The 169716-nt window shown below is 71.2% G+C and carries 143 protein-coding genes, 4 pseudogenes and 1 riboswitch; of the genes and pseudogenes, 77 read left to right on the top strand and 70 right to left on the bottom strand.

The features are described 5' to 3' along the window. Positions 1 to 390: 390 nt before the first annotated feature. Both QIS96_RS16470 and rsgA (QIS96_RS16465) read left to right on the top strand, forming a co-directional pair. The gene (locus tag QIS96_RS16470; RefSeq protein WP_282543346.1) at positions 391 to 1116 is read left to right on the top strand and encodes a recombination directionality factor; all 726 of its coding nucleotides are present in this window, start codon (positions 391 to 393) and stop codon (positions 1114 to 1116) included. A 300-nt stretch (positions 1117 to 1416) separates the two neighbouring features. Further along, positions 1417 to 1890: pseudogene (rsgA, locus tag QIS96_RS16465) on the top strand (GTPase RsgA); the annotation flags it as partial. Between the two features lie 1031 nt (positions 1891 to 2921). On the opposite strand, the gene QIS96_RS16460 reads toward rsgA (QIS96_RS16465), so the two are convergent. The 9 genes and pseudogenes from QIS96_RS16460 to QIS96_RS16415 form a co-directional block, all read right to left on the bottom strand. Continuing rightward, positions 2922 to 3377, bottom strand: coding sequence for a hypothetical protein (locus tag QIS96_RS16460; protein ID WP_282543345.1), 456 nt, complete (start codon positions 3375 to 3377; stop codon positions 2922 to 2924). A gap of 326 nt (positions 3378 to 3703) precedes the next feature. Next, a pseudogene (locus tag QIS96_RS37980) lies at positions 3704 to 5784 on the bottom strand (RHS repeat-associated core domain-containing protein); the annotation flags it as partial. A 121-nt stretch (positions 5785 to 5905) separates the two neighbouring features. Further along, positions 5906 to 7156, bottom strand: a complete 1251-nt coding sequence (locus QIS96_RS16445; RefSeq protein WP_282543342.1) for a DUF6531 domain-containing protein — start codon at positions 7154 to 7156, stop codon at positions 5906 to 5908. 35 nt (positions 7157 to 7191) lie between these two features. Beyond that, the gene (locus tag QIS96_RS16440) at positions 7192 to 8070 is read right to left on the bottom strand and encodes a putative T7SS-secreted protein (protein WP_282543341.1); all 879 of its coding nucleotides are present in this window, start codon (positions 8068 to 8070) and stop codon (positions 7192 to 7194) included. Positions 8071 to 8097: 27 nt separating this feature from the next. Next, the gene (locus QIS96_RS16435; RefSeq protein ID WP_282543340.1) at positions 8098 to 8649 is read right to left on the bottom strand and encodes a hypothetical protein; all 552 of its coding nucleotides are present in this window, start codon (positions 8647 to 8649) and stop codon (positions 8098 to 8100) included. Next, a complete protein-coding gene (locus QIS96_RS16430) occupies positions 8646 to 9086 on the bottom strand; it encodes a hypothetical protein (protein WP_282543339.1) in 441 nt (146 codons plus the stop codon). The genes QIS96_RS16435 and QIS96_RS16430 overlap by 4 nt, the downstream gene beginning before the upstream one ends. An 886-nt stretch (positions 9087 to 9972) precedes the next feature. Beyond that, the gene (locus tag QIS96_RS16425; RefSeq protein WP_282543338.1) at positions 9973 to 10668 is read right to left on the bottom strand and encodes a hypothetical protein; all 696 of its coding nucleotides are present in this window, start codon (positions 10666 to 10668) and stop codon (positions 9973 to 9975) included. Positions 10669 to 10751: 83 nt separating this feature from the next. Beyond that, on the bottom strand, positions 10752 to 12959 hold the full coding sequence (locus tag QIS96_RS16420; RefSeq protein WP_282543337.1) for a hypothetical protein: 2208 nt from the start codon (positions 12957 to 12959) through the stop codon (positions 10752 to 10754). Positions 12960 to 13212: 253 nt separating this feature from the next. Next, positions 13213 to 13737 (bottom strand): hypothetical protein, encoded by a 525-nt coding sequence (locus QIS96_RS16415; RefSeq protein WP_282543336.1) that lies wholly within the window; start codon positions 13735 to 13737, stop codon positions 13213 to 13215. Between the two features lie 720 nt (positions 13738 to 14457). Between QIS96_RS16415 and rsgA (QIS96_RS16410) the strand changes: the two genes are divergently transcribed. Further along, complete coding sequence (rsgA, locus tag QIS96_RS16410) at positions 14458 to 15621, top strand: ribosome small subunit-dependent GTPase A (RefSeq protein ID WP_282543335.1); 1164 nt, start codon at positions 14458 to 14460, stop codon at positions 15619 to 15621. 208 nt (positions 15622 to 15829) lie between these two features. Here rsgA (QIS96_RS16410) and QIS96_RS16405 read toward each other — a convergent pair whose 3' ends face one another. Next, positions 15830 to 16294, bottom strand: coding sequence for a hypothetical protein (locus QIS96_RS16405; RefSeq protein ID WP_282543334.1), 465 nt, complete (start codon positions 16292 to 16294; stop codon positions 15830 to 15832). Between the two features lie 330 nt (positions 16295 to 16624). On the opposite strand from QIS96_RS16405, the gene QIS96_RS16400 reads away from it, so the two are divergent. Together QIS96_RS16400 and QIS96_RS16395 are read left to right on the top strand one after the other, a co-directional pair. Then, positions 16625 to 18028, top strand: coding sequence for a bifunctional transcriptional activator/DNA repair enzyme AdaA (locus tag QIS96_RS16400; protein ID WP_282543355.1), 1404 nt, complete (start codon positions 16625 to 16627; stop codon positions 18026 to 18028). After that, the gene (locus tag QIS96_RS16395; protein ID WP_282543333.1) at positions 18025 to 18507 is read left to right on the top strand and encodes a methylated-DNA--[protein]-cysteine S-methyltransferase; all 483 of its coding nucleotides are present in this window, start codon (positions 18025 to 18027) and stop codon (positions 18505 to 18507) included. The genes QIS96_RS16400 and QIS96_RS16395 overlap by 4 nt, the downstream gene beginning before the upstream one ends. 69 nt (positions 18508 to 18576) lie before the next feature. On the opposite strand, the gene QIS96_RS16390 is transcribed toward QIS96_RS16395, so the two are convergent. After that, entirely contained in the window at positions 18577 to 19059 is a 483-nt protein-coding gene (locus tag QIS96_RS16390) for a DUF456 domain-containing protein (RefSeq protein ID WP_282543332.1), read from the bottom strand. A gap of 125 nt (positions 19060 to 19184) precedes the next feature. Next, entirely contained in the window at positions 19185 to 20165 is a 981-nt protein-coding gene (locus QIS96_RS16385; protein WP_282543331.1) for a helix-turn-helix domain-containing protein, read from the bottom strand. 539 nt (positions 20166 to 20704) lie between these two features. On the opposite strand from QIS96_RS16385, the gene QIS96_RS16380 reads away from it, so the two are divergent. Beyond that, positions 20705 to 22159 carry a protein phosphatase 2C domain-containing protein gene (locus tag QIS96_RS16380; protein WP_282543330.1) on the top strand — a complete coding sequence of 485 codons (1455 nt, stop codon included), beginning with the start codon at positions 20705 to 20707 and terminating at the stop codon, positions 22157 to 22159. 389 nt (positions 22160 to 22548) lie between these two features. Next, the gene (locus QIS96_RS16375; RefSeq protein WP_282543329.1) at positions 22549 to 24291 is read left to right on the top strand and encodes a pyruvate dehydrogenase; all 1743 of its coding nucleotides are present in this window, start codon (positions 22549 to 22551) and stop codon (positions 24289 to 24291) included. A gap of 421 nt (positions 24292 to 24712) precedes the next feature. On the opposite strand, the gene QIS96_RS16370 is transcribed toward QIS96_RS16375, so the two are convergent. Beyond that, positions 24713 to 27787 (bottom strand): alpha-mannosidase, encoded by a 3075-nt coding sequence (locus QIS96_RS16370; RefSeq protein ID WP_282543328.1) that lies wholly within the window; start codon positions 27785 to 27787, stop codon positions 24713 to 24715. Between the two features lie 258 nt (positions 27788 to 28045). On the opposite strand from QIS96_RS16370, the gene QIS96_RS16365 reads away from it, so the two are divergent. Beyond that, the gene (locus tag QIS96_RS16365; RefSeq protein WP_282543327.1) at positions 28046 to 28483 is read left to right on the top strand and encodes an ATP-binding protein; all 438 of its coding nucleotides are present in this window, start codon (positions 28046 to 28048) and stop codon (positions 28481 to 28483) included. Between the two features lie 192 nt (positions 28484 to 28675). On the opposite strand, the gene QIS96_RS16360 is transcribed toward QIS96_RS16365, so the two are convergent. Then, the gene (locus QIS96_RS16360; protein WP_282543326.1) at positions 28676 to 29809 is read right to left on the bottom strand and encodes a DUF2637 domain-containing protein; all 1134 of its coding nucleotides are present in this window, start codon (positions 29807 to 29809) and stop codon (positions 28676 to 28678) included. Positions 29810 to 30167: 358 nt separating this feature from the next. On the opposite strand from QIS96_RS16360, the gene QIS96_RS16355 reads away from it, so the two are divergent. Then, positions 30168 to 31721, top strand: coding sequence for an MFS transporter (locus QIS96_RS16355; RefSeq protein ID WP_282543325.1), 1554 nt, complete (start codon positions 30168 to 30170; stop codon positions 31719 to 31721). A 12-nt stretch (positions 31722 to 31733) separates the two neighbouring features. On the opposite strand, the gene QIS96_RS16350 is transcribed toward QIS96_RS16355, so the two are convergent. After that, positions 31734 to 32597, bottom strand: a complete 864-nt coding sequence (locus QIS96_RS16350) for a (2Fe-2S)-binding protein (RefSeq protein WP_282543324.1) — start codon at positions 32595 to 32597, stop codon at positions 31734 to 31736. 176 nt (positions 32598 to 32773) lie between these two features. On the opposite strand from QIS96_RS16350, the gene QIS96_RS16345 reads away from it, so the two are divergent. Next, positions 32774 to 33499 (top strand): GntR family transcriptional regulator, encoded by a 726-nt coding sequence (locus QIS96_RS16345; RefSeq protein WP_282543323.1) that lies wholly within the window; start codon positions 32774 to 32776, stop codon positions 33497 to 33499. A 24-nt stretch (positions 33500 to 33523) separates the two neighbouring features. Here QIS96_RS16345 and QIS96_RS16340 read toward each other — a convergent pair whose 3' ends face one another. From QIS96_RS16340 to QIS96_RS16330, 3 genes are all read right to left on the bottom strand, one after another. Next, positions 33524 to 34294: an SDR family NAD(P)-dependent oxidoreductase gene (locus QIS96_RS16340; RefSeq protein ID WP_282543322.1), complete on the bottom strand. Its 771-nt coding sequence runs from the start codon at positions 34292 to 34294 to the stop codon at positions 33524 to 33526. A gap of 21 nt (positions 34295 to 34315) precedes the next feature. After that, the gene (locus QIS96_RS16335; RefSeq protein ID WP_282543321.1) at positions 34316 to 35110 is read right to left on the bottom strand and encodes a hypothetical protein; all 795 of its coding nucleotides are present in this window, start codon (positions 35108 to 35110) and stop codon (positions 34316 to 34318) included. A 651-nt stretch (positions 35111 to 35761) separates the two neighbouring features. Further along, positions 35762 to 37441, bottom strand: a complete 1680-nt coding sequence (locus QIS96_RS16330) for a PucR family transcriptional regulator (protein WP_282543320.1) — start codon at positions 37439 to 37441, stop codon at positions 35762 to 35764. 313 nt (positions 37442 to 37754) lie between these two features. Between QIS96_RS16330 and QIS96_RS16325 the strand changes: the two genes are divergently transcribed. The 5 genes from QIS96_RS16325 to QIS96_RS16305 all read left to right on the top strand — a co-directional run bounded on the left by QIS96_RS16325 (position 37755) and on the right by QIS96_RS16305 (position 44609). Beyond that, positions 37755 to 38651, top strand: coding sequence for an FAD binding domain-containing protein (locus tag QIS96_RS16325; protein WP_282543319.1), 897 nt, complete (start codon positions 37755 to 37757; stop codon positions 38649 to 38651). A gap of 2 nt (positions 38652 to 38653) precedes the next feature. After that, the gene (locus tag QIS96_RS16320) at positions 38654 to 39250 is read left to right on the top strand and encodes a (2Fe-2S)-binding protein (RefSeq protein ID WP_282543318.1); all 597 of its coding nucleotides are present in this window, start codon (positions 38654 to 38656) and stop codon (positions 39248 to 39250) included. A 2-nt stretch (positions 39251 to 39252) separates the two neighbouring features. Next, positions 39253 to 41646, top strand: coding sequence for a xanthine dehydrogenase family protein molybdopterin-binding subunit (locus QIS96_RS16315; RefSeq protein ID WP_282543317.1), 2394 nt, complete (start codon positions 39253 to 39255; stop codon positions 41644 to 41646). A 295-nt stretch (positions 41647 to 41941) separates the two neighbouring features. After that, positions 41942 to 43381 (top strand): NCS2 family permease, encoded by a 1440-nt coding sequence (locus QIS96_RS16310; protein ID WP_282543316.1) that lies wholly within the window; start codon positions 41942 to 41944, stop codon positions 43379 to 43381. Between the two features lie 64 nt (positions 43382 to 43445). Then, positions 43446 to 44609 carry an XdhC family protein gene (locus QIS96_RS16305; protein WP_282543315.1) on the top strand — a complete coding sequence of 388 codons (1164 nt, stop codon included), beginning with the start codon at positions 43446 to 43448 and terminating at the stop codon, positions 44607 to 44609. Between the two features lie 10 nt (positions 44610 to 44619). Here QIS96_RS16305 and QIS96_RS16300 read toward each other — a convergent pair whose 3' ends face one another. Continuing rightward, positions 44620 to 44973, bottom strand: coding sequence for a DoxX family protein (locus QIS96_RS16300; protein WP_282543314.1), 354 nt, complete (start codon positions 44971 to 44973; stop codon positions 44620 to 44622). Between the two features lie 106 nt (positions 44974 to 45079). Here QIS96_RS16300 and QIS96_RS16295 point away from each other — a divergent pair, with 106 nt between their 5' ends. From QIS96_RS16295 to QIS96_RS16285, 3 genes are all read left to right on the top strand, one after another. After that, positions 45080 to 46015 (top strand): LysR family transcriptional regulator, encoded by a 936-nt coding sequence (locus QIS96_RS16295; RefSeq protein WP_282543313.1) that lies wholly within the window; start codon positions 45080 to 45082, stop codon positions 46013 to 46015. Positions 46016 to 46054: 39 nt separating this feature from the next. Then, on the top strand, positions 46055 to 46948 hold the full coding sequence (locus QIS96_RS16290) for a universal stress protein (RefSeq protein WP_282543312.1): 894 nt from the start codon (positions 46055 to 46057) through the stop codon (positions 46946 to 46948). A gap of 135 nt (positions 46949 to 47083) precedes the next feature. Continuing rightward, positions 47084 to 48313: a M14 family zinc carboxypeptidase gene (locus QIS96_RS16285; protein ID WP_282543311.1), complete on the top strand. Its 1230-nt coding sequence runs from the start codon at positions 47084 to 47086 to the stop codon at positions 48311 to 48313. A 39-nt stretch (positions 48314 to 48352) separates the two neighbouring features. Here QIS96_RS16285 and QIS96_RS16280 read toward each other — a convergent pair whose 3' ends face one another. Beyond that, positions 48353 to 49588 (bottom strand): PucR family transcriptional regulator, encoded by a 1236-nt coding sequence (locus QIS96_RS16280; protein ID WP_282543310.1) that lies wholly within the window; start codon positions 49586 to 49588, stop codon positions 48353 to 48355. 171 nt (positions 49589 to 49759) lie between these two features. On the opposite strand from QIS96_RS16280, the gene QIS96_RS16275 reads away from it, so the two are divergent. Together QIS96_RS16275 and QIS96_RS37860 are read left to right on the top strand one after the other, a co-directional pair. Next, a complete protein-coding gene (locus QIS96_RS16275) occupies positions 49760 to 50239 on the top strand; it encodes an AMP-binding protein (RefSeq protein WP_282543309.1) in 480 nt (159 codons plus the stop codon). After that, positions 50236 to 50595, top strand: a complete 360-nt coding sequence (locus tag QIS96_RS37860) for a hypothetical protein (RefSeq protein ID WP_408907195.1) — start codon at positions 50236 to 50238, stop codon at positions 50593 to 50595. The genes QIS96_RS16275 and QIS96_RS37860 overlap by 4 nt, the downstream gene beginning before the upstream one ends. On the opposite strand, the gene QIS96_RS16270 is transcribed toward QIS96_RS37860, so the two are convergent. Further along, positions 50484 to 50753, bottom strand: coding sequence for a DUF397 domain-containing protein (locus tag QIS96_RS16270; protein WP_408907197.1), 270 nt, complete (start codon positions 50751 to 50753; stop codon positions 50484 to 50486). The two genes, QIS96_RS37860 and QIS96_RS16270, sit on opposite strands and share 112 nt — an antisense overlap. Next, positions 50675 to 51532, bottom strand: coding sequence for a helix-turn-helix domain-containing protein (locus QIS96_RS16265; protein WP_282543307.1), 858 nt, complete (start codon positions 51530 to 51532; stop codon positions 50675 to 50677). The genes QIS96_RS16270 and QIS96_RS16265 overlap by 79 nt, the downstream gene beginning before the upstream one ends. 103 nt (positions 51533 to 51635) lie before the next feature. Here QIS96_RS16265 and QIS96_RS16260 point away from each other — a divergent pair, with 103 nt between their 5' ends. The 6 genes from QIS96_RS16260 (at position 51636) to QIS96_RS16235 (ending at position 57334) form a co-directional block, all read left to right on the top strand. Continuing rightward, on the top strand, positions 51636 to 52085 hold the full coding sequence (locus QIS96_RS16260; protein WP_282543306.1) for an ATP-binding protein: 450 nt from the start codon (positions 51636 to 51638) through the stop codon (positions 52083 to 52085). A gap of 236 nt (positions 52086 to 52321) precedes the next feature. Beyond that, positions 52322 to 53071, top strand: coding sequence for a peptidoglycan-binding domain-containing protein (locus QIS96_RS16255; protein ID WP_282543305.1), 750 nt, complete (start codon positions 52322 to 52324; stop codon positions 53069 to 53071). Positions 53072 to 53432: 361 nt separating this feature from the next. Then, the gene (locus QIS96_RS16250) at positions 53433 to 54245 is read left to right on the top strand and encodes an ABC transporter substrate-binding protein (protein ID WP_282543304.1); all 813 of its coding nucleotides are present in this window, start codon (positions 53433 to 53435) and stop codon (positions 54243 to 54245) included. Further along, the gene (locus QIS96_RS16245) at positions 54245 to 55033 is read left to right on the top strand and encodes an amino acid ABC transporter permease (protein WP_282543303.1); all 789 of its coding nucleotides are present in this window, start codon (positions 54245 to 54247) and stop codon (positions 55031 to 55033) included. Before QIS96_RS16250 ends, QIS96_RS16245 begins: the two co-directional genes overlap by 1 nt. A gap of 11 nt (positions 55034 to 55044) precedes the next feature. After that, a complete protein-coding gene (locus tag QIS96_RS16240) occupies positions 55045 to 55827 on the top strand; it encodes an amino acid ABC transporter ATP-binding protein (RefSeq protein WP_282543302.1) in 783 nt (260 codons plus the stop codon). Between the two features lie 379 nt (positions 55828 to 56206). Then, on the top strand, positions 56207 to 57334 hold the full coding sequence (locus QIS96_RS16235; RefSeq protein WP_282543301.1) for a winged helix DNA-binding domain-containing protein: 1128 nt from the start codon (positions 56207 to 56209) through the stop codon (positions 57332 to 57334). A gap of 52 nt (positions 57335 to 57386) precedes the next feature. On the opposite strand, the gene QIS96_RS16230 is transcribed toward QIS96_RS16235, so the two are convergent. Both QIS96_RS16230 and QIS96_RS16225 read right to left on the bottom strand, forming a co-directional pair. After that, positions 57387 to 58034, bottom strand: coding sequence for a LysE family translocator (locus QIS96_RS16230; protein ID WP_282543300.1), 648 nt, complete (start codon positions 58032 to 58034; stop codon positions 57387 to 57389). A 291-nt stretch (positions 58035 to 58325) separates the two neighbouring features. Beyond that, complete coding sequence (locus QIS96_RS16225; RefSeq protein WP_282543299.1) at positions 58326 to 59150, bottom strand: response regulator transcription factor; 825 nt, start codon at positions 59148 to 59150, stop codon at positions 58326 to 58328. 229 nt (positions 59151 to 59379) lie between these two features. On the opposite strand from QIS96_RS16225, the gene QIS96_RS16220 reads away from it, so the two are divergent. Beyond that, a complete protein-coding gene (locus tag QIS96_RS16220; RefSeq protein WP_282543298.1) occupies positions 59380 to 60921 on the top strand; it encodes an AMP-binding protein in 1542 nt (513 codons plus the stop codon). A gap of 148 nt (positions 60922 to 61069) precedes the next feature. After that, positions 61070 to 61801, top strand: a complete 732-nt coding sequence (locus tag QIS96_RS16215; protein WP_282543297.1) for a transporter substrate-binding domain-containing protein — start codon at positions 61070 to 61072, stop codon at positions 61799 to 61801. Positions 61802 to 62000: 199 nt separating this feature from the next. On the opposite strand, the gene QIS96_RS16210 is transcribed toward QIS96_RS16215, so the two are convergent. Both QIS96_RS16210 and QIS96_RS16200 read right to left on the bottom strand, forming a co-directional pair. Continuing rightward, positions 62001 to 63239 (bottom strand): Tm-1-like ATP-binding domain-containing protein, encoded by a 1239-nt coding sequence (locus QIS96_RS16210; protein ID WP_282543354.1) that lies wholly within the window; start codon positions 63237 to 63239, stop codon positions 62001 to 62003. 623 nt (positions 63240 to 63862) lie between these two features. After that, on the bottom strand, positions 63863 to 64519 hold the full coding sequence (locus QIS96_RS16200; RefSeq protein WP_282543295.1) for an ATP-binding protein: 657 nt from the start codon (positions 64517 to 64519) through the stop codon (positions 63863 to 63865). A gap of 370 nt (positions 64520 to 64889) precedes the next feature. Between QIS96_RS16200 and QIS96_RS16195 the strand changes: the two genes are divergently transcribed. The 3 genes from QIS96_RS16195 to QIS96_RS16185 all read left to right on the top strand — a co-directional run bounded on the left by QIS96_RS16195 (position 64890) and on the right by QIS96_RS16185 (position 67615). Continuing rightward, entirely contained in the window at positions 64890 to 65717 is an 828-nt protein-coding gene (locus tag QIS96_RS16195) for a helix-turn-helix domain-containing protein (protein WP_282543294.1), read from the top strand. Next, a complete protein-coding gene (locus QIS96_RS16190; protein ID WP_282543293.1) occupies positions 65714 to 65920 on the top strand; it encodes a DUF397 domain-containing protein in 207 nt (68 codons plus the stop codon). Before QIS96_RS16195 ends, QIS96_RS16190 begins: the two co-directional genes overlap by 4 nt. A gap of 75 nt (positions 65921 to 65995) precedes the next feature. Then, the gene (locus QIS96_RS16185) at positions 65996 to 67615 is read left to right on the top strand and encodes an AMP-binding protein (protein WP_282543292.1); all 1620 of its coding nucleotides are present in this window, start codon (positions 65996 to 65998) and stop codon (positions 67613 to 67615) included. A 477-nt stretch (positions 67616 to 68092) separates the two neighbouring features. On the opposite strand, the gene QIS96_RS16180 is transcribed toward QIS96_RS16185, so the two are convergent. Continuing rightward, entirely contained in the window at positions 68093 to 68809 is a 717-nt protein-coding gene (locus QIS96_RS16180; RefSeq protein WP_282543291.1) for a hypothetical protein, read from the bottom strand. A gap of 369 nt (positions 68810 to 69178) precedes the next feature. Between QIS96_RS16180 and gcl the strand changes: the two genes are divergently transcribed. Further along, positions 69179 to 70957 carry a glyoxylate carboligase gene (gene gcl, locus QIS96_RS16175; protein ID WP_282543353.1) on the top strand — a complete coding sequence of 593 codons (1779 nt, stop codon included), beginning with the start codon at positions 69179 to 69181 and terminating at the stop codon, positions 70955 to 70957. Positions 70958 to 71038: 81 nt separating this feature from the next. On the opposite strand, the gene QIS96_RS16170 is transcribed toward gcl, so the two are convergent. The 16 genes from QIS96_RS16170 to QIS96_RS16095 form a co-directional block, all read right to left on the bottom strand. Further along, a complete protein-coding gene (locus tag QIS96_RS16170) occupies positions 71039 to 71662 on the bottom strand; it encodes a hypothetical protein (protein WP_282543290.1) in 624 nt (207 codons plus the stop codon). A 580-nt stretch (positions 71663 to 72242) separates the two neighbouring features. Next, entirely contained in the window at positions 72243 to 73700 is a 1458-nt protein-coding gene (locus QIS96_RS16165; RefSeq protein WP_282543289.1) for a catalase, read from the bottom strand. A gap of 406 nt (positions 73701 to 74106) precedes the next feature. Continuing rightward, positions 74107 to 75000, bottom strand: coding sequence for a 2-hydroxy-3-oxopropionate reductase (locus QIS96_RS16160; protein ID WP_282543288.1), 894 nt, complete (start codon positions 74998 to 75000; stop codon positions 74107 to 74109). Positions 75001 to 75111: 111 nt separating this feature from the next. Next, positions 75112 to 75951 (bottom strand): TIM barrel protein, encoded by an 840-nt coding sequence (locus tag QIS96_RS16155; RefSeq protein WP_282543287.1) that lies wholly within the window; start codon positions 75949 to 75951, stop codon positions 75112 to 75114. 182 nt (positions 75952 to 76133) lie between these two features. Beyond that, a complete protein-coding gene (locus QIS96_RS16150; protein WP_282543286.1) occupies positions 76134 to 77006 on the bottom strand; it encodes a hypothetical protein in 873 nt (290 codons plus the stop codon). A 64-nt stretch (positions 77007 to 77070) separates the two neighbouring features. Then, entirely contained in the window at positions 77071 to 77646 is a 576-nt protein-coding gene (locus tag QIS96_RS16145) for a hypothetical protein (RefSeq protein WP_282543285.1), read from the bottom strand. Beyond that, positions 77643 to 78929 carry an MCE family protein gene (locus QIS96_RS16140; RefSeq protein WP_282543284.1) on the bottom strand — a complete coding sequence of 429 codons (1287 nt, stop codon included), beginning with the start codon at positions 78927 to 78929 and terminating at the stop codon, positions 77643 to 77645. Before QIS96_RS16140 ends, QIS96_RS16145 begins: the two co-directional genes overlap by 4 nt. Further along, positions 78929 to 80257, bottom strand: a complete 1329-nt coding sequence (locus tag QIS96_RS16135; RefSeq protein ID WP_282543283.1) for an MCE family protein — start codon at positions 80255 to 80257, stop codon at positions 78929 to 78931. The genes QIS96_RS16140 and QIS96_RS16135 overlap by 1 nt, the downstream gene beginning before the upstream one ends. After that, complete coding sequence (locus QIS96_RS16130) at positions 80254 to 81417, bottom strand: MCE family protein (protein ID WP_282543282.1); 1164 nt, start codon at positions 81415 to 81417, stop codon at positions 80254 to 80256. The genes QIS96_RS16135 and QIS96_RS16130 overlap by 4 nt, the downstream gene beginning before the upstream one ends. Continuing rightward, on the bottom strand, positions 81414 to 82424 hold the full coding sequence (locus tag QIS96_RS16125; RefSeq protein WP_282543281.1) for an MCE family protein: 1011 nt from the start codon (positions 82422 to 82424) through the stop codon (positions 81414 to 81416). Before QIS96_RS16125 ends, QIS96_RS16130 begins: the two co-directional genes overlap by 4 nt. Then, positions 82421 to 83488 carry an MCE family protein gene (locus QIS96_RS16120; protein WP_282543280.1) on the bottom strand — a complete coding sequence of 356 codons (1068 nt, stop codon included), beginning with the start codon at positions 83486 to 83488 and terminating at the stop codon, positions 82421 to 82423. The genes QIS96_RS16125 and QIS96_RS16120 overlap by 4 nt, the downstream gene beginning before the upstream one ends. Then, positions 83485 to 84741 (bottom strand): MCE family protein, encoded by a 1257-nt coding sequence (locus QIS96_RS16115; RefSeq protein ID WP_282543279.1) that lies wholly within the window; start codon positions 84739 to 84741, stop codon positions 83485 to 83487. The genes QIS96_RS16120 and QIS96_RS16115 overlap by 4 nt, the downstream gene beginning before the upstream one ends. Positions 84742 to 84768: 27 nt before the next feature. Continuing rightward, positions 84769 to 85584 (bottom strand): MlaE family ABC transporter permease, encoded by an 816-nt coding sequence (locus QIS96_RS16110; RefSeq protein ID WP_282543278.1) that lies wholly within the window; start codon positions 85582 to 85584, stop codon positions 84769 to 84771. 3 nt (positions 85585 to 85587) lie between these two features. Next, positions 85588 to 86370, bottom strand: coding sequence for an MlaE family ABC transporter permease (locus QIS96_RS16105; protein WP_282543277.1), 783 nt, complete (start codon positions 86368 to 86370; stop codon positions 85588 to 85590). After that, positions 86367 to 87302 (bottom strand): ABC transporter ATP-binding protein, encoded by a 936-nt coding sequence (locus QIS96_RS16100; protein WP_282543276.1) that lies wholly within the window; start codon positions 87300 to 87302, stop codon positions 86367 to 86369. Before QIS96_RS16100 ends, QIS96_RS16105 begins: the two co-directional genes overlap by 4 nt. Positions 87303 to 87978: 676 nt before the next feature. Further along, complete coding sequence (locus QIS96_RS16095) at positions 87979 to 88971, bottom strand: RNA polymerase sigma factor (protein ID WP_282543275.1); 993 nt, start codon at positions 88969 to 88971, stop codon at positions 87979 to 87981. A 511-nt stretch (positions 88972 to 89482) separates the two neighbouring features. On the opposite strand from QIS96_RS16095, the gene QIS96_RS16090 reads away from it, so the two are divergent. The 14 genes and pseudogenes from QIS96_RS16090 to QIS96_RS16025 all read left to right on the top strand — a co-directional run bounded on the left by QIS96_RS16090 (position 89483) and on the right by QIS96_RS16025 (position 104536). Further along, the gene (locus QIS96_RS16090; protein WP_282543274.1) at positions 89483 to 89734 is read left to right on the top strand and encodes a thiamine-binding protein; all 252 of its coding nucleotides are present in this window, start codon (positions 89483 to 89485) and stop codon (positions 89732 to 89734) included. Continuing rightward, a complete protein-coding gene (locus QIS96_RS16085) occupies positions 89731 to 90108 on the top strand; it encodes a helix-turn-helix domain-containing protein (protein ID WP_282543273.1) in 378 nt (125 codons plus the stop codon). Before QIS96_RS16090 ends, QIS96_RS16085 begins: the two co-directional genes overlap by 4 nt. A gap of 159 nt (positions 90109 to 90267) precedes the next feature. Next, a complete protein-coding gene (gene uraD / locus QIS96_RS16080; protein WP_282543272.1) occupies positions 90268 to 90804 on the top strand; it encodes a 2-oxo-4-hydroxy-4-carboxy-5-ureidoimidazoline decarboxylase in 537 nt (178 codons plus the stop codon). Further along, positions 90801 to 91199 (top strand): hydroxyisourate hydrolase, encoded by a 399-nt coding sequence (gene uraH, locus QIS96_RS16075; RefSeq protein ID WP_282543271.1) that lies wholly within the window; start codon positions 90801 to 90803, stop codon positions 91197 to 91199. The genes uraD and uraH overlap by 4 nt, the downstream gene beginning before the upstream one ends. Before the next feature lie 5 nt (positions 91200 to 91204). Further along, positions 91205 to 92128 carry a factor-independent urate hydroxylase gene (gene pucL / locus QIS96_RS16070; protein ID WP_282543270.1) on the top strand — a complete coding sequence of 308 codons (924 nt, stop codon included), beginning with the start codon at positions 91205 to 91207 and terminating at the stop codon, positions 92126 to 92128. Between the two features lie 70 nt (positions 92129 to 92198). Further along, positions 92199 to 93614, top strand: a complete 1416-nt coding sequence (locus QIS96_RS16065; RefSeq protein ID WP_282543269.1) for a nucleobase:cation symporter-2 family protein — start codon at positions 92199 to 92201, stop codon at positions 93612 to 93614. Between the two features lie 80 nt (positions 93615 to 93694). Further along, positions 93695 to 95083: an 8-oxoguanine deaminase gene (locus QIS96_RS16060; RefSeq protein ID WP_282543268.1), complete on the top strand. Its 1389-nt coding sequence runs from the start codon at positions 93695 to 93697 to the stop codon at positions 95081 to 95083. Positions 95084 to 95492: 409 nt separating this feature from the next. Further along, the gene (locus QIS96_RS16055) at positions 95493 to 96896 is read left to right on the top strand and encodes a nucleobase:cation symporter-2 family protein (protein ID WP_282543352.1); all 1404 of its coding nucleotides are present in this window, start codon (positions 95493 to 95495) and stop codon (positions 96894 to 96896) included. Positions 96897 to 97954: 1058 nt separating this feature from the next. Then, positions 97955 to 99073 (top strand): substrate-binding domain-containing protein, encoded by a 1119-nt coding sequence (locus QIS96_RS16050; RefSeq protein WP_282543267.1) that lies wholly within the window; start codon positions 97955 to 97957, stop codon positions 99071 to 99073. A 189-nt stretch (positions 99074 to 99262) separates the two neighbouring features. Next, complete coding sequence (locus QIS96_RS16045; RefSeq protein ID WP_408907196.1) at positions 99263 to 100570, top strand: ABC transporter substrate-binding protein; 1308 nt, start codon at positions 99263 to 99265, stop codon at positions 100568 to 100570. A gap of 83 nt (positions 100571 to 100653) precedes the next feature. Continuing rightward, positions 100654 to 101616 carry a carbohydrate ABC transporter permease gene (locus tag QIS96_RS16040; protein WP_408907194.1) on the top strand — a complete coding sequence of 321 codons (963 nt, stop codon included), beginning with the start codon at positions 100654 to 100656 and terminating at the stop codon, positions 101614 to 101616. Beyond that, positions 101613 to 102536, top strand: coding sequence for a carbohydrate ABC transporter permease (locus tag QIS96_RS16035; RefSeq protein WP_408907193.1), 924 nt, complete (start codon positions 101613 to 101615; stop codon positions 102534 to 102536). The genes QIS96_RS16040 and QIS96_RS16035 overlap by 4 nt, the downstream gene beginning before the upstream one ends. Before the next feature lie 35 nt (positions 102537 to 102571). Then, complete coding sequence (locus QIS96_RS16030) at positions 102572 to 103561, top strand: hydroxyacid dehydrogenase (RefSeq protein ID WP_282543349.1); 990 nt, start codon at positions 102572 to 102574, stop codon at positions 103559 to 103561. Positions 103562 to 103617: 56 nt separating this feature from the next. Continuing rightward, positions 103618 to 104536, top strand: a pseudogene (locus QIS96_RS16025) (IS5 family transposase). Positions 104537 to 104548: 12 nt separating this feature from the next. Here QIS96_RS16025 and QIS96_RS16020 read toward each other — a convergent pair. The 3 genes from QIS96_RS16020 to QIS96_RS16010 form a co-directional block, all read right to left on the bottom strand. After that, complete coding sequence (locus QIS96_RS16020) at positions 104549 to 105256, bottom strand: carbon-nitrogen hydrolase family protein (protein ID WP_282543265.1); 708 nt, start codon at positions 105254 to 105256, stop codon at positions 104549 to 104551. A gap of 79 nt (positions 105257 to 105335) precedes the next feature. Then, complete coding sequence (locus QIS96_RS16015) at positions 105336 to 106046, bottom strand: heparin lyase I family protein (RefSeq protein WP_282543264.1); 711 nt, start codon at positions 106044 to 106046, stop codon at positions 105336 to 105338. Positions 106047 to 106172: 126 nt separating this feature from the next. Beyond that, a complete protein-coding gene (locus tag QIS96_RS16010; protein ID WP_282543263.1) occupies positions 106173 to 107519 on the bottom strand; it encodes a hypothetical protein in 1347 nt (448 codons plus the stop codon). Positions 107520 to 107640: 121 nt separating this feature from the next. On the opposite strand from QIS96_RS16010, the gene QIS96_RS16005 reads away from it, so the two are divergent. After that, positions 107641 to 108399: a glycosyltransferase gene (locus tag QIS96_RS16005; RefSeq protein ID WP_282543262.1), complete on the top strand. Its 759-nt coding sequence runs from the start codon at positions 107641 to 107643 to the stop codon at positions 108397 to 108399. A 277-nt stretch (positions 108400 to 108676) separates the two neighbouring features. On the opposite strand, the gene QIS96_RS16000 is transcribed toward QIS96_RS16005, so the two are convergent. Continuing rightward, on the bottom strand, positions 108677 to 109744 hold the full coding sequence (locus QIS96_RS16000) for a PucR family transcriptional regulator (RefSeq protein WP_282543261.1): 1068 nt from the start codon (positions 109742 to 109744) through the stop codon (positions 108677 to 108679). A 188-nt stretch (positions 109745 to 109932) separates the two neighbouring features. Here QIS96_RS16000 and QIS96_RS15995 point away from each other — a divergent pair, with 188 nt between their 5' ends. Further along, complete coding sequence (locus QIS96_RS15995; RefSeq protein WP_282543260.1) at positions 109933 to 112314, top strand: hypothetical protein; 2382 nt, start codon at positions 109933 to 109935, stop codon at positions 112312 to 112314. A 9-nt stretch (positions 112315 to 112323) separates the two neighbouring features. On the opposite strand, the gene QIS96_RS15990 is transcribed toward QIS96_RS15995, so the two are convergent. Then, the gene (locus QIS96_RS15990) at positions 112324 to 114105 is read right to left on the bottom strand and encodes a hypothetical protein (RefSeq protein ID WP_282543259.1); all 1782 of its coding nucleotides are present in this window, start codon (positions 114103 to 114105) and stop codon (positions 112324 to 112326) included. Positions 114106 to 114181: 76 nt separating this feature from the next. Then, on the bottom strand, positions 114182 to 116623 hold the full coding sequence (locus tag QIS96_RS15985) for a polysaccharide lyase 8 family protein (protein WP_282543258.1): 2442 nt from the start codon (positions 116621 to 116623) through the stop codon (positions 114182 to 114184). Between the two features lie 279 nt (positions 116624 to 116902). Between QIS96_RS15985 and QIS96_RS15980 the strand changes: the two genes are divergently transcribed. Next, on the top strand, positions 116903 to 118273 hold the full coding sequence (locus tag QIS96_RS15980) for an FAD-dependent oxidoreductase (RefSeq protein ID WP_282543257.1): 1371 nt from the start codon (positions 116903 to 116905) through the stop codon (positions 118271 to 118273). Here QIS96_RS15980 and QIS96_RS15975 read toward each other — a convergent pair. The 4 genes from QIS96_RS15975 to QIS96_RS15960 all read right to left on the bottom strand — a co-directional run bounded on the left by QIS96_RS15975 (position 118248) and on the right by QIS96_RS15960 (position 121614). Further along, positions 118248 to 118868, bottom strand: coding sequence for a TetR/AcrR family transcriptional regulator (locus QIS96_RS15975; RefSeq protein WP_282543256.1), 621 nt, complete (start codon positions 118866 to 118868; stop codon positions 118248 to 118250). The two genes, QIS96_RS15980 and QIS96_RS15975, sit on opposite strands and share 26 nt — an antisense overlap. Before the next feature lie 120 nt (positions 118869 to 118988). Beyond that, a complete protein-coding gene (locus QIS96_RS15970) occupies positions 118989 to 119870 on the bottom strand; it encodes a bifunctional 5,10-methylenetetrahydrofolate dehydrogenase/5,10-methenyltetrahydrofolate cyclohydrolase (RefSeq protein ID WP_282543255.1) in 882 nt (293 codons plus the stop codon). Between the two features lie 33 nt (positions 119871 to 119903). Next, a riboswitch (ZMP/ZTP riboswitch) is annotated at positions 119904 to 120007 on the bottom strand. Between the two features lie 414 nt (positions 120008 to 120421). Next, positions 120422 to 120844, bottom strand: a complete 423-nt coding sequence (locus QIS96_RS15965; RefSeq protein WP_282543254.1) for an acyl-CoA thioesterase — start codon at positions 120842 to 120844, stop codon at positions 120422 to 120424. Between the two features lie 98 nt (positions 120845 to 120942). Beyond that, positions 120943 to 121614 carry a hypothetical protein gene (locus QIS96_RS15960; protein ID WP_282543253.1) on the bottom strand — a complete coding sequence of 224 codons (672 nt, stop codon included), beginning with the start codon at positions 121612 to 121614 and terminating at the stop codon, positions 120943 to 120945. Between the two features lie 197 nt (positions 121615 to 121811). On the opposite strand from QIS96_RS15960, the gene QIS96_RS15955 reads away from it, so the two are divergent. Continuing rightward, entirely contained in the window at positions 121812 to 122408 is a 597-nt protein-coding gene (locus QIS96_RS15955) for an LppU/SCO3897 family protein (RefSeq protein WP_282543252.1), read from the top strand. 57 nt (positions 122409 to 122465) lie between these two features. Here QIS96_RS15955 and QIS96_RS15950 read toward each other — a convergent pair whose 3' ends face one another. The 3 genes from QIS96_RS15950 to QIS96_RS15940 form a co-directional block, all read right to left on the bottom strand. Next, the gene (locus QIS96_RS15950) at positions 122466 to 123695 is read right to left on the bottom strand and encodes an FAD-dependent monooxygenase (RefSeq protein ID WP_282543251.1); all 1230 of its coding nucleotides are present in this window, start codon (positions 123693 to 123695) and stop codon (positions 122466 to 122468) included. Positions 123696 to 123894: 199 nt separating this feature from the next. Next, entirely contained in the window at positions 123895 to 125517 is a 1623-nt protein-coding gene (gene aceB / locus QIS96_RS15945; RefSeq protein ID WP_282543250.1) for a malate synthase A, read from the bottom strand. A 260-nt stretch (positions 125518 to 125777) separates the two neighbouring features. Beyond that, a complete protein-coding gene (locus QIS96_RS15940; protein WP_282543249.1) occupies positions 125778 to 126458 on the bottom strand; it encodes a nucleotidyltransferase family protein in 681 nt (226 codons plus the stop codon). 341 nt (positions 126459 to 126799) lie between these two features. Here QIS96_RS15940 and QIS96_RS15935 point away from each other — a divergent pair, with 341 nt between their 5' ends. After that, positions 126800 to 127111, top strand: coding sequence for a DUF5955 family protein (locus QIS96_RS15935; protein ID WP_282543248.1), 312 nt, complete (start codon positions 126800 to 126802; stop codon positions 127109 to 127111). 38 nt (positions 127112 to 127149) lie between these two features. On the opposite strand, the gene yczR is transcribed toward QIS96_RS15935, so the two are convergent. The 3 genes from yczR to QIS96_RS15920 form a co-directional block, all read right to left on the bottom strand. Further along, positions 127150 to 128640: a MocR-like transcription factor YczR gene (gene yczR, locus QIS96_RS15930; RefSeq protein ID WP_282543247.1), complete on the bottom strand. Its 1491-nt coding sequence runs from the start codon at positions 128638 to 128640 to the stop codon at positions 127150 to 127152. Between the two features lie 413 nt (positions 128641 to 129053). After that, the gene (locus tag QIS96_RS15925; protein WP_282543246.1) at positions 129054 to 129716 is read right to left on the bottom strand and encodes a response regulator; all 663 of its coding nucleotides are present in this window, start codon (positions 129714 to 129716) and stop codon (positions 129054 to 129056) included. Then, positions 129713 to 130957, bottom strand: a complete 1245-nt coding sequence (locus QIS96_RS15920; RefSeq protein WP_282543245.1) for a sensor histidine kinase — start codon at positions 130955 to 130957, stop codon at positions 129713 to 129715. Before QIS96_RS15920 ends, QIS96_RS15925 begins: the two co-directional genes overlap by 4 nt. A 146-nt stretch (positions 130958 to 131103) precedes the next feature. On the opposite strand from QIS96_RS15920, the gene QIS96_RS15915 reads away from it, so the two are divergent. Together QIS96_RS15915 and QIS96_RS15910 are read left to right on the top strand one after the other, a co-directional pair. Continuing rightward, positions 131104 to 132186 carry an ABC transporter permease gene (locus QIS96_RS15915; RefSeq protein WP_282543244.1) on the top strand — a complete coding sequence of 361 codons (1083 nt, stop codon included), beginning with the start codon at positions 131104 to 131106 and terminating at the stop codon, positions 132184 to 132186. Beyond that, positions 132183 to 132863, top strand: a complete 681-nt coding sequence (locus tag QIS96_RS15910) for an ABC transporter ATP-binding protein (RefSeq protein WP_282543243.1) — start codon at positions 132183 to 132185, stop codon at positions 132861 to 132863. Before QIS96_RS15915 ends, QIS96_RS15910 begins: the two co-directional genes overlap by 4 nt. A 412-nt stretch (positions 132864 to 133275) precedes the next feature. On the opposite strand, the gene QIS96_RS15905 is transcribed toward QIS96_RS15910, so the two are convergent. Beyond that, positions 133276 to 134076 (bottom strand): IclR family transcriptional regulator, encoded by an 801-nt coding sequence (locus tag QIS96_RS15905; protein ID WP_282543242.1) that lies wholly within the window; start codon positions 134074 to 134076, stop codon positions 133276 to 133278. A gap of 362 nt (positions 134077 to 134438) precedes the next feature. Between QIS96_RS15905 and allB the strand changes: the two genes are divergently transcribed. Further along, the gene (gene allB, locus QIS96_RS15900; RefSeq protein WP_282543241.1) at positions 134439 to 135776 is read left to right on the top strand and encodes an allantoinase AllB; all 1338 of its coding nucleotides are present in this window, start codon (positions 134439 to 134441) and stop codon (positions 135774 to 135776) included. Positions 135777 to 135781: 5 nt separating this feature from the next. Further along, positions 135782 to 136894, top strand: coding sequence for an allantoicase (gene alc / locus QIS96_RS15895; protein WP_282543240.1), 1113 nt, complete (start codon positions 135782 to 135784; stop codon positions 136892 to 136894). A gap of 64 nt (positions 136895 to 136958) precedes the next feature. Here the strand turns inward: alc and QIS96_RS15890 are convergent, their stop codons facing one another. Next, positions 136959 to 137690 carry an SDR family oxidoreductase gene (locus QIS96_RS15890; RefSeq protein ID WP_282543239.1) on the bottom strand — a complete coding sequence of 244 codons (732 nt, stop codon included), beginning with the start codon at positions 137688 to 137690 and terminating at the stop codon, positions 136959 to 136961. Positions 137691 to 137880: 190 nt separating this feature from the next. On the opposite strand from QIS96_RS15890, the gene QIS96_RS15885 reads away from it, so the two are divergent. The 4 genes from QIS96_RS15885 to QIS96_RS15870 all read left to right on the top strand — a co-directional run bounded on the left by QIS96_RS15885 (position 137881) and on the right by QIS96_RS15870 (position 140883). Then, on the top strand, positions 137881 to 138480 hold the full coding sequence (locus QIS96_RS15885) for a dihydrofolate reductase family protein (RefSeq protein WP_282543238.1): 600 nt from the start codon (positions 137881 to 137883) through the stop codon (positions 138478 to 138480). Between the two features lie 69 nt (positions 138481 to 138549). After that, the gene (locus tag QIS96_RS15880; RefSeq protein WP_282543237.1) at positions 138550 to 139554 is read left to right on the top strand and encodes a DMT family transporter; all 1005 of its coding nucleotides are present in this window, start codon (positions 138550 to 138552) and stop codon (positions 139552 to 139554) included. 65 nt (positions 139555 to 139619) lie between these two features. Beyond that, positions 139620 to 140030 carry a ribonuclease gene (locus QIS96_RS15875; protein WP_282543236.1) on the top strand — a complete coding sequence of 137 codons (411 nt, stop codon included), beginning with the start codon at positions 139620 to 139622 and terminating at the stop codon, positions 140028 to 140030. Between the two features lie 196 nt (positions 140031 to 140226). Beyond that, the gene (locus tag QIS96_RS15870) at positions 140227 to 140883 is read left to right on the top strand and encodes a dienelactone hydrolase family protein (RefSeq protein ID WP_282543235.1); all 657 of its coding nucleotides are present in this window, start codon (positions 140227 to 140229) and stop codon (positions 140881 to 140883) included. On the opposite strand, the gene QIS96_RS15865 is transcribed toward QIS96_RS15870, so the two are convergent. From QIS96_RS15865 to QIS96_RS15855, 3 genes are all read right to left on the bottom strand, one after another. Then, the gene (locus tag QIS96_RS15865) at positions 140876 to 141175 is read right to left on the bottom strand and encodes a hypothetical protein (RefSeq protein WP_282543234.1); all 300 of its coding nucleotides are present in this window, start codon (positions 141173 to 141175) and stop codon (positions 140876 to 140878) included. The two genes, QIS96_RS15870 and QIS96_RS15865, sit on opposite strands and share 8 nt — an antisense overlap. 142 nt (positions 141176 to 141317) lie before the next feature. After that, positions 141318 to 141824: a GyrI-like domain-containing protein gene (locus QIS96_RS15860; RefSeq protein WP_282543233.1), complete on the bottom strand. Its 507-nt coding sequence runs from the start codon at positions 141822 to 141824 to the stop codon at positions 141318 to 141320. 569 nt (positions 141825 to 142393) lie between these two features. Beyond that, a complete protein-coding gene (locus QIS96_RS15855; protein ID WP_282543232.1) occupies positions 142394 to 143392 on the bottom strand; it encodes a Gfo/Idh/MocA family protein in 999 nt (332 codons plus the stop codon). 122 nt (positions 143393 to 143514) lie between these two features. On the opposite strand from QIS96_RS15855, the gene QIS96_RS15850 reads away from it, so the two are divergent. Next, entirely contained in the window at positions 143515 to 144330 is an 816-nt protein-coding gene (locus QIS96_RS15850; protein WP_282543231.1) for an SAM-dependent methyltransferase, read from the top strand. A 7-nt stretch (positions 144331 to 144337) separates the two neighbouring features. On the opposite strand, the gene QIS96_RS15845 is transcribed toward QIS96_RS15850, so the two are convergent. Next, entirely contained in the window at positions 144338 to 144844 is a 507-nt protein-coding gene (locus tag QIS96_RS15845) for a trypsin-like serine peptidase (RefSeq protein ID WP_282543230.1), read from the bottom strand. A gap of 187 nt (positions 144845 to 145031) precedes the next feature. Between QIS96_RS15845 and QIS96_RS15840 the strand changes: the two genes are divergently transcribed. The 13 genes and pseudogenes from QIS96_RS15840 (at position 145032) to QIS96_RS15785 (ending at position 159765) form a co-directional block, all read left to right on the top strand. Then, the gene (locus QIS96_RS15840; RefSeq protein WP_408907192.1) at positions 145032 to 145796 is read left to right on the top strand and encodes a GntR family transcriptional regulator; all 765 of its coding nucleotides are present in this window, start codon (positions 145032 to 145034) and stop codon (positions 145794 to 145796) included. Between the two features lie 125 nt (positions 145797 to 145921). Beyond that, positions 145922 to 146926, top strand: a complete 1005-nt coding sequence (locus tag QIS96_RS15835) for a substrate-binding domain-containing protein (RefSeq protein ID WP_282543229.1) — start codon at positions 145922 to 145924, stop codon at positions 146924 to 146926. Positions 146927 to 147036: 110 nt separating this feature from the next. Further along, positions 147037 to 148041, top strand: a complete 1005-nt coding sequence (locus QIS96_RS15830) for a sugar ABC transporter substrate-binding protein (protein WP_282543228.1) — start codon at positions 147037 to 147039, stop codon at positions 148039 to 148041. After that, complete coding sequence (locus tag QIS96_RS15825) at positions 148038 to 149102, top strand: ABC transporter permease (RefSeq protein ID WP_282543227.1); 1065 nt, start codon at positions 148038 to 148040, stop codon at positions 149100 to 149102. The genes QIS96_RS15830 and QIS96_RS15825 overlap by 4 nt, the downstream gene beginning before the upstream one ends. Continuing rightward, entirely contained in the window at positions 149099 to 149917 is an 819-nt protein-coding gene (locus tag QIS96_RS15820) for an ATP-binding cassette domain-containing protein (RefSeq protein ID WP_282543226.1), read from the top strand. Before QIS96_RS15825 ends, QIS96_RS15820 begins: the two co-directional genes overlap by 4 nt. Before the next feature lie 72 nt (positions 149918 to 149989). Further along, on the top strand, positions 149990 to 151147 hold the full coding sequence (locus QIS96_RS15815) for an ROK family glucokinase (RefSeq protein WP_282543225.1): 1158 nt from the start codon (positions 149990 to 149992) through the stop codon (positions 151145 to 151147). Next, entirely contained in the window at positions 151148 to 151726 is a 579-nt protein-coding gene (locus tag QIS96_RS15810) for a sugar kinase (RefSeq protein WP_282543224.1), read from the top strand. A gap of 160 nt (positions 151727 to 151886) precedes the next feature. After that, the gene (locus tag QIS96_RS15805; RefSeq protein WP_282543223.1) at positions 151887 to 154736 is read left to right on the top strand and encodes a DEAD/DEAH box helicase; all 2850 of its coding nucleotides are present in this window, start codon (positions 151887 to 151889) and stop codon (positions 154734 to 154736) included. Then, positions 154733 to 156955 carry an SWIM zinc finger family protein gene (locus tag QIS96_RS15800; RefSeq protein WP_282543222.1) on the top strand — a complete coding sequence of 741 codons (2223 nt, stop codon included), beginning with the start codon at positions 154733 to 154735 and terminating at the stop codon, positions 156953 to 156955. The genes QIS96_RS15805 and QIS96_RS15800 overlap by 4 nt, the downstream gene beginning before the upstream one ends. Before the next feature lie 167 nt (positions 156956 to 157122). Then, on the top strand, positions 157123 to 157407 hold the full coding sequence (locus QIS96_RS37695; RefSeq protein WP_349017387.1) for a nucleotidyltransferase domain-containing protein: 285 nt from the start codon (positions 157123 to 157125) through the stop codon (positions 157405 to 157407). 204 nt (positions 157408 to 157611) lie between these two features. Beyond that, complete coding sequence (locus QIS96_RS37690) at positions 157612 to 157839, top strand: hypothetical protein (RefSeq protein ID WP_349017386.1); 228 nt, start codon at positions 157612 to 157614, stop codon at positions 157837 to 157839. Positions 157840 to 157972: 133 nt separating this feature from the next. Then, positions 157973 to 158694 (top strand): annotated as a pseudogene (locus QIS96_RS15790) (spermidine synthase). A gap of 258 nt (positions 158695 to 158952) precedes the next feature. Continuing rightward, positions 158953 to 159765 carry a DUF6333 family protein gene (locus tag QIS96_RS15785; RefSeq protein WP_282543221.1) on the top strand — a complete coding sequence of 271 codons (813 nt, stop codon included), beginning with the start codon at positions 158953 to 158955 and terminating at the stop codon, positions 159763 to 159765. Positions 159766 to 159901: 136 nt separating this feature from the next. On the opposite strand, the gene QIS96_RS15780 is transcribed toward QIS96_RS15785, so the two are convergent. From QIS96_RS15780 to QIS96_RS15770, 3 genes are all read right to left on the bottom strand, one after another. Next, positions 159902 to 160486, bottom strand: a complete 585-nt coding sequence (locus QIS96_RS15780; protein ID WP_282543220.1) for a hypothetical protein — start codon at positions 160484 to 160486, stop codon at positions 159902 to 159904. 230 nt (positions 160487 to 160716) lie between these two features. Continuing rightward, the gene (locus QIS96_RS15775) at positions 160717 to 161574 is read right to left on the bottom strand and encodes an alpha/beta fold hydrolase (RefSeq protein ID WP_282543219.1); all 858 of its coding nucleotides are present in this window, start codon (positions 161572 to 161574) and stop codon (positions 160717 to 160719) included. After that, entirely contained in the window at positions 161571 to 162083 is a 513-nt protein-coding gene (locus QIS96_RS15770) for a MarR family winged helix-turn-helix transcriptional regulator (protein ID WP_282543218.1), read from the bottom strand. Before QIS96_RS15770 ends, QIS96_RS15775 begins: the two co-directional genes overlap by 4 nt. 65 nt (positions 162084 to 162148) lie before the next feature. Between QIS96_RS15770 and QIS96_RS15765 the strand changes: the two genes are divergently transcribed. From QIS96_RS15765 to QIS96_RS15750, 4 genes are all read left to right on the top strand, one after another. After that, entirely contained in the window at positions 162149 to 162652 is a 504-nt protein-coding gene (locus QIS96_RS15765) for a MarR family winged helix-turn-helix transcriptional regulator (protein ID WP_282543217.1), read from the top strand. Between the two features lie 559 nt (positions 162653 to 163211). Beyond that, complete coding sequence (pruA, locus tag QIS96_RS15760; RefSeq protein ID WP_282543347.1) at positions 163212 to 164840, top strand: L-glutamate gamma-semialdehyde dehydrogenase; 1629 nt, start codon at positions 163212 to 163214, stop codon at positions 164838 to 164840. A 27-nt stretch (positions 164841 to 164867) separates the two neighbouring features. After that, positions 164868 to 166211, top strand: coding sequence for a PP2C family protein-serine/threonine phosphatase (locus QIS96_RS15755; protein ID WP_282543216.1), 1344 nt, complete (start codon positions 164868 to 164870; stop codon positions 166209 to 166211). Positions 166212 to 166825: 614 nt separating this feature from the next. Next, a complete protein-coding gene (locus QIS96_RS15750) occupies positions 166826 to 167485 on the top strand; it encodes an HhH-GDP family DNA glycosylase (protein ID WP_282543215.1) in 660 nt (219 codons plus the stop codon). A gap of 47 nt (positions 167486 to 167532) precedes the next feature. On the opposite strand, the gene QIS96_RS15745 is transcribed toward QIS96_RS15750, so the two are convergent. Both QIS96_RS15745 and QIS96_RS15740 read right to left on the bottom strand, forming a co-directional pair. After that, entirely contained in the window at positions 167533 to 168000 is a 468-nt protein-coding gene (locus QIS96_RS15745) for a PPOX class F420-dependent oxidoreductase (RefSeq protein WP_282543214.1), read from the bottom strand. Positions 168001 to 168041: 41 nt separating this feature from the next. After that, positions 168042 to 169499, bottom strand: a complete 1458-nt coding sequence (locus tag QIS96_RS15740; RefSeq protein ID WP_282543213.1) for an FG-GAP-like repeat-containing protein — start codon at positions 169497 to 169499, stop codon at positions 168042 to 168044. Between the last annotated feature and the right edge of the window lie 217 nt (positions 169500 to 169716).

Below are 169716 nucleotides of genomic sequence, written 5' to 3'. Positions count from 1 at the left end.
CCGCGCCCCCCCCCCCCCCCCCCCGGCCCCCCCCCCGCCCCGCCCCCCCGGGGGGGGGCGGCCGGCCCCCCCCCCCCCCCCCCACGTGGTCTTCTCAGGCTTCGGGCGCCGTCGGCTGATCGGCCGCACTCCTCCTGTCGAGTAACTAGTCAGCCCCGTGCTCCGGGGGCTGCCGCCGCCCGACTTGCCTGAACGGACCCGACACCGGCACGCCTACGTACGATCGGCGGTGCCGGGTGGGACGGCCCGTTCAGTGGGCTGCTGGGTGGGGGAGGCGGTCATGTCGAAGTCGCCGGGCCGGCCTCTCTCTATACGTGAATTCCGGTTGGGCCAAGAGGCGACTGCCTTGGATTCTCGGAGCCTCTGAACATCGCTCGCCGGAGGACGACCATGGCTCCCCACCTGCACCACAGCCTCAATAGGGACCAGAAGATCGACGACGCTGGGGTGGGTCGGCCGCGCGAACCCGCGGCCGATCCCGTGGGCCGCTTCCATGTCGCGTGGCAGCAAGGTGGAAGGCCCATTGCGGTGTCGGCGTGGCGCATCACGACGCAGGACCATGCGATCGCTGATGCTCTGGGTGGGTTCTATGGGGGTGTGCCGCAGCTGTTGGACACCGGCGACGCACATGTCGTTGAGGTTCTGACTCGCTGCGATCGCGTTCCTGTCTTGCTGGATGACGGTGGGGCTGTCTCGCTTCGCATGGTGATGCGTGGAGCTGGTGAGACGTTCCATGTCTGCGACGGGACCCGGTTCTTGGAGCCGGCGGGCGCACGTGGATCGTTGTGCGGTTGTCCGGTGAGCCTGGCTGACCGCAAGGCGGCAGCCCAGGCAGGTCGCGGGCCGACGCCGGAAGTCCGGATCGGCTTCCGGCTGGCGGACCTTCCCGAGCTGGGTGTTTTCTCTCTCGTGTCGTCTTCGTGGGAACTCGCTGCTGAGGTGCCTGCGTTGGCTGCTGCCCTGGGTGCGGCGGCTGTTCCGGCCTTGGGTGTGCTGCGGTACGAACTGGTGGAGTTCAGCACACGCTCAGGGATCGCCGTGAGCTACCGGCGGCCGGTCGTTGAGATCGGCAGGACCCAGGCTCTCGCTCGGGATGCTGTACGACTGGCGGCGTGACGCTGGTCCGCCGACTGTCAGGGTCGTGCAGGTGAGGCTCGGAATTTAATCGGTGGTGCGGTGCCCTGGGGCGGGGCTACGGTTTTGCTCGTTCCAAGGCGCGGCTGTGTGCGGTTGCCGAGGGCGCGGTGTTGGTTCGTTGCGAAGAAGCAGGAGGTGAGGACATTGATGACTGTCACGGTGACGGGCGCTGCCCGCATTCAGGAGTTCATCGTTTCCACCCCTGTGGTCTCCGGCTGACACTCGCTCGACTTCCGCGCGCATGGCGCGCCGCCGGGGCCACCCTTCGAAGGGTTCCCCTTGTTCAACGCTTCGCTCAACACGTCTTCCACTTCTGATACTCAGCGCGTCCTCGCTACTTATGGCTGGGACGAAGGCTGGGCGGCCGAGTTCGCTCCGCATGCCGCTCAGGGCCTGGTCCCTGGTCGGGTCCTGAGGGTCGACCGTGGTCAGTGCGATGTCGCCACACCCGGCGGCATCATCCGGGCCGACACCGAGTTCGTCGTTCCTCGTGATCCGATGAAGGTCGTGTGCACGGGGGACTGGGTCGCCGTCGACCCCGAGGGTGGTGATCCGAGGTACGCGCGCACGATCCTCCCTCGCCGTACGGCCTTCGTGCGGTCGACGTCGTCCAAGCGTTCCGAGGGCCAGGTGCTGGCCACTAACATCGATCACATCGTCATCTGTGTGTCGCTCGCGGTCGAACTCGACCTGGGGCGGATCGAGCGGTTCCTCGCACTCGCGAAGTCCAGCTCGAGCGGTGAGGCGCTGCTGCATAAGTCGGCGCTCTCCTGGGAGTCCGAGAGGGATACGCAGCCGTTCACGCCGGTACTGATGTCGCTTGGCTCGGTCGATGGTCCAAGGAAGGCAGCCGACAGCTTCGGGTAGCCCGAGTGGCCTGCTCCCTGCACCAGCCTTCACTAGGGCAGGGAGCCTCCACTCGAATCAGTCCGGCCACGTGCCGCCAACTCCACCCGGCCGGCTGCGGGTCACAGCACACGTGCACCCACGCGACGCTGACGATGGCGGTAGAGCTGGGCGTGATCAGCGGCGAGAGCTGGCCAACCAGCGGTCAATGGCGGCGATCGTAAACTCTCCGGTTCGAGGCCGTCCGGCTGCCCATGCTCCGCGTTGCTGGAACAACCCACCTCGGCAGGGCGGCGCGCGGCGATGAATTCTGTGTACTGCTCTCCCTGGGTGCCTCGCACGACGACGCCCCCATCAAGGGCCAACATCACGAACGCCGGATGACCGTACCCATTCCCAAGAATTCCGGTGGCCCCGCCTGCACCCACAATGTCCCATGAAGTTTGCAGGGCAACTTTCGACCACCATAGCGTTCGAGGGTTTTCGGGTTCCGCGCAGTTGACGGCCAGCAGGAACTCTGGCGCGCCCTCAATGAAGAGTCCATTCCCGACGGACAGTCGATGCCACGCAGAATTGGCCGCCTCTCGGAGTTGCGGATCGCGAGATGGCGTCGATACGGCTGACCCCGCTAATCCCTCCCGCCATTGCGGGATTTGCCGATAGTTGCCCTGCCACGGACATAAGCGAAGTCCCGAAGTGGCACCAGAATTTTTCCGGCACTGGATCTTGCTGGCGTAGGGAGGAGTGCTTCCTGCCGGAGGAGTCGCGCCCACCCCGCACCGCAGGCAGCCCGAAGCTGACGCCCACCGCGGCTACGCGGTGGGCGTCAGGCTGGGCCGCCCGCTGAAGAGTGCGGCCGTGGTGGTTCGACATTGTCCGTCCACAACCATGAGGACGCTGGGGACTGTTGCCCGACTTTCGCTACTCGGGGGCGGGCTTCAAACGTCGCCCCACGTAGCGACGAGATCTTCGCACTCCACGATGATCAAGGAGTCCGTCAGGGCGATCTCATGTCTGCAGCCGCCACTGAACGGAAGGATCTCGTCCAGGAGCACGGTGTCTCCTTGCATCCAGTCGATCTCATGGTCACTCTCGACGGAGAAGCGGGAAACCTGAAAGTACTCGATATTGAGACCGGATTCATGCTTCCAAGGGTTGGCCGAGAACCCCAGGGAGAGTCGTCCTTCCTTGCGTACGGGAACTGAGATATTAGAAAGTTCCAGATCTTTCACGCAGCGGGGTGCCCGCATGCTGTAGTGGTCAGCTTCGGAAGCGAAGTTCCAAGCCCCTGGCGGTAGGGTCGCTTGCAGGCCAGGAAGCTCGTCCAGATAGGCCGTGGGGTCAAGATGGAACCCAGAGAACTCCGGGCGCCAAGCGATTTTGATGAATTTCATTACTTACAACCGCTCTCTTCCGCTGCCAGGCGTGGACGCTTCCACTTGTCTCCACTGATGTCTTCAGTTCCCTTTTCGCCGATGCGCCCCGTGCGCCTCATGAAGTCCACGGCCCTCCCCTTGAGAGCGTTTTCTACGCTGGCAGGGACATCGACATTCGCGCCTACTGTGCCATGCTTATCGAACCATCCATCACTTCCAAATAGCCCCACTTCCCGGCCGCTCTTGTCGTAGACGTGAATCTCGAAGTCCACGCCCTTGTCGCCTTCTGGCCAGTGATCCAGTCTTCCTCGGTATCCCTGTCCGAAGTCGAGGGGATCCTTGGGGCCTTTGCCTGCCAGGCCGAGGTAGTCGATCCATGTGTGGGGGTTGTGCACGTATGCGTATGGATTTGGCGCCGGCTCCAGCCCCAATGGGTCCGATGCCGCGAAGCGGGCGGTGGCGGGGTCGTAGTGGCGGTGGAAGTTGTAATGAAAGCCAGTCTCGGGATCGTGGTACTGACCGGGGAATCGGAGGGGTGTGTATGTGGTGGCGTCGGCGTTCCACGTCGTGGTGCCCCAGAGGGTGGTTCGGGTGCGCCAGGCGATGTCGCCCTGCTCCGAAATGAGTTCAGACGGAGTTCCGACGAGGTCCGTGATGATGGCGAAGAAGCGGGAGTCGACTTCGGCCTGGGTCGCTTCGTCCGTGGTGCGTTCGGTTTGTGCGATCGGCGTGAGCCCATCGTGGTCCCAGGTGAGGGAGACGGGGTTGAGGAAGGACGATGTAGTCGTGGTCTGCTCGATCAAAGTGGCGCCGTCCCAGGTGAAGTCGACCTGTTCGACAACGGTTTCGCCGTTCATGCGCTGTTTGGCAATGCGGCGGCCGAGAGGTCGTAACCGTAGCGCCAGGTTGTGCCGTCTGGAGTGACGGCCTGGGTCAGGTGGTCTTCGGCGTCCCAGGTATAGGTCCAGGTGTCCGGCTTCTTGGACAGGCGCTGCTTCTGACGGAGGACTACGCGCCCGGCGTCATCGTCTTCGTAGCGAATGCGCCCTGCGCTGCGGATTGTTGTGCCGGCATAGGTGCGCTCGCCGACAGCGTCAGGGTGGGTATGTGTGGTCGGCCAGGTGGCGTGAGTCTGGTTGCCTGCCTCGTCGTACGCATAAGTCTCCGTCCAGTCATGTGCGTTGACCTGCGTGACGCGTCCGGCGTGGTCCAGGGCGAAGGAACGGTCGCCGTCCAACTGGTCGGAGAGCGCCTTCAGGTACCCGTCAGCGCGGTAGGTATAGATGCGGCGCTGCAGCGGGCCCCCGGTAGTGGGTGCGGGCATGCCGGAGCCCGACATCAGGGCCAGGCGAGGGTCGGCCGGTGCGGTGGGGGTACCTGGCCCGGTGAGGGTCTGCGAGGTGAGGCGGCCTGCTGGGTCCCAGGTGTTCGCCAGCGTCAGAACTTCGTCGAGATGGCGGGTCGTTTCACGGCCGGCGGCGTCGTGATCAGAGGCGAGGGTGTGCCCGTTGGCGGTCACCGCGGTTCGGTTTCCTGCTGCATCGTAGGTGTACGTCGTAACCGCCCCAGAAGGGGTCACGCGCCGGATCTCCCGGCCCAGGTTGTTGTAGTCGTGAGTGAGGAGATGGCCGTTCACCATTTCGGTCCTGATCCGGCCGACTCTGTCCCGCTGGTACACGAGCTCTGCGTCCGGACCCGTGGCTGTGAGGAGTCGGCCGCAGGGGTCATAGGTGTAGTTGGTGGCGTCACCGTCCGCGTTCTTCCGGACCATTCGCCCCAGCTCGTCGTAGGTGAACGACACGGTCTGGCTGGTCGGGTTGGCACGGAAGGTGAGGCGCCCGACCGCGTCTCGTGCGTAGTGGATCGTCCGGTCGTCGAAGTCCGTCTCCGAGATGAGCCCCCCGGTCGGGTCGTACTCGTAAGTCCAGGTCAGCCTCTGAGGGTTGGTGACCCGGGTGAGGCGCAGTTCCGAGTCGTAAGCGAAGGTGTGCCGAACCCCGTCGGGGCCGGTCTGCGCGGTGAGTAGGTCGAAGTGACCGTACTCGTAGGTGGTTACACCGCCGACGGGATCCGTCTGACGGACGCAGTTGCCTTCGCCGTCGTGCTCCCAGGTCTGGGTGGCACCGTCCGGCCCGGTGCGGCTGACGATCTTTCCGTCTGGCGTCCATTCCTGGTGGGTCGTGGCGCCCAATGGGTCGGTGATCGATATGGGTCTACCGAAGGCATCCCGCCGGTAGACGGTCGTTGCTCCCATTGCATCGGTGATCTGCTGCGGCAGCCCGGCCGGATTGCAGATGACGTGCAGTGTGGCGCCGAGGGCGTCGGTGACTGAGGCCAGTTGGTCCCGTTCGTCGTAACCGTACGTCGTCGTCGCATTGGTCGGATCCGTGGTGGCGGTTCGGCGACCGTGGTCGTCGTAGGTGTAGGAGGTAGTGGCGCCGTCGGGGCCGGTGGCTGTGAGCGGCAGGCCGTGCTCGTTGTAGGCGAACGTCACGGTTGAGCCGTCGGGGCGGGTGATGTTCACTGGTCTCCCCGCCTCGTCGTACTCATAAGCGGTTGTGTGACCGAGGGGGTCGGTGACGGTGAGAGGGCGGTGCCGGTCGTCGTATGTGGTGCGGGTGATGGATCCGTTGCGGTCGGTCTCTGCGACGATCTGCAGCGATTGCGTTGATCTCGAACAGCTCAGTGTGGCCGAGGGAGTCGGTCGTCCGTGTGATGTGGTGGCCAGGCGTGGGCGCGGGGAGGCCGTATTCGAAGGTGGCCCGCAGGTGACCTGCCTCGCCTTCGTGGTAGACGCAGCGGTCCTCATCGTCGTACGTGTAGCGGAAGGTCGAGTCGTTGCTGTCGGTCCAGGAGACGATCCGACCGCGCTCGTCAATGCCGTATCGGACGGTGCGGCCTTGCGAGTCACCGACGGCAATGAGGTGGCCAGCCTCGTTGTAGCTGTACGTCTTGAGCAATTGGTCCGTGCCGTCAGGCGCTCCTCCGGCCAGCCACAGGGCACCGATTCGTCCGCCGACGGTGGTGAAGCGCAGTTCGTAGCCACCGGAGTGATTAACCGACAGTGGGGCGCCGGTTGCGACATCCCACTCGACGGATATCCAGGAGCCGCCGCGGTCGGCGATTGAGACGATCGGTGCCATCCCGTCCCCGCCCGGCTCCGCACCTACCGGGGCCGCGAAGGTGCGGATCAGTCCGGATTCGGGATCGGTGAGGGTGTACGAACCGTCCACCTGCCGGTCCAACTGCCAGGGGAGGCCCCCGTTCGGGATGACCGAGGTACCGGGTGCGGGGTGCGGGTAGGCGCGCACGCTACCGTCCGCCGCGACGTGGCACACACCCTCGGTATCGACCTCCAGGTGTTCATCGACGGTGGAGGCCCAGGCGGGCCCGAACCAGCCGCCGTTGCGGTATGCGGATTCGAAGGTACGGGTGAACTCGAAGGGGAAGTCTGCGGGAAGGGCGATGTCGGTTCGCGAGAGCACCATGCGGCCGGTGGCCATGTCAACGGGCTCTTTCCGTAGAACCTTGCAGTTCAGATCCCGAGCCAGGTCGGAGAGCCGCTCGCGGACGCCTTTGCGGGCGGTCTCCTTGGCTCCTTGCTCGACTGCTTCCTTGACGCCCGTCTTCAGGCTCGTCTTGAGCCCGCCCTTGACGATGCCGCCCGCACCCTTACCGCCGACGAGTTCGACTGCAACCTTGCCGAGGACCTCAGCGGGGTCACGCCAGTTCGCGTTCTTGATCGCTCCCACGATGCGCTCGGGGTGCGCGACCGTGGACAGCAGGCCAGTGGCCACCCCGTTCATGTTCTGCGCATACGCGCCTGGGTGGGTCAGGTTGTAAGGGTCAAACGGGTGACCATGCGCACTAGCGCCGCCGTCTCGGCCAGCCCCTTCAGCGCGCCGCCGACAAAGTGCACCTGGTTGAGAACCATGCCCTCTGCCATGTCCTTGGCGGCCGAGCCCAGCACTTCCAGCGCACCAGGGTTCGGAGGCGCCTGGTCCACAAGACGCTTGACCGTCTCCCGTGCTGTGCGGGCTGCGTCGTCCCGCTGGCGGCGGGCGTCCTTCAGTTGGTGCTCGGCCTGCTCGAATCCAGCCTTGCCCGGGTCGGTGAACGGGCCAGGCTCCGGCCCTGGGTCTCCGCCGGCCTCCGCGACGCGGTTGTACCGGTCGACCTTGGTGTTGTAGTCCGCCACCGCCTTGTCGGAGGCAGCTTTGGCCTGCTTGTAGGCAGCGATGGCCTCCCGCGCCTCTGCCTGCGCCCACTGCACCGTGGAGGCGTAGGTCACCAGCGCCTTCGCTGCTTCCTCACAGGCATCGGCCGCCGACAGCCAGAACTTCGGCTGTGGCGAGAACTTTTCCCGGAACGCATCCCCGGCTTCGCCGCGCCACGAATCCGAGTCGAGCCCGCGCAAGCCCGTACCCAAACGCTCGAACGCCCGGTAGAAGTCCCGCAGGTGCTCGGCCCGTTCGGTGATTGTCTCGACGTTGCCGTGGATCAGTTCCTTGGGGTCCTCGGTCTCACCCAGGCCGCGTTCGGGGATGTCGGCGCCGAGCTTGTCGCCTGTCCACTCCCCGGCATCTCGCACTCCCTCGGCCGCGCCGTCCGCACCGATCGCCTCGAGCCCGTCAGCCGCCTTGTCTCCGACCCATTGCGCACCGTCCCCCAGCGCCGCTGCCCCGGCGTCGAGGTAATCCCCCAGCCCCACTTGCTACTCCCCCTGCTTCTTAAATTGCTAGGTCTCTTCGGGCGGACCGTCCCATTGCCACTCACCGCCGATGTAGGGGGCGGACTCGAAGTCTTCGCCCACCTGCGACCACTGATCGCCCATCTCGTCGAAGTCCGGCAGAGAGAAGTCGACCGGCTTCGTCTTCGCCGCATCCTGAGCGATCTGGCTCCACGACTTGTCCGCCGCGTCCTGCCCCGTCGCCAGCCCCTGAGCGGGGTCCGGGCTGCCCGCCGTCACGGCGATCTCCTTGAGCGAGCCGACCACGTACTGCTCCTGCTCGTGATACAGCCCCGCATTCAGGTTGAGGCCCGCGGCGAGCTCGTTTGCATCCTGGATCTTCATCTTGACGTTCAGGCCCCAACGACCGCAGAACGCCCCGAAGACGTCCGCCAGTTCACGGTCCCCCATGTCGAGACCGGACATCATCAGGAACACGAAACCGTGGCCCTGCTGCGCCGTTATGGAGAAGTACCCGACCTCCTCCAGCTCCCCGATCGCGTCTGTGAGGCCCTTCTCGACCTGCTTCGCCGCCTCGTGGTCGAACTTGTAGCCACTCACGGCGCACCCCCGCTTATCCGCTGCTGGCTCGGGACGGTCGCGCCGCCCTCGGCCGGGTTCGCCTCGACCACGGCCTCATCCGGGACGATCCCCCGTGCCGGAGGCAGTAGAAACGCTCCCTCGCTGCCGATGTCCACCGCCACTCCACAGGGCACCGAGACAGCCGGGACCACTTCGTCCAACAACCGTGCGCCGTACAGCTTCTGGAACTCCCACTGTCCGCCTTCACCACGCGCCTGAGCGAAGGTCGTGAGAGTGTCCTCGTCGGTGAACGCGTACAGCCAGCGCAGACCGCCCTGGTCGCCCGCGAGGAAGCCGCCGTCCTGGACTGGCACCAGGACGAGGCTCCGGCGGAACTCCCCGAGCAACTCCGCGACCCCGGCACGTGCATCACCGAGGTCGCCCTCCTCGGAGCCTTCCGGTCCCCTCACATTCACGACTGGCCACCTCACTTTACTAATCAGCTAGTCACCGTAGATCACGCCCTGGACCGGATCACTGGTTCCCCCTTCCTGCACTTCGATGGCGCCAAGGCTGCTGCCTTCAGATCACGGAGGCCGCAGTGGCGGAACTGCCCGGGACGGTGCTCAGACTCGACCGGTATGCGGAGCGCGTCTCAGCGGGCCTGGGCGAGGTGTCGTTCGTCCACGTCGCGGTGCAGTCCGTCTCAGATTGCCTGATCCGTCGGGCCACCTGGCGCTCGTCGACGGTGCGACCGTCACGGTCGCCCAACTCGCGGATTGCGACAGAGCAAGCGGGCAAATGGCCTACCTTTCTGCCTGCTCGCTGAGGGAGCGGAGTGGCCCTCGTCGACGGTCGGTGCACACCGCGTCTGCTTTACAACTGGCCGGGCATTGGCATGTTCTCGCTTCTCGCTAGGGCACTTGACTGGTGCGGGTCGTCCAGCGCGAGGACCGGGACCAACTGGCAGTCCCCACGGCGCCGTTCGAGCGATGAGTTTCCGTGCCACTCATCTCAGACCGAAGGGGAGGCCTGCCGTGCCTCGCTCACGCGGGTGCGGCGGGTCGGGCTTGGCTGGTACGGAACTCGGCGAGTCACACCTATGCGAGCGATTGGATGTGCGGGTTCTGTCGCGGGGTGTTGCAGGACCTGGCGATCGAACGCAGGCGAGTTATTGGCCATGTTGAGGTCCGTCGTCGGCTTGGTGACCGTGGAGTCGGTACCCCATCTCGTCGGGGTGGCGCGTTACGCGAGCCAGCCGCCAGGCGGCCTCGTATGAGAGGCCTCCGCGTTCTCTGGCGCGTATGCGCAGGGCCAGAACACTCGTGGAAGGATCAAGTAACCAGCGCAGTACGGCAATTCTCATCGCGCATCGCTCACGACTGCGAGGAGCTGACCGGCTGTCCCTTCGTCGCCAAAGGATCGGACGATGTCAGCGAGGATCGTCAGTAGCTCTTTGCGGCCCTCGAGAGTCAGGCCGTTGACGAACTTGTGGAGTAGCTGCGCTACTGTCACCCATCGCTGCTCCGGCTGCCATTCTTGGATTTCACGGACGAGGCCGCTGAGCTCCGTGTTTTCTGGGATGTCGCCGAGTCGGGCCCAGTTTTCTGTACCTCCTTCGAGAAGGGTATACAGACGGGCCGTTGCCGGGTTTGCGAGGATCTCTTCGCGGAGAAATGCTGCTCTGGCCCGTGCCTGGCGGCGAGCGAGCTCGTCGAGTTCGTATTCGTGTCTGAGGCGTTCCTCCCGCTGGCGGTTTTCCTGACAGAGTCGCTCTGCTCGAAGCGCAGCCTCGCGGGTTTCTGAGTCCACTGTGATGCGTGCACGCACGGCGGTGACCACCACGCCGTCACCACTCAGCGGAATGCGAGCCTGCAGGGCGGCAGTTATGTCCTGCTCGGCGGCGTCTGGGCGCAGGATGTCGCAATGGCCGGCTGCTTCTTCGACCGCAGATCTGACCAGGCGAGGGGCGACAGTGAGGTTCGCCGGGGTCAAGGATTCCGAGTGCCGTCGCCAGGTGACCTGCAGCTGGGCGGTGAAGAACATCGTCGGGTCCATGCTGCGAAGGCGGTCTGTGAACGACGAGGTCCACGTAGGCACCACGTCGTGGGGTGGGGGAGTTGTGGTGGAGGTGCGTCGCCTCATGCGGCGGCCTCCTGCTCCGCGTGTTGCTTGTCCTCTGCCGTGTTCGGTGGCTGCGGAGAGGTGCGGCGACGCGAGGTGAGGTCCTTGTCGAGCAGCCCGGTCAGAGCGCGCTTGAGTACGTCCTTCTCCTGGGAGTAGGGACGGTCCGGTCCCTGGACCCACCACTCCGCACAGGTTCGGAGAGCTTCCCGGAGAGCGGGCCCTTCGGATCCCTGTACGTCTACAGACCGTCGCAGAGTCTCGAAGACGAGGGGCTGGAGGGTTGGTTGGGCGAGAGCAGCATCGAGCCAGGCGTAGACGGCTCTGTCGAGTTCGCGGTCGCCAGCGGGCCCCGCGGCTTGCCGCAGCAGTGCGCGCCAGCCGGTCACGAGCCCTTGGATGTGAGGGCGGAAGGTGTCTTCGTCATCAGGATCTGCCTCTGCGACTGCCTGGAGAAGTGGTGGCAGGCGGTCCGCCTCCTGAGCGGAGTTCATAGCAAGGGAGGCGAATGTGCGGTGGCCGACCGTCTGCCTGGTCTTTTCCATGCTGCACCAGTCGACGATGTATCCGAAGAGGGTCTGCCGGACCGTGGCGTCGTCCCACAGCACGCGGACTGCTTCGCGCAGTGTGTCGATCACGGCAGGGTGCCCTTGAGCTGCGACGTGCTGGAGGCGGCGCAGTGCCTTGCCCGTATGGCGTCTGCCGAACTCGCCCTTGCATGTTTCGACGACGGCGCGCTGGAGCGCTGGTTCCTTCCGGCCTGCCCAGGCCAGGAGCATGGTGTGGATGTAGGGCGCGCTGGCGGCGTGGATGGCTGCGCTGTCCAGCAGTTCTACGGCCAGAGGCCAGAGTTCCTTGTCGGGGCCGTGGGCGTACCACGTCTTCACGATTTCCTGGAGCGGCTCTTGGCGGCGGTGCCGTACAGCCCACCGGACGGCGAAGTGCCCGATGCGGGCCGCCAGTGCTCGCCGACCGTCTTTGCTCGTGGTCTCGAGGGCTTCCTTGTTGGTGCTGGAGTCGACAGGAGCTTTTGCCAGCCACGTAAGGAAGGTCGCGCGAGCCAGCGGCCGATCGTTCCAGAAGTACTCGACGGCTGCGTCGTCCCAGTGAGGGACCTCGAAGGTGAGGGCGCCGTCGCCGCTGCGTCGTGCCCCAATGGCCCGTGTCATGGCGATGACGCCGGGCGACTGCTGGCCGTTGACGCGTACCTTCTCTCTCTTGTCGAGGACTCCGGTCAGCTCTGCGGCCTTGGCATACACGTGGCCAACGGGGGCCCCGCGAAGGACCGACGCGGCAAGCAGGAAGTTGCGTTCGAAGCTGGTGCGTTGGCGGCCCGTTGGCTCGTGCCACTCGTGGAGGGCGTTCTCCCAATTGCTGCGCGCGGCAACCACGTTGGCGATCTGTTCCTCGAGGGTCAGACGTGGTGTGCCTTCACGCTCGCGCTTGATTGCGTCCTCTGGGCTGTCTGCTTCCGCGACGGAGGATGCCAGCGCTGCGCGGTGCTGCTCGAGGATCAAATACACGACACTCAGCACGTCAGTGGGGGGCTGACCGGTGAGCAGATGCTGGATGGAGGGCTTACCCAGCCACTCGGCGACTGGAATGTCGGGCTGTTGCGCGAGCAGCCATCGTTCAGCGATCTCCTGTGGTTGGGCGGTGCCTAGGTTCGGGGCGATTCCTTGTGGCGCGCCCTGGCTGATGCGCTGCCACTGCTCGGGTCGGGTAAGGACGATGAGTCGGCAGTCTCGTCGCTGAAGCCTTTCGCTGATGCTGCGCAGGCTGGAGCCGAAGGACTCCTGGATCGTGAAGTCGTCTTCGTCTGGGGGAAGTTCCAGCAGGTATCCGCATCGATGGTCGTGCGGGAGGCGTCTTACCGGAAAGTGCCGAGAGCCACCGATGGAGAGAGGACGAGCTTCGTCGATCACCCCCTCGGCCAGGAGGCGTTCAAGCAGTGCGAAGGCGGTGACAGTTCGGCTGCTGTCCGGCGGACGGGAGAGGACGAGTACGGAGCCAGGACTGCACAGTGACTCCACTGCGGTCTCGAAGGAGCTCGCGGTGTTCAAGGGGTGAGGGGCGGCGTAGATCTCGCGGACAATGTCGAGATACTCGCGAGATACAGGGACGTCCGAGTCCAGAGTTTGCTCGAACACGTACTTGGTGCCGACCATCTCGCCCAGATTGATCAGCGCGCGCTGAAGAACGGCCGCCTGTCCGACGGCTTCCACGGCTTCAGGGTTGGGTGCGCTCGTATCCCGGTCGGGAACGGGCGGGGCATCTGGATCCTCTGAGAAGTCCGCATCTTCGAGAGTCGACCCGTTTGCCGGGGAGTGCGACGGTGTCGAAGGATCTGGGGCCGACTTGGCCATTGACTCCTCGGCCTCACTGGGTGGGGCACTTGCATGAGTGGGTGGGGTTGACCCGGCGTTCGGGAGGTCCTGACCGGAGATGTCATCGAAGCTCATTGCCTGCTGCCTCGCCTCAGCCGATGGTGCCTTCTACTTCCACTCCCACCTGTTCACCGGTTTCGCCGATGGTTCCGGTGTCTTGAACCACTCGCACGCGCGCCTGTTCCGTGATGGCGTGGGCGCGTACTCCGACCTGCTTTTTGTCCACCATTTCGGTGCGCTGGAAGACCTCAACTCCGGGACGCGTAGCCGCCTCTTCGTCGCTGAAGGGCAACCGCCGTCCGTAGACCTCCTCAAGGTCCCGGCGAAGCCGGCCGAGCAGGTCAAGCAACTCTGCGTCGTCACCTTGCAGAATCTCGGGGCGAGAGGAGTAGACGCGGAGGGCGCCATGTGCCTGGGTGATGCGTTCCATGCGTTCGTCGGTCAGCTGACCTGACTGCACCACCAACGGCTCTGCCTGACCCGGGACTTCCTCCGGCTGCTGGAGCGGAATGCGTCCCGCGCGTCGGTCCAACACCGCTGCCGCGCGGTCGAAGAGAAACCTGACGGCTTCAGTGAGCACAGTCCCGGCCAAGACTGGAAACGCCAGCGGATCCATGGTCTTTCCCTCCCCGTGTTCCTGAGCCTGCGGAGCAACCGCACTTTCCAAGGGTCGATGCGGCTGGCACGTGCGCAGGCAAAACGGACTTCACCGTACGAGGGTGATTACTGATGAGGGCAGAGCTGAAATCGGCCCAGAGGGCGTCTGGCTGAAGATGAGGTGTCTACGTTGGGTTGTGGATCTCTCACGAGAGGTGATGGCGGTGTTATCGATTCTGAGTCGGCAGGGCGCTCGTCAGCATCGGCTGAAACGGGTCGATGTTCGATCAGTGTTCGCCGTATGTGTGTGTCTGGTTCCCGCGGTTGCGGGCTGCAGATCAGCGTGTCGGATGAGGCGTTGCAGAGTTGCAGATTGACGTGGAGTTCGCCCGAGGGCTGGCGGGCGCATGTGAGATCGCGGCGGTCACGGATGCAGCCGTCTCGTGGCGTGGGGGGCGGGACCCTGATGGCGCGGCCGGAAAAATGAGTGGCTCGGTGGTGGTGAGCGGGGCTACGGTTTTGCGTGTTCCCAGGTGGGCCCCACCGGGGTCGGCCGTGAGGCCGAACGGACATTCAAGGCAAGAGAGTTGGGAGGTGCGTCGTGATGACTGTCGTTGCGATGGGCGCTGCCCGCATCCAGAAGTTCACCCCGTTCACCTCTGTGGCCGCCGGCTGATCTCACGTTTCTCTTCCGCGCCTGAGCGCGCGGTGCCGGGGTCACCCTTTGAAGGGTTCACCCTTGCCTTCTTCTGCTTCTTCTTTGCTGTTCCCGTCCTCGTCCAACCCCTTGTCGCCGTACGGCTGGGACGCGGGCTGGGACGCCGAGTTCGCCCCTTACGCCCAGCAGGGTCTCGTGCCCGGTCGGGTCGTGCGGGTCGATCGCGGGCAGTGTGATGTCGTCACGCCGGACGGGACGGTCCGTGTCGACACTGAGTTCGTCGTTCCCCGTGACCCGATGAAGGTCGTGTGCACGGGTGACTGGGTTGCCGTCGATCCCGAGGGCGGTGATCCGCGTTATGCGCGGGCGGTGTTGCCGCGGCGTACCGCGTTCGTGCGCTCGACGTCGTCCAAGCGCTCCGAAGGCCAGGTGCTGGCCACTAACATCGATCACATCGTCATCTGTGTCTCGCTCGCGGTCGACCTGGACCTCGGGCGGCTGGAGAGGTTCATCGCGCTCGCGTGGTCCTCTACCGGCGGGGAGGCACTGCTGCATAAGTCCGCGGACGCCTGGGAGTCCGGGGCGCAGCCCGTCGTCGTGCTCACCAAGGCCGACCTCGTGCCCGACCCGGTGACGCGCGGGCACCTCGTCGCCGACGTCGAGTCCGCCGCGCCCGGCGTGCCGGTGCTGCCCGTCAGCGCCACCGAGGGCGAGGGCACCGAAGTGCTCGCCGCCGTCGTCGCGGGCGGCACGAGCGTGCTGCTCGGCCAGTCCGGCGCCGGGAAGTCCACGCTCGCCAACGCCCTGCTCGGGGCGGACGTCATGACGGTGCAGGCCGCCCGGGACGTCGACGGGAAGGGCCGGCACACCACGACCACGCGGAACCTGCTCGTCCTGCCCGGCGGCGGCGTGCTGATCGACACCCCGGGGCTGCGCGGGGTGGGCCTGTGGGACGCCGAGTCGGGCGTCGGGCAGGTCTTCGCGGAGATCGAGAAGCTGGCCGCCGACTGCCGGTTCCAGGACTGCGCGCACGAGGCGGAGCCGGGCTGCGCGGTGCTCGCCGCGCTCGACGACGGCGCGCTGTCCGAGCGGCGGCTGCACAGCTACCGCAAGCTGCTGCGCGAGAACCGGCGGATCGTCGCCAAGACGGACGCCCGGATGCGCAGCGAGCTCCGTCGCGAGTGGCGCGTCAAGCAGGCGCAGGGGAGGGCGGCGATGGAGGCCAAGCGCGGCCGCCGTCACTGACCGCCCGTCGCGGACCGCCGCCACTGACCGCCGTCACCGAGCAGGCGCGGTCGCCGCGGAAATGCTTTCGGGTACGGGGCGCGAAACCCGTACCCGAAGGGGCCGGTGCCTGGCCGGGCACCGGGGAGAGGGCCCGTCGGCCGGCTGTGGCGGCCTGGCCGGCGGGCCCGTTTCGTTCCGGTCGTTCCAGGAACGGCAGCTGCAGCTGTTACTGGACGAAGCGGTAGCTGTTCCAGGCGTCGGCCTCCGGCGCGATGTCGCCGGTCAGCTTGGAGCCGATGTGCTTGGAGTCGCCGGTGCAGTCCGCGCCGACGTACGCGACCATGTCGGTCATCGTGTGGTTCTCCACCTTCGCGGCGCCGCCCTTCATCACGTGGCAGCCCTTGATGCTCGGGTTGGTCACCGAGACGCCCTCGGCCTCGGCCGCCTCGCCGTGGCCACCCTCGGCGGCGGCTTCCTCGCCGTGGCCGGCCTGCTCGTCCTTGGCGGCCTCCTCGCCGTGACCGCCCTCACCGTGGCCCGCGGCCGGAGCGGCGGCGACGGGCTCGTACGTCACGATGCCGACCGCGGCCTGGTCCTCGAAGCCGCAGGCGGTGGCGGAGAGGGCGAGCAGCGCGGTACCCGCGCAGACGGCGGCGAGACGGCGCCGCTGGGGGCGGACGGAAGCAGACATGGCAGGTCCTGTTCTGGCAACGACTGACAACGGCTGGCAAAGGCTGGTGCTCAGCGGCGATGTGGCGACGCAGCGATGCGGAGCCGCAGACACCGAGCGGCACTCAGTGTCGCCCACCGGCCTCGCCCGCACGCGCGCGGGGGGTGGAACAGCGGGGGCCGAAGGCCACGACACCAGCGAGAGCCTGCGCCACTTTGCCCGCTCTTTACGGCAAAAGCAAAGCCGCTCACGGCAGAAGCACAGCCGCGCGGTGAACGTGACGACGACGTGAGCGCCGTGTCCGAATACCGCCAGACTCCGCTCGCGGCCGGGGCGCACACTGGATCCGTGATCGATGAAGAGACCGGATACGAGGCGGTGCGCAGCCGCGATGCCCGCTTCGACGGGGAGTTCTTCTTCGCCGTCGAGACCACCGGCATCTACTGCCGGCCCAGCTGCCCCGCCGTCACCCCGAAGCGCAAGAACGTCCACTTCTACCCGACGGCGGCGGCCGCCCAGGGCCACGGCTACCGCGCCTGCCGCCGCTGCCGCCCCGACGCGGTCCCCGGCTCCGCCGAGTGGAACGTACGGGCCGACGTCGTGGGCCGGGCCATGCGCATGATCGGCGACGGCGTCGTGGACCGCGAAGGCGTCCCCGGCCTCGCCCTGCGCCTCGGCTACAGCGCGCGGCAGGTGCAGCGCCAGCTCACCGCCGAGGTGGGCGCGGGACCGGTCGCGCTCGCCCGCGCCCAGCGCGCGCACACCGCGCGGCTGCTGCTGCAGACGACACGGCTCCCGGTCACCGACATCGCCTTCGCGGCGGGCTTCGCGAGCGTGCGCCAGTTCAACGACACGGTCCGGCAGATCTACGCCCGGACGCCCACCGCCCTGCGCGCCGAGGCGGGCACACGACTGCCCGCGCCGGAACCTGCCGCCCCCGCCGCCCCCGCCGCGGGCGTGCCGCTGCGCCTCGCGTACCGCGAGCCGTACCACCGCCCCGCGATCTTCGACCGGCTCGCGGCCGAAGTCGTCGCGGGCGTCGAGGAGTTGACCGGCGCGCCGGGCGCCCGCACCTATCGGCGCACGCTGCGGCTTCCGCACGGCTTCGGCCTCGTCGCCGTCGACGAGGCCGCGGCCGGGCCCTGGCTCGACGCCCGCCTCCACCTCGCCGACCTGCGCGACCTGACCACCGCCGTGCAACGCCTGCGCCGCCTCTTCGACCTCGACGCCGACCCGCAGGCCGTCGACGAGCGCCTCGGCGCCGAACCGGAACTCGCCGCGCTCGTCGCCGCCCGGCCCGGACTGCGCTCGCCGGGCGCCGCCGACGCGGAGGAGTGCGCGGTCCGCGCGGCCGTCGGCAGCGCCGGGGCCGCGCGGCTCGTGGCGGAGTACGGCCGGCCCCTCGACGCGCCCTGCGGGACGCTCACCCATGTCTTCCCCGAGCCCAAGGCGCTCGCGGAACACCTGCCGCTCGCGGCCGCGTTCGAGGACGGTTCCGTACGCCTCGACTCGGGCGCCGACCGCGAGGACGCCGAGCAGGCGCTGCGCGCGGTGCCCGGCGTGGACGCGGCGACGGCGGCGCACATCCGCATGCGGGCCCTCGGCGACCCCGACGTGGCCGTGCCGGGCCTGCCGACGCGGGACGCCTGGCGCCCCTGGCGCTCGTACGCCGTCCAACACCTGTGGGCCGAGGGCGAGTTGAGCCTCGCCTCCGGACCCGCGCACGCCCACCGCATCGACCTGGAGCAGCCGTGACCACGTACTACACCACCCTCGACAGTCCGCTCGGCGAGCTGCTCCTCACCGGGGACGGCTCGGGGGCGCTCGGCTCGCTCTCGGTGCCGGGCCAGAAGGGCGGCCGCACGGTCGAGCCCGAGTGGCGCCGCGACCCGGCCGCGTTCGCCGAGGCGACGGCGCAGCTGCGGGCGTACTTCGCCGGGGAGCTGAAGGAGTTCGACCTGGCCTTCCGCACCGAGGGCACCGAGTTCCGGGAGCGCGTCTGGGCGGCCCTGGACGCGGTCCCGTACGGCGCCACGACGAGCTACGGCGCCCTCGCCGCCACGATCGGGGCCTCCCGCGCCGCGGTCCGGGCCGTGGGCGGGGCCATCGGCGCCAACCCCCTCCTCGTCGTCCGCCCCTGCCACCGCGTCATCGGCGCGGACGGCTCCCTCACGGGCTACGCGGGCGGCCTGGAGCGGAAGCGGCTGCTGCTGGGGTTGGAGGGGGCGCTGTAAGGCGGGTGGCGTACGCGGGTGTCGTAGGCGTGTGCTGAGGGGCGGGCCGGGATTCGCGGGGTCCCGGCATCAACCCCAGATCAGGACCCCGAGCCACGCCCCCACGATCAGCAGGCAGGCGAACAGCTCGACGAGCACGCTCGTGCCCACCGCCCGCATCGCCGCCCTGGTCGAGGACCAGGCCGCGCCGTGGCTGCCGAGGCGGAAGCGTTCGGAGAGGTAGACGCCGCCGATGAAGCCCGGCACCGAGCCGATCACCGGTACGAGGACGAACCCCAGGAACGCGCCCAGGCCCGCGCACACCACCATGCGGCGGGTGATGCCGACGCCCCGGATACGGCGCGGCGGCAGCCGCCAGCGGACCGCGTGCTGCAGGAGCAGCAGCGCCGTCGCCCCGACGAGCACGACCCAGGCCGCCCCCGACTGGTCCTGCAGCGCCCACCACGCCACCCCGCCCCACACCAGGAGCGTGCCGGGCACACCCGGGATGAGCAGCCCGCAGAGGCCGAGCAGCAGCACCGCCCCGACCAGCAGCAACTCCCACACGCCCATCTGCCCAGAGTGCAGGACCGCCGACGGCCGCGCAGGCCAGAGGCGCCGGACCGGCGGCCGGGCAGGGGATACGCGGGGTGTGCGCGGAGGTCGGTGAGAGGCGGGCAGGACCTTACGGACACGGCCTAGCGCGCCACCCACTCCCGTTCGTACGCATGCCAGCCCAGCTGCAGTCGCGTCGTCACGCCCGCCATCTCCATCAGGCCCTTCACCCGGCGCTGCACCGTGCGCAGGCCCAGGTCGAGCTGCTTGGCGACGCTGGCGTCGGTGAGGCCGGACAGGAGCAGCGACAGGATCTCCAGGTCCGTGCCGTCAGGGGCCGCCGGGCCGGCCTCGGTGACCAGGTCGTCCTCGCCGAGCCGCAGCGGCAGCGCCTGCGCCCAAACCGACTCGAAAAGACCCGTGAGCGAGGCGAGCAGGCCGCTCGCGTGCACGACCACCGCCGCGGGCTCCGACGTACGGGAGGTCAGCGGCACCATCGCCAGCTGGCCGTCGACCACGACCAGCTTCGTGGGGACGCGGTCGACGATCCGGACCTGCTCGTCGCGGCGCAGCGCCGCCGCCATCTCGACCATGCCGTTCGGCAGGGACAGCACGTCCCGCTCCGCCACCACGCGGTAGCGCACCCCGCGCCCCGCCGCCTGCTCCTCTGCATCGTTGTCGGGGCCTGTGACGACCGTCGGGCGCCCGGTGACGAGGGCGCACACCTCGTGGCTCGCGCCCAGCTGCAGCTGCAGAAAGCGCTGGGCGACGGCGCTCGCACCGGTCACCACCTCGACCAGGTCGTGCGCGCTGGGCTCGGTGGCCTGCGCGCGGTACTCCTCCGTGAGGACCGCCGCCGCGAGCTCCGCCTGCTCCAGCTCGTGCCGCTGCTGCGTGAGGAGCGCGCCGAGCGCCACCCCGGGCGGGGCCGCCACCCAGCGCCCCGGCCGCGCCGAGGACTGCGCCGCGAGCCCCTGCTGTTCGAGCCGGCGCACGGCCCGCTCCGTGTCGCTCTCACCGAGCCCGACCCTGGCGGCGAGGTCGGCCACGTCGGCGGCGCCGAGCGCCACCAGCGCGCGGTACACCGACTCCTGCACCTCGTCCAGACCTATGGCACCCAACATGGGCCGCTGCCCCTCCGCACTTCCGTCGTACTTCCGTCCGCGGTCCGATCCGCCGCGCGCCCAACTCCCTTACGGCGAGCGGTCGTACGGCGATCGGCGACCCGGACAGTGTCGCCGCAGGGCCTCCCTCGTGTGGCGGGAACCGGCCACGGCGCAAACCCGCCGCCCAACATCATCCCCGTACCCCCCGCCTCTCTGCCAAGGTGTCGCCACCGGTTGCCGGAGCTGTGCGGTTCCACAGAGCCGCAGGCCAGGGGGATGTTCGGCAGGTGCCGGCGGCGTGTGTGGCCCGCCCGCCGCGACCCGGGGCGCTCTGCCGCTCGGGCCCCGCCGCGCGGGCGCGCGGCCACCGCGACCGGCCCGCCGGGCGTCCTTCCCGTGGGGGGTGGCGTCGCCCGGCGGGCCACATTCGTACGGATGTGCCTCATGTGCCCCATCGGGTACGGGAGTTGGCCCCGACCATCGCGTCGGCCGCGGTGCGCGGCGGTATTTCCGAAAGCGCCGTTTTCGGGGGGCCCGCGCTGTGGACAATAAGGGACATGAGCCAGCAGGGGGACAGGAGCAGACGCAACTCCGGCCAGGACGACGACTGGTGGGGGCAGCTCTACGGCGACGACGCCGAGGGAACGGCGGACACCGGCCCCGCACCGGCCCCGGACACCCTGGACGACCGCTTCGCCTCGGCCGCGGACACGCTCGGGGCCGCTCCCGTCGAACCGGTCGGTGTTGGGACCGGGGCCGGTGACGCTCTCGTGCCCAGGCCGCCCGCCGTCGAGGCCGCGCCGTACGCCCCGCTCCGCGCACCGTGGGAGCCCCCGTCGGACCCCGGGGCCGGCCCCGCGCCGGCGCCCGCCCCGACCACGTTCGGCCCCGACCGCCCGGAGCGGGGTTCCGGTTCGGGATCCGGTTCGGGTTCCGAGCGGGGCGGAGGCCAGGAGCAGGGGACCGGCGCCGCGCCCGTGCCCGTGCCCGAGGCCGGTGTTCCCGCCGCCCGGACCGCACCCGACGCGGCGGTGCCCGTACGGCCCGGCGTCGGGTACGTCGGGGACGGGCCGCCGACGTACGAGGCCGAGCCCACCGCGCTGCCGCCCGCCGACCCGGACGCCCTCGACGGGCTGGTCGCGGACACCGTGCTCGACGGCGCCCGGTACGGGCCCTGCACGCTGCGCGCCGCGTCCGTACGCGGCGACTCCGCCCGCTACCGCGGCGAGCCCCGCCGCGACGCCCTGCTCACCGCCCGCTTCGGCGACGGCGACGGCGGGCTCGTCCTGATCGCCCTCGCCACCGGCGCCCGCACTGCGCCCGCCGCGCACCTCGCCGCCGCCGACGCCTGCCGGTGGATCGGCCGCTCCGTCGGCCGCAGCCACGCCCGGCTCGCCGACGACATCCGGGCGGGCCGGCGCGGCGACCTCAAGTCGGGGCTGCACCGGCTCACCGCGCGCAGCCTCGGCAAACTCCGCGCGGCCGCCGCCGAACAGGGCCTGGAACCCGAGGAGTACAGCGCGACGACCCTGCGCTGCCTGCTCGTACCGGTCGATCTGCAGTGCCGTACGCGGGTGTTCTTCGGCGTCGGCTCGGGCGGGCTCTTCCGGCTCAGGGACGGGGCGTGGCAGGACATCGAGCCGCAGGCGAGCGAGGTGGTGGGGGAGCCGGTGGTGGGTTTCGGCTCGCTGCCCGAGGAGTCCGCGGAGGGCGACCGGCTCACCATGGACCTGGGCGTCCCGACCCCGCCGAGCCCGTACGAGCGCATCGCGGGCGCGCCGCGTGAGCCGTTCCGTTTCCGGGCGTCGGTGGGGCGGCCGGGGGATCGGTTGCTGCTGTGCAGTGGGGGGTTGGCGGAGCCGTTGCGCGGGGAGGCGGCGTTGGCCGGGCATCTCCTGCACCAGTGGTCGCCGTCCGAGCCGCCCGGTCTCACGGGGTTCCTTGCGGATGTGCAGGTTCGGGTGAAGGGGTATGCGGACGATCGGACGGCTTGCGTGCTGTGGGAGGCGTGAGCTTTTCCCCACCCCGCCCCTTCCCGAAGTCCTCAGCGGACAGCTCCGGGGCTGCGCCCCGGGCCCCGGCTGTTGTTCGGCTGTCGCGCCGTGGGGGCTGGTCGCGCCCACGCGGCGGAGCCGCAAATGTCACAGTCCCGCGCCCCTGGCGGGGCTTCGCCCCGCCCCCCCCCGGGCTGTCGTTTGTCCGCTGCGCCGTCGTGGCTGGTCGCGCAGTTCCCCGCGCCCCTTTCGGGGCCCCCGAAGTTGCCGCAGCCACGCGGCGGCAGCCGCATATGGGACACAGTCGGGAAGGGGTGGGGAGGGGATTCGACAGGCGGTCGCGCGCGCCCCGTGAGTGGATGGGGCAGGAGACCCTGCCCAGCGCCCCGCAGGAAAGGTGCACGCCCATGGCCAAGCAGAACGTCGCCGAACAGTTCGTCGACATCCTCGTCCGCGCCGGGGTGCGGCGACTGTACGGAGTCGTCGGCGACAGCCTCAACCCCGTGGTCGACGCGATCCGCCGCACCGGCGACATCGACTGGGTGCAGGTGCGGCACGAGGAGACCGCAGCCTTCGCCGCCGGCGCGGAAGCGCAGATCACCGGCAAGCTCGCCGCCTGCGCAGGCTCCTGCGGCCCCGGCAACCTGCACCTCATCAACGGCCTCTACGACGCGCACCGCTCCATGGCCCCCGTGCTCGCCCTCGCCTCGCACATCCCGTCCAGCGAGATCGGCCTCGGCTACTTCCAGGAGACCCACCCCGACCAGCTGTTCCGCGAGTGCAGCCACTACAGCGAGATGATCTCCAACCCGAAGCAGATGCCGCGCCTGCTGCAGACCGCCGTCCAGCACGCGGTCGGCCAGGGCGGCGTCAGCGTCGTCACGCTCCCCGGCGACGTGGCCTCCGAACCGGCCCCGGAGAAGGCCGTCGAGCATGCCCTCGTCACCGCGCGGCCCACCGTCCGGCCCGGTGACACGGAGATCGACAAGCTGGTCGACATGATCGACGCGGCCGACCGCGTCACCCTCTTCTGCGGCAGCGGCACCGCCGGCGCGCACAAGGAGGTCATGGAGTTCGCCGAGACCGTCAAGTCCCCGGTGGGGCACGCGCTGCGCGGCAAGGAGTGGATTCAGTACCAAAACCCCTACGACGTAGGCATGAGCGGACTGCTCGGTTACGGCGCCGCGTACGAGGCCACCCACGAGTGCGATCTGCTGATCCTGCTCGGCACGGACTTCCCGTACAACGCGTTCCTGCCCGACGACGTGAAGATCGTCCAGGTCGACGTACGGCCCGAACACCTCGGCCGGCGCTCGAAGTTGGACCTCGCGGTGTGGGGCGACGTACGCGAGACGCTGCGCTGCCTCACCCCGCGCGTGCGGCCCAAGTCGGACCGGCGGTTCCTCGACAAGATGCTGAAGAAGCACGCCGACGCGCTGGAGGGCGTGGTCAAGGCGTACACGCGGAAGGTCGAGAAGCACGTCCCGATCCATCCCGAGTACGTGGCCTCCGTACTGGACGAACTCGCCGAGGACGACGCCGTGTTCACCGTCGACACCGGCATGTGCAACGTGTGGGCGGCGCGCTATCTCTCACCCAACGGCAAGCGCCGCATCATCGGCTCGTTCTCGCACGGCTCGATGGCGAACGCGCTGCCGCAGGCCATCGGTGCGCAGTTCGTGGACCGGGGGCGGCAGGTCGTGTCGATGTCCGGCGACGGCGGCTTCTCGATGCTGATGGGCGACTTCCTGACGCTCGTCCAGCACGACCTGCCCGTGAAGGTCGTCCTCTTCAACAACTCCTCGTTGGGGATGGTCGAGTTGGAGATGCTGGTGTCCGGGCTGCCCTCGTACGGCACCGGCAACCGCAACCCGGACTTCGCGGCGGTGGCGCGGGCGTGCGGGGCGTACGGGGTGCGGGTGGAGAAGCCGAAGCAGCTTGTGGGCGCGTTGAAGGATGCGTTCAAGCACAAGGGGCCGGCGTTGGTGGATGTGGTGACCGATCCCAATGCGTTGTCCATTCCGCCGAGGATCAGTGCGGAGATGGTTACGGGGTTTGCGTTGTCGGCGAGCAAGATCGTGCTGGATGGTGGGGTTGGGCGCATGCTGCAGATGGCTCGCTCCAACCTCCGTAACGTCCCGCGTCCGTAACCGCTTTTGTTTCCCCTCCCCGCCAGCGGACAACTCCGGGGCTCCGCCCCAGCCCCCGGCCGTTGTGGCCGTTCGCGCAGTTCCCCGCGCCCCTGTATCCCCCTGGGCCGTCGTTCGTCTGACGCGCCCGCGCGGTGGAGCCGCAGATGTCACTGCCCCGCGCCCCTGAAGGTTCAGCCCCCCCACCCCCGGCATCTGAGGGGCAGGGGGGCAATTTCAGCCCCTCCGGCGTTTGAGGAGCGGGGGTCCGGGGGCTGGCCCCCGGAATCGGGGTCCGGGGCGGAGCCCCGTGGTGGGGGTCCGGGGCGGCAGCGCCGGGGAGCGGGGTCTGGGGCGGCAGCCCCAGGTAGCGGGGGCCGGGGGGGGCAGCCCCCGGAGCTGTCCGCTGAGGACTTCAGGGAAGGGGCGGGGTGGGGAAAACTCAGGGCTGAGGCGCCACCGGGAACCGGAGCGTCATGATCTGGAAGGGGCGCAGGCGGATCGCGTACCCGTCCGCGGAGGAGGGGACCGGCGCCGAGTCCGGGCTCGACGGGCGCTCCAGCAAGTCCGTCACGTACGCCCCGCCCACCGCGAAGGACAGCCGAAGCCGCGCAGACGCCCGCCCGCCCCGCGACTCGTAGAGCCGTACGACGACATCCCCGCTGCGATCCTCCGCGAGCTTCACGGACTCGACCGTGACGGCCGGGTCGGAGACCGAGACGAGTGGGGCGGGGGGCGGGCAACTCGCCCTGCGCAGCGGCAGGTTGAGGGCCAGGCCCGCGGCGACCGCGTCGCCGACCCCCGCCCCGGGAAGCAGCGCGTACGTGAAGCGGTGCGTGCCGAGGTCCGTCTCCGGGTCGGGGGAGTGCGGGGCGCGCAGCAGGGTGAGGCGGACCGAGGTGCCGAGGCCGTCCGGGTGCGGGGTGCGGGTGACGTCGTGCCCGTACGTGGAATCGTTGAGGAGCGCGACCCCGTACCCCTCCTCCGCGACCCGCAGCCAGCGGTGGGCGCAGATCTCGAAGCGGGCCGCGTCCCAGCCGGTGTTGGCGTGCGTGGGCCGGTGCACATGGCCGAACTGGATCTCGGCGGCGGACCGTTCGGCCTGCACGTCGAGCGGGAACGCGACCTTGAGCACCTTCTCGGACTCCTGCCAGTCCACGTCCGTGACGACGTCGACCCGCCGCGCGCCCGCGTCCAGGCGCAGCTCCTGTGTGATGCGGGAGCGCCCGAAGGCCCGTACGACGCGGACGGTCGCGCGCAGCGGCCCGGACTCCACGAGTTGCACGGACTCGGCGGACGTGAGGTCGGTGTGCTTGCGCCGGTAGTGCTGGTCGATGTCCCAGGCGTCCCACTGGTTGGGGTGGTCGGGGTGCAGCTGCAGCAGGTTGCCGCGCGCGCCGGGGGCGAGGACCTCGCGGTCGGCGCGCAGGTCGTGGACGGAGGTGAGGAGGCCGTCCGCGTCGACGGTCACCCGTAGGTGCTCGTTCTCCAGGACATGCCCGCCGTCGGCCTCCGCGCCCCGCACCCGGGGTGTGTCCGCCGGTGTCACGGCCAGCGAACTTCCGCCCAGGCCAGGGACGTTGACGTACACCAGCGCCCCGTCGTTCGCCTCGACGACCTCGGCGCGCGGGTACGGGGAGGTGTTCAGGACGGCCTCCGGGCCGTCCTCCCCGAGGGCCCGCGCCGCCTCCGCCGTGAGCCCGTCCAGCTCCGCGAGGACCGCCGCGTATGTCTCACGCGCCTCCCGGTGCACCCAGGCGATGGACGAGCCGGGCAGGATGTCGTGGAACTGGTGCAGCAACACCGTCTTCCAGAGGCGGCCGAGCGCGTCGTACGGGTACGCGTACGCGGGGTTCCGCAGCGCGGCGGCCGTGCACCACAACTCGGCCTCGCGCAGGGCGTGTTCGCTGCGCCGGTTGCCCTGTTTGGTCTTGGCCTGCGTGGTGTACGTGGCCCGGTGCAGCTCCAGGTACAGCTCGCCCGACCACACCGGCGAGTGCGCCGCGTACTCTTCCTCGGCGGCCGCGAAGAACGCCGACGGCTTCTCGATCTCGACCCGCGGCGACCCTTCGAGCGAGCGCAGGCGGCGGGCCTTCTCCAGCATCTCCCGGGTCGGCCCGCCGCCCCCGTCGCCCCACCCGAACGGCACGAGGGAGCGCGTGGCCCGGCCCTTCTCGGCGAAGTTCCGTTCCGCGTGGGCGAGTTCACGGGCGTGGAACTGCGCGTTGTACGTGTCGACAGGCGGGAAGTGCGTGAACACCCGGGTGCCGTCGATGCCCTCCCACCAGAACGTGTGGTGCGGCATCTTGTTGCTCTGGTTCCACGACAGCTTCTGGGTGAGGAACCAGCGGACCCCGGCGAGCTTCGCCAGCTGCGGGAACGCCGCCGTGTAGCCGAAGGAGTCCGGCAGCCAGATCTCCTCCGTCTCCACGCCGAGCTCCTCGGCGAAGAACCGCTTGCCGTGCACGATCTGCCGGGCCAGCGCCTCGCCGCCCGGCATGTTCGCGTCCGACTCCACCCACATCGAGCCGACCGGCGCCCAAGTCCCCTCCTGAACCGCCCTCTTGATGCGCTCCCACACCTGCGGCTGGTTCTCCTTCACCCACGCGTACTGCTGCGCCTGCGAGCACGCGAACACCAGCTCCGGGTAGTCGCGGGCGAGCGCCGTCACGTTGGCGAAGGTGCGGGACGCCTTGCGCACGGTCTCGCGCAGCGGCCACAGCCACGCCGAGTCGATGTGCGCGTGCCCGGCCGCCGACACCCGGTGCGCGCTGGCCGCCGCCGGCCGGGCGAGGACCCCGGCGAGCTCGGCGCGGGCGGCCGCCGCCGTGCCGGGCACGTCGTGCAGGTCGAGCGCGTCCAGCATGTCCTCCAGGGCACGCAGGATCTCGTGCCGGCGCGGGCGGTCGGCGGGCAGCTCGTGCATCAGCTCCGAGAGCACCTCGACGTCGAGGACCAGATGCCACACCTCTTCGTCGAACACGGCCAGTTCGGCCCCCGCGAAGCGGTACAGCGGACGGTCCCCGGCTGTCGTGATGTCACCCAGTGACGTCGGTTCGAAGTGGTGCAGGACCGCCGGGTTCGCCGCCGCCTCCAGGAGCAGCCGCACCGGCTCCCCGCCCTCGGCCCGCTCCGCGACCGTGAGGTGCCGGTTGCGCGGATGCACGCCCTTGAGCGGCACGCCCGCCGCGTCGTACAGCATCCCCTCCGCCTGGAACCCCGGCCCCTCGCCGCTGAACCCCGGGTCCACGAGCACCTCGACGTGGCGCCCGGCCCACTCCTCGGGCACCCGCCCCTCGATCCGGATCCAGCTCGTCGACCAGGGCCTGCCCCACGGCGTCCCCGGCTCGAACGGCTCGTACGCGGCGGACAGCGCCTCCGACACCGGCACCGGCTCGCCCGGCGCATGCCAGGCGGACAGGGTCAGCGGGACGCGTACGGGGTGGATCGCGGGGCGCACGAACTGGCGCAGCGCTCGCTCAAGCCGCCCCTCCACCAGCAGTCGGTCGTCGTGCATGTGCCGCTCCTTCCGGGGACGGGGCCCATGCGGGCAACGGGGCCCGTGCGGGCGAGGGCTGCGCGGGCCGTATGCGCGATGTTCACGGCTTGCTCCCCCGGCAAACCCGGAACCGCATCCTCCGGGTATGGGTGTGGCTCTTGCCACTTGTGCGGAATCGACAGGCGTGCCGCTTTCCGGGCGGGGGCATGCATCACCGTGAACGTGTTCGACGTGATGTCCATGAAGGGAAGAGCCGACAGCCTACGGGCGGGGGTCATGACAAGCCACGCACAAGAAAGCACGGTCGGAGGCGCCACGGCGGTGGGGGATCCGGCGCTGCTGCACCGCAGACTCGGGCGCGCCGACCTACGGGCGGTGTCCGAGGTCCGGCGCACGCTGCGAGAGGTGCTGCTGCACTGGGGGAAGCCGGAGCGCGCCGACGTGGCCGAGCTGCTCACCAGCGAGATCGTCACCAACGCACTGGTGCACACCGACGACGACGCGGTCCTCACGGCCACGGTGCGCGAGCACCGGCTCCGGGTCGAGGTACGGGACTTCGTCGCACAGAGGCCGAGCCCGCGGGTACCGCACGCCGACGACGGTACGGGCGGCAGAGGTCTGCTCCTGGTCCAGTCACTCGCCGACGCCTGGGGCGTACGCACCCAGGACGGCGGCAAGGCGGTCTGGTTCGAGCTGGACGGAGGGCTGACCTGAGCAACCCTCCGCCCGAGCCCGAGCCCGAGCCCGAGCCCGAGTCCGAGCCCGAGTCCGAGCCCGAGCCCGAGCCCGAGCCCGAGCCCGAGCCCGAGCCCGAGCCCGAGCCCGAGCCCGAGCCCGAGCCCGAGCCCGAGCCCGAGCCCGAGCCCGAGCCGTATCTCGTATCGAGCCGGATCACCTCGTTCTGGATCAACCGAACTGCTGCTCCAGGTCCTTGAGCTTCTGCTCCAGGGAGTCGAGGCGCGGCAGCGTCTGCGTGTCGTCCTCCGCGGTGAGGTCGACGGGCTCCGCCGCTCCGCCCGGCTCAGCGCCGTTCACGGCCTGCAGGGTGGGTCTGGATCGTACGGGCAGCTGTTCCGCCGCTATGGCAGGGTCCGCGCCGCCCGCCTGGCCGCCCTGCGCGGACTGCCCGCCCGTGCCCGAGGCCACCGCGGGCGGCTGGCCCTGGGCGGGCAGCACGGCCTGCGGGGTCTGGCCGGTGAGCGCCGCGGCGGGCTGCGGCTCGCGGGTGTCAAGGCGGCCGATCTTGCCCGTCAGGGTCCGCTGGCCCCGGCTGACCGCCTTGAGGTGGGCCCGCTCCAGCTTCTCCTGCTCGCGCCTGCGCAGCCGGTTCTGGGTCTTCTCCTTGCGGTCGTCGCGTACTTCCTCGACGGCCTCGTCCAGGCTGCGTACGCCCTCCAGGAGCATCAGCGACCAGGCGCCGAACGTCTCACGCGGCGCGCGCAGCCAGCGCACCACCCGGATCTGCGGCAACGGCCGCGGTACGAGGCCCTGTTCGCGCAGCGCCGCGCGGCGGGTCTGCTTCAGGGCGCGGTCGAAGAGGACCGCCGCGCTGAGCGACATGCCGGCGAAGAACTGCGGGGCGCCGTCGTGGCCCAACCCGCGCGGCGCGTGCACCCAGTTGAACCAGGCCGCCGCGCCCGCGAACGTCCACACGAGGAGGCGGGAGCCGAGCGCCGCGTCACCGTGGCTGGCCTCGCGCACCGCGAGCACCGAGCAGAACATCGCGGCGCCGTCCAGGCCGAACGGCACCAGGTACTCCCAGCCCCCCGAGAGGTTGAGGTTCTGCCGCCCGAAGCCCACGAGCCCGTGGAACGACAGGGCCGCGGCCACCGCCGCACAGCAGAAGAGGAGTACGTACGAGGCCGTTCCGTAGATGGCCTCCTTGCGTCTGCGGCGCTCCTCGCTGCGCTCCCAGGAGTCGTCGGCCGCCTTCTCCCCGGCTCGCTTCCCGCGTGCGACCACCGCCACCGCCGCCAGCAGGCCCAGGAGCAGCACGGCGCCAGGAAGCAGCCAGTCCAGCGATATGTCGGTCATTCTCATCTGGGGTCCCTTGCGTCGCCTGAGGCCTGTTCGGGCGCAATATTGGCTCAACCGGCAAGACGCCCAGGCGCTTTCGGAGCAACAGGGGGAAATGAGGGCGCGGCACGGCGCGGATGGGGTACACGTCCTCGAACTGGCCGTCGAGTACGCCCAGTTGAGTTCGAAGACCCGGGTTCCGAAGGGCGGTTTGGGAGGGGGTTTCGGAGGGCGGTGCGGAGGGGCGGCGGCGCATGGGGACAGGGCCGGTCGGCGTCGACGTCGCCCTCTCTTGATCGACTCGCGGCGCCGTGGGCGCGGGACTACCGTCGATGCAGTGAACTGTTCCGTTCACCGCTGACGCAGAGTTGCAAGCAATCCCATGGCGGACTCCGACTCCACCCCCGTGCAGACGGCTGCCGAATCCCCGGAGCGGGGCCGCGGCGGTGGTATCGCACTACTCGTCATCGCCTCGTGTCAGCTGATGGTGGTCCTCGACATCACCATCGTGAACATCGCCCTCCCGCACATCCAGACCTCCCTGGACTTCTCCACCGAGAACCTGTCCTGGGTGATCAACGCCTACACCCTGACCTTCGGCGGTCTGCTGCTCCTCGGCGGGCGGCTCGGCGACATCCTGGGCCGCCGCAGAGTCTTCGTCACCGGCATCCTGATCTTCGTCCTGGCCTCGCTGCTCGGCGGCCTCTCGCAGGAGTCCTGGCAGCTGCTCGCGGCGCGCTCCCTGCAGGGTGTCGGCGGCGCCATCGCATCGCCGACCGCCCTCGCCCTGATCACCACGACGTTCCGCGAAGGACCCGAGCGGAACCGGGCGTTCGGCGTCTTCGCCGCCGTCTCGGCCGGCGGCAGCGCCATCGGCCTGCTCGCGGGCGGACTGCTCGTGGAGTGGCTGGACTGGCGCTGGGTGCTCTTCGTCAACGTGCCCATCGGCCTGCTGATCGCGGCGGCCACCCCGCGCTACATCCGGGAGTCCGAACGGCACCCGGGCCACTTCGACCTCTTCGGCGCGCTCACCTCCACCGCGGGCATGGTGTCGCTCGTCTACGGCTTCATCCGCGCCGCGTCGGACGGCTGGCGCGACGGGGTGACCCTCGCGGCCTTCGGCGCGGCCGTCGTGCTGCTCGCCGTGTTCCTCACGGTCGAACGCCGGTCCAGACAGCCGATCACGCCCCTGCGAATGTTCGAGGACCGCAACCGCGCCGGTACGTACGGGATGATGCTGTGCCTCGCCGCCGCGATGTTCGGGATGTTCTTCTTCCTCACCCTGTTCGTGCAGAACGTGCTGCACTTCAGCCCGCTGCGGGCCGGCCTCGCCTTCCTGCCGGTGAGCGCGATCATCGCGATGGGCGCGGGCTTCGCCTCGCAGCTGCTGCCCAGGTGGGGTCCCAAGCCCTTCATGGTCGGCGGTGCGATCCTGGCGGCGCTCGGGCTCGGCTGGCTGACGCTGACCGATGTGGACAGCACGTACGCGGGGAGCCTGCTCGGTCCGATGCTGGTCTTCGGCTTCGGCATGGGGATGCAGTTCGTGTCGCTGACGCTGATGGCGGTGTCGGGGGTGGCGCCGCAGGAGGCGGGCGCGGCCTCCGGAGTCCTCAACGCCACGCAGCAGGTGGGCGGTTCGCTCGGCCTGTCCATCCTGGTCACGGTCTACGGCACGGCCAGCCGCAACGAGGCCGAGGACCAGGTCCCGCAGTTCCTCGCGCAGGCGACTCAGGCCGAGAAGCTCGCGTTCGCCAGAACCAAGGACCTCCCGGCGCCGTGGAGCGACCGCGTGCTCGCCACGGGCGTCTCCAGCGCCTTCATCGTCGCCGCCGTCCTCGCGGTGATCGCCGCCCTGATCGCCGTGCTCGTCATCCAGGTACGGGCCAGCGACCTGGAACGCCTTCAGGGCAACGGGGCCACGCCGTTCGGCAGTTAGGGGGCCGCCTGGTCAGCGGGTGACGCCGGCCGTCAGTCGCTCCACGCGCTGCGCGTCGCAGGTGCGGGGGCAGGTGACGCAGGTGTCCTCGGGGCGCAGCGTGTAGAAGAGGCAGCAGCTGGCCCGGTCCCGCGTGGGCAGCGACTCGCCGTTCGGGCCGGTGAGTTCACGGAACGCGGCCGCGCCGACGTACGGCTTCGTGGTGCCCGGAAGGAGCTGTTCGAGCTCCGCCATGGCGCGGTGCTCCTCGCCGAGGAGATGCGCCACGTACCAGAGGCCCTCGACGATCTCGTCCGTCGCCATGCCCCACAGGGCGCGCGGGCCGCGGCGCATCCGCGGCCGGAAGCCGTCGAGGACCGGGCCCAGATGCTCGGCGACCGCCGCGCGGACCTCCGCGCGCAGCGCCTCCTCGTCGGGCACGACCCGTGCACCCGGCGCGTCGGCAGCCGGATCGTCCGGCAGACAGGCGAAGTCCTGGACGCGGACGGCCATCCGGCCGAGGGAGCGCTGGAAGGTGACGTTCGCCACGGGGAACCGCGGCACCCGGCGCAGCAGGAACCACGGCACGGTGATCAGCAGACAGGCCGGCCACGCGTACCGGTGCAGTCCGAAGCTGGCGATCACGTCCGGGCGGGCCTGCTGCTTGTAGTCCCGCAGGATCTGCGCGTTGTCCCACGCGAGGAACGCGTCGAGGTCGGCCCCGCCCTCCGCGAGCCGGGCGGCGGCGACCCAGCCGCCGTCCTGGGGGGCCTCCTCGTCCGGCCGCAGCTCCTGGAACCGCAGTCCGGGAAAGACCTCGGTCAGACGGCCGTACGCTTCCGCGACGGGCGAGGGACCCGGTCGTACGGCGTCTGGAGCCAGGGCGGGCAGGAGCATGCTGGACCACCGATTTCTAGCGATCATTTGCAGGTAAGCCTTACCTTACCCGACGGATCCGAGGTTTGAACTGGAGCCCGGCCCGCATAGGCTCCCGCGAGGCGTTGCATTGATTGCAATGCCCCTGCGCCCCGACCCGGCGCCCCGACCCGTACATCGCACCGAGGAGGACCCGAGTGGAGCAGGCCCGACCGTGGTCCACCGGTACGTCCCCGGCCGCGCACGGGCGTGTCCCGGAGCAGGCGCGCGGTGACGACACCCGTACGGGGCCGGCCCGGCAGGTGCGAAGGCACTCGGTGCGCGGGCAGGTGCTCGAAGCGCTGCGGGCCGCGCTGGTCAGCGGCGAACTCGTGGCCGGAGAGGTGTACTCGGCGCCGGCGCTCGGCGAACGGTTCGGGGTCTCGGCGACCCCGGTGCGCGAGGCCATGCAGCGGCTCGCACACGAGGGCGCCGTCGAGGTCGTGCCCAACCGGGGCTTCCGGGTCGTCGAGCGCTGCCCGCGCGAACTGGCCGAACTCGCCGAGATCCGGGCCCTGTTGGAGGTTCCGGTGATGCTGCGCCTGGCCCGCAGTGAGCCCGCGGAGCGCTGGGCCGAGCTGCGGCCGCTCGCCGAGGACACCTCGGCCGCGGCGGCCCGCGGTGACCTGGCGGCGTACGTCGACGCCGACCGCGCCTTCCACCGGGCGATCCTCTCCCTCGCCGGCAACCGGCAACTCCTGCTCATCGCCGACGACCTGCACCGCCGCTCCCAGTGGCCGCTCGCCTCGGGCCCGGTGCACCGCCGCCGCGCCGACCTGGTGGCCGACGCGGCGGAGCACACCGCACTCCTGGACGCCCTGGTGGCCCAGGACCTCGCGGTGGTGGGCGAGTTGGTACGGGAGCACTTCACGCAGGCACCGTGAGCGGCCCCGCCTGATGGTGAATGCCTAGTGGACGGAGAAGCCGCCGTCCACGAACAGCGTCTGCCCGTTCACGTAGCGCGCCGCGTCGCCGGCCAGGAACACCGCCGCGCCCGCGCAGTCCTCGGCCTCGCCGTTGCGGCCCGCCATGGTGCGCGCCGCCAACTCCTCGGCCCGGCCCGGCACGGAGAAGGCGGGCTCGCTCAGCGGCGTACGGACGAAACCCGGCGCGATCGCGTTCACGCACACCCCGTACGGGGCCCAGGCCTCCGCCTGGGAGCGGGTGAGGCCGCAGATCGCCGCCTTGGAGACCCCGTACGCACCGCTGTTGCCGAAGGCGCGGATCGACTGCTGCGAGGCGAGGTGCACGATCCGGCCCCAGCCGCGCTCGGCCATCCTCGGTCCGAAGCGCTGCCCGAGCAGGAACGGGGCGTCCAGGTTCACCGCCATGGTCAGGTCCCAGTCCTGCTCGCTCAGCTCGTCGAGCGGCGGCCGCAGGTTGATTCCGGCGGAGGTGACGAGGATGTCGGGTTCGCCGTACGCCTCGGTGACCCGGTCGGCGGCGGCGCGCAGCGCGTCCCGGTCGCCGAGGTCGGCGCCGACCCAATCCGCTCTGCGGCCGAGGGAGTTGATCTCCTCGGCCGCCTCCTTCAGCGGCTCCTCCCGCCGCGCCATCAGTACGACATGGGCCCCGGCCCCGGCGAGCGCATGCGCGACGGCCCGCCCGATGCCGGAACTGCCGCCGGTGACGAGGGCGGTGCGCCCCGCGAGGCCGAAGTGCTGTTCGAGGTAGTTCATGGGACGAGTCTGCAGCGGCCGTTACGCGGCCGGTGCGGGCGGGGTCAACTGGGCGGTCAGCCAGGTGGGTACGTTGCCGAGCAGCCGGAAGAGCCGGGTCGCCTCGGCCCGCAGCCGGGTGGCCTCCGGCTCGGTCTCGGCCTCGGCGAGGGAGGTCAGGGCGGGCGCCGTACCGACGAGGAAGCCGAGCTCCTCGCGGATCCGCAGCGACTCCGCGAAACCGTGCCGCGCCTCGGCCAACTCGCCGTCGCGCAGGGCGAGTCCGGCGAGATGACGCCAGGTCGAGGAGAGCAGCAGGCGGTCCCCCTGGGCGGTGGCGCCCGCGTGGGCGCGGCGGTAGGCGGCGCGGGCGGCCTGCGGCGAGTCGGCGAGGTGCTCGGCGATCAGGCCGCGCCGGTAGTCGAGCAGGGGGCGGGCCGTCGCGCCCGGTGCGAGCAGGGCGGCGGCGCGGCCGAGGGCGGCACGGGCCTCGTCGGATCGGTCGCGTACGCCCAGGACCGTTGCGGCGTACGCGAGTTGACCGCGTTCGCAGGCGGCGGCGCCGCGCTCGTCGTCCGTGCCGGCGAGGGCCTCGGCGGCGCGCAGGGCGTCCTCGGCGTCGCTCCAGCCCTGCTCGGTGAAGAGGCAGCGCTCCACGAGGAGGGCGGTGCGCTGGAGGGCGGCGGGTGGGCTGTCGTCGGGCTGGAGCAGGGCCGCCGCGTCGGTCCAGCAGCCGCGCGACCGCAGGCGCCAGACCGCGTTCTGGACTGCGGATGCGCGGGCGCCGGGGGCGGGGCCGCTCGGTGCGGGTGTGGGCACGGAACCTGAATCAGACATGGCGGTGTCCGCCACATTCCCCTCCCCGGGCGCGTCATTGAGCTGTGGCGTGCATCTCAGCATGGATTCCCGTGGGGAGCCAAGGGGGTGGGTGAAGGAATTCACAAACTGATTGCTTCCGCTATGCGGAAGGTTGTGACGGCCTGCATCAGGCTCCTGCAGCCTCCGGGCTTCGCCCCGTCCCCGGCCGTCGTTCGTCCGCCGCGCCGTCGTGGCCGCTCGCGCAGTTCCCCGCGCCCCTGAAAACCGGGGCTGCGCCCCGTTCCCGGTTGTTGTTCGTCTGCTGCGCGGTGGGGGCTGGTCACGCAGTTCCCCGCGCCCCTTTCGGGGCGCTTGTCGCAGCCCTTGCCCGGAAGAATCGGCTCCCACTCAGTGTCTGGGGGTGGGCCAAGTCCAGCCGCAGTCCGTGAAATTCAGCCTCTCCGGCGTTTGAGGAGCGGGGGTTCCGGGGGCTGGCCCCCGGGATGGGGTCCGGGGCTGAGCCCCGTGGTGGGGTCCAGGGGCGGCAGCCCCGGGTGGGGGGCTGGGGGCGGCAGCCCCCAGGGGCTGTCCGCAGGACTTTCGGGGACGGGCGGGGTGGGGGAGAGGTTGGGGCTGTTGCCGTCACCCTCGGGTACGGGGGAGTGGGGGGAGGAGCCCCCCCCGCACCCCCTAGCTCATGCGCAGCGCCAGAAAGAAGTCCAGCTTGTCCTCCAGGCGCGAGAGGTCGCGGCCTGTCAGTTGTTCGATGCGGCCCACCCGGTAGCGGAGCGTGTTGACGTGGAGGTGGAGGCGGGTGGCGCAGCGGGTCCAGGAGCCGTCGCTGTCGAGGAACGCCTCCAGGGTGGGGATGAGCTCCGCGCGGTGGCGGCGGTCGTAGTCGCGGAGGGGGTCCAGGAGGCGGGCCGTGAACGCGCGGCGGACGTCGTCGGGGACGAAGGGGAGGAGCAGGACGTGGGAGGCGAGTTCCTGGTGGCCGGCGGCGCAGACCCGGCCGGGGCGTGCCGCGGCGACGCGGCGGGCGTGCCGGGCCTCTTCGAGGGCCCCGCGCAGCCCCTCCGCGGAGTGCACGGACGCGCTGACGCCGAGGGTGAGCCGCCCGTCGCCGTCGAGGCCGCCCGAGAGCGGGTCGCGGACCGTGTCCAACAGGGCGTCCGCGAGCAGGCCGGGCTCCGCGCCGTCGTGGTCGGCGGCGACCGCGGGCAACGGTACGAGGGCGATCGCCTCGTCGCCGGTGTGTGCGACGGCGATCCGGTCGGAGGGCTCGGGGCCCGCGGCCTGCGGGTCGACCAGGATCTCCTCCAGGAGCGACTGGGCGACCGGGCCGCCCTCGACGTCCCCGCCGTCCCACTCGACCCGGGCCACCACGACCTGCCAGTGCGGGGCAGCGCCGAGGCCGGGAAGCAGCACGGGGGCCGCGACCCGCAGGCGGGCGGCGATCTCGGCGGGGGCCGCGCCCGTCTGGACCAGTTCCAGGACTTCCTGGGCGAGGCGGCGGCGCACCGTACGGGCCGCGTCGCGGCGGTCGCGCTCCACGGCGATCAGCTGGGTGACGCCCTGGAGGAGGTCGAGGCGCTCCTCGGGCCAGTCGCCCGCGTCCGCCTCGACGGCGAGGAACCAGTCGGACAGGACCGTCTCGCGTACGTCCCGGGAGGCCGCCGTGCCCGTACCGCGCCCGCTGTTGCGGATGGGGAAGAGGGAGTACGTCGTGCCGTGGGAGGAGACGCGGTGCGGGCCTCTGCGACCGGTGCGGGAGGCCGCCAGGTGTTCCGCTGCCAGGGAGGCGCAGACCGGCGTGGGCAGTGCCGCGCCCGAGCCGCCGGAGCCGGCGATGGGGCGGCCGGTGGGGGAGAGCACCCAGGCCCGCAGGTCGAGGTCGGTACCGAGCAGGTCGAGGACCACGTCCGGACCGCCGCCCGCCGGGCCTGAGGTCATCATGCGCCGGTGCCGGTCGACGACCGCGGCCAGGTCGCCCGCGCGCTCACCGGAGACCTGGCGGACCACGTGCTCGGTGATGGTGGCGAAGGCGACGCTCTCGTTGACCGCGAACAGCGGGAGCCGGTGCCGCGCGCAGGCGGCGACCAAGTCCTCGGGAACCGCGCCCAGTTCGGCCTCGCCCGCGGCGAGCGCGGCCACGCCGGCCGCGGCGAGGATGCGGGCGAACGGCTCCGAGTCGGAGGGGTCCTTGCGCCAGGCCAGGCCCGTGAGGACCAGTTCGCCGCCGGAGAGGTAGCGGCTCGGGTCCCGTAGGTCCGTGGTCATGACGCCGCGGACCGTCCGGTCCAGCTCGTCCTCGCCGCCAAGGAGTCGCAGCCCCAGCGCGTCGGTCTCCATCAGTGCGCGCAGCCGCATCTGGTCGCCGCCGATCCTGTCTCGAACTTGTCGTTGATCATGGTCAGAGCTTCAGCCGGAATTCGTCGGGATTGCTGAGCCCTGCCTTTCATACGAATCTACAAGATGGGCCGGGTCACCAGCCAACTCCTTCATGGTTTCGGTGACTGACCCCGGGAGGGCGTAGAGCGGTGTACTAACGCCATTCCGCGTTAACAGCACATGAACGAGTCACACGAGTACCAGGGCCTCAGGGCCCGGGGCTCGCACGAGCACCAGGGTCGAGGGCCCGAGGCTCGCACCGAAGACCCGATTACGAAGAAGAGAGCCGCTCATGGACTTCCTTCGCCCCGCCAGCTGGGAGGAGGCGCTCGCCGCCAAGGCCGAGCACCCCACAGCTGTGCCGATTGCGGGTGGCACCGATGTGATGGTCGAGATCAACTTCGACCACCGTCGCCCCGAGTACCTCCTGGACCTCAACCGCATCAGCGAGCTCCAGGACTGGCACGTGGGGGAGGAGACCGTCCAGCTCGGCGCCTCCGTTCCGTACACCAAGATCATGGAGAATCTCCGGACCGAGCTGCCGGGCCTCGCGCTCGCCTCGCACACCGTAGCGTCCCCGCAGATCCGCAACCGCGGCGGCGTCGGCGGCAACCTCGGCACCGCCTCGCCCGCCGGTGACGCGCACCCCGCGCTGCTCGCCGCCGACTGCGAGGTCGAGGTCGAGTCGCAGGCCCGGGGCAGCCGGCTGATCCCGATCGACGCGTTCTACACGGGCGTGAAGCGCAACGCCCTGGAGGCCGACGAGCTGATCAAGTCGGTGCACATCAAGAAGGCCGACGGCCCGCAGCAGTACTCCAAGGTGGGTACCCGGAATGCCATGGTCATCGCCGTGTGCGCCTTCGGCATCGCGCTGCACCCCGAGACCCGCACCGTGCGTACGGGCATCGGTTCGGCCGCCCCCACGCCGATCCGGGCGAAGGCGGCCGAGGAGTTCCTGAACTCCGCGCTCGAAGAGGGCGGCTTCTGGGACAACGGAAAGATCATCACCCCGTCGATCGCGAAGCAGTTCGCCGAGCTCTGCTCCGGCGCCGCCAACCCGATCGACGACGTCCGCGGCACCGCGAGCTATCGCAAGCACGCCGTGGGCATCATGGCCCGCCGCACGCTCGGCTGGACCTGGGAGTCGTACCGCAGCGGCAAGGGCCGTGGCGCGGAAGGAGTTGCGTGACCATGCGCGTCAATTTCACGGTCAACGGCCGTCAGCAGGAAGCCGACGACGTGTGGGAGGGCGAGTCCCTGCTCTACGTCCTGCGTGAGCGGATGGGGCTGCCCGGCTCCAAGAACGCCTGCGAGCAGGGCGAGTGCGGTTCGTGCACCGTTCGTCTCGACGGGGTGCCGGTGTGCTCCTGTCTGGTCGCCGCCGGTCAGGCCGAGGGCCGCGAGGTCGTCACGGTCGAGGGCCTCGCCGGCTTCGCCAAGCAGCGTGCCGAGCACGGCGGTTGTGCCTCGGGCGCGTGTGGTTCCGAGGGCGGCACGTCTCTGCAGGCCGCTCAGCAGTGGTCCGCCAAGGGCACCGACTCGCAGACCGGCGAGGGCACCGAACTGTCCCCCGTACAGCAGGCGTTCATCGACGCCGGCGCCGTCCAGTGCGGCTTCTGCACCCCGGGTCTGCTCGTCGCGGCCGACGAGCTCCTGGAGCGCAACGAGTCGCCGTCCGACGCGGACATCCGCGAGGCGCTCTCCGGCAACCTCTGCCGCTGCACCGGATACGAGAAGATCCTGGACGCCGTCCGCCTCGCCGCGGCCCGTCAGGGAGAGGCGGTCTGATCATGGCTGGAACCAAGACCACGACCGGTGCGCCCACCGACGTCACCCAGAAGCACAATCAGGGCGGCATCGGCGAGTCCACGCTCCGCCCCGACGGCACCCTCAAGGTCACCGGCGAGTTCGCGTACTCCTCGGACATGTGGCACGAGGACATGCTCTGGGGCCAGACGCTCCGCTCCACCGTCGCGCACGCCGAGATCGTGTCCATCGACACCTCCGAGGCGCTCGCCATGGCCGGCGTGTACGCGGTCCTGACGTACGACGACCTGCCGGCCGAGATGAAGAACTACGGCCTGGAGATCCAGGACACCCCGGTCCTCGCGCACGGCAAGGTCCGCCACCACGGCGAGCCCGTCGCCCTCGTCGCCGCCGACCACCCGGAGACCGCGCGCCGCGCAGCCGCGAAGATCAAGATCGAGTACCGCGAGCTGCCCGTCATCACCGACGAGGCCTCCGCGCTCGCCGAGGACGCGGTGCTCGTCCACGAGGGCCGCGACGACGAGTACATCGAGTGGGTCTCCCACCCGAACATCGTCCACAACCAGCCGATCATCCGCGGCAACGCCGAAGAGGCCGCCAAGAAGGCCGACTTCGTCGTCAAGGGCGAGTACACCTTCGGCATGCAGGACCAGGCCTTCCTCGGCCCGGAGTCCGGCCTCGCCGTGCCGGCCGAGGACGGCGGCGTCGACCTCTACGTCGCCACCCAGTGGCTGCACTCCGACCTGGAGCAGATCGCCCCGGTCCTCGGCCTGCCCGAGGAGAAGGTGCGGATGACGCTCTCCGGCGTCGGCGGCGCGTTCGGCGGCCGCGAGGACATCTCGATGCAGATCCACGCCTGCCTGCTCGCGCTCCGCACGGGCAAGCCGGTGAAGATCGTCTACAACCGCTTCGAGTCGTTCTTCGGCCACGTCCACCGCCACCCGGCGAAGCTGTACTACGAGCACGGCGCCACCAAGGACGGCAAGCTCACGCACATGAAGTGCCGCATCGTCCTGGACGGCGGCGCCTACGCCTCGGCCTCCCCGGCGGTCGTCGGCAACGCCTCGTCCCTGTCGGCCGGTCCGTACGTGATCGACGACGTCGACATCGAGGCCGTCGCCCTCTACACCAACAACCCGCCCTGCGGCGCGATGCGCGGCTTCGGCGCCGTCCAGGCCTGCTTCGCCTACGAGGCCCAGATGGACAAGCTCGCCGACGAGGTGGGCATGGACCGGGTCGAGTTCCGCCAGCTCAACGCGATGGAGCAGGGCACGATCATGCCGACCGGGCAGCCGGTCGACTCGCCCGCCCCGGTCGCCGAGATCCTGCGCCGCGTCAAGGCCCGCCCGCTGCCGCCCGAGCGCCAGTGGGAGGTCGCCGACGGCGACGCCGACGTGCGCGAACTGCCCGGCGGCCTCTCCAACACCACGCACGGCGAAGGCGTCGTACGCGGTGTGGGCTACGCGGTCGGCATCAAGAACGTCGGCTTCTCCGAGGGCTTCGACGACTACTCCACCGCCAAGGTGCGCATGGAGGTCATCAACGGCGAGCCCGTCGCCACCGTGCACACCGCGATGGCGGAGGTCGGCCAGGGCGGCATCACCGTGCACGCCCAGATCGCCCGCACCGAGCTCGGCGTCCAGCAGGTCACCATCCACCCCGCCGACACCCAGGTGGGCTCGGCCGGTTCGACCTCCGCGTCCCGCCAGACGTACGTCACCGGCGGCGCCGTGAAGAATTCCTGCGAGCTCGTCCGCGAGAAGGTCCTGGAGATCGGCCGGCGCAAGTACGGCTCGTACCACCCGGCGTGGGCCACGGCCGAACTCCTCCTGGAGGGCGGCAAGGTCGTCACCGACGGCGGCGAGGCGCTCGCCGACCTGGCCGAGCTCCTCGAGGGCGAGACCGTCGAGATCGAGGCCGAGTGGCGGCACCGTCCTACCGTGGCCTTCGACAAGCGGACCGGCCAGGGCAACGGACACGTCCAGTACTCGTTCGCCGCGCACCGCGCCGTCGTCGAGGTGGACACCGAGCTCGGCCTGGTCAAGGTCATCGAACTGGCCACCGCCCAGGACGTCGGCAAGGCCCTCAACCCGCTCTCCGTGGTCGGCCAGATCCAGGGTGGCACCACCCAGGGCCTGGGTGTCGCGGTGATGGAGGAGATCGTCGTCGACCCCAAGACCGCGAAGGTGCGCAACCCCTCCTTCACGGACTACCTGATCCCGACCATCCTCGACACCCCGACCATCCCGGTGGACGTGCTCGAGCTGGCGGACCCGAACGCGCCCTACGGCCTCCGTGGCATGGGCGAGGCTCCGACCCTCTCCTCGACTCCGGCCGTCCTCGCGGCGATCCGGAACGCGACGGGCCTGGAGCTCAACAAGACGCCGGTGCGACCCGAGCACCTCACCGGCACCTGATCCGACGGGGGCGCCGCGGCTCTTCCGAGGCCGCGGCGGGCCCGACGGTCGACGCAGCACCAAGTGGCCCCGCCCCATGGGGCGTTCGGCCGCCGCAGCACCACGTGACCCCGCCCCACGGGGTCGCCGCAAGCCGCAAGTGAAGCGAGGTCCGGGGGAGTTGGCTCCCCCCGATTCCCCCGGACCTCCCAGTTCGTCTCGGGCCGTCCCCCGGGTCGTGCAGCCAAGCAACATCCCAAATTCCGCAGCGCAGGAACGTGTGCGGATGCCCCTGTGAACCTTGGGAGAAGGCCCCATGACCCAGTCGTCAGTGGAGCCCAAGACGGTCGCGGAGGACGCGGGCAACGGCTCGCGCATCCCCGCCGGCAGGTCTTGGCTCGACCGGTATTTCCACATATCCAACCGAGGATCGACGGTCGCGCGTGAGGTGCGCGGCGGCATCACCACCTTCATGGCGATGGCCTACATCCTCCTGCTCAACCCGCTGCTGCTCGGCGGTGAGGACGCGCTCGGCAACAAGATGAGCCAGCCGGCGCTGATCACCGCCACCGCTCTGGCAGCCGCGGTCACCACCCTGGCGATGGGCTTCATCGGCAAGGTCCCGCTGGCGCTCGCCGCGGGTCTCAGCGTCTCCGGCGTCCTGTCCACCCAGGTCGCCCCCGACATGTCGTGGCCGCAGGCCATGGGCATGTGCGTGATCTACGGCGTCGTGATCATGCTTCTGGTCGCCACCGGCGTACGAGAAGTGATCATGAACGCGATTCCGCTGCCCCTGAAGCACGGCATCACCATGGGCATCGGACTCTTCATCGCGATGATCGGCTTCGTGAACGCCGGCTTCGTGGGCAAGGGCGAAGGCGGTCCCGTCACCCTCGGTGTCGGTGGCCATCTGAGCGGCTGGCCGGTCGCGCTCTTCGCGGGCACCCTGATCCTCATCTTCATGCTGCAGGCCCGGAAGGTGCCGGGAGCGATCCTCCTCGGCATCGTCGTCGGCACCGTGGTCTCCGTCGGGGCCACCGCCGCCGGACTGATCTCCGAGAAGGAGTGGGGCGGCAAGGCCCCGGTCCTGAACGGCAGCCCCGTCTCCATGCCGGACTTCGGACTCTTCGGCAACATCGAGTTCGGCGGCTGGGAGAAGCTCGGCGCCACCACCGTCGGCATGATCGTCTTCACCCTGGTGCTCGCCGGCTTCTTCGACGCGATGGCCACCATCATCGCCGTCGGCCAGGAGGCCAAGCTCGCCGACGACCGCGGGCGGATGCCGGGCCTCAACAAGGCCCTGTTCATCGACGGCGCCGGCGGCGCGGTCGGCGGTGTGGCCGGAGCCTCCGGTCAGACCGTGTTCATCGAGTCGGCCTCCGGCGTCGGCGAAGGCGCCCGCACGGGCCTCTCCGCCACCGTCACCGGACTGTTCTTCGCCGCCTGCCTGTTCTTCACGCCGCTCACCCAGCTCGTGCCGAACCAGGTCGCCTCGGCCGCGCTCGTCGTCATCGGCGCGATGATGCTGCAGAACGCCCGCCACGTGGACTGGACCGACTGGTCAGTGGCCGCCCCGGTGTTCCTCACCGTCGTCCTGATGCCGTTCACGTACACCATCACCGCCGGTGTCGGCTGCGGCGTCATCGCCTACTGCGCGATCAAGCTCGCGCAGGGCAAGTGGCGCGACCCGAGCATCTTCATGTGGATCCTGTCGGCCGTGTTCATCTTCTACTTCGCCACCGGATCCGGGCACTAGCACCATCTATTCGCGGAACGCTTTCGCGCCCCGCCCCACGTATCGTTTTCTGAAGGAGGCCGACATGCTGGACATCGCCGAGGAACTGAACCGGTGGGTCGAGCAGGGACGTGACTTCGCGATCGCCACCGTCGTGGCGGTCAGCGGCAGCGGTCCCCGTCAGCCCGGTGCCGCACTCGCCGTGGACAGCGAGGGCACCGCCATCGGATCGGTATCGGGCGGGTGCGTCGAAGGCGCCGTGTACGAGCTGTGCCAGCAAGCGCTCCAGGACGGCCAGTCCGTCGTCGAGCGCTTCGGCTACAGCGACGAGGACGCCTTCGCCGTGGGCCTGACCTGCGGCGGAATCATCGACATCCTCGTCACCCCGGTACCCGCGGACGCTCCGGGACGGGGAGTGTTCGCGGCCGCGCTGGCCGCCGCCGCCTCTGGTGAGGCGGCGGCGGTCGCGCGGATCACCGACGGCCCGTCCGAACTGCTCGGCCGAGCCCTCCTCGTACGCCCCGACGGGACGTACGAGGGCGGCTTCGGCGGCCACCCCGAGCTCGACCGCACCGCGGCCGCCGAGGCCGGGGCCCTCCTTGACGCGGGCCGCACCGGCACCGTCGGGATAGGCGAGGACGGCTCCCGCTGCGGCCGCCCCCTCACCCTGCTCGTCGAGTCCTCCGTGCCCGCACCCCGGATGATCGTCTTCGGCGCCATCGACTTCGCCTCCGCACTCGTCCGCATGGGCAAGTTCCTCGGCTACCACGTCACCGTCTGCGACGCCCGCCCGATCTTCGCGACCCGCACCCGCTTCCCCGAGGCCGACGACCTCGTCGTCGAGTGGCCGCACAAGTTCCTGCAGCGCGAGCACGAGGCCGGCGGCATCGACGCCCGCACCGTCCTCTGCGTCCTCACCCACGACGCCAAGTTCGACGTCCCCCTGCTCGAACTCGCCCTGCGCCTACCCGTGGCGTACGTCGGCGCGATGGGCTCGCGCCGCACCCACGAGGACCGCAACCGCCGGCTGCGCGAAGTCGGCGTCTCCGAGCTGGAGTTGACCCGCCTGCGCTCCCCGATCGGCCTCGACCTCGGCGCCCGTACGCCCGAGGAGACGGCCCTGTCCATCGCCTCGGAGATCGTGGCGAACCGGCGCGGCGGCAGCGGCGTCTCCCTCACCGGCGCGCACACCCCGATCCACCACGACGGCCAGGAGCCGCCCACGGGACGCATCGGATCGGTCGCCTGACGCGTCCGCGCTACGAGGCCCCGACGCCCAGCCACAGCGTCACCGCCGAGAGCGCCAGGAGCACGGCAGGGGCCCACATCGTGGAGTACACGCGGGCCCGGACATGCGTCAGCACCGCGCCGACGAAGAGCAGCACAAGCCCCACCCCCGCAGCGACGCCCAGCCAGCGCCAGCCCGCGAGCCCCAGGAGCAGCCCGCCCGTGGCCGCGACCTTCGGCACCCCGAGCGGCGCGACCCACGAGACGGGCACGTTCACCGCCGCCGAGGTTTCGAGGACGGCAGGAGCGCGACGCAGATCGAGCACCCCGATCGCTCCGACGACGAGGGCGGTGAAGACGGTGACGACGACGTACGCGAGAAACATGGCTCAGCCCTTCCGGCTCTGCGCGGACCACAGCGGCGGCCCCGTGTCTCGACCCTCGCCCCACCCCCGTCTGGCCGTCCAATACCTGCATCCATAACCTGACGGCATGGATGTCGACTCGCGTCTGCTGCGCTCCTTCGCCGCCGTGGCCGAGGAGGGCAACCTGACCCGCGCCGCCGAGCGCCTCTACGTCTCCCAGCCCGCTCTGACCAAGCAGATCAAGCAACTTGAGCAGCTCCTCGGCGTGCGGCTCTTCACCCGCTCCCGCGCCGGCATGGCCCTCACCGGACCGGGCCGCGCCCTCGCCGCCCGCACCCCGGACGTCCTCGCCGCCGTCGACACCGCCGTACGCGAGACCCGCAGCGCCGGGCGGGCCGAGGCGCGGGTGCTGCGCGTCGGGTTCCTCGCCAGCGCCGCCAACGAGGCCACGCAGGACATCGTCGCCGACTTCGGCCGCCGCCGGCCCGGACTGCGGGTCGAGCTGCGCCAGGCCGCCTGGTCCAACCCGACGGCGGGGCTCGCCGACGGCGAGGTGGACGCGGCCCTGCTCCGGCTGCCGTTCCCGGGCCAGGACACGTACCGCGTGGAGGTGCTGCTCACCGAGGAGCGGGTCGCCGTACTGCCGTCCACGCATGCGCTCGCCGGGCGCGCCCGGCTCGACTTCCGGGAGCTGTGGGACGAGCCGTTCATCGCCGCCCCGCCCACGACGGGGCCGTTCTGCGACTACTGGCTCGCGGTCGAGGCCCGGCCCGCCGACCGCCCGGTGAAGATCGGCGCGGTCACCGACCAGCCCGACGAATGGCTGAGCGCCATCGCCAACGGCTACGGGGTCGCGCTCGCCCCGGCGTCGGCGGCCCGCTTCTACGCCAGGCCGGGTGTGAGCTACGTCCCGGTCGACGGCGTCGCACCCACCTCGGTCGGCGTCGCCTGGGCCCCCGCGGACGACGAGAACCCGGTGGTCAGGGACTTCGTCCGGAGCTGTCTGCGGGCGGTCGGAGAGGGCCCGGCCGGCCCGACCGGCTCTCCGACGACGGGACCTTAGGCCCTGCCGAAGGCGGCCGTCCGCCCGCACGCTGGGGGCATGAGTACGAGCGCCTCCACGCCGAGCGCCCCGAGAGCGAACGGCGGCCCGATCCTGGCCGCCGTCGACGGTTCCGAACCCAGCCTCAAGGCCCTGACCTGGGCGGTCGACGCGGCTCTCGGCCACGGCAGGGAGGTCGTCGCGGCACATGTCCGCACCGGCCGCGACTCCTCCGCCCCCGATCTCGTACGGGCCAGGATCGAGGAGACCGTCGCCGCGTACGGGGAGCGGACGCCGCCCGTGCGGTACGTGGCGGTCGACGGCGCGCCCGCGAGCGCACTCTGCGAGCTCGCCGACGAGGCCGCGCTCCTCGTCCTCGGCTCGCGCGGCCTCGGCGGATTCGCGGCGCTGCTGCTCGGCTCCAACGGCCGCAAGTGCGCGGCGCAGGCCCCGTGCCCGGTGGTCGTCGTACCGCACGAGTCCCGCGCCGCCCATGCCGCGCAGGGCGGGCCGCCCGGCCGTGTGGTCCTCGGCCTCGACCCGGAGGAGACCGCCGACGAGGTCATCGACTTCGCCTTCGCGGGGGCGGCCCGGCGGGGCGTGGAGCTCCAGGTCGTCTCCACGTACCGGGTGCCGCTGCGGGCCCTGACGACGATGGGCGACCTGGTCCCCGGCGACGCGGCGGACGCGCGCAGGGCGGGGCTCGCCCTGACGGCGGGCCAGCGGGAACGCCTCACCGCGTTCGCGGAGCGCTATCCGAAGGTCGCGGTCGACCCGGTGGTCGCCCCCGCCGACCCGGCGGGCCGCCTCGTCACCGCGTCCCGTACGGCCGACCTCCTGGTAGTCGGCCGCCATCGCCGCCGTCTCACCACGGACACGCTGATCATGGGCTCGGTCGCCAACGCGGTGCTGTTGCACGCACATTGTGCGGTCGCGGTGGTGCCGGGCCGCTGATCCTGCGGTCGGTACGGGGCTTCGGCGCACGGGTTGTTGGTATACAAATCTGCTTGCAGCGTGCATCATTCAACTCACCCCCCACGCCTGTCACTTGTGTGCCTTTGTGTGTACCGACGTGAGGAGTCCGCACGCATGCGCCTTTCCGCCTCAGCACTGGCCGCCGCCCTGACCGCCACCTTGATGGTCGGCCCGGCCTCGGCTGCCCCCGCCGCCGCTTCCGCTCCCGCCTCCGCGGAGGAGGGGCCGGGCCAGTGCAAGATCGCCGAAGACCCCCAGTGGGACGGCTGGACGGACCACGCCCAACTCGGCGCGGAACTCCGGGAGATCGAGAAGACCAGCCGGGGCCGCGTGACCGTGGACGTCGCGGGCCGCACCGCCCAGGGGCGCGAGCTGTGGACGGCCCGCGCCGGCACCGGCAAGCGCGTCCTGATGGTGACCAGCGCCATCCACGGCAACGAGCGCACCGGCACGGAGGCGCTGCTCGGCATCCTGAAGCAGCTGGGCTCCAGCGACGACGCGAAGACCAAGAAGATCCTCAGCGAGGTCACCCTCGTCGCGATGCCGATGGTCAACCCCGACGGCGGGGAGCTGAACCGCCGCATCAACGTCCACTCCTGGGATCAAACCCTGGAGAAATTCCCGCAGTTGGCGGGTGCGCCCAGAGCCTGGTACCACAGCCTGGAAGGCGACGGCATCAAGCAGCCCGGGTACGACCTGAACCGCGACTTCAACCCCGACCTGAACTACGTCCCGAAGGCCTCCGACCTGCCGGGCACCCAGGCCGGCGCCGGGTTCTTCCTGTCGCCGGAGTCCCGCGCGATCCGCGACACGTACGTGCAGATGCGCGCCGAGAAGGGCTCGGTCGACGCCATGATCGACCTGCACCACATGGGCCCGTGCCTGCGGGTCACCGGCGGTGAGCAGGACGGCAAGCTGATCACGGTCTCCCTCGACTACCCGCCGCTCGGCGTGAACGACGGCGCGAAGTACAAGGCGGAGTGGCCGAAGCTGGACCAGGACAAGTCCCGCCGGTATGCCACGACAGTGGCCAACGGCATCGCCGAGGCCTACGGCGACCAGTCCAGGCTCGCCGCCACCGGCCGCTACCTGCACCCGGACGAGCGCGAGTACGCGGGCCAGAGCCGCTCCGCCTTCGCCCTCAACGGCACGGGCACGGTCCTCTTCGAGGTCCGCGGCCAGCAGGACGACCTGGGCCAGACCCAGCGCGGCATGTTCGTGGAGACCGTCCGCACGGGCGTCGAGTCCCTTCTGACGGGCCTCGCCACGGGCACCGCGGACACGGTCGACGGCGACAGCTTCTTCGACCTGCCGGACTACGGCTGGGAGACGACGGGGGACTGAGGCGACGCCCGACGGCGGTGGGGGCCTCAGCAGTCGGCGTCAGCCGTCCCCCACCGCCCGGTGGCGTTCAAGCAGCATCGGGAACGTGCCGACCGCGTCGAGGGCCATGGAGAGTTCGGCGACGATCTTCGGGTCGTCGAGCGGCCCGCGGAGGAACTCCTCCAGGCGGTGCATGCGGTAACGGACCGTGTTCTGGTGGCAGTACAGCATCCGGCCCGCCTCGGCCGCTGAGCCGTGCGCCTCCAACCACGCACGGGCGGTGGCGAGGAGGGTCGTACGGTCCTCCTCGGGCAGGGACAGCACGCCGCCGAGGATGCGCTGGACGGCGCGCTGGGTGGTCTCCAGGTTGTTCATCACCAGCTCGGTCAACGGGGTGTCGTCGAGCTGCCGCACCGCGGGCGCACCCGGCGGCAGCGACTCCGCGGCGACCTGCGCGTACCGCAGCGCGCGGCCGGTCCGGTCGAGCCGGTCGTACAGCGGGCTCACCCCGACCCGGCTGGTCGCGGACGCGCGTACGGCGTCGAGGATCTCCTCCAGCGGCCGGCGCTGCGGGCAGGACAACACCCCGGTCTCCGAACCCCGTTGGGCCCGCCAGGCGGAGGCGACGCCGAGGGTGCGAAGGCGTCGGTCGAGGCTGGGCAGGGGCGGTTCCTGCGAGGTCAGGGCGTCGGCGGTCACCACCAGGAACGAGCCCTGGAACGGGAAGTCGAGCATCCGCGCGACCTCCCACACGGTCTCCGTCGCCGTGGACGGCCCGTCGATGAGCTCCCCGACGAGGGCGGAGCGCCGCCGGTCGGTCTCCACCATCCGCTCCGCGCAGGTCTCGCGGTACGAGTCGGTGAGCGCGGAGGAGAACGCGTCGGCGATCTCCCAGATGTGCGCGGCCTGGTCGAGCAGCGCGCCGGGCGCGTCACCGCCCGACTTCCGTGCCTCGGCGAGGAGTTGCTCCCAGAAGAACTGGAAGCTGATGCGGTACGCGCGCAGCACCTCGGGCAGCGGCGCGTTCTGCTCGGCCCGCCGCCGCCCGGTCTCGGTGGGCCCCGACAGGTCGATCGCGCTCGGCTCGGCGCTGACCAGATGGGCGATGATCCCCTGCACGTTGTGCACCATCGAGGCGTGCAGGTCCTTCGGGTCGACGACCATCGTCCGGTAGAACTCGATGTTGTCGTACGTCAGTTGGGCCATGTCGGACGCGATGGCGTCGATCCGCTCCATCAGCGTGCCCGCCAGGTCGGCCACCAGGGTCCGGGATGTCGTCGATGTCGTCGCATGCACGGGCCGAGACTAGGCCAGGCAGGGCCCCGAAAGGGACTCAACGCATGAAATGACCTGGGGTCGTTGTCGTACGGGACAGAGGTTCCTGTGGGCGTCGACATGGTGCTTCGTGGGGGCGGGTCACGAGGATCTTCACGTCGAAGAGAACCGCGCGCATGAAGGTGAACTGACGTGACCAACCTCGCCACAGCCCTCCTCGAAGAACTGGACGAGTTCAGCGCCCGGGTGGCGGGCGGCCTGTACGCGCATGGCGTGCGCCCCGGCGATCCGGTGGGGCTGCGGGTGCCCGACGTGCCTGCCTACCCCGCCCTGTACTTCGGGGTGCTCCGGCTGGGGGCGATCGTGGTGCCGGCGCAGGGCCTGGCACCGGGCCGACGGTCGAGGGCGCGCCTGGTCTTCACCGCGCCCCCTCTGCTGCACGAGGCGGGGGACGACACCACCCTGATCCAGGTAGGCCCGGACTTCCTCGACCAGCTGCGCCACTGGCCGCTGCGCTCGGACGTGGCCCCTCGTGCGGACGACGACCCGGCCGTACGCATGGGCCCTGCGGGCCCCTACCTCACCCACGGCGAACTCCGCGAGCGGGCAGCGGCGGCGGAAACGGGCCGGGACGCCCCCGCCCACGAACTCTGCGCCGGAGGCCGACGTTGACCCTGTGGCGGCAGGTCCTCATCGTGCTCAAGGACGAATCCCTCGACCACACCACGAGAACCGCCGTCCTCACCCGAGCCGCGACGACCCTCGCCGCGCACCGCGCCCCGGAGGGCAGCCGCCCGACTGTCGACGACGTCATCGCCGTGGCCCGCGCGGAGTTCGGCATCGTCCTCACCGCCGCAGAGGTGAACGAGTCCCTCGCGGCAGGCACGGGGCCGCACACCGTCGACTCGGGGGCCCTTCAGCGTCTCGCGTACGCGTTCAGAAATGCCGCCCAGGCGGCGGGGGTTGCGGTGAGGTGGGGGAGGGAGGGGTTCTTGGAGTCGCGGATGTGGAGGGTCAACTCACGCTGATCCTGGGCGACTTCGAGGCATTCGCCGCCGCCTCCGCCGCTGTAGCTCGACTTGAACCAGGCAAGGTTTTCGGGGGAGTTCATCGCCGCTCCAGCTTCTTCTCGATCAGCTCCATGGGCCTGCGTGGGGGCAACGCCACCGCACGCATGATCCCATATCGTTCCGCCAAGATCCGGACCTGTGCAGGGGCAGTGATCAGGCGCGGGTGCTCCTGAACCTCGGTGTAACCGACGTGGTGATGCTGGCCCTTGGGAGTCAACAGATTGAACGCGCCCTGCAAGTTGGGGTGTTCGTTCACCTCGGTCGGCATTACCTGAAGTTCCACGTTGCGCATGCGGCTCGCCTGCAGGATGTGCCGCAGTTGGGCCTCGTGCACGGTCCAACCGCCGAGAGGCCGATCCAGCACGGCTTCTTCCAGGACGTAGCTGATCACTGGGGCAGGGCTGCGCTCGAAGACCTTCTGGCGGTGCAGACGGTCGGCGATCCGCTTCTCGATGGTCTCCTCGTCCAGCAGCGGGCGGTGGTTGCGGAATACGCACTCGGCATGCTCGGCGGTCTGCAGCAACCCCGGCACCCCTTGGTCCGCGTAGAAGTGCAACTCCACTGCCTCGGACTCCAGTTTCGCGTACCCCCGGTACCACTCCGGATGCCTCGTCCGCGCCCGCGAAAGCGCTGCCTTCACGTCGGGGATCGCCGCCGTCAAAACCCCCCGCGCATCCAGAGCCACCTCTGCCAACTCCAGGAACCTCGGCTGCGGAATACGTACATTCCGCTCGATCGCCGAGATCAGGTCCAGGCTCACGTGCGTGGCCGTGGCCAATTCCCGCTGGCCCATGCCGCATGCCTCGCGCAACACCTTGATCTGCTTGCCGAGCGCAGCGAAAAGGTGCGCTGTGCCGTCCGCTTCCGCCGGCCGCTCGGGCCGTTCTTCGCGCATGTCCGTACCACCCCGTACATCCAGCGGAGCGGACCCGTACGGCTACACTCCGTCGCCTCGCAGTCACTGGTCAGCGTACGGGCAAACGGCCACGCTCGGTGACATGAAAGCTCAAATCCCCCTCCCTGCCGTTCAGTTCGCGCAGCGGTTCAGTGCGACCCCGCGTGGTGCGCGGCTCGCGCGGCGGCTCGTCCTGCATCAGCTCGACGCGTGGGGCTTCCCGCACGGCGGTGCCGTCTCGGAGGCCGTCGCGTCGGTCGTGGCCGAGCTGGCGGCGAACGCTGTGACGCACGGACTCGTACCCGGACGGGACTTCGAGGTCCGGGTGGAGTGCGAAGGCACGGAGAAGGGTGTGCTGCGGATCGAGGTCGCGGACGCGCGCGGGGAGCGCAAGCTCCAACTGCGGGAGGAATCAGCTGAGTTGGAGAGCGGGCGCGGGCTGTGGATCGTCGCTGAACTCGCGGACGCGTGGGGCGTACGGGACAGAGTCGTCGGCAAGGCCGTATGGGCGGACATCTCGTACGGGGAGGGGCGAGGCCCTCGGGTCTGTTGAGCGTGGCGTATCCCACACGGGGTGTGGGTCCTCCCGGTATGCGCTGTGCATTCGAATGGATCACCTGCATAATCTGTGGCTGCTTCATGGAGGGGTGTGAACAAACTGTGAGTGGACAGCACTGCCCGGGGTGCGGAACGGCGTTCCTGCCGGACTTCAGGCCTGCCTGCGACTGTGCGTTGCGGGCGCGCGAGGCCGCCGCGGCCCAGCAGGCGCCGGTCGAGGAGGCAACGGCCGTGCCTCCGGTCGCCACTGGGCCCGACCCGGTGTTCGGGCACGTCGCGCCGCCGGACGCGGCCGAGTCCACGCTCACGCAGGAAGTGCTGCAGCTCTTCGACGAGGCCCCCGAGGCCGGTGGGGCCGGTGGGGCCCCGGAGTTCAGCCGCTCCGAGTCGGCCGGGGCGGCGGGGCGCGGCTGGCGGTACGGGCTGATCGCCGGGGCCGCGGTCGTCGTCGCGGTGACCGTGGGCGTGGCGGGCGGGTTCTTCTCCGGCGGGCCGGACCCCCAGGCGGGGCCCTCGGGCGCGGCCGAGCGCGTGACGGTCAGCGACCCCGAGACGCCGGAGACCTCGTCCACCGAGCGGCAGCGCGAACGCGCAGACCGCGACGCGCGGCCGAGCCCCACCCCGACGGAGACGGCGAGCGAGCAGGAGGCCGAGGACCCGGAGGCCGGCGCCTCGGCCATCCCGTCCGCGTCCCCGTCCAGCGAGTCGAAGTCCCCGAAGCCGAGCCGTACGAGCTCCTCGCCGACCTCGGACGACGCCCCGACCACGCTGCGCCGCGGCGACCACGGCGAGCAGGTCGTCGAACTCCAACAGCGCCTACGCCAGCTGCAGTTGTACGTGGGCCCGGTGAACGGCAACTACAGCCCGGACGTCGAGGATGCCGTGGCCCGCTTCCAGAGCGCCCGCGACATTCCCGAACAGTCGGGCGTGTACGGCCCCCAGACCCGCGAGGCGGTCGAGTCGGAGACTTCGGAGCCGTAGGGTTCGCAGGCTGCTGACCGCTCCTGCTCGGACAGGTTCGCGAACCATTTCAGCCCCCGCTCCAACTCCCTTGTCCCCTGGGTGAGTTCGTTCAGCAGGGTCGCCTTGCTGTTCATCCGGGCTTCGCTCCGTTCGGGGGCGGGCGGTGGGTGGGTTCGGCGGGAACCGGAATCGGCCAGGCGATCACCCCTGTCGCCAGCCAGCGCCGCGTCCTAGGATGCAGCAACTCGCCCGCCGCGTGCGGCGCGAGCCGATTCGCGTACCACCACGCACCACGACGACGCACCACGACGACGCACCACGAACCCCCCGCACCAGCACTGCTCGGTTGTTCGGCTGCCGCCTTGGAGGCACTGTGTCCGTGTCCGTTCGTACCGCCCTTCCCGTGACCGCCGCGGCCGCCGCCGTCGCACTGCTGCTCACGGGCTGTACCAGCACCAAGTCGGAAGGCGGCAAGGGCGACAAGGGCGGTGGGGTGCAGTTCGTGACCGAGGGTGTGCTGAAGACCTGCACACACCTGCCGTATCCGCCGTTCCAGACGAAGAAGGGCGGCGAGGTCGTCGGCTTCGACGTGGACCTCGTGGACCTCATAGCCGAGGAACTCAAGGTCAAGCAGGAGATCGTCAACACCCCCTTCGAAGGCATCGAGACCGGCCAGGACTTCAGCACCAACAAGTGCGACCTCGCCGCCTCCGGCCTGACCATCACGCCCGAGCGCGACAAGGTCATGGACTTCTCCGTCCCGTACTTCGACGCCACACAGGCCCTCATCACCCGAAAAGGCAAGCCGTACAAGGAACTTGCCGACCTGAAGGGCCAGAAGTTCGGCTACCAGAAGGCCACCACCGGCGGCGAGTACGCCAAGAAGAACGCACCGAAGAGCGCGGAGCTCGTCGAGTTCGAGGACCTCGGACTGCTGCTCGCCGCCGTGAAGTCCGGGCAGATCGCCGCCGGCATCAACGACAACGGCGTGCTCTACGACTACGTGAAGCAGAACCCCGACACCGAGGTCGCCGCCGAGTTCGACACCGGCGAGCAGTACGGCATCGCCGTACGCACCGGAAACGACGCCCTGCGCGCGAAGATCGACGAGGTCATCGAAGCGGCCAAGAAGGACGGGCGCTACGACGAGATCTACAAGAAGTGGTTCGGCACGGCCCCCGAGAGCAAGTGATGGCCGCCCTCACCCGCAGGCAGCGGGCCCGCGCCTTCCGGGGCGCCCAGTACGGGCTGCTCGCCGTCGCCCTGCTCGCCGTGGTGCTGCTCGCGGACTGGGAGCGGCTGCGGCAGGCGTTCTTCGACGTCGAAGTGGCGAAGGCGCAGTTCCCCGACATCCTGGCGATAGCCCTCCTCAACACCGGCGTCTACACGCTCCTCGGCTTCGGCTTCGGGCTCGTCCTCGGGCTCGTGCTCGCCCTGATGCGGCTCTCGTCGGTGCCGCCGTACCGCTGGATCGCCGTCACGTACATCGAGTTCTTCCGCGGCGTGCCCGCGCTGCTCGTGTTCATCGCGCTCGGCTTCGGCGTGCCGCTCGCCTTCGAGGTGGCGATCGACAAGTACGTGACGGTGATGCTCGCCCTCGGTCTCGTCGGCGCCGCGTACATGGCGGAGACCATCCGGGCCGGCATCCGGGCCGTGCCCAAGGGGCAGATGGAGGCGGCCCGTTCGCTCGGAATGTCGCACGGCCGCGCCATGGCCTCGGTGATCATCCCGCAGGCGTTCCGGATCGTCCTCCCGCCCCTGACGAACGAGCTGATCCTGCTGACGAAGGACTCGTCCCTGGTCTATCTCCTGGGGCTCTCCCTCAGCCAGTACGAGCTCTCCAACTTCGGCCGGGACGCCCTCAACGAGCACAAGAGCCTCACCCCGATCCTGATCGCCGGTCTGCTCTACCTCATGATCACGCTGCCGCTCGGGCATCTCGTGCGGCGCCTCGAATCCCGTACGGCGAAGGCGAGATGAGGGAGCAAGCCATGTCTACCAGTGCACAGATCGACGTACGCGGGCTGCGCAAGGCGTTCGGTGACCTCGAGGTGCTGCGCGGCATCGACATCACCGTCGAGCGCGGCGAGGTCGTCTGCGTCATCGGGCCCTCCGGATCCGGGAAGTCCACGCTGCTCCGCTGCGTGAACCTCCTTGAGGAACCGACGTCCGGGACGGTCTCCGTCGCCGGCACGGAAGTCACCGACCCTGATGTGGACATCGACCGGGTGCGGCAGCGGATCGGCATGGTCTTCCAGTCGTTCAACCTGTTCCCGCACCTCACCGTCCTGGAGAACCTGACGCTCGCCCAGCGGAGGGTGCTGCGCCGCGACAAGGCGGAGGCGGCGCGGGTGGGCCGCGCCAACCTGGAGCGGGTCGGCCTCGCCGACAAGTCCGGTTCGTATCCCGCGCAGCTGTCCGGCGGGCAGCAGCAGCGGGTCGCGATCGCGCGGGCCCTCTCCATGGACCCGGAGCTGATGCTCTTCGACGAGCCGACGTCCGCGCTCGACCCGGAGCTGGTCGGGGACGTCCTTGCCGTCATGCGGTCGCTCGCGCAGGAGGGGATGACGATGCTGGTCGTCACCCACGAGATGAGTTTCGCGCGGGAGGTCGCGGATCGGGTGGTGTTCATGGACGGCGGGGTGATCGTGGAGGAGGGGCCTGCGGAGCGGGTGGTGGGTGCTCCGCGGCATGAGCGGACGCGTACGTTCCTTGCGCGGGTCCTCGACCCGGCGGCGGCGCCGGAGCCGGTGGAGGTCCGCAAGGAGGGGTAGTCGGCCCCCGCCAGGTCGACTCGGAGCGGGCCGCTCGCCCTTCGGGCGTGTGTTTCCCCGCCCCGCCCCTTCCCGAAAGCTTGCAGCAGCTTCGGGGCTGCGCCCCGGACCCTGCTGTCCTTCGGCTGCTGCGCCGTCGTGGCCGGTCGCGCAGTTCCCCGCGCACCTAAAGGGGCAGCCCCCACCGTGGCCCAAATTCAGCCCCTCCGGCGTTTGAGATGGGGGTCCCCCCTGCTCGAACGAAGCCGAGAGCTTGGGGGAGGGGGTCCGGGGGCTGGCCCCCGAAGCCGTCCGCCAGGACTTTCGGGAAGGGGCGGGGAGGGGAAAAGCAACGGCGTCGCGGACAGCCACCGTCCGCAAGCGCAGCTAGCGTGCCGCCATGACGACGCAGACGACGACGCCCCCCACGCTCGACCCCCGTGCCCTCAACCGAGCCACCCTCGCCCGACAGTTCCTGCTTGAGCGGGCGGCCAGGCCCGCAGAGAGCGCCGTCGCGCACCTGCTCGGCCTGCAGGCGCAGAACGTGAAGCCGCCGTACTACGCCCTCGCCGCCAGGCTGAAGGACTTCGACCCGGAAGAGCTCTCCACGCTCATGGCCGACCGCGCCGTCGTCCGCACCGTCACCATGCGCTCCACCCTCCACACCCACACCGCCTCCGACGCCCTGACGCTGCGCCACCTCGCCCAACCCGCCCGCGACCGCGAACTGCACATGTTCCGCAAGGGGCTCGAAGGCGTCGACCTCGGCGAACTCTCCGTACAGGCAAGGGAGTTGGTGGAGGAGGAACCCCGTACCCTCAAGCAGCTGCGCGAGGCGCTCGGCGCGACCTGGCCGGACGCCGACCCGCAGGCACTCGGCATCGCCGCACGCAACACCCTCGCCCTCGTCCAGGTCACGCCGCGCGGACTGTGGCGGCAGAGCGGCCAGGTCGCCCTCACCACCGTCGAGCACTGGCTCGGCCGCCCCACGGGCCCCGCGCCCGCGCCCGACGAGGTCGTGCTGCGCTACCTCCGCGCGTTCGGGCCCGCCTCCGTCAAGGACATGCAGACCTGGGCCGGCGTCACCCGCCTTCGCCCGGTCTTCGAGCGGCTGCGGCCCGAACTGGTCGCGTTCCGGGACGAGCACGGCGTCGAGCTGTTCGACCTGCCCGACGCGCCGCGACCCGGCCCGGACGTCCCGGCGCCGGTGCGGCTGCTGCCCGAGTACGACAACCTGCTCCTCTCGCACGCCGACCGCAGCCGCGTCATGCCGACCGCGTACCGGGGCCGCACCTGGGTCGGCAACCGCAGCTTCAGCGTCTTCCTCGCCGACGGTTTCCTCGCGGGCGCCTGGCGCCTCGACGAACCGGCGGACGGGCCCGCCGTGATCACCGTCGAACCCTTCGACGCGCTCACGAAGCCGCAGCGCAGGGAGGTCGAGGCGGAGGCGGAGCGGTTGCTGGCGGGGCCGATGGGAACGGGGGCGGCCGGGTACGAGGTGCGGTACGGGAAGGTCGTCGGCGCCTGACCGCGCCGTACGGGTATCCGTATTGGTATCCGTACGGGTATCCGTACTGGTATCAGTCCGCGCGGCCCGTCGCCGCGACCGTCACGCCGAGGCCGATCATCGCGAAGCCGCCCGCGCCGCCGATCATCGAGAGCCGGCGGTCGGAGCGCGCGAACCAGTTGCGGGCGGCGGCCGCGCCGAGCCCCCAGAGCGTGTCCGTGACGAGGCCGATGCCGATCGGGACGAGGCCCAACAAGAGCATCTGCAGGGGCAGTTGACCGGCCGAGTGGTCCACGGTCTGCGGCAGCACCGCCGCGAAGAACACGATGCCCTTCGGGTTGGTCACGCCGACCAGGATGCCGTCGAGAACCGTCCGCAGATCACTCCGCGCGGGTTCGGGCGTCGCCGTGCGCAGCGAGTCGACCCGCATGTCCTTGCGGTGCCGGAAGGCCTGCACGCCCAGGTACACGAGGTACGCGGCCCCCGCCAGCTTCACCGCGAGAAACGCTGTGGCCGACTGTCCCACCAGCGCACCGACCCCGAACGCGACGGCCACGACCAGCAGGTACGAGCCGGCCACGTTGCCGAACACCGTCGCCATGGCCGTGCGCCGGCCGTGCGCGAGGGCGCGGCCGATCACGAACAGGACGCTCGGGCCCGGCACGACGATGACGATCAGCGACATCACCGCGAACGCGAGGAATCGGTCGAGGGGCACCATGTGTTGCTCCAACCCTTGCTTGTCGCGCCCCGGTTGCGGGCGCGGCTCTGACTCTTCCCCACCCCGCCCCTTTCCCGAAAGACCTGCGGTCGGCTTCGGGGCTTCGCCCCGGGCCCCGGGGCTGTCTTTCGGCTGCCGCGCCGTCGTGGCTCGTCGCGCAGTTCCCCGCGCCCCTATAGGGGCACTCATCGCAGCCCCATCCCGCCAAACCCAGCCCCTCCGGCGTTTGAGGAGGCCCGTCCGGCGAGGACTCTCGGGAAGGGGCGGGGTGGGGAAAGGAAAAAACGCCCCCTACGGCAGAACCCCCGTCCGGCGGGCCGCCACCACCGCCTCCAACCGCGTGTGCGCCCCCAACTTCCGCATGGCCGACCGGAGATAGCCCTTGACCGTCTCCGGGCGGAGGCTCAGACGCTCGGCGGTCGCCGCGTTCGTCGCGCCGGACGCCACACAGGACAGCACATCCACCTCACGCGGCGCGAGCCGCACCGCAGGCTCCGGCACAGCGGTGCCAGTGGGCATCAACTTGCCCAGCGCGTCGAGGAGTTCGCACCGCAGCAGCGGGTCGGCGATGCGCGGAGCAAGAGCCCGCAGCGCCGAGTGCGCCTCGCGTACGCGCTCCCACGCCCCATCGTCCCCGGGCGCGCGGGCCGCCGTGAGGAGGGCCCGCGCCTCGTCCCGTACGACGAGCGTCTGCTCCACGTCGCGGGCGGCGGCCACCGCCGCGTTCAGGGTGCGGTCGCCGAGCGGCTGGGCCGTGCGCAGCGCGCCGTACAGGACGCCGCGGACCCGGCGCCGCACCACGACCGGCACGGCGAGGACCGAGCGCAGGCCCTCGGCGGCGACGGCGACGTCGTACTCGTGGCTGATGTGCCGCGATGTGCTGTAGTCGGTGACGGCGACGGCGCGGGCCAGGGCGTGCGCCTTGCCGCCGAGGCCGCTGCCCGGCGCGACCGCCAGGCCCTGGAGCGAGGCGGTGGCGGCGCCGCTGAGCTCGCCGATGCGCAGGCCGCGCCCCTCCTCGACCAGTCCGCCGAAGGCGACCGGCAGGCCCGTGGCGCGGCGCAGCCGCACGAGTGCCGCCCGCACCTCTGCCGTCGCCCCGGCGTCCGCCGTCACCGTGCCTCCCTGCCCGTTGACTCTTCCGCGCGGTTGCGCCCGCTGACACCCCCGTTCGGGGGTGGCAGGATCCGGTCACCGCTCACACGATGTTAATGAGCGGTCCGGCGCGGGGGAGTACACATGCGGTAACCCGCCCCGGCACCGGACGAGACAACGCCGACACGGCATGACACGGCTCGGCGCAGCGCGGCACAGCGCCCGGACCACCGGACGACAGGAGACAGGCATGCGGACACCGATGACCGTCGCGGACTTCCTCGACCGGGCCGAGCTGGGGTTCGCCTCCAGCCCCGGCGTCGTCGACGAACCCTCCCAACCGGCCCTTGCCGTACCGGAGTTGACGTACGGCGGGCTCGGTGAGCGGGTGCGGGCCTGGCAGGCCGGGTTCGACGCGCTCGGCGTCGGCGAGGGCGAGCGCATCGCGGTCGTCAGCCACAACTCGACCCGCCTCCTCGAACTGCTCTTCGCGGTGCCGATGAGCGGCCGGATCTGTGTGCCGGTGAACTTCCGGCTCAAGCCGGAGGAGATCGAGTACGTGGTGCGGCAGAGCGGCGCGTCCGTGCTGCTCGTCGACCCGGAGCTGGACGAGGCGCTCGCCGGGGTCAAGGCCCGGCACCGCTTCGTGCTCGGCGCGCAGACCGACACGGAGCTGATGCGCTTCGGCGTCGAACCCCGCCCCTGGTCCAACCCGGACGAGGACGCCACGGCCACCATCAACTACACCTCCGGCACGACCGCCCGCCCCAAGGGCGTCCAGCTCACCCACCGCAACATCTGGGTCAACGGCCTCACCTTCGGCCTGCACACCCGCTCCTGGGAGCGGGACGTCTACATGCACACCCTGCCGATGTTCCACTGCAACGGCTGGGGCATGCCGTACGTGATGGCCGGGCTCGGCGTGAAGCAGGTCGTGCTGCGCAAGGTGGACGGCGCGGAGATCCTGCGCCGTGTCGAGGAGCACGGCGTCACCCTGATGTGCGGGGCGCCCGCCGTCTGGAACATGGTCCTGGACGCGGCCGCCACCTGGCGCGGCGAGATCCCGGGCCGCGACAAGGTGCGCATCGTCTGCGCCGGCGCGCCCCCGCCGACCAAGCTGATCCAGCGCGTCGGCGACGAGCTGGGCTGGGAGTTCACCCAGATCTACGGCCTCACGGAGACCTCCCCGGTCCTCACCTTCAACCGCACCCGCCCCGAGGACGCCGCACTGCCCGCCGAGGAGCGCGCCCGCAAGCTGTCCCGTGCCGGACTGCCCGCGCTCGGCGTGAAGTTGAAGGTGTCGGAGGCCGGTGAGGTGCTCGCCCGCTCCAACGTCGTGCTCGACGGGTACTGGGAGAAGCCCGAGGAGACCGAGGCGGCCCTGGAGGGCGGCTGGTTCCACACCGGCGACGGCGGCACGCTCGACGCGGCGGACGGCCACCTCACGATCTCCGACCGCAAGAAGGACGTGATCATCACCGGCGGCGAGAACGTCTCGTCCATCGAGGTTGAGGACGCCATCTTCAGCCACCCCGCCGTGGCCGAGGTCGCCGTGATCGGCGTCCCGCACGAGAAGTGGGGCGAGACCATCAAGGCCCTGGTGGTCCTCGCGGAGGGCGAAGCCGCCGAGGAGGCCGACATCATCGCCCACTGCAAGTCCCGCATGGCCGGCTACAAGGCCCCGACGAGCGTCGAGTTCCGCGAGGCCATCCCGCGTACGGCCACTGGCAAGATCCAGAAGTTCAAGCTGCGGGAGCCGTACTGGACGGGACGGGACCGGGGCGTGAACTAGCCCCTCTTGGGGGGAGTTGGGGTGGCGGAAGGGACCGGAGCGCAGCGGCCCGCTCATCACGGCCGCCGCGGTGATCCTGGTCGGCGCGACGCTCATCCGGACCGTCCTGGTCCCGGGGTGTTCATGGGGCCGACCTAAACTCCGCCCCATGAACACCCCGCTCACCCCTACTGAAGCGGTCGTCCGCGACCTGGCCCCCACCGGGGTCCTGCGGGTCGCCGTCAACCTCGGCAACCCCGTCCTCGCGCAGGGCACGCCCGAGGCGCCGGCCGGGGTCACGGTCGACATCGCCCGCGAGGTCGCCGCCCGGCTCGGCGTGCCGGTCTCCTTCGCCTGCTTCGACGCGGCGCGCAAGTCGTACGAGGAGATGGCCGCGGGCCGTGCCGACCTCTGCTTCCTGGCGGTCGAGCCGGCCCGCGAGGCCGACGTCGCCTTCACCGCGCCGTACGTCGTCATCGAGGGCGTGTACGCGGTGCGTGCCGACTCGCCGCTGAGGTCTGTGGCGGAGGTGGACCGCGCGGGGGTCCGCATCGGCGTGAAGCGGGGCTCCGCGTACGACCTGTACCTGTCCCGGACTCTGCGGGAGGCGTCGGTCGTACGGGGCGAGGAGGGCGTGGACGTGTTCGTGGCCGAGGGCCTCGAGGTGGGCGCGGGGATCCGGCAGCCGCTGACGGAGTACGTGGCGGCGCACCCCGAACTCCGCCTGATCGAAGGCCGGTTCATGCAGATCCGCCAGGCGGTGGGCACGCGGCGCGACCGGGCGCCGGAGACGGTGGGGTTCCTGCGGGGGCTGGTGGAGGAGTTGAAGGGTTCGGGGTTCGTGCGGCGGGCGTTGGAGCGGTCGGGGAGGTCGGGAGAGCTGGTGGCCCCGCCTGCGTGAGCCTTCCCCACTCCGCCCCTTCCCGAAAGCCTGCGGCGCTTGTCGTTCGGCTTTCCCGCCATCGTGGCTGGTCGCGCAGTTCCCCGCGCCCCTAAAGACCAGCCCCTCCGGCGTTTGAGGAGCGGGGGTCCGGGGGCTGGCCCCCGGTGCCGACGGCAGTCTTTCGGGAAGGGGCGGGGTGGGGAAAGGGAACCGGGCCTCAGCCCACGATCGCCGCATGCAACCGCTCCGCCGCCCCCCTCCCGAACAACGGATCGTTGAGGTGCGTGTCCACCTCGACCACCTCCACCGAACTTCCCCGCAACCCCTCCCGCAGCGCGGCGAACAACGCCTGGTCCAGGGCGAGTTCGTGGTACGGCCCACCCGGCGCGCCCAGCGTCGACAAGCCCCGCTGCGGCAGCAGCAGCGTCGTCGGCCCGGTGGCCGCACGCAGCTTCGCGGCGACCGAGTGGCCGAGCCGCACGCACTCCTCCGCCGTCGTGCGGACGACACTGATCGACGGGTTGTGCACCCGCGGCCCCCGCCCCCGGAACGCCTCCGGCACAGTGTCCATCGGCCCGAACTTGATCATGTCGAGGGCGCCGGGCGCGACCACCTGCGGCAGCCCCATCCGCCCGGCGGATCTCAACCGGTCCGGGCCGGCCGAGAGGACCCCGCCGAGCGCCTCGTCGGCGATCTCGCAGAGCGTCAGGTCGAGCACCCCCGCGAACAGCCCCCGCCCCGCCAACTCCTCCAGGGACCGGCCGCCCGAACCGACGGCGTGGAACACCAGGACCTCGTAGCCGAGTTCGGTGAGCCGCGCGCGGGCCGCGTCGACGCCCGGAGTCGTCACCCCCGCCATGGACGCCGCGACCAGCGGACGCTCGCCCGCCGCGAACTCCACCGACCGCTCCGCGCGCCGCGCCGCCGCGTACCCCTGCGCCATCCCGGCCGCCGCGTCGGCGGCGTTGGCGAGGACGGGCCGGGACACCCGGTTCACGCCCGCGATGTCGACGATGCTGTAGAGCATGGCGATGTCGGTGCTCCCGACGTACGGCGACACGTCCCCGGCGGCCATCGACGACACCATCAACTTCGGTACGCCCAGCGGCAGTTCACGCATCGCCTGGCTCGCGATCGACGTACCGCCGCTGCCGCCCACCGCGAGCACCGCGTGCAGCCGCCCGGACGCGTGCAACTCGGTCACGACCCGGGCCGCGCCGCGCGCCATCACGGTCACGGCCGCGCCCCGGTCCCCGTCCCGTACCAGCTGCTCGACCTCACTCCCGGCGGCCCGCGCCACCACGTCCCGCGGGACGTCCGGCCGCACACGCGGCGGGCCGACGATCCCGGTGTCGACGAGCAGCGTCTCGACCCCTCGCTCCCGCAGCCGGTCCCGGACCCAGGAGTACTCCTCGCCCTTGGTGTCCAACGTCCCGACCAGCACAACTATGGGTATCGGCATGAAGATCAGTGTTGGTGGCCCGGGACACACGGGGCAAGACCGCGTCGCGAACTCAGTTCCTCCGCAGTTCCAGGCGAGGATGCGGGTGCTGCGAGCGAAGGCCAGGGAAGGGGCGAGAGCTTAGGCTCCCTCACGCCCCGGGCGAGTCTGCCACCGGCCCGAGTGCCCCGCCGGGAGTCCGACATCGCTACGGGCCGCAGCGTAGAACCCCTCACGTCCGACGCGTTGCTTCCCGGCCAGCGTCTTCCATCCCTCCCGATCGCGCGCCTCAGCCCGCACCGCCTGCTCCATCTCGGCGACAGCCACGGCCCATTCCCTGGCCGCATCCACAACCTCCGGTGACCCGAACAGCAGCACTGACTCCCACGCGAGATCACGAGCTTCGGATGCCTCCCCCAGCCGCACAGCCGCCTCTCCCAGGGGGAGCGGATGGGGGTGCGGATCATTGCCCAGCTGGGCAGCAGCCCTGAACATCGTGCTGACGGACGCCCTCAGGGACCTGGCGAACTCTGAGTAGGCCGCCAGTCGACGATCCTCGCGCCGCGCCGCTTGCTCACGACGGAACCGAGCATCGTCGCCCCGCATTACCACCAGGTAAGAACCGAGAGCGCCGATCACTACGCCGAGCAGTGCAGGCAGTTGTTGCATGAAAGCGGACATCGAAGCACCGTAAGGCACTCGATGAACCCCCACCACAAGGCCATCGAGGGCATTCTCATCTGGCGAGTCTGCGGTAACAGACGAGGGTGCAGGTGATGCTGGTGAACGCGACGTTCTACGGCGGTGACGGTGGCCGCGGATTCGCTGATGCCGATTTCGTCGGGCGGGCTGCAACGGAGCGTCGCCCATACGGTCTTGCCCGGTGCGGGGCGGCGGTCGGTGATGCCCCAGGCGTCGGCGAGGGCGGCGACGAGGAGCAGGCCGCGGCCCGATTCGGCGTCGGGGCCGGGGCAGGCGGGATCGACCGGTGCGGGCCGGCGTTCCGTGCGGGTGTCGGAGACCTCCAGGCGGAACAGCCGGCCGGGCTCCTCGGTGAGGCGTACGTGGAAGTCCCGGCCGGGGACGCGCCCATGGCGTACGGCGTTGGCGCACAGCTCGCCGGCCAGAAGGGTCAGGGTTTCGTTGACGTCGTCGTCGTAGGGGTGTCCCCATGCGTCCAGCCGGTGCGAGACGAGATGCCGGGCGAGGCGGGCGCCGCGCGGGGTCGCCGTGAACGCCATGGCGAACTCGTGGACGGCAGTGGTGGGTTGAGGCTGAGGGTTGGTCTGGTGCATGGGGGGAGCGTGGCGGGCGCGCGGGTGGGCTGACCAGGGGTTCTGTGTGTACGGCGGGGTTCTGTACGGCGGCGCTCGCCGCGCGTACGGGCCTGCTCGACCGGGCCGAGACGGCGACGGGCCGGAGTCACCCCTGCGGTGGACCCGGCCCCGGTCGAGGTGGTTGAGGCGATGTCACTCTGAGACATCACTTGCGGGAGGCGTCCTGGGGGGCCGCCCGCTGGAGTGAGGCGGGGCGCTCAACTGTGGCTCGATGGGCTGGACTTCGGCGGAATCGTGGGAGGGGCGGCGGGGGCTGTCCGTATCGTGGACGCACGGTCACGGCCGGTGGGTGGTACAGGCGCGAGCTGTACGTACGGGTGGAGGTGGCGTGCTGGTGGGCAGCCAGGGCGAGGGTGAGGGCGACGCGGGCTTCCTGAAGTGCTTCGGGCAGCAGCTGCGGTTACTCCGTACGCGGAAGGGACTGAGCCGGGCCGAGTTGGGGGCGTTGCTCGGGTACGGGGAGGACCAGATCGCGTCGGTCGAGCTGGGGCGGCGCATTCCCAAGCCGGAACTCATCGACGCGGCGGATGACGCCCTCGACGCGGACGGAATGCTGAAGGTGATGAAGGAGGAGGTGGCGAAGGCCCGGTACCCAGCGTTCTTCCGCGACGCGGCGAAGCTGGAGCGGGAGGCGGTGGAGTTGCATGTGTATGCGAACCAGGCGGTGCCGGGGTTGTTGCAGACGGAGGAGTATGCGCGGGCGGTGTTCGAGATGTGGCGACCGCTCCTGAGCGAGGAGACCGTGAGCCAACGGGTGGCGGCCAGGCTGGCCCGGCAACAGCTCTTCTCACGCCAGCCCCATCCGACGATCAGCTTCGTGATCGAGGAGTCCTCTTTGCGTCGTCCACTCGGCAACAGGGCAATCTCGCGAGGCCAGTTGGAGCAGATCCTGCTCTACGGACACCAGCGCAACGTCGAGATCCAGGTCATGCCGACCGAGCGGAGCGAGCACGCTGGCCTCGGTGGCCCGTTCACCTTGATCGAGACCCGTGAGGGGCGCAGGATCTCTTACATGGAGGTGAATGAACACAGTCGCCTCTACACCGAGCGGCCAGTGGTCCGAGGCTTCGAGGAGCGGTATGGCATCCTCCGGGCCCAGGGGCTTACGCCTTCGGATTCGCTGTCCTTCGTCGAGAAGTTGCTGGGAGACACATGAACGTCGAAGAGCCCCACGATGCATCCGAGCCGGAACTGGGTTGGTTCACGAGCAGCCACAGCAGCGGCGCCGGCGGCGAATGCGTAGAGGTCGCCCGGGGAGCGGCAAGCGTCCACGTACGCGACTCGAAGCGCCTCGCGCAGGGCGGCCCGGTGCTCACCGTCGAGCCATCCGCCTGGGCGGAGTTTCTGCAGGGCCTGTGAGCCGGGGCGAGGGGGCGGGGACCTCGTTAGGGAAGAGATCTAGCGCGCCCCGGCCCCCCGAGGCATGCTGACGCCATGCTGCAGAGCGAACGTGAGTCCCTGTCGTACGTGCACGGTCTCGGCGACACCCCGTTGATCGGCGACACCATCGGAGCCAACCTCGCGCGGGCCGTGGCGCGGTTCCCCGATCGTGAGGCGCTCGTGGATGTGCCGTCCGGGCGGCGGTGGACGTATGCCGAGTTCGGGGCCGCAGTCGAGGAGGTCGCCCTCGGGTTGCTCGGGCAGGGTGTGGGCAAGGGGGACCGGGTCGGGATCTGGGCGGTGAACTGCCCGGAGTGGGTGCTGATCCAGTACGCCACGGCCCGTATCGGCGCGATCATGGTGAACATCAACCCGGCTTACCGCGCCCACGAGTTGGAGTACGTCCTGGGCCAGGCCGGCATCGGCGTGCTCGTCGCCTCGCTCGGGCACAAGAGCAGCGACTACCGGGCCCTGGTCGAGCAGGTGCGCCCGCGCTGCCCCGGGTTGCGGCGCACGTACTACATCGGGGACGAGGCAAGTTGGGCCGCGCTGCTCGCCGAGCCGGGCACGCGGGAGCAACTCGCCGCGCGCGAGGCGGAGTTGAGCTGTGACGACCCGGTCAACATCCAGTACACCTCGGGCACCACCGGCTTCCCGAAGGGCGCCACCCTCTCGCACCACAACATCCTCAACAACGGCCACAACGTGGGGCAGTTGATCGGGTACAGCGAGCAGGACCGGATCTGTCTGCCCGTGCCCTTCTACCACTGCTTCGGCATGGTCATGGGCAACCTCGCGGCGACCGCGCACGGCGCGTGCATCGTCATCCCCGGCCCGTCCTTCGAGCCGGCGGCGACGCTGCGGGCGGTCGAGCAGGAGCGGTGCACTTCGCTGTACGGCGTGCCGACCATGTTCATCGCCGAGCTGGGCCTGCCCGACTTCGCCTCGTACGACCTGTCGTCGCTGCGCACCGGCATCATGGCGGGCTCGCCGTGCCCGGTGGAGGTCATGAAGCGGGTCGTCGCCGAGATGCACATGGAGCAGGTGTCGATCTGCTACGGCATGACGGAGACGTCCCCGGTGTCGCTGCAGACCCGCATGTCGGACGACCTGGAGCGGCGCACCGGCACTGTCGGCAGCGTCCACCCGCACCTGGAGGTCAAGGTCGTCGACCCGGCCACGGGCGTGACGGTGCCGCGCGGCGAGCCGGGCGAGCTGTGCACCCGCGGCTACAGCGTGATGCTCGGCTACTGGGACGAGCCGGAGAAGACCTCCGAGGCCATCGACGCGGGCCGCTGGATGCACACCGGGGACCAGGCGGTGATGCGTGAGGACGGGTACGTCCAGATCGTCGGCCGCATCAAGGACATGATCATCCGCGGGGGCGAGAACATCTACCCGCGCGAGATCGAGGAGTTCCTGTACGGCCACCCGCTGATCTCCGACGTACAGGTGGTGGGTGTTCCGCACGAGAAGTACGGCGAGGAGGTCCTGGCCTGCGTGATCCTGCGCGACGAGTCGGCCGGGCTGACCCTGGACGACCTGCGTTCCTTCTGCCAGGACCGGCTCGCCCACTACAAGATCCCGACGCGGCTGCAGATCGTGGACTCCTTCCCGATGACGGTGTCGGGGAAGGTGCGGAAGGTGGAGCTGCGGGAGGGGTTCACGGGGTGAGTTCGGTTCGGCTTACGGGGCGAACGTGCCCCGTACCTCGGACGGCACCGCTACGGGGCTACCGCCCCCGGGCCCCCCTGCCTGGGGCTGCCCGCCCCCGGGCCCCGGATCCCGGCCGTTGTTTGGCTGCCGCGCCGGTGTGGCTGGTCGCGCAGTTCCCCGCGCCCCTGTTCCGGGGGCTTCGCCCCGGACCCCTCCTGCTGTCTTTCGGCTCGCTGCGCCGTCGTGGTTGCTCGCGCAGTTCCCCGCGCCCCTTAAAAACAGCCCCTCCGGCGTTTGAGGAGCGGGGGTCCGGGGGCGGAGCCCCCGTGCCGACGGCAGTCTTTCGGGAAGGGGCGGGGAGGGGAGCAAAGGAAGCCCGTCCGGCGTTTGAGGACGAGCCCGGAGGGCGATCTGCGGGGGCCGAGTCGAGGGTGTGGGGCGTGGTCCCGAGGGTGATGTGTGGGGCCGAGTCGACGGTGGCGGGCGGGGCGGGGGTTACTCCGCGCTTCCCGTGGTCACCAGCTCGTCCGCAGGGCTGTTGACCGGCAACGGCGTGCCCGTGAGGTCGAGTACGAACAGCGGCACGGCGAGCGTGTCCGCGCGGAAGCGGGCCTCCTCCGCGTACCCGGCGAGGGAGAAGTGCACGGGCACCGCGGACTCGGCGAGCGCGGACATCCAGAGGGTCTCGACGTCCCGCACCCCGGTCCGCCGCGTGGACGGCTCGACCCGCGCGACCAGTCCCGGCGCGTGCAGCCCGACCGCCGCCCCGCCGTGCGGCTCGACGTGCCGGATGTCCCGGTAGCCGAGCCACTTCAGGTACAGCGCGGCGGCCGTCACCGCGTCCCGGGCGGTGCGGATCGTGACCGGGTGGAACGCGGGCCGGGGCGCGGGCGCCGTCGGCGGCAGCGGGATGTGCAGCGGCGGTGCGGCGTTCGACGTGGGCGCCGTGGCGACCGAGCGCACGATGATCCGCAGGATCGTCCCGCAGGGGCAGCCGAGCTCCGGGTGCGGCCACTGGTCCTGACGCCCGCAGGACAGGCAGCGCACGGTCACCCACTCGTCCGCCCAGGTGCGATGTCTGATGGGCACGGGTGCCGCGCCCCGCACCAGGGGCGGGCACACCGGCGCCCCGCAGGCGCAGGGGAACACCGGCGCCGCGTACACGTGCTCGCGCCGACAGGCCGGGCATCGCACCGGCACGCTCTCAGCCATCAGCGCCGCCCCTCGCCGTGGTCGCCCCCTTCGCCATGGTCGCCCCCTTCGCTCAGACGCCCCGTGTCCATGCCGCGCCCCCATCGTCCACCAAGGACGCGCTTCTGGGGAGGGAGTTGGCCAGGTTCGCGGGCGCGCGGGAGTGCGGAGGCGCGTGCACGGGGGTCTTCACGGGGGTCTTGGCGAGGGCTGGCGAGGGGGCTCGTCGAGAGGTGTGGCGATTTGGCTCTTGACGACCTGAACAACCTGCTTCTACATTGCTTCCGTATAGCAGAACATAACTTCCGCATAGCGAAAACCACCGGAAACGACCAGGTGGTGTCGGTGGAAGTGCCCGACAGGTCGACGCAGGAGTACTCGATGCCTCGAATGACAGCCGCCGCGGCGGCAGTGGAGATCCTCAAGCGCGAGGGCGTTACGAACGCGTTCGGTGTGCCGGGCGCTGCGATCAACCCCTTCTACAAGGCCCTCAAGCAGGTCGGCGGCGTCGACCACACGCTGGCCCGCCACGTCGAGGGCGCCACGCACATGGCCGAGGGTTACACGCGTACCAACCCCGGCAACATCGGTGTCGCCATCGGTACGTCCGGCCCCGCCGGCACCGACATGATCACCGGCCTGTACTCGGCGATCGGCGACTCGATCCCGATCCTGTGCATCACCGGCCAGGCCCCGAGCCACCTCCTCGCCAAGGAGGACTTCCAGGCCGTCGACATCGCCTCGATCGCCAAGCCGGTCGCCAAGATGGCCGTCACGGTCCTGGAGGCCGCGCAGGTCCCCGGCGTCTTCCAGCAGGCCTTCCACCTGATGCGCTCCGGCCGTCCGGGCCCGGTCCTCATCGACCTGCCCATCGACGTCCAGATGGCCGAGATCGAGTTCGACCCGGAGACGTACGAGCCGCTGCCGGTCTACAAGCCGGCCGCGACCCGCGCGCAGATCGAGAAGGCGATCAAGTTCCTGGTCGAGTCCGAGCGCCCGCTGATCATCGCGGGCGGCGGCATCATCAACGCCGACGCCTCGGACCTGCTCGTCGAGTTCGCCGAGATCACCAACACCCCGGTCGTCCCGACCCTGATGGGCTGGGGCACCATCCCCGACGACCACGAGCTGAACGCGGGCATGGTCGGCCAGCAGACCGGCCACCGCTACGGCAACGCCACGTTCCTGGAGTCGGACTTCGTCCTCGGCATCGGCAACCGCTGGGCCAACCGTCACACCGGCTACAAGCTGGACGTGTACCGCGAGGGCCGCAAGTTCGTCCACGTCGACATCGAGCCCACCCAGCTCGGCAAGATCTTCCCGCCGGACTACGGCATCACGTCCGACGCGAAGGCCGCCCTGGAGCTGTTCGTCGAGGTGGCGCGCGAGCTCAAGGAGGCCGGCGAGCTCCCGGACCGCTCCGAGTGGGTCGCCTCGCACCTGGAGCGCAAGGCCACGCTGCAGCGCCGTACGCACTTCGACAACATCCCGATGAAGCCGCAGCGCGTCTACGAGGAGATGAACAAGGCGTTCGGGCCCGAGACGCGCTACGTGACGACCATCGGTCTGTCGCAGATCGCGGGCGCCCAGATGCTGCACGTCTACAAGCCGCGCCACTGGATCAACTGCGGCCAGGCAGGACCGCTCGGCTGGACCATTCCGGCCGCGCTCGGCGTCGCCAAGGCCGACCCGGAGACCCCGGTCGTCGCGCTCTCCGGTGACTACGACTTCCAGTTCATGATCGAAGAGCTGGCCGTCGGCGCGCAGCACCGCATCCCGTACGTCCACGTCCTGGTCAACAACGCCTACCTCGGCCTCATTCGCCAGGCGCAGATCGGTCTGGACATCAACTTCCAGGTCAACCTGGAGTTCGAGAACCAGAACAGCCCCGAGCTGGGCGTGTACGGCGTCGACCACGTCAAGGTCGCCGAGGGCCTCGGCTGCAAGGCGATCCGCGTCACCGACCCGAACGAGCTGGGCGACGCCCTGGAGCAGGCCAAGAAGCTGGCCCAGGAGCACCGCGTCCCGGTCGTCGTCGAGGCGATCCTGGAGCGCATCACCAACATCGCGATGAGCAAGACCGCCGACATCAGCGACGTCACGGAGTTCGAGGAGGTCGCGACGGAGGCCTGGCACGCGCCGACCGCCATCAAGACCCTCAAGAGCTGAGGCCCCGGCCTCATGTGAAGGGGCGGTCCACCCGGAGGGGGGTGGACCGCCCCTTCTGTGTGCCCGGCCGTGTGCCCGGGATCAGAACGGTACGGGCGCCTGCGGTTCGAGCACGCCCGGAACCTGCCGGCCGAACTCCTCGTGGTCGGCCACGTGCAGCGTCACCCAGGAGCCGTCCGTGAAGCCGAACTCGTGGTGCTTGCCGTCCTTGTGCCGCCGGATCCACGCGAGGCGCTCACGCGGGAACTCAGGGCCCGCGAGGACGCCTTCGGCGAGCTGGAACGCGCTGGCCTGGTGGCTGGGGGCGTAGTACACCCGCAGTCCCTGCGGGGTGAGCGCAAGGAAGCTCCACACGTACCACCAGCGGGACACCGGCTGCACGGCGGCGAGGAGCTGCCCCGCGGTGCTCTGCCAGCCGCCGAAGAACGCCTTGCCCTTCTCCCGGAACTCCGGCCGGCGCGCCGGATCGGCGCCGAAGTCCGAAGGGCCTGTGGGGTTCCCCTTCTCGCTCCAGAAGATCTGCATGCCGGCCGCCCACAGCTTCCCGAACGCGCCTCCCGTCATCCGCTGCTCGCTGAAGACCTCGGGCCTGAGCTCCTTCGGCGCGATCGGCTCCTTCTCCTTCATCAACCCGAACCGCTCGACGTGAAAGGGCCCGAGGAGCCCGGGAACGTCACCGAACCGGTCGGTGATGCGCTGCCTCATGAGGGTGGAATGCAAGACGTGTCCCATCGTGATCGGTTGATGCGGTGGCAACGGTAACGGGCCTGCGGGGCCGGGAAGTTGGGTGCCTGCAGCCCCCCGGCCCCAGCCTCCGGGGCTGCGCCCCCGGGCTCCCTTGCCTGTTCTTCGTCGGACCCGCCGTCGTGGCTGGTCGCGCAGTTCCCCGCGCCCCTGACGGGGCGGACGCAAAAGAGCGCCGGGTTCACGGGACCGTCCGTGAACTCGGCGCTCTGGCTCTGGAGTTGTGTTGCTTGCCGTCCGGCGGCGCAAGGCCGGGCGCGACTGGTCGTTCGCGCCGCCGGACGGAGTCGAGGTGCTGGGATCGCGGCGGGTGCGATGGAGCCCGGTCTCCCTTCCCTCAGGTCGAGAAGGGCCCGTCGCACCTTTACCACCGCACTGGCTCGCACGCCGCCGCGATCCCGGGGGCTTTCGCCCCAGCTGCCCGCCGAAGCGGGCCGCCCTGCCCTGGACCACCCCTCATCCGGGTCCCAGGCGAGGGCATTCCCGTACGGAGCCTGACCTCCCGTCAAACACCGTACGGAGCCTTCGTGTTGCTGCTCGCTCAGTCCTCGCGCAGGGCGCGGACGGCCTCCTCGACGCGCTTGCCGTAGTCGGCGTCGGCGGCGTGGAAGTGGGCGAGGTTCTTCTCGATGACGTCGTCGCGGGTGACCTGGGACAGGCCGCCGGCGATGTTCGCCACCAGACGCTTCTTCTCGTCCTCGGACATCAGGCGGTACAGCTCACCGGCCTGGAAGAAGTCGTCGTCCTTGGTGTGGGCCGGGGCCTCGTGGGTGCCCGTGTGGCCGTTGACGGCCAGCGGGGCGGCCAGCGGCTGGCCGGTCTCGACGGGGCCCTCGTACGAGTTGGGCTCGTAGTTCTTGGCGCCGCGACCCTGCGAGTTGGAGGCCATCAGGCCGTCACGGCCGTAGTTGTTGGCCTCGGTCGCCTTCGGGGCGTTCACCGCGAGCTGGGTGTGGTTGACGCCCAGGCGGTAGCGGTGCGCGTCCGCGTAGGCGAACAGGCGGCCCTGCAGCATCTTGTCGGGGGAGGGGCCGATGCCCGGAACGAAGTTGTTCGGGGAGAACGCGGCCTGCTCGACCTCGGCGAAGACGTTGTCGGGGTTGCGGTCCAGGACCAGGCGGCCGACGCGCTGCAGCGGGTAGTCCTTGTGCGGCCACACCTTGGTGAGGTCGAACGGGTTGAAGCGGTAGTCCGCGGCCTCGGCGGCCGGCATGACCTGGACGTACAGGGTCCAGGACGGGTTCACACCGCGCTCGATGGCCTGAAGCAGGTCCGTCTGGTGCGAGTTGGGGTCCTTGCCCGCGAGCTCGGCGCCCTGCTCGGCGGAGAGGGAGCGGATGCCCTGGTTCGTCTTGAAGTGGTACTTGACGAAGAAGGCCTCACCCTTGGCGTTGGTCCACTGGTAGGTGTGGGAGCCGTAGCCGTTCATGTGGCGGTACGAGGCGGGGATGCCGCGGTCGCCCATGAGCCAGGTGATCTGGTGCGTGGCCTCGGGGGCGTGCGCCCAGAAGTCCCAGACGTTGTCCGGCTCCTGCTTGCCCGTGAAGGGGTCGCGCTTCTGGGAGTGGATGAAGTCGGGGAATTTGATCGGGTCCTTGATGAAGAACACCGGGGTGTTGTTGCCGACGAGGTCGTAGTTGCCCTCTTCGGTGTAGAACTTCAGCGCGAAGCCGCGCGGGTCGCGGACGGCGTCCGCGCCACCGAGGTTGTCCGCCACGGTGGAGAACCGCAGGAACGTCTCGGTCTTCTTGCCGACCTCGGAGAGGAAGTCGGCGGAGGTGAAGCCGGTGACGTCGTCGGTCACCTCGAAGTAGCCGTAGGCGCCCGAGCCACGGGCGTGCACCACGCGCTCCGGGATGCGCTCGCGGTTGAAGCGGGCGAGCTTCTCCAGCAGGTGCTGGTCCTGCAGGAGGATGGGGCCGCCGACGCCGGCGGTGGCGGAGTTCTGGTTGTCGGCGACCGGGGCGCCGGACTCGGTGGTAAGCACGCGCTGCGGCATGTTGTCGGGTGACCTTCCGTGCGGGAGCTGCTGAGCGGAGAAAATCCGCGATACCGCGGAAAGACTTTTCCGCTGTGGGGTGGAGCGTAGGTTCGCCCTGAACCCAACGTCAACAGTTTGTTGAAAAACAGTGAACGGGGCGGTTCGGGGCATGCCTGACCGGGCCCTGGCGCCGACCTGCCAGGACCCGGTGGTGCAGCAGGCCCGAGCGGATCGGACCGTACGAGAGGGCCGTACGGGACAGTCGTACGAGAGCCGTACGAGAACCGCGCGAAAGGGCCGTACGAGATGTTCCGGGCAACGCCCGCGCCTGGGCGCGACAGGACAGGTGTCAGCGCGGGCGCCGCCCGGGGATCTGGGGGACCGGCGAGGTCGGACGACCCGCCGGTCCTGCAGCGCGTACGGGTCAGGCGACCTGGTTGCCCGAGAGGCGCTCGACGGCGCGGAGCAGCGCCGAGTGGTCGAGGCCGCCGTCACCCTGGGCGCGCAGCGAGGCCACCAGCTGGGCCACCACACCGCCGACCGGCAGCGAGGCGCCGACGTTGCGGGCGGCGTCGGTGACGATGCCCATGTCCTTGTGGTGCAGGTCGATCCGGAAGCCCGGCTTGAAGTCCCGGTTCAGGAAGTTGTCCTTCTTGCGGGTCAGCACGGTCGAGCCGGCCAGGCCGCCGTTGAGGACGTCGAGCGCGGCCTTCAGGTCCACGCCGGACTTCTCCAGGAAGACCACGGCCTCGGCGCACGCCTGGATGTTGACGGCGACGATCAGCTGGTTGGCGGCCTTCACCGTCTGGCCGGAGCCGTGCGGGCCGCAGAGCACGATGGTCTTGCCGAGGGCCTCGAGGATCGGCTTGGCGGTCTCGAAGTCCGCCTGCTCGCCGCCGACCATGATGGACAGGACGGCCTCGATGGCGCCGGCCTCGCCGCCGGAGACGGGCGCGTCGATGACGCGGATGCCCTTCTCCTTGGCGTTCTTGGCCAGGTCGACGGAGGTCTGCGGGGTGATCGACGACATGTCGATGATCAGCGCGCCCGACTTGGCGTTCTCCAGGATGCCCTCGGGGCCGTAGGAGATGGCCTCGACCTGCGGCGACGCGGGCACCATCGTGATGACGACGTCGGCGTCCTTGACGGCCTCGGCGATCGACTTGGCCGCGGTGCCGCCGGCGGCGGCGAGGCGGTCGAGCTTGTCCTGCTCCAGGGTGAAGCCGGTGACGTCGTAGCCCGCCTTGATCAGGTTCTCGGACATGGGGGAGCCCATGATGCCGAGGCCGATCCACGCAATCTTCGGAAGGTTGCTCATCAGGGTGCCTCTTTCAAAACGCTTGATACGGGGGTGAGTTGCCGCCCGCCGCACAGTCGGGCGGCAACTCTGGCGCGCCGAGGGGGCGCAACGAGGGAAGCCTCGGGAGAGTCAGCGAGCGGCGCGGGCCTCGGCCGGCAGCCAGTCGAAGGCCTCGGCGCTCGGCTTGTCGCCGGGCTTGTACTCCAGGCCGACGAAGCCCTCGTAGCCGGCCTGCTTCAGCTGGTCGAGGAGAGACTCCAGGGGCAGGTCGCCGGTGCCCGGAGCGCCACGGCCCGGGTTGTCGGCGATCTGCACGTGGCCGGTCTTCTCGGTGTACTTCGCGATGATCTCGTCGAGGTCCTCGCCGTTCATGGACAGGTGGTACAGGTCCATGAGGAACTTGGCGTTGCCGAGCCCGGTGGCGGCGTTCACCGCGTCCACGACCTCGATCGCCTTGGGGGCGCTCACGATCGGGCACTTCGGGGACTCGGGCGCGTTGAGCGCCTCGATGAGCAGGATCGCGCCGATGCGGTCCGCCTCGGCGGCGGCCAGCTTCAGGTTCTCCAGGGCGAGCTCGTCCTGCGCGGCCGGGTCGACGCCGTCGACGCGGTTGCCGTACAGGGCGTTGAGCGCCTTGCAGCCGAGGGACTGGGCGAAGTCCGCCGCCACCTTGAGGTTGGCGCGGAACTTCTCCGACTCCTCACCGGGGATGGACAGCGCACCGCGGTCCGGCCCCGGCAGCTGGCCGGCGTAGAAGTTCAGGCCCGTGAGCTGAACGCCTGCGTCCTCGATGGCCTTCTTCAGGGCGTCGAGCTCGGCCTGCTCAGGGGTGGGGGCGTCGACCCAGGGCCACCACAGCTCGACCGCGGTGAAGCCCGCCGCGGCGGCGGCCGCGGGACGCTCCAGGAGCGGGAGTTCCGTGAAGAGGATCGACAGGTTGACGTTGAAGCGCTGGTCCGTGAATCCCATGAGGGGCAGGCGCTCCTTCCGTATTGCGGAAGTTACTTTCTACTTGATGGAAAGATTGCCTGCAGGTGGGGATGGCTGTCAAGAGCGGCCGCGAAAAGAGCGCCTCCCCGGTCGGGGAGGCGCTCCGGAAATCGGCGGCCGGGGCCCGTTCGGGCGGCCCGCCGCGGCGGTCGGGGAGGCGGTCAGAGGGCGTCCACCGCGCTCACCTTCCAGCCCTGCGGCGTGCGCGTGAGCGTCATGCGGACCCGGTTCAGGTCGACCCGCGAGTCGGACACCTGCGTACTCCGGGTGACCTGGTTGACGAAGAGCAGGACGACGGCGCGGTCGGGCGTCGCCGACACCACCGAGGCCGCCGGCGCGCCCCCGTCGGGCGGCGCGACCACCGAGGCCTTCACGACGCCCTCGTACTTTTTGGCCGTGGGCCCGACGACCTTCTTCGTAGTCCGCGCGTACTCCTCCCGGAAGTCGCCCGTGAGGTGCTCGCGGGCCGCCGCGAAGTCCTTGCCGAGCCTGCGGTGGTCGTACGACAGGACCACGGGCGCGGCCGTACGCGCCGCCTCCAAGGCCTCCGTCCGCGCCTCCTGGACCCGGCGGCCCTCGCGGTACTCCAGGCCGAGCACGAGCGCCGTGACGAGCCCCGCCAGGGTCAGGACGGCGAGGAGCGCGGTGAGGCGGGCACGGCGGGGGCGGGGGCGCGCGGCGGGCGGGGCGTCCCGGTCCTCTGCGGGGTCGGGGCTGCGGTCGGCTTCAGGATCGGGTCCGGCTGCCGGGGGCTCCGGGCTCTCCAGGGAATCCGGGCTGCCCTCCAGGGAATCCGAGGGCTCATCGGTCTCCCGTCCCCGCGCCGGTGCGCTCAGGACCTTGCCGACGACCTTCTCGACCTCGGGCAGCCCCGTCCGGTCGTTGACCACATCATCGGGCAGGTCGGCCAGCGGGTCCCGGGTCCGCGGGCCGCCGCCGGACCGTTTGGCCGCCGCCCGCGCCGCCGCGTTCAGGGTGCGCCGGCCGGGGGAGCCGGGGCCGGTGCCGCGGCCTCGGGTGCTGGTGTTCGCCACGGTGTCTCTCCTTACGTGCCTCACGGAGTGGCTGAAATCGCTCGCCTCAGCTGGGTCAGCTGACTCAGCCGACGAACTCGACGCCGGACGTCAGCCAGCGCCCGTGCTCCAGGCGCAGGTCCAGCTGCAGCCGGTAGGTGCGGGCCCGGCCCTCGGGGGCCGCGGTGTTGGTGACCTTGCTGTCGGCGACGACCAGGACGCGGGCGGTGCGCTCGTCGGCGCGCGTGATGCCCGCTTCGAGGACCTGGCCCTTCGACACCGACTTGTTCTTCTCGACCAGCTCCGTCAACTGCCCGGTCTGCGCCGCGAACTGCTTCTTGAACTCGCCGGTCGCGGACTTCAGGACGTTCCTGCTGTCGCGCTCGTAGTGCCGGTGGTCGAGCGAGGTGAAGTTCACGGCGGACTGCCGGGCGGCCGCCAGGATGTCCTGATTCCGCTGCTCGGCCGCGCGCTGCTCGTGCACCTGGAGGCCGAGCCAGACCGCGAGCGCCGACACGGCGACGGTGGCGACGGCCAGCGCGACAGGCGCGACGCGCGAGTCGCGGGCCGTGCGCGCGAGCCGCGCGCCCAGGCGGCGCGGGGCTCGCAGCGCACGGGCGAAACGGCCTGCGGGCGGGCGCGGTTGCGTGGCTCCGCTCATGTCATCGGTCCTACGAGCAGCCATTGCCACGAGTCCTTTCCGAACGTGTGCTGTTCACCGCCCGTCGAGCCGATCTCGACGAGCCTTCCGTCCGGCCCGGCGAACGTGCCGGTGTCCGGGTCGTACGGGGATACAAAGGCCGCTGCGCCCGCCGCGCCCGTACCGGACGTACGGGAGGAGGGGCCGGGGGCGTTCTGTGCGCCGCGCACCGAGGTGTCGCTGCCGCGCGGCTCCGTGCAGCGCGCGCCGGTGTTCGCGGGGCGCTCGCCGGTGTCGGCGGGGTCGCGCCGCTGGGTGCCGCCGTAGCCGCGGCGGCAGGGGGCCGGCTGGTCCTTGCCCGCGACCAGGCCGAAGTGGGTGGTGCCGTCGCCGGGGACGACGGTGTAGCTGCCGGCGACGGTCAGCGGGAACGTCACCAGGGCCTGCTCGACGCCGGGCAGCCGGGCCGCGGTGACCTGGCCGCCGCTGATCAGGTTGCCGACGAGTACGGGCAGCCGGGTGCGGTTGGCCTTGAGGAGCGCGTCGAGTTCGTGCGCGGCGGGCGCGCCGCCCGCGATCAGCCGGCGCAGGTCCCCGTCGCGGGCCTTCAACTCCTCGGTCAGCGCGGCCAGATCGCCGGAGAACGACTTGATCGCCGAGCCCTGCTCCGACTGGGTCCTGAGGACCGTCCGCGAGTCCTCGATCAGCGCGATGGTCTGCGGCAGCGAGTCCGAGGCCGACTCGACCAGGTCGTTGCCGGAGTCCACGAGCCGTCCGAGGTGCGGCCCGGTGCCCGCGAAGGCCTTGCCCAGCTCGTCCACCGTGACCTTGAGGTCCTTCTTGCCGACGGACTCGACGAGCCGGTCGAGGCTGAGCACCAGTTCGGTGGTGGCGAGCGGCACGCGGGTGTCCTCGCGGGCGATGGTCGAGCCGTCGTGCAGGAGCGGCCCGCCGTCGGTGCGCGGCTGCAGGTCGACGTACTGCTCGCCGACCGCCGACCGGTTCGCGACCACCGCCAGGCTGTCCGCGGGGATGCGGGCCTCGTCCTCGATGTCGAGCTCCACCGACACCCCGTCCGCGCCGTCGAGCCGCAGCTCCCCGACCCGGCCCACGGGCACGCCGCGGTACGTGACCTCGGCGCCCTCGAAGACGCCGCCCGACTCGGCGAAGTCGGCGCGCACCGAGTAGCGGTCGTCGAAGAGGGCGTCGCCGATGCCGGTGTAGGTGGCGCCGACGTAGGCGCAGCCGACGGCGGTGACCGTCGCGAAGGCGAGCAGCTGGACCTTGACCATGCGGGTGAGCACTAGAACAGCCCCCTCAGCAGGAGTTCGGCGAGGTCGGGATCGAACCCGCGCGGCCGCCCCGACCCGTCTCCGTGGGGGCCGTACGCGGAGCCGTCGCCGTACGTGTCGTACGCGGAGTAGCCGATGCCGGTGCACACGGGCGGGCAGAGGTCGCCCTGCCCGCCGCCGTCGCCGGGCGGTTTCGGCACGTCCGGGTCGCCGGGCAGGGCCGGTGCGTCCGGTACGTCGGGCACCTCGGGCACGTCCGGCACGTCCGGGAGCCGGGGCGGCCTCGGGAGGTCGGGCGCGTCCGGGCCACCGGGTTCGCCCGGCCCCTCCGGCTCGTCGGCGAGGTTGCCGTAGATGCTCGCCAGGTCCAGGTCTGCGGTGATCTTGAGGTTGACGTAGTCGCCCTTGATCGCGTCCGTGGCGCTGCGCGGGAAGGGGTAAGTGGTGAGCAGCTCAAGGGAGTTGGGCAGGTTGTCGCCCGCCTTGTTCAACTGCTCCAGGATCGGCCGCAGATGGCGCAGGTTCGCGACGAAATCGGCGCGGGACGCGTTGACGACCCTGGTGCCGGTCTTCCCGAGCTTCGACAGCGACGTCAGCATCTTCGTCAGGTCCTCGCGCTGGTCCGCGAGCACGTCGAGGGCGCCGGGCAGGGTGTCCACGGCCCGCCCGACGGTGTTCTTCTCGCGCTTCAGCCGCTTCGCGAGCCGGTCCACGCCCTTGAGCGCCCGCACGATGTCCGCGCGCTGGTCGTCGAGGCCGCCGACGAACGTGTCCAGCTCCTTGAGCAGCGACCTGACCCGGTTCTCCCGGCCTTCCAGGGCCTTGTTCAGCTCGACGGTGATGGTCTTCAACTGGGCCACGCCACCGCCGTTCAGCAGCGCCGACAGGGCGGAGAGGACCTCCTCGATCTCCGGGTTGCGGCCGCTGCGGGACAGCGGGATGCGGGCCCCGTCGCGCAGCCGGCCCACGGGCGCGCCCTGCGGGGGCGGGGACAGCTGCACGTACTTCTCGCCGAGCATGCTGGTCTGGCGCAGGTCGGCCACCGCGTTGCCGGGCAGCTTCACCTTCCGGTCGACGCGCAGCCGTACGCGCGCGTGCCAGCCGTTCAGCTCGACCTTCTCGACCGCGCCCACCGTGACGCCGTCGACCTTCACCGCGGACTGCGGCACCAGGTCGAGGACGTCCCGGAAGTCGACGGTCACCCGGTAGGCGTCCGCGTCGTTCGCGGCGCCGCCCGGCAGGTCCACGTCGTACAGGCCGTGGAAGTCGCAGCCCGCCAGGAACAGCGAGCCGAGCGCGACCCAGGCGGCCGTGCCCCTCCCGCGCAGGCGTGTGCTCATGCCGCCTCCAGGATTCCGCCGAGGGTCTTGTCGGTCGACGCCTGGTCGCCCGAACTGCCTTGCTGTTGCGGCAACTTGGGCAGTGAGTCGAAGAGCTTCTTCAGGTCCTTGCACTCCGCGTCCCGCCGTTCGCCGGTGGTGCCGAGCAGGGAGCAGAGCAGCGCGGCCGGGTCCTGGGCGGTCTCCGATGCGTTGTTGCGGGTGTCGAGGGTGCCGGAGCTCGCGTTGTACGCGTTCTGCAGGTTGCCCAGGCCGGTCGGCGCGGTGTCGAGGATCTCGGCGAGCGCTTCCTGCTGTGTGACCAGGACCTTGGTGACCTTGCTCAGGCCCTTCACGTCCTCGGTGAGCGCCTTCTTGTTGTCGCGTACGAACTCGGTGACGTCGGCGAGCGCGACGCCCAGGTGCCGGAGCGCCGCCGCGAGGTCCTTGCGCTCGCCGGCGAGCTGGTCGGCGACCTTGGCGAGGCTGGTGTTGAACGACCGCACGCTCTTGTCGTCCTTGGCGAGCACGGCCGTGAAGACCTGCAGGTTCCGCACGGTGCCGAACAGGTCGCCCCGGCCGTCGGACAGCGTCGTGACCGCCTTCGACAGGTCGCCGACGGTGGTGTGCAGGTCCTCGCCCTGCCCTTCGAGGTTGTCCGCGCTCACGCCGAGCAGCCGGGCGAGCGAGCCCTCCTTGTTCGCGCCGCGCGGGCCGAGCGCCTCCGCCGTGGTGTGCAGGCTGTCGAAGACCCGGTCCAGCTCGACCGGCACGGCGGTGCGGCTCTGCGGGATGACGTCGCCGCTGCGCAGCGCCGGGCCCTTGCGGTACACGGGGAGCAGCTGCACGTAACGGTCGCTCACCACCGAGGAGTTGATGATCGCGGCCTTCGCCCCGGCGGGCACCCGCTGCTCGGCGTCGTACGTGAGGACGACCCGCACCCGCTCGCCCTCCGGCGCGATCTCCTGCACCTCGCCGATCCGCACGCCGAGGACCCGTACGTCCGAGCCGGGGTGGATGCCGACGGTGCGCGGGAAGTACGCGGTGACCCGGACCGGTTCGGCCTGCGGCCACAGCACCACGGTCAGCGTCGCGACCAGGGCGAGGACGGCCACGAGCGCGGTGCGCCGCAGCAGTCGTACGTGCCGTGGCAGTCGTGGCGGTCGTGGCGGTCGTGTCATCGGGAGTCTCCCTTGCGCGGGACCACCGGAGCGGCGACCAGGTTCTGGATGTAGCTGTCGAACCAGCGGCCGTTGCCGAGGGTGTTGGAGAAGAGGCGCACGAACGGCGCGAGCAGTGCGACGCTGCGCTCCAGGCTGGTGTAGTTGCGTTCGAGCATCGACACGACCCGGTCGAGGCCCTTGAGCGCGGGGCCGATCTCCTCGCGGTTGTCCCGTACGAGACCGGAGAGCTCGATGCCGAGCGTGGCCGAGCTCTTGAGCAGCTCGTGGATCGCGGTCCGGCGCTTGGCGATCTCGGCGAGGAGTTTGTCGGCGTCCTCGACGAGGCGGCCGAATTCGTCGGAGCGGTCCGCGAGCACGTCCGTGACGCTGTCGGCGTGGTCGAGGAGTTCGCGGAGCTGCGCGTCGCGGGACGCGACCGTGCGGGAGATCCTCGACAGGCCCTTGATGGACGCCTTCACCTCGGCGGGGGAGTCCTCGAACGTGGCGGAGAGCGTGTCCATGGCCTGCGCGAGCCGGGCCGTGTCCACCTTCTCCGTCGTGGTCGTCAGATCGCTGAACGCCGTCACCACGTCGTACGCGGGTGTCGTCCGCCCGATCGGAATCTCGCTGCCCGCCGCCAACTGCCCAGGCCCTGCGGGCTCCAGGGAAAGGTACTTGGCGCCGAGGATCGTCTTGACGCGGATGGCGGCGCCGGTCCGGGTGCCGAACGCCGGGTCGCCGTCCACCCGGAAGGTGACCTTCACGTGGTCGCCGTCCAGGCCCACCTCGTCGACCTTGCCGACCTTCACCCCGGCGATCCGCACCTCGTCCCCCGGCTTCAGCCCGCCGGCCTCGGCGAACGCCGCGCTGTACGTGTCGCCCGCGCCGATCAGCGGCAGGTCGTCGGCGTTGAACGCGGCGGCGGTGAGCAGGGCGAGCGTGGTGAGGCCGACGACGCCGACCGTCACGGGGTTGCGCTCCCGGAACGGAGTCGTCCGCCAGGGCAGCCGGATGCGTACGGTCATGCGCCGCACCTCGCTCGGGCCACGTGCAGTTCGGGCGTGAGGACCTTCCCGGCCTCGGCGGTCTTCCCGGCCTTGCCGTCGCCGGTCGGCAGCACGATCCGGCCGTCGAAGTCGCAGAGGTAGAAGTTGAACCAGGAGCCGTAACTCGCCGTGCCGCTCAGCTTGTTGAGTTTGTTCGGCAGCCGCTTCAGGACGCCCTCCACGGTCTTCTCGTGCTCGTTCAGCGTGCCGGTGAGATCGGTCAGCTCGGCGAGGTCGTCCCGCAGCGGCGGCCGGGCCTCGCCGATCAGGCCCGACGTGGCCTCGGTGAGGTCGCCGATGCTCACCAGGGACTCGCCGATCGGCTTGCGGTCGGCGGCGAGCCCGGACACCAGGCGCTGCAACTGCTTGAGCAGCGCGGAGAATCGGGTACCGCGCTTGTCGAGCGTCGTGAGCACCTCGTTGAGGTTGTCGATCACGGACCCGATCAGGCGGTCGCGGTCGGCGAGGGTGCTGGTCAGGGATGCGGTGTGGGCGAGCAGGCTGTCGACGGTGCCGCCCTCGCCCTGCAGGGTCTTGATGATCTCGGTCGCCAGCTGGTTCATGTCCTTCGGGCTGAGCGCGGCGAACAGCGGCTTGAACCCGGCGAGCAGCGCGTTCAGGTCGAGCGCGGGCTGCGTACGGGACAGCGGTATCTCCGCGCCGGGCGGCAGCGGCGTGGTCCCGCCCGCGCCCTCGGTCAGGGCGATGTAGCGCTGCCCGACGAGGCTGCGGTAGCGGATCACGGCACGGGTGCCGGTGAACAGCGGCCGCTCCTCGGTGACCGTGAAGGACACCTCGGCCTTGGTGCGGTCCTTGATCCGGATCTCCTCGACCTCGCCGACCCGCACTCCGGCGACCCTGATGTCGTCGCCCTCCTCCAGGCTCGTCACATCGCTGAACACCGCGCGGTACGAGTGCTCGGGAGTGAAGTCGACGTTCACGATCGTCGCCGCGAGCAGTGCGGTGGCGACGACGGTGACCAGCGCGAACAGCAGGAACTTCACCAGTGGCGCGGCGACTTCGGTGGCCTTCCCGACCTTCATGCGACGCTCACCGCCGTCCCGCGCGCCAGCGGCCCGAACAACAGCGTCGCCACCGCCGGCACCCGGTCCGGGGACGTCCCCAGGACCGGCGCGAGGAGCGAGCCCACCGCCCGCTGCTCGGACTCGGTGCCGGACACGGCGGGCTCCGTGGGGCGCGTACCCGTACCGCTGCCCTCCGTGCCGTCCTTCAGGTCGTCGTGCGGCGCCGGGACGCGGGGGTGCGGCAGGCCCCGGCAGTTGGGCCCCGACCGCTCCCCGTACTGCGGTTCGTCGCCCGGCTCGTACGCGTCCTGCGGGTGGACGAACTCCAGGGTGATGTGCATCTTGCCGCCTCGGTAGGTCGGGTCGGACGCCTTGTCCTGCCGCACCAGGCCCTCAAGCAGGCACGGGTACTGCGGCGCGTAGCGGTCGAAGAGGGCGAGCGTCGGGCGGGACACCCGGCCGAGGGCGATCAGGCGGTCGCCGTTCGTGTCGAGGAACTCCTCGCCCGTGCCGGCCGCGCGGGCCGTGCCGGTGAGCGCGGCCGCGAGCTGGTCCTGCTTCTCCACGATCGTGCGGCTGGTCGTCATCGAGTTCTCCAGGATGCGCAGCAGGTCGGGGGCCGCGTCCGCGTACACCTCGGCCACGTCCGCGAACCGCGCGATGTCCTCCCGCAGGGACGGCAGATGCGGGTTGAGGCGGCGCAGATAGCGCTCGACGCGCGCCAGGTTGTCGCCGATCCGCTCGCCGCGCCCGTCGAGCGCGGTCGCGAACGCATTGAGGGTGGCGTTCAGCTCGCCGGGCCGCACCGTACGCAGCAACGGCAGCAGATCGTCGAGGAGTTGCTGCAGTTCGATGCCGACGGTGGTGCGGTCCTGCGTGATCACGTCGCCCGCGCGGATGGCCCGCCCCTTGGGGGTACGTGGGGCGACCAGCTCCACGTACTTCTCGCCGAACAGCGTCTTGGGCAGCAGCCGCGCGTGCACGTCCGCCGGGATCCGGTCGACGTGCTCCGGCTTGAGCGCGAGGCCGAGCGTGGCCTTCTCGCCGTCGGCGCTCACCTCGCGCACCTCGCCGACGAGCAGCCCGCGCAGCTTGACGTCGGCGCGCGGCTCCAGCTGGTTGCCGAGCGCGTCGGCCTGCAGAGTGATCCGTACGACCGGCGTGAACACCTGCTGGTACGCGGCCACCGAGAGCCCGAGCAGCAGGCCGATCACGGCGAGGAACACCACGCCGTACAGCCGCAGTCGGGCGGTACGGGACAGGGCAGGCATCGCAGTTCTCATGGGCGTCATGGGCGGCTACCCCGCTATTCGCACGGTCGTGACGGCGCCCCAGATCGCGAGGCTGAGGAAGAAGTCCAGGATGTTGATCGCGACGATCGAGGTGCGCACCGCCCGGCCGACCGCGACGCCCACCCCGGCGGGCCCGCCGCTCGCGTAGTAGCCGTAGTAGCAGTGCACCAGGATGATCACGACGGCGAAGACGATCACCTTGCCGAAGGACCAGAGCACGTCGACGGGCGGCAGATACTGCTGGAAGTAGTGGTCGTACGTGCCCGTCGACTGGCCGTAGTAGCCGGTGGTGATGGTCCGGGCGGCGAAGTACGAGGACAGCAGGCCGATCACGTACAGCGGGATCACCGCCAGGAAACCGGCGATCATCCGCGTCGTCACCAGGAACGGCAGCGAGGGCACGCCCATCACTTCGAGCGCGTCGGTCTCCTCGCTGATCCGCATCGCCCCGAGCTGCGCGGTGAACCCGGCGCCCACGGTCGCGGACAGCGCGAGCCCCGCCACCAGGGGTGCGATCTCGCGGGTGTTGAAGTACGCGGACAGGAACGCCACGAAGTTGGACGTGCCGAGCTGGTTGAGCGCCGCATAGCCCTGCAGGCCGACCTCGGTGCCGGTGAAGAACGACAGGAACGCGATCACGCCGACGGTCCCGCCGATCACCGCGAGCGCGCCGCGCCCGAAGCTGACCTCGGCGAGCAGCCGCAGGATCTCCTTGCGGTACCGACGCAGGGTGCGGCCGGTCCACGCCAACGAGCGGCCGTAGAAGGCGAGTTGGCGGCCGAGCTCCTCCAGGGAGCGCAGCGGTCGGTCGAGGAGCCGCATTGCCTACCCTCTCTGCGGAACGATCTGGAAGTACACGGCGGTCAGTACGAAGTTCGTCACGAACAGCAACATGAACGTGATCACCACGGACTGGTTCACGGCGTCCCCGACGCCCTTGGGCCCGCCCTTCGCGGTAAGCCCCTTGTACGAGGCGACGAGCGCGGCGATCGCCCCGAACACCAGCGCCTTCACCTCGGCCGCCCACAGGTCGGACAGCTGGGCGAGCGTCGTGAACGAGGCCAGGTAGGCGCCCGGAGTGCCGTTCTGCAGCACCACGTTGAAGAAGTAGCCGCCGGCCACCCCGACCACCGAGACCAGGCCGTTGAGCAGCACCGCCACCACCATCGACGCGAGTACACGCGGCACGACCAGGCGGTGGATCGGGTCGATGCCGAGCACCTGCATGGCGTCGATCTCGTCCCGGATCTTCCGCGCCCCGAGGTCCGCGCAGATCGCGGTGCCGCCCGCGCCCGCGATCAGCAGCGCCGTCACGATCGGCGAGGCCTCGCGCAGCACGGCGAGCACGGACGCCGCACCGGAGAACGACTGCGCGCCCAACTGCCGTGTCAGACCGCCGATCTGCAGCGCGATCACCGCGCCGAACGGGATGGAGACGAGCGCCGTCGGCAGGATCGTGACGCTCGCGACGAACCAGGCCTGCTGGACGAACTCCCGTACCTGGAAGGGACGTCGGGGGATGGTGCGCAGCACGTCGAGGCTCATCGCGAAGAGGTCGCCGGAGTGGCGGAGACCGTTGACGGGCTTCATGAGCTTCGTGTGCTTCATGAGCGGGTCCCCTCCCGTCGGGCCTCGCTCTCGGCGATCGCCTGCCAGCGGGGCGGGCGGTCGATGCCGGGGCCGGGCAGCAGTCGCGGGGTCATGTCGAGAGGGCTCGGCTGCTCCTTCTGCAGGGCGTTCCCGAAGTGCACGGCCTCGCGCGCCATCGTGGCGGCGTCCTTCTCCTCGGCCATCCCGATCGGCCCCTGCATCCGCCCGTTCAGAAACTGCCGTACGACGGGCTCCCGGCTGGTCAGCAGCTTCTCGCGGGGCCCGAACATGACGAGCTCGCGGCGGAAGAGCAGCCCGATGTTGTCCGGGACCTGGCGGGCGGAGGCGATGTCGTGCGTGACGATCAGGAAGGTCGCGTCGATCTGGGCGTTGAGGTCGACGATCAGCTGGTTCAGGTAGGCGACGCGGACCGGGTCGAGGCCGGAGTCCGGCTCGTCGAAGAGGATGATCTCCGGGTCGAGGACCAGGGCGCGGGCGAGCCCGGCCCGTTTGCGCATGCCACCCGATATCTCGCCGGGCAGCTTCTCCTCGGCCCCGATGAGGCCCACCATCTCCATCTTTTCCAGCACGACCCGCCTGATCTCGCTCTCCGACTTACGGGTGTGCTCACGCAAAGGGAAGGCGATGTTGTCGTACAGGTTCATCGAGCCGAAGAGGGCGCCGTCCTGGAACAGCACGCCGAAGGATTTCCGCACCTCGTACAGGTCGTGCTCGCGGAGTTTCGTGATGTCCGTGCCGGCGATCCGGATCGAGCCCTGCTCCGGTTTGAGCAGGCCCACGAGGGACTTCAGGAAAACGGACTTGCCGGTGCCGGAGGGGCCGAGGAGCACGGAGACCTCGCCGGCGGGCAGGGTCAGTGAGACGTTCTGCCAGATGACCTGGTCGCCGAAGGACTTGGTCAGTCCTTCCACGCAGATCTCGACTCCCATCCGGGTCACCCTTCGGCCGTGAGCGGGGCTTTCATCTGCTCTACGGGGAGGGGGGCGGGGTCCGTCGCGGGGATCGGAAGTTTTTTCTTTCCCCACGCCGCCACTTCCCGGCTGTACCTGATTTGCGGCTGCCGCCGCGCGGCCTGCGACCGGCTCCGGGGGCCCCGGGGACCTCCGCCAGGGGCTGCCGCCCCTGGACCGCGTTTCGGGGTTGTTGCCCCAGGGCCCTCGCTCCGGGCTTCGCCCCAGGACCCCGTTTCGGGGCTTCGCCCCGTGCCCAGTGCCCCGGTTGTCGTTTGGCTGCCTGCTTCGTTGTGGCTGGTCGCGCGGTTCCCCGCGCCCCTGTCGGGGCTGCGCCCCAGCCCCCGCTTCGGGGCCCCGCCCCGGACCCCGGCTGTCGTTTGGCTGCCGCTTCGTCGTGGCTGGTCGCGCAGTTCCCCGCGCCCCTGTCGGGGCACCCACCCCAGCCCCACCCCGCCCCACCCCGCCAAGTCCAGCCACTCGGGCTCAGCCCCACCCACCAAATTCAGCCCCTCCGGCGTTTGAGGAGCGGGGGTCCGGGGGCTGGCCCCCGTGCCGACGGCAGTCTTTCGGGAAGGGGTGGGGAGGGGCGCAAAGGAAGCCCGTCCGGCGTTTGAGGACGAGCCCGGAGGGCGATGGGGGCGGCGGCGCCGCGCTACGGGCTGGGTGTCAACTCGACCTCGGGCAGGTCGAGTTCAACCGACGGGTCGGACGGCACGGGCGCCGTCGGCACCGAGCCGGAGGGCGACGGGACGGCCGGAACCGAAGGAGCCGGCACCGGAACAGACGGAACCGGAACAGACGGCGTGCCCACCGGCAACCTGGGCAGGCCACGCCCCGGCAACCGCTCCAGCTCCGCCAGAGCAACCTCAGGAAGATCCACCGCCGGCAACGCCGACACCAACGGCAGCGGCCCCCGGGCCGACGCCGGCCCGGGACCACCCGGCGGGGCGGACGACCGCCCCCCTGAGCCCGCGGAACGCTCCCGCCCCGCCCCCGGCCCCTCCGCAACCGCACCGGATTCCGCCGTACCGCCCGGCTGCGGGGCGGCGGGCGGCGGCCCGCCGGACACGTGCGGCAGTACGAACCCGGCGACGGCCAGCGTCACCGCCGTCGCCGCGACCGCAGCCGCCTGCACCTTCCCGCCCGTGGCCGGCCGCCCACGGCCGAGCAGCCAGAGCAGCAGGCCGAGCGTCGCGGCGAGCGCGCTGCGGAGCGTGCGGCGGGCCCTGGCCAGGAGCGACTCGACGGTCCGGTAGCTCAGGCCCATCTTCTTGGCGACCTGCGCGACGTCCAGATCCTCAGACTTGAGCCAGATCGCCTCGGCCTGCCGCGCGGGCAGGTCCCCGCTCCGCGCGGCCAGCCAGCGGGCCTCGGCCCGGTCGCACACCGACTCGTCCACGGGCACCGGGCCCGGCGTCGTCAGGCGGGGGCTGCTGCGTACCTCCGCTTCGCGGCTGACCTGCCGATACCGGTCCACGCACAGCCGGATCGTCACTGTCGTCAGCCAGGCGCCCAGGCGGTCCTCGTCCAGGTGCGGGTGCTCGGCGGCGCGGACCATCGCCTCGTGCACGGCGTCCTCGGCGTCCTCGGCACTGAGGGACCTGCGTCGGGCCACCCTGAGCAGCTGCTCCCGATGACTCCACACCCGAAGCCACCGCTCCACATCCACCGACCCACCCGGCCCCGTCCGACCACCCGGCCCCGTCCGACCACCCGGCCCCGTCCGACCACCCGGCCCCGTCCGGCCACCCGGCCCCACCCGGCCCTCCGGCCCCACCCGGCCCTCCGGCCCCGCGGGTCCTGCCGGGCCTTCCGGACTCGCCGGCCCCGTGGGCCCCGCCTGGTCTGCCGGGCCCGCCTGACCCGCCCGGCCCAGCCGGTCCGCCCGACTCGATCGGTTCGGGCGGTTCGCCAGGTTCGCCTCGCCCGCACCGTCTGCCCGGCCCGCCCCATCCACGCGCCCCGCCCCGGCTGACCGACCCGGCCCGTCAGGGCCCGCCTGGTGCCCAGGATTGCTCTCCGTCGCCACAGGCTTCCTCCGTGCTCGCCGGCCGGGTCTCGTCTCGCTGATCGGCGGGTACGCGAGATTACCGCCCGGTATTGGAGTTGGGGAGGGGGACTGCCGCAAATCGGATGGGGCGCAGTAGGTTGACGGGGTGCGATTGAGAGTGGAGTTCACGACCGAGCCCTTCGACCTCGACGAGGCCCCGGCCCACGCGGTGGTGGCCAGGGACGTCATCCAGGCGGCCGAGCTCGACGCCGTCGACGTGGGCCCCTTCGGCAACACCGCCGAGGGCGCCGCCGACGAGGTCCTGACCGCGGTGGACGCGCTGCTGCGCAAGTCCCTCGCGGCCGGCGCCACCCGCGTCTCGCTGCAGGTCAACGTGATCGGGGAGGACGAGCGGTGACCGAGCCCCGAGACCACCCGTTCGTCACCGCGGTCAAGCCGCTGGTAGACGCCATGGGCGGAGAGCTGCTCAGACCCGACGAGGCCGGCGCCGACGACGTCGTGCTCGCCTGGGAGGGCGAGGACCTCCTCGCCGTGCGGCTGCCCCAGCTCGCCGACTCCCTCGACCACATCCTCGTCGCCCTGGAGCGCCGTTACGGCCGGCCCCTCTCCGAGCTCGACCGCAAGGCGAAGCAGGAGGTCGTACGGATACTGGAAGGGCGCGGAGCGTTCTCCGTACGGCATGGGGTGGAGACCGTGGCCGGTGCGCTCGGGGTCTCCCGGTTCACCGTCTACAACTACCTGAACAGGGAAAACGCCGCCAAAGCCGACTAGTTGTAGTACCCCGCGTTGTCACGCGGAGTGGAGAAGCCGTCGCCCAACGCCCCGGGCGGCGGCTTCTTTGTTCAAGTTATTTCAACAAAGTGTTGACGCGGTGTTGTTGAGGGTCTTAGCTATTCGCAGCCCGTCCAGCACAGCCACGGAGGCTTTCCCGTGACTTCGAGCACCACGCCGGGACTCTCCCGGTTCAACACTCTCGAGGAGGCTGCGGCCACCGCAGAACTCCACGAGGTGTGCAGCAGTTCGGCCTGGGGCAGCAAGCTGCTCGCCCAGCGGCCCTACGCAACGGCCGACCTCCTCTTCGCCGCAAGCGACGCCGCCATGGCCGAGCTGAACACCGCGGACCTGGAGGAGGCCATGGCGGGGCACCCGCCCATCGGCCGCCCGAAGCCGGGCGACCCGACCTCGGCCCGCGAACAGCGGGGCATGGCCGGGGCCTCCGAGGAGCTCAAGGCCGAACTGCTCGAACTGAACCTGGCCTACCAGGAGAAGTTCGGACACGTCTTCCTCATCTGCGCCACCGGCGCCACGGCCGAGTTCATGCTCGACCAGATCAGGACCCGGATCGAGAACGGGCCCGAGCAGGAGCGCGAGATCGTCCGTACCGAACTGGGCAAGATCAACCGCATCCGGCTCACCCGACTCGTCGAGGAGCCGGCGGAAACCGCAGAGGAAGGAAGCAAGGCATGAGCACCGCCACCACGGCATCGGTGTCCACGCACATCCTGGACACCAGCAAGGGCCGCCCCGCAGAGGGCGTCGCGATCCAGCTCTCCGCCCGCAGCGGCGGAAACGCTGAGTTCGTCGCGCTCGGCGGCTCCAAGACCGATGCCGACGGGCGCTGCAAGGACCTCCCGGCCCTGCCGGAAGGCACCACTCACGTACGTCTCGACTTCGAGACCGAGGCGTACTTCCTGACCCAGCAGAACCAGCAAGCCGAGGCGCAGCAGGACGCCCCCGCGAATCGGGACAGCGGTGCGTTCTTCCCGGAGGTGGCGATCACGTTCGCCGTCAAGCCGGGCGAGCACTACCACGTACCGCTGCTGCTCAACCCGTTCGGCTACTCCGTTTACCGAGGGAGCTAGCAGACATGCCCACGATTCTCGGCCAGAACCAGTACGGCAAAGCAGAGAACCGCGTCGTCAAGATCACGCGGGACGGCGACACCCACCACATCAAGGACCTGAACGTCTCCGTCGCCCTCTCCGGCGACATGGAGGACGTGCACCTCTCCGGCTCGAACGCCAACGTCCTGCCGACCGACACCACCAAGAACACGGTGTACGCGTTCGCCAAGGAGTACGGCATCGAGTCCGCCGAGCAGTTCGGCATCCACCTCGCCCGGCACTTCGTGACCTCGCAGGAGCCGATCCACCAGGCGCGCATCCGGATCGAGGAGTACGCCTGGGAGCGCATCGAGACCTCCGACGCCAACTCGAAGTTCATCGGCGCCGACGAGGTCAAGCACTCCTTCGTCCGCAAGGGCCAGGAGACCCGCGTCAGCGAGATCGTCTACGACGGTGAGAACTGGCAGGTCATCTCCGGCCTCAAGGACCTCATCGTCATGAACTCCACCAACTCGGAGTTCTGGGGCTACGTCAAGGACAAGTACACGACGCTCCAGGAGGCGTACGACCGCATCCTGGCCACCCAGGTCTCGGCCCGCTGGCGGTTCAACTGGACCGACGACGAGCAGCGCATGCCCAACTGGGAGAAGTCCTACGAGCAGGTCAAGAAGCACATGCTCCAGGCCTTCGCGGAGACCTACTCGCTGTCGCTGCAGCAGACCCTGTACCAAATGGGCTCGCGCATCATCAACAGCCGTTCGGAGATCGACGAGGTCCGCTTCTCGCTCCCGAACAAGCACCACTTCCTCGTCGACCTCGAGCCGTTCGGCCTGAAGAACGACAACGAGGTGTACTTCGCAGCCGACCGTCCCTACGGCCTCATCGAGGCCACGATCCTGCGGGACGGCGTCGAGCCCCAGATCCCGGTCGACATGACCAACCTCTGACGCGGGATGAGTGCGCCCCCGACCGTCCGCAGCGGACGGGGGCGCTCCTCACCGGAGGGAACGCACAGCTATGGCACAGCCTGCAAAAGGGCCTGCAGAAGGCCTGAGTTCCACCCCATCGGAGACCGGCAGCACGTCAACTTCCGACTGCCACCCGGTAGATGAGAAGCTCCACCCGTCGCGGCTCATCCCCGCCGCCCTTCAGCACATCGCCGCCATGTACGCGGGCGTCGTCACCCCTCCGCTGATCATCGGCCAGGCCGTCGGCCTGGACACCGCCGCGCAGACCCGGCTCATCGCCGCGGGACTGCTCATCGCGGGACTCACCACCGTCCTGCAGACCCTCGGCGTCAAGAACTTCGTCGGCAACCGGCTGCCGTTCGTCAACGCCGCCTCCTCCGCGGGCATCGCACCGATCCTCGCCATCGCGGAGACCAACGCCGACGGCGAGCAACTCCCCGCCATCTACGGCGCGGTGATGGTCGCGGGCGTCTTCTGCCTTGTCCTCGGACCGTTCTTCGGACGGCTCCTGCGCTTCTTCCCGCCGCTCGTCACCGGCGTCGTCATCACGCTCATCGGCGTGACCCTGATGCCCGTGCCCGTCGGCTGGGCCCAGGGCGGCGACAAGGAAGCCGCCGACTACGGCGACATGAAGTACCTGGCGCTCGCCGCCTTCACGCTCGTCGTGATCCTGCTCTTCCAGCGCTTCGGGCGCGGCTTCCTCAAGCAAGTCGCCCTGCTCATGGGCCTGTTCATCGGCACCGTCGTCGCGATCCCGCTCGGCATGGCGGACTTCTCGTCCCTCAAGGCGGCCCCCGTCGCCGCCCTGCCCACACCGTTCGACGCCGGCATGCCGACGTTCCAGCCCGCGGCGATCCTCTCGCTCTGCATCGTCATGCTCGTCCTGATGACCGAGTCCGCGGCCGGCATGATCGCCGTCGGCGAGATCTGCGAGCGCAAGACCGACGGGAAGACCATCACCCGCGGCCTGCGCACCGACGGCATCGCCACCTTGCTCGGCCCCGTCTTCGGCGGCTTCCCCACCTCGGCCTTCGCGCAGAACGTCGGCGTCGTCTCGCTGACCCGGGTGCGCAGCCGGTACGTCGTGGCCGTCGCCGGCGGCGCGCTCATCATCCTCGGCGCCTTCCCGGTGCTCGGCGCGGTCGTCTCCCTGGTGCCGATGCCGGTCCTCGGCGGCGCGGGCATCGTCCTCTTCGGCTCGATCGCGGTCAGCGGCATCCGTACGCTCTCGGAGGCCGGGCTCGACGACAGCTCCAACATCATCCTGGTGGCCGTCTCGCTCGGCGCGGGCATCATCCCGCTCGCCGCACCGACGTTCTACGCCGACTTCCCCGCCTGGGCGCAGACCGTGCTCGGCTCCGGAATCAGCGCCGGCGCACTCGTCGCCGTCTCGCTGAACCTGTTCTTCCACCATCTCGGCACCCGTGGACGCGCCACCGCGCCCGCGGCACTCAAATCCTCCTAGGGTCCTGCCGTGCCCTCTCCTCCGCCCGCCCCCGGGCGGAGGGGAACACTCCACCGCCACACACAAGAAGGAAGCGCACCATGGCACCTTCGGCAGCCCCTCAGCGCATCGTCATCGAGAACGCGGCGATCGCCACCGTCGACGCCCAGGACACCGAGTACGCCTCGGGCCACCTGGTCGTCGCAGACAACAGGATCGAGTCCATCGGCGCGGGACCCGCGCCCGAGGGCTTGGAGAACGTGGTCCGGCGCATCGACGCCACCGGCCACCTGATCACGCCGGGTCTGGTCAACACCCACCACCACTTTTACCAGTGGATCACCCGCGGCCTGGCCACGGACCACAACCTGTTCAACTGGCTCGTCGCGCTCTACCCGACCTGGGCGCGCATCGACGAGCCGATGGTCCGCGCCGCCGCGCAGGGCTCCCTCGCGATGATGGCCCGTGGCGGTGTCACCACCGCGATGGACCACCACTACGTCTACCCGCAGGGCTCCGGCGACCTGTCCGGGGCGATCATCGGCGCCGCCCGCGACATGGGCGTCCGCTTCACGCTCGCCCGCGGCTCCATGGACCGCTCGGAGAAGGACGGCGGCCTGCCCCCGGACTTCGCCGTCGAGACCACCGAGGGCGCGCTCGCCGCGACCGAGGAGACCGTCAAGAAGCACCACGACGCCTCCTTCGACGCGATGACCCAGGTCGCCGTCGCCCCCTGCTCCCCGTTCTCCATCTCCACCGAACTCCTGCGTGAGGGCGCCGCGTTGGGCCGCCGCCTCGGCGTCCGGATGCACACCCACGGCTCGGAGACCGTGGAGGAGGAGAAGTTCTGCCACGAGCTGTTCGGCATGGGCCCGACCGATTACTTCGAGTCCACCGGATTCCTCGGCGAGGACGTGTGGATGGCGCACTGCGTCCACATGAACGACTCCGACATCGCCGCCTTCGCCCGTACGAAGACCGGTGTCGCGCACTGCCCGTCGTCCAACGCCCGGCTCGCCGCCGGCATCGCCCGCGTGCCCGACATGCTGGCGGCCGGCGTCCCCGTGGGCCTCGGCGTGGACGGCACCGCGTCCAACGAGTCGGGTGAACTCCACACCGAACTCCGCAACGCGCTCCTCATCAACCGGCTCGGCGCCCACAAGGAAGCCGCGCTCAACGCCCGCCAGGCCCTGCGCCTGGGCACCTACGGCGGTGCCCAAGTGCTCGGCCGCGCCGGCCAGATCGGCTCGCTCGAGGCCGGCAAGCTCGCCGACTTCGTGCTGTGGAAGATCGACGGCATCGGCCACTCGTCGATCGCCGACCCGGTCACCGCCATCGTCTTCGGCGCGGCGGCCCCGGTCACCGCGTCGTTCGTCAACGGCAAGCAGATCGTCGAGGCCAACCGGCTCCTGACGGTCGACGAAGAGGCCATCGCCCGCGACACCCGTGCCGAGGCCCAGCGCCTCGCACGGATCGCCGCCTCGGCCTGATCCGCACGGCACCACCCAGGAAGTCCGGCTGAGGGGGACGGCCCTCGGCCGGTCGCCGTGGACCCGAGCGGGGCCCACGGCAGCCGGAGCCGGTGGGCGCGGCGCCATCGCCCGCCCACCGGTGACGGTGAACCCGTCCATGTACGTCCGGACTTGTACGCCGAGTCGTACGACCCGTCTCCGTACGAATCGAACCGTACGAACCGCACAGCGACCGCACTCGCGACCCCTCGGTACAACCGCATACCGCTCAGCAAGCTCGTAGCACCACCGTTTGCACCATCCGTACGACCTCCTTGACCCCGCGTCGCTGGCGACGCGTAACCAGACCGGAGGAACCGCCGTGGCAGCAAAGCCCAGGGTTCACGAAGCAGTCGCCGTGCCAGAGGACGACAACGTCCGCGACCAGATGCCCGAAAAGCACCCGGTCGACGAGAAGTTGCCCCCTCTCAAGATGATGACCAGCGGCCTCCAGCACGTGGCCGCGATGTACGCGGGCGTGGTCGCCCCGCCGCTCATCGTGGGAGCCGCCGTCGGGCTCTCCCCGAAGGAGCTCACCTTCCTCACCGGAGCCAGCCTGTTCGCCGCAGGCCTGGCCACACTCCTGCAGACGCTCGGCGTCTGGAAGATCGGCGCCAAGCTGCCGTTCGTCAACGGCGTCACCTTCGCGGGCGTCGCGCCCATGGTGGCGATCGTCAACCAGACCCCCGACAAGAAGGACGCGCTGCCGATCATCTTCGGCGCGATCATCGTCGCGGGCCTGCTCGGCTTCGTCGCCGCCCCGTACTTCTCCAAGCTCGTACGGTTCTTCCCGCCCGTGGTGACCGGCACCGTCATCACGCTGATCGGCATCTCCCTGATGCCCGTCGCCTTCGGCTGGGCGCAGGGGCCGGTTCCGGGCGCCAAGGACTACGGCTCGTTCAAGTACCTCGGCCTGGCCGCGATATCCCTGGTGATCGTGCTGCTGATCCGCCGCTTCACCAGCGGCTTCGTCAAGCAGATCGCCGTACTCCTCGGCCTGGTCCTCGGCACGGTCATCGCGATCCCGTTCGGCGTCACCGACTTCAGCGCGCTCGGCGAGGCGGACATCGTCGGATTCCCGACGCCGTTCCACTTCGGCGCCCCGCAGTTCGCGCTCGCCGCGATCGTCTCGATGTGCGTCGTCATGATCGTCTCGATGACCGAGTCCACCGCCGACATGCTGGCCCTCGGTGAGATCGTCGAGCGGCCCGCGGACGAGAAGACCATCGCGGCCGGCCTGCGCGCCGACACCCTCGGCTCGGCCCTCTCGCCGCTCTTCAACGGCTTCCTGGCCAGTGCGTTCGCGCAGAACGTCGGCCTGGTCGCGATGACGAAGATCCGCAGCCGGTTCGTGGTCGCCGTCGGCGGTGGCTTCCTGATCCTGATGGGCCTGTTCCCCGTCGTCGCCTCGCTGATCGCCGTGGTGCCCCGCCCGGTACTCGGCGGCGCCGGCATCGTGCTCTTCGGCTCGGTCGCGGCGAGCGGCATCCAGACGCTGGCGAAGGCCGGGCTCGACAAGGACAACAACGTCCTCATCGTGGCCGTCTCCATCGCCGTCGGCCTGATCCCGATCGCGGCGCCGACCTTCTACCACGCGTTCCCCGAGACCGCGATGATCATCCTGGACTCGGGTATCTCCACCGGCTGTGTCACGGCGGTGATCCTGAACCTGGTGTTCAACCACGTCGGCAAGAGCAAGAACGCGTCCGACGTCACGCACCCCATGGAGGGCGGCGAGGACATCGCCGGCGCGATCCCCCACAAGCGCTCGGAGGAGGCTCCGGCCCACTGAAGTCCCTCCGGGGGCGGTCAGCTCTTTCTCTCGACGTGGCGCGTACGGCGAACTGCCGTACGCGCCACGTGCGTTCTCCCCCACCCCGCCCCTTCCCCAAAGTCCTCAGCGGACAACTCCGGCGGCTGCACCCCCGGGCCCCCGCCACGGTGCTCCGCCCCGGCCCCCGCTCCCCGGGGCTGCCGCCCCTGGACCCCGCCTCGGGGCTGCGCCCCCGACCCCCGGCTCGGGGCTGCGCCCCTGGACCCTGCTCCCCGGGGCTGCCGCCCCTGGACCCCGCCTCGGGGCTGCGCCCCCGACCCCCGGCTCGGGGCTGCGCCCCGGACCCCGATTTCGGGGGCCAGCCCCCGGACCCCCGCTCCTCAAACGCCGGAGGGGCTGGATTTGGCCCCTGCCCCTCAGACGCCGGGGGCGGGGGCTGAATTTTGCGAGTCTGGGGCGGGATTTAGCCCAGCTAGGGGCTGGTCCTTTAGGGGCGCGGGGAACTGCGCGAGTGCCCACGGCGGCGCGGCAGCCGAGCGACGGGCGGGGACCCGGGGGCGCGGGGAACTGCGCGAGCAACCACGGCGGGGCGGCAGTCGAAAAAAGCCGGGGATGGGGCGAAGCCCCGCAAGGGGCGCGGGGAACTGCGCGATCGGCCACGGCGGCGCGGCAGCCGAGCGACGGCCGGGGATCCAGGGGCGCGGGGAACTGCGCGATCGGCCACGGCGGCGCGGCAGCCGAGCGACGGCCGGGGACCCGGGGGCGCGGGGAACCGCGCGATCGGCCACGGCGGCGCGGCAGCCGAGCGACGGCCGGGGATCCAGGGGCGCGGGGAACCGCGCGATCGGCCACGGCGGCGCGGCAGTCGAACGACGGGCGGGGACCCGGGGGCGCGGGGAACTGCGTGATCGGCCACGAGGAAGCGGGCAGCCGAAGGGCGGCCGGGGTCCGGGGCGGAGCCCCGAAGCTGCTGCAAGCTTTCGGGAAGGGGCGGGGTGGGGGAAGGATCGATCGAAACGATCGGGAGTGATCGTTATGCTGGGCGCGTCGGATTCACCGGCACGGAGGGGAGAGCCATGCGACTGCATGTCGACCAGCGCCACGAGCGAGTCCTCGCACTGGTGAGAGCCCGCGGCAGCGTCCGAGTGGCCGAACTCGCCACGGAGTTGGGCGTCTCCGCAGTGACCCTGCGCCGCGACGTGGAGACCCTCGCCGCCCAGGGCCGCGTACACCGCCTGCACGGCACCGTCGTCTGGCCGGGCGACCGGGAAGAGACGCAACTGGAAGAGGCGCGAGAGGCGCGAGAGGCGCGAGAGGCACAACAGCGGTCACCCGCACCCCGCCGCCCCGACGCCGAAGGCCTCGTCCTGGGCATGGTCGTCCCGACCACCGGCTACTACTACGCGGACGTCGTCCAGGGCGCCCGCGAGGCCGCGGAGGCGCACGGCGCGCGACTGGTCGTAGGCCTCTCGCACTACCTGCCCGACGAGGACGCCCCGCAGGTCAAGCGGCTGCTGTCGACCGGTGCCAACGGCCTGCTCCTGACGCCGAGTTGGGAGCGCAGCGCCCCGGAGCCGGGCACCGGCGAGTGGGTGGCGGAGCTGGACGTGCCGACCGTCCTGGTGGAGCGCTGGGCCCCGCTGGGCCACCCCGCCGCCGCCCTCGACCGGGTCCGCACGGACCACGCGTACGGCGCCGCCCGAGCGGTCGAGCACCTGGCGGGGCTCGGCCACCGCAAGGTCGCCATCGCCGCGCAGGAGAACCCGCACCGCGGCCGCCTGCAGGCCGGGTACGAGGCGGCCGTCGAAGCCCTCGGCCTCGAACCCGCCCCCGTCTCCCCGCTCGACGGCAAGCCGGCCGTCTCCCGCGCCGAGCGCTTCGACCGCACCCTCGACTACCTCTGCGAGGCGGTCGAGCGGCACGGCGTCACGGCGGCCCTCGTGCACAGCGACGCCGACGCGATCGTCCTGATCCCCCGCCTGCAGGCGCGCGGCGTGCGCGTACCGGAGGACCTGGCGGTCATCGCGTACGACGACGAGGTCGCCCCGCTCGCCGACGTGCCGTTGACCGCGGTGGCCCCCGCGAAGCGCGAAGTGGGCGCGCGGGCCGCGGAGTTGCTGATCGCCCGCCTCACCGGGAGGGCCGGGGCGCGGCAGCACATCGACGTCCTGCCGGAGTTGAAGGTCCGCTCCTGAGCGGCGACCGAGGGGCGACCAAGCGGCGACCAAGCAGCGATCGTTTTGATCGAGTTGTTCGTTCGGTCTTGACCGGCGATCACTCGTGCGCGAAGGATGGCTCCCGTTCGCCTCGTCCTTCCCCAACTGCCGTGCGCAGGGGCCGTCCTGAGCGGCGGTCCGAGGTCCCGTAGGAGCCGTGCCATGCCGATGTCACGTACGTCCCGAACCCGAACAGCAACCGCACTCACCGCCGCCGTCGCCTCGCTCGCGCTGCTGACCACCGCCTGCGGAGGCGGCGAGGGCTCCGGCGCGGCCGGGTCCGACGGGGAACCCGTCACGCTCACCTACTGGTCGGCGACCAACGGCGCCAAGGAGACGGTCGAGGCGTTCAACAAGAGCCAGGACCGCATCAAGGTGAAGTTCTCGCTGGTCCCGTCCGGGCCCGAGGGCGTCACCAAGCTCTCCAACGCCGTCAAGGGCGGTAACGCGCCCGACGTCGCGACGATGGACTACTCGCAGCTGCCCGAGTACGCGAGCGAGGGCAACCTGGAGGATCTGACGGAGGTCGCGGGGGACACTGTCGACGAGAAGTTCCCCGGCAACATCAAGTCCCTGGTGAACCTGGGCGGCCGCACCTGGGCCGTGCCCTTCGACGTCACGCCGATCGAGCTGTTCTACCGCAAGGACATCTTCAAGAAGCACGACGTGGATGTGCCGAAGACCTGGGACGAGTACCGCGCCGCCGCCGAGAAGATCCACAAGGCCGACCCCGACGTCACCATCACCAACTTCGGAGGCGGCGACCCGGCGCTGCTCGCCGGCCTCTCCTGGCAGGCGGGCGCCCGCTGGTACGGCACGAAGGGCCAGGCCTGGAAGGTCGACATCGACGACCCCAACTCCCGTAAGGTCGGGGCCTATTGGGACGGCTTGCTCAAGGACGGGCTCGCCTCGAAGACTCCGCTGTGGGGCGAGGGCGAGGCCAAGGAGCGCGCCACCGGCAAGGTCGCCACGGTCGTCGGCGCCGCCTGGAGCGCGGGCAACTTCCCGACCGGCTACCCCGACAGCAAGGGCAAGTGGGGCATCGCCCCCATCCCCACCTGGGACGGCAAGCCCGCCACCGGCATGTACGGCGGCACCTCCTTCATCGTTCCCAAGGGCAGCGAGAAGACCGAGGCCGCGGCCGAGTTCATCGAGTGGGCCGCCACCTCGCCGGCCGCGATGAAGGCCCGCATCACCTCGCAGAAGACCCCGAGCACCGCCCTGCCCGCCAACGAGGAGCTGCGCAAGGTCGCCGCCGACGCGTACGACGGCTCGTACTTCCCCGGCCAGGACGTGTACGGCATCGCAGGCGAGGCCGCCGACTCGATCGTGCCCGGCTGGACCTGGGGCCCGGTGCACGCCAAGGTCACCTCCGCCCAGCTGGCCACCGGCGCCGACCACACCAAGGCGCTGCGCGAGGGCCAGAAGACGGCCGAGAAGGTGATCGTCGAGCGCGGCCTGAAGCTCGCGAAGTAGCCCGCCGTCACGTAGTCCGCCGTCACGTAGCCCGCCGTCAAGTGTCCCGCCGCCTGTACCGCAGGACCCGAAGGAGCCCACCGGTGGCTGTTCCCCTCGCCCGGCCCGTCAAGTCACGGCCTGTCAAGTCACGGCCTGCAGGCGGTAGTTCGTCCGCGCGGCGGCGCAACCAGCGCGGCGCCGCAGCCCTGTTCATGATCCCGTTCTTCGTGCTGTTCGCGGCGGTCACCCTTGCCCCGCTCGGCTACGCCGCCTGGATGAGTCTCTTCCGCGAGGAGTCGTCGGGGCTCGGCTTCGGCGGCACCGAGCGGGTCTTCGCCGGGCTCGGCAACTTCACCGAGGCGCTCACCGACCCGGCGTTCCTCGGCTCCTTCGGGCACATCGCCGTCTACTGCCTGATCTACATCCCCGTGATGATCGGCGGCGCGCTCACCCTCGCACTGCTCGTCGACTCGGCGCTCACCCGCGCCAAGCGGTTCTTCCAGATCGCCTACTACCTGCCGCACGCCGTGCCCGGCCTGGTCGCCTCGATCATCTGGCTGTACCTCTACACCCCCGGCCTCAGCCCGATCACCGACGTGGTCCAGGGGCTCGGCGCGGAGTGGAACTTCTTCGGCGCGGACGAGGCGCTCTACTCCATCGTCAACGTCTCCGCCTGGCAGTGGATCGGCTACAACATGATCATTTTCTACGCGGGTCTGCAGGCGATCCCGCGCGAGACCCTGGAGGCCGCGACCGTCGACGGCGCGGGCGCGTTCCGCACCGCCCTGCAGGTCAAGATCCCGATGATCCGCTCGACGGTCGTCCTCACCCTCCTGTTCACCTGCGTCGGCGCGATCCAGCTCTTCGACGCGCCCAAGCTGATCCAGCTGCGCGCCACCGAACTCGGCCCCGAGTGGTCCCCGACCATGTACATCTACGCGCAGGCCTTCGAGAGCCGCGACTACGGCCTCGCCGCCGCCGCGTCCCTGCTGCTCGCCCTGGTCGCGGGCCTGCTCTCGTTCGTCGTCACCAAGCTCGGCAACCGGTGGAAGGCGGCCGCATGAGCATCACCCGCACCGCCGAACCTGTGCGTACGGACGGGGTCGTGCCGACGGCCTCGCGCCGGAGTGGTCAACAGCCCTACGCGCCGAGGCAGTTGACGTCGAAGTTCACCGTCCACGCCGTCCTGCTCGTCTTCGCGCTCTACACCCTGATGCCACTGACCTGGCTGGTCATCGCGTCCACGAAGAACTACCGGGACCTGTTCGCCACCAACCCGTTCGCCCTCGGCGACTTCAACCTGTGGCACAACCTCGGCGAGCTCCTCGCGTACAACGACGGCATCTACCTGCGCTGGCTGGCCAACAGCGTGCTCTACACCGTCGTCGGCTCGCTGCTCTCCACGCTCGTCTCGGTGGCCTGCGGGTACGCCTTCGACAAGTACGAGTTCAAGGGCAAGGAGTCGCTGTTCGGGCTCGTCCTCATCGGGGTGCTCGTGCCCGCCACGGTCGTCCAACTGCCGCTGTACCTGCTGGCGTCCGAGGCCGGCCTGGTCAACACGTACTGGGCGGTGCTGATCCCGAGCCTGGTCAACCCGTTCGGCGTGTACCTGGCGCGGGTCTTCTCCGAGGGGTACGTGCCGGGCGAGGTCCTGGAGGCCGCGCGGGTTGACGGGGCGGGGGAGCTGCGCACCTTCGCCTCGGTCTCCCTGCCGATGCTCGCGCCCGGCTTCATGACGATCTTCCTGTTCTCGTTCACCGCGTCCTGGAACAACTTCTACGGCGCGCTGATGATGCTCAACGACGAGGAGCTCTATCCGGTCAACCTGGGCCTGTACGCCTGGCAGAAGAACGTCTACCAGCAGCCCGAGCTGTATCCGCTGGTCATCGTCGGCGCACTCGTCGCCGTACTGCCGCTGATCGTCGCCTTCCTGTGCCTGCAGCGCTTCTGGCGCTCCGGGCTGACCGCCGGAGCCGTCAAGTGAACCCTGCCCTGCGCCGCCCCCGCACCGTGCTCGCCATGAGCCCGGAGACCCGCGACGCGGTGTTCGGCGCTGCCGCGCTGCGCCGCCTCACCGAGGTCGCCCGCGTCGAACCGGCCCTGCTCGTCACCGACTTCACCTCCCAACACACCCTGTTGGAACGGGAGTTGGCGGAGGCCGAGATGCTGCTCACCGGCTGGGGCTGCCCGCCCCTGGACCGGGCCGCGCTGCGCCGCCTGCCGCGCCTCAAGGCCGTCGTGCACGCCGCGGGAAGCGTCAAGGGGCATGTGACCGAGGAGTGCTGGCGGCGCGGCATCGCCGTCACCACCGCGGCCGCGGCCAACGCCCTGCCCGTCGCCGAGTACACGCTCGCCGCGATCCTCTTCGCCAACAAACGCGTCCTCGCCGGCGCGCACGCCTACCGGGCCGCGCGCGGCCGCGTGAACCTCATCGAGCGCTTCCCCGACGTGGGCAACTACCGCCGCACGGTCGGCCTCGTCGGCGCCTCCCGCATCGGCCGCCGCGTCATCGAACTCCTCGCGCCCTTCGACGTACGGGTCCTCCTGCACGACCCGTACGTCGGCGCCGGGGAGGCGGCGGCGCTCGGCGTGGAGCTCGTCGACGACCTGGACGCGCTCGCCCTGCGCAGCGACATCGTGTCCCTGCACGCACCCCAACTCCCCTCCACACGGCACCTGTTCGACGCGAAGCGACTCGCCCTCATGCCGGACGGGGCCACGCTCATCAACACGGCGCGCGGCTCGCTCGTCGACACGGCGGCGCTCACGGCGGAGCTGCGCACCGGCCGGCTGCACGCCGTGCTCGACCACACGGAGCCGGAGGTGCTGCCAGCCGACTCGCCGCTCTTCGACCTGCCGAACGTCCTCCTCACCCCGCACCTCGCCGGCTCCATCGGCGGCGAGCTGCACCGCCTCGCGGACTCGGCGATCGACGAACTCGCCCGGTACGCACGAGGGTTGCCGTTCCTGCACGCGGTCGACCCGCAGACGCTCTCGCGCTCGGCGTGAATCCCCTTCGGTGCGCTAGGGGGCGTCTCTCCGATCAGTGACTTGTTGTTCTGGTCATGCTCAGCAGGGGGGATTTGACGGATGGCGAGTGGGCGGTGCTGGAGCCGTTGTTGCCCGAGAGCAACAATCGATGTGGCCGGTGGAGGGATCACCGGCAGGTGGCCAACGGGATCATTTACCGGCTCAGTACAGGTTGTCAGTGGCGCAAGCTGCCCGACCGGTTCGGGCCGTGGCAGACGGTCCATAAGCGGCACGTGCTGTGGTCGGCCGATGGCACTTGGGAACGGCTGCTCCAGCATGTCCAGGCTCGTGCAGCGCTGAGGGCGACATCGACTGGGACATCAATGTCGACTCGACCTCGGTGCGTGCGCACCAGCATGCCGCCGGCGCCCCTAAGAAGGCACCGTCCACCGCCTCAAAGGGGGCTGGGGGAAGATCAGTTCGCGTGCGCGCGCAATTGCTCAGCCTGTTGGCGGAGGCGGTGCGGCAGGCGAAGGAATCGGTCGTTCCCGTGGTGGCTTGACCAGCAAGGTCCACCTCGCCGCAGATGGCAAGTGCCGTCCGCTGTCGTTGGTCATCACGCCAGGCCAGCGGGCGGATTGCACCCAGTTCCAGGCCGTGCTGGAAAAGATCCGGGTACCGCGTATCCGATCGGGCCGCCCGCGGCGCACGCCCGAGAGCGTGAGTGCGGAGGCGTACAGCAACCGTGCCATCCGCTCCTACCTGCGTCGACGCGGCATCCGGCACGTGATCCCGGAGAAGAAGGACCAGCAAGCCGGACGCCGGAACCGAGGTGCGCGTGGCGGCCGGCCGCCGGGCTTCGCCCCCGCGCGGTACAAGAAGCGCAACACTGTGGAGCGGGCGATCAACAAGCTGAAGCAGTTTCGGGCCGTCGCCACCCGCTATGACAAGCGCGGCTATGTCTACCTGGGCACTGTCACCGCTGCCGCGGTCATCATCTGGTTCCGAGCATGAGCCGAGCGAAGCTCACCCGACATCGGCCACGACGAGCATGGCTGTCTGCGTGTCGGCCTCTGTCAGAACGTCGCCGCCCGGGGCCCACACGGAGGAACGGCCGCAGCCAGTCCATGGCCCGGCCGGTCCGACATGGTTCGCTAGCACGACGTGCATGTTCAAGTCTTTGGCGATGCCGGGATAGATCGCCGCGAGCTCCTCAGCTCCGCCACCGGTTCCGTAGAGCGAGCTGGCCAGGTGCACCTGGCAGCCGTCAGCAGACTCCCGCGCGGTCAGGTCGGGAAAGTGGTTGTCGTAGCACGTGGCGAGCGCGAAGCGGACTCCTCCGAACTCGAATCGCCCATCATGCTGCCCAGCGGTGAAGACCGCCTGCTCGTGCTCGAACAGGTTCTGCTTGCGGTAAGTGGTGAGCAGCTCGCCGTCAGCCCCGAAGACCAGCGTCTCGATCGCAGGCCGGGGCCCGTCGGTGGCCGCTACACAATTGACGACGGTGGCGGTGCCGCTCTCCCGGATCGCATCCAAGCGCGGATCTTCTGGTGTCACCCACAAACCGGGATCAGCGAGTACTGCCTCAAGCTCGTACCCGGTCACGGCCAGCTCGGGAAACACCACGAGCTCTGCACCTTGAGCGCGAGCCTGGCCTGCGAGGGCGGTCATCTGCTGGACGTTGGCGGCCACGTCAGCCGGAACGCATGTGAACTGACCTGCTGCGATCTTCATGGAGTTCCATCCTGCCACTCCACAATCTCCCAGCTCACGGCGGGTGCCCCGTCATGACCCGTGATCGGGGAGTCATCGCCTAGTCCACGTCCGTGTACTCCGTGCCCACCTTCAGCCCGTCGATCCAGTTGATGACGCGCTTGTCCTGCACCTCGGCCCCGTACGTCCCGAAGCGGGTGTCGTTGCCGAGGTCGTCCCAGGTGCGGCCGGAGAACTCGGCGACCTTCGCGCCGTTGTAGTACGCCGTCACCCGGCCGCTCGACGCCTCGTCGGAGGTGTGGATGCCGAGCACGATCCGCTTGTACGTACTGGTCTCGACCGGGGTGGACCACTTGAGCGTCCACTTCTCGCCGACCTCGATGTGGAACAGCTTGAGCACGCCGCCCTCGACCTTCATCAGCACCGGGTAGTTCTGCTGGTGCTGGTCGTTGGTGCCGTACGACTTCCACTGGAAGATCGTCCCGGCGTCCGGGGTGTTGGTGGAGGTGTCCCAGCCGATCCAGTACGTGCTGTCGTTGCGGAACGTGTACCGGGAGCCGCCGACCCGGATGCCGTGCGCCTCGCAACGCTCAAGGCCCAGCGGCTTGTTGAACTTGAACACCGGCCCGCGCCCGTCCCCGTTGTCCTGCGCGACGACGCTGCCGGGCGACTCGCACAGCACGGACGAGAACACTCCGGTGCCCTGCCCGGCGTCCCCGTCCCAGATGACGGCGGCGTGGGCGGGGTCGGCTGAGAGGAGAGCGAGTGAGCATGCGGCGGCGAGCAGCGCGCCGGTACGTCCCTTACGCATGAGGGCTCCTCGGGGGAGGGGGCTCGGGGTTCTCGGGGCGCTCCCTGTGTAGCAGCGGGCGATCGAACGCTCAATGGAATCAACGGAGTTGAGCGTTTCGATCGCAAGTGCTGGACTAGTGCTGGACTAGTGCTGGTCCTGGCCGGTCCCCGTCCCGGTCCGGTCCGGTCGCCGTGCCGGGCGGGTGCGGGTGACGTACCACGTGCCGCCCGTGATGACGAAGGCGAAGACGAGGAGACCGCCGCCCAGTTCGGCGATGAGCCAGGCGCGGTCGTGCAGAGACATGTCGCCGTTCAGGGTGACCTGCAGCGAACCGACGGCGAACGCGATGACGGCCGCGAACAGGGCGACCAGCTCCATGGCCCGGACGGTCGCGGCGCGCGTGCTCTCCACGAGCTCCCGCTGCGCCTGCTCCTGCCGATCCCGGTCGCGCCGCAGCTCCGCCTCGAGCTCCTGCCAGCGCTGCTCGTGCCGCTGCTCCAACTCGACGGTCCGGCGCTGGTGTTCGGCCTCCCGCTCCTCCATCCGCTGCCGCTGCTCGGCGTCGAGGCGGGCGCGCAGCCGCCCTTCGAGGATCTCGTCGCGCTTCTTCAGATACTGCTGCTGCAGCAGCTCGTGGCTGATGCGCGTACCGATCGCCGGGAGCAGCCTCAACGCGGTCGTGATGCTGCCGAGCGCTTCGTCGTGGTCGGAGCACATGTGCTGGGCGCTGGCGAGGCGGAAGCGGAACATGTGGTCCAGGGGGTGGTCCCGTACCGCCTCCTGGGCGTGGCTGCGCAGCAGTTCGCCCTGGTCGTCGAAGGGCAGCCCCATCTGGATGCCGTTGAGGCAGATGTCGACGACATGGCGGGTCCGCTCGGGGGAGTTCCATGCCTCGTCCAGGAGGCTCACGGCGTGCGCGGTGGTGATGCTCTCGCTGCCGAACGCGGCGAAGGCGCGCAGCGCGACGAACAGCGGCGTCCGCCGGTGCGCGCCGGCGGCCAGGGCGAGCAGCGACGACTCCAGGAACTGGCGCAGCTCGTCGTGCTGGAAGTTCGCCCGCAACTTGCCCGCGTGGTAGAGCGTCGCGAAGTAGGCGACGTCCCCCGAGGCGGTGTCGGCGGCCACGATCTCCTCGGTGGCCTCGGACAGTTCGCCGCTGGACTCCCCGTGCTCCCTGGTGATGAACGCGTACCCCAGACTCCATTTCTCCAGGACTTCCGTACGGGAGTCCCGCGCGACGTGCGCCATCAGCCAGGTCGCGCAGGCCGCGGCCGTACGGACGTTGGGGAGTCGCAGAAACCGCCGCCGCCAGTACCGGTCGGCGCAGATCAGGAAGGCGTCCGCCGCGAAGTCCGCCGAGCCGACGTCGAACGACGGCTCCCGCCCCGCCTCCAGGAACGCCTCGGCCACCTCTTCGCAGACCCGGTCGAGCTCCCGCGAGTCCGACGCCGGAATCTGCTGCAGCCGCGCGGAAATGGCCGCCAAGTCCATGCTTCCCTGCTCCCCGTTCGTTCCCCGCGGTCGCTGACCTGCGCTTGCAGTCCCCGACTTGCCCTCGCAGTCCCCGACCTGCCTATCACGGCCGGGACAGCCGGATCATAGGATCTCGAACATGCAGGTGAATGTCGTCACGGCCGTCCACGCACCCCACGCGGGGTTCCTGCCCGACGCGTGGCGCTCGCTCCTCGCGCAGAGCCATGACGACTGGACCTGGCTCGTCCAGACCGACGGCCCGGACGACGCCGTCCACAAGACGCTCGCCTCCTGCGGGGCCGCGTACGACCCGCGCGTCCGCATCGACGGAAACGGTACGAGCGAAGGACCGGCCGTCACCCGCAATCTGGCCCTCGGCCGCGCGCATGCACCGCTCGTGCAGAACCTGGACGCGGACGACGAGCTCGAACCGGACGCACTGTCCCTGCTGGCGGGGGAGTTGGAGTCCGCCCCGGAGCTGGGCTTCGCGGTGGGTCGGGCACGGGACCTGCTGCCCGACGGCACGCTCGTCGACCACGCCCTGCCGGTCCGCCCCGGACTGCTGCCCCGCGGCGCGCTCCTCACCGGCTGGGCCACGGACGGCCGCGGACCCTACCGGCTCCCGGTCCACCCGGCGGGCACGATGTGGCGGCGCTCCCTGCTCCTGACCCTCGGCGGCTGGTCGGCACTCCGCGGCATGGAGGACACGGGCCTCCTCATGGCCGCCTCCGCAGCGGGCCCCGGCCTCCTCCTCGACCAGCCGACGCTGCGCTACCGCAAGCACGTCGGGCAGACGTCGACGGCGCCCTCTGAATTCCGGGGGGGGGGTGTTCAGATCGCCCTGATACGGCAGCGGGCGGCGGTGTTGGGCGGGCGGGCGCCGGGGAACTTCTCGTAACCCCCTGCAGGGTGCGCCCCTTGAGGCGTGCCACTTGCTGGCGGATTTCGTCCGCGGGCACCGGCAATGTCCCCTCCCCGCCCCTTCCCGAAAGACTGCCGTCGGCACCGGGGGGGCCAGCCCCCGGACCCCCGCTCCTCAAACGCCGGAGGGGCTGAATTTGCCGGGCCCCGTCAGGGGCGCGGGGAACTGCGCGAACGGCCACGACGGTGCGGCAGTCGGAAAACGACGGGGGTCCAGGGGCGCGGCCCTGGGGAGGCGGGCGTACCGGAGCGGCTCAGCCCTCACCCTCCGGCCACCCCAACAACCGAGCCCCGATCACCGCAGTCTGCAGCGTGTAACGGTGCTGAGGATCGGCCGGGTTGCAGCCCGTGAGCATGTGGATGCGGTCCAGGCGGTAGGTGAGGGCGCGGACGCTGAGCGCCAACTGCCGGGCCGCACGGGCCGATACGCAGCCCGAGTCGAAGTACGCGACCAGCGTGTCGAGCAGCGGGCCCGGCCCGCCGCGGGCCGAGTGGAGGGGGCCGAGCGTGCTCTCCACCAGGTCGGCCATGGCCTGCCGGTCGCGGGCGAGCACCGGGTAGACGAGCAGGTCGGCGGCGCGCAGCAGCGGATCGTCCAGGTTGATGCGCTCTGCCAGGTCGAGGGCGCCCAGGGCCTCCTCGTAGGAGTGGACGACGCCGCCCGCGCCGTTGTGCGGGCGGCCGAGCGCGACGCGGCCGCCGCCCGTCGCCGCGTGCGCCTGCTTGGCGAAGTGGGTCAGCACGTCGTTCTGGTCGCCGGGGGCGATGCAGATCAGCCGGCCCTCCTTCGTGGTGAGCAGCGTGGAGCGGTCCCCGAAGCGGGCGATGAGCGCGCTCTCCACCTGCCGTGTCACCGGATGCGTGTCGTCGTACGGCTCGGGCCCCTGCGCCACCGCCACGGCGTGCCCGTGCGACAGGAGCAGCCCGAACCGCTCGGCGCGCTCCGCGAGCCGCCCCAGGTCGCTGCGGCCGTACAGCAGGTCGTCGATGAACTCCCGGCGCGCGGCCTCCGCCTGGCGTACGGCGAGGCGCTGCGCGCGCTCGTAGCCCTCGATGAACGCGTCCACGCAGCCCTCGACCGCCGCGAGCACCGCGTCCGCCGCGGCGACCTCGCCCGGCCACTCGGCGCGCGTCGCGGCCAGGTGCGCGCGGACCAGGGAGCGCAGCGGCTGCCCCGCCTCCGCGGCCTGCTCGCCGAGCACCCGCCGCGACTCCCGCTCCTCGCGGGTGAGCCGCCGCCCGCTCGCGGCGACCTCCTGCAGGATCTGCGCGTACCCCTGCAGATGGTGGTCGTGGCCGGGCTCGTCCGTCGTCGCTGTCACGCGGACCACCGTAACGGGGGCGGGGCGGGGCGTTCGCGGGGGTGGTGGACGGTTCGGTGCGCGCCGGTCGATGTCTCCGGAACCCCTGCCGATCCGGCGGGATGATCTCTACGGTTGGGGGTGGGCGGCGGCCGAAGTGGGCTGCGCCGTACGGGAGATCGCGCGCCGCGCGTGGTAAGGGGGACCGGGTGGAGCTGGAGATCGCCGCGCTGGCGGGAGTGGGCGCGAGCAGCGTGGTGTCGCTCCTGGTGACGGACGCGTTCGGCTGGGGCAAGGGCAGAATCCTCAAGCTCCTCGGCCGGGACGCGCAGGCGGACCCCGCGGCCGTCGAGACCGAAGTGGAGCGGCTGCGCCGAGAACTGGCGGCGGCCCGGGAGGCCGGGGACGAGACCGCCGAGGGCGCGGTGGAGGCCGAACTGGCCGACTTCTTGGAGGAGTTGCTGCAGACACACCCCGATCTCGCCGAGGGCCTCGCCGAGATCGTGCGCGAGGCCGATGCCGTACGGCTCCCGCCCGCCCTCGCCTCGAACATCCTGCACTACGTCAACCACGACGCCCTCCACGCGGAGATGGACGCCCACTGGACCAGGTGCGCGGAGGCCGACGTGCCCGCGGTGATCTTCCTCGCCGGGCTGCGCGGCACCGGCCGCAGAGCCGCGGCCCGGCGCTGGGCCCGCGCCCACGCCGCGCACTTCACCGGCCCCGTCCTCGACGCCGACCTGGGCCGGGACCTGAACGGCACGCACGCCGACCCCGACGCGGTCCTCGACCGCTGGCTCGCGCAGCTCGGCATGGCGCGCGCGGACCGGCCGGGCGACCTGCCGGGCAAGTCGGCGGCGTTCCGCGCGGCCTGCGCGCGGGCGGGCCGCGACCAGGGCCCCGTCCTCGTACTCCTCGACAACGCCGAGACGCGGCGGCAGATCGAGCCGCTGCTGCCCGCCGTCCCCGGCAGCGCCGCCCTCATCACCGGGAGCGAGCCGCCCCGACAGCTGGACGGCGCCCCGGACTTCGCCCCGCTCCTGGTGGAGCCCCTCGACGACGGCCCCGCCGCGGAGCTCATCGCCAGGGTCAGCGGCCGCACCGAGCACGCGGACCGGCTGCGGTCGCTCGCCCGACGCGTCGGCGGCAACCCCTGGGCGCTGCGGATCGTCGCCGCGGAACTGCGCTCCCCGGAGCCCGGCGTCCTGGAGGACTTCGAGGCCCTCCTCGCCGAGCGCGAATCGAGGCAGGAGGTCCTGGGCATGACGGACGAGGATGCGCACGGGGAGTCGCTGTACGGGGCCTTCGACTCGACGTACGGTGCGCTGCCGCCGCGCCCGGCCCGCCTGTACCGGCTCCTCGGGCTGCTGCCGCCCGGCCGCTTCCACCCGGACACGCTGTACGCCCTGCTGTCCGAGTGGAGTTCCGCGCAGGTGCGGCAGGCGCTGCGCGCACTGGTCGACCGAGGTGTGGTGCAGCGCGCGGACCTGGACGCGTACCGCCTGGAACCGATCGTCCACGACCACGCCCTGACCCGCGCCGAACAGGACGAGGACCCGGCCGAGCGCGAGCTCCTGCGGGACCGGTTCTTCGCCCGGCTCCTGGAGTTCGCGGAGCGCGCCGAGGCGGCCCTGTCGACCCGCTGGCTGCACGACCCGGAGTACGTGGAGCCCCGCCGGGAGAGCGCCCCGAAGGCCGAAGCGGCAACGGCGGAAGGGCAGTTGGCGCGCAGGCGGGACTCCCTCGTACCGGCCGTGCTGCTCGCCCACGCCACCGGCAGGCACCGGCACGCCTGGCGGCTGTGCCAGGCGCTGTGGAGCTTCTACCTGCGGACGGGCAGCCACACGGAGTGGATCGCGTCGCACCGCACGGGCCTCGCCGCCGCCCAGGCCTGCCTCGACGACCCGCTCGCCGTCGCCCGTATGCACTTCCAGCTGGGCTTCGCCCACATGGACCGCTGGAGCCTCGACGAGGACGACGCGCGCCTCGCCCGCGAGGAGTTGGAGGCGGCGCTGCGGCTTGCCCGCGCGGACACCGGCGACGGCGGTGAGGGGGCGCGGCGTACCGAGTCCAGTGCCCTGGAGGCGCTCGGGCTGCTCGCCCTGAAGCTGAAGCACGGCGCGCGCGCCCTCGACTGCTTCGCCGAGGCCAAGGCCGCCCTCGACGGCATCGTCCACCCGCGCGGCCATGCGCTGCTCACCTTCCACACGGCTCGCGCGTACTCGGCGCTCGAACGGCACAACGACGCCGAGCGCGAATTCGCCCTGGCGCGGCGGGAGTTCGAGTTGTTGCCGACGGGCCCCGACCACTTCAACATCGCCAAGGCCTGGTTGCGGCAGGCCGAGGACCGCCGTGCCTGCGGGCAGCCGGACGCCGCCCTGCACTGCCTGAACGAGGCCGCTGCGGGCACGGCCGACGCCCCGGCCTCGCACCAGCGCGCCACGGTCCTGCTGCTGCGCGGCGACATCCAGGCGGAACTCGGCGACCGGGAGGCGGCGGAGTCGGACTGGTCGAGCGCCCGCGACATGTTCACGGAGCTCGGCAGCCCACGGGCCGAGGGGGCGCAGGAGCGGCTCGACGGGCCCGTATAGGCGCGCGGCTCAAGTAGCGCGGCGCAACTCAAGGACGCCGACGTCCTGTTGCTCGCCTGAGCGCACGCGTACGAGGTGACGGTCCGCGCCCTCCGCGACGCGCGGCAGCAGCGCGTGGACCACGGAGGCCGCGACGCCGAAGTCCGCCCAGGAGGGACGGTGCACCCAACGCGCCTGCAATGAAAGGGAGTTGGGCAGGATTGTCACACGGCACCCGTGGCCCGTCTCCTCGTACGCGGTCAGCTGTCCGGGCTCGGGTCGGCGGAGCTCCGGCGGCCGCCGGTCGAGCGGTACGAGGAGTACGTCGGCGGTGCGGGGCAGGCGCTGGTCGGGGTCGTCGAGGTCCGCGACGAGGTGGGCGCCGGCCAGGTGGCCGTTCTGGCTGCGCTGATGCGCGGCAGGGTAGCGGCGCAGGGTGAGGCGGGTGGCGCCCTCGTCGCCGCCTGCGGCATCGCCTTCGCCGTCCACGTCTGTGGTCACGTACCGGGCGGGCAGGTGGGGGAGGGTGCGTCGAGCGGGCGGGCCCGGGGGCACCGGCACCGCCCGCGTGACGGCGGGCTGCTCCGGCTCGGGGAGCTTCAGCCAGGAGTAGAACAGGGTGCGCAGCAGGGCCGCGGCCTCGCCCGGACGCGAGGTGACGGGGTCGTACGGCTCCTCGGGCCTGTGCTGGTTCCGCTCTGCTGCGGCGAGTTGGCGGGCCAGCGGGATGCTGCGGCGGATGCGGGGGAGTCGCTCGCCGAGGTCGTGCATCGGGGAATCCGGTGCGACGGTCGAGCTGTCGAATGCGCTCAGAAGGGAGGGAATTCCGAGGGCGTGCCCGTACAGGGTCACGGACCCGTGGTCGCCTATCAGGAAATCCGCGGCGCAGAGTGCGGCTTTCCAGGTTTCCGACTCGGGTGGCGGAAGGATCAGCCCGGAGTCGAGCAGTGGGGCGAGCCAGTGGTGCAGCTGCCAGGAATGGTGCGCCCCGTACCAGGCGTTGGGATGGATCGCGGCGAGTACGCGGAATTCGTCGGAGGGCAGCTCGGCCATGCTGCGCCGGATGATGTCACTGTGTGACATGGTTCCGAAGGAGGAGCCCCGCCCCCAGGTGGACGAGAGCACGACGAGGCGCTGCCCCGGTTCGACGCCGAGGGCGCGGCGGTACCGCTCACGGAACGGCAGACCGGCCCTGAGCTGGTCGATCACCGGGTCCCCTGCCACCACGGCAGCGGGGAGCGCCTGCGGGCAGCTCACGGCCAGGCGGTCGAGCTGCTCGGAGTGGGACAGGACGACGGCCGACGGGATCAATTGCCCGTCGTGCACCAGCCATTCCTCCGTGAGCCCGAAAGCCCCGCCCCCTGACTCCTCGGCCCCCGGCCCCACGGTTTCCGGTTTCCGGTTTCCGGTTTCCGGTTTCCGGTTTCCGGTTTCCGGTTTCCGGTTTCTTGCCAGCTTCTTATTGTATCCGGCCCCATGTGGCGTGCCAATGAGGGGAGTTCGGAGGAGATGCAGATCTCCGCCTCTGCTCGTGGCGATAGCGAGGTCGAAATCCTCGGAGTCCCGCGCCTCCTCCCACGGCACGTACGCCATTCCGTGCGCCGTGAAGAATTCCGTCACCCCGGAGTCGAGCGCGGACGAGCCGGTGCAGGAGAAGACGACCTGTACGCGTGCGTCGCCCTCGAAGGCCGCGAGGAGGTCGAGGAGGCGCGTAGCGGAGGTGATGTTGTGCACCACGCCGAGGACGGTGCGCTCGGCCAGGACCGTGCTCCAACGCCCCCGGTCCGCGCTGATCGGCAACGGCAACCCCATGACTCCTCGCGGTCCACATCCACGTCCACGTCCTCCGGACAGCGGCCACGATAACCGCACCGCAGAACACCTCACCTCACCGCACCTGGACCACCACCCGCTGCGTCCCGCCGCCCGTCCCGCTCAGGTCCCCGAAGGTGAGGCTCAGGGACGTGCCCGTACCGGCGGAGGTCACGGTCGAGGGCTTGCTGAGGACCGTACGGACCGGGTGGTCCCAGGTCAGGTGGAAGCCCTGCACCGCGCGGTTGGGGTCGCTGACCGAGACCACCGCCGTGCCGTCGCCGCGCTCCACGATCTGCACGCACACCGGCGCGTCCACCGTGACCTTGCCGGCCGTGCCCGGCTCCCAGAACGTGACGCCCGTGAAGCCGAGCGAGGGGACCCGAATGCCTTGCACCCGCGCCGAGTTGGCGAGCGGCAGCAGCCAGTCGCGGTCCGCCGCCCGCTCCTCGGTGCGCTGCCGGCTCGCGCCGGGGAGGACGACGTACGCGTACGAGGCGTCCGTCGGGTCCGTGCCGTGGTCGGCGGTGAGGGTGACGTACCGCCGGGTGACCGGGGTCGTCGCGCCGCCGCCGTTGATGTCCTTCCAGGCGCCCGTGCGCTCCTCGCGGAGCGTGGTGAGGGGAGCGCCGCCGGGGAAGACGTACCCGGCATGCCCTTCGAGGTGGGCCCAACCGGCGCCGTCGACCGTGCCGTTGGTCTCGCGGACGCGGCCGTCGACGACGAGCCCCGCCGTGCCGTCCGCGCCCAGGCAGCGGTTGTCGACCACCGTCTGTACGCCCGTGCCGTCCGCGGCGGTGATGCCGGCGCCGAGGCAGACCACCGCGTCGTCGAGGAAGAACCAGGACTTCCGGGCCCGCAGCGTGGAGGAGAGGCCGAGCAGGTGCTGCGCGAGCGTCGCGTACGTGCCGTCGCTCGTGCCGCCCACCCAGGTCGTGGCCGGAGCCGCCGCACCCCACGCGCCGCCCTCGCCGTCGGCGAGTTTCTTCAGGGACGCGGTGGTGCCGGGCAGCCGGTACGGGTCGACGGTGGGCCAGTAACCGTCGCTGTACTGGCCGCCGTTGGCATCCTCGGCCCACCAGTAGAGCATCCCGGTACCCGTGTGCCAGCCGCGGACGTTCTCGCCGTTGCCGTTCTCGTAGTACGTGATCCGCTTCGAGGCCATCGACAGGGACGCCGTGAACGTGCGGGTGCGGTGCACGGCGCGGTCCATGGACGGGAAGAGGCGGTGGCCGAGCGCCTCGGGGGCCGCCTTGACGGCCGCGTCGGCGAGCAGCGCGTTCACGCGGGACAGCGCGGCGACGCCGAGGGTGCGGCCGGTCGTCACGTCCGCGTACCGGTCGCGCGTCAACCAGCCCTTGGCCAGCGCCTTCCAGCGTGCCGCCTCCGCCGCGCTCGCGCCCTGCGCGAGGACGAGGACCGAGCCGATCACGGCATGGCCGCGCAGATGGTCGTCCTGCTGCACCCCGCTCGGGTCCCCGGCGGACAGGCCCCGGCTGATCGCCCGCCCCGAGACGCCGTCCATCATCAGCCCGTCGTGCAGGAACGGCGCGTACGCCGCCTCCACCGCGTCCAGGAACAACTGCCGCTTCGGGTCGGTGACTTGCCAGCTCGAACCGTCGAGCAGTGCGAGCAGCCGCCCGGTCCCGTCGATGAGCACGGCCCCGTACGACCCGGTGTACGGCACGTTGGTGTGCTGGATCAGCGAGCCGTCGGCGTAGAGCCCGTCGCCCTTCGTGACGTACGGGAACGTCGGCGACATCGCGTCCCGCGCAAGGGCCACCTTGGCCGCCGTGCCGTCGAGGACACCGCGGAGCGCGAGCACCCGGCAGAGGTCGATCCGGTTGGCGCCGGTGCTGGTGCCCGTGTAGTTCGCGACCTTGGAGTCCGGCACGAAGTGGTCGACGGCCCGCACGGTCGCCGCGATCTGCTCGGCGTCCAGGTGCTCGTGCAGCAGCACCGCCACGTCGAGCAGCGGCTGCGGGGCGCCTATCTCCCAGCTGTACCAATTCCCGTACGGGGCCTGGCCCTCGTGGTACACGTCCGCGATCAGATGCGCGAACGCGGCGATGATCTTCTCCCTGACCGGCGCGTCGCCGGTGAGTCCCGTGCCGGGCCGGCAGTACGCCTCGGCGAGCGTCCGCAGCCGGGTCGCGCTCTCCTGGATCTTCCCGGAGTAGCCGTACGACTCCTGGTCCTTGTCGGGCTCGGGATCCGCCCAGACCGCGTCCGGCCACAGCGAGCCCGGCTTCGGGTCGAGCGCGTCCAGGTGGCGGCGGGCGGTCGCCCCGAGCGCGGCCAGCTTGGTGCGGAACGGCTCGGCGGTGGGGCTGAAGCCCTCGCCGAGCAGAAGGGTGCGCCAGCGGGCGCGCAGCGCGGCGAACTCGTCCGCGTCCGCGGTGAGTTGAACCCCGGCTGCCGTGCCGCCGCCGCTCGCGAGGCCGAGCGTGAGGGCGGCGGCCCCGGACGTGGTGAGAAATCCGCGACGGGACCAGCGGTGGGTGGGCGACGTGGTCATGAGAGGGCTCCGAAGGCAGGGAGGGATGGCTGCGGGCGGCGGGAAGTGAGCGGTTTCTAGCACGCAAACGATCGAACGCTCAATGGATTGAACGGAGTTGAGCGTTTCGATCGATAGGAGAGAGGGGGGCTGGGGGTCCCGCCGAAGGGGCGTCTGACCGATCGGTTAGATTGCTGGCCATCCGGTCAGACCTGTGCTGGCCAGCCGGTCAGCCCTGTGCTGGCCAGCCGGTCAGCCCTGTGCTGGCCAGCCGGTCAGCCCTGCTGTGGAGGTACTGTCATGACCACTGCCGCACCCCGGGAACGCACGACCTGCTGCATCGTCGGCGGCGGCCCCGCCGGCCTGATGCTCGGGCTGCTGCTCGCCCGCGCCGGAGTCGACGTGACCGTCCTGGAGAAGCACCGGGACTTCCTGCGCGACTTCCGCGGCGACACCGTCCACCCCTCGACGCTCCGCCTGCTCGACGAACTCGGCCTCGGCGCCCGCTTCGAGGAGTTGCCCGCGCACCGCCTGGAGGAGATGCGCATTCAGGTCGCCGGGGTCACGGTGACCATGGCGGACTTCCGGCGCATGCCGGGGCGGACGCGGCGCAAGTACATCGCGATGGTCCCGCAGTGGGACTTTCTGAACCTGCTCGCCGAAGCGGCGGCCGTCGAGCCCACGTTCACGCTCCGCCGCAACACCGCCGTCACCGGCCTGCTCACGGACTCCGCGGGTCGCGTCACGGGCGTACGGCTGCGCGAACACGGCGGGGGCGAGGGTAAGTTGGCCGCCGATCTCGTCGTCGCCTGCGACGGGCGGAACTCCGTCGTCGCCGCGGCGGCCGGCCTGCGGCAGCGGAGCTTCCCCGTGCCCATGGACGTATGGCAGATCCGGGTGCCCGCGCCCGACCCGGACGCCGCGCACAGCGGACGCGTCTTCGGCCGCTTCGGGTCGGGACAGGTCGCCGTCACCATGGACCGCGGCGACTACTACCAGACCTCCTACCTCATCGCGAAGGGCACCGACGCCGCCCGCCGCAGCCGGGACGTACGCGAACTGCGCGAGAACCTCGGCCAACTCTTCGGCTGGGGACCGGAATTGACGGACGCGATCCGCACGTGGGACGACGTGAAGACGCTCGACGTCACGATGGGCCGCCTGCCGCGCTGGTACGCCGACGGCCTGCTCTGCATCGGCGACGCCGCGCACACCATGTCCCCGGTCGGCGGCGTCGGCGTCAACCTCGCCGTGCAGGACGCGGTGGCCGCCGCCCGCATCCTCGCCGGGCCGCTGCGCCGCGGCCGGGTCACCGAGGCCGAGCTCGCGCGGGTGCAGAAGCGGCGCCGACTCCCCGTGGCCGTCACGCAGAAGTCGCAGCTCGCCGAGCACGGCATGCTGATCCGCCCCGCCCTGGACGGCACCCTCGACGCCCGCCCGCTCCCGCTGCCGCTGCGCGCCCTGCGCCGCTCCCGCCTCCTCCAGGGGCTCGCGGCGTACGCGGGCGGTATGGGCGTACGACCGGAACACGCACCGGAGTTCGCGCGCAGGGGCCCTGCCGGACCGGACCCTGCCGGACCGGACCCTGCCGGACCGGACCCCGCCGGACCGGACCCCGCCGGACCGGCGTCTGCCGGACCCGAGGTCAGGCGTCGATCGCCCGCAGCGTGAACGCGACCAGCTCCTCGGCCGCCGCGTCCAGGTCGAGCTCCGGGTCCGACAGCCAGGCCGCGACCACGCCGTCGATCGCGCCGCCCACGGCCAGGGCGGCCGTACGCGGCTCGAACTCCCGGAAGACGCCCGCCTGTTGACCGGCAACGAGGAGTTCGACGAGGCCGTCGAGCCGGCCCGTGGCCGCGTGCCCGCCCGGCGTCTTCAGACGGGTGCCGCCCGCGTCGTCGAGGAGCGTCTCGGTGATGACGCAGACATGGCTGCGGTGGGCCTGCTGGTAGCCGACCATCGCGCGCACGTACGCCACGAGCGCCGCGCGCGGATCGGGCGCCGCGTCCACCCGCTCGTGCACATACGCCGCGAACCGGCTCACCACATGCTCGAACGCGGCCCGCGTCAGCTTGTCCTTCGACCCGAAGTGGTAGAGCACCGCCGCCTTCGACAGACCCGCGCGCTCGGCGATCGCGGCGAGCGAGGCCGCCGGGTAGCCGCGGCTCGCGATCAGCTCGATCGTGCATGCCACGAGCTGCTCGCGGCGGGCCCGCTCGGTGAAGGTCGGCTCCCCGGCGGCCCCGGGGCTCCGGCGCGGGCTCATCGTGGGTCGTCTCCCCTGCATATCCCCTGCGTATCCCCTGCGTACGGGCGGTTTCCAGGCCGGGCGCACGCGGCGCGACGCCACGACCGGGACCGACCGTACACCGGGGTGCGCGGGGCGTCAGACGGCGGAGGCCGTGCCCAGCTGTCGCTCGGCCGCGTCCAGGGTCTGCTCCAGGAGCACCGCGATCGTCATCGGGCCGACGCCGCCCGGCACCGGCGTGATCAGGCTCGCCCGCTCGGCCGCCGCGGCGAACTCCACATCGCCCACGTTGCCCGCGTTGTACCCGGCGTCGATGACGACCGCGCCCGGCTTGATGTCCGCGCCCTTGATGAACTCGGGCCGCCCGACCGCCGCGACGAGGATGTCCGCCTCACGGACCAGCGAGGACAGCTCCCGCGTACGCGAGTGGCAGTACGTGACCGTCGCGTCCCGCGCGAGCAGCATCATGCCGACCGGCTTGCCGAGGATCGCGCTGCGCCCGACGACCACGGCGCGCTTCCCCGTCGGGTCGACGTCGTACGCGTCGAGGAGCCGCATGATGCCGCCCGGCGTGCAGGACGCGAAGCCGGGCAGCGCGAAGCCCATCGCCGCGAACGAGCGCATCGTCACGCCGTCGACGTCCTTCTCCGGCGCGATCGCCTCGAACGCGGCCCGCTCGTCGATGTGCTCGCCGCACGGGTGCTGCAGCAGGATGCCGTGCACCTCGGGGTCGGCGGACAGCTCGGTGAGCTTGGCGACCAGCTGCTCGGTGGTCGTGTCGGCGGGCATCGGCACGTGCCGGGACCGGATCCCCGCCTTCTCGCAGCGGTTCCGCTTCATCTTCACGTACGTCACCGACGCCGGGTCCTCGCCGACGAGCACGGTCGCCAGACAGGGGGTGGCGCCGGTGCGCTCGGTCAGGGCCGCGGCGCGGGCGGCGGTGCGCTCCACGATCCGGCGGGCGACGGCGGTGCCGTCCATGAGCTGGGCGTTCAGGGTCTCGGTGGGCTGTGCGGCCATGGGGTGCTCCCGGGCGTCGTCGGCATCAACTGCGGATTTCGCCCAGGCGCGCGGCAGCGTACGTGGTGTACGGCGACGGAGACCGCCGGGCCGCTCCCCGGTGGTACTCCACCTCAGCGCCAGTCACGACCCGCCCCCAGGGTAAACGAGCCCCCACCAGACCCTGCCCCTGGCCTGGGCCTTTCCCCTGCCCTTGCCCCTGGCCAGGGCCTGGGCCTCACCCCAGCCCCTGGCTTGGGCCTCGCCTCTGGTCCGGACCTCGCCCTTCGTCCGGGCCTGGCCGCCGGTCCGGGCCTCGCCCTTGGTCCGGGCTGTGCCCTTGGTCCGGGCCTGGCCGCCGGTCCGGGCCCTGCCGCCGGTCCGGGCCCTGCCTCGCGGTCCCGGTCCCGCCCTTGCTCCGGGCTCCGGTCCGCGGTCCGGGCCCCGCCCTTGCTCTGGGGCTCGCCCCCGGGGTCTGGGCCGCACCCTTGCTCGGGGCGAACCTCGCGGTTCGGGCCCCACCATTGCTCAGGGCCCCGCCCCGTGGCCCGCCCCCGGCACAGCCCCGTGCCTCAGAGGCCGAACAGCTCCGGCTGGTCCGCGAGGGTTCGGAAGACCTCCTGCGGGGCGGGCACCAGTCTGCGGGCCTTCAGGTCCATGAGGCCGCCGATCCCGGAGACCTCCGCCGAGACCGTGCCGTCGGCCTTGCGGATGGTCTGGGTGATGCGGAACGTCTTGCCCTCGCCCCAGTGGAAGACGCAGTCCACCGTGACCTCGTCCCCGGCGTGCAGCTCGCGCAGGTACCTGATCGTGGTCTCCAGGACCACAGGGCCGACGCCCTGGTCCACCAGGTCGTTCTGCCGGATCCCGGCGGCCTGGAGCAGGGACCAGCGGGCGTGCTCGGCGTACTGCAGATACACCGCCTGGTTGAGATGTCCCTGCACGTCGGTCTCGTAACCACGGACGGTCACGGGCACGGAGAACGCTTCGGTCACGGTCTTCCCTTCGGTCCACGGCCACGCGAGTCGCGTGGCCGTGTTGCTCAACTGCGGTCAGGGCGAGGGCATTCCGGCGGCCCGGGGCGGAGCACAGCTCAGACGCGCCGCGGCGACGCGAGCAGCAGACGGCCCCCACCCCGCTCCCCGTGCTCGCTCGTCTGCCAGCCGGCCCGCTCCAACGCCGCGGCGCACGTGGCGAGTTCGGCCCGCACGGACTGCTCCGCCGCGCCCCGCCCGGCTATCGCCCGCACCGCGACCGCCTCCGGCTGTTCCGTCTCCGCGACCCGGTAGCCGGCCGTCGTGGCCGGGCCCGCGCCGGAGGCCGGTATGCGTCCGGCCGCCTCCAGGGCGAGCGCCGCGGCCTGGACGAGATGTCCGCGCTCCCAGGCGCAGGGGCGGTCCGTCGCCCCGTCGGCGTTCGTCATCCGGCGCAGCTCCAGGAGGCCCTGCCAGGCGCTGTGCACCTCGCGGCGGCGTGCGGGCCCCGGCGTGAAAGCGTCCGCCTCGGCCCCGGTGCGGGCAGCGAACACCGCACCCCCGGTGTCGGCGGCCGGCGCAGCCGGGGGCGGGGCGGCGCTGCGCAGCTCGGCCCGCGCGCGATGCCCGGCGGGCGTCAGGAAGTGCGCCCGCGGCGGCCGGGCGTGCCGGAACGCCAGGCCGAGCCGCACCAGACCCGCCAACTGGGCCTCGGAACCGGTGATCCGGCCCGTCACCTCGTCCGCCCCCGCTACGATCCGCCGCTGGCCCGCGGTCAGCCGTCCGGTCATCGGCTCACCCCTTCCACACCGTTTCCCCGTGCTCCCCATGGTGCCGCCCACCACTGACAACGGCCCCTCGAAAGCCCGGCGATGAGACGCTCCCGCCCGCCGGGCCCGCGGCAGAAAGCGGATAACTTACGGGGACACGTCATCGGGCGACAGCGCCGAGACGCCGACCCAGACCCCCACTCCGAGAGGTCAACTCGATGTCCATGCCTCCGCCCCAGGGCGGCTACAACAACCCGTACGGCCAGCAGGGCCCGCCGCCCCAGCAGTACGGGTACCCGCAGCAGGGCCAGCCGCCGTACGGGCAGCCGCCGCAGGGCCAGGCGCCGTACCCGGGCCCGCCGCAGCAGCCGTACCAGGGCCAGCCCCAACAGCCCTACCAGGGCGGCCCGCAGCAGCAGCCGCCGCGGCGTGGCGGCGGCGGGCTCAACCAGACGGTCGTGAAGGGCGTCGCCGTCGTCATCGCGCTGATCGTCGGCGGCATCTGGCACTTCAGCACCAAGGGCGACACCGTCAAGGACGCCGAGCAAGCGGCCCAGGACGCCAAGGAAGCGGCCGAGAAGGACACTTCGGCCGCCGGCGCCGACGTCGGCGAGTGCGTCGACCGGCTCGGCACGGACGAGGATCCGGACATCCGCGTGGTCCCCTGCTCCGACGCGAAGGCCGAGTTCAAGGTCTCCGACGAGGGCTTCACCGCGAACAGCCTCACCTGCAAGGCGGGCGACTCCAAGTTCACCGTCACGTACACGCGCGGCTCGTCCGACATCGCGCTCTGCCTCACGCCGCTCGACAAGTAGGGCAGGTCAGGGGCCGGGCCAGGAGCCGGGCAACCCCGGGCGCACGGCTCGACGGGTTCAGCGGCGCAGCTGTCCGCCGCCGAACGCCCCCGAGCCGTCCGCCCGTTGCCACCACTCCTCCAGGCCCTGCTGGTCCAGGGCGGACCAGTCCGGCGTACGGGACACGAGCGCGTCGCCCAGGCGCCGGCCCAGGTCGACCAGGGTCCGCCCGGTGGGCGCGCGTTCGCCGTCGTACGCGTCGAGCGCCGCGCCCAGTTCCGCCGTCCCGGTGAGGGCGCGCTCCAGGGCCGAGGCGTCCTGGAGGGCCTTCACCGCGCCGGCGCCGGTGTGCGGCCTGGCCACCGTCGCCGCGTCGCCGAGCAGCAGCAGCGGGCCCGCGGTGTAGCGGGGCGCGGTGAAGTCGTACAGGGTCTGCACGGCGAGCTCGGCGCGCGCCGTGGTCTTCAGGAGCGTCGCCCAGTACGGCGGCAAGTACGCGTCGGCGAAGCGCGCGAGCTGCTCGCAGCGGGCGGCGTCGAGGGTGTCCTCGTGCGCGTCCGGGTCGCCCGGCGCGCGGGTCAGACCGGTCGAAGGGGCCGTGTAGAGCACCCAGTTGACGCGGTGCCCCGCCGGGTCGGCGGGGCCGCTCGGGATGCGATAGACGATCAGATGGCCGCCGGGGAAGACGACGTACGCGCAACTGCCGACCGGCCAGCGCTCCGCGTCCGGCAGCCGCTCCGCGGGGAACGCGCCGCGCCAGGCCGGATAGCCCGCGAACCGCGGCGCCACCTCCGCGAACGCCGCGCCGCGCACCACCGAACGGTGCCCGTCCGCGCCCACGACCAGGTCGTAGCTCTCCGCGCCCGCCGCCGTGCGGACCTCCGCGCGGTCCCCGTCGCGCACCACGGCCGTCACCGGAGTGCCGGAGCGCACCTCCGTCCCGGCGGGCATCCGGCCGCGCAACTCGTGCCAGAGAGAACCCCAGTTGTACGTACGGAAGGGGAAGTCCATGCCCGCGATGCGACGGCCGAGCGGGTCGGGGCAGGCCGCGTCCCGCACGTACCAGTGCCGTCGCTCCATCTGCACCCACGGAATCGCGGCGTCCAGATAGCCCGCCGCCGCCAGCTCCGCGTACCGCGCGGCGTGCACGGCCACGCCCATGCCGCGCTCGCCGAGCCGGCCCGGCGCGCGCTCGTAGAGCGTGACCGCGTCCGCGCCCGCGCGCCGGGCCGCGAGCGCCGCCGCGCACCCGGCGATGCTGCCGCCCACGACGGCGACCCTGCGCCCTCGCGTCCGCTGTTCCGTCATGTGCGTACCGCCTTCCCCGTAGGCGGATCAGTCCATCAACGGGCGTGCGGCGAAAGCAAGTTGGCGCGGCGGTGGGTGGCTCAACCGTTTCGGTCGAGCCGCGTGGCCGGACATGGACGTGCCCCGTGGGGCGCCGCTGGGGCGCGCCACGGGGCACGGGTCATACGCGGTCGGCAGCCGGGCCGCCGACCGGAGCGGCCTAGCCGGCCAGCTGCTCGTACGCGGGCAGCGTCAGGAAGTCCGCGTAGTCGGCGTCGAGCGACACCTGGAGGAGCAGGTCGTGGGCCTGCTGCCAGTGCCCGGCCGCGAAGGCCTCCTCGCCGATCTCCGCGCGGATCTTCGCGAGCTCCTCGGCCGCGACCTCACGGGCCAGCTCGGCGGTGGCGGTCTTGCCGTTCTCGAAGACCACACCGGCGTTGATCCACTGCCAGATCTGCGAGCGGGAGATCTCGGCGGTGGCCGCGTCCTCCATCAGGTTGAAGATCGCGACGGCGCCGAGGCCGCGCAGCCACGCCTCGATGTAGCGGGTGCCGACCTGGACCGCGTCGACCAGACCCTGGAACGTGGGCTTGGCGTCGAGCGAGTCGATGGCGATCAGGTCGCCGGGCGCCACGGAGACGTCCTCGCGGAGGCGGTCCTTCTGGTTCGGCTTGTCGCCGAGGACCGCGTCGAAGGAGGCCATGGCGATCGGGACCAGGTCGGGGTGGGCGACCCAGGAGCCGTCGAAGCCGTCGCCGGCCTCGCGGTCCTTGTCGTTCTTGACCTTCTCGAACGCGACCTTGTTGACCTCGGCGTCCCGGCGCGACGGGATGAAGGCCGCCATGCCGCCGATCGCGTGCGCGCCGCGCTTGTGGCACGTACGCACGAGCAGCTCGGTGTAGGCACGCATGAACGGGGCGGTCATCGTCACCGCGTTGCGGTCCGGCAGGACGAACTTCTCGCCGCCGTCACGGAAGTTCTTGACGATGGAGAACAGGTAGTCCCAACGCCCTGCGTTCAGGCCCGAGGCGTGGTCGCGAAGCTCGTAGAGGATCTCCTCCATCTCGTACGCGGCCGTGATCGTCTCGATCAGGACGGTGGCGCGGACGGTGCCCTGCGGGATGCCGACGTAGTCCTGGGCGAAGACGAAGATGTCGTTCCAGAGGCGGGCCTCGAGGTGCGACTCGGTCTTCGGCAGGTAGAAGTACGGGCCCTTGCCGAGCTCGATGAGGCGCTTGGCGTTGTGGAAGAAGTACAGGCCGAAGTCGACCAGGGCGCCCGGGACGGCACGGCCGTCGAACTTCAGGTGCCGCTCCTCCAGGTGCCAGCCACGGGGGCGCATCACGACGGTGGCGAGCTCGTCGGCGTCCTTGAGGGCGTACGACTTGCCGGACTTCGGGTCGGTGAAGTCGATGTTCCGCGCGTACGCGTCCATCAGGTTGACCTGGCCGAGGACCACGTTCTCCCAGGTGGGGGCCGAGGCGTCCTCGAAGTCGGCGAGCCAGACCTTGGCGCCCGAGTTGAGGGCGTTGATGGTCATCTTGCGGTCGGTGGGACCGGTGATCTCCACGCGGCGGTCGTTCAGGGCCGCGGGCGCGGGGGCCACGCGCCAGGAGTCGTCCTCACGGATCCGAGCGGTCTCCGGGAGGAAGTCGAGAGTTGAAGTGCGGGCGATCTCGGCGCGGCGCTCGGCGCGGCGGGCGAGGAGCTCGTCACGCCGGGGCGTGAACAGCCGGTGCAGCTCCGCCACGAAGGCGAGGGCAGCGTCGGTGAGGACCTCTTCCTGCCGAGGCAGGGGCTCGGCGTCGACGATGGCCAGCGGGGACGGCGCTGGTGCGGACATGAGCTGTCACTTCCTTCAGCGGGATGAACAAGTGCGGCCCGAAGGCCTCGGTGCCGCGGCGACGCCACGGAAGACGGGTGGCCGGAGGGCGGCACTGAGTGCCGCAAGGGGCCAAAACCGGCTTCTAGGTCGCCGGAGCGCTGAGCGCTTCTGACCAGTGGATAGTAGTTTCCTCATGGTGGAAGTTCAAGGTGTGTTGACGTCGAGATTCTCAGAGTCGACAGAACATGGCTCTGAGTGCCACGCCGGTCACTCCAGGTTCACCGCAGCCGCACCAGATCCGCCTCCGTGTCGATGTCGAACGCCTCGGCCACATCCGCGCACTCCACCCGTGTGATGTCCGCCTCGTGCTCCTTCAGATAGGCGCGCGCCCCGCGGTCCCCGGTCGCCGTCGCCGCGATCCCCGCCCAGCGCTCCGACCCGAACAACACCGGATGCCCGCGCCTGCCCGTGTACGCCGCGCACACCAGACTCTTCGGGGATGTGTGGGCGGCCACCACTCGGGCCACCGCCTCCGCACCGATCCCCGGCTGGTCGACCAGGGACACGAGCGCCGCCTCCGCGCCGCTGCCCCTGAGGGAGTCGAGCCCGGCCCTGAGCGACGAGCCCATGCCCTGCTCCCACTCCGGGTTCTCGACAAGGACGCAGCCGTCGAGCGAGGCCTCCTCCCGTACGCGGTCCGCGGCCGCCCCGATGACGACGTGCACCTCGGCGCAGCCGCCCGTACGCAGCACCTCCACGGCGTGCTCCACCAGCGGTCGGCCGCGGTACGGCAGCAGCGCCTTCGGCCGGCCGCCGAGCCGCCGACCGCCGCCCGCGGCGAGCAGCAGCCCCACGACCCGCGGCGCACCCGCCCCGGCTTCCTCCGCTTCCTCTGCTGCCTCTGTGATTCGGCCAACTCGGTCGTACGGGCCCGGCTCGTCGAGCCTCGATTCGCTCATACGGCCAGCCTACGAACGCCTCCGCCGTCGCGCGGGACGGAACGGAACACTTCGCTCAGTCCGGGACACGGCGCGAGGCGGTGGAATTCGGTCAGAGGAGTGGCGAGCGCGCCGCCGTGTGGCGTTTACTGACCCGCGTCCCCGGCGACCGACCATCGCCACACGGGGGCCGGGGGGACGTGGGGGAACCGTGTGACGGGCGTGGCGTGAGCAGCGCGACGCCGACGGCACCGGGGCGTCAAGGACAGCATTCGGGCACGTGGGTCGGACGCAGCAGTCGGACACACAGCAGGAGAACGGCGCACGACGGCGTGCGAGGGGGATGGACTGTGTTGCGAAGCATGCGACAGAGACGGTCAGCGGTGGACAGCGGCGGCGACATGGATCCGAAGGTGGAGCGGCTGCGCTCCGCCGTGTCCCGGCTGCGCCGCGAACTGGCCGCGTACCCGGCTGAGTTCCCGGACCGCGGCATCGCGGAGGACGAACTGGCGGCACTCGCCGCGATGGCCGCCCACGGCACCCCCGAGGTGCCCCGGCTGCGCCGCTCCCTGCTGCTCATCGCGGGTTCCTGCGGCTCGGTGAGCGCCCTGACCGGCGCACTGACCGACGTACGGGAAGCAGTGGACGTCTTCGGGGGACCGGCGGCGAGGTGAAACGGCTGAGGCGGCCGGATCGTTGAGGCGATGGCGGGTCAGGCCATCCAAGGGCGGTGTCTGCGCTCGCCGTTCGCCGTGGGCAGGCCCGCCTCCAGCGTCCTGGCGAGCCGGCCGACCGCCTCCACGCAGAGCTCGGCGGGCAGCGCGTAGGGGATGCGCAGCCGGTGCTCGTGCGTGCCCGGATCGGCGCCGAAGCGCGCGCCGCCCTCGATACGCACCCCGTGATCGAGCGCGGCCGTCGCCAGGGCCGAGGAGATCGGCGCGCCCAGATCCACCCACAGGCACAGCCCGCCCGGCGGCAACTGCCAACGCCACTCGGGGAGTTGCTCCGCGAGCGCGGCCGCGAGCGCCGAGCGTTGGGAGCGAAGCAGCGGCAGCCGCTCGGCGAGCACCGCCTCCGTGCGCTCGATCAGCTCGACCGCGAGGAGCTGGTCGAGGACCGAGCCCGCGATGTCCGTCGGGACCCGGTGCGTGGCCAGCTCGGTGATCAGCTGGGAGCTCGCCCGCACCCAGCCGATGCGCAGCCCGCCCCAGTGCGTCTTGCTCAACGAGCCGACGGTGACCAGCTGTTCGCCCGCCCCGCGCCCGGCGAGCGAGGCGAACGGCGCGGGCCGCGGGGCGTCGAGGGCGATGTCCGTCAGGGTCTCGTCGATGATCAGCCACGTGCCCGTACGGCGTGCCGTCTCCAGGAACCGCTGCCGCTGCTCGACGGGCATCAGACGGCCCGTCGGATTGTGGAAGTCCGGTACCAGGTAGGCGAGTCGGGGCGCGGTCTGCCGCAGCGTCGACTCCGCGACCTCCGTGTCCCAGCCCTCGTCCGTCACCGGCACGGGCGTCGCCCGCAGCCCGCCCCTGCGCACCGCGTCGAGCACATTCGTGTACGAGGGGTTCTCCACCAGGACCCGGTCGCCGGGCCGGGCGAGCAGGGTCAGGGTGAGCGACACCGCCTGCTGGGCCCCGGAGGTGATCAGGATCTGCTCGGGGATGGTGGGCAGCCCCCGCCGCGTGAACCGCTCGGCCACCGCGGCCCTCAACTCCGGCAGCCCGTAAGGGTGGTAGCCCGCGGTCGCCGCGTGCCGGGCCACTTCGCCGGACACCGCGGCCAGCGCCGCGGCGAGCTCGCCCTGCGGTGCGTACGGGGCGGCCATGGCCAGGTCGATCACGTCGTCCGTCACGGCGTACGCGACGCTGCTGGGGCGTCGGCCCTCGGGCAACGCGGTCCAGGTGCCCGAGCCGCGCCTGCTGTGCGCGAAGCCGTCGGTACGCAGCAGGTCGTAGGCCGCGGTGACCGTGGCCCGGCTGATCCCGAGGGCCGTCGCGAGCTCGCGCTCGGCGGGGAGGCGGGTACGGAGGGCGATACGGCCGTCGAGCAGCAGGGTTCGCACGGCGTGGGCGAGGGGGCGGTAGCCGGGGTGGGGGCCTGCGGTGGCGGTGAGGAGGGTGGCTAGGCGGCGGCTGCCCAGACTGCTGTTGCCGTTGTTCCCCACGTTCCCGGTGTTCCCCGCGTTCCCTGCACTGGCTGCCATACCAACTCCTCACGATTGGCCTTGCCGGCCTGGCCAATTACTTTACCGAGGCGAAGGGTGGCCTGGTCTTCTCCTTTTCCCGTCCCCCGCCCCTTCCCGGCTGTACCTGATTTGCGCTGCCGCCGCGTGGCCTGCGGTCGGCTCCGGGGCTTCGCCCCGGTCCCCGGCTGTCGTTCGGCTGCCGCGCCGTCGTGGCTGGTCGCGCAGTTCCCCGCGCCCCTGAAAGACAGCCCCTCCGGCGTTTGAGGAGCGGGGGGTCCGGGGCGGAGCCCCGGAACAGGGGCGCGCGGAACTGCGCGCTCAGCCACAGTGGCGCGGCAGCCGAACGACGAGCCGGGGTGCGGGGGCGGCGCCCCCGGAGCCGTCCGCCAGGACTTTCGGGAAGGGGCGGGGGAGAGAGCCGACGGCGGGCCCTACCGGGGCAGCATGCCTCTGCTGCGCGCCACCGCCACCGCCGCCGTGCGGGAGTCGACCTCCAGCTTGGCGAAGACATGGACGAGGTGGGACTTCACCGTGGCCTGGCTGAGGAACAGCCGCTTGCTGATCTGCTGGTTGGACAGCCCGTCTGCGACAAGCCCGAGCACCTCCAGCTCACGCCGACTCAACGCCTCCGCAGGAGCCCGCATCCGGTCCATCAGCCGCAGCGCGATCGCCGGAGCGAGCGCCGACTGCCCGGCGGCCGCCGTGCGCACCGCCGCGGCCAGTTCCTCCGGCGGCGCGTCCTTGAGGAGGTAGCCCGCCGCCCCGGCCTCGACCGCGGCGAGGATGTCGGCGTCCGTGTCGTACGTGGTCAGGACCAGGACACGCGGCCCGCCCGGCAGCGCGGCGATCGCGGCGGTGGCCTCCGCGCCGTGCATACGGCCGGGGCCGAACTGCAGGTCCATGAGCACGACGTCGATTCCCTCGCCCCCCTCGGCCGCCGCGAGCTCGACCGCCTGCTCGGCGCTGGCCGCCTCCGCGACGACCCGGAAGTCCGCCTCGGTGTCGAGCACGGCACGCAGCCCCGCCCGCACGACCGGGTGGTCGTCGGCGAGCAGCAGCCGGATGGGTCCGGGAGCACCTGCAGTGGCCGTCATGCCCGCACCTCCTGGGAGGGCCGTTCGTCAGGGGCGGACGCCCGTACCGCCGGCAGTGGCAGGGTGATCGCCAGGGCCGTGCCGTGGCCGGGTGTGGACTCCACGCTGAGCGTGCCGCCGAGCGACTGGGCCCGCGAGCGCATCGCCCGCAGCCCGAACCCGCCGTCCGTACGCGAACCACGGCCACCGGCGCCGTCCGTGCCGCGCGCGTCCTCCTCCCGGAACCCTCTCCCGTCGTCCACGACATCCAGCGCGACCGACGTGTCCATGAAGCTCAGCGTGATCGAGGCGCGCTCGGCGTCCGCGTGCCGGAGCGTGTTGGCGAGCGCCGACTGGGCGACCCGCAGCAGCGCCACCTCGTACGGCGTCGGCAGCTCCACCGGCGTACCGCTGACGGCGAACTCGACCCGCGTCGCCCCCGAGGGCGTGCCGCACAGCCGTTCCAGGGCGGCGACCAGCGAGCCGTGCTCCAGGTCGGGCGGGGTCAGCGCGCGGACGAAACGGCGGGCCTCGGCGAGGTTGTCGACCGCCGCCACACGCGCCTCGCGGACGTGCGCGAGAGCCGGGGCGTCCTCGGGCAGGGTGCGTTCGGCGGCGCGCAGCAGCAGTTGGATGCTGGACAGGCCCTGGGCGAGGGTGTCGTGGATCTCCCGCGCGAGCCGCTCGCGTTCGGCGAGGGTGCCCGCCGCGCGCTCCGCCTCGGCGAGCTCCGCGCGGGTGGCGAGCAGCTCCTCTATGAGCTCGCGGCGGCGCTCGCTCTCCTGGTGCAGCGCGCGGTAGCCGAGGACCGTGCCGATCGCGACGGCCGCGCCGAGGGCGGGCCCCACCACAGCGCCGGGCGAGGCCGCGGCGCCGTGCGCGACGAACCCGGTGATCGCCGCCGCCGTGGTGCCCGCGACCGCCGTCACGCCCCAGCGCAGCGGCAGCAGGTGCAGCTGCAGGAAGAACAGCGGGAACGCCGTCCACAACGCGTCCGGTGTGAGGACGAGCAGGACCAGCCAGAGCGCGCAGAGCAGCCCGAGCCAGAGCGCCGATCTGCCCTTCGACCTGCGCACCCGCGGCAGCGTGAGCCCCGCCCCGTACATGGCCGCGAAGGTCGCGCAGACAGCCACGACCGCAGCGGCGTGCGGAGCGTCCGCGCTGACGGCGCGCACGGCGGCGAGCGCGACGAGCCCGGCCGTCAGCAGATGCAGACAGCCGCGCAGCGCGCGCAGGACAGGGGCGAGTGAGCGTGCTTCCATGACCCGTTCAGCGTAGGCGCGCGCACTGACAACGGCCCGGCGCGGCCGGTCAACCGAAAGTTCTAAAAACCGCTCCCACCTACGGCGCGCAAGGGCCGAACCCGCGCGCGATGCCGGGCGGGGCCCCGCCGGGACACGGTGGGGGCATGTTCGTCGCATGGAGAGATCTCAGGTTCGCCAAGGGGCGGTTCGCGCTCATGGGCACGGTGGTCGTGCTCATCACGCTCCTCGTCGGCCTCCTTTCGGGCCTGACCGCGGGCCTCGCCCGGGAGAACACCTCGGCCGTCACCGGCCTGCCCGCCGACCACCTGGCCTTCGCCGCGCCCCCGGACGGCAGGTCGGTCTCGTTCACCGACTCGTCCCTCGGGGAGAAGGCCTGGGACGCGTGGGCCGAGCAGCCCGGCGTCGAGTCGGCCGAGCCCGTCGGCATCCGCACCCTCAACGGCACGGCGGGGGACCGTACCGCCGCCGTCTCGGCGTTCGGCGTGCGACCGGGCGCCGGCATCGCGCCGTCCGGGCTCGCGCCCGGCCGGGTCGTCCTGTCCGAGCAGGCCGCGGCCGACCTGGGCGTCGCGGCGGGCGACACCGTACGCATCGGGCCGCTGGAGCAGAGCGTCGCGGCCGTCGCGGGCGAGGCCTCGTACAGCCACACGGCGGTCGTGTGGACGACGCTCGACGACTGGCAGCGGGTCGGGCAAGGCGGAGCCGGTGGTGACGGGGAGCAGGCGACCGTGGTCGCGCTCCGCACGACCGGCGAGGCCGATCTGGCGGCCGGCGACCGGGCGGCGGGGACGCGGACGTCGAGCCTGACCGAGGCGCTCACCGCGATCGGCTCCTACCAGGCCGAGAACGGCTCGCTGCAGTTGATGCGCGGCTTCCTGTTCGCGATCTCCGCCCTGGTGATCGGCGCGTTCTTCACGGTCTGGACGATCCAGCGCAGCGCCGACATCGCCGTCCTGAAGGCGCTCGGCGCCGCCACCCCGTACCTCCTCAAGGACGCGCTCGGCCAGGCCGTCGTGATGCTCGCCGCCGGGACCGGGCTCGGCACGCTGCTCGCCGCCGGGGCGGGCGTCCTGATCGGCGGCGGGGACGTGCCGTTCGTCCTCGATCCGCAGACCGTCCTCGTGCCCGCCGCCGTGATGATCGCCCTCGGGGCGCTCGGCGCCGGTCTCTCCGTCCGCCGCATCACCGCCGTCGACCCCCTCACCGCGCTCGGGAGCGCCCGATGACTCTGCACCTCGACTCCGTCACGCTCACCTACCCCGACGGCGACGGCCGGCTCACCGCCCTCGACAGCGTGCAGCTGCACGTCCCGGCCGGATCCGTGACCGCCGTCGTCGGGCCCTCCGGGTCCGGCAAGTCCAGCCTGCTCGCCGTCGCGGCCACCCTGGTCACGCCGGACAGCGGCCAAGTCGTCGTGGCGGGCACGTCCACGGCGGAGCTGAGCCGCGCCGAGAAGTCCGCGCTGCGCCGCGAGCGGATCGGCGTCGTCTTCCAGCAGCCCAACCTCCTGCCGTCCCTGACCGCCGCCGAGCAGCTCCAGGTCATGGCCCACCTGGACGGCCGCAAGCCGCGTCAAGTACGGGACCGGGCCCGGGAGTTGCTCGACGCGGTCGGCCTCGCCGGGCAGGCGGACCGCCGTCCGCACCAGCTGTCCGGCGGGCAGCGGCAGCGCGTCAACATCGCCCGCGCGCTGATGAACGAGCCGGACGTGCTGCTCGTCGACGAACCCACCAGCGCCCTCGACCACGAGCGCGGCGCGGCCGTCCTCGACCTGCTCGTCCGCCTCACCCGCGAACGCGCCACGGCCACCGTCCTCGTCACGCACGACCACACCCACCTCACGGAGGCGGACGAGGTGCGGGAGATGGTGGACGGCAGGCTCGGCACGTACGCGGAGGTCTGAGGCGCGCTGCCGCAAGAAACGCCTCACCCCGGTGAGCTGCGCATGCATCGCGCGCAGCTCCCGCCCCCAGCTCCTGCCCAGCGAGGAGGCGTAGCCAGACCGCCGCCGCGTACGTCGTAGCCGGTCGAGCAGCGGGGCGATGAGGGTGTGGAGCAGCCCGAGCCGCTCCCGGGCGCATCGCTCACTCGCGAACTCCTCGATCCGGCCCAGGAGTTCGGCGTACGTCGTCTCTGCCATGACTCAGGGATGACAGGCGGCACTGACAATCCGGTCCGGCCGGAGAACCGGAAGCGCGGACGTACATCCCGAAGAGAGCGGACGTACATCCCGGAGGGAAAAGCCAGAGGCCCGAGCCGATTCGGCTCGGGCCTCGACGCATGGCGCGATACGGCGGGTTCAGAGGCGGAACGTCTCAGGACCCGTTCGTGTTCGCGAGAGCGACGGACAGCTCCGCCGCGACCTGCTGGAGGATCGGGACGATCTTCTCCGTGGCGGCCTCGGTGACGCGGCCCGCCGGGCCGGAGATCGAGATGGCCGCCGCGGTGGGGGAGTCGGGGACCGGGACCGCGAGGCAGCGCACCCCGATCTCCTGCTCGTTGTCGTCCACCGCGTACCCCGCCTCGCGGACCTCCGCGAGCGCGTCGAGGAAGCCCTCGGGCGTGGTGATCGTCTTCTCCGTCGCGGCCGGCATGCCCGTACGCGAGAGCAGGGCGCGCACCTCGTCCGCGGGGGTGGTGGCGAGCAGGGCCTTGCCCACGCCGGTGGAGTGCGGCAGGACGCGGCGGCCGACCTCGGTGAACATGCGCATGGAGTGCTTGGACGGCACCTGCGCCACGTACACGATCTCGTCGCCGTCGAGCAGCGCCATGTTGGCGGTCTCGCCGGTCTCCTCGACGAGGCGGGCGAGGTAGGGGCGGGCCCAGGTGCCGAGCAGGCGCGAGGCGGATTCGCCGAGGCGGATCAGGCGCGGGCCGAGGGAGTAGCGGCGGTTGGGCTGCTGGCGGACGTACCCGGTGGCGACCAGGGTGCGCATCAGGCGGTGGATGGTCGGCAGCGGCAGTCCGCTGCTCGCGGAGAGCTCGCTCAGGCCGACCTCGCCGCCCGCGTCCGCCATACGCTCGAGCAGGTCGAAGGCGCGCTCAAGTGACTGGACTCCGCCGGTGGCGGCGGGCTTGGTGGCGGCGCTTTCGGTGGTGGCGTCGGACGTCGGCACGGCGCGGTCCTTTCGGTGCTTCAGGAGCAGTCGGTGCAGCCTACCCGTCGGTCGCTCGCGTGCGGGTGCCCCGGTGGAGGAGATCTCCGCCGGTCAGTGACCGTTTGTCCGGGTGTCGCCCGGCGCTGCGAGTGACCGTGTGGCCTCTGTCTTGTGGATAAGTATATTCTGCAAAGCGAAATCTAGCTTTCGCTTCATGGAAAGCTCTAAGCTGGGTGGAGAATCGGAACGAAGCCCTCCGGATGACTTCAGGGGGGTCTTGACTGGGCCGCACGGCGCGGTGAAGATTTGTTCAACAGATTGTTGAATATCCCTTTCCGTGCTCCCAGGAGCCGCGGAAGAGGCAAAGAAAGGGGAAACGGGTGTCCGACGTGGAACTGGTCCTTCGCTCGACGCGAGTCGTCACCCCCGAGGGCACGCGCGCCGCATCCGTCGCCGTTGCCGGCGGGAAGATCGCAGCCGTCCTTCCGTACGAGGCGGAGGTCCCCGCGGGCGCCCGGCTCGAGGACTTCGGCGACGACGCACTGCTCCCCGGCATCGTCGACACCCATGTCCACGTGAACGACCCCGGTCGCACCGAGTGGGAGGGCTTCTGGACGGCCACCCGCGCCGCGGCCGCCGGCGGCATCACGACCCTCGTGGACATGCCGCTCAACTCCCTGCCGCCGACCACCACCGTCGACAACCTGCGCACGAAGCAGGAAGTGGCCCGCACCAAGGCCCACATCGACATCGGCTTCTGGGGCGGCGCGCTGCCGGACAACGTCCAGGACCTCAAGCCCCTGCACGACGCCGGTGTCTACGGCTTCAAGTGCTTCCTCTCACCCTCCGGCGTCGACGAGTTCCCGCACCTCGACCGCGAGCAGCTCGCCGCGTCCATGGGTGAGATCGCCGGCTTCGGCGGCCTGCTCATCGTGCACGCCGAGGACCCGCACGAGCTGGACGTCGCCCCGCACCTGAGCGGCCCCAAGTACGGCGACTACCTGCAGACCCGGCCGCGGATCTCCGAGGACGTGGCGATCAAGGGCCTCATCGAGACCGCCAAGCGCCTGAACGCCCGCGTGCACGTGCTGCACCTGTCGTCCTCCGACGCGCTGCCGCTGATCGCCGCCGCCAAGGCCGAGGGCGTGCAGATCACCGTCGAGACCTGCCCGCACTACCTCACGCTGACCGCCGAGGAAGTCCCGGACGGCGCAAGCGAATTCAAGTGCTGCCCGCCCATCCGCGAGGGCGCCAACCAGGACCTGCTGTGGCAGGCGCTCGCCGACGGCACGGTCGACTGCATCGTCACCGACCACTCGCCGTCCACCGCCGACCTGAAGACGGACGACTTCGCCACCGCCTGGGGCGGCATCTCCGGCCTCCAGCTCTCCCTCCCGGCCATCTGGAGCGCCGCCCGCAAGCGCGGCCACTCCCTCGACGACGTGGTGCGCTGGATGTCCGCGCGCACGTCCGAGCTGGTCGGCCTGGACCAGAAGGGCGCCATCGAGGCCGGCCGCGACGCCGACTTCGCGGTCCTCGCGCCCGACGAGACCTTCACCGTCGACCCCGCCGGACTCCAGCACCGCAACAAGGTCACCGCGTACGCGGGCAAGACCCTGCACGGTGTCGTGAAGTCCACCTGGCTGCGGGGCGAGCGCATCCACGCGGCCGGCGAGTTCACCGAGCCCACCGGCCGTCTCCTCGAAAGGAAGAACTGATTCCCGTGGCGATACCGTCCTTCACCGGTGACGCGTCCCCGTACGGCGGTGGCGAGCCCTACGCCGACTACCGCACCGCCGACTTCCCCTTCACCCAGTACGCCAACCTGGCCGACCGCCAGCTCGGCGCGGGTGTCATCGCCGCCAACGACGAGTTCTTCGCCGAGCGCGAGAACCTGCTGAAGCCCGAGGCCGCCGAGTTCGACCCCGAGCACTTCGGCCACAAGGGCAAGATCATGGACGGCTGGGAGACCCGCCGCCGCCGCGGCGTCTCGGCCGAGGTCCCGCACCCCACCGACGAGGACCACGACTGGGCGCTCGTCCGCCTCGGCGCCCCCGGCGTCATCCGCGGCATCGTCGTCGACACCGCCCACTTCCGCGGCAACTACCCGCAGGCCGTGTCCATCGAGGGCGCCAACGTCGAGGGCTCGCCCACGCCGGACGAGCTGATCTCCGGCGACGTGAAGTGGACGACGCTCGTCCCGCGCACCGCCGTCGGCGGCCACGCGGCCAACGGCTTCGAGATCACCGCCGAGCAGCGCTTCACGCACCTGCGCGTCAACCAGCACCCCGACGGCGGCATCGCCCGCCTGCGGGTCTACGGCGAGGTCGTGCCGGACCCCAAGTGGATCGCCGCGCTCGGCACCCTGGACCTCGTCGCCCTGGAGAACGGCGGCCAGGTCGAGGACGCCTCCGACCGCTTCTACTCGCCGGCCACCAACACCATCCAGCCGGGCCGCTCCCGCAAGATGGACGACGGCTGGGAGACCCGCCGCCGCCGCGACAAGGGCAACGACTGGATCCGCTACCAGCTCGTCCAGCAGTCCGAGATCCGCGCCGTCGAGATCGACACCGCGTACCTCAAGGGCAACTCGGCGGGCTGGGCCGCGCTTTCGGTGAAGGACGGCGAGGACGGTGACTGGGCCGAGGTGCTTCCCCGCACCCGTCTGCAGCCCGACACCAACCACCGGTTCGTGCTCGACACGGCGGCCAAGGGCACGCACGTCCGCATCGACATCTACCCCGACGGCGGCATCTCCCGCCTGCGCCTCTTCGGTTCGCTGACCGAGGACGGCGCGGCGCGCCTCGCCGCCCGTCACCAGGAGCTGGGCGGCTGACGACACCCGCCCCTGGGGCGCGCCGGGAGGACAGCCCTGGCGCGCCCCATTTCCTCTTACGAGGTCACGCCGCGTGCCCGCCGTCGACGGAGAACTCCGCGCCCGTGACGTACGCGGACTCGTCGCTCGCCAAGTAGCCGACCATGGAGGCGACTTCGGCGGCCGAGCCGTAGCGGCCGACGGCCGTCATCGCGCTCTGCGCCTCGGCGAACGGGCCGTCCGCGGGGTTCATGTCCGTGTCGATCGGGCCCGGGTGCACCACGTTCGCCGTGATGCCGCGCCCGCCCAACTCCCGCGCGAGCGCCTTGGTCAGGCCGATCAGCGCCGCCTTGCTCGTCGCGTACAGCGTCCCGCCGGGGCCCGGCACACGCTGCGCCATGCAGCTGCCGACCGTGACGATCCGCCCGCCGCGGCCCAGCCGCGCGGCCGCCGCCTGCGAGGTCAGGAACACCGAGCGGACGTTCACATCGAGCACCCGGTCCACCGCGTCGAGCCCCAGCTCGTCCATCGGGCCGAGCACCCCGACGCCCACGTTGTTCACGAGCACGTCGAGCCGGCCGAACTCGGTGACCGTGCGCTCCACGACCTCGGCGGACGCTTCCGCGTCGGCGGCGTCCGCCCGGATCGCGAGGCCGCGCCGGCCCGTCGCCCGGATCTTCCCGACGACCGCCTGCGCCGCGGCCTCGTCCCGTACGTACGTGATCGCCACATCGGCGCCGTCCTCCGCGAGCCGCAGCGCGATCGCCGCGCCGATGCCCCGGCTGCCACCCGTCACCAGTGCCGCCTTGCCGCTCATATCCGTACTCCTCCGTGTCTGCGCTGTGTACGCCGTGTTGTTCCGTTGCGTGTTCAAGTACAGCGGTCGTAGGGGACCCACGCTGGCGGGAATCGGACGCGGAGCCCCCGGCCGCGCGGCGGGCGATGAGTTTCCGGGCGGCGGGCGGTCACCCCTGGTGACAGCAGTACGCGCGACGGAAGGAACGGCCGTGCAGCTCACCCTCACCCAGTTCGTCACCCTGGACGGCGTCATGCAGGGCCCCGGGGATCCCGACGAGGACACCAGTGGCGGCTTCACCCAGTGCGGCTGGCTGGTGCCGTACTTCGACGCCGACTTCCGCCGCTTCATCGACGCCGGCTTCGGCCGCGCCGACGCCTTCCTCCTGGGCCGCCGCACGTACGAGATCTTCGCCGCGCACTGGCCGAAGTTCAGCGGCGACCCCGTCTCCGACGCCCTCAACTCCCTGCCCAAGTACGTCGCGAGCACCACCCTGACCAGCGCCGACTGGGAGGGCACGCGGATCATCGGCGAGAACCTCGTCGAGGAGGTCAAGGCGCTCAAGGAGCGGCCCGGCCGCGAACTGCAGGTGCACGGCAGCGGCAACCTCGCTCAGACCCTGTTCGCGCACGGCCTGGTCGACACCCTGCACCTCGTCACCCACCCCGTGGTCCTCGGCGCGGGCAAGCGCTTCTTCGCGGCGGGCGGACTGCCCACGGCCTTCCGCAACGCCGCCACCAGCGTCACCGGCACGGGCGTGGTGATCAGCACGTACGAACGCGCGGGCAGCCCCGAGTACCGCGGCTTCTGACGGTACGGTGGGACTCCCGCGCGAGCCGCCGAAGTCTCCGCACCCGCCTCGCAGTTGGAGACCGCCCTCGTGGAGACCGACCTCGTGGGGACCCCCGCCGTCGTACCCGCCGCACCCGACGCCCGCACGCCCCGCCGCGCCTGGCTCACCGACCTCCCCGTGCTGCTCGTCGCCGCGGCCTGGGGCGGCAGCTACCTCGCCGCCAAGGGCATCACCGCCGAGCACACCGTCGTCGCCGTCCTCGTGCTGCGTTTCGGCGTGGTCCTGCCCGTCCTGGTCGCACTCGGCCTGCGCGGGCTCCGCGGTCTGACCGCCGCCCAGTGGCGCGGCGCGGGCCTGCTCGGCCTGATCCTCAGCGGCGTCTTCCTGCTCGAGACCTACGGCGTCGTGCACACCTCGGCCACCAACGCGGGCCTCATCATCAGCCTCACCATGATCTTCACGCCGCTCGCCGAGGCCGCCCTGAACCGCGTCCGCCCCTCCCGGCCGTTCCTGTGCGCGGCCGGGCTCTCACTGCTCGGCGTGGCCCTGCTCACCCAGGGCGGCGGCTTCACCGCGCCGTCCCTCGGCGACGTGCTGATCCTGTGCGCCGCGCTCGCCCGTACCGTGCACGTCCTCGCCATGTCCCGCGTCAGGGCCGTCCAGGACGCCGACGCGCTGTCCCTGACGACCGTTCAACTCGGCGCGTCCGTCGCCGTGTTCGCCCTGCTCGCCGGGGCCGGCACGGGCGTCTCGCCGTGGGCCGCCGCCGCGGACTTCGACGTACGGGACTGGGGCGGGCTGCTCTTCCTCGCGGTGCTGTGCACCCTGCTCGCGTTCTGGGTGCAGATGTGGGCCGTGCGCCGCACCTCGCCGTCGCGGGTGAGCCTGCTGCTCGGCACCGAACCCCTCTGGGCGGCCGCCGCCGGTCTCGCCCTCGGCGGTGAACACCTCGGCGTGACCGGCCTGTTCGGGGCGCTCCTCGTCCTCGCCGGAACGGCCTGGGGGCGGCGCGCGACCGGGAGCCGCACGGGCGACGATCCGCCGCGCGAAGAGCTGCCGAACGTGGCGCGAAAGCCCGCCCGCACGGGTTAACTCCCGGAAAATTTGCCGCACTTGGCGTTGACACGCCCGCGTCTACGCGCGTCATCCTGGGGAGCATGCGAATCCCCCCACGAATCGCCACAGGCATCGCACTCGCCGCCGCGCTCCTCGTCGGCGGCCCCGTCGCCGCGAACGCGGCCCCCGCCCCTGTCCCCGCGACCGCCACCGCCACCGCAGCGGCGGTCGGCGACATCTGCTACTCGGCGCTGCCGCCCGAGGCCCACGACACCCTCGACCTGATCGAGGCGGGCGGCCCCTACCCGTACCCGCAGGACGGCACCGTCTTCCAGAACCGCGAGGGCCTGCTGCCCTCGCAGGACTCCGGCTACTACCACGAGTACACCGTCGAGACCCCGGGCTCGGACGACCGCGGCGCCCGCCGCATCGTCACCGGCGAGGCGGACCAGGAGGACTACTACACCGCCGACCACTACGAGTCCTTCGACCTGGTCGACCACAACTGCTGAGCGCAGCCCGTCAGTTCGGCTCCCCGGGCCCCGGCCCCGCGGTCCCTCCGCGCGGCCGGGGCGCACGCGCGCCCGTCGCCTGCGGCGAAGCCCTCGTGGCGCTGCCCGCCCACGCATGTCATCCGCCCCTGGAGGACGAGACGGGCGGGGCGAGGGAGGCCTGAGTGCGGGCGGCCAGCGCGGATACAGTCCCGGCATGAGCACGATCCCGCCGCCAGAACGTCGCAGGCACGACACGGCCGTGGTGGTCGCGCACGAGATCTACGGGGTGAACGCCCACATCCGCGGCGTCGCCGCAGCACTTCAGGCGTACCGCTGCGACGTCTTCACGCCGAGCTTCCTGCCCTCGGACACCGTGTACGCGCGGGCCGAAGAAGCCCTGGCCTACCGGGAGTTCAGGCGTGACCCCGGCGTGCGGGCCATGGGTGGCGCGCTCGCACGGTTCGCGGCGGGGCTGCGCGAGCGCCACGGCGGTCGCGGCTATCGCCGGGTGCTCTGCGTCGGCTTCAGCGTCGGAGCCACGGCCGCCTGGCTCGCCTCCGGCACGGGCGCCCTGGACAGAGCGGTCTGCTTCTACGGGTCCCGTATCCGCGACCACCTGGACGTCGAACCGGCCGCCCCGTGCCTCGTCGTCCTCGCCGAGCACGAGCCCGGCTTCTCGGGCCCGGCCCTCGCCCGAGCCCTGGCCGGCCGCAGGGGCGTGACCACCGCGGTCCACCCCTGCCGCCACGGCTTCTGCGACCCCGGCAGCCCCGCCCACTCGACGGAGCACGCCGGTCGCGCGTGGGACTCGGCCGTACGGTTCCTGGACCTGGAGCCCTCCGGGGCGCCGTCCGCGGAACCGGTCAACTGATCGCCCAGAGCAGCCAGATCGTCCCCGCGAACACCGCGGCCCCCAGCGTCGTCCCGGCCGCCGCCGGCCACATGCGGCCGATGCCCTGGCGGGCGTAGTGGACGCCTGCCAGGCCGAGGGTGATGGCGAGGCCCCCGGCGATGATGGTCCAGGGCAGGGCGAGCAGGAAGAGGTACGGGACCCAGGCCCCCACGGTGGAGAGCACGCCGAGCACCAGGGCCGTGGGGCCGAGGGCGACGGCGGGCGAGTCGGAGCGGGTGGTCGCGGGCGGGTACGCCGGTGTCGCGGGCATGAGCTGATCCCCCTGGTCGACTGCGCCATGGCGGCGCGAGCCGTTTTGAACGAGTTCAAATTCTGCGTCGAGCTTACGGCAGCCTGCGCCCCGCCGACATCCGGCCCCGGCCCCGGCCCCTGCCCCTGCCCTTCGCCGTCTCTCAGTCCTGCAGCCGGAACGAGAGCTCCGTCTCCCACTTGTGCAGATCGGGCTCCGTCCGCGGGTCCGTCTTGTAGCTCTCCAGGCGGCAGCCCCACACCTCGCCCTCGTCCGTCACCTCCATGTCGAAGACGAGGCCCTTGGCGGCGGCCCACTTCAGCACCGTCGCGGTCACCCCGAACAGCTCGTCGGGATGGCCGACGTGGCGGACCGTCACGTAACGCCCGGCCGGCAGCGCGCCCGCGAAGAGCTCGCCGTGCGGGACGCGCACCCGTTCGCCGACCGGCACGCCCGCCACCACCTCGAACTCCCGCGTCCGGTCGGCCGGGTCGAGCACCTCGTACTTGAAGAACGGGCCGTCGGCGACGGGGATCCCGCGTTCGCCGAGCCAGCCCACGATCTCCGGCAGCCGGTCCGCGAGCTGCCCGAACGTGTCCCAGGTGACCCGGCCCCTGACGCCCACGAAGGTCTGCTCGGCACGTTCCTCGATCCTCGGTTGGTTCGCCATGGGCCGATCCTGCCGGGGCGCACGGCTCGATGCACCCCGGGCCGCGCGGGATGTTCTGTCGTGAGTGGGTTCGCGCCCGCCCCGGTCGAGCCCGAGCGGAGAGGATCCGCACGAGGGCGCAGCCGCCGCCCCTCGACCTGTCCACCGCCGAACGGGCCTTGGGCGCCCAGCCGTTCACCCGCCTCCTCATGGCGAGGCGCACGGCCTTCGGGGACGCGGCGGGCAACGCCACCGTCGGCGTGCGCGCCGTCTGCTCTGCCCCTCCCCGCCCCTTCCCGAAAGCCTGCGGCGCCGGTCGGTCAGCTTTCCTGCCGTCGTGGCCGGTCGCGCCCACGCGGCGGAGCCGCAAATGTCACAGCCCCGCGCCCCTGAGGGCGAGTCCCATCGCCGCCCAAAATCAGCCCCTCCGGCGTTTGAGGAGCGGGGTCCGGGGGCCGGCCCCCGTGCCGATGGCAGTCTTTCGGGAAGGGGCGGGGAGGGGATCGAAAGGAAGCCTGTCCGGCGTTTGAGGACGAGGCCGGAGGCCGATCGGCGGCGCCCGAGTCGACGGGGTGGCGGGGCGGCGGGGGCTACCCCACCGAGTCGACCCGCACAGCCCTCCCCTCCCGACGGGAGACCTCGCAGGCCTCCGCGACCCGCAGCGCACGCAACGCCTCCCACCCGTCGCACGGGTTCTCCCGCACCCCCCGCGCCACCTCCACGAACGCCGCCAGCTCCGCCTCGTACGCCGGTCCGAACCGCTCCAGGAACCCCGGCCAGGGCTTCGCGGGCACCGCGGGGCCGCCCGGCTCGGCGGACGTGAGCGGGGTGCGCTCGTCCCAGCCGACCGCCAACTGGTCCCGGTCACCGGCGAGTTCCATGCGCACGTCGTACCCCGCGCCGTTGCAGCGCGTCGCCGTCGCCGTGGCGAGCGTGCCGTCGTCCAGGGTGAGGACGACGGCAGCCGTGTCGACGTCGCCGGCCTCGCGGAACATCGCCGGGCCCGCGTCCGAGCCGACCGCGTACACCTCGCGCACCTCCCGCCCCGTCACCCAGCGCAGCGCGTCGAAGTCGTGCACCAGGCAGTCCCGGTAGAGCCCGCCGGACAGCGGCAGGTACGCGGCGGGCGGCGGCGCCGGGTCGGAGGTGATCGCCCGTACCGTGTGCAGCCGGCCGAGCCGACCCTCGCGTACCGCCGCCCGCGCCGCCGCGTACCCCGCGTCGAAGCGCCGCTGGAAGCCGAGTTGGAGCACCGAGCCCGCCCGCTCCACCTCCTCCAGGGAGGCCATGGTGCCCGGCAGGTCCAGGGCGATCGGCTTCTCGCAGAACGTGGGGAGCCCGGCCCGCGCCGCCCGGCCGATCAGGGCGGCGTGCGCCGAGGTCGCCGCGGTGATCACGACTGCGTCCACCCCGGCCGCGAACACCGCGTCGACGTCGGCCGCGGCGTCCACGCCGGTGCGGCCCGCGAGCTCCGCGGCCCGCGCGGGGTCCGCGTCGGCGACGAGGAGGGCGTCCACCCGCGGGTGCCGGGCGAGCGTCGCCGCGTGGAACGAACCGATACGACCTGTTCCGATGAGTCCGATGCGCATGCTCCCAACCTGGCACCGCCGCCGCGGCGCGTCCAGCATTTGTCCGGACAACCGAACCACCGGCGCTGCGCCCCCCTCCGTCCGTACACTCGAACTCCCCCTCCGACCAAGGGAGTTGACGCATGACGGCGACGTCAGGGAGCGACCGCGGACAGCTGATCGACACCAGCAAGCCGCACCCGGCCCGCGTGTACGACTGGTATCTCGGCGGCAAGGACAACTATCCGGTGGACGAGGAGCTGGGCCGTCAGATCGCCACGCTCGAACCGGCGGCCAAGTACGCGGCGCAGCACAACCGCTGGTTCATGCACCGGGCGACGCGGCACCTGGCGGGCGAGGCGGGCGTCCGGCAGTTCCTGGACATCGGCGCGGGCATCCCCACGGAACCCAACCTGCACCGGGTCGCCCAGCGGATCGCACCGGAGGCCCGCGTGGTCTACGGCGACAACGACCCGATCGTGCTCGCGCACGCGGCGGCCCTGCTGCGCGGCACCGCCGAGGGCGCGACCGACTATCTGCAGGTGGACGTGCGCGAGCCCGAGCGGATCCTCGAACTCGCCGCGAAGACCCTGGACTTCGACCTGCCGATCGCCGTCTCCCTGAACGCGGTCCTGCACTTCGTGCCCGACGAGGAGGGCGCCCGCGAGACGGTCCGCCTCCTCATGGCGGCCGCCGCCCCCGGCAGCCACCTGACCCTGACCAACGTGGCCTCGGACTACGACCCGGAGCGCACGGAGCAGGCCGTCGCCATGTACAAGGCGGGCGGCGTGACCCTGGTGCCGCGCTCCCGCGAGGAGTTCACGAGCCTCTTCGACGGCCTCGACCTGGTCGACCCCGGAGTCGTCTGGGTCCCCGACTGGCGGCCCGAACTCGCCGAGGACGAGCTGAGGGACGGCTCGCCCGTACCGATGTACGCGGGGGTCGGGCGCAAGCCCTGAGCGCCGCTCATGCGCCTCGGTCGGTTCGCAACCGCTCGGCCCGGTCGTGCACTTGAGCTGCCACCGGGCCGAGCAGCTCGCCCTCGATGACCGAACCGCCCTCCGCCGTGTCGCCGAAGCTGTTCACCGACACCAGCCCGCCCCGGCCCGCCCGTGCGTCGAACCCCGCGAGCCAGGGGCCTCCGCTCGCCCCGCCCTCCATCGGGCAGGGCACGTTCTGCTTGCGGTCGGAGGTCGCCGACGGGCTGCCCGTGCAGTACATGAGCCGCTCGCCGCGCTGCTCCCGGCTGTCCGGGTAGCCGAACACGGTGACCTTCCGGCCTGGCGTGCGGCCGACGGCGAGCCGCTGCCCGCCGACCGCGTCCGTCAGGGCCCGGCCCGCCCGCCGGTCCACCACCACGGCGGCCACATCCGTCTCGGCGTCCCGCTCCCGGCTGCGCGGCATCACCAGGGCCCGAATCACGAACACCCCGTAGGGGAGCCGGTTTTCGCTGTAGCCCGGCACGAACACCATGTTGCTGTGGTGGTTTCCGGACGACGCGGGCAACTGCACGCAGGGCCCGGCCGTCAGCACCGTCGACCGGTTGGAGCCCGCCCGCCGCCCGCCCGTCGCACTCCGAGCCCCTGAGCGGTCTCTCTTTGTCCGGACAATCGAACCTCAGGACCTTCCCGTCAACCTGAGCCGGGACTACGCTCGCCCCGTGCCCAAGCCGCCAGCCGATCATGCCGAGTCGCTCCATCTCGGCGTGGACCGCAGCAGTCCCGTCCCGCTCTACTTCCAGCTGGCGCAACAGCTGGAGGCGGCCATCGAGCAGGGCAGGCTCGCCCCGGGCAGCCTCCTCGGCAACGAGATCGAGCTCGCCAAGGGCCTCGGCCTGTCCCGGCCCACCGTCCGGCAGGCCATCCAGTCCCTCGTCGACAAGGGCCTCCTCGTGCGCCGCCGCGGCGTCGGCACCCAGGTCGTGCACAGCCAGGTCAAGCGCCCCCTGGAGCTGAGCAGTCTCTACGACGACCTCGAAGCGGCCGGCCAGCGCCCCGCCACCCGCGTCGTGCGCAACGCGGTCGAGCCCGCGTCCGCCGAGGTCGCCGCCGCGCTCGGCCTCGCGGAGGGCGCCGACGTGCACCGCGTCGAACGGCTCCGGTTCGCCCACGACGAGCCCGTGGCGTACCTCACCAACCACCTGCCCGTCGGCCCGTTCCTGCCGGAGTCCGCGCGGCTCGAGACCACCGGCCTCTACCGCCTCATGCGCGCCGCCGGCATCACCCTGCACAGCGCCCGGCAGACGGTCGGCGCCCGTGCGGCCACCGAGTCGGAGGGGCGGCTGCTCGCCGAGCCGGCCGGGGCGCCGCTGCTCACCATGGCCCGCACGACCTTCGACGACACCGGCCGCGCCGTCGAGTTCGGCTCGCACATCTACCGCGCCTCGCGCTACTCCTTCGAGTTCCAGCTGCTCGTACGGCACTGAGCTCCGTACGCACCGAATGTTCGGGCCGTTCCATCGACGGTGTCGTGTTCATTGACGGTGTCGCACGCGCCCCGCTAGAACACCTCCAGCCGCACCCGGGCGGCCCGGAGAAGGGGTGGGTCCATATGCGCAGAGCCCGAACAGCCCGTACAGCGACCGGAGTTGGCGCCCTCGTGGCAGCGCTCGTCCTCCTCGCCGGGTGCAGCGGCTCCGGCGGCAAGGACGCCGAGGACCGGGCCGAAGAGGAGCCTGGCGGCAAGGGATCGGGGCCGCGCCTGAAGATCGGCATGGTGACGCACTCCGGCGAGGGCGACACGTTCTGGGACATCGTCCAGAAGGGCGCGAAGCGGGCCGCCGCCAAGGACGACGTCGAGTTCCTGTACGCCAACGACAAGGAGGCGAAAGGGCAGGCCGAGCTCGTCCAGTCGTACATCGACAAGAAGGTCGACGGCCTGATCGTCACCCTCGCCAAGCCGGACGCCATGAAGGCCGTGCTGGCGAAAGCCGCCGACGCGGGGATCCCGGTCATCACCATCAACTCGGGCGCCCAGTACTCGCAGAAGTTCGGCGCGCTCACGCACATCGGGCAGGACGAGTCCGTCGCGGGCGAGGCGGTCGGCGAGGAGCTGAACGCGCGCGGCCTGAAGAAGGCGCTGTGCGTGCTCCACGAGCAGGGCAACGTCTCGCTCGAAGAGCGCTGCGCCGGGGTGAAGAAGACCTTCGCCGGCTCGGTGGAGAACCTCAACGTCAACGGCACGAACATGCCCGAGTCGCAGTCCACGATCCAGGCCAAGCTGGACTCGGGCGCGGACTTCGACGCGGTCGTCACGCTCGGCGCGCCCTTCGCCGAGGCCGCCGCGCAGGCCAAGAAGGACTCGGGCAGCAAGGCGGAGATCGACACGTTCGACCTCAACGCCGAGGTCGTGAAGCAGCTCAAGGCGAAGGAGATCGGCTTCGCCGTCGACCAGCAGCCGTACCTCCAGGGCTATCTCGCCGTCGACGGCCTCTGGCTGCACCGCGTCAACGGCAACGTCAGCGGCGGCGGCAAGCCCGTCCTCACCGGCCCCGCGATCGTCACCGAGAAGGACGTGCCGAAGCTGCAGCAGCTGACCGCCGACGGAACCCGGTGACCCCGCTGCCCGCACGCGTGATCGGCGTGACCGATACTGGGGCGTTCGGGGCGAGCCGGTGGCCCGCCCCCTGGCACGACCCAGCAGTACAGCGAGAAGGGCACGACTTCGTGGCAAGAGTTCGGACCTGGGCAGGCATCGCGCTCGCGGCGGTGCTCGGCATCGCGCTCACCGGGTGCAGCAGCACCGGCGGCAAGCGCGCCGAGGACGCCCGCAAGGCCGCCCAGGCGCAGGGCAGGGCCGCGGTCGACACCCCACGCTGGACCATCGGCATGGTCACCCACTCGGGCGACGGCGACACGTTCTGGGACATCGTCCGCGCCGGCGCCGAGCAGGCCGCCGTCAAGGACAACATCAACTTCCTGTACGCCAACCACGACGAGGGCAAGGAGCAGGCCCAGCTGGTCGACTCCTACATCGACAAGAAGGTCGACGGCCTGATCGTGACCCTCGCGAAGCCCGACGCGATGAAGGCGTCCCTGGCCCGCGCCCGCAAGGCCGGCATCCCGGTGATCACCGTCAACTCCGGCTCGGCCGAGTCCAAGGAGTTCGGCGCCCTCGCGCACATCGGCCAGGACGAGGAGATCGCCGGCGAGGCCGTCGGCGAGGAGCTGAACAAGCGCGGCAAGAAGAAGGCGCTCTGCGTCCTGCACGAGCAGGGCAACGTGGGCCACGAGCAGCGCTGCGCCGGCGCGAAGAAGACCTTCGACGGCACGCTGCAGAACCTGTACGTCGACGGCACCAACATGCCCGACGTGCAGTCCGGCATCAGCGCCAAGCTGCAGGCCGACTCCGGCATCGACGCGGTGGTCACGCTCGGCGCGCCCTTCGCCGACACCGCCGTCAAGGCCAAGGAGGACGCGGACAGCGAGGCGGAGATCGACACGTTCGACCTGAACGCCAAGGTCGCCGCGGGCCTCAAGTCCGACGCCCTCGGCTTCGCCGTCGACCAGCAGCCGTACCTGCAGGGGTACGAGGCGGTCGACCTGCTGTGGCTGTACAAGTACAACGCCGACGTCCTCGGCGGCGGCCGGCCGGTCCTGACCGGGCCGGAGATCGTCACCGAGAAGGACGCCGGCAAGCTTGAGGAGTTCGCGAAGCGGGGGACCCGATGAGCGCCACCGCCCCGGCCCCAGCGCCGGACAAACTGGGCAAGTCCACCGACGAGCGGCTCCTGAAGACCTCGCTCCTGCGCAAGCTGCTCGGCCGGCCCGAGCTGGGCGCGGTCGTCGGCGCGATCGCCGTGTTCGTCTTCTTCTCGTTCGCCGCGGACAGCTTCCTGCGCGCCTCCAGCCTGTCGACGGTCCTCTACGCCTCGTCGACGATCGGGATCATGGCGGTGCCGGTGGCGCTGCTCATGATCGGCGGCGAGTTCGACCTGTCCGCGGGCGTCCTGGTGACCAGCTCCGCGCTGATCTCCTCGATGTTCAGCTACCAGATGACGGCCAACGTCTGGGTGGGTGTGGGCGTCTCGCTCCTCACCACCCTCGCCATCGGCGTCTTCAACGGCTTCATGCTGACCCGTACGAAACTGCCGAGCTTCATCATCACGCTCGGCACGTTCCTGATGCTCACCGGTCTGAACCTGGGCTTCACCAAGCTGATCAGCGGCACCGTCTCCACCAAGACGATCGCCGACATGGAGGGCTTCGAGTCCGCGAAGGCGCTCTTCGCCTCGCAGTTCACCGTCGGCGGCGTCTCTTTCAAGGTGACGATCCTCTGGTGGATCGCCCTGGTCGCCGTCGCCACCTGGATCCTGCTCCGCACCCGCGCGGGCAACTGGATCTTCGCGGTCGGCGGCAACATGGACGCCGCACGCGCGGTGGGCGTCCCGGTCGTGAAGACCAAAATCGGGCTCTATATGGGTGTTGCTTTCGCCGCCTGGGTGAGCGGCCAGCACCTGCTTTTCTCATTCGACGCGGTGCAGTCCGGCGAGGGCGTCGGCAACGAGCTGATCTACATCGTCGCGGCCGTCATCGGCGGCTCCCTGATCACCGGCGGTTACGGCTCCGCGATCGGTTCCGCCTTCGGCGCTTTCATCTTCGGCATGACCGGCAAGGGCATCGTGTACGCGGAGTGGAACGCCGACTGGTACAAGTTCTTCCTCGGAGCGATGCTCCTCCTGGCGACCCTCCTGAACCACTGGGTCCGCAAGCGCGCGGAGGCCACGAAATGACGACACCGGACACCTCTGCACCGCTTGCCGGGACCGCACCCCTGGTCGAGCTGGACTCGGTCAGCAAGTACTACGGCAACATCCGCGCCCTGGAAGGCGTCTCCCTCACGGTGCACGCGGGGGAGGTGTCCTGCGTCCTCGGCGACAACGGCGCGGGCAAGTCCACCCTCATCAAGATCATCGCGGGCCTGCACCAGCACGACGCGGGCGCCTTCCGCATCGAGGGCGAGGAGACCCGCCTCAGCAACCCGCGCGACGCCCTGGACCGCGGCATCGCCACCGTCTACCAGGACCTCGCCGTGGTCCCGCTGATGCCGGTCTGGCGCAACTTCTTCCTCGGCTCCGAGCCGACGAAGGGCCCGGCCCCCTTCAAACGCCTCGACGTCGACCGGATGCGCCGCACCACGCACGAGGAACTCCTGCGCATGGGCATCGACCTGCGCGACGTCGACCAGCCCATCGGCACCCTCTCCGGCGGCGAGCGCCAGTGCGTCGCCATCGCGCGTGCGGTGTATTTCGGCGCCAAGGTCCTCGTACTCGACGAGCCGACGGCGGCCCTCGGCGTGAAGCAGTCCGGCGTCGTCCTCAAGTACGTCGCTGCCGCACGTGACGCAGGCCTCGGAGTGGTGCTCATCACCCACAACCCGCACCACGCGTACCTGGTCGGCGACCGCTTCGTCCTCCTCAAGCGCGGCACGATGGCCGGCAGCCACCTCCGCGAGGAGATCGAACTGGACGAGCTGACGCGCCAGATGGCGGGCGGTTCCGAGCTGGAGGAACTCAGCCACGAGCTGGAGCGGGCCCAGGGCGAGTGAGGCCGGAACCCAAGGTCGAGGCCCGGGTTCGCTCACCGGGTCTTGACATCCGGCCCCCGTAGAATCGCCGCGATGAGCACCTACCGCGACTTCGCACACCGCGGCTCCGCGCGCGCCACCGTCCTGCGGACCGTCGGCACCCGCGAGCGCCGCTCCCACCTCTCCGCCCCGCGCGTGCCGACCGTCGGCATCGACATCGGCGGTACGAAGGTGATGGCGGGCGTGGTCGACGCGGACGGCAAGATCCTGGAGAAGGTCCGCACCGAGACCCCGGACAAGTCCAAGAGCCCCAAGGTCGTCGAGGACACCATCTGCGAGCTGGTGCTCGACCTCTCCGACCGGCACGACGTCCACGCGGTCGGCATCGGAGCGGCCGGCTGGGTCGACGCGGACCGCAACCGCGTCCTGTTCGCCCCGCACCTGTCCTGGCGCAACGAACCCCTGCGCGACTCGCTGCAGTCCCGCCTCGCCGTCCCGGTGATGGTCGACAACGACGCCAACACCGCCGCCTGGGCCGAGTGGCGCTTCGGCGCGGGCGCCGGCGAGGACCACCTCGTCATGATCACCCTCGGCACCGGCATCGGCGGCGCCATCCTGGAGGACGGCCAGGTCAAGCGCGGCAAGTTCGGCGTCGCCGGCGAGTTCGGCCATATGCAGGTCGTGCCCGGCGGCCACCGCTGCCCGTGCGGCAACCGCGGCTGCTGGGAGCAGTACAGCTCCGGCAACGCCCTGGTCCGCGAGGCCCGCGAGCTGGCCGCCGCCGACTCCCCGGTCGCGTACAACATCATCGACCGCGTCAAGGGCCAGATCCCCGACATCACCGGGCCGCTGATCACCGAGCTGGCGCGCGAGGGCGACGCGATGTGCGTCGAGCTGCTCCAGGACATCGGCCAGTGGCTGGGCGTCGGCATCGCCAACCTCGCGGCCGCCCTCGACCCGTCCTGCTTCGTCATCGGCGGCGGCGTCAGCGCCGCCGACGACCTCCTCATCGGCCCCGCCCGGGACGCCTTCCGCCGCCACCTCACCGGCCGCGGCTACCGCCCGGAGGCCCGGATCGCCAAGGCCCAGCTGGGCCCGGAGGCCGGCATGGTGGGGGCGGCCGACCTGGCGCGCCTCGTCGCCCGCCGCTTCCGCCGCGCCAACCGCCGCAGGCTCGAACGCTACGAGCGGTACGAGCGGTACGCGCAGGCGATCCGTACCACCACTCGCCACACTCAGGGAAACAAGTAGATGAACCCGTCCGTGCCCGGCCCGTCCGCCCCGCCCGAGGGTTCGAAGCCCCCCGAGGGTCGGGGGCACATGCTCCGCCGCCGCTGGCTCACGGCGACCATCATCGTGCTCCTGATCGGCATCCCCGCCGGCTACCTGGCGATCTCCGCAGGTCAGAGCCGTGCCAGCGGCCGCGACAAGGAGGAGCGGTGGTCCGCGACCGGCCTCACGTCGGAGTGGCCCTCGCGCGTGCAGCGCCGTATCTACGAGGTGCCGATCCCGGCGTACTCCCGCCGCGTCGCGTACTACGAGACCAACAACTGGCGCACGAGCCGGATGTACGTCCAGTTCCTCACCAGCAACAAGGGCCTGCACAAGTTCCTCAAGAGCATGGACAGCGACGTCACGGACCTGAAGAAGGACCGGATGCCGATCAACAAGCGCGACCGGGACGTCGTCGGCTGGACGTTCAAGGGCGAAGGCCCCTTCTACGGCCTGCAGCACGACCAGCCGGACCCACGCCCCAGCCACGACGTGTACGTGGACCGCAGCAACCCGCACCACCCGATGGTCTACGTCGTCTCGACGGCGCACCCGTAGAACCGCGTCCGGCCGTCGACACCCGCGTCCGGCGTCCGGCGGTGGCCGGCGCGGTCGATTGTCAGTGGCCCTCCGTAGAGTCGTAGACGTCCGATCGACGACGGACGAGCGATGTCCGAAGGGGGTGAGCTGTGCCATGACTCAAGCCATGACTCAAGCCATGACTCAAGCAGGGGAGCGAAGCGCGACCGCGGGAGCCGACCCGCGCCTGCGTCTCGCCGCGGTCTTCCTGCCCGCCCCCCTGCCCCGAGAGGGCCGGCTCGCCCTCTGGCACCCCGAAGGCGGCCCGCTCCCCGACGCCGACCGGCTTCCTGAACCGCCGGGCAAACCCACCGAGCTCACGGTCGTACGCAGCAGGGGCGCCGCCGTCCGCAGGGCCACGGCACCCGCCCTGACCCTCTCGGTCGAGGACGCGCTGCCCCTGCTCCTCGCGGCCGGGCAGCACCCGGCCGCCCACCCCGCCACGGCCTGCTGGGGCGCCGCCGCCCGCCTCGCCCTGCGGCTCGTCGCCCGTGGCCGACTGCTGCCCGGCCTCACCGCGGACGACCTGGACGCCTGGCGCGCGGGCCCGCTGGAGAGCGACGACGTCGAGCACCTCCGCGCGATTGCCGCCGCCCTGCCGTACGAGGGCCACGCCGTCCCCCTCGACGACGCCGTTCCGCTGCAACTGCCGCAGCCCGAGGCGCTGTTGCGGGCGTTCCTCGACGCGGTCGCGGACTCCCTGCCGCGCACGGCCGCCGCGCCGCACTCGGTGGGGCCCGCGTTCGCCGCGCGCGCCCCGCAGCGGCTGCCGCACGCGCGCGAGTGGGCCGCCGAAGCCGCCGCCGGCATGGACGCGGGCGTGCGCATCTCGCTCCGCCTCGACCTGTCGGGCCGCGACCTCTTCGACCGCAGCGACGAGGACCGCACGGCGGGCGCCGCAGTGGTGCAGGTCCACAGCCTCGCCGACCCCACCCTCGTCATCGACGCCGTCGCGCTGTGGGAGGGCGAGGGCGAGGAGACCTTCGGGCCCCGCGCGCGCGTGGACGCGGCGCTCGCCCTGCGCCGCGCCGCCCGCGTCTGGCCGCCCCTCGATCGCCTCACCGAAGGCGACGCCCCGGACGTACTCCCGCTCTCCGAGACGGAGTTGTACGACCTGCTCGGCACCGCAGCCGCCCGCCTGGGCGCCGCCGGGGTCGCCGTGCACTGGCCGCGCGACCTCGCCCAGGACCTGTCGGCCGCGGCGGTGGTCCGGTCCGCGCCGGGCTCCGCGACGGACGGCACGGGCTTCTTCGAGGCCGAGCATCTCCTGGAGTTCCGCTGGCAGTTGGCGCTCGGCGGCGAACCCCTCACGGAAGCCGAGATGGACCAGCTCGCCGAGGCGCACCGCCCGGTGGTGCGCCTGCGCGACCAGTGGGTGCTCGTCGACCCGGAGCTCGTCCGCAAGGCCCGCAAACGCGAACTCGGCCTGCTCGACCCGGTGGACGCCCTGTCGGCGGCGCTCACCGGCACGGCCGAGGTCGACGGCGAGGAGGTCGAGGCCGTCCCGGTCGGCGCGCTCGCCGAGCTGCGGGACCGCCTCACCGCAGGCCTCCCGCCGGCCGAGCCGCCGCCGGGCCTGGACGCCGAGCTGCGGGACTACCAACTCCGCGGCCTGGCCTGGCTCGACCTCATGACGTCGCTCGGCCTCGGCGGCTGCCTCGCGGACGACATGGGCCTCGGCAAGACCGTCACGCTCATCGCGCTGCACCTGCGCAGGGCCCGCCGCGAACCCACCCTGGTCGTCTGCCCGGCCTCCCTCCTGGGCAACTGGCAGCGGGAGATCGCCCGCTTCGCGCCGGGCGTCCCGGTGCGGCGGTACCACGGCGCGAGCCGCTCACTCGGCGACCTGGACGGCGGCTTCGTCCTCACCACGTACGCCACGATGCGCTCCGCCGCCGAGCGCCTGGCCGAACAGCCCTGGGGCATGGTCGTCGCGGACGAGGCCCAGCACGTCAAGAATCCGCACTCCGCCACGGCCAAGGCGCTGCGCACCATCCCCGCCCCGGCCCGTATCGCCTTGACGGGCACGCCGGTCGAGAACAACCTGTCCGAGCTGTGGGCCCTGCTCGACTGGACGACGCCCGGCCTTCTCGGCCCCCTCAAGGCCTTCCGCTCCCGGCACGCGCGCGCGGTGGAGGGCGGTGAGCAGGACGAGGCGGTGGAGCGTCTGGCCCGGCTCATCCGGCCGTTCCTGCTGCGCCGCAAGAAGTCCGACCCGGGCATCGTCCCGGAGCTGCCGCCGAAGACGGAGACCGACCACCCGGTGCCGCTCTCCCGCGAACAGGCCTCGCTGTACGAGGCGGTGGTCCGCGAGTCGATGGCGGCGATCGAGGCGGCGCAGGGCATCGCGCGGCGCGGCCTCGTCCTGAAGCTGCTCGGCGCGCTGAAGCAGATCTGCAACCACCCGGCGCAGTATCTGAAGGAGGCCGCGGGCGGGTCGGGGGCGGTCCGGCTGGACGGCCGCTCCGGCAAACTCGACCTGCTCGACGAGCTGTTGGACACGATCCTCGCGGAGGACGGCTCGACGCTGATCTTCACGCAGTACGTCGGCATGGCCAAGCTGATCGCCGAGCACCTGGAAGGCCGCGCGGTCCCGGCCGAGCTGCTGCACGGCGGCACGCCGGTCGCCGAGCGCGAGCGCATGGTCGACCGCTTCCAGTCCGGTGCGACCCCGGTCCTCGTCCTCTCCCTCAAGGCGGCGGGCACGGGCCTGAACCTCACCCGCGCGGGCCACGTCGTGCACTTCGACCGCTGGTGGAACCCGGCGGTGGAGGAGCAGGCCACGGACCGCGCGTACCGCATCGGGCAGACCCAGCCGGTGCAGGTCCACCGGCTCATCACCGAGGGCACGGTGGAGGACCGCATCGCCGAGATGCTCGCGGCGAAGCGCGCCCTCGCCGACGCGGTGCTCGGCTCGGGCGAGTCGGCCCTGACGGAACTGACGGACCGCGAGCTGGCGGATCTGATCTCGCTGCGGAGGCCCGCATGAGTACGACAGGGCGAGGTGACGGGGACGTGCCGGAGGTCTCGGAGGTCTCGGAGGCTCGGGAGGCCGCGGCGGCTTCGGAGACTCCGGCCCAGGCTGCCCGGCGCGCGCTGCGGGAGGCGCGGCTCGCGGGGGCGGGTGAGGGTGCGGGCGAGGGTTCTCGAACGGAGGCGGACACCGTTGAGGCCGAGGCTCCGGCCCGGCTCACGGCTGTGCCCGACGGCTCCGGCGCAGCTGGGTCCGAGGCTGCCGAACCCGTCGGCCAACCCGCCGGCCCGCGCCCCGGCGACGTGGCCCGGGAGGCGCTGCGTGAGGCCCGTCGGGGGAAGGCGGCGCGGGAGGAGCACGGCGCGGGCGGTGAGGAGGAACGCCCGGCGGACGCAGCTCCGGCGGCAGCCACCCGCACCCCGTCAGCCGTTGGGGAAGCAGCCCCGAGCGAGGCTCGATCGGCGGAAACCGTCGCGGAGTTGAAGCGGATGGCGCGCATGGGCCGCCGCTCGATGCGCGAGTCGGCGGAGGGGTGGGGAGCAGGGTCGGGAGCGGGGTCGGGAGAGGGCTCGGAGGCAGTCGAGCCGGAGGTCGCGCCCGAGGGGCAGGCCGGCCGGTCGGCCCCCGACGCTCCAGCGACGTCGGACGGCAGCCGCCCGGCCACGCCGGAGCCCGCTCGCCCTCAGCGCGCGGACACGGGCACAGGCACAGGCACAGGTACGGCCAAGGACGGGGACGCGGTCCCGGCGTCGGGCGCGAGCCTCGCCAGTGCCGCCGCGCGGTCCGCCCTGGCACGGGCCGGTGCGGAACGGCGACGGGCGGAGCGGGACGAGACGACGAAGCCCGTACGGATCGGGAGGCGCCGCAGACGCCTGAGCGAGGACGCCCCGAGTGCCCCGGGCACCCCGAGTGCCCCGAGCGGCCACGGCGGTACGGGCACGGGTTCGGGCGCCGCACCCGGTGCGGCCCCGGCCGGCCGCGCGTCCCGCCCGCCCGAGCCCGCCGAGGACCTGCGCCGCACGTTCCGGGCGGAAGCCCCCGACGAGGCGGCGGGGGAGGCGAGTTGGTGGGGCTCGGCGTGGATCGACGCCCTGGAGGAGTCCGCGCTCGACCCGGCACGCCTGGCCCGCGGGCGGGACTACGCGGGGCGTGGCCGCGTCGACGCCGTCACGGTCACCCCGGGCCTGCTCCTCGCGTATGTGCACGGCAGCCGCCCGCGCCCGTACCGCGCGAAGATCACCCTGCCCACGTTCACGGACGAGGAGTGGGACCGGTTCCTGGACGCGGCCGCGGCACAGCCCGGACACATCGCGGCGCTGCTCGACCGGGAGATGCCCCGGTCCCTCGCCGACTGCGGAGTGCCGCTGCTGCCCGCGCCGGGCGAGCTGCACCCCGAGTGCTCGTGCCCGGACTCGGGCCGTCCCTGCAAGCACGCGGCGGCGCTCTGCTACCGGACGGCGCGGCTGCTCGACGAGGACCCGTTCGTGCTGCTCCTGCTGCGCGGCCGGGGCGAGCGCGGACTCCTCGCGGAGCTGTCCCGGCGCAACGCGACGCTCGCCGCGCGCTCCGGTCCGTCGCCGACAGCCGTACGCGTCCCGGGAGTTCGCGCCCGGGACGCCCTCGCGCCCCGCACGCTGCCCCCGTTGCCGCGACCGCAGCCGCCGCTGCCGCACCCCGAGCAGCCACCGGCCTACCCTGCGGCGCCGGGCGGCCCGGACCCGTTCGCCCTGGATCAGCTGGCGACCGACGCGGCCGCCCGTGCGCACGCTCTGCTCGCCACCGGCCAGGACCCGGTCGGCGAACTGACGCTGTGGCAGGACGCGGTCAGAATCGCCGCCGCCCGCCCAGGCTCGGGCCTGACGGGGGCGAGCCGTGCGCAGTACGAGTCGCTGGCCGCGGCCGCAGGGCGTACGGCCACGGACCTGGCACGCGCCGTCGCAGCCTGGCGGCAGGGCGGCCGCGACGGGCTCGCCGTCCTCGAAGAGCCCTGGGACCCGCCCGCCGGCCGCTTCGACCAGGCGAGACCTGCCCTGCGCGCCGCCGAGTTCCCCTTGTTCACCCCGAGGCGCAACCACCTGACGCACCCCGACGGCACGCTCCAACTCCGCCTCGGCCTCGACGGCTTGTGGTACGCGTACGAGAGCGAACCGGGTCACGACGACTGGTGGCCGCGAGGCACCCCCGACCACGACCCGGTGGGCGCACTCACGGCACTGTCCGGGGGCGCGGGGTGAGGCGGTCCTGAGTAGCTGTCTTGAGTAGCTGTCCTGGCCGGGTGCCCCGAGTAGCTGTCCTGGCCAGGTGCCCTGACAGGCTGTCTTGACCGCCTGCCCTGACAGGCTGTCCGATAGCTGCCGGGGATGCTGGTTACGGAGGGCCGCAGCTGGCACCATCGGCGGCCATGGATGATCGAGACAGCCCCGCATCCGAGGCTCTCCGCCTGGTCACGCACCACTTCCCGCACGCGGTGGGCGCCGTGCTGGGAGGTTCGGCCGCGCAGGGCCGGGCGACGGCGAGCAGCGACCTGGACGTGGCGGTCCTGCTGCCCGCGTCGGACAGCACTCGGCGTGAAGTCGTGCGCCACGACGGCCGGTTGGCCGAGCTCTTCGTGCACACCGTCGCGGACATCGAGGAGGCCCTGGAGGACAACAGGGGCAACCGTCGCGGCACCCTCCTCTTCATCTAGGCCCAAGGCCTGCCGCTCCTCGACCCGCACGGCGACCTGGGCCGCGCCCGCACTCAGGCCCGAGCACTGCTCACCGCCGGCCCCGTCCCGCTCACCCCCGCCGAGTGGGCCCGCGGGCGCTACCTCCTCACCTGCTTCGTCGACGACCTGCGCGACGCCCCGGCGACCGAACGGCATGAACAACTCGCCCTGGCCGACCACACCTTGCGCGAAGCCGCACACCTCCTCACCGCCCACCACGGGGCCTGGACCGGCATCGGTAAGTGGCTGCCCCGCAGACTCCTCGGCGCGGACCCCGTACGCGGCAAGGCTCTCCTGGACGGGCATCAACGCGCGGCGGAACAGGCCGAGTCGGCGCCCCTCGCGGCAGCGGCGGAGCAGGTCCTGGACCTGGTGGGCGGCCCGCTGAGAGAGGGATACGTCCAGCGCTAGGCCGGGCGCTCACCCTTCGCCGCACGCACCCCTCGCGAGGCGCCAGCCCTATCCGCCACGTCAACCGCCCCTGCCCCGCCGTACCCGCCGTACCCGCCGTACCCGCCGTACCCGCTCGCGAAAGGACCCGCGTATGAGCCTGCGCTTCGAGGAGATCGACTGGCGCCCGACCCCGATGGGCGACCTCAGCCTCCGCCGTCGACGGGACCCGGTCTCCGGGGACGACGTGTACGAGGTGAAGCTGGGCGACGAGTTCCTGATGTCCAGCCTCTTCACCGCCGGCGAGATCGCCCTCACCCGACTCGGCCTGGCGCAACTCCCGTACGTAGAAGGAGAGTCCGGGCTCGACGTCGCGGTCGGCGGACTCGGGCTCGGGTACACCGCGCGGGCCGTGCTCGACGACCCGAGGGTGCGCTCCCTGACCGTGGTCGAGGCGCTCGGCGAGGTCATCGCATGGCACCGGCACGGCCAGGTGCCGCTCGGCGCGGAGCTGACGTCGGACCCCCGGTGCCGCCTGGTCCAGGGCGACTTCTTCGCGCTGGCCGCCGCCGACTCCGGCCTCGACCCCGAGCACCCGTACCGCCGCTTCCACGCGGTTCTGCTCGACGTGGACCACTCGCCCCGGCACGTCCTGCACCCCGCCCCGCCGACCTCTACACCCCGCACGGCCTGCGTGCCCTCGCCCGCTGCCTGCAGCCCGGCGGCGTCTTCGCCCTGTGGTCCAACGACCCGCCGGACGAGGAGTTCGAGGCGGTGCTCGCGGAGGTCTTCGCCGAGCCGACGAGCCATGTGGTGGAGTTCCCTAACCCGCTGCAAGGGGGTTCGTCGGCCAACACGGTCTACGTCGCCTTGTAGCCCTGGGCAACTCCCGGACGAGCAATGGCCGTTGTCAGTGCCGCCGACTAGCGTGGACAGCGCCGGTCGACGGGCTGCACGCGCAGCGACCGGTGCTGACGACGGGGGGCGGAACATGACTACGGGCACAGCAGCTGGAAACAACGACAGCTACGGAAACAGCCAGCAGAGATACGGTGACGTCTGCTCATGCGCCGCGTTCCGGCACCGGCATCCGCCCGACCCGTCAGCCAGTTCATCGCGTGGCGGAGGAGGGCCGTGACCGGCAGCCAGGGCAGAGGCATGTCCGACGTCGACCACTGGACGTCCGCGCCGGATCGGGCCGTGCGGGGCTCGGTGGGCTTGTGCCATCTGAGCGTGTTCCAACCGCCGTTCGACCTCGACGCCCGTGACCTGCCGCCCCAGGACGCGGAGCGGGCCCGTGCGTTCGTCGAGTCGTTCGAGAGCGTCGAGGAGGTGCTGGCAGACCTCGGTCCGCGTTCTGTGCAGGCTGCGTTGCCGTCGTCGGTTCGGTCTGATCTGGACATCGTGCACGCCGCCGCGTGGGGAAGCATGTTGGGCATCGCTGATGCCGCGTTCGCCGACGACGGCAACAACGGCAACGACGGCAACAACGGCAATGACTGTGACGACGGTGACAACGGCAGCGGTGTGTCGCTGCTGTCCGAGGCCGAGCGGTTGCGTGAGCGGTTTCCCGACGCGCGTCTCGTGGGCCGGGTCACCTATTACGGCTATTACGGCCAGTACGGCTGTGCCGAACACACTGAGGACGTGGTGTGGCTGCCGGACGGTGCGATGTTCCACGCCTGCGGAAGGCCCGGTGAGGAAACGTTCGCCGTGACCGGTGACCCGCACGCGGTCGTCGCTTCCCTGCACCTGCCTGGCTGGGCGCTGCACAACGCCGGCGTCGATCTGAGCGAGAAGCCGAACGAGATCGAGTGGTTCCGCCTGGCCGGACTCGCGCTCGGCCGTTCTGACCCGTGGGGGTGGGAGGAGATGCAGGCGACGGCGTTCCGCGTCCGGCGCAGCGCGTCGGCGGTGCGGTCCATGGAAGACCTGTACTTCGTCTGAGCTCCTGGAGGACCTGGAGGACCTGGAGGACCTGGAGGACCTGGAGGACCTGGAGCACCTGAAGGAGCTGAAGGAGCTGGAGGAGCTGGAGGAGAGCAGGCATGTGCTGTCCCCGGGGCGCGAGGTCCGACCTGACTCACCCGGCGGGCGGGATCTCCTCCACCCGCCCGTCGAACCGCGCCGCCCCCGCGAAGTCCAGTCCGGCCAGGGCCAGTTCGATGGAATCCTGCGGGACGGTGGTGGCCTTGACCACCGCCAACGCGCAAGCCCCGAGTGCCGCGTCCCAGGCAGGCGCGCTCCCCGGATGGGCGGCAAGGAAGGATTGGGGGCACGTCGGCCACAGGAGCAGCCGCAGCATTTTCAGGCCGAGGAACTGGGAGTGCTGCACCTGCAGTGCCACGCGGTTCACTTCGCACCAGGACACCGCGAGGGAGATTTCGGAGCTGCCCTCCAAGCGCACGCCGTGCTCGTCGAAGAAGTACGCAGCGCCGGTCTCCCGCAGGGCGAGCGGCGCGAAGGTCATGGCGTCGATGCCCAGCGACGGGTCCGGGTCGGGGTGACGCGCAGCGCGGCGAAGGCGCTTCGTGAAGGCGTCTCCGGTGGCACCGCCGGCGAACCCCCAGACGGCCTTGGCGAACGCCATGGGCGAGGGACGCGGCACGCGCACCGGCACCCGGATCACCCCGGCCGGGGGCCTCGCGGGATCGCTCGGGAAATTCATGGCGAGGCGATCGTAGCGAAGCACTCGGCCGGCCTCCAGGGCGAGATTGCCCCGGAAGGGGCCCGTAAAGGGGCGTGCACGGAACGCGCGTGCACGGACGGTGCGTGGACGAAAGGCGCGTGCGGGGCGCTTATGGCCCGTTGCGGTCAGGCCCGTTGATCTCAGGACGAGTTGCAGTGAATGCTGTCGGCGTACCCCTGAATGTGCTCCGCCGGTACAGGTGAACGTGCTCAGTTGAGGTCAGTCGTGGACACGAGGAAGGATTTGACCGCGAGGTTGAAGAGTTCCTTGCTCTCGAGGTTGACCATGTGGGCTGCCGAGGCGAACCGTTGGTGCCTGGCATCGGGAACGGTTTGGACGATGGCCTGAGCGTTCGACGAGATGTCACTGCTGTCGAGCTCTCCATCGAGAACCAGGGTGGGCACGCCGATGGCGGCCAGCCGGTCCGCCGCACCGACTTCTCTCGGTATCCCAGCCCCGAGCCCGCGGGCGTGCCGCACGACATTGGTGGACGCCGACACACGCATCCGCTCGCGCAGTTCGAGGCTGACCTGGGACGGTTCGCGGTACGGCCCGTCCACCCACATCCGGAGAAAATGCTCCACGAACCGCTCCGCACCGCCGTCCCCGTCCGGGTCGCCCACCGCGGCCATCTGCTGTGCGGTGTGGTGCGCGACGTAGGGGTCGGTGAAGGGCCGGCCGCTCACCCCGGGCGAGGCAAGGACCAGTGCCGACACAGACTCCGGATGAGCTATCGCCGTATCGACGGCGGTCCGCGCCCCGAGGGAAAGCCCAACGAGCGTGGCACAGGGGACATCGAGGTGGATGAGCAGATCGCGTAGATCGTCATGGTGGGCGTAGTCCCCAGCCACGGTGGAGGAGCGCCCGTGGCCGCGGGCGTCATAGCGGATGACGCGGTACCCCAGGGCCGCGAGCCACGAGAACTGCTCGTCCCACATGTGCAGGTCGAGCATGCCGCCGTGGAGCAGTACGACGGGGGGTCCTCCGCCGGCCGACTCGTAGAAGAGTTCGCCCGCCTCGACGGGCACGGTGGCGGCTGTGACGGCGTGTGTCCGCGCATGCGTCATCGTGGGTCGTCTCCTCGATCCGTACGTTGTGGCGGGGCATCCTGTGCGAGGTCCTTGAACTCCTCGCCAAGGCGCCGGAGTACGTGCAGGGCCGTCGTGACGTCATCGGCGGTGAGATCGGACAGCCGGCGCCGCAGTTCGGTTTCCTCGGCTTCCTGGATTCCCCTGATGGTGGCTTCCCCTTTCGGAGTGAGCCGGATCAGGCGCGAGCGCCGGTGCTCCGGATTCGGGCCGCTCTCCGCCAGCCCCAGGGCTGTCGCATCGTTCACAAGGCGCTGGACCGGCTGCCGGTCCAGGCCCAGCAGGCGGGCCAGTTGAGGAACCGTCCGGGGGCCGCACCTGCGCAATTCGTCCATCACCGCATGCTGACCGGCTGTCATCCCCGTGCCCGTCAGCTCTCGCTCCACAGCGCGCACGACCGTACGGTGCAGCGGCCACAGACCCCGGATCACTTCGTACAGAAGAGGCCCCAACGGGGGCTCATCCGTCGCGTGCTCAACGTCACTCATGATGCCATCATGACACCTTCAGTGTCTACTTGTTCAGTTCGCCGGGGGAATGTAGCGTCGCGATCATGGAATCAGCGACCGGAACCACCACCGATCAGGCGCCGGCGAACCCGGCCGCCACCGATGACATGCTGGCCACTCAGCCGGTCGGCTACTGGTGCGGCCTGACCCATACAACCGTCACCCGGCATCTGCGTGACGCCATGGCCAAGATCGACGTCACGCAGCCGCAGTACTGGGTACTCAACTGCGTGAACGGCGGCCCCACGGCGCCGAGTTGTGAGGAGGTCGTCGCTCGGCTGACGCACCTTGCCGACGGGCCGTACGAGATCGCCAGGGTCGTCGACCAGTTGCTCCACCGCGAATGGCTCCGGATCGATGACGGGCAGCGCCTGCATCTCACAGCTGCCGGGGAGGCCGCCAGAGTGCGGCTCCGTGAGCTGGCGACCGAGGTGCGCGCCGTGGTCCACAAGGGCATCAGCGACGAGGAGTACGTGGCCGCGCTGAAGGTACTGCGCAAGATGGTGGCCAATGTCGAGGGCGACGGGACTCCTGGTAATCCGTTCTGATTTCGCGATCTCGTGGCGGGCGATGTTCGACCAGGTCACGGCTCGGATCGCGGGTCGATTCGGCAGGGTTGAGGCCCAGGCCTGAGCGAGTCCCTGAAACGCTGACTGGCACGACGGGGCAGTCCCGACGCCTCGTACGCCCGGCGAGGAACCCGCCGTACTGCGCCCGGTGGCCGTACCCCCTGTCGGTCGCCTGCCTACGGCCCGTGGGCGGGACGAACTCCTCGACGGCCTGGGCGAGTTCGCGTTCGCGGGGTCAGGGCCGGGGCCAGGCGCCGGGCCAGGACCGGGCCGCGCCAGGCCGGACCGGGCCACGGGAGGCGGCGATGCGGCGATGCGGCGATGAGGCGGTGCGGCGATGAGGCGGTGCGGGGCGGTGCGCACAGGGCTCGGCGAGGCTCCGGCGCGCCCGCTCGGAGGCTGCCATGCTGGTCCTGACAGAGGCGGACGCCGACACGGCTCATCCCTGCCGACGCCTGCCGACGCCCCCCTCCCGGCCTTGGCCGCCGCGACGACCGAGCTCTCGGTCGACCGTCCCAAGGAGGACCTCATGGACGCCATCAGCGCCATCACCTCGGTACCGGTGCCCCACAACGAGCCCGTCAAGGGATACGCGCCCGGCTCGGCCGAGCGGGAGTCGCTGCAGCAGCGGATCGCGCAGCTGAAGTCCGAGCGCATCGACCTCACGCAGACCATCGGCGGCGTGCAGCGGCGCGGCGACGGCGAGCGGTTCGACGTGGTGCAGCCGCACGACCGCCGGCACGTACTCGGCACCGCCGCGCAGGCCACCTCCCAGGACGTGGCCGACGCCGTGCAGGCCGCCAAGGACGCCGCCCCCGACTGGGCCGACATGGCCTTCGACGACCGGGCCGCGATCCTGCTCCGCGCCGCGGACCTGCTCTCCGGTCCGTGGCGGGACACCATCAACGCCGCCACGATCCTCGGCCAGTCGAAGTCGGTGCAGCAGGCCGAGATCGACGCCGCCTGCGAACTCATCGACTTCCTGCGGTTCAACGTGCAGTACGCGCGGCAGATCATCGCCGAGCAGCCGCGCTCGGTTCCCGGGGAGTGGAACCGTATGGACTACCGCCCCCTGGACGGCTTCGTCACCGCGATCACGCCGTTCAACTTCACCGCCATCGCGGGCAACCTGCCCACCGCCCCCGCCCTGATGGGCAACACGGTGGTGTGGAAGCCGACGCCGACGCAGCAGCTCGCCGCGCACTTCACGATGCGGCTCCTGGAGGCGGCCGGGCTGCCCGCGGGCGTGATCAACCTCGTCACCGGCGACGGCCGGGCCGTCAGTGAGGTGGCGCTCGCCGACCCGGGCTTCGCCGGTCTGCACTTCACCGGCTCCACCGCCACGTTCAAGAAGCTGTGGCGCACCATCGGCGACAACCTCGACCGCTACCGCAGCTACCCGCGCATCGTCGGCGAGACCGGCGGCAAGGACTTCATCGTCGTGCACCCCTCGGCCCACCCGGCCCCGCTGGCCACCGCGTTCACCCGCGGCGCCTTCGAGTACCAGGGCCAGAAGTGCTCGGCGGCGTCCCGCGCGTACGTGCCGCGCTCGCTGTGGGACGGGGGCCTGCAGGACGAGCTGGCCGACCTGACCGGCTCCGTCCGGTACGGCGACGTCAGCGACTTCTCGTACTTCGGCGGCGCGGTGATCGACGCCCGCGCCTTCGCCAAGCACAAGGCGGCCCTGGACCGCGCGGCGCGCACCGGCTCCATCGAGGTGCTCGCCGGCGGCGGCTGCGACGACTCGACCGGCTGGTTCGTCGAGCCCACCGTCCTGGTCTGCGACGACCCGGCCGACGAGGTGTTCACCACCGAGTACTTCGGGCCGATCATCGCCGTGCACGTCTACGAGGACGCCAAGTACGCCGAGATCCTCGACGTGGTCGACTCGTCCAGCCCGTACGCCCTGACCGGCGCCGTCTTCGCCACCGACCGCGGCGCGATCGACCTGGCGCACCGGAAGCTGCGCGGCGCGGCCGGCAACTTCTACGTCAACGACAAGCCGACCGGTTCCATCGTGTCCCGCCAGCCCTTCGGCGGCAGCCGGGCCTCCGGCACCAACGACAAGGCCGGGTCGCTGATGAACATCCAGCGCTGGACCAGCCCGCGGGCCATCAAGGAGACCTGGGACGCGCCCGTCGGCATCGACTACCCGCACATGGGCTGAGGCCCGGGTGCGTAGAAGGGCGGTGCGATGAGCCAGGACAGCAGGAGCCGAGGCGAACCGGTCCCTTCCGCGAAGAGTCCGGGACAGGAGAACCTGGACCAGCTCGAAGAGGGGCTGCAGCAGATCGCCCGGGAGCACGGGCGGATGAAGGACCTCCTCGACGCGGTCCTTCTGATCAGCCGCGAGCTGGAGCTCGACCTGGTCCTCCACAAGATCATCGATACGGCGCGACAGCTGGTCGACGCCCGCTACGCCGCCCTGGGGGTGCTCGGCGACGACGGCGAGTTCAGCGTGATCACATCCGGGGCGGGGACGGGCGTGAGCGCCGGGACGGATCCGACCGCCCGACCCGGCGGCGGCGCCCTCCTGCAGGGCACGGCTCTGCTGGGCGCTCTCGCCCGCGAGCCCCGGCCCGTACACCTGGAGGCCCCGACGGACCACCCCCGGGCGACCGGTTTCCCCGAAGGCGATCCGGGCTCGCTGCTTGTCCCGATCCGGGCGAGCAGCACCGTGTACGGAAACCTGTATCTGGCGGACAAGACCGGCGGCGGGGCGTTCACGGACGACGACGAGGCCGCGGTCACCGCCCTGGCCAGCGCGGCGGGCGTGGCCATCGAGAACGCCCGCCTGTACGAGCAGCTGCGCCAGGCCACCGAGGAGTTCCAGCGGCGGCTGCTCCCCGAGATGCCGCGCCTGGACGGGCTTGAGCTGCATGCGCGCTACCAGCCCTCCACCGAGGTGCCGCGGATCGGCGGGGACTGGTACGACTTCATCCACCTGCCCGACCGCGTCCCGTGCCTGCTGCTCGGCGACGTCATGGGGCACGGCATCCCCGCCGCGACCGTGATGAGCCAGATCAGCAACATGCTCCGCGTCATCGCGTTCGACGAGCAGGAGCCGCCCAGCCGCATCCTGCACCGCCTCGACCTCGTCCTGCACGAACTGCACGGCGGCCCCATGGCCACGGTCGTCGTCGCCCGCCTCGAACCCGAGGGGGCCGGCCGCCGCCTGCAGTGGGCCAGCGCCGGCCACCTGCCGCCGCTCCTGGTCACCCCGGAGCATCGGGCCCGCTACCTGCACGCCGACATCGGCCCACCCCTGGGCGTCGACCTGGCCGTTCTCCGACCGGACCACGAGGAACACCTCCCGCCCGGCAGTGCCCTCGTCCTGCACACGGACGGCCTGGTCGAACAGCGAGGCGAGTGCCTGGGCGCAGGCATGGACAAGGCAGCCGGCGTCGCCGCCGCGTACGCGGACCGCCCCCTGCCCGACCTCGTCGACGCACTCGTGCAGGCCCGCAGCGGCACGTTCGAGGACGACGTCGCCCTCCTCGCCGCCCGCATCACCCCCACCGCCGAGGAACTCGGCTGACCCGGCAGGCGTGCACCCCACGCTCGGGCCGTGCATGTTTGCGGCGTCTGTCGCCGGTTACCTGAGGACGTGCCCTGAGGTGCGTTCCCGACGTGAACACCTGGATGAAGACGGAGGTTGTCCGCCGTGGCCACAACGCCCAAGAGAACAGCTCGCGTTCAGCAGCCGGAGACGGGCTGGGCCATCGCACGCCGATTGCGCAGAGACCCGACGCGTGCCCCGGTCCGCGCGAGGGCCGACGGAGACAGCCTGCAGGGACGCCCGGGAGACGACGGCAACGTCGTACTCAGCGAGAACTGAACCCCGGCCGCCGACGGCAACTGCCGTACGCCCAGCGCCTGTTGCCGCTTCGGCGGTCCATGGCTCACCCGCCGCTGTCGTCCGGCTTGCGGGGCCGTTCCCGTACGACGTCGGTCGTCGGCTTGTCGTCGCGGAGGGCCAGGTAGCGGGGGTGGCGATGCATGCCGTCGCGGGTCGGGGGCCGCGCTTCTTGCGGTAGCCGTCCAGCGGTTCGTCCTCAGCCATGCCTTTCCGGGTTCTCCGTGCGGCGGACATGAAACGGGCGGGCCTGGGCACCCGTCGCGCAGAGAAGCAGTCGAGGAGCAGCGGTCACCATGAGCGACGAAAAGAACCGGAAAGTCCTGCGGGAACTGCTGCGGGAACACGGGCAGACCTATGCGGCCGAGGCCGGTATCCGCCTGAGGGACACTCCGCAGCCGCTCTACCGCACGCTGGTGCTCGCGCATCTGCTCAGCGCACGTATCCGCGCCTCCGTCGCCGTCGCCACCTCGCGGACGCTGTACGAGGCGGGCCTGCGCGACGCGAGCAGCATGTCCGGGTCCACGTGGCAGCAGCGCGTCGACGCCCTCGGCGAGGGCGGCTACCGCCGCTACGACGAACGCACCGCCACCCAGCTCGGCGACGCCGCCGACCTGCTCCTCGACCGCTGGGGCGGAGACCTGCGGAAGATGCGGGAACAGGCGGACGGCGACGCGGACGAACTCCGCGCACTCCTCCAGGAGTTGCCGGGCATCGGTGCGGTCGGCGCGGCCATCTTCCTGCGCGAAGTCCAGGACGTGTGGCCGGAGTTCGGGCCCTACGTGGACGCGAAGGCGATGCAGGGGGCGGAGCGTCTGGGGCTGCCGCGGAAGACGGTCGAACTCCGGCGGCTGGCCGAGGGGACGGGAGCGGCGGACGCGGAGCTGGCCTCGGCGCTGGTGCGGGCGGCGTTGGACAAGGGGATCGTCGAAGAGTTGCAGCCAGGCCCCACGTAGGGCACCGGGCGAACAGCCCCTGCAGCACGTCGAGTTGAGCCCAGGGCTTACTCTCTCTTGCCTTCGACGTCGAGCGCCGTGCCGTACAGGTGGTCCACCTTCAAGCGGATGACCACCCGATGCTCGGCGACCAGCTGCTCCAGGAACGCAGCCTCGTCCTCCGGCTTCGCGGCTTGCGGGATCATCGCGAGCAGTTCCCGCCCGACGGCGTCGCCGGGAGCGGTCGTGCTCTCGGAGACCTCGGCCTCGCCTTCAGCGACGGCGAACGACCACACGTCGCCGCCCTGCACGTGCAGGGCGGCACGCGGGTTGCGGCGCAGATGCCCGACCTTGACCCGGTCGGCCGTCGTGGAGAACCGCACCACGCGGGCTTCGGGGTCCCAGCTGTACAGCATCGTGGTCAGGTGGGGACGGCCGCTGCGCTTGACGGTGGCCAGTGTGCCGAACTGCTGCTCGCCGAGCAGGCTGGAGAGGGCTTGGTCGGAGAGTGGGCGGGGTGCCGGTCCTTGAGTCATGACGTGCTCAACGCCCTTGGCCGCCCAGCCATTTCATGGGGTCAGTGGCCCGACATGACGTCCCCGAACATCGGGTCCTCCCCGGAGTTCCCGATGCCCACGGACGTCGCGCCGAAGCTCACCGCCTCGGTGGTCGTGATGCCTCCGGTGGACCCGCGCAGAACCCATACGGCGCCGTCGTCGCTGTTCTCGCCGGCCGCGCCCACCGACAGGTCCGCGCGGCCGTCCTTGTCGTGGTCGGCGAGGTGGACGGCGTCGCCGAACAGGTCCGACGACTCGTTGGCGCCCGGAACGCCTGAGGTGCCCTGGTTGAAGGACTGGGCGCCGGTTGCGGTCAGGCCGGAGGCGCCGCCGCGCAGCACCCACACGTTGCCCGCGGTGTTCGCCGAACCGATGGTCTCGAAGTTCGCGCCGACGGCGAGGTCCGGGTAGCCGTCGCCGTTGACGTCGCCCGTGGCGAGTGCGCCGCCGAAGGAGTCGTGGTACTCGTCCGTTCCCGGCACGCCCGCCGTGGCCTGGCTGAAGACGGCGCTGCGAGCGGTGTCGACGCCCGCCGTGCCGCCGTAGAACACGGTGGCGTAGCCGCCCTTCGCCGTCTGGTCCGTGACGGACACGTAGTCGGAGCCGACGACGAGGTCGTCGTGCCCGTCGCGGTCGAAGTCGGCAGCGGTGAGCGCGCCCGGGTTGCCCTCGCCCGCCTCGGTCTGCAGCGTGGGCCCGGTCGAGGCGCCCCGGTAGACGAAGTTGCCCGCCCAGGACCCCACGACCACGTCGTCCGTGCCGTCGTCGTCGAAGTCCCCGGCGGCCAGCTGCACGGCGCCGTCGGGGTACGCGCCGGCCTCGATCTGCGCGTCGAAGCGCAACTTCCCGGCCGGGCCGCCGGACTTGGTGAAGCCGCCCTTGAAGACCCACACGTCCTTGCCGGTGGAGCCGACCGCCAGATCGGCCTTCCCGTCGCCGGTGAAGTCGCCGACCGCGAGCGACTGGCCGAACCGGTCGTGGCCCGAGGCGTTCGGATCGCTGACCGTCGTGCCGCCCGAAAGCCCGGACGAGCCGCCCCACAGGATCGTCACCGCACCGCGGTCGACGTCGCCGGGGACGTCCTCCAACGGCGTGCCCACGACGAGATCGCCGTAGCCGTCGTCGTTGAGGTCGCCGTGCGCGAGCTCGGTGCCGAAGCGGTCCGAGGTCTCCGAAGCGCCCGGCACGCCGGAGGAACTCTGCGACGTCACCTTGCGGCGCGCGGAGCTGATCCCGCTCGACGAGCCGTAGTTGACGACCACGGCACCGGCCTTCGCCTTCCCGCCCGCGACAGCCCCCGGGGCGCCGGTCGCCAGATCGCGGTAGCCGTCACCGTCGAAGTCGTCGGCGAGCCCCGACCCGGCAGCGCTCGCACCGCCGGGCAGAGCCAGGAGCAGGCCACCGGCCAAGGCGGCCGCGACGACAGCGGAGCCCAGGACGACCGGACGACGAGAGCGCTTGTGATGAGGCTGGGACATGGGTTCCTCTCCAGAACGTACGGAAATCCCAGGGTTGACTCCCGGTGAACCTGAAGAGTTGTACGGGGGAGGGGAGTTGAGGCGTATGTCTCGGTGAGCGCTGCTGCGCGTATGCGAAGAGGCCCGGCGAGCGAGAGTTCGCCGAGCCTCCTTGCCTTGCTTCCAGGGCGATCCCCAACTCGTGTTCAGATACGGCCAGTTGGTGAAGAACCCGGCT

The sequence above is a fragment of the Streptomyces cavernicola genome, from assembly GCF_029968035.1.
Taxonomy (GTDB): Bacteria; Actinomycetota; Actinomycetes; order Streptomycetales; family Streptomycetaceae; genus Streptomyces; species Streptomyces cavernicola.
This window is presented reverse-complemented; position numbering and strand designations above follow the sequence as displayed.

What these genes read in the sequence shown, in the direction of transcription:
- QIS96_RS16470 (WP_282543346.1), top strand. Translation starts at nt 391, where the DNA reads ATGGCTCCCCACCTGCACCACAGCCTCAATAGGGACCAGAAGATCGAC.
- QIS96_RS16460 (WP_282543345.1), bottom strand. Translation starts at nt 3,377, where the DNA reads ATGAAATTCATCAAAATCGCTTGGCGCCCGGAGTTCTCTGGGTTCCAT.
- QIS96_RS16425 (WP_282543338.1), bottom strand. Translation starts at nt 10,668, where the DNA reads ATGGACCCGACGATGTTCTTCACCGCCCAGCTGCAGGTCACCTGGCGA.
- QIS96_RS16415 (WP_282543336.1), bottom strand. Translation starts at nt 13,737, where the DNA reads ATGGATCCGCTGGCGTTTCCAGTCTTGGCCGGGACTGTGCTCACTGAA.
- QIS96_RS16405 (WP_282543334.1), bottom strand. Translation starts at nt 16,294, where the DNA reads ATGTCTGCTTCCGTCCGCCCCCAGCGGCGCCGTCTCGCCGCCGTCTGC.
- QIS96_RS16390 (WP_282543332.1), bottom strand. Translation starts at nt 19,059, where the DNA reads ATGGGCGTGTGGGAGTTGCTGCTGGTCGGGGCGGTGCTGCTGCTCGGC.
- QIS96_RS16385 (WP_282543331.1), bottom strand. Translation starts at nt 20,165, where the DNA reads ATGTTGGGTGCCATAGGTCTGGACGAGGTGCAGGAGTCGGTGTACCGC.
- QIS96_RS16380 (WP_282543330.1), top strand. Translation starts at nt 20,705, where the DNA reads ATGAGCCAGCAGGGGGACAGGAGCAGACGCAACTCCGGCCAGGACGAC.
- QIS96_RS16375 (WP_282543329.1), top strand. Translation starts at nt 22,549, where the DNA reads ATGGCCAAGCAGAACGTCGCCGAACAGTTCGTCGACATCCTCGTCCGC.
- QIS96_RS16370 (WP_282543328.1), bottom strand. Translation starts at nt 27,787, where the DNA reads ATGCACGACGACCGACTGCTGGTGGAGGGGCGGCTTGAGCGAGCGCTG.
- QIS96_RS16365 (WP_282543327.1), top strand. Translation starts at nt 28,046, where the DNA reads ATGACAAGCCACGCACAAGAAAGCACGGTCGGAGGCGCCACGGCGGTG.
- QIS96_RS16360 (WP_282543326.1), bottom strand. Translation starts at nt 29,809, where the DNA reads ATGAGAATGACCGACATATCGCTGGACTGGCTGCTTCCTGGCGCCGTG.
- QIS96_RS16355 (WP_282543325.1), top strand. Translation starts at nt 30,168, where the DNA reads ATGGCGGACTCCGACTCCACCCCCGTGCAGACGGCTGCCGAATCCCCG.
- QIS96_RS16350 (WP_282543324.1), bottom strand. Translation starts at nt 32,597, where the DNA reads ATGCTCCTGCCCGCCCTGGCTCCAGACGCCGTACGACCGGGTCCCTCG.
- QIS96_RS16340 (WP_282543322.1), bottom strand. Translation starts at nt 34,294, where the DNA reads ATGAACTACCTCGAACAGCACTTCGGCCTCGCGGGGCGCACCGCCCTC.
- QIS96_RS16335 (WP_282543321.1), bottom strand. Translation starts at nt 35,110, where the DNA reads ATGTCTGATTCAGGTTCCGTGCCCACACCCGCACCGAGCGGCCCCGCC.
- QIS96_RS16330 (WP_282543320.1), bottom strand. Translation starts at nt 37,441, where the DNA reads ATGCGGCTGCGCGCACTGATGGAGACCGACGCGCTGGGGCTGCGACTC.
- QIS96_RS16325 (WP_282543319.1), top strand. Translation starts at nt 37,755, where the DNA reads ATGGACTTCCTTCGCCCCGCCAGCTGGGAGGAGGCGCTCGCCGCCAAG.
- QIS96_RS16320 (WP_282543318.1), top strand. Translation starts at nt 38,654, where the DNA reads ATGCGCGTCAATTTCACGGTCAACGGCCGTCAGCAGGAAGCCGACGAC.
- QIS96_RS16315 (WP_282543317.1), top strand. Translation starts at nt 39,253, where the DNA reads ATGGCTGGAACCAAGACCACGACCGGTGCGCCCACCGACGTCACCCAG.
- QIS96_RS16310 (WP_282543316.1), top strand. Translation starts at nt 41,942, where the DNA reads ATGACCCAGTCGTCAGTGGAGCCCAAGACGGTCGCGGAGGACGCGGGC.
- QIS96_RS16305 (WP_282543315.1), top strand. Translation starts at nt 43,446, where the DNA reads ATGCTGGACATCGCCGAGGAACTGAACCGGTGGGTCGAGCAGGGACGT.
- QIS96_RS16300 (WP_282543314.1), bottom strand. Translation starts at nt 44,973, where the DNA reads ATGTTTCTCGCGTACGTCGTCGTCACCGTCTTCACCGCCCTCGTCGTC.
- QIS96_RS16295 (WP_282543313.1), top strand. Translation starts at nt 45,080, where the DNA reads ATGGATGTCGACTCGCGTCTGCTGCGCTCCTTCGCCGCCGTGGCCGAG.
- QIS96_RS16290 (WP_282543312.1), top strand. Translation starts at nt 46,055, where the DNA reads ATGAGTACGAGCGCCTCCACGCCGAGCGCCCCGAGAGCGAACGGCGGC.
- QIS96_RS16285 (WP_282543311.1), top strand. Translation starts at nt 47,084, where the DNA reads ATGCGCCTTTCCGCCTCAGCACTGGCCGCCGCCCTGACCGCCACCTTG.
- QIS96_RS16265 (WP_282543307.1), bottom strand. Translation starts at nt 51,532, where the DNA reads ATGCGCGAAGAACGGCCCGAGCGGCCGGCGGAAGCGGACGGCACAGCG.
- QIS96_RS16260 (WP_282543306.1), top strand. Translation starts at nt 51,636, where the DNA reads ATGAAAGCTCAAATCCCCCTCCCTGCCGTTCAGTTCGCGCAGCGGTTC.
- QIS96_RS16245 (WP_282543303.1), top strand. Translation starts at nt 54,245, where the DNA reads ATGGCCGCCCTCACCCGCAGGCAGCGGGCCCGCGCCTTCCGGGGCGCC.
- QIS96_RS16240 (WP_282543302.1), top strand. Translation starts at nt 55,045, where the DNA reads ATGTCTACCAGTGCACAGATCGACGTACGCGGGCTGCGCAAGGCGTTC.
- QIS96_RS16235 (WP_282543301.1), top strand. Translation starts at nt 56,207, where the DNA reads ATGACGACGCAGACGACGACGCCCCCCACGCTCGACCCCCGTGCCCTC.
- QIS96_RS16230 (WP_282543300.1), bottom strand. Translation starts at nt 58,034, where the DNA reads ATGGTGCCCCTCGACCGATTCCTCGCGTTCGCGGTGATGTCGCTGATC.
- QIS96_RS16220 (WP_282543298.1), top strand. Translation starts at nt 59,380, where the DNA reads ATGCGGACACCGATGACCGTCGCGGACTTCCTCGACCGGGCCGAGCTG.
- QIS96_RS16215 (WP_282543297.1), top strand. Translation starts at nt 61,070, where the DNA reads ATGAACACCCCGCTCACCCCTACTGAAGCGGTCGTCCGCGACCTGGCC.
- QIS96_RS16200 (WP_282543295.1), bottom strand. Translation starts at nt 64,519, where the DNA reads ATGCACCAGACCAACCCTCAGCCTCAACCCACCACTGCCGTCCACGAG.
- QIS96_RS16190 (WP_282543293.1), top strand. Translation starts at nt 65,714, where the DNA reads ATGAACGTCGAAGAGCCCCACGATGCATCCGAGCCGGAACTGGGTTGG.
- QIS96_RS16185 (WP_282543292.1), top strand. Translation starts at nt 65,996, where the DNA reads ATGCTGCAGAGCGAACGTGAGTCCCTGTCGTACGTGCACGGTCTCGGC.
- QIS96_RS16180 (WP_282543291.1), bottom strand. Translation starts at nt 68,809, where the DNA reads ATGGCTGAGAGCGTGCCGGTGCGATGCCCGGCCTGTCGGCGCGAGCAC.
- gcl (WP_282543353.1), top strand. Translation starts at nt 69,179, where the DNA reads ATGACAGCCGCCGCGGCGGCAGTGGAGATCCTCAAGCGCGAGGGCGTT.
- QIS96_RS16170 (WP_282543290.1), bottom strand. Translation starts at nt 71,662, where the DNA reads ATGAGGCAGCGCATCACCGACCGGTTCGGTGACGTTCCCGGGCTCCTC.
- QIS96_RS16165 (WP_282543289.1), bottom strand. Translation starts at nt 73,700, where the DNA reads ATGCCGCAGCGCGTGCTTACCACCGAGTCCGGCGCCCCGGTCGCCGAC.
- QIS96_RS16160 (WP_282543288.1), bottom strand. Translation starts at nt 75,000, where the DNA reads ATGAGCAACCTTCCGAAGATTGCGTGGATCGGCCTCGGCATCATGGGC.
- QIS96_RS16155 (WP_282543287.1), bottom strand. Translation starts at nt 75,951, where the DNA reads ATGGGATTCACGGACCAGCGCTTCAACGTCAACCTGTCGATCCTCTTC.
- QIS96_RS16145 (WP_282543285.1), bottom strand. Translation starts at nt 77,646, where the DNA reads ATGAGCGGAGCCACGCAACCGCGCCCGCCCGCAGGCCGTTTCGCCCGT.
- QIS96_RS16135 (WP_282543283.1), bottom strand. Translation starts at nt 80,257, where the DNA reads ATGAGCACACGCCTGCGCGGGAGGGGCACGGCCGCCTGGGTCGCGCTC.
- QIS96_RS16130 (WP_282543282.1), bottom strand. Translation starts at nt 81,417, where the DNA reads ATGACACGACCGCCACGACCGCCACGACTGCCACGGCACGTACGACTG.
- QIS96_RS16125 (WP_282543281.1), bottom strand. Translation starts at nt 82,424, where the DNA reads ATGACCGTACGCATCCGGCTGCCCTGGCGGACGACTCCGTTCCGGGAG.
- QIS96_RS16120 (WP_282543280.1), bottom strand. Translation starts at nt 83,488, where the DNA reads ATGAAGGTCGGGAAGGCCACCGAAGTCGCCGCGCCACTGGTGAAGTTC.
- QIS96_RS16115 (WP_282543279.1), bottom strand. Translation starts at nt 84,741, where the DNA reads ATGCCTGCCCTGTCCCGTACCGCCCGACTGCGGCTGTACGGCGTGGTG.
- QIS96_RS16110 (WP_282543278.1), bottom strand. Translation starts at nt 85,584, where the DNA reads ATGCGGCTCCTCGACCGACCGCTGCGCTCCCTGGAGGAGCTCGGCCGC.
- QIS96_RS16105 (WP_282543277.1), bottom strand. Translation starts at nt 86,370, where the DNA reads ATGAAGCACACGAAGCTCATGAAGCCCGTCAACGGTCTCCGCCACTCC.
- QIS96_RS16100 (WP_282543276.1), bottom strand. Translation starts at nt 87,302, where the DNA reads ATGGGAGTCGAGATCTGCGTGGAAGGACTGACCAAGTCCTTCGGCGAC.
- uraH (WP_282543271.1), top strand. Translation starts at nt 90,801, where the DNA reads ATGAGCACCGCCACCACGGCATCGGTGTCCACGCACATCCTGGACACC.
- pucL (WP_282543270.1), top strand. Translation starts at nt 91,205, where the DNA reads ATGCCCACGATTCTCGGCCAGAACCAGTACGGCAAAGCAGAGAACCGC.
- QIS96_RS16065 (WP_282543269.1), top strand. Translation starts at nt 92,199, where the DNA reads ATGGCACAGCCTGCAAAAGGGCCTGCAGAAGGCCTGAGTTCCACCCCA.
- QIS96_RS16060 (WP_282543268.1), top strand. Translation starts at nt 93,695, where the DNA reads ATGGCACCTTCGGCAGCCCCTCAGCGCATCGTCATCGAGAACGCGGCG.
- QIS96_RS16055 (WP_282543352.1), top strand. Translation starts at nt 95,493, where the DNA reads ATGCCCGAAAAGCACCCGGTCGACGAGAAGTTGCCCCCTCTCAAGATG.
- QIS96_RS16050 (WP_282543267.1), top strand. Translation starts at nt 97,955, where the DNA reads ATGCGACTGCATGTCGACCAGCGCCACGAGCGAGTCCTCGCACTGGTG.
- QIS96_RS16045 (WP_408907196.1), top strand. Translation starts at nt 99,263, where the DNA reads ATGTCACGTACGTCCCGAACCCGAACAGCAACCGCACTCACCGCCGCC.
- QIS96_RS16035 (WP_408907193.1), top strand. Translation starts at nt 101,613, where the DNA reads ATGAGCATCACCCGCACCGCCGAACCTGTGCGTACGGACGGGGTCGTG.
- QIS96_RS16030 (WP_282543349.1), top strand. Translation starts at nt 102,572, where the DNA reads ATGAGCCCGGAGACCCGCGACGCGGTGTTCGGCGCTGCCGCGCTGCGC.
- QIS96_RS16020 (WP_282543265.1), bottom strand. Translation starts at nt 105,256, where the DNA reads ATGAAGATCGCAGCAGGTCAGTTCACATGCGTTCCGGCTGACGTGGCC.
- QIS96_RS16015 (WP_282543264.1), bottom strand. Translation starts at nt 106,046, where the DNA reads ATGCGTAAGGGACGTACCGGCGCGCTGCTCGCCGCCGCATGCTCACTC.
- QIS96_RS16010 (WP_282543263.1), bottom strand. Translation starts at nt 107,519, where the DNA reads ATGGACTTGGCGGCCATTTCCGCGCGGCTGCAGCAGATTCCGGCGTCG.
- QIS96_RS16005 (WP_282543262.1), top strand. Translation starts at nt 107,641, where the DNA reads ATGCAGGTGAATGTCGTCACGGCCGTCCACGCACCCCACGCGGGGTTC.
- QIS96_RS15990 (WP_282543259.1), bottom strand. Translation starts at nt 114,105, where the DNA reads ATGGGGTTGCCGTTGCCGATCAGCGCGGACCGGGGGCGTTGGAGCACG.
- QIS96_RS15985 (WP_282543258.1), bottom strand. Translation starts at nt 116,623, where the DNA reads ATGACCACGTCGCCCACCCACCGCTGGTCCCGTCGCGGATTTCTCACC.
- QIS96_RS15980 (WP_282543257.1), top strand. Translation starts at nt 116,903, where the DNA reads ATGACCACTGCCGCACCCCGGGAACGCACGACCTGCTGCATCGTCGGC.
- QIS96_RS15975 (WP_282543256.1), bottom strand. Translation starts at nt 118,868, where the DNA reads ATGAGCCCGCGCCGGAGCCCCGGGGCCGCCGGGGAGCCGACCTTCACC.
- QIS96_RS15970 (WP_282543255.1), bottom strand. Translation starts at nt 119,870, where the DNA reads ATGGCCGCACAGCCCACCGAGACCCTGAACGCCCAGCTCATGGACGGC.
- QIS96_RS15960 (WP_282543253.1), bottom strand. Translation starts at nt 121,614, where the DNA reads ATGACCGGACGGCTGACCGCGGGCCAGCGGCGGATCGTAGCGGGGGCG.
- QIS96_RS15955 (WP_282543252.1), top strand. Translation starts at nt 121,812, where the DNA reads ATGTCCATGCCTCCGCCCCAGGGCGGCTACAACAACCCGTACGGCCAG.
- QIS96_RS15950 (WP_282543251.1), bottom strand. Translation starts at nt 123,695, where the DNA reads ATGACGGAACAGCGGACGCGAGGGCGCAGGGTCGCCGTCGTGGGCGGC.
- aceB (WP_282543250.1), bottom strand. Translation starts at nt 125,517, where the DNA reads ATGTCCGCACCAGCGCCGTCCCCGCTGGCCATCGTCGACGCCGAGCCC.
- QIS96_RS15940 (WP_282543249.1), bottom strand. Translation starts at nt 126,458, where the DNA reads ATGAGCGAATCGAGGCTCGACGAGCCGGGCCCGTACGACCGAGTTGGC.
- QIS96_RS15935 (WP_282543248.1), top strand. Translation starts at nt 126,800, where the DNA reads ATGCGACAGAGACGGTCAGCGGTGGACAGCGGCGGCGACATGGATCCG.
- yczR (WP_282543247.1), bottom strand. Translation starts at nt 128,640, where the DNA reads ATGGCAGCCAGTGCAGGGAACGCGGGGAACACCGGGAACGTGGGGAAC.
- QIS96_RS15925 (WP_282543246.1), bottom strand. Translation starts at nt 129,716, where the DNA reads ATGACGGCCACTGCAGGTGCTCCCGGACCCATCCGGCTGCTGCTCGCC.
- QIS96_RS15920 (WP_282543245.1), bottom strand. Translation starts at nt 130,957, where the DNA reads ATGGAAGCACGCTCACTCGCCCCTGTCCTGCGCGCGCTGCGCGGCTGT.
- QIS96_RS15915 (WP_282543244.1), top strand. Translation starts at nt 131,104, where the DNA reads ATGTTCGTCGCATGGAGAGATCTCAGGTTCGCCAAGGGGCGGTTCGCG.
- QIS96_RS15910 (WP_282543243.1), top strand. Translation starts at nt 132,183, where the DNA reads ATGACTCTGCACCTCGACTCCGTCACGCTCACCTACCCCGACGGCGAC.
- QIS96_RS15890 (WP_282543239.1), bottom strand. Translation starts at nt 137,690, where the DNA reads ATGAGCGGCAAGGCGGCACTGGTGACGGGTGGCAGCCGGGGCATCGGC.
- QIS96_RS15875 (WP_282543236.1), top strand. Translation starts at nt 139,620, where the DNA reads ATGCGAATCCCCCCACGAATCGCCACAGGCATCGCACTCGCCGCCGCG.
- QIS96_RS15870 (WP_282543235.1), top strand. Translation starts at nt 140,227, where the DNA reads ATGAGCACGATCCCGCCGCCAGAACGTCGCAGGCACGACACGGCCGTG.
- QIS96_RS15865 (WP_282543234.1), bottom strand. Translation starts at nt 141,175, where the DNA reads ATGCCCGCGACACCGGCGTACCCGCCCGCGACCACCCGCTCCGACTCG.
- QIS96_RS15860 (WP_282543233.1), bottom strand. Translation starts at nt 141,824, where the DNA reads ATGGCGAACCAACCGAGGATCGAGGAACGTGCCGAGCAGACCTTCGTG.
- QIS96_RS15855 (WP_282543232.1), bottom strand. Translation starts at nt 143,392, where the DNA reads ATGCGCATCGGACTCATCGGAACAGGTCGTATCGGTTCGTTCCACGCG.
- QIS96_RS15850 (WP_282543231.1), top strand. Translation starts at nt 143,515, where the DNA reads ATGACGGCGACGTCAGGGAGCGACCGCGGACAGCTGATCGACACCAGC.
- QIS96_RS15845 (WP_282543230.1), bottom strand. Translation starts at nt 144,844, where the DNA reads ATGGTGTTCGTGCCGGGCTACAGCGAAAACCGGCTCCCCTACGGGGTG.
- QIS96_RS15835 (WP_282543229.1), top strand. Translation starts at nt 145,922, where the DNA reads ATGCGCAGAGCCCGAACAGCCCGTACAGCGACCGGAGTTGGCGCCCTC.
- QIS96_RS15825 (WP_282543227.1), top strand. Translation starts at nt 148,038, where the DNA reads ATGAGCGCCACCGCCCCGGCCCCAGCGCCGGACAAACTGGGCAAGTCC.
- QIS96_RS15820 (WP_282543226.1), top strand. Translation starts at nt 149,099, where the DNA reads ATGACGACACCGGACACCTCTGCACCGCTTGCCGGGACCGCACCCCTG.
- QIS96_RS15815 (WP_282543225.1), top strand. Translation starts at nt 149,990, where the DNA reads ATGAGCACCTACCGCGACTTCGCACACCGCGGCTCCGCGCGCGCCACC.
- QIS96_RS15810 (WP_282543224.1), top strand. Translation starts at nt 151,148, where the DNA reads ATGAACCCGTCCGTGCCCGGCCCGTCCGCCCCGCCCGAGGGTTCGAAG.
- QIS96_RS15805 (WP_282543223.1), top strand. Translation starts at nt 151,887, where the DNA reads ATGACTCAAGCAGGGGAGCGAAGCGCGACCGCGGGAGCCGACCCGCGC.
- QIS96_RS15800 (WP_282543222.1), top strand. Translation starts at nt 154,733, where the DNA reads ATGAGTACGACAGGGCGAGGTGACGGGGACGTGCCGGAGGTCTCGGAG.
- QIS96_RS37695 (WP_349017387.1), top strand. Translation starts at nt 157,123, where the DNA reads ATGGATGATCGAGACAGCCCCGCATCCGAGGCTCTCCGCCTGGTCACG.
- QIS96_RS15780 (WP_282543220.1), bottom strand. Translation starts at nt 160,486, where the DNA reads ATGAATTTCCCGAGCGATCCCGCGAGGCCCCCGGCCGGGGTGATCCGG.
- QIS96_RS15775 (WP_282543219.1), bottom strand. Translation starts at nt 161,574, where the DNA reads ATGACGCATGCGCGGACACACGCCGTCACAGCCGCCACCGTGCCCGTC.
- QIS96_RS15770 (WP_282543218.1), bottom strand. Translation starts at nt 162,083, where the DNA reads ATGAGTGACGTTGAGCACGCGACGGATGAGCCCCCGTTGGGGCCTCTT.
- QIS96_RS15765 (WP_282543217.1), top strand. Translation starts at nt 162,149, where the DNA reads ATGGAATCAGCGACCGGAACCACCACCGATCAGGCGCCGGCGAACCCG.
- QIS96_RS15755 (WP_282543216.1), top strand. Translation starts at nt 164,868, where the DNA reads ATGAGCCAGGACAGCAGGAGCCGAGGCGAACCGGTCCCTTCCGCGAAG.
- QIS96_RS15750 (WP_282543215.1), top strand. Translation starts at nt 166,826, where the DNA reads ATGAGCGACGAAAAGAACCGGAAAGTCCTGCGGGAACTGCTGCGGGAA.
- QIS96_RS15745 (WP_282543214.1), bottom strand. Translation starts at nt 168,000, where the DNA reads ATGACTCAAGGACCGGCACCCCGCCCACTCTCCGACCAAGCCCTCTCC.
- QIS96_RS15740 (WP_282543213.1), bottom strand. Translation starts at nt 169,499, where the DNA reads ATGTCCCAGCCTCATCACAAGCGCTCTCGTCGTCCGGTCGTCCTGGGC.